This is a genomic window from Deinococcus actinosclerus, assembly GCF_001507665.1.
Taxonomy (GTDB): Bacteria; Deinococcota; Deinococci; order Deinococcales; family Deinococcaceae; genus Deinococcus; species Deinococcus actinosclerus.
Window position 1 is genome coordinate 1,499,055 of record NZ_CP013910.1, and the last position, 222,174, is coordinate 1,721,228.

221 protein-coding genes, 2 tRNA genes and 13 pseudogenes (2 of these 236 running past the window's edge) are annotated in these 222,174 nt (G+C 71.2%); 125 read left to right on the plus strand and 111 right to left on the minus strand.

The genetic code is table 11. The features are described 5' to 3' along the window. From AUC44_RS07290 to AUC44_RS07315, 6 genes are all read right to left on the minus strand, one after another. Positions 1-360, minus strand: partial view of an ABC transporter substrate-binding protein gene (locus tag AUC44_RS07290; RefSeq protein ID WP_062158044.1) — the beginning only. Its footprint begins 393 nt before the window's first position; the window shows 360 of its 753 coding nt (coding positions 1-360); its start codon is at positions 358-360; the stop codon falls past the left edge of the window. A gap of 185 nt (positions 361-545) precedes the next feature. After that, a complete protein-coding gene (locus tag AUC44_RS07295; RefSeq protein WP_062158045.1) occupies positions 546-1,718 on the minus strand; it encodes an ABC transporter ATP-binding protein in 1,173 nt (390 codons plus the stop codon). A 252-nt stretch (positions 1,719-1,970) separates the two neighbouring features. Beyond that, positions 1,971-3,047, minus strand: coding sequence for a PilT/PilU family type 4a pilus ATPase (locus AUC44_RS07300; RefSeq protein ID WP_062158046.1), 1,077 nt, complete (start codon positions 3,045-3,047; stop codon positions 1,971-1,973). Continuing rightward, positions 3,044-3,823 carry a pantoate--beta-alanine ligase gene (panC, locus tag AUC44_RS07305; RefSeq protein WP_417926370.1) on the minus strand — a complete coding sequence of 260 codons (780 nt, stop codon included), beginning with the start codon at positions 3,821-3,823 and terminating at the stop codon, positions 3,044-3,046. The genes AUC44_RS07300 and panC overlap by 4 nt, the downstream gene beginning before the upstream one ends. A gap of 86 nt (positions 3,824-3,909) precedes the next feature. Beyond that, positions 3,910-4,275, minus strand: a complete 366-nt coding sequence (locus AUC44_RS07310) for a phage holin family protein (RefSeq protein WP_062158047.1) — start codon at positions 4,273-4,275, stop codon at positions 3,910-3,912. Between the two features lie 142 nt (positions 4,276-4,417). Continuing rightward, positions 4,418-4,807 carry an Hsp20/alpha crystallin family protein gene (locus tag AUC44_RS07315; RefSeq protein WP_062158048.1) on the minus strand — a complete coding sequence of 130 codons (390 nt, stop codon included), beginning with the start codon at positions 4,805-4,807 and terminating at the stop codon, positions 4,418-4,420. Between the two features lie 84 nt (positions 4,808-4,891). Between AUC44_RS07315 and miaA the strand changes: the two genes are divergently transcribed. The 5 genes from miaA (at position 4,892) to wecB (ending at position 11,521) form a co-directional block, all read left to right on the plus strand. Next, on the plus strand, positions 4,892-5,803 hold the full coding sequence (miaA, locus tag AUC44_RS07320; RefSeq protein ID WP_231724563.1) for a tRNA (adenosine(37)-N6)-dimethylallyltransferase MiaA: 912 nt from the start codon (positions 4,892-4,894) through the stop codon (positions 5,801-5,803). A gap of 185 nt (positions 5,804-5,988) precedes the next feature. Continuing rightward, complete coding sequence (gene glgC, locus AUC44_RS07325; RefSeq protein WP_062158050.1) at positions 5,989-7,230, plus strand: glucose-1-phosphate adenylyltransferase; 1,242 nt, start codon at positions 5,989-5,991, stop codon at positions 7,228-7,230. Positions 7,231-7,411: 181 nt separating this feature from the next. Continuing rightward, on the plus strand, positions 7,412-9,151 hold the full coding sequence (locus tag AUC44_RS07330; RefSeq protein ID WP_157445217.1) for a WD40 repeat domain-containing protein: 1,740 nt from the start codon (positions 7,412-7,414) through the stop codon (positions 9,149-9,151). A 97-nt stretch (positions 9,152-9,248) separates the two neighbouring features. After that, the gene (locus tag AUC44_RS07335) at positions 9,249-10,394 is read left to right on the plus strand and encodes an MraY family glycosyltransferase (RefSeq protein WP_062158052.1); all 1,146 of its coding nucleotides are present in this window, start codon (positions 9,249-9,251) and stop codon (positions 10,392-10,394) included. Then, positions 10,391-11,521: a non-hydrolyzing UDP-N-acetylglucosamine 2-epimerase gene (gene wecB, locus AUC44_RS07340; RefSeq protein WP_062158053.1), complete on the plus strand. Its 1,131-nt coding sequence runs from the start codon at positions 10,391-10,393 to the stop codon at positions 11,519-11,521. Before AUC44_RS07335 ends, wecB begins: the two co-directional genes overlap by 4 nt. 147 nt (positions 11,522-11,668) lie before the next feature. Here wecB and AUC44_RS07345 read toward each other — a convergent pair whose 3' ends face one another. Continuing rightward, positions 11,669-12,685: a peptidylprolyl isomerase gene (locus tag AUC44_RS07345; protein WP_062158054.1), complete on the minus strand. Its 1,017-nt coding sequence runs from the start codon at positions 12,683-12,685 to the stop codon at positions 11,669-11,671. A gap of 78 nt (positions 12,686-12,763) precedes the next feature. On the opposite strand from AUC44_RS07345, the gene AUC44_RS07350 reads away from it, so the two are divergent. Then, a complete protein-coding gene (locus tag AUC44_RS07350) occupies positions 12,764-13,828 on the plus strand; it encodes a lipid II:glycine glycyltransferase FemX (RefSeq protein WP_062158055.1) in 1,065 nt (354 codons plus the stop codon). 42 nt (positions 13,829-13,870) lie between these two features. Here the strand turns inward: AUC44_RS07350 and AUC44_RS07355 are convergent, their stop codons facing one another. The 5 genes and pseudogenes from AUC44_RS07355 to AUC44_RS07375 all read right to left on the minus strand — a co-directional run bounded on the left by AUC44_RS07355 (position 13,871) and on the right by AUC44_RS07375 (position 17,071). Next, positions 13,871-14,470, minus strand: coding sequence for a hypothetical protein (locus AUC44_RS07355; RefSeq protein WP_062158056.1), 600 nt, complete (start codon positions 14,468-14,470; stop codon positions 13,871-13,873). 1 nt (position 14,471) lies between these two features. Beyond that, positions 14,472-15,038, minus strand: a complete 567-nt coding sequence (locus tag AUC44_RS07360; RefSeq protein ID WP_062158057.1) for a GNAT family N-acetyltransferase — start codon at positions 15,036-15,038, stop codon at positions 14,472-14,474. A 46-nt stretch (positions 15,039-15,084) separates the two neighbouring features. Then, positions 15,085-15,468, minus strand: coding sequence for a diacylglycerol kinase (locus AUC44_RS07365; protein ID WP_062158058.1), 384 nt, complete (start codon positions 15,466-15,468; stop codon positions 15,085-15,087). 9 nt (positions 15,469-15,477) lie between these two features. Then, positions 15,478-15,945 (minus strand): rRNA maturation RNase YbeY, encoded by a 468-nt coding sequence (gene ybeY, locus AUC44_RS07370; protein WP_062158059.1) that lies wholly within the window; start codon positions 15,943-15,945, stop codon positions 15,478-15,480. Between the two features lie 86 nt (positions 15,946-16,031). Beyond that, positions 16,032-17,071 (minus strand): annotated as a pseudogene (locus AUC44_RS07375) (PhoH family protein). A 324-nt stretch (positions 17,072-17,395) separates the two neighbouring features. Here AUC44_RS07375 and aroE point away from each other — a divergent pair. The 4 genes from aroE to AUC44_RS07395 are packed head-to-tail and all read left to right on the plus strand — an operon-like array spanning position 17,396 to position 23,220. Then, positions 17,396-18,175, plus strand: a complete 780-nt coding sequence (gene aroE, locus AUC44_RS07380) for a shikimate dehydrogenase (protein ID WP_062159736.1) — start codon at positions 17,396-17,398, stop codon at positions 18,173-18,175. Further along, positions 18,172-21,486: a CHASE domain-containing protein gene (locus tag AUC44_RS07385; RefSeq protein WP_335338698.1), complete on the plus strand. Its 3,315-nt coding sequence runs from the start codon at positions 18,172-18,174 to the stop codon at positions 21,484-21,486. The genes aroE and AUC44_RS07385 overlap by 4 nt, the downstream gene beginning before the upstream one ends. Then, positions 21,483-22,817 (plus strand): sensor histidine kinase, encoded by a 1,335-nt coding sequence (locus AUC44_RS07390; RefSeq protein ID WP_082688980.1) that lies wholly within the window; start codon positions 21,483-21,485, stop codon positions 22,815-22,817. Before AUC44_RS07385 ends, AUC44_RS07390 begins: the two co-directional genes overlap by 4 nt. A 4-nt stretch (positions 22,818-22,821) precedes the next feature. Continuing rightward, a complete protein-coding gene (locus AUC44_RS07395; RefSeq protein WP_062158060.1) occupies positions 22,822-23,220 on the plus strand; it encodes an OsmC family protein in 399 nt (132 codons plus the stop codon). Positions 23,221-23,282: 62 nt separating this feature from the next. Here AUC44_RS07395 and AUC44_RS07400 read toward each other — a convergent pair whose 3' ends face one another. Both AUC44_RS07400 and AUC44_RS07405 read right to left on the minus strand, forming a co-directional pair. Next, positions 23,283-24,581 carry an aminotransferase family protein gene (locus tag AUC44_RS07400; protein WP_062158061.1) on the minus strand — a complete coding sequence of 433 codons (1,299 nt, stop codon included), beginning with the start codon at positions 24,579-24,581 and terminating at the stop codon, positions 23,283-23,285. Positions 24,582-24,616: 35 nt separating this feature from the next. Next, entirely contained in the window at positions 24,617-25,117 is a 501-nt protein-coding gene (locus AUC44_RS07405) for a DinB family protein (protein WP_062158062.1), read from the minus strand. 43 nt (positions 25,118-25,160) lie between these two features. Between AUC44_RS07405 and AUC44_RS07410 the strand changes: the two genes are divergently transcribed. Next, the gene (locus AUC44_RS07410; RefSeq protein ID WP_062158063.1) at positions 25,161-25,508 is read left to right on the plus strand and encodes a DUF4180 domain-containing protein; all 348 of its coding nucleotides are present in this window, start codon (positions 25,161-25,163) and stop codon (positions 25,506-25,508) included. A gap of 157 nt (positions 25,509-25,665) precedes the next feature. Here AUC44_RS07410 and AUC44_RS07415 read toward each other — a convergent pair whose 3' ends face one another. The 5 genes from AUC44_RS07415 to AUC44_RS07435 all read right to left on the minus strand — a co-directional run bounded on the left by AUC44_RS07415 (position 25,666) and on the right by AUC44_RS07435 (position 31,145). Next, positions 25,666-27,243 carry an L-glutamate gamma-semialdehyde dehydrogenase gene (locus tag AUC44_RS07415; RefSeq protein ID WP_062158064.1) on the minus strand — a complete coding sequence of 526 codons (1,578 nt, stop codon included), beginning with the start codon at positions 27,241-27,243 and terminating at the stop codon, positions 25,666-25,668. Between the two features lie 255 nt (positions 27,244-27,498). Further along, on the minus strand, positions 27,499-28,455 hold the full coding sequence (locus AUC44_RS07420; protein WP_082688981.1) for an ROK family protein: 957 nt from the start codon (positions 28,453-28,455) through the stop codon (positions 27,499-27,501). A 43-nt stretch (positions 28,456-28,498) separates the two neighbouring features. After that, positions 28,499-29,572 carry a M48 family metallopeptidase gene (locus tag AUC44_RS07425; RefSeq protein ID WP_062158065.1) on the minus strand — a complete coding sequence of 358 codons (1,074 nt, stop codon included), beginning with the start codon at positions 29,570-29,572 and terminating at the stop codon, positions 28,499-28,501. Then, the gene (locus AUC44_RS07430) at positions 29,572-30,750 is read right to left on the minus strand and encodes a YjgN family protein (RefSeq protein ID WP_062158066.1); all 1,179 of its coding nucleotides are present in this window, start codon (positions 30,748-30,750) and stop codon (positions 29,572-29,574) included. The genes AUC44_RS07425 and AUC44_RS07430 overlap by 1 nt, the downstream gene beginning before the upstream one ends. Before the next feature lie 143 nt (positions 30,751-30,893). Beyond that, positions 30,894-31,145 (minus strand): cold-shock protein, encoded by a 252-nt coding sequence (locus AUC44_RS07435; RefSeq protein WP_062158067.1) that lies wholly within the window; start codon positions 31,143-31,145, stop codon positions 30,894-30,896. A 283-nt stretch (positions 31,146-31,428) separates the two neighbouring features. On the opposite strand from AUC44_RS07435, the gene AUC44_RS07440 reads away from it, so the two are divergent. Further along, complete coding sequence (locus tag AUC44_RS07440; RefSeq protein WP_062158068.1) at positions 31,429-31,977, plus strand: gamma carbonic anhydrase family protein; 549 nt, start codon at positions 31,429-31,431, stop codon at positions 31,975-31,977. Between the two features lie 37 nt (positions 31,978-32,014). Beyond that, entirely contained in the window at positions 32,015-32,857 is an 843-nt protein-coding gene (locus AUC44_RS07445) for a hypothetical protein (protein ID WP_082688982.1), read from the plus strand. A 75-nt stretch (positions 32,858-32,932) separates the two neighbouring features. Here AUC44_RS07445 and AUC44_RS07450 read toward each other — a convergent pair whose 3' ends face one another. From AUC44_RS07450 to AUC44_RS07480, 7 genes are all read right to left on the minus strand, one after another. Then, a complete protein-coding gene (locus AUC44_RS07450; RefSeq protein WP_062158069.1) occupies positions 32,933-33,319 on the minus strand; it encodes an NADH-quinone oxidoreductase subunit 15 in 387 nt (128 codons plus the stop codon). Between the two features lie 196 nt (positions 33,320-33,515). Beyond that, complete coding sequence (locus AUC44_RS07455) at positions 33,516-35,339, minus strand: alpha-amylase family glycosyl hydrolase (RefSeq protein WP_062158070.1); 1,824 nt, start codon at positions 35,337-35,339, stop codon at positions 33,516-33,518. Positions 35,340-35,539: 200 nt separating this feature from the next. Further along, a complete protein-coding gene (gene bshA, locus AUC44_RS07460) occupies positions 35,540-36,658 on the minus strand; it encodes an N-acetyl-alpha-D-glucosaminyl L-malate synthase BshA (protein WP_231724576.1) in 1,119 nt (372 codons plus the stop codon). Positions 36,659-36,860: 202 nt separating this feature from the next. Next, the gene (locus AUC44_RS16160; RefSeq protein ID WP_082688983.1) at positions 36,861-38,114 is read right to left on the minus strand and encodes a DUF4388 domain-containing protein; all 1,254 of its coding nucleotides are present in this window, start codon (positions 38,112-38,114) and stop codon (positions 36,861-36,863) included. A gap of 316 nt (positions 38,115-38,430) precedes the next feature. Continuing rightward, the gene (locus AUC44_RS07470; RefSeq protein WP_062158072.1) at positions 38,431-38,925 is read right to left on the minus strand and encodes a hypothetical protein; all 495 of its coding nucleotides are present in this window, start codon (positions 38,923-38,925) and stop codon (positions 38,431-38,433) included. After that, positions 38,922-39,857, minus strand: a complete 936-nt coding sequence (locus AUC44_RS07475) for a prohibitin family protein (RefSeq protein ID WP_062158073.1) — start codon at positions 39,855-39,857, stop codon at positions 38,922-38,924. Before AUC44_RS07475 ends, AUC44_RS07470 begins: the two co-directional genes overlap by 4 nt. Positions 39,858-39,902: 45 nt before the next feature. Continuing rightward, entirely contained in the window at positions 39,903-40,286 is a 384-nt protein-coding gene (locus AUC44_RS07480; protein WP_062158074.1) for a YchJ family protein, read from the minus strand. A 64-nt stretch (positions 40,287-40,350) separates the two neighbouring features. On the opposite strand from AUC44_RS07480, the gene AUC44_RS07485 reads away from it, so the two are divergent. The 3 genes from AUC44_RS07485 to msrA all read left to right on the plus strand — a co-directional run bounded on the left by AUC44_RS07485 (position 40,351) and on the right by msrA (position 43,003). Then, a complete protein-coding gene (locus AUC44_RS07485; protein ID WP_062158075.1) occupies positions 40,351-41,166 on the plus strand; it encodes a TrmH family RNA methyltransferase in 816 nt (271 codons plus the stop codon). Then, positions 41,163-42,341: a hypothetical protein gene (locus AUC44_RS07490; RefSeq protein ID WP_062159741.1), complete on the plus strand. Its 1,179-nt coding sequence runs from the start codon at positions 41,163-41,165 to the stop codon at positions 42,339-42,341. Before AUC44_RS07485 ends, AUC44_RS07490 begins: the two co-directional genes overlap by 4 nt. A 110-nt stretch (positions 42,342-42,451) precedes the next feature. Then, positions 42,452-43,003 (plus strand): peptide-methionine (S)-S-oxide reductase MsrA, encoded by a 552-nt coding sequence (gene msrA, locus AUC44_RS07495; protein ID WP_062158076.1) that lies wholly within the window; start codon positions 42,452-42,454, stop codon positions 43,001-43,003. Between the two features lie 58 nt (positions 43,004-43,061). Here the strand turns inward: msrA and icd are convergent, their stop codons facing one another. Beyond that, entirely contained in the window at positions 43,062-44,318 is a 1,257-nt protein-coding gene (gene icd / locus AUC44_RS07500; protein WP_062158077.1) for an NADP-dependent isocitrate dehydrogenase, read from the minus strand. A 224-nt stretch (positions 44,319-44,542) separates the two neighbouring features. On the opposite strand from icd, the gene AUC44_RS07505 reads away from it, so the two are divergent. The 5 genes from AUC44_RS07505 (at position 44,543) to AUC44_RS07525 (ending at position 48,610) form a co-directional block, all read left to right on the plus strand. Then, positions 44,543-44,776 (plus strand): hypothetical protein, encoded by a 234-nt coding sequence (locus tag AUC44_RS07505; RefSeq protein ID WP_062158078.1) that lies wholly within the window; start codon positions 44,543-44,545, stop codon positions 44,774-44,776. A gap of 94 nt (positions 44,777-44,870) precedes the next feature. Further along, complete coding sequence (locus AUC44_RS07510; protein ID WP_046844781.1) at positions 44,871-45,812, plus strand: carbohydrate ABC transporter permease; 942 nt, start codon at positions 44,871-44,873, stop codon at positions 45,810-45,812. Next, positions 45,805-46,737: a carbohydrate ABC transporter permease gene (locus tag AUC44_RS07515; RefSeq protein ID WP_062158079.1), complete on the plus strand. Its 933-nt coding sequence runs from the start codon at positions 45,805-45,807 to the stop codon at positions 46,735-46,737. Before AUC44_RS07510 ends, AUC44_RS07515 begins: the two co-directional genes overlap by 8 nt. Continuing rightward, complete coding sequence (locus AUC44_RS07520; protein WP_062158080.1) at positions 46,737-47,240, plus strand: NUDIX domain-containing protein; 504 nt, start codon at positions 46,737-46,739, stop codon at positions 47,238-47,240. The genes AUC44_RS07515 and AUC44_RS07520 overlap by 1 nt, the downstream gene beginning before the upstream one ends. Next, a complete protein-coding gene (locus tag AUC44_RS07525; protein ID WP_062158081.1) occupies positions 47,237-48,610 on the plus strand; it encodes an FAD-dependent oxidoreductase in 1,374 nt (457 codons plus the stop codon). The genes AUC44_RS07520 and AUC44_RS07525 overlap by 4 nt, the downstream gene beginning before the upstream one ends. Here AUC44_RS07525 and AUC44_RS07530 read toward each other — a convergent pair. From AUC44_RS07530 to AUC44_RS07545, 4 genes are read right to left on the minus strand one after another with little or no spacing between them, the layout of a single operon-like run. Beyond that, positions 48,607-49,209, minus strand: coding sequence for a type 1 glutamine amidotransferase family protein (locus AUC44_RS07530; RefSeq protein ID WP_062158082.1), 603 nt, complete (start codon positions 49,207-49,209; stop codon positions 48,607-48,609). The two genes, AUC44_RS07525 and AUC44_RS07530, sit on opposite strands and share 4 nt — an antisense overlap. Then, positions 49,206-49,415, minus strand: coding sequence for a hypothetical protein (locus tag AUC44_RS07535; protein WP_229755668.1), 210 nt, complete (start codon positions 49,413-49,415; stop codon positions 49,206-49,208). The genes AUC44_RS07530 and AUC44_RS07535 overlap by 4 nt, the downstream gene beginning before the upstream one ends. Next, positions 49,405-49,806, minus strand: a complete 402-nt coding sequence (locus AUC44_RS07540; RefSeq protein ID WP_046844787.1) for a DUF3208 domain-containing protein — start codon at positions 49,804-49,806, stop codon at positions 49,405-49,407. The genes AUC44_RS07535 and AUC44_RS07540 overlap by 11 nt, the downstream gene beginning before the upstream one ends. Then, positions 49,781-52,609 (minus strand): hypothetical protein, encoded by a 2,829-nt coding sequence (locus AUC44_RS07545; protein WP_062158083.1) that lies wholly within the window; start codon positions 52,607-52,609, stop codon positions 49,781-49,783. The genes AUC44_RS07540 and AUC44_RS07545 overlap by 26 nt, the downstream gene beginning before the upstream one ends. 220 nt (positions 52,610-52,829) lie before the next feature. Between AUC44_RS07545 and AUC44_RS07550 the strand changes: the two genes are divergently transcribed. The 9 genes from AUC44_RS07550 (at position 52,830) to AUC44_RS07585 (ending at position 58,807) form a co-directional block, all read left to right on the plus strand. Then, positions 52,830-53,525 (plus strand): tetratricopeptide repeat protein, encoded by a 696-nt coding sequence (locus AUC44_RS07550; protein ID WP_062158084.1) that lies wholly within the window; start codon positions 52,830-52,832, stop codon positions 53,523-53,525. A 116-nt stretch (positions 53,526-53,641) separates the two neighbouring features. Next, positions 53,642-53,718, plus strand: a tRNA-Pro gene (locus AUC44_RS07555). Between the two features lie 65 nt (positions 53,719-53,783). After that, positions 53,784-54,488: a metallophosphoesterase gene (locus tag AUC44_RS07560; RefSeq protein ID WP_062158085.1), complete on the plus strand. Its 705-nt coding sequence runs from the start codon at positions 53,784-53,786 to the stop codon at positions 54,486-54,488. Positions 54,489-54,542: 54 nt separating this feature from the next. Next, on the plus strand, positions 54,543-55,658 hold the full coding sequence (locus AUC44_RS07565; RefSeq protein WP_062158086.1) for a low temperature requirement protein A: 1,116 nt from the start codon (positions 54,543-54,545) through the stop codon (positions 55,656-55,658). Between the two features lie 49 nt (positions 55,659-55,707). Further along, the gene (locus AUC44_RS07570) at positions 55,708-56,157 is read left to right on the plus strand and encodes a MerR family transcriptional regulator (RefSeq protein ID WP_082688984.1); all 450 of its coding nucleotides are present in this window, start codon (positions 55,708-55,710) and stop codon (positions 56,155-56,157) included. Between the two features lie 267 nt (positions 56,158-56,424). Then, the gene (locus AUC44_RS16470; RefSeq protein WP_157445225.1) at positions 56,425-56,571 is read left to right on the plus strand and encodes a hypothetical protein; all 147 of its coding nucleotides are present in this window, start codon (positions 56,425-56,427) and stop codon (positions 56,569-56,571) included. A gap of 61 nt (positions 56,572-56,632) precedes the next feature. Beyond that, complete coding sequence (locus AUC44_RS07575) at positions 56,633-57,634, plus strand: aldo/keto reductase (RefSeq protein WP_062158087.1); 1,002 nt, start codon at positions 56,633-56,635, stop codon at positions 57,632-57,634. A gap of 82 nt (positions 57,635-57,716) precedes the next feature. Beyond that, on the plus strand, positions 57,717-58,082 hold the full coding sequence (locus tag AUC44_RS07580; RefSeq protein WP_062158088.1) for a hypothetical protein: 366 nt from the start codon (positions 57,717-57,719) through the stop codon (positions 58,080-58,082). Further along, positions 58,082-58,807, plus strand: a complete 726-nt coding sequence (locus AUC44_RS07585) for a metallophosphoesterase family protein (RefSeq protein WP_062158089.1) — start codon at positions 58,082-58,084, stop codon at positions 58,805-58,807. The genes AUC44_RS07580 and AUC44_RS07585 overlap by 1 nt, the downstream gene beginning before the upstream one ends. Before the next feature lie 59 nt (positions 58,808-58,866). On the opposite strand, the gene AUC44_RS07590 is transcribed toward AUC44_RS07585, so the two are convergent. Both AUC44_RS07590 and AUC44_RS07595 read right to left on the minus strand, forming a co-directional pair. Further along, complete coding sequence (locus AUC44_RS07590; protein WP_062158090.1) at positions 58,867-60,678, minus strand: DEAD/DEAH box RNA helicase; 1,812 nt, start codon at positions 60,676-60,678, stop codon at positions 58,867-58,869. A gap of 214 nt (positions 60,679-60,892) precedes the next feature. Further along, complete coding sequence (locus AUC44_RS07595) at positions 60,893-61,867, minus strand: RluA family pseudouridine synthase (RefSeq protein WP_062158091.1); 975 nt, start codon at positions 61,865-61,867, stop codon at positions 60,893-60,895. 278 nt (positions 61,868-62,145) lie between these two features. On the opposite strand from AUC44_RS07595, the gene AUC44_RS07600 reads away from it, so the two are divergent. The 5 genes from AUC44_RS07600 to AUC44_RS07620 all read left to right on the plus strand — a co-directional run bounded on the left by AUC44_RS07600 (position 62,146) and on the right by AUC44_RS07620 (position 65,439). After that, a complete protein-coding gene (locus AUC44_RS07600) occupies positions 62,146-62,889 on the plus strand; it encodes a ferritin-like domain-containing protein (RefSeq protein WP_082688986.1) in 744 nt (247 codons plus the stop codon). Between the two features lie 19 nt (positions 62,890-62,908). Then, on the plus strand, positions 62,909-63,622 hold the full coding sequence (locus tag AUC44_RS07605; RefSeq protein WP_062158093.1) for a ferritin-like domain-containing protein: 714 nt from the start codon (positions 62,909-62,911) through the stop codon (positions 63,620-63,622). An 85-nt stretch (positions 63,623-63,707) separates the two neighbouring features. Next, complete coding sequence (gene tatA, locus AUC44_RS07610; RefSeq protein WP_062158094.1) at positions 63,708-64,028, plus strand: twin-arginine translocase TatA/TatE family subunit; 321 nt, start codon at positions 63,708-63,710, stop codon at positions 64,026-64,028. A gap of 129 nt (positions 64,029-64,157) precedes the next feature. Further along, complete coding sequence (locus tag AUC44_RS07615) at positions 64,158-64,694, plus strand: RNA polymerase sigma factor (RefSeq protein ID WP_062158095.1); 537 nt, start codon at positions 64,158-64,160, stop codon at positions 64,692-64,694. 55 nt (positions 64,695-64,749) lie between these two features. After that, positions 64,750-65,439, plus strand: a complete 690-nt coding sequence (locus AUC44_RS07620; protein ID WP_231724564.1) for an anti-sigma factor — start codon at positions 64,750-64,752, stop codon at positions 65,437-65,439. A gap of 61 nt (positions 65,440-65,500) precedes the next feature. Here the strand turns inward: AUC44_RS07620 and AUC44_RS07625 are convergent, their stop codons facing one another. The 3 genes from AUC44_RS07625 to AUC44_RS07635 all read right to left on the minus strand — a co-directional run bounded on the left by AUC44_RS07625 (position 65,501) and on the right by AUC44_RS07635 (position 69,081). Then, entirely contained in the window at positions 65,501-67,324 is a 1,824-nt protein-coding gene (locus AUC44_RS07625) for an ATP-binding protein (RefSeq protein ID WP_062158096.1), read from the minus strand. Continuing rightward, a complete protein-coding gene (locus tag AUC44_RS07630) occupies positions 67,321-68,361 on the minus strand; it encodes a DNA double-strand break repair nuclease NurA (protein ID WP_157445227.1) in 1,041 nt (346 codons plus the stop codon). Before AUC44_RS07630 ends, AUC44_RS07625 begins: the two co-directional genes overlap by 4 nt. Before the next feature lie 93 nt (positions 68,362-68,454). Then, a complete protein-coding gene (locus AUC44_RS07635; protein ID WP_062158098.1) occupies positions 68,455-69,081 on the minus strand; it encodes a Crp/Fnr family transcriptional regulator in 627 nt (208 codons plus the stop codon). 337 nt (positions 69,082-69,418) lie between these two features. On the opposite strand from AUC44_RS07635, the gene AUC44_RS07640 reads away from it, so the two are divergent. After that, the gene (locus AUC44_RS07640; RefSeq protein WP_062158099.1) at positions 69,419-70,345 is read left to right on the plus strand and encodes a histone deacetylase family protein; all 927 of its coding nucleotides are present in this window, start codon (positions 69,419-69,421) and stop codon (positions 70,343-70,345) included. A 75-nt stretch (positions 70,346-70,420) separates the two neighbouring features. After that, positions 70,421-71,647, plus strand: coding sequence for an MFS transporter (locus AUC44_RS07645; protein ID WP_062158100.1), 1,227 nt, complete (start codon positions 70,421-70,423; stop codon positions 71,645-71,647). Positions 71,648-71,702: 55 nt separating this feature from the next. Here AUC44_RS07645 and AUC44_RS07650 read toward each other — a convergent pair whose 3' ends face one another. Further along, positions 71,703-72,485 (minus strand): amino acid ABC transporter ATP-binding protein, encoded by a 783-nt coding sequence (locus AUC44_RS07650; RefSeq protein WP_062158101.1) that lies wholly within the window; start codon positions 72,483-72,485, stop codon positions 71,703-71,705. A 181-nt stretch (positions 72,486-72,666) separates the two neighbouring features. Between AUC44_RS07650 and AUC44_RS07655 the strand changes: the two genes are divergently transcribed. Together AUC44_RS07655 and AUC44_RS07660 are read left to right on the plus strand one after the other, a co-directional pair. Next, positions 72,667-73,635, plus strand: a complete 969-nt coding sequence (locus AUC44_RS07655) for a TAXI family TRAP transporter solute-binding subunit (protein WP_062158102.1) — start codon at positions 72,667-72,669, stop codon at positions 73,633-73,635. Positions 73,636-73,708: 73 nt separating this feature from the next. Next, positions 73,709-75,859 carry a TRAP transporter permease gene (locus AUC44_RS07660; RefSeq protein ID WP_082688987.1) on the plus strand — a complete coding sequence of 717 codons (2,151 nt, stop codon included), beginning with the start codon at positions 73,709-73,711 and terminating at the stop codon, positions 75,857-75,859. Between the two features lie 381 nt (positions 75,860-76,240). Here AUC44_RS07660 and AUC44_RS07665 read toward each other — a convergent pair whose 3' ends face one another. From AUC44_RS07665 to AUC44_RS07695, 8 genes are all read right to left on the minus strand, one after another. Continuing rightward, positions 76,241-76,537, minus strand: coding sequence for a hypothetical protein (locus tag AUC44_RS07665; RefSeq protein WP_062158103.1), 297 nt, complete (start codon positions 76,535-76,537; stop codon positions 76,241-76,243). Between the two features lie 489 nt (positions 76,538-77,026). Then, positions 77,027-77,404 carry a hypothetical protein gene (locus tag AUC44_RS07670; protein WP_062158104.1) on the minus strand — a complete coding sequence of 126 codons (378 nt, stop codon included), beginning with the start codon at positions 77,402-77,404 and terminating at the stop codon, positions 77,027-77,029. 618 nt (positions 77,405-78,022) lie between these two features. Next, positions 78,023-78,104 (minus strand) — tRNA-Leu (locus AUC44_RS07675). 40 nt (positions 78,105-78,144) lie between these two features. Then, complete coding sequence (gene purD, locus AUC44_RS07680; RefSeq protein WP_062158105.1) at positions 78,145-79,398, minus strand: phosphoribosylamine--glycine ligase; 1,254 nt, start codon at positions 79,396-79,398, stop codon at positions 78,145-78,147. Then, on the minus strand, positions 79,398-80,300 hold the full coding sequence (locus AUC44_RS07685; protein ID WP_062158106.1) for an MBL fold metallo-hydrolase: 903 nt from the start codon (positions 80,298-80,300) through the stop codon (positions 79,398-79,400). The genes purD and AUC44_RS07685 overlap by 1 nt, the downstream gene beginning before the upstream one ends. Next, the gene (locus AUC44_RS16805; RefSeq protein ID WP_189062450.1) at positions 80,297-80,470 is read right to left on the minus strand and encodes a hypothetical protein; all 174 of its coding nucleotides are present in this window, start codon (positions 80,468-80,470) and stop codon (positions 80,297-80,299) included. Before AUC44_RS16805 ends, AUC44_RS07685 begins: the two co-directional genes overlap by 4 nt. Positions 80,471-80,523: 53 nt before the next feature. Continuing rightward, positions 80,524-80,868, minus strand: a complete 345-nt coding sequence (locus AUC44_RS07690) for an RNHCP domain-containing protein (RefSeq protein ID WP_058976675.1) — start codon at positions 80,866-80,868, stop codon at positions 80,524-80,526. Further along, positions 80,865-81,299, minus strand: a complete 435-nt coding sequence (locus AUC44_RS07695; protein WP_062158107.1) for a hypothetical protein — start codon at positions 81,297-81,299, stop codon at positions 80,865-80,867. The genes AUC44_RS07690 and AUC44_RS07695 overlap by 4 nt, the downstream gene beginning before the upstream one ends. A 96-nt stretch (positions 81,300-81,395) precedes the next feature. Here AUC44_RS07695 and AUC44_RS07700 point away from each other — a divergent pair, with 96 nt between their 5' ends. Then, a complete protein-coding gene (locus tag AUC44_RS07700) occupies positions 81,396-82,061 on the plus strand; it encodes an MOSC domain-containing protein (protein ID WP_062158108.1) in 666 nt (221 codons plus the stop codon). A 69-nt stretch (positions 82,062-82,130) separates the two neighbouring features. On the opposite strand, the gene nadA is transcribed toward AUC44_RS07700, so the two are convergent. The 3 genes from nadA to nadB are packed head-to-tail and all read right to left on the minus strand — an operon-like array spanning position 82,131 to position 85,577. Beyond that, the gene (nadA, locus tag AUC44_RS07705) at positions 82,131-83,135 is read right to left on the minus strand and encodes a quinolinate synthase NadA (protein ID WP_062158109.1); all 1,005 of its coding nucleotides are present in this window, start codon (positions 83,133-83,135) and stop codon (positions 82,131-82,133) included. After that, entirely contained in the window at positions 83,132-83,995 is an 864-nt protein-coding gene (nadC, locus tag AUC44_RS07710) for a carboxylating nicotinate-nucleotide diphosphorylase (protein WP_062158110.1), read from the minus strand. Before nadC ends, nadA begins: the two co-directional genes overlap by 4 nt. A gap of 34 nt (positions 83,996-84,029) precedes the next feature. After that, a complete protein-coding gene (nadB, locus tag AUC44_RS07715; protein ID WP_231724578.1) occupies positions 84,030-85,577 on the minus strand; it encodes an L-aspartate oxidase in 1,548 nt (515 codons plus the stop codon). A gap of 84 nt (positions 85,578-85,661) precedes the next feature. On the opposite strand from nadB, the gene AUC44_RS17030 reads away from it, so the two are divergent. The 8 genes and pseudogenes from AUC44_RS17030 (at position 85,662) to lysX (ending at position 91,419) form a co-directional block, all read left to right on the plus strand. After that, on the plus strand, positions 85,662-86,123 hold the full coding sequence (locus tag AUC44_RS17030) for a hypothetical protein (RefSeq protein ID WP_231724565.1): 462 nt from the start codon (positions 85,662-85,664) through the stop codon (positions 86,121-86,123). A gap of 28 nt (positions 86,124-86,151) precedes the next feature. Next, positions 86,152-86,919 carry a class I SAM-dependent methyltransferase gene (locus AUC44_RS07725; RefSeq protein ID WP_062158112.1) on the plus strand — a complete coding sequence of 256 codons (768 nt, stop codon included), beginning with the start codon at positions 86,152-86,154 and terminating at the stop codon, positions 86,917-86,919. A gap of 344 nt (positions 86,920-87,263) precedes the next feature. Next, positions 87,264-87,818, plus strand: a complete 555-nt coding sequence (locus tag AUC44_RS07730; RefSeq protein WP_062158113.1) for a TetR/AcrR family transcriptional regulator — start codon at positions 87,264-87,266, stop codon at positions 87,816-87,818. Positions 87,819-88,023: 205 nt separating this feature from the next. After that, positions 88,024-89,286 (plus strand): annotated as a pseudogene (locus AUC44_RS16165) (homoaconitate hydratase family protein); the annotation flags it as partial. Between the two features lie 22 nt (positions 89,287-89,308). Further along, positions 89,309-89,803, plus strand: a complete 495-nt coding sequence (locus AUC44_RS07745; protein ID WP_062158116.1) for a LeuD/DmdB family oxidoreductase small subunit — start codon at positions 89,309-89,311, stop codon at positions 89,801-89,803. A 94-nt stretch (positions 89,804-89,897) separates the two neighbouring features. Further along, positions 89,898-90,233 (plus strand): hypothetical protein, encoded by a 336-nt coding sequence (locus AUC44_RS07750; RefSeq protein ID WP_062158117.1) that lies wholly within the window; start codon positions 89,898-89,900, stop codon positions 90,231-90,233. Positions 90,234-90,298: 65 nt separating this feature from the next. Next, the gene (gene lysW / locus AUC44_RS07755; protein WP_058976663.1) at positions 90,299-90,472 is read left to right on the plus strand and encodes a lysine biosynthesis protein LysW; all 174 of its coding nucleotides are present in this window, start codon (positions 90,299-90,301) and stop codon (positions 90,470-90,472) included. A gap of 83 nt (positions 90,473-90,555) precedes the next feature. Beyond that, positions 90,556-91,419, plus strand: coding sequence for a lysine biosynthesis protein LysX (gene lysX, locus AUC44_RS07760; protein WP_062158118.1), 864 nt, complete (start codon positions 90,556-90,558; stop codon positions 91,417-91,419). A 192-nt stretch (positions 91,420-91,611) separates the two neighbouring features. Here the strand turns inward: lysX and AUC44_RS07765 are convergent, their stop codons facing one another. Continuing rightward, the gene (locus AUC44_RS07765) at positions 91,612-92,238 is read right to left on the minus strand and encodes a CBS and ACT domain-containing protein (RefSeq protein WP_062158119.1); all 627 of its coding nucleotides are present in this window, start codon (positions 92,236-92,238) and stop codon (positions 91,612-91,614) included. 130 nt (positions 92,239-92,368) lie between these two features. On the opposite strand from AUC44_RS07765, the gene AUC44_RS07770 reads away from it, so the two are divergent. Both AUC44_RS07770 and AUC44_RS07775 read left to right on the plus strand, forming a co-directional pair. Continuing rightward, on the plus strand, positions 92,369-92,857 hold the full coding sequence (locus AUC44_RS07770) for an OmpH/Skp family outer membrane protein (RefSeq protein WP_062158120.1): 489 nt from the start codon (positions 92,369-92,371) through the stop codon (positions 92,855-92,857). 78 nt (positions 92,858-92,935) lie between these two features. Continuing rightward, a complete protein-coding gene (locus AUC44_RS07775; protein ID WP_062158121.1) occupies positions 92,936-93,403 on the plus strand; it encodes an OmpH family outer membrane protein in 468 nt (155 codons plus the stop codon). A 75-nt stretch (positions 93,404-93,478) separates the two neighbouring features. Here the strand turns inward: AUC44_RS07775 and AUC44_RS07780 are convergent, their stop codons facing one another. Beyond that, positions 93,479-93,970 (minus strand): pyridoxamine 5'-phosphate oxidase family protein, encoded by a 492-nt coding sequence (locus AUC44_RS07780; protein ID WP_062158122.1) that lies wholly within the window; start codon positions 93,968-93,970, stop codon positions 93,479-93,481. Between the two features lie 226 nt (positions 93,971-94,196). Next, positions 94,197-95,843: a chloride channel protein gene (locus AUC44_RS07785; RefSeq protein WP_062158123.1), complete on the minus strand. Its 1,647-nt coding sequence runs from the start codon at positions 95,841-95,843 to the stop codon at positions 94,197-94,199. A 186-nt stretch (positions 95,844-96,029) separates the two neighbouring features. Between AUC44_RS07785 and sodA the strand changes: the two genes are divergently transcribed. After that, complete coding sequence (gene sodA / locus AUC44_RS07790; RefSeq protein WP_062158124.1) at positions 96,030-96,653, plus strand: superoxide dismutase [Mn]; 624 nt, start codon at positions 96,030-96,032, stop codon at positions 96,651-96,653. Between the two features lie 54 nt (positions 96,654-96,707). On the opposite strand, the gene asnS is transcribed toward sodA, so the two are convergent. Continuing rightward, positions 96,708-98,051 carry an asparagine--tRNA ligase gene (gene asnS / locus AUC44_RS07795; protein ID WP_062158125.1) on the minus strand — a complete coding sequence of 448 codons (1,344 nt, stop codon included), beginning with the start codon at positions 98,049-98,051 and terminating at the stop codon, positions 96,708-96,710. A 75-nt stretch (positions 98,052-98,126) separates the two neighbouring features. Here asnS and AUC44_RS07800 point away from each other — a divergent pair, with 75 nt between their 5' ends. Next, positions 98,127-99,404 carry a hemolysin family protein gene (locus tag AUC44_RS07800; RefSeq protein ID WP_062158126.1) on the plus strand — a complete coding sequence of 426 codons (1,278 nt, stop codon included), beginning with the start codon at positions 98,127-98,129 and terminating at the stop codon, positions 99,402-99,404. 306 nt (positions 99,405-99,710) lie between these two features. On the opposite strand, the gene tpiA is transcribed toward AUC44_RS07800, so the two are convergent. From tpiA to AUC44_RS07825, 5 genes are all read right to left on the minus strand, one after another. Further along, positions 99,711-100,442 carry a triose-phosphate isomerase gene (gene tpiA, locus AUC44_RS07805; protein ID WP_062158127.1) on the minus strand — a complete coding sequence of 244 codons (732 nt, stop codon included), beginning with the start codon at positions 100,440-100,442 and terminating at the stop codon, positions 99,711-99,713. A gap of 1 nt (position 100,443) precedes the next feature. Continuing rightward, positions 100,444-101,475 carry a GNAT family N-acetyltransferase gene (locus AUC44_RS07810; RefSeq protein WP_062158128.1) on the minus strand — a complete coding sequence of 344 codons (1,032 nt, stop codon included), beginning with the start codon at positions 101,473-101,475 and terminating at the stop codon, positions 100,444-100,446. 82 nt (positions 101,476-101,557) lie between these two features. After that, entirely contained in the window at positions 101,558-102,730 is a 1,173-nt protein-coding gene (locus AUC44_RS07815; RefSeq protein WP_062158129.1) for a phosphoglycerate kinase, read from the minus strand. Between the two features lie 79 nt (positions 102,731-102,809). After that, the gene (gene gap, locus AUC44_RS07820) at positions 102,810-103,802 is read right to left on the minus strand and encodes a type I glyceraldehyde-3-phosphate dehydrogenase (protein ID WP_058976542.1); all 993 of its coding nucleotides are present in this window, start codon (positions 103,800-103,802) and stop codon (positions 102,810-102,812) included. A 181-nt stretch (positions 103,803-103,983) separates the two neighbouring features. After that, on the minus strand, positions 103,984-104,532 hold the full coding sequence (locus AUC44_RS07825; RefSeq protein ID WP_062158130.1) for a YceI family protein: 549 nt from the start codon (positions 104,530-104,532) through the stop codon (positions 103,984-103,986). 176 nt (positions 104,533-104,708) lie between these two features. Between AUC44_RS07825 and AUC44_RS07830 the strand changes: the two genes are divergently transcribed. Further along, positions 104,709-105,020 (plus strand): hypothetical protein, encoded by a 312-nt coding sequence (locus tag AUC44_RS07830; RefSeq protein ID WP_062158131.1) that lies wholly within the window; start codon positions 104,709-104,711, stop codon positions 105,018-105,020. A gap of 97 nt (positions 105,021-105,117) precedes the next feature. Beyond that, positions 105,118-106,524 (plus strand): aspartate kinase, encoded by a 1,407-nt coding sequence (locus AUC44_RS07835; RefSeq protein WP_062158132.1) that lies wholly within the window; start codon positions 105,118-105,120, stop codon positions 106,522-106,524. A 107-nt stretch (positions 106,525-106,631) separates the two neighbouring features. Here the strand turns inward: AUC44_RS07835 and AUC44_RS07840 are convergent, their stop codons facing one another. The 4 genes from AUC44_RS07840 to AUC44_RS07850 form a co-directional block, all read right to left on the minus strand. After that, on the minus strand, positions 106,632-107,327 hold the full coding sequence (locus AUC44_RS07840) for a phosphatase PAP2 family protein (RefSeq protein ID WP_062158133.1): 696 nt from the start codon (positions 107,325-107,327) through the stop codon (positions 106,632-106,634). Positions 107,328-107,518: 191 nt separating this feature from the next. Next, positions 107,519-107,695: a hypothetical protein gene (locus AUC44_RS16475; RefSeq protein WP_157445231.1), complete on the minus strand. Its 177-nt coding sequence runs from the start codon at positions 107,693-107,695 to the stop codon at positions 107,519-107,521. 53 nt (positions 107,696-107,748) lie between these two features. Continuing rightward, complete coding sequence (gene uvrC, locus AUC44_RS07845) at positions 107,749-109,599, minus strand: excinuclease ABC subunit UvrC (RefSeq protein WP_062158134.1); 1,851 nt, start codon at positions 109,597-109,599, stop codon at positions 107,749-107,751. Positions 109,600-109,786: 187 nt separating this feature from the next. Continuing rightward, positions 109,787-110,290, minus strand: coding sequence for a hypothetical protein (locus tag AUC44_RS07850; RefSeq protein ID WP_062158135.1), 504 nt, complete (start codon positions 110,288-110,290; stop codon positions 109,787-109,789). A 124-nt stretch (positions 110,291-110,414) separates the two neighbouring features. Here AUC44_RS07850 and AUC44_RS07855 point away from each other — a divergent pair, with 124 nt between their 5' ends. Both AUC44_RS07855 and AUC44_RS07860 read left to right on the plus strand, forming a co-directional pair. After that, positions 110,415-111,158, plus strand: coding sequence for an alpha/beta fold hydrolase (locus AUC44_RS07855; RefSeq protein ID WP_062158136.1), 744 nt, complete (start codon positions 110,415-110,417; stop codon positions 111,156-111,158). After that, entirely contained in the window at positions 111,155-111,901 is a 747-nt protein-coding gene (locus AUC44_RS07860; protein WP_062158137.1) for an alpha/beta fold hydrolase, read from the plus strand. Before AUC44_RS07855 ends, AUC44_RS07860 begins: the two co-directional genes overlap by 4 nt. Positions 111,902-112,049: 148 nt before the next feature. Here AUC44_RS07860 and aspS read toward each other — a convergent pair whose 3' ends face one another. From aspS to AUC44_RS07875, 3 genes are all read right to left on the minus strand, one after another. Beyond that, positions 112,050-113,786 (minus strand): aspartate--tRNA ligase, encoded by a 1,737-nt coding sequence (aspS, locus tag AUC44_RS07865; RefSeq protein ID WP_062158138.1) that lies wholly within the window; start codon positions 113,784-113,786, stop codon positions 112,050-112,052. Next, positions 113,783-115,078 carry a histidine--tRNA ligase gene (gene hisS, locus AUC44_RS07870; RefSeq protein ID WP_062158139.1) on the minus strand — a complete coding sequence of 432 codons (1,296 nt, stop codon included), beginning with the start codon at positions 115,076-115,078 and terminating at the stop codon, positions 113,783-113,785. The genes aspS and hisS overlap by 4 nt, the downstream gene beginning before the upstream one ends. A gap of 134 nt (positions 115,079-115,212) precedes the next feature. Then, a complete protein-coding gene (locus AUC44_RS07875) occupies positions 115,213-115,584 on the minus strand; it encodes an IPT/TIG domain-containing protein (RefSeq protein ID WP_062158140.1) in 372 nt (123 codons plus the stop codon). Between the two features lie 26 nt (positions 115,585-115,610). Here AUC44_RS07875 and AUC44_RS07880 point away from each other — a divergent pair, with 26 nt between their 5' ends. Then, positions 115,611-116,570: a diacylglycerol/lipid kinase family protein gene (locus tag AUC44_RS07880; protein WP_157445233.1), complete on the plus strand. Its 960-nt coding sequence runs from the start codon at positions 115,611-115,613 to the stop codon at positions 116,568-116,570. A 176-nt stretch (positions 116,571-116,746) separates the two neighbouring features. On the opposite strand, the gene AUC44_RS07885 is transcribed toward AUC44_RS07880, so the two are convergent. Both AUC44_RS07885 and lnt read right to left on the minus strand, forming a co-directional pair. Further along, entirely contained in the window at positions 116,747-117,712 is a 966-nt protein-coding gene (locus AUC44_RS07885; protein WP_062158142.1) for a tyrosine-type recombinase/integrase, read from the minus strand. A gap of 117 nt (positions 117,713-117,829) precedes the next feature. Beyond that, positions 117,830-119,311 (minus strand): apolipoprotein N-acyltransferase, encoded by a 1,482-nt coding sequence (gene lnt, locus AUC44_RS07890; protein ID WP_062158143.1) that lies wholly within the window; start codon positions 119,309-119,311, stop codon positions 117,830-117,832. A gap of 93 nt (positions 119,312-119,404) precedes the next feature. Between lnt and AUC44_RS07895 the strand changes: the two genes are divergently transcribed. Next, the gene (locus AUC44_RS07895; protein ID WP_062158144.1) at positions 119,405-120,109 is read left to right on the plus strand and encodes a metallophosphoesterase family protein; all 705 of its coding nucleotides are present in this window, start codon (positions 119,405-119,407) and stop codon (positions 120,107-120,109) included. 100 nt (positions 120,110-120,209) lie between these two features. Here the strand turns inward: AUC44_RS07895 and AUC44_RS07900 are convergent, their stop codons facing one another. Then, complete coding sequence (locus AUC44_RS07900) at positions 120,210-121,355, minus strand: alanine--glyoxylate aminotransferase family protein (RefSeq protein WP_062158145.1); 1,146 nt, start codon at positions 121,353-121,355, stop codon at positions 120,210-120,212. A gap of 206 nt (positions 121,356-121,561) precedes the next feature. Between AUC44_RS07900 and AUC44_RS07905 the strand changes: the two genes are divergently transcribed. Together AUC44_RS07905 and AUC44_RS07910 are read left to right on the plus strand one after the other, a co-directional pair. Next, positions 121,562-122,251, plus strand: a complete 690-nt coding sequence (locus AUC44_RS07905) for an HAD family hydrolase (RefSeq protein WP_062158146.1) — start codon at positions 121,562-121,564, stop codon at positions 122,249-122,251. Then, complete coding sequence (locus AUC44_RS07910; protein WP_062158147.1) at positions 122,245-123,228, plus strand: dipeptidase; 984 nt, start codon at positions 122,245-122,247, stop codon at positions 123,226-123,228. Before AUC44_RS07905 ends, AUC44_RS07910 begins: the two co-directional genes overlap by 7 nt. 67 nt (positions 123,229-123,295) lie before the next feature. Here AUC44_RS07910 and AUC44_RS07915 read toward each other — a convergent pair whose 3' ends face one another. Next, complete coding sequence (locus tag AUC44_RS07915; protein ID WP_062158148.1) at positions 123,296-124,492, minus strand: sugar ABC transporter substrate-binding protein; 1,197 nt, start codon at positions 124,490-124,492, stop codon at positions 123,296-123,298. Positions 124,493-124,715: 223 nt separating this feature from the next. Between AUC44_RS07915 and AUC44_RS07920 the strand changes: the two genes are divergently transcribed. Genes AUC44_RS07920 through AUC44_RS07930 form a run of 3 tightly spaced genes read left to right on the plus strand, consistent with a single transcriptional unit; the run spans position 124,716 to position 127,821 of the window. Next, entirely contained in the window at positions 124,716-125,582 is an 867-nt protein-coding gene (locus AUC44_RS07920) for a C40 family peptidase (protein WP_335338699.1), read from the plus strand. After that, on the plus strand, positions 125,579-126,619 hold the full coding sequence (locus AUC44_RS07925; protein WP_062159746.1) for a dipeptide epimerase: 1,041 nt from the start codon (positions 125,579-125,581) through the stop codon (positions 126,617-126,619). The genes AUC44_RS07920 and AUC44_RS07925 overlap by 4 nt, the downstream gene beginning before the upstream one ends. After that, positions 126,616-127,821: a Gfo/Idh/MocA family protein gene (locus AUC44_RS07930; protein ID WP_062158149.1), complete on the plus strand. Its 1,206-nt coding sequence runs from the start codon at positions 126,616-126,618 to the stop codon at positions 127,819-127,821. Before AUC44_RS07925 ends, AUC44_RS07930 begins: the two co-directional genes overlap by 4 nt. A 112-nt stretch (positions 127,822-127,933) precedes the next feature. Here AUC44_RS07930 and AUC44_RS07935 read toward each other — a convergent pair whose 3' ends face one another. The 6 genes from AUC44_RS07935 to sucC all read right to left on the minus strand — a co-directional run bounded on the left by AUC44_RS07935 (position 127,934) and on the right by sucC (position 132,775). Further along, positions 127,934-128,506 (minus strand): histidine phosphatase family protein, encoded by a 573-nt coding sequence (locus AUC44_RS07935; RefSeq protein WP_062158150.1) that lies wholly within the window; start codon positions 128,504-128,506, stop codon positions 127,934-127,936. A gap of 44 nt (positions 128,507-128,550) precedes the next feature. Continuing rightward, the gene (locus tag AUC44_RS07940; protein WP_062158151.1) at positions 128,551-129,417 is read right to left on the minus strand and encodes an SDR family oxidoreductase; all 867 of its coding nucleotides are present in this window, start codon (positions 129,415-129,417) and stop codon (positions 128,551-128,553) included. A 68-nt stretch (positions 129,418-129,485) separates the two neighbouring features. After that, complete coding sequence (locus AUC44_RS07945) at positions 129,486-129,899, minus strand: Rrf2 family transcriptional regulator (RefSeq protein ID WP_062158152.1); 414 nt, start codon at positions 129,897-129,899, stop codon at positions 129,486-129,488. Positions 129,900-129,982: 83 nt separating this feature from the next. Next, complete coding sequence (locus AUC44_RS07950; RefSeq protein WP_062158153.1) at positions 129,983-130,555, minus strand: hypothetical protein; 573 nt, start codon at positions 130,553-130,555, stop codon at positions 129,983-129,985. Positions 130,556-130,724: 169 nt separating this feature from the next. Beyond that, positions 130,725-131,630, minus strand: coding sequence for a succinate--CoA ligase subunit alpha (gene sucD / locus AUC44_RS07955; protein WP_062158154.1), 906 nt, complete (start codon positions 131,628-131,630; stop codon positions 130,725-130,727). Then, the gene (sucC, locus tag AUC44_RS07960; protein WP_062159747.1) at positions 131,630-132,775 is read right to left on the minus strand and encodes an ADP-forming succinate--CoA ligase subunit beta; all 1,146 of its coding nucleotides are present in this window, start codon (positions 132,773-132,775) and stop codon (positions 131,630-131,632) included. The genes sucD and sucC overlap by 1 nt, the downstream gene beginning before the upstream one ends. Positions 132,776-132,972: 197 nt before the next feature. Here sucC and AUC44_RS07965 point away from each other — a divergent pair, with 197 nt between their 5' ends. The 3 genes from AUC44_RS07965 to AUC44_RS07975 all read left to right on the plus strand — a co-directional run bounded on the left by AUC44_RS07965 (position 132,973) and on the right by AUC44_RS07975 (position 135,090). Beyond that, entirely contained in the window at positions 132,973-134,022 is a 1,050-nt protein-coding gene (locus AUC44_RS07965) for a M24 family metallopeptidase (protein ID WP_062158155.1), read from the plus strand. Continuing rightward, positions 134,019-134,534 (plus strand): septal ring lytic transglycosylase RlpA family protein, encoded by a 516-nt coding sequence (locus AUC44_RS07970; protein ID WP_062158156.1) that lies wholly within the window; start codon positions 134,019-134,021, stop codon positions 134,532-134,534. The genes AUC44_RS07965 and AUC44_RS07970 overlap by 4 nt, the downstream gene beginning before the upstream one ends. Positions 134,535-134,628: 94 nt before the next feature. Next, positions 134,629-135,090, plus strand: coding sequence for a type III secretion system chaperone family protein (locus tag AUC44_RS07975; protein WP_062158157.1), 462 nt, complete (start codon positions 134,629-134,631; stop codon positions 135,088-135,090). Positions 135,091-135,256: 166 nt separating this feature from the next. Here AUC44_RS07975 and pepF read toward each other — a convergent pair whose 3' ends face one another. Then, positions 135,257-137,068, minus strand: coding sequence for an oligoendopeptidase F (pepF, locus tag AUC44_RS07980; protein WP_062158158.1), 1,812 nt, complete (start codon positions 137,066-137,068; stop codon positions 135,257-135,259). Between the two features lie 65 nt (positions 137,069-137,133). Between pepF and AUC44_RS07985 the strand changes: the two genes are divergently transcribed. Then, on the plus strand, positions 137,134-138,366 hold the full coding sequence (locus tag AUC44_RS07985) for a sugar efflux transporter (protein ID WP_231724387.1): 1,233 nt from the start codon (positions 137,134-137,136) through the stop codon (positions 138,364-138,366). Between the two features lie 59 nt (positions 138,367-138,425). Here the strand turns inward: AUC44_RS07985 and trpA are convergent, their stop codons facing one another. The 6 genes from trpA to AUC44_RS08015 form a co-directional block, all read right to left on the minus strand. Continuing rightward, a complete protein-coding gene (gene trpA / locus AUC44_RS07990; protein ID WP_062158159.1) occupies positions 138,426-139,238 on the minus strand; it encodes a tryptophan synthase subunit alpha in 813 nt (270 codons plus the stop codon). Continuing rightward, complete coding sequence (trpB, locus tag AUC44_RS07995) at positions 139,235-140,503, minus strand: tryptophan synthase subunit beta (RefSeq protein ID WP_062158160.1); 1,269 nt, start codon at positions 140,501-140,503, stop codon at positions 139,235-139,237. Before trpB ends, trpA begins: the two co-directional genes overlap by 4 nt. A 71-nt stretch (positions 140,504-140,574) precedes the next feature. Continuing rightward, positions 140,575-141,411, minus strand: coding sequence for a tRNA glutamyl-Q(34) synthetase GluQRS (gene gluQRS / locus AUC44_RS08000; protein WP_062159749.1), 837 nt, complete (start codon positions 141,409-141,411; stop codon positions 140,575-140,577). A 44-nt stretch (positions 141,412-141,455) separates the two neighbouring features. Next, positions 141,456-141,962 (minus strand): hypothetical protein, encoded by a 507-nt coding sequence (locus AUC44_RS08005; protein WP_157445235.1) that lies wholly within the window; start codon positions 141,960-141,962, stop codon positions 141,456-141,458. Further along, positions 141,959-142,207, minus strand: a complete 249-nt coding sequence (locus AUC44_RS08010) for a hypothetical protein (RefSeq protein WP_231724388.1) — start codon at positions 142,205-142,207, stop codon at positions 141,959-141,961. The genes AUC44_RS08005 and AUC44_RS08010 overlap by 4 nt, the downstream gene beginning before the upstream one ends. Then, on the minus strand, positions 142,204-142,812 hold the full coding sequence (locus tag AUC44_RS08015) for a ParA family protein (RefSeq protein WP_062158162.1): 609 nt from the start codon (positions 142,810-142,812) through the stop codon (positions 142,204-142,206). Before AUC44_RS08015 ends, AUC44_RS08010 begins: the two co-directional genes overlap by 4 nt. 65 nt (positions 142,813-142,877) lie before the next feature. Between AUC44_RS08015 and AUC44_RS08020 the strand changes: the two genes are divergently transcribed. Beyond that, complete coding sequence (locus tag AUC44_RS08020) at positions 142,878-143,099, plus strand: hypothetical protein (RefSeq protein ID WP_062158163.1); 222 nt, start codon at positions 142,878-142,880, stop codon at positions 143,097-143,099. On the opposite strand, the gene AUC44_RS08025 is transcribed toward AUC44_RS08020, so the two are convergent. After that, on the minus strand, positions 143,054-143,275 hold the full coding sequence (locus tag AUC44_RS08025) for a hypothetical protein (RefSeq protein ID WP_062158164.1): 222 nt from the start codon (positions 143,273-143,275) through the stop codon (positions 143,054-143,056). The two genes, AUC44_RS08020 and AUC44_RS08025, sit on opposite strands and share 46 nt — an antisense overlap. Positions 143,276-143,364: 89 nt before the next feature. Here AUC44_RS08025 and AUC44_RS08030 point away from each other — a divergent pair, with 89 nt between their 5' ends. Continuing rightward, positions 143,365-144,183, plus strand: a complete 819-nt coding sequence (locus AUC44_RS08030) for a PIG-L deacetylase family protein (protein ID WP_062158165.1) — start codon at positions 143,365-143,367, stop codon at positions 144,181-144,183. A 134-nt stretch (positions 144,184-144,317) separates the two neighbouring features. On the opposite strand, the gene AUC44_RS08035 is transcribed toward AUC44_RS08030, so the two are convergent. Beyond that, positions 144,318-144,716, minus strand: coding sequence for a S1 RNA-binding domain-containing protein (locus AUC44_RS08035; protein WP_062158166.1), 399 nt, complete (start codon positions 144,714-144,716; stop codon positions 144,318-144,320). A 101-nt stretch (positions 144,717-144,817) separates the two neighbouring features. Here AUC44_RS08035 and AUC44_RS08040 point away from each other — a divergent pair, with 101 nt between their 5' ends. Continuing rightward, on the plus strand, positions 144,818-145,438 hold the full coding sequence (locus tag AUC44_RS08040; protein WP_062158167.1) for a septum site-determining protein MinC: 621 nt from the start codon (positions 144,818-144,820) through the stop codon (positions 145,436-145,438). A gap of 53 nt (positions 145,439-145,491) precedes the next feature. Here AUC44_RS08040 and AUC44_RS08045 read toward each other — a convergent pair whose 3' ends face one another. Continuing rightward, positions 145,492-146,904, minus strand: coding sequence for an amidase family protein (locus AUC44_RS08045; protein WP_082688989.1), 1,413 nt, complete (start codon positions 146,902-146,904; stop codon positions 145,492-145,494). A gap of 69 nt (positions 146,905-146,973) precedes the next feature. Between AUC44_RS08045 and AUC44_RS08050 the strand changes: the two genes are divergently transcribed. The 8 genes and pseudogenes from AUC44_RS08050 to AUC44_RS16170 all read left to right on the plus strand — a co-directional run. Continuing rightward, positions 146,974-147,843 (plus strand): prephenate dehydratase, encoded by an 870-nt coding sequence (locus tag AUC44_RS08050; protein ID WP_058976504.1) that lies wholly within the window; start codon positions 146,974-146,976, stop codon positions 147,841-147,843. A gap of 76 nt (positions 147,844-147,919) precedes the next feature. Further along, on the plus strand, positions 147,920-148,765 hold the full coding sequence (locus AUC44_RS08055; RefSeq protein WP_231724389.1) for an SDR family NAD(P)-dependent oxidoreductase: 846 nt from the start codon (positions 147,920-147,922) through the stop codon (positions 148,763-148,765). Next, on the plus strand, positions 148,762-149,214 hold the full coding sequence (locus AUC44_RS08060; RefSeq protein ID WP_157445237.1) for an AMP-binding protein: 453 nt from the start codon (positions 148,762-148,764) through the stop codon (positions 149,212-149,214). Before AUC44_RS08055 ends, AUC44_RS08060 begins: the two co-directional genes overlap by 4 nt. Continuing rightward, entirely contained in the window at positions 149,211-150,128 is a 918-nt protein-coding gene (locus AUC44_RS17235; protein ID WP_062158169.1) for a class I adenylate-forming enzyme family protein, read from the plus strand. Before AUC44_RS08060 ends, AUC44_RS17235 begins: the two co-directional genes overlap by 4 nt. A 105-nt stretch (positions 150,129-150,233) precedes the next feature. Beyond that, entirely contained in the window at positions 150,234-151,136 is a 903-nt protein-coding gene (locus tag AUC44_RS08070; RefSeq protein WP_062158170.1) for a PhzF family phenazine biosynthesis isomerase, read from the plus strand. Between the two features lie 54 nt (positions 151,137-151,190). Beyond that, positions 151,191-151,985, plus strand: a complete 795-nt coding sequence (locus tag AUC44_RS08075; protein WP_062158171.1) for a Cof-type HAD-IIB family hydrolase — start codon at positions 151,191-151,193, stop codon at positions 151,983-151,985. Positions 151,986-151,989: 4 nt separating this feature from the next. Further along, positions 151,990-152,469, plus strand: a complete 480-nt coding sequence (locus AUC44_RS08080) for a hypothetical protein (RefSeq protein ID WP_062158172.1) — start codon at positions 151,990-151,992, stop codon at positions 152,467-152,469. A 42-nt stretch (positions 152,470-152,511) separates the two neighbouring features. Beyond that, positions 152,512-152,769, plus strand: a pseudogene (locus AUC44_RS16170) (DUF1622 domain-containing protein); the annotation flags it as partial. 114 nt (positions 152,770-152,883) lie between these two features. Here the strand turns inward: AUC44_RS16170 and AUC44_RS08085 are convergent. Continuing rightward, on the minus strand, positions 152,884-153,633 hold the full coding sequence (locus AUC44_RS08085; protein ID WP_062158173.1) for a TSUP family transporter: 750 nt from the start codon (positions 153,631-153,633) through the stop codon (positions 152,884-152,886). A gap of 99 nt (positions 153,634-153,732) precedes the next feature. Between AUC44_RS08085 and AUC44_RS08090 the strand changes: the two genes are divergently transcribed. From AUC44_RS08090 to AUC44_RS08125, 9 genes are all read left to right on the plus strand, one after another. Beyond that, positions 153,733-154,839: a prephenate dehydrogenase gene (locus AUC44_RS08090; protein ID WP_062158174.1), complete on the plus strand. Its 1,107-nt coding sequence runs from the start codon at positions 153,733-153,735 to the stop codon at positions 154,837-154,839. A gap of 63 nt (positions 154,840-154,902) precedes the next feature. Next, the gene (locus AUC44_RS08095; protein WP_062158175.1) at positions 154,903-155,982 is read left to right on the plus strand and encodes an acyltransferase; all 1,080 of its coding nucleotides are present in this window, start codon (positions 154,903-154,905) and stop codon (positions 155,980-155,982) included. 74 nt (positions 155,983-156,056) lie between these two features. Beyond that, positions 156,057-156,875 carry an alpha/beta hydrolase family protein gene (locus tag AUC44_RS08100; protein ID WP_231724390.1) on the plus strand — a complete coding sequence of 273 codons (819 nt, stop codon included), beginning with the start codon at positions 156,057-156,059 and terminating at the stop codon, positions 156,873-156,875. 77 nt (positions 156,876-156,952) lie between these two features. After that, positions 156,953-157,333: a protein kinase family protein gene (locus AUC44_RS17290; protein WP_335338654.1), complete on the plus strand. Its 381-nt coding sequence runs from the start codon at positions 156,953-156,955 to the stop codon at positions 157,331-157,333. Between the two features lie 14 nt (positions 157,334-157,347). Continuing rightward, complete coding sequence (locus AUC44_RS17295) at positions 157,348-157,788, plus strand: protein kinase domain-containing protein (RefSeq protein ID WP_335338655.1); 441 nt, start codon at positions 157,348-157,350, stop codon at positions 157,786-157,788. Then, on the plus strand, positions 157,779-158,681 hold the full coding sequence (gene holA, locus AUC44_RS08110) for a DNA polymerase III subunit delta (protein WP_062158176.1): 903 nt from the start codon (positions 157,779-157,781) through the stop codon (positions 158,679-158,681). The genes AUC44_RS17295 and holA overlap by 10 nt, the downstream gene beginning before the upstream one ends. Before the next feature lie 26 nt (positions 158,682-158,707). Then, positions 158,708-160,102, plus strand: a complete 1,395-nt coding sequence (locus AUC44_RS08115) for a carboxylesterase/lipase family protein (protein WP_082688993.1) — start codon at positions 158,708-158,710, stop codon at positions 160,100-160,102. 362 nt (positions 160,103-160,464) lie between these two features. Then, positions 160,465-161,028, plus strand: a complete 564-nt coding sequence (locus AUC44_RS08120; RefSeq protein ID WP_062158178.1) for a hypothetical protein — start codon at positions 160,465-160,467, stop codon at positions 161,026-161,028. Then, a complete protein-coding gene (locus AUC44_RS08125; RefSeq protein ID WP_062158179.1) occupies positions 160,977-161,342 on the plus strand; it encodes a YkoP family protein in 366 nt (121 codons plus the stop codon). The genes AUC44_RS08120 and AUC44_RS08125 overlap by 52 nt, the downstream gene beginning before the upstream one ends. Before the next feature lie 5 nt (positions 161,343-161,347). Here the strand turns inward: AUC44_RS08125 and AUC44_RS08130 are convergent, their stop codons facing one another. The 3 genes and pseudogenes from AUC44_RS08130 to AUC44_RS08140 all read right to left on the minus strand — a co-directional run bounded on the left by AUC44_RS08130 (position 161,348) and on the right by AUC44_RS08140 (position 164,003). Continuing rightward, positions 161,348-162,376 (minus strand): potassium channel family protein, encoded by a 1,029-nt coding sequence (locus AUC44_RS08130; protein ID WP_157445239.1) that lies wholly within the window; start codon positions 162,374-162,376, stop codon positions 161,348-161,350. 161 nt (positions 162,377-162,537) lie between these two features. Continuing rightward, positions 162,538-163,682: pseudogene (locus AUC44_RS08135) on the minus strand (acyl-CoA dehydrogenase). A 75-nt stretch (positions 163,683-163,757) separates the two neighbouring features. Continuing rightward, positions 163,758-164,003, minus strand: a complete 246-nt coding sequence (locus tag AUC44_RS08140; RefSeq protein WP_062158181.1) for a hypothetical protein — start codon at positions 164,001-164,003, stop codon at positions 163,758-163,760. A gap of 96 nt (positions 164,004-164,099) precedes the next feature. On the opposite strand from AUC44_RS08140, the gene AUC44_RS08145 reads away from it, so the two are divergent. From AUC44_RS08145 to AUC44_RS08180, 8 genes and pseudogenes are all read left to right on the plus strand, one after another. Continuing rightward, entirely contained in the window at positions 164,100-164,396 is a 297-nt protein-coding gene (locus tag AUC44_RS08145) for a hypothetical protein (protein WP_062158182.1), read from the plus strand. An 82-nt stretch (positions 164,397-164,478) separates the two neighbouring features. Beyond that, the gene (gene mreB, locus AUC44_RS08150) at positions 164,479-165,519 is read left to right on the plus strand and encodes a rod shape-determining protein (protein ID WP_062158183.1); all 1,041 of its coding nucleotides are present in this window, start codon (positions 164,479-164,481) and stop codon (positions 165,517-165,519) included. A 114-nt stretch (positions 165,520-165,633) separates the two neighbouring features. After that, on the plus strand, positions 165,634-166,062 hold the full coding sequence (gene fabZ, locus AUC44_RS08155) for a 3-hydroxyacyl-ACP dehydratase FabZ (RefSeq protein ID WP_062158184.1): 429 nt from the start codon (positions 165,634-165,636) through the stop codon (positions 166,060-166,062). Between the two features lie 73 nt (positions 166,063-166,135). Next, positions 166,136-167,265: pseudogene (locus AUC44_RS08160) on the plus strand (LptF/LptG family permease). Continuing rightward, a pseudogene (locus AUC44_RS08165) lies at positions 167,262-168,382 on the plus strand (MGDG synthase family glycosyltransferase). Before AUC44_RS08160 ends, AUC44_RS08165 begins: the two co-directional pseudogenes overlap by 4 nt. Next, the gene (locus AUC44_RS08170) at positions 168,379-168,849 is read left to right on the plus strand and encodes a polysaccharide deacetylase family protein (RefSeq protein ID WP_062158185.1); all 471 of its coding nucleotides are present in this window, start codon (positions 168,379-168,381) and stop codon (positions 168,847-168,849) included. The pseudogene AUC44_RS08165 and the gene AUC44_RS08170 overlap by 4 nt, the downstream one beginning before the upstream one ends. Continuing rightward, complete coding sequence (locus AUC44_RS08175; RefSeq protein WP_062158186.1) at positions 168,822-169,118, plus strand: polysaccharide deacetylase family protein; 297 nt, start codon at positions 168,822-168,824, stop codon at positions 169,116-169,118. The genes AUC44_RS08170 and AUC44_RS08175 overlap by 28 nt, the downstream gene beginning before the upstream one ends. 130 nt (positions 169,119-169,248) lie before the next feature. Next, a pseudogene (locus AUC44_RS08180) lies at positions 169,249-169,988 on the plus strand (class I SAM-dependent methyltransferase). Between the two features lie 364 nt (positions 169,989-170,352). On the opposite strand, the pseudogene aceA reads toward AUC44_RS08180, so the two are convergent. From aceA to AUC44_RS08195, 3 genes and pseudogenes are all read right to left on the minus strand, one after another. Then, a pseudogene (aceA, locus tag AUC44_RS08185) lies at positions 170,353-171,668 on the minus strand (isocitrate lyase). Between the two features lie 255 nt (positions 171,669-171,923). Then, positions 171,924-172,535, minus strand: a complete 612-nt coding sequence (locus AUC44_RS08190) for an HAD family hydrolase (protein WP_062158187.1) — start codon at positions 172,533-172,535, stop codon at positions 171,924-171,926. Positions 172,536-172,609: 74 nt separating this feature from the next. Beyond that, entirely contained in the window at positions 172,610-173,284 is a 675-nt protein-coding gene (locus AUC44_RS08195) for a hypothetical protein (protein ID WP_231724580.1), read from the minus strand. 89 nt (positions 173,285-173,373) lie between these two features. On the opposite strand from AUC44_RS08195, the gene AUC44_RS08200 reads away from it, so the two are divergent. Then, positions 173,374-174,372 (plus strand): DHH family phosphoesterase, encoded by a 999-nt coding sequence (locus AUC44_RS08200; protein WP_062158189.1) that lies wholly within the window; start codon positions 173,374-173,376, stop codon positions 174,370-174,372. A 73-nt stretch (positions 174,373-174,445) separates the two neighbouring features. On the opposite strand, the gene AUC44_RS08205 is transcribed toward AUC44_RS08200, so the two are convergent. From AUC44_RS08205 to AUC44_RS08215, 3 genes and pseudogenes are all read right to left on the minus strand, one after another. After that, a complete protein-coding gene (locus AUC44_RS08205) occupies positions 174,446-175,627 on the minus strand; it encodes a serine hydrolase (protein WP_062158190.1) in 1,182 nt (393 codons plus the stop codon). Between the two features lies 1 nt (position 175,628). Further along, the gene (locus tag AUC44_RS08210) at positions 175,629-176,474 is read right to left on the minus strand and encodes a DegV family protein (RefSeq protein WP_062158191.1); all 846 of its coding nucleotides are present in this window, start codon (positions 176,472-176,474) and stop codon (positions 175,629-175,631) included. Between the two features lie 101 nt (positions 176,475-176,575). Beyond that, a pseudogene (locus tag AUC44_RS08215) lies at positions 176,576-179,808 on the minus strand (heterodisulfide reductase-related iron-sulfur binding cluster). Between the two features lie 194 nt (positions 179,809-180,002). On the opposite strand from AUC44_RS08215, the pseudogene AUC44_RS08220 reads away from it, so the two are divergent. The 5 genes and pseudogenes from AUC44_RS08220 (at position 180,003) to AUC44_RS08240 (ending at position 184,982) form a co-directional block, all read left to right on the plus strand. Next, a pseudogene (locus AUC44_RS08220) lies at positions 180,003-181,027 on the plus strand (AAA family ATPase). Positions 181,028-181,106: 79 nt separating this feature from the next. Further along, entirely contained in the window at positions 181,107-182,243 is a 1,137-nt protein-coding gene (locus AUC44_RS08225) for a vWA domain-containing protein (protein ID WP_062158192.1), read from the plus strand. Then, positions 182,240-183,058, plus strand: coding sequence for an NAD(+) diphosphatase (gene nudC / locus AUC44_RS08230; protein ID WP_082688995.1), 819 nt, complete (start codon positions 182,240-182,242; stop codon positions 183,056-183,058). Before AUC44_RS08225 ends, nudC begins: the two co-directional genes overlap by 4 nt. 53 nt (positions 183,059-183,111) lie before the next feature. Then, on the plus strand, positions 183,112-184,512 hold the full coding sequence (locus AUC44_RS08235) for a hypothetical protein (protein WP_062158193.1): 1,401 nt from the start codon (positions 183,112-183,114) through the stop codon (positions 184,510-184,512). Continuing rightward, the gene (locus AUC44_RS08240) at positions 184,509-184,982 is read left to right on the plus strand and encodes an NUDIX domain-containing protein (protein WP_062158194.1); all 474 of its coding nucleotides are present in this window, start codon (positions 184,509-184,511) and stop codon (positions 184,980-184,982) included. Before AUC44_RS08235 ends, AUC44_RS08240 begins: the two co-directional genes overlap by 4 nt. Before the next feature lie 49 nt (positions 184,983-185,031). Here AUC44_RS08240 and AUC44_RS08245 read toward each other — a convergent pair whose 3' ends face one another. Continuing rightward, positions 185,032-186,564, minus strand: coding sequence for a B12-binding domain-containing radical SAM protein (locus AUC44_RS08245; RefSeq protein WP_062158195.1), 1,533 nt, complete (start codon positions 186,562-186,564; stop codon positions 185,032-185,034). A gap of 212 nt (positions 186,565-186,776) precedes the next feature. Between AUC44_RS08245 and AUC44_RS08250 the strand changes: the two genes are divergently transcribed. The 6 genes from AUC44_RS08250 to AUC44_RS08275 all read left to right on the plus strand — a co-directional run bounded on the left by AUC44_RS08250 (position 186,777) and on the right by AUC44_RS08275 (position 192,065). After that, positions 186,777-187,016, plus strand: a complete 240-nt coding sequence (locus tag AUC44_RS08250) for a KH domain-containing protein (protein WP_058976649.1) — start codon at positions 186,777-186,779, stop codon at positions 187,014-187,016. After that, positions 187,013-187,576, plus strand: coding sequence for a ribosome maturation factor RimM (gene rimM, locus AUC44_RS08255; protein WP_417926345.1), 564 nt, complete (start codon positions 187,013-187,015; stop codon positions 187,574-187,576). The genes AUC44_RS08250 and rimM overlap by 4 nt, the downstream gene beginning before the upstream one ends. Next, positions 187,566-188,405, plus strand: coding sequence for a tRNA (guanosine(37)-N1)-methyltransferase TrmD (gene trmD, locus AUC44_RS08260; RefSeq protein WP_062159755.1), 840 nt, complete (start codon positions 187,566-187,568; stop codon positions 188,403-188,405). Before rimM ends, trmD begins: the two co-directional genes overlap by 11 nt. A 77-nt stretch (positions 188,406-188,482) precedes the next feature. After that, positions 188,483-189,097: an LON peptidase substrate-binding domain-containing protein gene (locus AUC44_RS08265; protein ID WP_062158197.1), complete on the plus strand. Its 615-nt coding sequence runs from the start codon at positions 188,483-188,485 to the stop codon at positions 189,095-189,097. A 126-nt stretch (positions 189,098-189,223) separates the two neighbouring features. Continuing rightward, positions 189,224-191,572 carry an ATP-dependent DNA helicase RecG gene (gene recG, locus AUC44_RS08270; protein WP_062158198.1) on the plus strand — a complete coding sequence of 783 codons (2,349 nt, stop codon included), beginning with the start codon at positions 189,224-189,226 and terminating at the stop codon, positions 191,570-191,572. 133 nt (positions 191,573-191,705) lie between these two features. Then, the gene (locus tag AUC44_RS08275) at positions 191,706-192,065 is read left to right on the plus strand and encodes a DUF705 domain-containing protein (protein WP_062159756.1); all 360 of its coding nucleotides are present in this window, start codon (positions 191,706-191,708) and stop codon (positions 192,063-192,065) included. Positions 192,066-192,242: 177 nt separating this feature from the next. Here AUC44_RS08275 and AUC44_RS08280 read toward each other — a convergent pair whose 3' ends face one another. Next, on the minus strand, positions 192,243-193,172 hold the full coding sequence (locus AUC44_RS08280) for a ferritin-like domain-containing protein (RefSeq protein ID WP_062158199.1): 930 nt from the start codon (positions 193,170-193,172) through the stop codon (positions 192,243-192,245). A 207-nt stretch (positions 193,173-193,379) separates the two neighbouring features. Here AUC44_RS08280 and AUC44_RS08285 point away from each other — a divergent pair, with 207 nt between their 5' ends. The 5 genes from AUC44_RS08285 (at position 193,380) to AUC44_RS08305 (ending at position 195,797) form a co-directional block, all read left to right on the plus strand. Continuing rightward, positions 193,380-193,718: a histidine triad nucleotide-binding protein gene (locus AUC44_RS08285; protein ID WP_062158200.1), complete on the plus strand. Its 339-nt coding sequence runs from the start codon at positions 193,380-193,382 to the stop codon at positions 193,716-193,718. Further along, complete coding sequence (locus tag AUC44_RS08290) at positions 193,718-194,395, plus strand: HAD family hydrolase (protein WP_062158201.1); 678 nt, start codon at positions 193,718-193,720, stop codon at positions 194,393-194,395. Before AUC44_RS08285 ends, AUC44_RS08290 begins: the two co-directional genes overlap by 1 nt. 69 nt (positions 194,396-194,464) lie before the next feature. Continuing rightward, positions 194,465-194,767: a PadR family transcriptional regulator gene (locus AUC44_RS08295; RefSeq protein ID WP_062158202.1), complete on the plus strand. Its 303-nt coding sequence runs from the start codon at positions 194,465-194,467 to the stop codon at positions 194,765-194,767. Next, positions 194,764-195,324 (plus strand): hypothetical protein, encoded by a 561-nt coding sequence (locus tag AUC44_RS08300; RefSeq protein WP_062158203.1) that lies wholly within the window; start codon positions 194,764-194,766, stop codon positions 195,322-195,324. The genes AUC44_RS08295 and AUC44_RS08300 overlap by 4 nt, the downstream gene beginning before the upstream one ends. 23 nt (positions 195,325-195,347) lie before the next feature. After that, the gene (locus AUC44_RS08305) at positions 195,348-195,797 is read left to right on the plus strand and encodes a hypothetical protein (protein WP_157445243.1); all 450 of its coding nucleotides are present in this window, start codon (positions 195,348-195,350) and stop codon (positions 195,795-195,797) included. Positions 195,798-195,854: 57 nt separating this feature from the next. Here AUC44_RS08305 and sdaAA read toward each other — a convergent pair whose 3' ends face one another. Next, positions 195,855-196,748, minus strand: a complete 894-nt coding sequence (gene sdaAA / locus AUC44_RS08310; protein ID WP_062159757.1) for an L-serine ammonia-lyase, iron-sulfur-dependent, subunit alpha — start codon at positions 196,746-196,748, stop codon at positions 195,855-195,857. Between the two features lie 147 nt (positions 196,749-196,895). Between sdaAA and AUC44_RS17150 the strand changes: the two genes are divergently transcribed. Together AUC44_RS17150 and AUC44_RS17355 are read left to right on the plus strand one after the other, a co-directional pair. Beyond that, the gene (locus tag AUC44_RS17150) at positions 196,896-197,246 is read left to right on the plus strand and encodes a histidine phosphatase family protein (RefSeq protein WP_062158205.1); all 351 of its coding nucleotides are present in this window, start codon (positions 196,896-196,898) and stop codon (positions 197,244-197,246) included. 70 nt (positions 197,247-197,316) lie between these two features. Then, positions 197,317-197,415 (plus strand): annotated as a pseudogene (locus AUC44_RS17355) (hypothetical protein); the annotation flags it as partial. Positions 197,416-197,599: 184 nt separating this feature from the next. Here AUC44_RS17355 and hutH read toward each other — a convergent pair. From hutH to hutU, 5 genes and pseudogenes are all read right to left on the minus strand, one after another. Beyond that, positions 197,600-199,102 carry a histidine ammonia-lyase gene (gene hutH, locus AUC44_RS08320; protein ID WP_062158206.1) on the minus strand — a complete coding sequence of 501 codons (1,503 nt, stop codon included), beginning with the start codon at positions 199,100-199,102 and terminating at the stop codon, positions 197,600-197,602. Positions 199,103-199,171: 69 nt separating this feature from the next. Further along, a pseudogene (gene hutI / locus AUC44_RS08325) lies at positions 199,172-200,370 on the minus strand (imidazolonepropionase). Further along, a complete protein-coding gene (locus tag AUC44_RS08330) occupies positions 200,367-201,296 on the minus strand; it encodes an arginase family protein (RefSeq protein ID WP_062158207.1) in 930 nt (309 codons plus the stop codon). The pseudogene hutI and the gene AUC44_RS08330 overlap by 4 nt, the downstream one beginning before the upstream one ends. Further along, complete coding sequence (locus AUC44_RS08335) at positions 201,293-201,889, minus strand: hypothetical protein (protein WP_062158208.1); 597 nt, start codon at positions 201,887-201,889, stop codon at positions 201,293-201,295. Before AUC44_RS08335 ends, AUC44_RS08330 begins: the two co-directional genes overlap by 4 nt. Positions 201,890-201,905: 16 nt before the next feature. Next, a complete protein-coding gene (hutU, locus tag AUC44_RS08340; RefSeq protein ID WP_062158209.1) occupies positions 201,906-203,594 on the minus strand; it encodes a urocanate hydratase in 1,689 nt (562 codons plus the stop codon). A gap of 214 nt (positions 203,595-203,808) precedes the next feature. On the opposite strand from hutU, the gene AUC44_RS08345 reads away from it, so the two are divergent. The 4 genes from AUC44_RS08345 to AUC44_RS08355 all read left to right on the plus strand — a co-directional run bounded on the left by AUC44_RS08345 (position 203,809) and on the right by AUC44_RS08355 (position 206,542). Further along, positions 203,809-204,441, plus strand: a complete 633-nt coding sequence (locus AUC44_RS08345; RefSeq protein ID WP_062158210.1) for a TetR/AcrR family transcriptional regulator — start codon at positions 203,809-203,811, stop codon at positions 204,439-204,441. Next, a complete protein-coding gene (locus AUC44_RS08350) occupies positions 204,438-205,571 on the plus strand; it encodes a glycosyltransferase (RefSeq protein ID WP_197408523.1) in 1,134 nt (377 codons plus the stop codon). The genes AUC44_RS08345 and AUC44_RS08350 overlap by 4 nt, the downstream gene beginning before the upstream one ends. Further along, positions 205,526-205,687, plus strand: a complete 162-nt coding sequence (locus AUC44_RS16810) for a hypothetical protein (RefSeq protein ID WP_197408524.1) — start codon at positions 205,526-205,528, stop codon at positions 205,685-205,687. Before AUC44_RS08350 ends, AUC44_RS16810 begins: the two co-directional genes overlap by 46 nt. 114 nt (positions 205,688-205,801) lie before the next feature. Then, positions 205,802-206,542: an IclR family transcriptional regulator gene (locus AUC44_RS08355; RefSeq protein ID WP_062158211.1), complete on the plus strand. Its 741-nt coding sequence runs from the start codon at positions 205,802-205,804 to the stop codon at positions 206,540-206,542. Here AUC44_RS08355 and AUC44_RS08360 read toward each other — a convergent pair. From AUC44_RS08360 to AUC44_RS17055, 4 genes and pseudogenes are all read right to left on the minus strand, one after another. Then, positions 206,511-208,949 (minus strand): EAL domain-containing protein, encoded by a 2,439-nt coding sequence (locus AUC44_RS08360; RefSeq protein ID WP_062158212.1) that lies wholly within the window; start codon positions 208,947-208,949, stop codon positions 206,511-206,513. The genes AUC44_RS08355 and AUC44_RS08360 overlap by 32 nt on opposite strands. A 120-nt stretch (positions 208,950-209,069) precedes the next feature. Continuing rightward, a complete protein-coding gene (sdaAB, locus tag AUC44_RS08365; RefSeq protein ID WP_062158213.1) occupies positions 209,070-209,735 on the minus strand; it encodes an L-serine ammonia-lyase, iron-sulfur-dependent subunit beta in 666 nt (221 codons plus the stop codon). 69 nt (positions 209,736-209,804) lie between these two features. Next, positions 209,805-210,977: a lycopene cyclase family protein gene (locus AUC44_RS08370; RefSeq protein ID WP_231724582.1), complete on the minus strand. Its 1,173-nt coding sequence runs from the start codon at positions 210,975-210,977 to the stop codon at positions 209,805-209,807. Next, positions 210,923-211,363: pseudogene (locus AUC44_RS17055) on the minus strand (lycopene cyclase family protein); the annotation flags it as partial. The pseudogene AUC44_RS17055 and the gene AUC44_RS08370, both read right to left, overlap by 55 nt. A 152-nt stretch (positions 211,364-211,515) precedes the next feature. Here AUC44_RS17055 and AUC44_RS08375 point away from each other — a divergent pair. From AUC44_RS08375 to AUC44_RS08385, 3 genes are read left to right on the plus strand one after another with little or no spacing between them, the layout of a single operon-like run. Further along, entirely contained in the window at positions 211,516-212,340 is an 825-nt protein-coding gene (locus AUC44_RS08375) for an alpha/beta hydrolase (protein ID WP_062158214.1), read from the plus strand. Between the two features lie 26 nt (positions 212,341-212,366). After that, positions 212,367-212,747 carry a hypothetical protein gene (locus AUC44_RS08380; RefSeq protein WP_062158215.1) on the plus strand — a complete coding sequence of 127 codons (381 nt, stop codon included), beginning with the start codon at positions 212,367-212,369 and terminating at the stop codon, positions 212,745-212,747. Then, on the plus strand, positions 212,744-213,142 hold the full coding sequence (locus AUC44_RS08385) for an inorganic pyrophosphatase (protein WP_062158216.1): 399 nt from the start codon (positions 212,744-212,746) through the stop codon (positions 213,140-213,142). The genes AUC44_RS08380 and AUC44_RS08385 overlap by 4 nt, the downstream gene beginning before the upstream one ends. 6 nt (positions 213,143-213,148) lie before the next feature. Here the strand turns inward: AUC44_RS08385 and AUC44_RS08390 are convergent, their stop codons facing one another. The 4 genes from AUC44_RS08390 to AUC44_RS08400 are packed head-to-tail and all read right to left on the minus strand — an operon-like array spanning position 213,149 to position 216,355. Then, positions 213,149-214,033: a lipase family protein gene (locus AUC44_RS08390; protein WP_062158217.1), complete on the minus strand. Its 885-nt coding sequence runs from the start codon at positions 214,031-214,033 to the stop codon at positions 213,149-213,151. A gap of 47 nt (positions 214,034-214,080) precedes the next feature. Next, positions 214,081-214,770: a response regulator gene (locus AUC44_RS08395; protein WP_062158218.1), complete on the minus strand. Its 690-nt coding sequence runs from the start codon at positions 214,768-214,770 to the stop codon at positions 214,081-214,083. Next, on the minus strand, positions 214,767-215,237 hold the full coding sequence (locus AUC44_RS17060) for a sensor histidine kinase (protein WP_231724393.1): 471 nt from the start codon (positions 215,235-215,237) through the stop codon (positions 214,767-214,769). Before AUC44_RS17060 ends, AUC44_RS08395 begins: the two co-directional genes overlap by 4 nt. 47 nt (positions 215,238-215,284) lie before the next feature. Beyond that, positions 215,285-216,355, minus strand: a complete 1,071-nt coding sequence (locus tag AUC44_RS08400) for a sensor histidine kinase (RefSeq protein WP_231724394.1) — start codon at positions 216,353-216,355, stop codon at positions 215,285-215,287. A 186-nt stretch (positions 216,356-216,541) separates the two neighbouring features. On the opposite strand from AUC44_RS08400, the gene AUC44_RS08405 reads away from it, so the two are divergent. From AUC44_RS08405 to AUC44_RS08415, 3 genes are all read left to right on the plus strand, one after another. Beyond that, entirely contained in the window at positions 216,542-217,492 is a 951-nt protein-coding gene (locus AUC44_RS08405; RefSeq protein WP_062158219.1) for a Bug family tripartite tricarboxylate transporter substrate binding protein, read from the plus strand. Between the two features lie 101 nt (positions 217,493-217,593). Next, a complete protein-coding gene (locus AUC44_RS08410) occupies positions 217,594-218,112 on the plus strand; it encodes a tripartite tricarboxylate transporter TctB family protein (protein WP_062158220.1) in 519 nt (172 codons plus the stop codon). Then, positions 218,112-219,611, plus strand: a complete 1,500-nt coding sequence (locus AUC44_RS08415) for a tripartite tricarboxylate transporter permease (protein WP_062158221.1) — start codon at positions 218,112-218,114, stop codon at positions 219,609-219,611. Before AUC44_RS08410 ends, AUC44_RS08415 begins: the two co-directional genes overlap by 1 nt. A 56-nt stretch (positions 219,612-219,667) precedes the next feature. Here the strand turns inward: AUC44_RS08415 and AUC44_RS16815 are convergent, their stop codons facing one another. Then, entirely contained in the window at positions 219,668-219,853 is a 186-nt protein-coding gene (locus AUC44_RS16815; RefSeq protein WP_062158222.1) for a hypothetical protein, read from the minus strand. Between the two features lie 72 nt (positions 219,854-219,925). Between AUC44_RS16815 and AUC44_RS08425 the strand changes: the two genes are divergently transcribed. Continuing rightward, positions 219,926-222,174, plus strand: partial view of an ATP-binding protein gene (locus AUC44_RS08425; protein WP_062158223.1) — the 5' portion only. The gene runs 472 nt beyond the window's last position; 2,249 of the gene's 2,721 nt are visible here — the first part of the coding sequence; the start codon lies at positions 219,926-219,928; the stop codon falls past the right edge of the window.

Sequence of the window (222,174 nt, forward strand, 5' to 3'; positions counted from 1 at the left end):
CGTGACGACCGCGCCGCCCGTGCAGTAGTGGGGATTCGTGAAGTCCACGGCCTTCAGGCGCTCGGGGGTGATCCCGTGACTGGCGATCACGAAGTCGTAGCGGTCCTGCCCCAGGCCGATGAGCAGGTTATCGAAGGGCTGCGTCACCCACTGCACCTTCAGGCCCAGCCCCTTGGCCAGGGCGTTGGCGAGGTCGACCTCGAAGCCGGTCAGTTCCTTGCCCTTCAGGAGGTTGAAGGGCGGGAAGGCGCCCTCGGTGGCGATCTTGATGGTGCCGGACTGTTTGATCTCCGCCCAAGTGCGGGCCTGAGCGGCAGTGAGCAGGGTCAGGGCAGCGAGGGTCAGCGCGACTTTTTTCATGTGGGCTCCTTGTACGGGTGGATCAACATCCGTGACGCATGGCACGACGCTGGGCTGGACGCTGCTCCTGGAACTGGTCCGGCAATTCTACCGCATGGCCCACGCCCCACATGAAGGCACGCTGAAGGGCCGCTCCTCCGGTCGGGAGGGGGGCGGCCCTGGCAGCGGCAGAGTTCAGGTCAGTGTCAGTAGGCGCTGACGGGCGCGGCGTACTCGTAGCCCAGGCCGGGGGTGTCGGCCTGACCGCGCGTGCCGGCGGGCGTGCCGCGGTCGATGGCGGCCTCGCTGCTGGGGTCGAAGGCGTGCAGGCGGGTCTGGTCGACGAGCAGTTCGATGCTGTCGCCGGGGAGGACGTTCGCCTGTCCCTCAACCTTCGCGGTGATGTTCTGCCCGGCCACGTCGATGATCAGGTCCGTCTGGGCGCCCAGCGGCTCCACCACGACCACCTGACCGCGCAGGACGTTCGAGCCGCGCGGGATGTCGGTCATGCCGACCATGCCCAGGTGCTCGGGGCGGATGCCCATCAGGACGTCCTTGCCCTCGTAGGCCTTCAGGCTCTGGCCGAGGCGGCCCATGGCGCCGACGCGGTTCTCGCCGATCACGAACTCGCCGTTCTGCACGCGGCCGGTCAGGAAGTTCATGCTGGGGCTGCCGATGAAGCCCGCCACGAACTTGTTCTGCGGGAAGTCGTACAGGTTCATGGGCGTGTCGACCTGCATGATCACGCCGTCGCGCATGACCACGATGCGGTTGCCGAGCGTCATGGCCTCCACCTGGTCGTGCGTCACGTACACGATCGTGGCACCCAGGCGGCGGTGCAGCTGGCTGATCTGCGAGCGCATCTCGACGCGCAGCTTGGCGTCCAGGTTCGAGAGCGGCTCGTCCATCAGGAACACCTTCGGCTCGCGCACGATCGCGCGGCCCATCGCCACGCGCTGACGCTGACCGCCCGAGAGTTCCTTGGGCTTGCGGCCCAGCAGGTGCTCGATCTGGAGGATCTTCGCGGCTTCACGCACGCGCTTGTCGATCTCTTCCTTGGGCGTCTTGCGGAGCTTCAGGCCGAAGGCCATGTTCTCGTACACGTTCATGTGCGGGTACAGCGCGTAGTTCTGGAAGACCATCGCGATGTCGCGGTCCTTGGGCGGCACGTCGTTCACGACGCGGTCGCCGATCTTCAGGATGCCGTCACTGATGTCCTCCAGGCCCGCGATCATGCGCAGGGTGGTGGACTTGCCGCAGCCGGACGGCCCGACGAACACCATGAACTCGCGGTCCTGGATGTGCAGGTTGAAGTCCTTGACCGCGTGGTGCTTCGTGCCGTAGCGCTTGTTGATGTGCTCCAGAATCACTTCTGCCATGACGTGCCTACCTTTTCGCCCCTGCTCTTACCCGCGAATGGGCCCCGCACCGGTGTGGTGGGAGCAGTTCGGGTAACCGGGGTACGTGAATGAGGTCCCGGGTGTCCGTTCAAGCCGCGCTGACAGGCGCAGCATACCACGCCCGGGTTCGCCGCCGACAGCCCGCCCAGACAACAAAAGGCCGCGGATGCGCCGCCCCGCTGGCCCCTCGGCCGAGGCGGGTCAGACTGGGCGGCGTCCGGCGGGGCGAGGTCAGAAGGTCACGCCGCTGCGGGTTACCATCAGTTTCAGTTCGTGCGGACTGGTCGCGGCGCTCAGGGCCTCGTCCATGGTGATCAGGGTGTTGCGGTACAGCTGCACCAGATGCTGATCAAAGGTGTGCATGCCGCGGATGTTGTCCTCGATCAGGGCGTCCTTGATCAGCGGCGTCTTGTTCTCGTCCTTGATGTACTCCTGGATCAGGGGCGTGTTCAACAGCACTTCCAGCCCCAGCACGCGGCCCAGCCCGTCGGCGCGGCGCAGCAGCCGCTGACTGACGATCCCCACCAGCGACTCGGCAAGTTGCAGGCGCACCTGCTCGCGCTCGAAGGGCGGGAAGAAGTCGATGATGCGGTTCACGCTGCGCACCGCGTCCTGCGTGTGCAGCGTGCTGAGCACCAGGTGACCGGTCTGCGCGGCGCTCAGGGCCGCCTCGACGGTCTCCTTGTCGCGCATCTCGCCGATCATGATCACGTCCGGGTCCTGACGCATGGCGAACTTCAGGGCGGTGCGGAAGTCCCGGGTGTCCGACCCGACCTCGCGCTGCACCACGATGCTCTTGCGGTTCTTGTGCAGGATCTCGATGGGATCCTCGATGGTGATGATGTTGTGCGCGTACGAGCGGTTGATGTGGTCCACCAGGCTGGAGAGCGTGGTGCTCTTGCCCGCCCCGGTCGGCCCGGTCACCAGGATCAGGCCGCGCGCATGCTCCGCCAGGCCGCGCATGACGTCCGCCGGGAGACCCAGGGCCTCGAAGCCCGGAATGGAGTCCGACACGATGCGCATGACCACGCCCACCGCGCCGCGCTGCCGGAAGACGTTGCAGCGGAACCGTCCCAGACCGGAGACGCTGTACGCGAGGTCCAGTTCGTTGCGGTAGGTGAAGTCGTCCCACTGGTCGGCGTTCATCAGGGACTGCGCCAGCAGCGCCGTGTCGGGTGGCATCAGCGGCTGCGTCCCGAACGGCACCAGCTGCCCGTCGATGCGGCCCATGGGCGGACTGCCCGCCTGGAGGTGCACGTCGCTCGCGCGGCGGCCCACCATCTCGCGCAGCAGTTCGTCGAGGGTCACGCGGCACCCGGGGCGAGCGGCATGTTGTCGATCAGGCGCACCCCGAACAGGCGGGCCGCCACCAAGACGCGGTTCATGGGGTCATTGTCCACGATTTCCCGCGCCTGCATATCCCCCCCGACGACCGTGAGGTACTCCAGGGTCAGCTCGTCTTCCCCGGCCAGCGCGGCGCGCCCGGCGGCCTCCAGTGCGGCCGCGGACCGCTCGCCCGCCGCGTACGCGGCCTGCACGGCCCGCAGCGCGCGCGACAGCACGGCCGCCCGCGCGGCCTGCTCGGCGCTCAGGTAGCTGTTGCGGCTGCTCAGGGCCAGCCCCGACGCGGCGCGCACCGTGGGCACCCCCCGGATCTCCACCCCGACGTTCAGGTCGCGCACCATGCGCCGGATCACGGCCAGCTGCTGCCAGTCCTTCTCACCGAACAGCGCCACGTCGGGCCGCACCAGATTGAGCAGCTTGAGCACGACCGTCGCCACGCCCGTGAAGTGCCCGGGGCGGGCCGCGCCGTCCAGACCGTCACTGACGCCGCTCACGGTCACGCTGGTGCTGTAGCCCTCGGGGTACATGGTGCTCACCTCCGGGTGGAACAGCACGTCCGCGCCGGCCTCGCCCGCCACGCCCAGGTCGCGCTCCAGATCGCGCGGGTAGCGGGCCAGATCCTCGTTCGGGCCGAACTGCATGGGGTTCACGAACACGCTGACCACCACCAGCCCGTCCGGCCCGGCCGCCGCGCGCGCCGCGCGGATCAGGCTGGCGTGCCCCTCGTGCAGGTAGCCCATGGTGGGCACGAACGCCACGCGCCGGCCTGCCACGCGCCGCCGCAGCTCGTCGGGGGTGGCGACCACCGGCGGCCGCACCGCCGCCGTCACTGGCGACGCTCCAGACCCAGCGCGCTGACCAGGGCGTCCAGCACCCAGGAGATCACGGCCAGCACCACCGCGCCGACGATCGCCGCGCCGAAACCGTTCACGTTCAGGGCGGTCGCGGCGGCCACCAGCCACAGCACCACGCCATTCACGACCAGCGTGAACAGGCCCAGCGTCAGGATGTTCACCGGCAGCGACAGCAGCAGCAGCACCGGCCGCACCAGCGCGTTCACGATCCCCATGACCAGCGCCGCGATCACCACGCTCAGCACGTCCGCGCCCGGCGCGAAACTCACGCCGCCGTACACGCGGGTCAGGAGGTACAGGGCCAGCGCACTGACCAGCAACCGAAGAACGAAACCCATACCCGCAGGATACGGGATGCCCCCCGGGACCGGTCCGCTGTGCCGGGGCAGGTAGAGGAGAGGTGAAGGTCGGGTCACGCCCGGCGGGCAGGGGTGCCCAGCGGGTGACCGGCCGGGGGCGGCGGGCCGGGTGACGCCCGGCTCAGTCCTCGCCGCGCACCGGCACGTTGATGGTGGGGTGGCGTTTCTCGAACTTCACGACGAGCACCCCGCCGCTGAGGGTCGCCTGCCCGGACTGCGCCATGACGGGCTCCGGGAAGGTGAAGGTCCGCCGGAACGTCCCGCTGGGCCGCTCGGTGTGCAGCAGCCGCGTCCCCTCCGGGCGCTGCCCGGCCACGGTCACCGTGTCGCCCTCCTCCAGCAGTTCCAGGCTGCCCGGCTGCACGCCGGGCACGTCCAGGTGCAGTTCCAGGTGGGTGTCGCCGTCGCACCAGTCGGCAGCGGGCGTCCAGGGCCCCACGCCCGCGAGGGACTCGACCTCCTCGCGCAGCGTCATGAGGTGTTGCAGTCGCGCCAGCACCGGCTCGTTCATGCGGCCCAGGCTAGCACCCGCCGGGCCGGGCACACTGTGCGCCCGCCAGCCCAGGACAGACCGGGCGCCGCTATGATCGGGCGCGTGCCGCACGAGTCCCGCCCCATCCCGATCCTGACCGCCCCGACCGCCGCCGGCAAGTCCGCGCTGGCCCTGGCCGCGGCGCGCGCCGCCGGGGCGGAGATCATCAGTGCGGACGCCTTCACGGTGTACCGGGGGCTGGACATCGGCACGGCCAAACCGGACGCGGCCGAGCGGACGCAGGTGCCGCACCACCTGATCGACGTGGCCGACGTGACCGAGCCCTTCGACGTGGCGCGCTTCGTGACCCTGGCCGAGGCCGCCATCCGGGACGTCCTGGCGCGCGGCCGGACCCCGCTGGTCGTGGGGGGCACCGGCTTCTACCTGCAGGGTCTGATGAGTGGCCTGCCGCAGACGCCGCCCAGCGACCCGCAGGTGCGCGCGCAGGTGGAGGCGGAGCTGGAGGCGCGCGGCCTGGAGGCCCTGCTGGCCGGGATCGCTGCGACCGATCCGGCCGAGGCGGCGCGCATGGAACGCAATCCCCGCCGCGTGGTGCGCGCCGTGGAGGTCTACCGCCGCACCGGCCGGTACCCGGGGGCGTTCGGCCGCAGCGAACCGGCCTTCACGTACGCGCCCATCGCGTTCACGCGCGCGCCGCAGGAGCTCGAGGCCCGCGTGCACGCCCGCACGCTGGAGATGTTCCGCCGGGGCTGGGCGCCGGAGGCCGCGTGGCTGGCCGACCGGCTCGACCCGGCGCTGGAACCGCGCCCCACCGCGTGGCAGACCCTGGGCTACCGCGAGGCGCTGGCGGTCGCGCGCGGCACCCTGGGCGTGCCGGAGGCCGCCGCGCAGATCACGCTCGCCACCCGGCAGTACGCCAAGCGGCAGCTCACCTTCATCCGCACCCAGCTGCGCGCCCCGCTGTTAAGCCCGCATGAAGCCGCGCGGCACCTGACCCGTCAGCTCGCCCGCTAGGGTGGGCGGCGTCTCTGACCGCTGACCCTGACGTGCCGCCCCGGCCGGCGCCCCGCGCGGCGGCCCGGCGAGGGCGCCCACTCGTTCAGGCTGAGGTGCACGCAGCCGCCCCGGGCCCGGGTATTGTGAGCGCACGCAGGACCCGTCAGCCCACGTCCACCGGCATCTACTGGGAGGGAACACACATGAAACCACGCGTTCTGGGAATGATCCTCGCGGGCGGACAGGGCAGTCGCCTGGCCCCGCTGACGCAGAAGCGCAGCAAGCCGGCCGTGCCGTTCGGCAGCAAGTACCGCATCATCGACTTCGCGATCAACAACTTCATCAACAGCGGTGTGTTCTCCATCTACGTGCTCACGCAGTACAAGGCGCAGAGCCTCACCGAGCACATCCAGCGCGGCTGGCGCTTCGGGACGTTCCTCAGCGACTACTTCATCACGCTGGTCCCCGCCCAGATGTACCGCATCGAGGAACTCGGGCCGGTGTGGTACCGCGGGACCGCCGACGCCGTGTACCAGAACATGCACCTCATCGACAACTACGAGGCCGACTACGTCGCCATCTTCAGCGGCGATCACATCTACAAGATGAACGTCGAGCACATGCTGCAAAAGCACATCGAAACCCGCGCGGACGTGACCATCGCCGCCTACCCGATGCCGCAGGCGCAGGCGCACCAGTTCGGCGTGATGCACGTCGATCACAACTGGCGCGTCACGGACTTCCTGGAAAAACCCAAGAACCCGCCCAGCATTCCGGGGCAGGAGGGTACCAGCCTGACGAGTATGGGCAACTACATCTTCTCGCGCCGCGCGCTGGAGGAACTGCTCGAGACGAACATGGGCGGCGGCGAGGCAGGCTTCGACTTCGGCGGTGACGTGATCCCCCGCGCCCTGAGCGACGGCTACAACGTCATGGCCTACGACTTCCACCACAACCCCATCCCCGGTCAGGCCGGTCCGAACACCTACTGGCGCGACGTGGGGACGCTGGACGCCTATTTCGAGGCGAACATGGACCTGGTCAGCGTGAACCCCGAGTTCGACATCTACAACCCGCAGTGGCCGCTGCGCACCAGCAGCGAGTTCTCCCCGCCCGCCAAGTTCGTCCACGAGAGCGACGGCCGCAAGGGGCAGGCTTTCAACTCGATCATGGCCGGCGGCACGATCATCAGCGGCGGCACCGTCCGCGACAGTGTCCTGGGGCGCAACGTGCGCACCCACTCGTATTCGCTGGTGGAAAGCTGCGTCCTGTTCGACGACGTGGAGGTCGGCCGACACGCCCACCTGCGCAACTGCATCGTGGACAAGAACGTGGTGATCCCGCCCGGCATGAAGATCGGCCTGAACGCGGAAGAGGACCGCGAACACGGGTTCAACGTCACCGACAGCGGCGTGGTCGTGGTGCCGAAGGGCTACACCTTCTGATCCCCTGAGGGACCGCACCCGGTGCGCGGCTGAAGGTGGGCCCGGCCGGAGAGCAGCTGGAAGGGCCCGCCTTTGTCGCTACCGGGGGCTGTCCAGCGCACGGCAAGGCCGCTGTCAGGTGGGTCACGCTACACTCCGCCGCGTGTCCCGCCTGTTCCGTATCACCTTGCCCCGTCTCACTTTGCTCCGTCCCGCACTGCGCCGTGCGGGCAGTCTGGGGGTCGCCCTGACGCTCGGCGCGGCGGGCGGCGTGACCCTGACGTTCCGCGAGAGCCCCAGCCTGCCCGGTCCGGGCGCGCTGCAGGCCGTCGCCTGGGACACGGCCGGGCGGCTGCACCTGTGTCTGGGCGCGCGCCTGCTCAGCGTGAACGCGGCCAGCCCCGTCCGCCCGAGCGGCGTGGCCCTGCCCGGGCCCTGCCAGGGCGTGACCGTCAGCGTGGACGCGCGGCAGGCCGCCGTGCTGGGTGACGGGCGGCTCGACCTGCTTGACCTGTCCACCCGCAGCGTCACGGGCACGCTGCCCATCCCGGGGCTCAGCGGCGCCGGCTTCACGGCAGACGGCACGCTGCTGATCGGCTCACCGGCGGGCCTGGAACGGATCACGCTGCCGGGCCTCACGCGCGCGGCGCTTGACCGGACGCCGGTCACCACCCTGGTCGTGGCCCCCGACGGAATGCGGGCAGTCGTGGGCCGCGGCGAGCGGACCCAGTTGATCGACGCCGGTACCCTGCGCGTCCTGAGCGGCAGCAGCTGCGACGCGGCGTGCCCGCCCGGCGCCGTGCACTTCAGTGCCGACGGGCGCAGCGCCACCGTCCAGACGGCCCAGGGCGTCACGGCGCTGCGAGACGGCTACCCCGCCACGACGGTGCTGCGCGCCGCCGACCCTGAACTGGCCGGGCCGACCAGCGCGCTGCCCCTGCGGGACAACACCGCGCTGATCCTGCGAGACGGCGAGACGCAGGTCCGCGACCTTCAGACCGGGCACCGTGAGACCCGCCGGGTGGTGCCGGGCCTGCGGGGCGCACCGGCAATCCTGACTGGTGCGGAGGACCTGCTGACCCTGACCGGGCTCAGCCTGAACCTCAGCCGCCCGGATCTGAGCGGCGCCCAGCCCCTCCTGACCCTGCCGGGGGTCGTCTCCGGCGGCGCCGTGGGGAGTGACGGAACGCTGCTGACCCTGACAGGCGGCGCCCTGCGCGGACCGGACGGCCGGGGGCTGGCCAGTGGCGTGCAGGAGGTGGCGGGCGCGGGACGCGCCGCCTTCACGCTGCGGGCGGGCGCCCTGGCCGAGGTGCAGGGCGCGGCCCTGCGGCCCCTGCCCGGGCAGCGCGCCGCTGACCACCTGAGCCTGAACCACTGGGGCAACCACGCCGCCACCTGGAACGGCCAGGGATTCAGTGTCACCGCGCAGAAGACCGGCCGGGTGATCGTCAGCGCGCCCGGCGCCTACGCGCGCGTGACCGTCTCGCCCGACGCCACCCGCGCCTACCTGTTCCCGGCCAGCGGCGACCCTCGCGTCATGCTGCTCGCCAGCCGCAAGACCTTCGCGCTGCCCGCGCAGCCGGGCGTGCTGTACCGGGACGTGCAGATCAGCGGTAAGGGCGTCTTCGCGTACCTGCGGGCCGACGGCCGGACGGATCTGTACCTGCCGGGCCAGCGGCAGCCGGTCGCCACCCTGGGGGGCGGCGCGCCCGCCCGGTTCAGTCCGGACAGCACGCTGCTGGCGCTGGGAACGTCCACGTCGGGCGGCTGGGTCGTGACCCTGCACGATCCCGCCAGTGGCCGGGAGCTGGCCCGCAGCGCCCCGCTGGACGGCCCCCCCGCCTTTCTCGCCTGGAGCGCCGACAGCCGCAGCCTGCATGTCGGCGCCGGGCCGCTGGACGGACTGGGCAGCGTCACGACCCTCACCGTGACGCCCTGACCGTCCGCCGGTGCCGGCCGGGCGCCGCACTGGATGAGACCGCCTTCAATCCACCTGAACCTTCCGGTCGTGGCAGCCGTTACACTTGGGGCCGTTTATGGAGTCGATCCGTTCAATTGCCGCCCAACTGGGCATCGCCGACCTGACCGGACGGGGCTTCCTCAGTGTCCTGATCACCTTCGTCAGCGCCGGGGTGTTCACCTGGTTCTTCATCCCGCGCCTGCGTGACTTCGCCATCCAGGTCGGCTGGGCCGACCAGCCCAACGAACGCCGCCTGAACAAGGAGCCCCTGCCCAACGCCGGGGGGCTCGCCATCTACGGCGGGTTCATCGTGAGCATCATCCTGGCGTGGGCGCTGCGGCCCATCGCGGTGGACATCGTGAACATCCAGGTGCTCGCGATCCTGCTGGGGGCGTCCATGCTGGTGCTGGTCGGGTTCATCGACGACCAGTACGGCCTCTCGCCCGTCACGCGCCTGCTCGTGCAGACGCTCGCGGCGGTGCTGCTGCTGGTCAACGACCTGCGGATCGACTTCAACGCCATTCCCTTCCTGCCGGTGCTGCCGGACGCCGTGAACCAGCCGCTGAGCAGCCTGGTCACGGTCCTGTGGGTGGTGGGCCTCACGAACGCCGTGAACCTCCTCGACGGCGTGGACGGCGTGGTGGGGGGCGTGGCCTTCGTGGCCAGCTTCGTGCTGCTCGCCACCGCCGCGCAGTTCCCGGACCGCGCCGCGGCCGTCGTGCTGCTGGCGGGGCTGTCCGGCGCGGCCCTGGGGTACCTGCGGCACAACTTCAATCCCAGCCGCATCATCATGGGGGACGCGGGCAGCACCCTCTTCGGCTACACCCTGGCCGCCGTGAGCCTGCTGGGCACCCTGAAGTTCAGTGCGGGCGCCAGCCTGATCGTGCCGCTGATCGTGCTGGCGCTGCCGCTGGTGGACACCACCCAGGTGGTCATCGGCCGGCTGGCGCGCGGCATCCGCAACCCGCTGCGCCACCCCGACAAGACCCACATCCACCACCGCGTGCTGGCCCGCACGAGCAGCGCCCGCCGCACCGCCGTGATCCTGTGGCTGATCGCGCTGGCCTGCGGCGCGGTCGGGATGAGCCTCCAGGGCCTGCGCGTGCAGGCGATCGCCGGTACCATCGCGGCCGCCATGCTCTGTCTGCTGTTCGTGGCGTACCGCCGCGTCCGCGCCCGCAACCTCGAACTCGCCCAGACCGGAGAGGGAGACGACGAATGAAGAAGATTGTTCTGGCCTTCGGGACGCGACCCGAGGCCACCAAGATGGCCCCCGTGTACCGCGCCGTGGAGGCCCAGAGCGGCCTGACGCCCCTGATCCTCTCGACCGGGCAGCAGCGGCAGATGCTCGACGGCGCGCTGGGTGTGTTCGGTCTGGTCCCCGACCGGGACCTGAACGTCATGACCGACCGGCAGACCCTCGCCGACCTGACCGCGCGGATCGTGCCGCAGGCCGGGCGCACCCTGCGCGAGATGGGCGCGGACATGGTCCTCGTCCATGGGGACACGAGTACGAGCTTCTGCGTGGCCCTGAGCGCCTTCTACGAGGGCATCCCGGTCGGACACGTCGAGGCGGGGCTGCGCAGCGGCAGCCTGCGTGAACCCTTCCCCGAGGAAGCCAACCGCCGCCTGACCGGGGTGCTGTCCACCCTGGACTTCGCGCCCACGGCCGGCAGCAAGGCCAACCTGCTGCGCGAGGGCAAGGCGGCCGAGGGCATCGTGGTGACCGGGCAGACCGCCGTGGACGCCGTGCGCGAGGTGGCCGGGCGCGTGCCCCTGCGCGCCGGGTGGCAGGCCCGCGTGGACGCCGGCCAGCCCCTCGTGACCGTCACCATGCACCGCCGCGAGAACCAGCCCGTGATGCGCGAGATGGCCCAGGCGCTCGCCCGCGTGGCGCAGGCCCACCCGGATCACCACTTCATCTACCCGGTGCACCTCTCGCCCGCCGTGCAGGAGGCGGTGCGTCCGGCCCTGGCGGGCGTGCCCAACTTCGAGCTGACCGATCCCCTCGACTACAGCGACATGGCGCCCCTGATGGCCGCCTCACGCCTGCTCGCGACCGACAGCGGCGGCCTGCAGGAGGAGGGCGCCGCGCTGGGCGTGCCGGTCGCGGTGCTGCGCAACGTCACCGAGCGGCCCGAGGGGGTCGAGGCCGGCGTCCTGCGCCTCGCCGGGAACGACCCGGCGCAGCTGGAAGCCATCCTGAACGCCCTGCTGGATCAGGAGGCGACCCTGGCGGCCATGCGCGCCGCCCGCAACCCCTACGGCGACGGTCAGGCCGCGCGGCGCATCGCGCAGGCCATCGCGTGGCACTTCGGGCTGGCGGATCGGCCGGCCGACTGGAGCTGACCGGGGCAGCAGCAGGAAAGAGCAGGGAGCAGGGAAAAGCAGGACGGACAGGGGAGCTCCTGTCCGTCCTGTCTTGGTTGAAGCTTGCTTCCCGGCCGTCCGGGAGCCGAGAGGGCCGTCATCTCCATCCCTCCCCCGGGTGCGGGCTTACTTGTCGGCGGGCGCGACCGTCACCTGGACCCGGTCGGGGAAGCTTTCGGTGCGCAGTTTGGCGATCTGCGCGTCGAGGTACTTCTGCGCCGCCTCGCTCGACAGTTTGGCGCGGATCAGCGGCGCGGCCTCCGTCAAGGGCATCAGGCCGGCCTCGGTGCGCTTGGTGACGAGCACGAGGTGCCAGCCGAACTGGGACTGCACGGTCTGCACCTTGTTCAGCGGGCCCTTGAAGCTGGCCGTGTCGAAGGACGCGACCATCTCGCCGGGGCCGAAGCAGCCCAGGTCGCCGCCCTGCGCGGCGCTGCCCGGATCCTGACTCCTGGCCTTGGCGAGCGCCGCGAAGTCCGCGCCGCCCTCGAGCTCCTTGGCGATGGCCTGCGCCTCGGCCTGGGTGGGCACCAGGATGTGCTTCACGCAGGCTTCCGGGTCGCGCTGGAACTCGGCCTTGTGCAGGTTGTAGAACCCGTTCACCAGCGCGTCCCCGAACGTGAAGCGGCCCTGCACCTTCTCCAGGTACGCGTTCACCACGGCGCGGCGTTCCAGTTCGGCGCGCAGGTCGTCGGCGCTGCCGTACCCGGTGGCCTTCAGGGCGTCCAGGAACTCGGCGTCGTCCTTGAAGTCCGCGCGGGCTTCCTGCATCTGGGTGTCGATCACCGCCGCGTCGGCGCTGCCGGACGCGCGGGCGAGCTGCTCCACGGCGCGGTCACGCACGTACTGCTTCAAGAAGTCCGCGCGGGCCTCGGCGAACTGGGTCAGGTAGCTATCCTCGAAGGGGATGCCCTGGGCGTTCAGCACGCGGGCCACGGCCAGGCGGAACGCCTGCTCGTAGGTGGCGAGGGTGTACGACTGCGCGCCCACGCGGGCCACGACGGCCGCCGGGTCCTGGGCGGGCGCGGCGGTCGTGGGGGCGGGGGCCGTGATGGCCGGGGCCGGCGTCGCCGGGGCGGTCGTGTCGGTCTGAGCCAGGGCAGCCCCGGACAGCAGCAGGGCAGTCAACAGGAATTGTTTCACCCCGCCACTCTAGCGTCCCCGCGCCGCTGCACCGTGACAGCGGCGTGAATGCGGCGCGTGACTGCTACAATCCCCCGCGTGCGCCTGAACCTCGTGGAAACCACCGACCCGCGCGTCTATGACGACGCCGTGCGGACCCTGCCCATCACCAGTGCCCTGCAGGGCTGGGGCTACGGCGAGGCCAGGCGGCAGCTCGGGCAGACCCCCGCCCGGTACCTGATCCAGCAGGGTGGCCGCACGGTCGGCGCCCTGCAACTGATCCGCAAGCGGCTCGTGCCGGGCTTCAGCACCCTGTACGCCCCGCGCGGCCCCGCGCTGGAGTCGCTGGACCTGCTGCCCGACGTCGCCGACGCGGTGAAGCGCATCGCGCGGCCCACCGACGCCCTGCTGAAGATCGAGCCGCCCGTGCCGTTCCTGGCGGCCGAGGGCGTCACGCTGCCCGAGGGCTACGGCCCGTTCCGCCGCGCCGACACCGAGCAGCCGGAGCACACCATCGTGGCCGACCTGACCCGCAGCGAGGACGAGCTCTTCGCGGACCTGCACTCCATGGCGCGGCGCAACGTCCGCACCGCGCAGAAGCTCGGCGTCGTGGCCGGGCGCGACGACGACTTCGACGCGTTCTGGGAGATCTTCACCGCCACGAACGAACGCGCCAAACTCGGGGCGTTCCCCCGCGCGTACTACGAGACCATGCTGCGTGAGGGCAACGCGCACGGCGGCGAGGCGTACATCGTCCTGTCGCGCTACCAGGGCCGCGCCCTGGCTGGGGGCTTCTTCCTGGCGATGGGCAAGGGGACCTACTACCTGTTCGGCGGCAGCGTCCGCGACGACCGCGTGAACGAGGACGGCAGCCCCCTGAAGGACGCCAAGGCCCCGGACGCCTTCTACTGGAACGCCATGCTCGACGCCAAGCAGCGCGGGTACGAGCTCTTCGACTTCTGGGGCATTCCGCGCGTGCTGGACGAGAGCAAGCACTCGTACGGCGTGTTCAAGATGAAGCTGAAGTTCAGCGAGCAGCGCGTCTGGTACCCCGCGTACGACCTGAACCTCAACCCCGCCGCGCCCGCCATCGTCAGGGCGCTGCGCTGGCGCAAGACGCAGAACAACCTCCGCAAACGCGGCAGCGCCGACGACGTGCTGTAGGCGGCGCTGCCGGCGGCCATGCGCGGGCGTGGTCCCCGGCGGTCAGTCCCAGTCCCACTCGCGCCAGTCGCTGGCCCTGGCCGCGCCCGGCCCGGCGGATGCCGCCGGCGCGTCCGGCGACGGGTACCAGGGATAGGCGACATGCAGGGCGCGGTCCAGCTGCGTGCGCAGCAGCCCGGCCAGTGTGGTCTCCTCCCTGGCCGTCAGCTTCGGGATCTCGCGGCGCAGGGCCTCCAGCCGGGCGTCCAGCGCCCCCTGGTACGGCTCGCGCGCCTTGCGCACCGAGCCCTTGCGCAGCGGCTCGGGGTGGATGACCGGCACGTACTCGGCCGCCGCGCGTTCCAGCAACTCCTGCCGCGCCAGGGCGCGCGACGCGCGGGTCTGCTCGGCGCGTTCCCGCGCGTCCGCCGCGCGCGCCTGCGCCGCCAGGAACGTGTCGTCCCGCTCGACCTCCAGCACGCGCGCCTCCTCGTACAGCTTCACCGGAGGCAGGCGGCGGCGGCCCATCCGCAGGCCGTTCGGGCGCGTCCGGTCGTGCTCGCCCAGGAAGCGGCGGATCAGCGCGGGCGTCCAGCCGCGCTCCTTGAGGTCCTGCGTCGCCAGGAACCCTGGCGGATTGACCGGTGTCTCGCCGCGCGCCACCTCAGCGCCGCCCGTCCAGGCCCGGCCACTCGCGCCGCAGCAGGTCCAGCCGCACCGCGTCGAAGCGCTCGCCGCGCACCACGCGCGCCTCGCGCACCCGCCCGGCCTCCCGGAAGCCCAGCCGCAGGGCCGCGCGGATCATGCGGTCGTTCCCGCCCCAGGTGCTGAAGGTCAGGACGTGCGCGTCGGTCTCGTCCAGCGTGGCCTGCACCCACAGCGCCAGCGCCCGCGACCCCAGGCCCCGACCCCAGTGCTCCGCCGAGTAGATCAGGATGCCCAGATCCCACCAGCCGCCCCCCACCGGGTCCTCCTCGGCGCGGTTCACCATGCCCACCACCACGCCGCCCACGTCGATCACCCGCTCGTTCGGGTTCGGCGGGCTGGACGCCAGCGCCTGCGCGTACCGCTGCAGGTTCGCGGTGGTGTCCCCAGGGGGCAGGTACGGGGCGTCCCAGGCGCGCCACGCGGCGTCCGGGTCGGTCAGCCAGCGGGTCAGCACCGGCACGTCACGCGGGCGGCGACCCCGCAGGCTCACGGCGGCAGGGGAGAGGTCGGCAGGGGAGGACACGCGCGCATGCTGCCACACCCACGCCCCCCGGACCGCGTGCGGGCCTTCAGCTGAGCTTCAGCGCCCGCAGCAGCGCGGGCAGCAGCGTGCCCGCCGCGACGAGCAGCGCGCCCGCCGACGCGATCAGCACGGCGGCGGCGGCGGCGTCCTTCGCCACCTTCGCCAGCGGGTGCCGCTCCGGGCTGACGAGATCCACGGTCGCCTCCAGCGCGGTGTTCACGAGTTCCAGGCTCAGCACCAGCGCGCAGGCCAGCGCCACGGGGGCGAGCGGGACGCGCAGGGCCAGCGCCGCCCCCAGCGCCAGGGCGGCGGCCCAGCACTCGATGCGGAAATTCGCCTGCGTGCGGTAGGCGTGCCGGACGCCCGCCCACGCGAACCCCGCCGAGCGCTGCCAGCGCCGCGCGTTCCAGGCCGAGCCGTCACTGCGCATGTCGGCGGCTCAGGCCCCGTCGGGCAGGGCCGCGCGGGCCGCGTCCCACGCGCCGTGGAAGACCGCCCACTCGGGGCCGGTCGCGCCCTCCTCGAAGCCCAGGCCCTCCGCGTGCGGATGGTCGTGCCCCACCAGATGCGTCAGGCCGTGGCTGGCCAGGAGCGCCACCTCGCGCGTCAGGCTGTGCCCGCGCGCCTCTGCCTGCCGCGCGGCGGTGTCCAGGCTGATCACGATGTCCCCCAGGTGAGGCGGGATGAACGGATCACCCGGCTCCCAGGTGGGGAAACTCAGCACGTCCGTCACGGCGTCCTCACCCCAGTGCTCGCGCTTCAGGGCGCGGATGGTGCGGTCCCCGACGAGCACGACCGTCACCTCGCGCTCCGGCACGCCGAAGTGCACCATCACCGCCTCCAGGCTCCCGCGCAGCGCGGGACGCAGACCGGCGGGGGGCGTCTTGCGGACAATCAGATCAATCACTCCGTAGAGGATAGAGGATGGCTGATGGCAGATGGAAAGGGCCCGGCAGCTGTGCGCGCCGGGCCTCCTCATCAACGATCGACTATTTACCTCTCGCTCTCCGCCGCGCCGTCCCCTTCGCCCTCGGGAATGCTGGCGAACTCGCCTCGGCGCGCGGCGCGCTTGTCCTGCTCGGCGTTCTCGGCTGTCTCGTACGCCTTGATGATGCGGCCCACCAGCGGGTGGCGGACCACGTCCGCGTCCGTGAACTCATGCCACGCGATGCCGTCGATGTTGCCCAGCACGCGCTTGGCGACTGCCAGGCCGCTCGTGACGTGGCGCGGCAGGTCGATCTGCGTCACGTCGCCGGTCACGACGACCTTGCTGGAAAAGCCCATGCGGGTCAGGAACATCTTCATCTGCTCGCCCGTGGTGTTCTGCGCCTCGTCCAGAATGATGAACGCGTCGTTCAGCGTGCGGCCGCGCATGAACGCCAGCGGGGCGATCTCGATCACGCCGCTCGTCAGGTACGACTCGAACTTCTCCTGGTCCAGCATGTCCTGCAGCGCGTCGTACAGCGGGCGCAGGTACGGGTCGATCTTGGCCTGCAGGTCGCCCGGCAGGAAGCCCAGGCGCTCCCCAGCCTCCACGGCCGGGCGGGTCAGGATGATGCGCTTGACCTTCTTGGCCTTCAGGGCCTGCACGGCCATGGCAACCGCCATGTACGTCTTGCCGGTGCCGGCCGGGCCGATCCCGAAGGTGATGTCGCTCTTGTCGATGCTGTCGAGGTACAGCTTCTGGCCGGGCGTCTTAGGTTTCAGGCCGCGCGGGAGGCTCAGGCCGGTCACCTGGGTCTCGGCCGCGAGGCTGCGGCCCTCGCCGCTCAGGCGCGCCGAGCGCAGCAGGCTGTCGGGGGTCAGTTCGCCGCCGCCCCGCACCACGTCCAGGGCGTCGCGCACCATGCGCTCGGCCGACGCGACCTGATCCTGGTCACCGGTGATCGTGATGGTCTCGCCGCGCGCCACCAGTTTCGCCTTGGTCAGTTCGCGCATGCGGCGCAGGTTCGCGTCTCCCGCCCGAGCAGCGCGTACGCCTCGCGCTGGTTTTCCAGGGTCACGGTCGCGCTGAACGCGCCGGGGGTAGGCAGGGTGCCGCTGTCCTGTTGAGGCTGTGTCAAATCAACTCCAGTGCGCGGGGCGCGGTCCTCGCCCGCACGGGTGGGGCGGAGGGAAGAGGGACGGAAGGGTCGTGCGGAAGGCCCGCAGTCTCGCGCACGGGCGCGGGGTCCGGGGTGCTCCCTGGCACATTGTGCGCCGCTGACGCGGGCAGCTGCATCCGCCATTTCCGCCAGTTCCTTCAGACTTGCCACCGCGCGCCCCCGTACACTGGGCGCGTGACCGTCCCGGATCGACTGAAGACCCCGCGCGCCTTCCTGTTCGCGGATCCAGCGGCGCACTCGCTCTCGCCGCGCATGCATGGCGCGGCCTTCGCGCACGCCGGGCTGCGCGGCACCTACGAGGCGCGGCGCGTGAGCGCCGCCGAACTGCCCGCCGCCGTCGCGGGCCTGCGCGCGCCGGACGTGCTGGGCGCGAACCTCAGCCTGCCGCACAAGGAAGCGGCGCTGCCGCTACTCGATGCGCTCAGTGACGCCGCGCGCGCCATCGGCGCGGTGAACACCGTCATCCACGAGGCCGGGCAGCTGCGCGGCGAGAACACCGACGCGCCCGGCCTGCTGGCGGCCCTGCGCGACGCTGGCCTCGCCGAGCTCTCGCCCGGCGCGCCGGTCGTGATCCTGGGCGCCGGGGGCGCGGCGCGCGCCGCCGCCTTCGTGGCGCTGCGCGACCTGCGCCGCCCGGCCTGGATCGTGAACCGCACCCTGGAGCGCGCGCAGGCCCTCGCGGACGAGTTCCGGGCGTTCGGGGAGGTGCGGGCGGCGTCCGCCGGGGCCACGCCCTGGGACGCCGCGCCGCTGGTCATCAACGCCAGCAGCGCCGGCCTGAACGACCCCGGGCAGACCCCGCTGGACGCCGCCCTGCTGGCCCGGCTGCCGGCGGGGGCGCTCGTGTACGACATGGTCTACAAGCCCGCCGAGACCCGCCTGATGCGCGAGGCGCGCGCCCTCGGCCTGAGCGCCGACAACGGCCTGGGCATGCTGGCCCATCAGGCGCGGCTGGCCTTCCGCGCCTGGACGGGCGCGGACGTGCCCGCCCACGTGTTCCTGGACGCCCTGCGGCCCCCGGAGCCCGCGTGACGGCGCTGCACCGGGCGCGCGGACGTCAGGTGCCCCTGCAGGTCATGCTGCTGGTGGTGATCCTGACCCTGCTCGTGGCGTTCGTGGTGCACGCGTTCGTGCAGGAGCAGCAGCGCAGCCGCTTCGAGCGGGAAGCCGACGCGTACACCCAGGCCCTGCGGGAGCGCGTCTCGGTGTACGAGCGCCTGCTGGAAGCCACCCGGTCGAGCTGGCTGACCCTGGGGCCCAGCAGCACCGAGCAGGACTTCGTGCGGTACGTCAATGGCCTGAACCTCGCCGACCGCTACCCCGGCGTGCAGGCGCTCGGCTACGCCGCCCGCATTCCCAGCGGCGCGTCGGCGGCGCTCCAGACCGAGCTGCGGCGCACGGTGGCGCCCGACGTCCAGATCCGCGCCAGCGGCCCGGTGCAGCCCGAGCGGGTCGTGATCTCGCGCGTGGCGCCCAGCACGCCCACCAACCTGGCGGTGCTGGGGTACGACATGAACAGCGAGCCGCTGCGCCGCGCGGCCTTCCAGGCGGCGGCCCGCAGCGGGCAGGCGCAGGTGACCGCGCCGCTGGGCCTCGCGCAGCGGGACGCGCAGGGCCGCGCCATACCGGGCTTCCTGATCGTCCTGCCGGTCACGGTCGCGGGGCGCAGCGGCATGCTGTACCTCGCGGTGCGCTCCGACGCCTTCCTGCAGGGACTGCTGCCCGCGCCGGGCACGCCGGGCACCGGCGCGCCGCTGCGGCCGGAGGTGCGGCTGGCCGGTCAGTCCCTCACGGCCGGGACGTCGGCGGGCACGCCGGTGTTCCGCACCCGCACCGACCTGAACCTGGCGGGGCAGTCCTGGACGCTGGAGTTCACGGCCGGCAGCGACTTCGGGCGCGACGAGGCGGCGCCGCTGCCGTACCTGATCGCCCTGCTGGGCCTGCTGATCGCCGGGTTCTCGTTCATGACCGTCAAGGCGCAGGTGGACGCCCGCAGCCGGGCCGAGCGGCTGAACGTCTCCCTGAATGGCGCCCGCGCGCTGCAGGAGGCGGCCCGCGCGGAATTCGAGGCGATCTTCCAGTCCATGCAGGACGCCGCCGTGTTCACCGACGCCGAGGGCCGCATCCGGCTGGTCAACCGGGCCCTGCGGGACTGGCTGGGCCGGGACGATCTGGAGGGCCGTCCGCTGGGCATCATTCACGCCGACCGGCGGCTCGACGGGCGCAGCCGCTTCGCGCCGCTGTCCACCAGCTACGTGCGCGCCGATGGCAGCGTCTTTTCCGGCGAGGCGCAGCGCAGCGAGGTGCTCTCCCCGGACGGCACGCCGCTGGGCCTGCTGGAAGTCGTGCGGGACATCCGCGAGCGGGTGGCGGCCGAGCAGGCCGTGCAGGCCGAGGAGCGGCGCTCGCGGGCCATCCTGGACGCCCTGCCGACCGTGGTGCAGCTCTCGGGCCGCAGCGGCCGCGTCCGTTACCGCAACCTCGCGCACCAGCAGCAGCTGGGCCGGGCGGATCTGGCCGAGCACCTGCGGCCCGAGGAGCGCGGCGCCTTCGCGCAGTGGCGCGAGCAGGTGGGCGCCAGCGGCCGCGACGCCAGCAGCGAGTGGCAGCTCACCACCGCGCGCGGCGAGCGCTGGTTTCAGGTGCGGGTCAATCCGGTGCGCGACCCCACCGATCCCGGTGAGCAGACGCTGAGCGGCTGGGTGACCACCGCCACGGACATCCACGACCGTCTGGTGGCCGAAAGGCGCGCCCAGCGCAACGAGGAACGCTACCGCGCCGTGCTGGAGGGCATGCCGCAGATCGTGTGGCTGACCGACCCGCGCGGCACGTTCGCGTACTTCAACCGCCGCTGGTCGGAATTCGTGGGCGAGGCGCGCGCCGCGCAGCCGCTGAGCAGCCTGATCCACCCGGAAGACCGCGCCGACTACCAGCGCGGCTGGCAGGCAGCCCTGAGTACCGGGCGGGCCTTCGAGGCCGAGCACCGCCTGCTGCGCGCCGACGGCCAGTACCGCGCCTTCGTGACCCGCGGCCTGCCGGTGCTCGACGGCGAGGGGCAGGTCATGGAATGGGTGGGGACGAGCACCGACGTGGACGATCAGGTGTACGCCGAGCAGACCGCCCGCCTGCTGGCCGACGTGACCGAGCAGCTGGCCGGACGCAGCGACGACCCCAGCCACCTGCGCCACGACCGCTACCGCGCCGCGCTGGCCCGCCTGGATACCCGCTTCGTGGACAGCGGCGCCCTGTGGACGGTCAGTCCGACGCAGCTGGTCGCGGTGTCCTCGCCCTCGGCCACGTGGCACGCCGCGGCCCTCCAGGTGGTGGCCGGACGCGCCATCGAGCAGGTCATGTCCAGTGAGGACCCGGTATTCATTGACGCCGATCCGGCGCTGCACCGGGTGCACGCGACCGGCGCGCTGTTCTACCCCCTGACGGGCCGGGACGGCGCGCTGATCGGCGTGCTGGGCCTGCTCTACCGTCAGGCCCTGACCGCCCGGGATCAGGACCTCGCGCAGGAACTCGCGGGGCGTTTCGCGTCCGCCCTAACGAACGACCGCCTGCAGGAGCGCGTGCTGGCCGCGCAGGCCGACCTGCAGCTCCTCAACCAGTCGCTGGAGGAGCGCGTGCAGCAGCGCACCCGGGAACTGGAGAGCGCCAACCGCGAACTGGAGGCCTTCAGTTACTCGGTCAGCCACGACCTGCGCACGCCGCTGCGGCACATCGTGGGCTTCGGCGAGCTGCTCGCCAAGGAGACCGGCGAGGGCCTGAGCCCCAAGGGCCAGCGCTACCTGACGGTCATCAAGGACTCGGCCAGCCGCATGAGCCAGCTCATCGACGATCTGCTGGCCTTCTCGCGCATGGGCCGCCAGGAGATGCGCCAGGTGCCGGTGGACCTGAGGCGCGTGATCGAGACGAGCTGGCACAGCCTGGAGCCTGACCGGGCCGGGCGGGTCATCCGCTTCACGCTGCCGGACAGGCTGCCCACCGTGCAGGGCGACGAGTCCCTGCTGACCCTGGTGTTCACCAACCTGCTCAGCAACGCCATCAAGTACTCGCGGGGCCGTGAGGAGGCGCAGGTGACGGTCAGCGCCGAGACCACTCAACATGAAGTGACGGTAAACGTCCGGGACAACGGCCTCGGTTTCGATCCCCGTTACGCGGATAAACTGTTCGGCGTGTTTCAACGACTGCACCGCGCCGACGAATTCGAAGGCATCGGCATCGGCCTGGCGAACGTCCGCCGGATCGTCACCCGCCACGGAGGCCGCGTGAGCGCCGAGGGACGCCCCGGCGAGGGCGCCACCTTCAGCGTCACCCTGCCCCTCCAGGGGCCCGCATGAGCGACGCCCTGCCCGTCAGCGGCGCGCCCCTGCGCGTCCTGCACCTCGAAGACAGCGAACTCGACCATGAACTCGTCACCATGCACGTGGAGGCCGAGCTGCCCTGGCCGGTCGAGTTCACGCGCGTCGAGGACGAACCGGCCTTCCTGAGCGCCCTGAGCAGCGTGCAGCCCCACCTGATCCTGAGCGACTTCGCGCTGCCCAGCTACGACGGCCTGAGCGCCTACCGCGCCGCGCACGTGCGGGTGCCCAGCGTGCCGTTCATCATCGTGACCGGCGCCATGGGCGAGGAGACGGCCGTGGACACCCTGCGCGAGGGCGTCACCGACTACATCCTCAAGCAGCGGCTCGAGCGGTTGCCGTCCAGCATCCGCCGCGCCATGAACGAGGTCGAGTCGCGCATCCAGCGTGAGCGGGCCGAGCGGGAGATCCGCGCCCTGAACGAACGCCTGCGCGCCCGACTGGACGAGGTCGAGCGGCTGCGTAACACCGCCGAACGCCAGAGCCAGCGCCTGGAAATCCAGGCCAAGCAGCTCGAGGAGGCCCTGAACCTCCAGAAGACCTTCCTGGCCGAGACCAGCCACGAACTGCGCACCCCCCTGACGGCCCTGCACGGCTACCTGCGCCGCGCCGAACGCGAGGCCGGCGGCAGCCAGACCCTCCAGGACGCGCAGCGCGTCGCGGAGAACATGACCCGCCTCGTGAACGACCTGCTGCAACTCTCGCGCGGGGAACTCGTGCAGAGCATCGAGATGCACTTCACGAACCTCGGGAACCTGCTGCGGCAGGTGGGCCGCGACTACGGCGTGCAGGCCCCGGACGGCAACTACGAGATCGTGGGCGACCCCGGGCGCCTCACCCAGGTGTTCGTGAACCTGGTGTCGAACGCGATCCGCGTGACCGGCAACGCCGGCCTGGTGCAGCTGGAGGTCGAGCCGCGTGCCGGCGAGATCGAGGTGCGGGTCGTGGATCACGGTCCCGGCGTGCCCGACGCCGTCAAACCCCGCATCTTCGACAAGTTCTACCGCGGCAAGGAGGCCGGGTCGGCCGGCCTGGGCCTGACCATCGCGCAGCAGGTCGTCACGGCGCACGGCGGCACCATCGACGTGATCGACACGCCGGGCGGCGGGGCCACCTTCCGGGTGCGCCTGCCCGAACTGGAGGACGACGAGCCCGAGGACGACCTGAGCAGCGACCTGACCCTCAGCGAGAGCGAACTGGACGCCCTGACCGAGACGTCGCTGCGCGAAGGCGAGCGTGAGGAGACAGGGGCGGACGGTACAGAGACCCGGACAGGGCCGAGCGGCGTGCGCCCGGACGCGCTAGCGTGAGGGCATGAAGAAGACCCTGAACGTCACCTGGCTCGGCGAGCAGCGTTACCTGGGCGTCAGCGAGAGCGGCCACCAGCTCCTGATCGACAACAGCCCCACCAAGATCGGCGTGTCCCCCATGGAGGCCCTGCTGGGCGCCCTGGCCACCTGCACCGCCTACGACGTGGTCGAGATCATGAAAAAACGCCGCACGCCCCTGGCGAGCTACCGCATTGAGGTCGAGGGCGAGCGCGCCGACACCGACCCCAAGCGCTACACGACCATCACCGTGCGCCACATCGCCAGTGGTGAGGGTGTCACCGAGGACGCGCTGAGCAAGGCGGCGCACCTCAGCCACGAGAAGTACTGCTCCGTGGCGGCCAGCCTGAACAGCGACATCAGCGTGGAAACCCGCGTCGAGTAAGCCGGGCCCGAACGAGGGGGCCGCACCGGACATGCCGGTGCGGCCCCCTCGTCCAGCTGGCGTCAGGCTGGAACGGTCATGGCCAGCAGCGCCCGGTCCAGACGTTCGAGCAGCAGGTTCACCTCGGCGGCCGTGATGCTCAGGGGCGGCCCCAGCAGCAGGTGATCGCCGCGCACGCCGTCCACCGCGCCGGAGCCCGGGTAGGTCAGCAGGCCCTCCTCGCGCGCGGCGGCAGCCACCCGTTCGGCCAGCCCGGGCCGTTCGGAGGCCTGCCCGGTCGCCGGATCGCCCAGCACCACGCCCAGCAGCAGCCCCTGCCCACGCACCGCCAGGACCTGCGGGTGCCGCGCCTTCAGGCCCTCCAGACCGGACAGGAGCTGCGCGCCGCGCTCGCGGGCCGCCTGCACCAGACCCTCCTGCTCGACGATGTCCAGGACGCTCAGCCCTGCCGCCACGCTGACCGGATGACCGGCGTACGTGAAGCCGTGCTTGAAGGCGCCGCTGCCACCCATGACCGTGTCGTAGATCGGCGGGCTGGCCATCAGGCCTGCCAGGGGCGCGTAGCCCGCCGCCAGCCCCTTGCCCAGCACCACGATGTCCGGCGTGACATCCCCGTCCAGGCGCACGGCCAGCGGCGCGCCGCAGCGGCCCATCCCGCTCATGACCTCGTCCGCGACGAACAGCACGCCGTACTCCCGGCAGATCGCCGCGATCCGCGCGTGGTACCCGGCGTTCGGGGCGAGCGCCGCGTCCGACGCGCCCACCACCGGCTCGCAGATGAACGCCGCGACGGACTCCGGCCCGGCGTCCTCCAGCACCGCGCGCAGCCGCTCGGCGTCCTCCTCGCCGCTCAGGGTCGGGTCGGGTTTCGGCATCTTCGGCCAGGCATCCTCGCGGATCAGGGGCGCGTACACCTCGCGCCGCGCGCCCATCCCCGACGCGGCCAGCGCGCCCAGCGACGCCCCGTGGTAACTGGGCACTCGCGTGATCACCTTGAAGCGCCCCGGCTCGCCCCGCTCGACGTGGTACTGGCGGGCCAGCTTGATCGCGCTCTCGTTCGCCTCGGAGCCCCCCGACACCGCCCAGAAGCGGAAGGCGGGCAGGCTCAGGAAGTCCGCGAGGCGCGACGCGTACGCCTCCAGCACGTCACTCGTGAGCTGCGAGCCGTGCACAAACGCCAGCCGCGACGCCTGCGCGGCCATCGCCTGCGCTACGGCCGCCCGCCCATGCCCGATGTTCGCCACGAGCGCCCCGGACGACCCGTCCAGGAACGACCGGCCGTCCTGCGTCTCGATGAACACGCCCCCGGCGCGCACGGCGACCGGGTACGACTTGCTGCTGCGGTAGAACACGTTCGACATAACTATCCTTTCCGGCCCGCGCGGGGGCCGGGTCTTCACCAGGTGTCGCCGCCGCCGGGAGGAGGCCACGCCCCCAGCGCCTGCCGCACCGTCACCACCTGCCCGAAGTGATGCGCGGTATGCAGCGCCATGTCCGCCAGCAGCTCCCCGATGGTCTCCTCGTGGTTCACGGGGTTGGACAGGTCCGGGCGGGCCGCGTGCGGGTCGATGCGGGCCAGCAGCTCGTAGAACTCGTTCTTCACGCGCGGCCAGTCGCTGGGCTGCACCTCGGGCCAGGTGTCCGCCGCGTGCTTCGGGTACGGCTGGGCCTGACCCATCTCGATGATGTCCAGCATCCAGCGGTTCCACCAGTTCACGTGCGCCACGAGTTCCGCGACGCTGTGCGGCAGCCCCGCCGGGCGCGCCGCGGCCTGCTCGTCGGTCAGGCCGCTGAGGGACGCCTCGACCCCCACGAACGCCTGCCCCCCCCGGAACAGTTTCGGCAGGAGCCGGGCGAACGCGAGCTGCGAGCGTTGATTGCGGGTGTCATCCGTCATGTGGCTAGTGTCCCAGATTGAGGCGAGAAACGAGAATGGGCGGATGGAACCCCAACAGTCCGACAAGGTCACGACCCTGTCCGACCTGGGCCTGCGCCTGCGCCGCGCGGCGGACATCCCGGCCCTGATTGGCGCGCTGTACGGTCAGCCGGGGCTGCTGCTGCGCGACACCGACCTGGGCCCCGACTTCCTGAACCTGCGTACGGGCCTGCTGGGTGAGCTGTTCCAGAAGTTCGTGAACTACCGCCTGCCCGTCGCGGTGGTCGTGCCCGACCCGGCCCGGTACGGCGAGCGCTTCGCGGAACTCGCCCGCGAGCACGCCCGCCATCCACTCATCCGCTTCGTGCCGGGCGAGGCGGCGGGGCGGGCGTGGCTGCGTGGGCAACCCTGACCACAGCCCGCGTACCCGGTCATCTGGATTCCGTCTGTTTCGTTGACAACCCGGCAGAGCACCGGGTTGCCCACTCCACGCCCGGAATCCTCTGGGCTCCCACTCGCGTCCGCTCGGATTGAACGGTTTTTGCCAGACCATTCAATCGGAGTGGGCATCAGTAGCGCTGCGCGATGGTCTTCGTCTGGAGGAACCAGAACAGGTAGTCCGGGCCGCCCACCTTGGCGTTCGTGCCGCTCATGCCGTAACCGCCGAAGGCGTGCGTGCCGCTCAGCGCGCCCGTGCACTTGCGGTTGATGTACAGGTTGCCGACGTGCATCTTTTTCCGGGCCTCGTCGATCTTGCGGGGGTCGCGGGAGTAGAACGCGGCGGTCAGGCCGTACTCGCTGTCGTTCGCCAGTTCGATGGCGTGCTGCCAGTCGCGTGCCTTCGTGAACGCCAGGACGGGGCCGAAGATCTCCTCCTGGAACAGGGCGTCGTCGGCGGGCACGTCCGCGAGGATGGTGGGGGCCACGTAGCCGCCCACGCGCTCGCCCACGTCGGGCGTCTCGCCGCCCAGCAGCAGGCGCACGCGGCCCTGCCCCTCCTGCACGTACGTCTGGATGCGCTCGGCGCTGCCCTGCGTGATCACCGGGCCGAGGTCGGCGTTCTCCTCGGGCAGGCCCACCTTCAGGCCGCGCGCCTTCTCGACCACCCGGACCAGCAGGTCGTCGTACACGCTCTCCTCGACGATCACGCGCGAGCAGGCGCTGCACTTCTGCCCGCTGTACCCGAACGCCGCCTGCACGATGCCGGTCGCGGCGGCCTCCAGGTCACCGTCGGCGCACACCACCGTCGGGTCCTTGCCGCCCATCTCGGCGATGACGCGCTTGAGCCACTTCTGGCCCGGCTGCACCCGCGCGGCCCGCTCGTAGATGCGGCAGCCGATCTCCTTGCTGCCCGTGAACGCGATCATCCGCACGCCGGGGTGATCGACCAGGGGATCGCCCAGCACGTCGTCCGTGCCGGTCAGGAACTGCACCGCGCCGCGCGGCAGCCCGGCCTCGAACAGCAGTTCGATCATCAGGTACGACGACAGTGGCGTCTCGGACGCGGGCTTCCACACGACGGTGTTCCCGGCGGCCAGCGCGCCCAGCGCCATGCCCAGTGGGATCGCGCTGGGGAAGTTCCAGGGGCTGATGCAGGCCACGACGCCCAGCGGCTCGTACACGGTCGTGACGTGCTCGTCCGGCATGGGGTACACGGGTTTGCCGCTCGCCCAGCGCAGGGCCTCGCGCGCGAAGACCTCGAAGTGATCCACGGACTCCGCGACCTCACCGTCGGCCTCGGCCCAGTTCTTGCCGTTCTCCAGGGTCATGACGGCGTTGAACTCCATGCGGCGCGCGCGCAGCAGCTCGGCGGCCCGCTTGAAGATCGTGGCGCGCTGGAACGGCTCGGTGAAGCGCCACTCCTCGAACGCGGCCTGCGCGGCCTGCACGGCCTCGTCCAGCTGCGCGGGGGTGGCCTTCTGGAAGGACCAGACGACCTCGCGCGTGTCGGCGGGGTTGCGGACGTCGAAGGTGCCCTCGCCCTGGACCTCCTGCCCGTTCACGATCAGGGGGAACGTCTGGCCGAGGTACCGCTCGCGGACCTGCGTGAACGCGGCGCGCTGCCGCGCGGCGACCTGCTCGTCCTTGAAGTTGAAGTACGGTTCATGCTCGAAGGGAAGGAACCCTTCCATCAGGGTGCTGCTCATACGGACCTCCTTGCGGTTGCCGCGAGGCTAACACACCCGCCCCGGGGCAGGGAAACACGCTGTCAGACGCTCAAAATGCCTGACCGGGAGGTTCGGCGCAGGTGGCGAAACGCGCCCCAGACCTGTCAATTGAAAGGTGGCCGTTTGGGGCTGCACGCGGGCGCGGCGGCGCTGCCGGCGTGCAGCCGCACTGGCGGGCGCCGCGAGGGTGGCCCCCGGGCTGGTCCGCCGACCGGCCGGTCCGGTCGCCCGGCCTCAGACCATGCCGGCTGCCGCGCGCTGGGCAGACCGCTGCGCCCACAGCGCCGCGCCGATCAGCCCGGCGTCCGCGCCCAGCGCCGCGTGCACCACCTCGGGCCGGTAGCGCTCCGGGAACGCCGCCAGCGCCTCCTGCACCCGCGACCGGTAGCCGGGGCGCAGGCCCACGCTGCCGCCCAGCGCCACGCGCGTCACGCCGAGCAGCGCGGCGATGTCCGCGATCTTCCACGCCAGTCCCGCCGCCGAGTGCCGGTACTCCGCGTCCGCCGCCGCGTCCCCGGCGTCGGCGGCGTCACACAGGGCGCGGGCGTCCGCGAAGCCCAGCGCTGCGGCGCGGGCGTTCAGGGCCGTGCCGCTCGACTCGAACTCCAGCGGCGCGAGCGCCCCGGCCGGGGTGGGCGCCCCCGCGTGCCACCGCGCCGGGACACTCACGAAGCCCAGCTCGGCGTCCAGGCCGTTGCCTGCCAGATGCAGCTGTCCGCCCAGCACCAGCCCCGCGCCCACGCCCGTGCTGACGGTCACGAACATGAACTCGGTGGTGCCCACGCCCGCCCCCGCCGCGAACTCGCCCCACGCGGCGGCCCGCGCGTCGTTCAGCGCGGCGCACGGCCGGCCCAGCCCCGCGCCCAGCCGCTCGGCCAGGGGAATGTCCACCCAGCCGGGAAAGGTATGGGCCGCAGTGGCCGTCACGCGGCCCCGCGCCACCGCGCCCGCGCAGGCCACCCCCACGGCCTCCGCCCGCGCGGCCAGGGGCCGGGCCAGCTCCAGCGCCGCCGCGATCACCGCCTCCGGCGTCGCCGGGCGGGGCGTGCGGGCCTCCACGCGCTCCAGCACCCGCCCGCCCTGCACGAGCGCGGCGCGCATGCTCGTCCCCCCGATATCCAGGGCCAGCACGGGAGCCAGGGCTGGCAGGGGAGAGGTGTCAGCGGGGCGGTCAGTCAGGGGGCCGGTCACGCGCGCATTCTGGCATCCCCGGCTCTCCGCATCTGCCGGCCGGCTAGCGCGCGTCCAGGGCCTTCAGTGCCGCCACCCGGTCGGCCGTGACCGGATGCGAGCGGAAGATGTCCAGCCACGTCGGCTCGCTGTCCCGCGCGTCCGGTCCGCGTGCGCCGGCCTCCAGCCGGGTCAGGATGTCCTGAAGGGGCTTCGTGGTGCCGTAGCGGCCCCGCATGAAGTCCGCCGAGACGCGGTCGGCCTCGGCCTCGGCCGCGCGCGAGTAGCCGCCGCGCAGGATCGCCGCCGGCACCGCCGCCGCGAAGGTACTCGCACTGACAAGGTCCCCGGTGAGCAGGGTCGTGACCAGCCCCAGCCCCAGCCCCTGGTACACCGTGGCCAGCCCGTGCCGCCGCGTGACGTGCCCGGTCTCGTGCGCCAGGACGCCCAGCAGCTCGCGGTCACTGCGGGCCAGGGCCACGAGCTGATCCGTCATGACGATCGTGCCGTTCGGCAGGGCGAAGGCGTTCGACCCCACGCCCGCCTCTCCGCCCGGTTTACCGTCACGCAGCAGCAGCCGGTACGGGTACCCGCCCCCCGCCCAGCCCTGCACCTGCCGGAATTCGCGTTGCAGCTGCGCCTGCCGCTCGCGGGGCAGTCCACTGGGCCCGATGAAATCCTGTTCTTCCAGAAAGCGCAGCGTCTGCGCGTCGAAAGACGCCAGCACGCCCCGGGGCGTGACGCGCGCCGCCTGCGTCGCCAGCGCCGGAATACCCCACACGGTGAAGCCCCCCAGCAGGGCGAACGCCAGCGCCACCGCCGCCAGCGCGCTTCCCCAGTGGGCTTCGAGCCACGCCACGCCCCGGAGCGCGCGGTTACGCCCGCTGGCCCGTTCCCAGGCGAGCAGCGGGGCGAAGTCGGTCGTCTCGAACCTCGCCCCGCCGGGCAGGTGGATCACCCGCCGCACCCCGGGCACCGGTGGGTCCACCCGCAGGGCCCCGGCCTGAATCGAGTGAGACTCGCCGTCCAGCGTGAGCCACGCCGGGTCGCCTAGCGTGAGCGTCGCGGCTCGGTCGCGGCTGCTGTGGCCGTCGAAGTACACGCCGCGCAGGGTGACGGCCGGCGGCGGCCGGGTCATCAGAAGCCCACCTGGATGTCGAGGAGTTCCGTGGCGGCCTCGCCCAGCGCCGTGCCGGGCCGCTGCGCCTGCCCCCGGAAGTGGTCGAGGTCGGTGATCGTGCGGACATGCACGCCGTCCAGGACGTAGCGCGTGCGGCGGATGGCGGCCCACGGGGTCGCCAGACCCAGCGTGACGACCTGCGCGAGGCTGTTCGTGACGCTCAGCCACACCAGCCCCCAGGGACTGAAGGTGGCGCCCGAGCGCACCACGCCGCCCAGCTCGGCGTTGTTCAGTACGTACTTCATGGTCGCGCCGCGCACGTACTGCCACGCCACCACGTACAGCAGCAGGAACGACACGTACGCCACTGCCGCGAAGATCGCCCAGGTCGTGCCCGACACCCGCTCCCACAGCTCGCCCGTCCCGGCGGTCAGTTCACCGCTCAGGGTCGACCACGCGGCGGCCACCACGCCGCCCAGCAGCAGCGCGACCACGCCCCCGACGAGACTGAGGCCCAGCGACGTCAGCCCGATCAGGTAGAACGGCGCGACATCCCCCCGGAAGTGCCCGCGCGCCTGCCCGTACCCCAGCCCCTTCACCTGATACTGCCGTTGCATGAACCACGCCCACGGCAGCGCGAAGATGCCCGCGACGCTGGCGGCGAGGTTCGCCGCGCCGTACGCCACGTACGACTCGCCCGCCGACCCGTGGAACGAGAAGTTCAGCCCCCGGTGAAAGGTGTTCGCGGCCTGGAAGCGCAGCGAGCGCCACACCAGCCACGGGTACAGGCCCACGTACGCCAGCAGCAGCGGCAGCCCCAGCCAGTACAGTTCCCGCTGCATGGCGAAGCTGTACAGCACGAACAGCGCGCCCACCAGCAGGTACCCACGCAGCAGCGCCGCCGGGTTGGCGCGGTACTCGAAGTTCTGCCCGTCCAGCCACGTATGCCCGTAGAAGTACTGCCGCGTCCGCACGCGCGCCCACGGCAGGTAGAGGCCCAGCGTCACGAGCGTCAGCGCGACGTTCACGATCCACAGCCGGAAGTACTCCCCCGCGCTGCCCGTGAACCGCAGGTCGTGCCGGACGACGTTCGGCCGGGCCGCGCCGTCCTCGGGCACCCGGGCGACGGGCGGTCCGGGCAGGAGTACCTCGTGACGGCCCAGCGGGCGCGGGTCTGGCAGCGGGAACTCACTCATGCCCCCATGGTATGGGGCGGGATGACCGGGCGGTGCCAGACCTGACCGCCCCGCCCCATGCACCCCGACCACGCTGCACGGCAGACCGGGTGAGCCCAGCGGCCCACCCGGTCTGCCGTGCAGCGCGGTCCTCGGAGCGGCCTCTACCAGCGGCTCGCGCTGCGGGCGGCGACGGGGGCCGGCGCGGCGTTGGTCACCGTGACGTTCTTGGCCTGCGGGCCCTTGCTGCCCTGGCCGGGCTCCACCTCGAACTCGACTTCATCACCCTCGTTCAGCTTGCGGAAGCCGCCGCTCTGAATGGCGCTGTAGTGCACGAACACGTCGGGGTTGCCCGGATGCTCGATGAAGCCGTATCCCTTTTCCACGTTGAACCACTTCACACGACCTTGAGCCATAACTCTCCTTGCATCTCAATTCGCGCGTCCAGCCGGGTCCGGCCCTCTAAGGCTGAACCCTTCATGGTGGCAGAACACGTTGAGACAGCTGGAGTATCGCACGGCCCCCGCCGCTCATGTGGCAACTATGAGCGGGCGGTCCTGGCCGCCGCCCACACCGCCCGGCGCGGCCCGCGCGCCCCGTGCTACCCTGGCGGCACTTCACCTGTTCACGGCGCCGCGCCGACCTCCAGCCCCTGCCGGCGGGGAAGCGGCGCCCGCCGTGACCGCCTCTGGAGGCCGCATGCCGCTCTACGCCCTGGACGGGCATCACCCCGACATTCACCCCACCGCCTTCATCGCCCCGAGCGCCGATCTGATCGGGCAGGTGCAGGTCGCCCAGAGCGCGAGCGTGTGGTTCGGTGCCGTGCTGCGCGGTGACCTGGAACCCATCACGGTCGGTCCCGGCTGCAACGTGCAGGACGGCGCCGTGCTGCACACCGACGCCGGCTGGCCCTGCGTGCTGGCGGATCACGTCACGGTCGGTCACCGCGCGGTCGTGCACGGCGCGACCTGCGGCCCCGGCAGTCTGGTCGGCATGGGCGCGATCATGCTCAGCGGCAGCAGTCTGGGCGCGGGAGCCATGCTGGGCGCCGGCGCCGTCCTGCCCGAAGGCGCCCATGTCCCGGACGGCATGCTGGCCGTCGGCGTGCCGGCCCGCGTGGTGCGCCCGGCGCCCAGCGGCGGCAACGCGCAGCGGTATGTCAGGAACGCCCAGCGGTTCCAGGCCGGGCTGCGTCACCTGCCCGAGGTGGACAGCGGCCCGGCAGCGACCGAAGAATGCGTGTCCTGACCACCCCGCGCTGTCCACTCTCTTCCCGGAGCGACGCATGACCGATTCCAGCGGCCCCCCCCACACCCCGGCAGTCCCACCCGCCCCCGTCACGCCCCCCGCGCCGGACCCGGCCGATCCGGTCACGGAACTGCGGCCCATGTTCCCGGAGGCCGCGCCCTTCCTGGCGCGCTTCCTGCCGGAATCGACCCCCAGTCACGCCGGGCTGACCCACCACTTCTGCGACCTGCACGCCTTCCTGAAGTACCTGCATGAGCAGGCGTGGTACGGCTACCTGCACGCCGCGTACGGGGAGCAGCAGGCCTTCGTGCTGCTCTACGAGGGGCGCGCCGTGACCGCCGCCGCCGCCAGCGCCACGGGCGAGCAGGCGCTGGGCGAACTGCTCAGCCTGTACGAGCAGGGCGCGCGACTGAGCGCCCACCCGCTGCCGGCGCAGCTGACCCACGTCCTGAGCGGGATCGGCTCACGCGCCTGGAAATTCAACCTGACCGAGGATTTCACCGGCCTGCACGCGCGGCCCGGCGGGGCGATCTTCTACGTGAAGGGAGAGATCACCGCGACCATACCCGCCACCCTTCCGTACGAGGGGGCCTTCCCGGCCCCGCTGCGCCCGCAGACGCTGATCCTGCCGCGCAGCCTGGCCGGCTGGGCGCATCACCACTATGCGCTGACCCTGCGCGGCAAGGACGCCCTGAACGCCATCACCGACATGCACCAGACGTTCCGCGCCAAGCACGGCCAGCCGGGCATCGCGTTCATGCGCGCCCTGGGCGAGGACATCTCCCCGGCCGAGTACGCTCTGCGCACCGACATCGCCCTGCACGACCTGGAAACCATGGTGCAGGACTTCCTGGCAGGCGGTCTGATCCGCGAGCACTGACCACTGACCTGCATTGGCGCGGGCCTCCCCTGGCTGATCTGGGGAAGCCCGCGCCGCGTATCACCGCGTTCAGGGTCAGGCGCTCTGGCGTACGCCCCGCACCGCGCCGTCCAGCAGCGCCGCCAGCCGCTCGCGCGTGAAGGGCCGCTTGCCCTCCAGCAGCGTGCGCTCCCCGGCGTGCAGGTGCCAGTGTTTGCTCCCGCCCATCAGGCGCAGCGACACGCCCTTCAGGTCCACGTGGCGGGGGCTGACGGCCGCCACCAGCAGCGGCTGGCCCTGGTCGCTCAGGCTGACGCTCATGACCGTGGTGGGCAGGTCGTAGGGGCGCTCCATGCGGTAGATGTAGTCCGGGAAGTCCGCGACCTTCTCGAAGCCCAGACCGCGGGCGCCCGCCTCGGCCTCCAGCCAGCCGAGCAACTCCACCCACTGCGCGTACAACGCCGAGTCGTGTGCATGTGACATGTGACACGAGCATACCCCACAGCGGCGCGGGGCGTGGAACCGGCCGTCCACGCCCCGCGCCGGAATCCGCGTCATCCGGATTCCGGCTGTTTCATTGACGACCCGGCATTTCACTGGGTTGCCCATTTCACGCCCACGCTGCGAGTCGTCCCTGCCCGGATCGAACGGCGCGCACACCAGTCAATCCGGGTCCGGATCAGTTCAGCAGCAGGATCCGGCCCCCCGAGGCGTCCAGCGTCACGTGCCCACCCTGGAACACCTCGCCGGTCACCGCGTCGCGCCACTCGCCGTCCGGCAGGGAGAGGGATACCTCGTGGCGTTCGGCGCGGCGGCTGGCGATCACGGCGGCCCGCTCGACCAGTCCGCCCTCCTGGGTGTACTCGCGCAGGAAGGCCACGGCGTCCTCCTCGGCGTGCACGAAGCGCAGCCCGCCGCGCTGCAGGGCGCGCGTGGCGCGGCGCACGCCGATCAGGGCCTTCATGCGCCCGCGCAGGTCCGTGTCCCACTGCGACTCGTCCCAGGGCATCGCCTCGCGGCACCAGGGCATCGCGCCGTCGCGGGACTGCGTCACGCCGACCTCGCTGCCGTAGTACGTGCAGGGCACCCCGGCGTAGCCCATCAGCAGGGTCACGCCCGCCAGGAACTGCGTGCGGTCGTTGCCGACGCGGTACAGCGCCCGGGCGATGTCGTGCGATTCGAGCACGTTGAACATGCTCAGCGCCACCTGCGGCGGCAGCGCGTGGTACGCGTCCCAGAGGATCTCCACGAGTTCCTCGCCGCTCAGGCGGCTGGGCTCGAACATCATGTTCGCGCGCGCCAGCCACTGCATGACGGGCAGGCCGAACCCGTGGTAGTTCATGCTGCCGTCCTCGCCCTGGCCGTCCAGGGCATGCTCCGGGTCGTAGAAGCGCTCGCCGAACACGTACGCGTCCCCGCGCTCCTCGCGCGCGGCGCGTTTCAGGGTGCGGTGCAGCGGGAGGTTGTCCTCGTCGGTGCCGCCCGTGCCGATCATGTGCGCCACGTCCAGCCGCCAGCCCGCCGCGCCCCGGCGCAGCCAGTGCCGCACGACGCTCTCCTCGCCGCTGAAGAATTCCTGCACGGCCGTCTCGTTGCGGTAGTCGATCTTCGGCAGGGTGGGCACGTCGAAGAACGCGTGGTAGGGCAGCTTGCCCGGCTCGTCCCGCCACGTGAACATCGCCCGCTCGGGAGACAGTTCGTCGTCCACGGCCGCGCGGAACAGCGCGTTCTCATTCCCGACGTGGTTGAACACGCCGTCCAGCACGATCCGGATGCCCGCCTCCCCGGCGCTGCGCGCCAGTTCCTCCCAGGCCTCGTCGCCGCCCAGGTGCGGGTCCACGTGCCGGTAGTCGGTGATGTCGTAGCGGTGGTTGCTGGGCGACACGAAGATCGGCGTGAGCCACAGCCCCGTGATGCCCAGGTCCTGCAGGTACGGCAGCGCCTGCGTGATGCCGTTCAGGTCGCCGCCGTAATGCCCGTGAATGTCGCCCCACGAGTCGATCGGGGTGTTCCACTCGACGTGCTCGACCACACGCTCGCCGTACACGTACTCGCCGGTCTGCACGTCGTTCGTGGGGTCCCCGTTGCGGAAGCGGTCCGGGAAGATCTGGTAGAACACACTCTCCCAGGCCCACTCGGGCGCCGTGTGCCCGGTCAGGTACGTGAACCACGAGCGGAAGCCCCGGCGGGTGCGGTGCAGACCCAGGCCGGTCAGGTTCAGGTGGTCGTTCAGGAAGTCCAGCTGCCAGGCGTAGCGCACGCGGCCCTCGTGGACGGGCAGGTCCGCCTCGAACCAGCGGCCCGGCTCGTCGCCGAGCGGCGCGATCTCGCGGGCAGGCACGGACTCGATCTCGCCGACCCGGACGAACTTCAGGCTCACGCCGGTCACGGGCAGCGTCGTGCGGACCCTCACCCGCACCGAGGCGCCCAGCGGCGCGCCCAGGCGCTCGGTGTACGCGGGGGTGTGGTCATGTTGGGTGGACAGCAGGGGAAAGATACTCATGGATGGGGCCTCCGGCGAGGATGAGACAGCAGGACAGGCGGGCACGACCTCTGCCCGCAGGATCTGCGGAGAGAGGTCGTGCCCGCGTGGGGGCAAGCGTTGCCTGTGAACTTTAGGCCACAGTCTGGGACAGACGCCCCGCCCCGGTCAAGTGGGCCTGGGCCGGGCCGCCCAGACAGGGCGCCTGCGGGACTGGCGGCTCAGCGCGCGCTCAGCGTGCGTTCGTACGCCGCGAGGTACTGCGGCACGATCACCGACGGGTGGAACGGCCCGGCCGCCGCCTGCCGCCCGGCCTGCCCCATGCTGAGGTACAGCTCGCGGTTGCGCAGCACCCGGAGCGCCCGGTCGGCCATGGTGTCCACGTCGCCCACGTCGGCCAGGAAGCCGGTCACGCCGTCCTGCACGACCTCCGGGATGCCCCCGGCGCGCGAGGCCACCACCGGCACCTCGCAGCTCATGGCCTCCAGCGCGGCCAGCCCGAAACTCTCCTGCTGACTGGGCAGCAGGAACAGGTCGCTGATGCCCAGCACCGTCTCCACGTCCGGGAACGAGCCCAGGAAGTGCGTGCGGCCGATCACGCCGAGCGACTGCGCCAGTTCCATCGCCTTGGCGCGCTCCGGGCCGTCCCCGATCATCAGCAGCCGCGCCGGGATCTCGGACGCCACGCGCGCGAAGACCTCCACCACGTCCGCGGCGCGCTTCACCGGGCGGAAGTTGCTGACGTGCACGAGCAGCGCCTCGTCCGGATGCGCGAAGCGGGCGCGCACCGCCGGATCGGTCACGCGCACGAAGCGGTCACTGTCCACGAAGTTGTGGATCACCTCGATCTCGCGCTCCACCCCGAACACCTCCAGCGTGTGCGCCGCGAGGTAATGCGACACCGCCGTCACGTGATCGCTGCGCTCGATGGCGTGCCGGGTCGTCGAGCGGAAGGCGGGTTCGAGGCCCACCAGCGTCACGTCGGTGCCGTGCAGGGTCGTGATCACCCGCGAGCGGCCCGTGATCGCCTTGGCGTGAATGGCGGCCGTGGCGTGCGGAATGGCGTAGTGGGCGTGCGAGAGTTCCACCCCGTACTCCTGGATCACCTCCGTCAGGGTGTTCGCCGCGGCCAGTTCCGGGTACGGCTGGTCGAACAGGGCGTACGCGTACCCGCCCACCTGATGAAAGTACGGCCCGCTCACGCAGCGCTGCCCGGTCAGGCGGAACGGCTGCGCCGCGCCCACGAAATGCACCTCGTGTCCGGCGCGGGCCACCTGCAACCCCAGTTCGGTGGCGACCACCCCCGAGCCGCCCGCACTGGCGTGACACAACACCGCCACCTTCACGGGCGACGTCCGGCGGATTCAGAGGCAGACACACAAGCTGACGAATTCATGAGTGCCAACTATACGGGCTGCCTGTCAGCCCGATGGTTGCCCGCCTCCCCATCGCGGTCCAGCCGTCCGTGCGCCCCGCAGCGCGGGCCCCGGCGCACACTGATCTGGTGTGGCGGGGCCCGCTGCTGAGGTGGCGAAGCCGGGATCAGACCGAGATCGTGCCCGCCAGACTCTTGAGCTTGAAGCGCGCCATCGCCAGGTTGGCGCGGTCCTTGGAGAGCACCAGGTACAGGAACATCGACAGCTGCGGCATCACGTAGATGATGTGGTACTGCGACTCCAGGGTGATCAGGATGTCCTCGATCTGCCCCTTGATCCCGAGGCTCTCCATGGTGCGCAGCTTGGCGCGCACGACCTCGGTGTTCCCGGCAGCCGCCAGTTCCAGGTTCATGCCGCCGCCGGCGGTGCCCAGCGCCATGCCGCTGCTGTAGTCCACCAGCGCGGCGGCCAGCGCGCCGTCGATCCCCATGGCCGAATCGAGAATGTCCTTGACGTTGCTCATAGTGGTGTCCTCCGGTGAGTGGGGGGTGGGTGATGGGCCGGCCGCACCCGGCGCGGGCGGGTCGGGCGAGGCCACATCGGCGCTGTGGGCGGCGTAGGGTTCGAGCCAGCGTTTGAAGAACATCGCGTCCTCCAGAAGTGGGGTGTCGGGGGCCGCAGCGGCCGGAGTTTCATCCAGGCGTTTCATCGCTTCCATGAGCAGGGTGGTCAGGGACGACCGGATCACGCGCCGCTGGTTGTGGTACGAGCGCTCCAGGCTCAGGCGCGGGTGCGGCAGGCCCAGCAGGATCAGCGCGCCCTCCTCGCCCGTGCGCCCCCCGGCGTGCTCGTAGGCGTCCACCACGTCGCCGCCGCGTAGGTGCAGTCGGCCCCAGTTGCCGGCGTCCTGCACCTTCACGGCCAGCGTGCGGCTCTCCCAGTGCAGGATCTGGAGCAGGTTGGGCAGGGTGACGCCCCGGATCGCCCCGAAGCTGAGCTGGGTGACCTCCTGCTCGATGCTGTCGTGCAGCGCCTTGAGGTTCGGGGCGGCGAGGGTCGTCATGACCCCGAAACGCTCGCCCAGGCTGGTCAGGTCCTGCCCCGCCTCGACGCTGAACGCCAGCAGGGCCGTCTGGGGCCAGTGGCGCTTGGCGTGCTCCACCAGGGCGTCGCAGGGCGTGCGGCCCGGCGCGATCTGCAACACGACCAGATCGGGCGCCGGGCCGCTCAGCCCGGTGGCCTCCTCCTGCGAGCGGACGTCGGTCACGGCGCAGCCGCGCAGGAAGGGGCTGCGCTCCTGAAGGTACTGCCCCAGCGGCGGCAGGGTGTCGGAGAGGAACAGCAGGCGGGGCGGGGCCGCCGGCGCTCTGGACACCTGTTCGCTGTCCGCGCCGATGAACTGCTGCAGTCGCTCCGCCATGCCTGACGCTAGCCTGCCGGCCCTGCCCGGGGGCTTACAGGCTGGGCCCCGCCCCGCTCCTTCACACTTCCGGGCGGCAGGAGAAAAAGTTCGCCTCAGCGGTCACTGGCGCTTGCATCCGGCCCGCGCCGGGCGTACGATCGACGAATCCAAGTCCCGCGCACAGAGGAGTGGAGGCTAGGTCTGTCGGGTGTTCCCCGGGCCGGTCGGCGCCGTCCTGTACGGGTCTCATGAGAGCACCTCGGGGCCCTGTCCGCCCCGGACGTCCGCCGAGGACCGGTCTTCATGTCGTTGCTCGGCGGGACCTGGGCGGCCCTCAGCGGTCCTTGACCCGCAGCTCCCCCCCGGCCGGAGGGCTGAAGCGCTCCCGCAGGAAGCGGCCCTGCGTGAGCAACCGGTCGGCGGCGGCGTGGTCGCGGCGCAGCACCTCGGTGACGCCACCCTCGATCAGGGTGAGCTGTTCGAGCAGCAGGGTCTCGGGCGGCTGCCCCTGCCGGTCCAGCTGCGCGCGGGCCGCCGGGGTCAGGTGCAGGTAGGCGCTGACCGTGTCGGGCAGGTACTGGTCGCGGGTCTGCTGGAGCAGGAAGGTGCTGCGGGCGTCCCCCGGCGGCTCCCGCAGGGCGTCGTGCAGGCTGCACAGCAGCGCCCAGGCGCGCGTCCGGGCCGGTTCGGGCAGGCGCAGCAGGTCGTCGGCCGTGGGCGCCGGCGCGGGCGCCGCCACAGCGGGTCCGGGCTCGGCCGGCGGCGGCGCCCGGCGGGTGGCGAGCACGATCAGGACGGCGGCCAGCGCCAGGATCAGCAGCGGCGTCATGGTCTGGTGGCCGCGGCGGGGGTCGCGCCGCGACCGGTGAGGGTCCCCACGTCCAGCAGGAAGTTGCCGCTGCTGGGCAGCATGACGGTCTGGATGCCGGGCGAGAGTTTCTCCGCGACGGTCAGCTGGATCAGCTGCGGGTTCTCGCGCAGGGCCCGGCCGCGCAGGGACAGCGCCTCGGCCTCGCCGCGCGCCCTGGCGATGGAGGCCTTCGCGGCGCCCTCGGCCTCCACGACCTGACGCTGCGCGGCGATGTTCGCCTGTTGCAGCTTGTTGCGTTCCACCGCCACCTGCTGCTCGGCCGTCTGCTTCTGCTCGATGGCCTTGGCGACGCTGTCCGGGATGCGCAGTTCACGCAGCAGCACGCTGTCCAGCGTGAGGTTGTTCTGCTCGAACACCTGCCGCAGGGCGTTCGTGATGCTCGCCTCGACCTGCTGACGCTGCGTGCTGATGATGTCGGCCGCGCTGAACTGCCCGATCGCGTCGCGGACCTTGCTGCGCACCTGCGGCCGGATCACGGTGCGGACGTAGTCGCGGCCCAGCTCCTTGTGCAGCTGCGCGGCCTTGGCGCGGTCCACGCGGAACTGTACGGTCACGTCCGCCGTGATCTCCAGGCCCTCCTTGCTGCGCGCGCGGATGGCGCCCTCGTCCCCGTCCTGGATGTTGTGCGCCAGCGTGACCTCCTGCAGCCGCGCGTCGTACAGCGTCACGTGATCCACGAACGGCACCAGGAAATGCACGCCCTCCTGGAGCGGCTGGCCCTTCACGCCGGTGAGGGCGCTGAAGGCCACGCCCACGTACCCGGCCGGCACCACCTTGACGCTCTGGGCGACCAGCACCCCCGCGATCAGCAGCCCCCCGAGGAGCAGCGCGGCGCGGCGGTTCGGGCGGACGGTCAGCTTCGGCGTGGCGCGGCTCTTCTGATCAGTCATGCCTCCGGTACGTCCCTGGCTCTCACGCCGTTCCCATGTGTCCGTTCACGCTTCGGGGGTCTCGCCGTCCACGTAGACCCAGCGGCCATCCAGCTGCGTGAAGCGGCTGCGTTCGCGCAGGGCGTAGCGCTCGCCGTCCGGCAGGCGCAGCTGCGCGGTGAAGGTCACCTCGTTTCCCTGCGCCCCGTGAATCCGCAGGCCCAGGTACCGGGTCCCGTCGCGCAGGTCCAGCGTGGCCGGGCGGGTGTCCGGGTGCCAGGTGCGCTGCACGTAGGCGCTGTCCCCCAGCGCGTAGGCCGCGTACCGCGAGCGCATCAGGGCCTCCGGGGTGGCGGCCGCCTGACCGGCGTGCAGCGGGCCGCAGCAGTGCCCGTAACTGCGCCCGGAACCGCAGGGACACGACTTGAACGGTGGGTACGCGAGGGGCATGCGCGCAGGCTAGAGCATTTGGGCGCAGGCCGTGACCGGGAGGGGACAGGCCATAATGACGGCAATGAGTGCCACCGAAGTCATCACCTCCCTGCAGAACGCGCATGTCAAGCGGCTCGTGCGCCTGCGGGGCCGCCGCGAACGTGAACAGGACGGCGTGATCCTGATCGAGGGCGCCCGCGAGATCGCCCGGGCCGTCGCCAGCGGTCTCACCCTGAGCGCCGTGTACAGCGCTCCCGACCTGCACAGCCCGGAAGGGGAGAGTCTGGCCCCCACGCTGCGCGCGCCCACGCACCTGCTGTCCCGCGCGGCCTTCGAGAAGGTCAGCGGCCGCGAGAACCCCGACGGCCTGCTGGCCCTGGCGCCCACGCCCGGCGTGATCCTGCCCGAACCCGGCGAGCAGGCGGTCACCGTGCTGCTGCACGGTCTGGAAAAGCCCGGCAACGTGGGCGCGATCCTGCGCAGCGCCGACGCCGCCGGGGCCGACAGCGTGATCGTCCTGGGGCGCGGCGCCGACCCCTACGGCCCGAACGTGATCCGGTCCTCGCAGGGCAGCGTGTTCACCCTGCCGGTCGCCGTGATGACCGAGGACGAGGCGCAGGCGTGGCTGCGCGAGCGGCAGTTCACCACCTTCGCCTGCACCCCGGACGCCGAGCGCGCCTACTGGGACGCGCCGCTGACCGGCCGCGTGGCGCTGCTGCTGGGCACCGAGCACGAGGGCCTGCCCGAACACTGGCGCCGCACCGACCATAGCGTCAGCATTCCCATGAGCGCCAGCCGGGGCGCGGACTCCCTGAACGTCGCCACGGCCGCCGCCCTGATGCTCTTCGAATGCGCCCGCCAGCGCCGCGCTGGGCGCAGCAGGGGGAGCGGGGCATGATCCAGCCCCCCAGTGACCCGTACCGCGACTGGCTGCGCGCCCGCCTGAGCGCCGAACTGGGCGTGAGCGAGGCCGAGCAGGTCATCCAGGGCGCCGTGCAGCGCCGAGGCTGGACGGCCATGCGGGCCCTGGGACCGCGCGACGTGGTGGCCGCCCTGCAGGACGTGTACTCGCGGATGCGTGACGAGTACGGCGACGCCCGCGCCGACCGCTGGCTGGAAGGCACCACCCTGGACCTGGCCCGCTTCGCGGAGACCGTCCCGGTCCCGGCGCAGCCCACCGAGGGCCCCATCGCGCCTGCCCCCGGCCCGGTACGCTGGGGCCGGCGCGCGCACGACCTGCCGCTGCTGCTGGCCCGCTCGCACGCCGAGATCGCTGGGCGCAGCCTCGCCGCGATCCGTGCCAACCCGGAGCTGCGCGCCCTGGAACGCGCCGCCGAGTGGGACGTGCAGGCCACCCAGGCCGAGGTGCGCCGCTGGGAGACCGAGGAGATGCTCAGCCGCCTGCGCGCCGATCACGCCCGCATCGAGGTGGCCGATCAGGTGGCGGCGGCCGCCGCGCAGGCCCAGCTGCTCGACCTGAATGTCCGCGAGCTGAGCGGCGCGCTGCGCAGCGGGCAGGCGGTCGGGCCGCGCCTGGCCCACACGCAGCTGATGGCCTCGCAGACCCGCGCCTTCCTGGACGCCTTCACGCCCCTGATCGACCTGGCCGACGCCGACACGCCGCTGACCATGCTGGATGTGGACCTCGCGAACGCGCGCTTCTCGCTGGGCGTGCCGCTGCATCCCAACGTGCTGCGCGCCCGGCAGGCGCTGAACTACGCGCAGTGGCACGCGGGAGAGACTGCCGAGACCTCGCCGGCCGTCGCGCAGGCCCGGCAGGCGCTGCGGCTGGCCGAGGAGGAGGCGCGCGGGCAGCTGGACACGACCCTGCAGGCCGCCCGGTCGCATCAGGCGGCGCTGCGCGACCTGAAGACCCAGGTGGAGACGCTGGAGCGCCGCGCGACGCAGCTGGCGCAGCTGGGCGGTGATCCCGTCAGCCTCGCGCGCGTGCGGCTGGAATGGCGGCAGGCCCGCACCGCCGCGCGCGTGCAGGCCCACCGCCTGGAAGAAGCCCTCAAGCTGCTCGACGCGCTCGTCAGCGAGGGCGATACCACCAGCGCCCCCGCGCCCTGACCCCCCCGGCGCGCGTGCGGGCGAATCCGTAACAGTTCGTAAAGTCCGGCGGCGGCGGAAGGTGCCCGCCCTTCCCGTCCTCCGGCCCCGAACGCGGAAGAATGCGCCCCATGACAAGTGCGACGACAGGCATGCAGCAGGCGATTCTGGCCGGAGGCTGCTTCTGGTGCACGGAGGCCGTCCTGAAGGACGTGCGCGGCGTGCAGAAGATCGAGAGCGGCTACATCGGCGGGCACACGCCCAACCCCGACTACCGCAGCGTGTGCAACGGCTCGACCGGGCACGCCGAGGCGGTGCGCGTCACCTTCGACCCGGCGCTGGTGTCCTACAAGGACCTGCTGGGGCTGTTCTTCGCCACGCACGATCCCACCAGCCTGAACCGCCAGGGCGCGGACGTGGGCACCCAGTACCGCAGCGCCGTGTTCCCCCTGACCCCCGAGCAGGAAGCGCAGACGCGTGAGGTGATCGCCGACCTGACCGCGCAGGACGTGTTCGGCAAGCCCATCGTGACGACCATCGAGCCCGCCGGCGAGTTCTTCTTGGCCGAGGACTACCACCAGAACTACTACGAGAACAACCCGCGCCAGCCGTACTGCATGGCCGTCATCGCGCCCAAGGTGTCGAAGATGCGCCAGTACTACAGCGACCGCCTGCGCGCGTAAGGCAGTACAGAAGGGCGGCGAGGGGACATGCCCTCGCCGCCTTCGTTCATCGGTCGGCTCAGGCCTTGCGGGCCTTCATGTTCTCGATGATTTTGTCCCCGAAGACGCTGGTCTTCACTTCGGTCGCGCCCTCCATGTTGCGGGCGAAGTCGTAGGTCACGACCTTCTGCTGGATGGTGTCGTCCAGACCCTTGAGGATCAGGTCGGCGGCCTCGGTCCAGCCCATGTAGCGCAGCATCATCTCGCCGCTGAGGATCACGGAGCTGGGGTTGATGACGTCCTTGCCGGCGTACTTGGGCGCGGTGCCGTGGGTCGCCTCGAAGATGGCGTGGCCGGTCACGTAGTTGATGTTCGCGCCGGGGGCGATGCCGATCCCGCCGACCTGCGCGGCCAGCGCGTCGCTGACGTAGTCGCCGTTCAGGTTCAGCGTGGCGATCACGTCGTAGTCGGTGGGGCGCAGCAGGATCTGCTGGAGGAAGTTGTCGGCGATGACGTCCTTGATGACGATGCCGTTCGGCAGCTGGCACCAGGGGCCGCCGTCGATCTCCACGGCGCCGAATTCACGCTTGGCGAGCTCGTAGCCCCAGTCGCGGAAGCCGCCTTCCGTGAACTTCATGATGTTGCCCTTGTGCACGAGGGCGACGCTCTTGCGGCCGTTGTCCACGGCGTACTGGATCGCGGCGCGCACGAGGCGCTCGGTGCCTTCCTTCGACACGGGCTTCACGCCGAAGGAGGAGCTGTCCGGGAAGCGGATCTTGTTCACGCCCATCTCGCCCACCAGGAACTCGCGGACCTTGTCGGCCTCGGGCGTGCCGGCCTTGTACTCGATCCCGGCGTAGATGTCCTCGGTGTTCTCGCGGAAGATCACCATGTCCACGTCCTGGGGACGCTTGACGGGGCTGGGCACGCCGTCGAAGTACTGCACGGGGCGCACGCAGGCGTACAGGTCGAGTTCCTGGCGCAGCGCCACGTTGATCGAGCGGATGCCGCCGCCGACCGGGGTGGTCAGCGGGCCCTTGATGCCGAACAGGTACTCGTTGAAGGCGTCCAGCGTGCCCTGCGGCAGCCACTCGCCCTCGCCGTAGACGTTCACGCTCTTCTCGCCGGCGTAGACTTCCATCCACTCGATCTTGCGCTCGCCGCCGTAGGCGATCTCGACCGCCGCGTCGAGCACGCGGACGCTGGCGCGCCAGATGTCGGGGCCGGTGCCGTCGCCTTCCACGAAGGGAATGACGGGGTGGTTCGGCACGTGCAGCTTGCCGTCTTTCATCGTGATCTTCTCGCCCTGCGCGGGCACCGTGATGTGCTTATCCATGACCCGGACACTGTACTCCAAGCGGCATGAACCGGAGTTGGTGTACCTGTTACCCCAAGGGTTTATACCCGGTTCACGCAGATCGGGACCCAGCCCCGCAAACCATGAAGATTCCTGAAGTCTGCGTGCAGTGACCCTCAAGCTCAACCTCACCCCGCACCCGGCCGGACGCGGCAAGCTGGGGGCACCCACACGGGAATCCACACCGCAGGAGGACTCAACCGATGAGTGATAAAAGCACCGCTGAAAACATGCTGGACGCCGCCAAGGCCAAAGTGAACGAAGGCGCCGACCGCCTGCGCGAGGCCGGGCACAACGTCGCCCACGCCGTGACCGGCGACGCCCACCACAAGGCGGAAGCCCTCGAGGACCGCGCCAAGGCCGAAGTGCACAACCGTGAAGCCAACGCCGAGTACACCGAAGGTAAACGCGAAGCCAAGGACGGCGACGGCCACTAAGGCCCCAGCCTCGACCTGCCCTGACCAGCCCCTCCTACGCGGAGAGGCTGGTTTTTTCACGCCTCGGCGCGCGGGGGCCGCTACACTGCGCCCCATGACCACAAAGGGGCGGCGCGTTTCTCGCCGCGAACAACACCGCATCGGCGGCACCGGCGCGTCTGTCACGGTGCGCAACACCCTGATCGCGTACGCGTTCATGCTGCCGTTCCTGATCCTGCTCGTCGTGTACCACACCTGGCCCGTGATCTTCGGGTCGTACCTGGCGTTCACGAAGTACAACATCATCAGCCCGCCGCAGTGGGTGGGGCTGGCGAATTTCCGCGAACTGTTCGCCGACGAGCAGTTCTGGTCGGGCCTGCGCAACAGCCTCAAGTACGTACTGGTCGTGCCGGTCATCCAGGTCATCTCGATCCTGGTGGCGCTGCTCGTGAACCGCCCGCTGCGCGGCATCGGCTTCTTCCGCACCGCGTACTACGTGCCGGTCGTGACGAGCTTCGCGGTGGTCGGCCTGATCTGGTCGTGGCTGTACAAGCAGGGCGGCGCCGTGAACAGCGTCCTGATGGGCCTGGGCCTGATGCGCGGCGACCACAGCCTGCTCGACAACCCCGCCACGGCGCTGTTCGCGGTGATGTTCGTGACCCTCTGGAAGGGCATCGGGTACTACATGGTGCTGTACCTCGCGGGCCTCCAGGGCATCAGCCGGGAACTGGAGGAAGCCGCCACCATCGACGGCGCCACCCGCTCGCAGGTGTTCTGGAACATCACCCTGCCGGGCCTGCGCCCCACCATCCTGGTGTGCAGCCTGCTGTCCACGATCAGCGCCATCAAGGTGTTCGAGGAACTGTACGTCATGACGCCCAACGGCTACCCGGCGGGCAGCACGTACTCCGCGCTGATGTACTCGTTCTCCAAGGCGTTCGGAGGGGATTTCAACTTCGGGCTGGCCGCCGCCGCCAGCATGGTCGTCGCGGTGGTCAGCATCCTGTTCGGCCTGATCAACTTCCGCCTGACCAAAGGAGGCCGCAGCGATGCCTGAGACCACCCTGCCCCAGACCGCCCTGGTCAGCGACCCGCACGCGCAGCTGGCCGCGCAGCTCAAAGCCCAGCGTCAGCGCCGCGAACGCCTGCGCAACGCCGCCGCGTACGCCGTGCTGATCCTCATCGCGCTGATCATGCTCTACCCGTTCTACTGGACGCTCGTGACGTCCCTGGAACCCACCGGGAACATCTACGAGGCGAAGATCCTCCCCACCGCCCTCAGCCTGCGCAACTATCTGGAGGTCTTCAGCGGCACCACCGTCCCCTTCTGGCGGCTGATCCTGAATTCCGTGATCATCTGCGTCCTGGGCGTGACCTTCACCACGACCCTCGCCACGCTCGCCGCGTACCCGCTGGCCCGCATGCGTTTCCCCGGCCGCGACCTGATCTTCTACTCCATCCTGATCCTGATGGTGCTGCCCAACGAGGCCGGGCTGATCGTCAACTACATCACCACCATCAAACTGGGCCTGCTGGCGCAGACCAGTCCGCTGGCGGACGCCGCGCGGCAGTACCTCGCGGTCGTGCTGCCCGGCGCGGCCAGTATCGTGGGCCTGTTCCTGCTGCGCCAGGCGTACCTGGGTATCCCGCAGGAACTCATCGAGGCGGCCCGCATCGACGGCGCGCGCGAACTCACCATCTGGCGCCGCATCATGCTGCCACTGGCGACCCCCACCATCGCCGCGTTCGCCATCCTGGAATTCGTGGCGTACTGGAACTCGTTCCTGTGGGCGCGCGTCATGCTGCCCGACAAGAACATGCTCCCGCTCTCGGCGGGCCTGCTGGAACTGTCCGGCACGTTCAGCACGAACTCCCGCGCCGTCATGGCGGGCGCCGTCATCACGATCATCCCCATCCTGATCGTGTTCCTGATGGGCCAGAAGTACTTCATGAAAGGCCTGGAAGGCGCGGTCAAGGGCTGATGTTCCGCCGGAAGAAGGACTTCTACGTGAACGCCCGCGCGGTCATCGAGCGCAGCGGCGAGCGCGGGCCCGAGGTGCTCCTGCAGGTGCGCGCCAAGCCCGGCGAGCCCCGCACGCTGGAACTCCCCGGCGGGCAGCTCGACCCCTTCGAGTCCATCCCGGCCGCCCTGCGCCGCGAGGTGCTGGAGGAGACCGGCCTGACTGTCACCGCCTTCCTGGATGACCCGCACGACACCACCTCCAGCGCGCCCGGCGGGGACGTGGAGTGCCTGACGCCCGCCTTCGTGTACCAGACGACGCGCGGCCCGGTGGACAGCGTGGGCTTTTTCTTCCGCGTGCGGGCCAGCGGCGAACCCCTGACCCGCGGTGACCATGCCGAGGCGCCCCGCTGGGTCCCGGTGCGCGACCTGCGCACCCAGGTGCAGACCCGCCCCGGGGACTTCAACTGGCTGACCCTCGCCGCGCTGCGCCACCTGGACGCACACGCCTGGGCGGACGCATGACCCTGACCTACCGCACGCTGGACCGCGAGTGGGACGTGATCGTCGCCGGGGGCGGCACCGCCGGGGCCATTGCAGGCATTGCCGCCGCCCGCAGCGGGGCGCGCACGCTGGTCGTCGAGGCGCAGGGCAGCCTGGGTGGCACCGGCACGAACGCCTGGGTCACGCCGCTGATGCGCAACGTCGCCGACGGGCAGAACCTCAACCGGGGCCTGACCGAGGAACTCAAGGCCCGCCTGCGGGCGCGCGGCGACGGCGCGACCGACCCGTCCGGGAACGACAACTGGTTCAACCCGGAGGGCCTGAAGTTCGTGCTGGACGACCTGCTGCGCGAGGCGGGGGCGGAGGTGCTGTTCCACACCCAGGTCGTGCAGCCCGTCATGGCCGGGTCGCGGATCGAGGCGCTGGTCGTGCATAACAAGGGCGGATTGCAGGCCCTGCGCGCCCGGACGTTCATCGACGCGACTGGCGACGCGGACGTGGCGGCAATGGCGGGCGTGCCCATGAGCGGCGGGGACGAGGACGGCGTGCATCAGGCCATGAGCCTGCGCTTCACGCTGGCCGGCGTGGACGTGACCCGCCTGCGTGCCTTCCTGACTGCCAGCGGCCAAGGGCAGGACCATCCGGACTTCCTGCACTTCTGGATGGTCTGGGGCCGCCGCAGCAGCCTCGAACCCCTCTTCCGGCAGGCGGTCGAGAGCGGCGTGCTGCTGGAACGCGACGGGGACTACTTCCAGGCGTTCAGCGTGCCAGGCCGCCCCGGTGAACTCAGCTTCAACTGCCCGCGCATCCGCGCCGACCTGCACGACGGCACCGACCCCTGGCAGCTCAGCGGGGCGCAGCTGGACGGCCGGCAGGCCATCACGCGCCTCACGGCGTTCTGCCGCGCGTTCCTGCCCGGCTGCGAGCACGCGTTCATCGGCGTGGTCGCCCCGATGATCGGCGTGCGCGAGACCCGGCGCATCCACGGGGAGTACACGCTGACCGTCACGGACATCCTCGACTGCGCCCGCTTCCCGGACGGCATCTGCCGCAATCATTACCCGGTGGACATCCACTCGGTCAGGGGGGGCGCGAAACTGCTGCACGAACGTGAGGGCGCCGCGCCGTACTTCGCGCCCGGCGCGTTCCACGACATCCCGCTGCGCGCCATCATCCCGCTGAACGTCACGAACCTGCTCGTGCCGGGCCGCGCCGCGAGCAGCACCTTCGAGGCGCAGTCCAGCATCCGCGTGCAGCAGAACTGCCACTCCATGGGCGAGGCCGCCGGGATCGCCGCCGCCTGGGCCGCGCGGGACCACGCCGGAGAAGTCCGCGCGGTCAGCCCGGACGACCTGCGCGCCGAACTGACCGCGCGCGGCGCCCTGGTCTAACCCAGCAGGAGAGAGCCGCCCAGCCGCTCCGCCGCGTCCCGGGCGGCCTGCTCTCCCCACAGGGCCGACGCGACGTGCAGCGTCGCGTGCAGCGCCGCGAAGCCCGCCGGGGCGGAACACAGCGCGCCGTCCGTGACGACCTCGCCGGGTCGCACGTCCGCCGGGGTGAAGCCCCACAGCGTGTCCGCCAGTTCGGCCGGGCCGCCCAGGACGCGCCCGTCCAGGGTGCCCGCCTCGCCCGGCAGGAGCAGTCCGCTGCCGCCGGTGCCGGTGGTCAGGGCCGCGTGCGCCCGCAGGAACCCCTGGAGCAGCGGATCACGCGCCGCCTTCGCCGCGCCCGGCCCGCCGGGAATCAAGAGGGCGGCGGGTTCCGGCAGCGCCGCGAACAGCACGTGCGGGGTGCTGACCAGCCCGCCCGCCGTGACGATACTGGCCCGTGAGCGGTTCACGGTCCGCACGCAGCCCTCACCGCCGCACAGGCGCAGCACCGACACCATCACGCCCAGTTCCAGTTCACTGACGCCCGCGTACACGGGAATCGCCACGACCGGCCCGGTGTACTCCTGCGGCGCGTCGGCGGGCGGCGTCTCGCCGGTCATTGCCCCAGGGGCCGCAGCGTATACGCGCGCCGCGCGGCGGGCGGGCCCACCTCGCCGCGTTCGAGCAGCTCGTGCGCGGCGTCCGCCGAGAGCCGCTCGACCCGCAGCAGGTACTGCAGCGCCGTCGCCTGACCATCGAAGCGCCGGGGGTGGGGGTCACCCTCGACCCGCAGGTCCAGCCAGGGCAGCCCCTGGTCAGAGATCACGCAGGTCCTCCCACAGCTGCCAGCCCACGCCGTCCGGGGTGCCCTCCAGCAGCGGCCCGAGCAGCCCGCTGGCCGCCTGGGCGTCCGCGTGCAGCGAGTCGTTGTCGGGGCGCGGCTCGTATACGCGCAGCACCGTGAACTGGTAGAACGCCTGCGACGCGGTCGGCTCGCCGTTCTCGAAGAACGCGAACGGCGGGTTCACGCTGTCCCACAGGACGTGCGCGCCCTCCTGCTCGCCGTGCTCGTCCGGCGCGGGCAGATCGAGTTCATGCGGCAGGAACGTCTCCAGGTCGATGTCGGCGTCCTGCGGGTGCCACACGTACCCCTGAAGGAGCCGCACGGCCGCGCGGCCACCGGGGGCGGGTTCACTGATGCTCACGCGCCACAGCATACCCGCCCGCCGCCCCCCGCGTGGACGCGGCGTCCCGCGCCAGCTCCCAGGCGGCCAGGGCGTCCGGCGCGCGCCAGTCCAGGAGTTCCGCCGGGACACCCCAGGCCCGCAGCGTGTCGCCCGGGTCCCCGCCTCTGGCTTCCAGCGCGCGGCCAGCCTCGCGCCACACGCCCGCGCGGAACGGTTCCAGCGCGGGGCTGTCCAGGGCGTCCCGCAGAGCCCGCAGTGCGTCCAGCGGCGCGGCGCCGGGATCCAGCAGTCCGGCGCGGGCCTCCAGCGCCAGCAGCTGCGCGTCCAGACCCGGATCGAGGGGCGGGCCGCCCGGCGCGGGGCGGCGCAGCAGGGCGTGCGCGCGGTTCACGCTGCCCAGCGCGGCGTCCGGCCGTCCGGCCCGCAGTTGCGCGTCGGCCAGCATCGCGCGCGCCTGCACCTCCTCGTACGGGTGCGAGGCCAGTGTCAGCGCCTCCTGGATGAGCGCCGTGGCCTGACCGGCGTCGGGGGTGGCCAGTGCGAGGCTCAGGAGCATGTCGAAGCGCAGGGTCACCTCCCGGTCGGCCGGCCCGCCCGTCCGTTCCAGCAGCGCGCCCAGCAGCATCCGGGCCCGGTGCAGGTCGGCGTTGTCGGCCGCCGCGCCACCGAGCGGCGGCAGGTACGGCACGCCCAGTCCCCGCGTGAGGTACGTCAGGGCCGCGCGGTAGCGGGTGCGCCGCTCGCGGTACCCGACCTCGGCCGGGCGGGCCTCGCTGCGCGACAGCAGCGTCAGTGCCTGCGCCGCCTGCCGCTGCGCGTCTTCCACCTGCCCCAGCGCCAGCAGCAGCGGCACTCCCTCCGAGAGCAGGCGCGCGCGGGGCACGCCGTCCACGTGGCGCCGCTCGTCCGGCGGGACCAGCGCCAGCGCGCCGCGCAGCCGCTCCAGACCCTCGGCCGGGCGGCCCAGGCGGCGCAGCGCCGTGCCCGCGCGCGCCAGCACCCGCGCCCGCTCCTCGCGCGACCCGCCCGCGTCCGTCAGGCGCGCCCCCGCGTCCAGCAGCGCTCCCAGCGCCGCGTGCGGCTGCCCCAGGCGCAGCAGCAGGTCACCCTCCTGATACCGCGCCCGCGCCGACAGCAGCGGACTGGCCGCAGGCACGCCCCGCAGGGCCTCCAGCGCCTCGGGCCAGCGCCCGGCATCCTTGGCGATCAGGCCCCGCCACAGCAGCGCGCGCGGCCCACCCCGCGCCAGCCGCGGGTCCTGCGCCGCGCGGGTCGCGCCCCCCAGGTCCCCCTGCCAGCGGGCCAGCGCCGCCTGCACGAGCAGCGCGTCCACCTCGGCGGCCGCCGCCCAGGGGTCGCGGGCGTCCATGCCGGTCACGTCCGGGTGTTGCAATTGCGAGCGGGCCGCGTCCATCCGCCCGGCCTCCAGGCTGCTCTCGGCGAGTTTCACGCGCGCCCAGCCGCGCACCGCGTCACTGCCGGATTCCAGCAGGGTGAACAGCGCGTCGCGCGCGCGCGGGTCGTTGTACTCCCCACGCCCCGCGTGATGCATGACGATCGCGCGCGCCAGCGTCTCGCGCGCCTCGCCCGTCGCGGCGCGCAGACGCGGCCACAGCGCCGGAAGGTGCCGCGCGTCGTCCGGCCGCTGCGTCACCTGCGCCGCCAGCGCCGCCCAGTCGCCCAGCGCCGCCAGCGCGCCCAGCCGGTACGGCCCGAACCCCTGCCCGGCGTCGAGCGCCGCGACCGCCCGCAGCGCCGCGAGCCGGTCGGGGGCGGGGACGACCGGCCAGGCCCGCTCCAGCGCCGGGGTGGCCCGCCAGCCGCCCGCACCGCCCAGCAGCAGCGCCCGAGCGTGCGGCGGCACGCCCAGCGGCGAGCCGCCCAGCAGCGCGGCCAGCAGCGCCTCGGGCCAGTCTCGCCCGGCCGGGTGCGCGGCGTGCAGCGCGCCGGTCAGCGTGACCAGCCGCCGCGACTCCGGGTCGTCCAGCAGCTCGGCGGGCGCGGCGCCGCCCTCGCCCGCCACGTTCGCCAGGAGGGTCAGGCGGTCGAGGTGCCGGCCCGTTTCACGCACCAGCCGGTCGGCCTCGGCGCGGGTGATGCCCAGCCGGGTCATCAGGAACGCGCGCGCCTCGGTGGGCGTGGGGGGACGCAGCTCGATGACTTCCACGTCCGTCCCGCCGGGCGCGTCGCCCTCGACGGCCAGCAGCACCGCCACCCCGGCCGGCGCGCGGCGCAGCAGCGCCTCCAGCGCCCAGCCGGCCGGGGTGGTGCCCTCGCCGCCCGGCAGGCGCGGCGCGCAGCCCAGCGGGCGCAGGTCTGTAGAGACCCGCAGCAGCAGCGCCCCACTGGCCGGCAGGACCGCGCGCGCCGCGTCCAGCTGCGCCTGCGCCTGCGCCGCGAAGGACGACCCCACCGGACCTGCCGGGGCGGCCAGTCCGTCTCCGGTCCCGCCCAGGCGCAGCGTCACCACCGGCACGCCCTGCGCCGCCAGCGCCGCCGCCACCCGTGAGAGCAGCACCGTCTTCCCGGCGCCGGGTGGGCCGCTCACGATCAGGCGCGGCGCGCGGCCTGCGCGGACGCCCGCCGTGAACTGCCGGAACGCCCGTTTCTTGCTGCGGCCCAGCAGTTCCAGATCGTCCGGCGCCGGGGCCGCGCCCACCGGCCCGTCCGGCAGGGGCGCGCCCAGCTCGCGCGCCAGCTCCTCCAGCACTGCGCGCAGCTCGGCCTTGTCGCGCGCGGTACCCACGTCGCGGTACACGATGTTGCGCACGCTGCTGGGATTCGCGCCGCGCTCGCGCATGCGGGCCTCCAGCCAGCGCAGGCTGCCGGGCACGACACCCCCCCGCCGGGGGGCACCCGGCCACGCAGGTCGTTCAGGGTCGCTTTCCAGTCCACGGTCACGCTGAGCGTAGCACCCCCGCCGCCCGCACTGGACCGGGTGCAGAACAACCCGCGCGCACCGTACCTGACGCCTCCGTCAGCTTCATGGCGGTCCGCGCGTGTATAGTCGGACCCAGCACCCAACCCAACTGTCCCCACCGGAGGAACCCCACATGCGTAAGATCGCCCTGACCCTGTCCCTTGCCCTGATCACCACCGCGTCCGCCCAGTCCCTGCAGAGCGCCCAGGCCCTCTACGACCAGGGCAAATGGCAAGACGCCGCCGCCGCCGCCGCCGAACTGAACACCAGCGACGGTCTCGCCCTGGCCGCCGAGGCCACCACCGCCGGCGCTGGACTGGTCGCCGACGGACAGAAGAAGGCGCTGTTCGAGAAGGCCCAGGCGTACGCCAAGCAGGCCATCGCCAAGGACAGGAACAACGCCGACGCGTACTTCGAACTCGCCCGCGCGCAGGGCCGCCTCGCGCAGTTCAGCGGCATCCTCCAGAGCCTCGGGCTGGCCGGCGAGATGAAGAAGAACCTCGACATGGCCGTCAAGCTCGACCCCAAGATGGCCGGCGCGTACGTGGCGCTGGGCCTGTGGAACGCCAACCTCGTCTCCAAGGGCTTCATCGCCACCCGCGCGACCGGCGCGGACAAGGGCCAGATCATCCCCAACTTCGAGAAGGCCATCGCACTGGAACCCACCACCGCCGTGCACCGCATCGAGTACGCCAACGCCCTGATCCTCCAGGGCCGCAAGGCCGAGGCCGCCGCGCAGCTTGAAAAGGCCATCAGCTTCAATGCCACGACCTTCTGGGAAAAGCGTGACGAGGAGACCGCCAAGGCGACCCTCGCGAAACTGAAGTAAATCCGCGTGGCGCGCCGCTCCAGGCTCCGGCCCGGGCGGCGCGCCTCGCTTGACACCCCGGGGGGTGCCGCGTAGACTTCTCCCTGCCCAGCCTACCGGCGGGTGATGGTCGGGTTCGGGGCGTAGCGCAGCCTGGTAGCGCACGTCGTTCGGGACGACGGGGTCGGAGGTTCGAATCCTCTCGCCCCGACCATCAAGGAAGCCCTCCCCGCCGGGAGGGCTTTTTTCACGCCGCCCACCCACCCCGGAGACTGCCCCATGCGCGTGTACGCGATAGCCGACCTGCACCTCGCCTTCTGCACCCCGAAACCCATGACGGTGTTCGGGCCGCAGTGGGCCGGTCATCCGCAGGCGATCTTCGACGAGTGGCGCACCACTGTGCAGGACGGGGATCTGGTGCTGCTGCCCGGTGACCTGTCCTGGGCGATGCGGCTGCCCGAGGCGATGCAGGACCTCGCGCCGGTCGCCGCGTTGCCCGGCACGAAGGTGCTGCTGCGCGGCAACCACGACTACTGGTGGCCGACCGCCTCGAAACTCCGCGCGGCCCTCCCGGAGGGCATGCTGGCGGTCGTGAACGACGCCGTGCGCGTGGGGAACGTCGTCGTGTGCGGCTCACGCGGCTGGATCACGCCCGGCTTCGAGGCCCTCGGTGCGGACGACCAGCGCCTGCTGGACCGCGAGGCCGAGCGTCTCAGCCTGAGCGTGCAGGCCGCCCGCACCCTCCGGCAACCCGGCGACCACCTGATCCTGATGCTGCACTACCCCCCGGCCACCCCGCCGTACCCGGCCAACCCGATCACCCGCGTGATCGACGACGCCCGGCCCGACCTGATCGTGTACGGGCACCTGCACGGCGTCGCGCCCGAACGCGCCATGCGGCACGTGAACGGCGTCCCAGCGCATCTGGTCGCGGCGGACGGCCTGAAATTCCGGCCCCGGCTGCTGCTCGACACCCACGCCTGATCCTGCCCACCCGGCGGCGGTTCCCTCCCGGCCCTGGCCGGTGCAAGATGAGCCATGACGTCCACCGCGCAGTCCTCAGCTGTCGTCGAGCGGGCCAGCACGCTGGAACTGTTCCTGGATCTGGTGTTCGTGTTCACCGTCACGCAGTTCACGCGGGTAATCGTCGCCGCGCACGCACCGGCGGACTACCTGAAGGCGGCGCTGGTGTTCATGACCCTGTGGTGGATCTACAGCGGGTACGTGTGGCTGACGAGCAACGTCGGCACCGACGGCACCCGCCACCGCCTGCTGATGTTCACGGGCATGGCCGGGTTCCTGCTGATGGCGCTGGCCATCCCGGACGTGTTCGGCGCGAGCGGACTGGTGTACGGGGCGGGGCTGCTGCTCGTGACGCTGGTGCACGCCGGACTGTTCCGGTCCGCGACGACCGGCAGCGCCCAGGCGATCCTGGGGATCGCGCCGTTCAACGTGGCCGCCGCGCTGCTGGTGCTCGTCGCGGGCCTGGTGCCCGAACCGTGGGACTGGCCGCTGTGGATCGCGGCGGTGCTCACGGTGATGGGCAGTTCCCTGCGCCGCGAGCGGGGCTTTACCCTCAGTCCGGCGCATTTCGTCGAGCGGCACGGTCTGGTCGTGATCGTGGCGCTAGGCGAGAGCGTGGTCTCCATCGGGATCGGCGCGCGGGAACGGGCGCTGGACTGGACGGTCCTGATCCCTGCCGTGCTGGGGCTGGCGCTGGCCGCCGCGCTGTGGTGGACGTACTTCGATCAGGACGACGCGCGCGCCGAACACGCCATGCAGGCGATGCCCGACCGGACGCGGGCCCGGGCGGCGCTGCTGGCCTTCGGGTACGGGCATTTCCTGATGCTCTCGGGCATCATCGTGCTGTCGGCGGGCATCAAGGGGGTGGTGGCGCACCCGCTGGGGCACGCACCCGCGCACGACCCGTGGCATCTGGGACTGGGCCTGAGCGTGTACCTGCTGGGCGACAGCCTGTACCGCCGCCTGCTGGGCCTGGGGGCGCTGCGGCCCCGGCTGGTCACGGCCGGACTGGTGGCCCTGACCGTTCCCCTGGGGCAGCACCTGGGCGGCCTGTGGCAGCTCGCGGCCTGCGTGGTGGTAATGACCGGACTGCTGGTGCTGGAACGCCGGAGCTTCACGCGCCCTTCATGACGTGAGGCCCGCTTGACTTCGCGCGCACTCGAAGGCGTACGGTGCGGTCATGTCCGCCCCAGCTCCACTCAGCATCCAGGAGGCCGCCGCGCGGCTGGGCGTCAGCCCGCACACCCTGCGCTACTACGACCGCGAGGGCCTGCTGGACGTTCCGCGCGCCTCGGGGGGCGAGCGCCGCTACAGCGAACGCGAACTGACCCTGCTGCGCTTCCTGCTGCACCTGCGCGGCACCGGCATGGGCATGGCGGGCCTGCGCGCCTACATGGCCCTGGTGCGCGAGGGCGAGCACACCGCCCCTGAACGCCGCGCGCTGCTTGTCAGGCACGAACAGGAGGTCGAGGCCCGACTGCTCGACCTTCAGGCGGACCTCAGCGCCATCCGCGCCAAGATCGCCCGCTACGACGCGCACCTGGGCTGCGACGGCGCGCCCGCACGACCCGTGCTGGACGGCCCCGTCCTGGCCGCGCAGCGGGCCGCCCCGCCGGAGGTCAACGCTTGAGCAGCCCTGTCCCTTCGCCTCCGACCGGCGCTGCACCGTCCAGTCCGCTGCGCCTCACGGTGGGCCGCTGGCTGGGGAGCTACCCCAGCATCACCGCGCTGCTGCTCCTCCTGGGCCCCTACCTGCTGGGTCACTCCCCCACGCCGCTCGTGGCCCTGCTGCTGACCGCCCTGCTCGTCCCCATAACGCACTACGTCGTGTTCCCGCTCGTCGAGCGGCTGACCGGCGGCTGGGTGCGCTTCCCGGCGCGGCGCGGCGCACCACCGCGTGGCCCTGCCCGTCTGGGCCGTCACCTATCCCCTGATCGCCGCCGTGCCGCCGGTGGTGCTGCCCGTCCTGGCCGGGCGCGCCCCCATCCCCCTGATCACGCTGGCCGTCACGCTCACCGCCGTGCCGCCGTCCAGTCCCTCGTGATCCTGCCCCGCCTGATACCGCGCGCCCGCCCCTGGCTTCCCGGCGCGCAGAGGAGCCCCGCATGACCCCCACCACCCCACTCCCCACCCGCCACCTGCGCGACCTGACCGTCTCGGCCCTGGGCCTGGGCTGCATGGGCATGAGCGCCTTCTACGGCCCCACCGACCGCGCGCAGAACCTGGGCACCCTGGACCGCGCCCTGGAGCTGGGCGTCACCTTCTACGACACCGCCGACATGTACGGCCCGCACACCAACGAGGAACTCCTCGGCGACTGGCTCCAGGACAAACGCGACCGGGTGGTGCTCGCCACGAAGTTCGGCATTCAGATTGCCCCGGACGCGCCCGGCGGGCGGCGCATCAACGGGCGGCCCGGGTACGTCCGGCAGGCCATCGAGGGGAGCCTCAGGCGCCTGCGCACCGATCACGTCGACCTGTACTACCTGCACCGCGTGGACCCGGAGACGCCCATCGAGGACACCGTCGGTGCGATGGGCCAGCTCGTGCAGGAGGGACTGGTGCGGGCCATCGGCCTGAGCGAGGTCAGCGCGGACACCCTGCGCCGCGCGAACGCCGTACACCCCATCACCGCCGTGCAGAGCGAATACTCCCTGTGGACCCGCGACCCCGAACAGGGCGTCCTGGCCGCCTGCCGCGAACTGGGTGTGGGCTTCGTACCGTACAGCCCCCTGGGCCGCGGTTTCCTGACCGGCGAGATCAGGAGCCCGGACGACCTGGCCGACGACGACTTCCGCAAGCACAACCCCCGCTTCCAGGGCGAGAACTTCCAGCAGAACCTCGACCTCGTGCGCGAGGTGCAGGCCATGGCCGCGCAGAAGGGCTGCACGCCGTCGCAGCTGGCCCTCGCGTGGGTCCTCGCGCAGGGGGACGATCTGGTGCCGATCCCCGGCACGCGGCGCGTGAAGTACCTGGAGGACAACCTCGGCGCGCTGGACGTGCAGCTCACCCCGGATGATCTGGCCCGCATCGACGCGGCGTTCCCGCCCGGCGCGGCGCAGGGCACCCGCTACCCCGAGGCGACCATGAACAGCGTGAACCGCTGAGCCACCCCGGGGTGGGGGAACGTGGAGGGGGCATGAAGCGCCCCGCCGCGTTCCCCCGCCCCGCTCGTGGCAGCATGGGCGGGTGAATGCCCCCATCCTCCGCACGGCCCTGATCACCGGCGTGGTGATCGCTGCCGTGAACATCCTGTTCGCCGCGCTCGACTACGGCCTGGACACCCTGCCGCCCTGGTTCTACCTCGCGCAGCTGCTGCTGCTGCCCGCCATGCTGCTCCCCATCCGGTACTTCCCGCAGGCGGCGGTCACGCGGGAGTTCCTGCCGCGCGCCGCGCTGTACGCGATGGGCTGGGCGGTGCCGTACGCGATCTACAAGTTCGCGCACGACGCCCTGAGCCCCGCGTTTCAGCCGGCCGGGTCGCTCGTGTCGTACCTGATCACGGTGGCCGTGTTCTCGCTGCTGTTCGCCGCGATCCGCAAGCCCACCCGCTGATGCGCCTCGCGGTGCTGGGCGACGTGCACGGCAACGCCTTCGCGCTGCGCGCCGTGCTGAAGGACATCGGCGCGGCAAGCCCCGATCAGGTGCTGAACCTGGGGGACACCGTGTGGGGCTGCGCCGACCCCGCCAGCGCCTGGGCGCTGCAACAGGAGTTCGCGCCCCCCAGCGTGCGCGGCAACACCGACGAACGCGTCGCGGGCCTGCGCGACGGCAAGGAGACCATGCGCGCCTGGGTGCGCGCCCAGCTGCCCGAAGACGTCCCCGCCACCCTGGCCGCCCTGCCCATCCACCTCGACACGGCCGGCGGCGAGGTCCGCGTCGCGCACGGCAGCCCCCGCAGTCCCTGGGAGGACCTGATGCTCACCGGGACCCCGGATGGGCACACCCGTCCCGCCCGTTTCCGGGAACTGCGCGAGCGGCTCGGCGGCTTCCGCTTCGACACGGGCGGCCGCGTGTGCGTCGTCGGGCACACCCACCGCGAGATGCTGACCGTCGTGGACGGCCTGACCGTGGTGAACGCCGGACCGGTCTCCCGGCAGAAGGACGGGCTGCCGCTGGCCCGCTGGGTGCAGCTCACCCGCCGCGCCGGGCACTGGACCGCCGAGTTCCGCCGCGTGCCCTACGACACGCAGGCGGCTGCCGCGTGGGCCCGCGCGCACGGCCCGGCCGGGGCAGGCGACCACGAGGCTCACTGGCTGACTGCTGGACGCGAACCCTGACCTCGACCCACAAGAGAAGCGCCTCCCAGGAACGGGAGGCGCTTCCTATTCAGTGAGGCTCAGCGGCCGGCGGGGACGAATTCGCGGTCGGCGAAGTCCTCGCGGCGCGGGGCGCGGTCGTCACGGTCACGGCTCCAGCGGCCCTGGCCCTGTCCGCCACGGTTGCCACCCTGGTACCCGCCGCGGTCGCCGCCGCCCTGGCCCTGGTACCCGCCGCCACGGTTGCCGTAGCCGCCGCCGCCGTTGCCGCGGCCACGGTAGCCGCTCTCGTCACGGTAGCCGCGGCCACCCTGGTAGCCGCCCTGGTCGCGGCGCTCGCGGGTGGGCTGCTCGAACAGTTCGGGCAGTTCCTGCGCGATCTCGACCTGCACCTCGCCTTCCAGCGGGCTGGCGGCCATCAGCTTCTCGACGAACTCGCTGGGCACGTCGGCCACGGCGCCGCCGCGCCACTGGCGCACCTTGCCGAGGCGGCGGGTGTCCAGGTCGCCGTTGCGGGCCAGGACGGCCACGGCGCGCGCCACGCTCATGCGCTCGGCGTGCAGGATGATGGTGGTCAGGCCTTCCTCGCCGCTCAGGAGGCTGGCGGCCTTCACGGGCTCGGTCACGCCGCTGATCTTCGCCAGGGCGCGGCTCAGGGCCTCCAGGCCCAGCTCGCTGAAGAGGCGCTCGGCTTCCGCCTGGAAGTTCGCTGCGGCGCTCTCGTCCACCTTGCGGACCATGTCGGCGCTGGCGCGGGCGCTGGCCTGCGCGACTTCCTTGGGCGTGGGCAGGGGACGCTCGATGAAGCGCACGCCGGTGATGCGTTCCAGGCCCGCCACCTCGCGGCCTTCACGGTCGCCGTACATGATGATCGCGGTGCCGGTGCGGCCCGCGCGGCCCGTGCGGCCGGAGCGGTGCACGTAGCTCTCGGGGTCCTGGGGCAGGTGGTACTGCACGACCAGGTCGACCTCGGGGATGTCCAGGCCGCGCGCGGCCACGTCGGTGGCGACCAGCACGCCGGCCCGGCCGCTGCGGAACGCACCCAGGGCGCGTTCACGCTGGCTCTGCGCCAGGTCGCCGTGCAGCGCCTCGCTCTCGATGCCGCGGTGGATCAGTTCGTTCGCCAGTTCGTCCGCTTCACGCTTGGTGCGGGTGAAGACGATGGCCTTTTCCGGGTTGTACACGGTGAGCAGGTCGGCCAGCACGCGGGTGCGGGTGCGGCCCACCTTGACCTTCAGGTGCTCGACGGTCTGCGCGGCCTGGCTCTTGCCCTCGCCGACCATGTCCACGATGACGGGGTCGTTCAGGTACTTGCGGGACAGGCGGTTGATGTCGTTCGTCAGCGTGGCGCTGAACAGCAGCGTCTGACGGGTCTCGGGGGTGCTCTTGAGGATGGTCTCGATGGCGTCGGCGAAGCCCACGCTGAGCATCTCGTCGGCCTCGTCCAGCACCGCGAATTCCACGGCGCTCAGGTCGAGGTTGCCGCGCTCGAGGTGGTCGATCAGGCGGCCGGGGGTGCCGACCACGACGTCCACGCCGCGGCGCAGGGCGTTCTCCTGCGGGCCGTAGCTGGCGCCGCCGTACACCGTGACGGTGGTCAGGTGGGCGCCGCTCTTGCTGAACTCGTCCGCGACCTGCTTGGCGAGTTCGCGGGTGGGGGCCACGACGATGGCGCGGGGCAGGCGGGCGCGCTCGCGGCTGGTTTCCAGCTTGCTCAGGATCGGCAGCGCGAAGGCCAGGGTCTTGCCGGTGCCCGTGCGGGCGCGGCCGATCATGTCCTTCCCGGCCAGGGTGAGGGGCAGGCTCTCGGCCTGGATGGGGCTAGCTTCCGTGATACCGCGCTCGGCGAGACGCGCCGCGAGTTCGGGCGCAATCAGTTGATCAAAGTTCATTTGTAGTCCTTTCGGGAAAGCACAGCCCCAGTGACCAGCAAACGCCCTTTGAAACGGCATCCAGCATGTCCTGAAAGTGGGGGCACCTTCCAGCCGCACGGGAACCTCCCGTCGCGGCGCACGAATTGAAATGGTACCGGATCTCTGGACTGAATGCAAGTGACGCCTGCGGTGCGCGGGCGTGATCGTCCTGTGAGGCGCAGGCCCCGGGGTGTCAGGGGGCCTGTTCCAGCCCGGCGGGCAGGACGCCGCCCAGCGCGACCCACGCCTGGAGGATGTCGTCCGGGATGGGCGCGTGCAGGTGCAGCGCCTCGCCCGTCACCGGATGCGGGATGGTCAGGAACTGTGCGTGCAGCGCCTGCCGGGCGATCAGGTCCGAGGGGCGGCCGTATGCGGTGTCCCCCAGGATCGGGCTGCCCAGATGTGCCAGATGCACGCGCAGCTGGTGCGTGCGGCCCGTGCGCGGCTGCGCCCGCACCAGGGTCAGGATGCGGCCGTGCCCGTCCGGACGGGTATCCAGCGGCGTGAACAGCGTCTGCGCCTCGCGCGGCTGGGCGCCGCCCACCGTCATGCGCTGGCGCTGCACCGGGTGCCGCCCGATGGGGACGTCCACGTTCACCGGGGCCTGCGCGGCCCACGCGCCCGCCGCAATGGCCAGATACGCCTTGCGCGTCTCGCGGTCCTTGAACGCCGCCGCCAGCCGCGCGTGGGCCGCGACCGTCTTGGCCACGACGATCACGCCGCTGGTGTCCTTGTCCAGCCGGTGCACGATGCCGGGCCGGTACCCGTCCGGGCCGTCGAAGCCGGACTGCTCGGGCAGTGTCATGCGGCCCAGCAGGGCGTTCACGAGCGTGCCCGTCGTGACGCCCGGCGCGGGGTGCGTGACCATCCCGGCGGGTTTGTTCACGGCGATCAGGTGCTCGTCCTCGAAGATCACGTCCAGAGGCACCTGCTCGGGCGCCACCGTCGCGTCGGCGGGCGGCGGCACCTGCACGGTCAGGACCTCCCCGCCGCGCAGTTTCAGGCTGGCCTTGCCGGCCACCACGCCGCCCACCTGCACGTGCCCCGCCTCGATCCAGGCCGACACCTGCGAGCGGCTGGCGCCACTCAGCGCCGACACGACCGCGTCGAGGCGTCCGGGCGTGGCAGTCAGGGTCAGGAGGGCAGGGGAGGGCGCGGCGTCGTTCACGCGCCCGAGTGTAGACCACCGTCGGCAGCAGCCGTCCAGCCGGGAACGCCAGCAGGGCGTGCGCTGGAGGACACCTCTTCCGGCGCGGTGTTTCCGGCACAGTGTCGCCTGCCAGGGCAGGGACAGGAGGATGGCGGTTTCCCCGCGCGCATTCACCGGACCTTCACGCTTGCGCGGCGCGTCATCCGATTGCGCCTCCCCCGCATATGGCTGGCTGAGCGAAGGAAACATCGAGCGCCACCCGCGTGCCTGAGCGCGCCGCTCAAGGGAGACACCACATGCCAGAGGACACCCGACCCGCCACGACCGCCTCCCCCTCGCCCCTCGCCTCGCGCCGGCAGTTCATGGGCTACGCCGCCCTGTTCGGCGGAGGCCTGGCGCTCGTCTCCTGCGCCCCGGCCATGGGCATGACGCCCAGCCAGAAGCAGGACATCGAGATCCTGAACTACGCGCTGACCCTGGAATACCTGGAAGCCGAGTTCTACGCCGCCTTCGACACGGGCGCGTACGCCGCGAACCTGAAGAACGCGCGCGCCAAGGAATACGCCAAGGAACTTGCCGCCCACGAGCAGGCCCACGTGGACGCCCTGAAGGCCACCATCCAGAAGCTGGGCGGTACCCCCGCGACCAAGCCCACCTTCGACTTCAGCCCCCTGATCGGCGGGCGCACCGTCGACGACGCGCTGTTCCTGGCGCTGGCCGCCACCCTCGAACCCATCGGCGTGCGCGCCTACCTGGGGCAGGTGGCCCGCCTGAGCAACCCGGAACTCGTGGCCGCCGCCGCCGCCATCCACGCCGTCGAGGCGAACCACGTCTCCGGCGTGCAGGAGCTGCGCGTGGGCCTGGGCCTGAACTCGGCGCCCACCCGCCAGACCGACATCGCCCCGCAGAGCGCCGCCAAGCCCACCAGCACCAGCGCCGCCGACTTCGACGCGAACTACTCGCCCACCCCCACCGCCCTGTGGCAGCCCCTCACCATGACCCAGGTACTGGCCATCGTGAGCCCGGTCATCAAGCGCTAAGGCCCAAGGAGACACTGACATGAGCAACCGCCGTTCCTTCCTGAAGTTCGCTGGTGCCGGTGCCGGGGCCCTGACCCTGGGCGCCCTCGACCTGTCCGCGCTGGCCGCCACCAGCCCCTCCACCAAGAGTGTCCAGCAGGACATCGCCATCCTGAACTACGCGTTGACCCTGGAATACTTGGAAGCCGAGTTCTACGCCGCGTTCGACAACGGCGCCCTGGCCGGCAAGCTCAGCAATGGCCGCGCCAAGGAGTACGCCAAGGAACTCGCGGCGCACGAGAAGGCGCACGTGGACGCCCTGTTCGCCACCATCCAGAAGCTCGGCGGCACGCCGGTCACCAAGCCCACCTTCGACTTCAGCCCCCTGATCGGCGACGGCAGCGGCCTGAACGACCAGAAGTTCCTGGCGCTGGCCGCCACCCTCGAACCCGTGGGCGTGCGCGCCTACCTGGGGCAGGCCGACCGCGTGCAGAACGGCGAGGTCCTGACCGCCGCCGCCAGCATCCTGGCCGTGGAAGCCAACCACGCCAGCGGCATCCAGGAACTGCGCACCCAGCTGGGCTTCAACACCAAGCCCACCCGCCAGACCGCCATCGCCCCGCAGAGCGACGCCAGCCCCACCAGCACCAGCGTCGCGGACTTCGACGGTGACTTCAGCCCCACGCCCACCGCGTTCTGGAAGCCGCTCAGCATGGAAGAGGTCCTGCTGATCGTCAAACCCCTCATCAAGTAATCCCCTGCCACGACCGGGGGACGGGGCCGCAGGCGTTATGCGCTGCGGGCCACGTCCCCCAAGTGCTGCCCCAAGGAGACCTGCCATGCCCAACATCGGTCCCGCTGAACTGCTCGTTGTCCTCCTCGTCGCCCTGGTCGTCTTCGGCCCCCGCAAACTGCCGGAACTGGGCAAGAGCCTCGGCAACGGCCTGCGTGAATTCCGCAGGAGCACCCAGGGCCTGCGCGACGAGCTGAACGTCACCGCTCCCTCCCAGCCCGCCGCCATGACCCCCGCCGCTGTCGCCGCGCCGGCCGTGACCGCCCAGGCGATGGCCGCCCAGCCGATAGCCGCTCAGCCGGCTCCCGTGCAGGCCGCCGCTGTCCAGCCGGCCCCCGCCCAGGACGTCGCCGCGCCCCGCTCGTAAGGGGGGCCGCGCGTGAGACTGACCCGAAGCACACCCGCTGGTGAGCGTCCCACGCGTGGATTTCATGAACGTCGGCTCAGGACGCCCCGGCACCGCGCCCCCGCGCCCCTGTTACGCTGGACGCGACCTATGACCTCTCCCTTGCACCCCGACCTGCCGGACGAAGCGCTGATCCGCGCCATGGCCGACGGCACCGAGGACGCGCTGCGTGAACTGCACCGCCGCTACGCCCGGCTGCTGTACAGCCTCGGCCACCGCATGCTCCGCCAGGCCGACGACGTGGAAAGCTGCGTGCAGGACGCCTTCATGAACGCCTGGCGTCACGCCGGCCGCTTCGACCCTGCGCGGGCCAGCGCCAAGACCTGGCTGGTCAGCATCGCCCACCACCGCTTCCTGCAGGAACTGCGCGACCGCCCCGACACCCCGCTGGAAATCGAGGAGTGGGACGCGCCGACCGCCGCCCCGGACGTGGACTCGCAGGTCATGGCGCAGGGCGCCGTGCAGGCGCTGGACGAGACACACCGGCAGCTCGTGGAACTCGCCTACTACCGCGGGTACTCGCACAGTGAACTGGCGATCCTGACCGGCCTCCCCGTGGGTACGGTAAAATCCCGCCTGCGCGCCGCCATCGACCGCATGCGCACCCACCTGGGCCTCCAGCCATGACCGCCCTCCCCCCGCACCCTCTCGCCGCGCGTGCCACACGCCAGGCAGGTGAACCGTGATCAGCAGAGAAGACATCCTGGCGCTCGCCCTGGGGCAACTGGCCCCCGACGACGAGCAACGCGTGCGGGCCGCCATCGAGGCCGATCCCGCCCTGGCCCGCGAATACCACGCGGATCTGGAACTGCTGCACGGTCTGCCCGACAGCCTGCCCGAGGCCGAGGTGCCGGCCGGGGCCGAGGCGCGCCTGATCGAGCGTCTCCGGCGGGAAGAAGCGGCCGTGACCAGCGCGCCCGCCAACATTCCACTCCACCCGCCCGCGACCGTCCCTTCGGCCCGCCCAGCTCGGCCCATGAACTGGCGCCTGATGCTCCTGGCGGTCGTGGCGGCCGTGACCCTGGGGGTGATCTTTCTGCGCCCGCCCGCGACACAGGACCTGCTCAGCGAGTACCAGACGGCGCCGGGCGCACAGTCGCAGCCCCTGACTGCGGGCGGGCAGGCCATCGGCGAACTGATTCGCCTGCCGGACGGCCGCGCGTACCTGCACCTGAATGCGCTGGCGCCCCAGGACCGCGTGTATCAGCTGTGGCGCATCGAGGACGGGAAACCCGTCAGCGCGGGCCTGTTCGACGGTCAGGGTGTCGTGCTCCCCAGGGTGCAGGCCGGGCAGACCGTGGCGGTCAGCGTGGAGCCCGCCGGTGGCAGCGAGCAGCCCACCACCACGCCGATCCTGATTCAGCAGCTGTAACGGCCACCGGAAGGGAGGGGGACCGGCGCCCGTGTGCCCGGTCCCCCTCCCTTCCGGTCCCTCAGCGCAGCCAGTCGTCGCCGACGTCCTCGACCTTCTTCCCGCGCAGGTCGTCCACCTCGTCCTTGCGGGTCGCCCACGCGGGGAACGGGTAGTTCACGAGGACGGGGTTCGGTACGTCCGGCTGGCTGACGAGCATGGTGCCCGGCTGGAGGATGCCCGCGCGCGCGCGGAAACTCTGCGGCAGGAAGCGGTACTCGGGTCGCTCGGCCTCCGCGAGGTCCAGTCGGCCTACCACGCGGATCGCGGCGTTCGACACGATGCGCCGCTCGACCTCGCTGGCAGTCTGCTGCGCGCCGATCAGAATGATCCCCAGCGAGCGGCCGCGTTCGGCGATGTCCAGTAGCACGTCCTTGATCGGGCTGTCGCCGTCGCGCGGCGCGTACTTGTTCAGCTCGTCGAGCACCACGAACACCGTGTCCTGCCGCCCCACGCGCTCCTTGTGCTCGAACAGGTCGCGCAGCAGAACGCCCACCACGAACATCTGCGCGGTGGCGGACAGCGTGTGGATGTCCACCACGGTCGTCTGCACCCCGGGCTTCAGCGGATCGGGGCGGTACTGCGCGGCCTGCGCGGCGCTCAGGTCCCCGCGCACCAGCGGCGTGAGGTGCTTCTGCACGCCCCTGAGCCGCCGGATGAACGCCTGCAGGGTAGCGGGGGACTGCTTGCCCACCCACTTGCGGTCGCCCTCGCCGTCGTTCGCGTCGAGGAGCTTGTACTCCAGGTACGCGACCAGCTGCGGGAAGGTGCTGATCCGCACCCCGCCCAGTTCGTCGAAGCGGATGTCCTCGTCGATCAGTGCCTCGGCGTCGTCCGGCTGCCAGTCCTCGACCGTCAGGTACGGCGTGTCGGCCCCCTGCGCGAGGCGGTACAGGCGGTCCTCGATGCTGCCGATCACGAAGCCCAGGTTCACGCTGGCGTCCCGGTCCACGAACACGTAGGGCAGCATGCGGCGCAGGCAGAACTCCCGCAGCGAGTACAGGAACGGCGTCACACCACTGGCGCGCTGCTCGACGTGCGGCACGATCGCGCCCGCCGTGCTGCCGGGCCGGGGCGGCGCGAGGAACTGCACGTCCCGGAAGGCTTCCGCCGGAAGATTCATCAGGTCGTAGCGGGTGCGCGGCAGGCCCTTCTGCGCCTGCGCGTCCGCCTCGCGCGCGCCCACATCCTTGTTCGCCTGATCGAGAAAGAGGAGGTCCTCGCCCTTCACGTTGAAGATCAGCGCCCGCCCTGCCGATGCGGACGCGCCCATCACGCCGCTGCGGAAGATCGAGTGCAGCAGGAACAGCGCGTAACTGGTCTTCGTCGCCACGCCCGAGATCCCGCTGATGTTGATGTGCCCGCCGTTCTCGCCGTTCACGAAGCGGTAGTTCAGCGGCAGCACCTGTCCGTCGGCCAGCAGCCCGCCCGGGAAGGCCCGGTCGCCCATCTTGTCCGCGCTGAGCGCCATGCGCAGGTCCGCGTCCCGCGCGTGGCGGACCACGTCCCCCGGCTGCGGCGGAATGAAATTCTCCGGGTGGACCCGCGTGACGAGCACCCGCGCCGCGTAACTGATACTCGCGGGCAGCAGGCCCGCCGCGACGTCCTGCACGTCGCTGTCGAAGGTCACGCCCTCGTGCCGGGTCCGGACGTGATCCACGATCCCGTAGAAGCGCACCTCCGCCCCGTCCGGCTTGCGGGTGCCCACGACCACCAGATCGTCGAGCTGGATGCTCGCGCCGGGCTGCACCGCGAACCAGAAACTCACCGGGGTCACGTCCTGCGTGCCCAGCACCATGCCCACCACCGCGCCCGTTGCGGCTGACTGCCCTTGCACGCCCGTCATGCGACCGCCTCTCGCCCGAACGTCGCCGCGATGTGCGCCCGGATGCGCCGCGTGACCAGATCCGCGCTGCCCATCGAGCGGTTCATTGCCTGTTCCAGTGCCGCGGTCGGGATCAGGTTCTGCGGCGCACGCGGGTCCTTGTGCGCCCGGCTGCCCAGGCGCGTCAGCAGCGTGCCCGACAGGTTCGCCACCTGACGCACGATGGGCGGCAGGAAGTCCGTGTCGTCGGGTGCGAACATCTCCAGGCGCATCACGCCGCTCATGGGGTGTTGGTAGAAAGCCGCCTCGCACAGCCGCACGTACCAGATCAGGCGCGTGAACTGCCCGCCCTCGTAGGTCATGCGCAGCACCGGGGTGCGCTCGCCGGGTTTCAACTCGCTCAGCAGGCCGGCGCGGTCGGCCGGCAGGTACATGGTCTCCATTGTCTTCACGCAGCCCACCACCGCGCCCTGCAGGTTCTGGCCGCGCAGGGTGCCGTCCTGGATCGTCAGGGCGGTCAGCCACTCGCGGTCGTCGGTCTCGTCCACCGGCACGCGCGACGCCAGGGAGTGCGACAGGAGCTGCTCGGCCCCCAGCATGTGCTGCTGCAGGGTGTTCAGGGCCGCCAGCGGATCGTGGCCCTGCATGGGCGCTGGGGCGTACTCCAGCTGCCCGGTGTGGGGATTGCGGGGCGTGAGCTGGGCAGGCTCGACCAGCAGGTTCGGCGCGTGCGCGAGCAGACGCTGGGCCTTCACGGCGAGCAGTTCCGCCTGCCGCGTGCCGTGTGGGCACAGGTCGACGGCGCCCACCACGTACGCACCGAAGCCGCCCAGGCCGCTCTGGCCCTGGGGGTCCTCGATGAAGATGCGGGATTCCATGCGGCGTTTGCCGTCCACGACGAACACCTGCTTCAGCCGTTCCGGGATGGGCCGGGCGGGCAGGGCGGCCCAGCGGGGGGTTTCCACGTCGTCGAGGGTGCCGTCGAAGGCTTTGAGGGTGAGCTGTCCCCCCTGGAGATCCACGGGCCAGGGGTCAAGGCGGATACGCATGCGGGCCATTCTACGTGCCGGACAGAAAAAGTGTGCGGTGACGTGCGCCACGCACGAAAACGCCGCCCCCGTGAAGGGACGGCGCGCAGGGCACGGGTGAGCTCAGCCGTGGTAGCCGCTGAGCAGGCGCAGGCCCGCCTCGTCGGTCAGGGTCAGGCAGCGGTAGGCGGGGTTCAGCAGGCCGTCGTCGCGCATCTCGCCGATCAGCTTGCTGACGCTCTCGCGGGTGGCGCCGGTGCCCTCGGCGATCAGTTCGTGGGTGGCGCGCACGAAACGGGTGCCGTCGGGGTGCTGGCCGCCCAGACTGCTGTCGGCGAGGTTCAGCAGGTAGCGCGCGATGCGTTCACGCAGGTCGCCGTCCTGGATGTGCACGCCGTCGGTCATCATGCGCTGCAGCTGGTGGCTGAGGCTGCGGGTCAGGTCCCACAGTTCGCCCTGCGAGAGGTGCTGCGGGTGGATGGGGGTCAGGACGGCGTCGGTCAGGGCGACCACCTGGTGGCCGCGTGCCGTGCCGTGCAGGCATTCCTCGCCGAAGATGTCGCCGGGGCGGATGTGGCGCACGGTCAGGTTGCGGCCCTGCGGGGTGAGGCGCACGGCGCGCATCAGGCCGCTTTCCAGGCGGTAGAGGCTGGGGGCGGCGTCCCCGGCGTAGTAGAGGGTCTGGCCGCGGCGGACGGTGCGGTTGGGATCGGTGTAGGTGGGGGCAGTCGTGGGGGAGATGTAGGTCATGGCCGGTACTCCTGGGGGTGCTTCATCCGCCCGCGTCGTGAGGCTCCGTGGGGGTGGGAGGGCGTGCGTGGGGGGCCGCCTGTCCTTCGATTGATCAGGAGTGTACAAACCTTGTACAAGGCTGAATTGTTGTGGGAACACAAAGTGAACACTCCGCCAAATGCCCCCCCGTCAGGTGTGGCGATTCTCACCCGGCCGACCACCGGGCGCAGGGTCAGCGCGACCCCCTCACAGCACCGTGAGGCCCGGCCCTGTGCTGTCCGGCAGCTGGGGCCCGCCGCGCCATTCGTGCCCCTTCACGCTCACGTGACCGGCCGGACGCGGCAGACTGCCGGGCGTGACTCCTCCCGACCGCCCCGGGCCCGACCAGACTGGTCCCTACCGCGCCTGGACACCCGCCGCCTACACCTTCCCCCTGCCGGACGGACACCGCTTCCCGGCGTACAAGTACGCGGGCGTCCGCGACCGCCTGAGCGGGCGGCTGCCCGTGCTGGACACCCCGAACCTGAGCTGGGCGGACGCCGCGCGCGCCCACGATCCGCTGTGGCTGCGGCGCTGGCGCAGAGGCGAGATCGACCGGCACGAGGAACGCGCCTTCGGCCTGCCCTGGAGTGCCGAGGTGGTGGAACGCGCCCGCCGCGCCGCCGGGGGCTCCCTGGCCGCCCTGCACGACGCGCTGGCGGTCGGGTGGGGCATCAACCTGGCGGGCGGCACGCACCACGCCTTCCATGACCGCGCCGAGGGCTTCTGCCTCGTGAACGACGCCGCGATCCTGACCCGCGTGGCCCTCGATGACGGACTGGCGCGGCGCGTGGCGATCCTCGACCTGGATGTGCACCAGGGCAACGGCACCGCCGCGCTGCTGGAACACGAGGCGCGGGCGTTTACCCTCAGCATCCACGGCGAGCGGAACTACCCCTTTCGCAAGGAACGCAGCAGTCTGGACCTGGGGCTGGGGGACGGCGTGACCGACCAGGAGTACCTGCAGGTGCTGCGCGGGCAGGCGATCCCGGCGCTGGACGCCTTCCGGCCCGACGTGCTGCTGTACCTCGCGGGTGTGGACGTCCTGGCCGGGGACCGCTTCGGGCGCTTCGCCCTCACGCTGGACGGCGTGCGCGAACGCAACCGCGCCGTGCTGACCTGGGCGCGCGGCGCGGGCATTCCGGTCGTCACGATGATGGCCGGCGGGTACAACCGCGACCACGCCCTGACCGTCGAGGCGCACGCCAGCGTGGTGCTTGACGGCCTGGACGTGCTGCCCTGAGCGTCCGGTCCTGACCGGCGCGCGCCGTCCGGGCTGACCGATCAACTGAATCGGTTCAGGCGGATAATGCGCCGCATGACGACCCGCGCGCCGTGGAACCGCAACGAACGCCTGGGCATCCTCAACGGCTGGGCGGTGTTCCTGGGCGACGGCTTCATGAGCGTCGCCGTCGTCCTGACCGGCTTCGCCGCCCGTCTCGGCGCGCCCAACTGGGTCATCGGCCTGCTCCCGGCCATCGCGGGCGGCGGGTGGATGCTGCCGCAGCTTCTCGTCGCCGCGCGCGTCCGGCCGCTGACCCACAAACTCCCGGTGTACCGCTCGGCCGCCATGGTGCGCACCGCCACGTACATCTTCATGGTGCTGGCCGCCGCGCTGCTCGCCGACCGGCCCGCGCTGTGCCTCACGCTGTTCATCGTCGCCATGAGCCTGAACGCCCTGGCCTCCGGCGTCAGCGGCCTCCCGTTCCTGGAGGTCGTCAGCAAGACGGTGCCCAGTGAACGGCGCGCGCGCTTCTTCGGCACCCGCAACCTGTACGGCGGCCTGCTCGCCTTCGGGGCGGGCCTGCTCGTGCGGGCCATCCTGGGCAGCGAGCTGGCCTTCCCGCTGAACTACGCCCTGATCCTCGCGCTGGGCACCGTCGCGTTCACGTTCGGGTACTGGGTGTTCGGTCTCGTGCAGGAACCCGCCGACACGCCCCTGGACCGGCAGGGCACCCGCGCCGAATTCCGCGCGATTCCCGAGACGCTGCGCGACCCGCACTTCCGCGCCTTTCTGACCGTGCGGCTGCTGCTGGCGGCCGCCAGCATGAGTGACCCGTTCCTGGCCGTGTACGCCCTGCGCGAACTGCACTACCCGGCCGCCACGCTGGGCACCTTCGTGATGGCCCTGACCGGCGCCGCTCCCCTCAGTAACATCGTCTGGCAGCGCGTGGCCGAGCGCAAGGGCTCGCGGCGCATCATCCGCTACGCCAGCGTCTTCTACGGCCTCGCGCCCCTGTGGGCCCTGACGGTCGGGCTGCTGCACCTGCCCAGCTGGACCTACCTCCTCGCGTTCATCCTGACGAGCACCGCCGCGCAGGGCTTCAACCTGGGCCACACCAACCACCTGCTGAACATCGCGCCCGAACACGCCCGCAGCCGCTACATCGGCACGCTGAACACCCTGGTCGGCGCGGCCCTGTTCACCCCGGTCCTCGGCGGCCTGCTTGCCGATCAGGCCGGGTACGGCCCGGTGTTCGTCCTCAGCGGCGTGCTGTGCGCCGCCGCGTGGGTGTGGTGCGGGAAACTCCGCCGCGACGCCTGAACAGAAGGAGGGGGCCCGCCAGCGTCCGCCGGGGGCACCCTCCGCGTCCTGCCGCTCAGTGGTCCAGGATCTTGCTGAGGAACGCCCTGGCGCGCTCGTGCTGCGGGTTCTGGTAGAAGGCTTCCGGGGTGGTGTCCTCGACGATGTTGCCCTGATCGAAGAACAGGATGCGGTCGGCCACCTCGCGCGCGAAGCCCATCTCGTGCGTGACGACCAGCATGGTCATGCCGGTGCGCGCCAGTTCCTTCATGACGTCCAGCACCTCCTTGATCATCTCGGGGTCCAGGGCGCTGGTGGGTTCGTCGAACAGCATGACCTTGGGTTCCATCGCCAGGGCGCGCGCGATCGCCACGCGCTGCTGCTGCCCGCCCGAGAGCTGCGCCGGGTACTTGTGCGCCTGCTCCTCGATGCCCACGCGGCGCAGCAACTCCAGGCCGCGCTTCTCGGCGTCGGCCTTGCTGGCCCTGCGCACGCGGGTGGGCGCCAGCGTGATGTTCTCCAGCACGGTCAGGTGCGGGAAGAGGTTGAAGGACTGGAACACCATGCCGACCTCACGGCGGATGGCGTCCAGGTTGCCCTTGCCGTCCAGCGGGATGCCGTCCACCGTGATCTGGCCCCCGTCGTGCGGGTCCAGGGCGTTGATGGTGCGGATGAAGGTGCTCTTGCCGCTGCCCGACGGGCCGATCACGACCACGACCTCGCCCGGCTGGACGCGCAGGTTCACGCCGCGCAGCGCGTGGAAGCTGCCGAAATGCTTGTGCACGTCACGCACGTCGATGATCGGGGGGGCGTCCCGGCGGATCTGGCTGCCCGTGGCGGTGGGGGAGGACTGCGTCATGTCCTGTATGGTAGCGCCGCCCGCGATGACCGTACCGTTCCTCCTCCGCAAGCCTCAGGCGCATGCTGGACACGTGCCCATACTTGGCAAACGGACGTAAACCCCCCTGTGGTACCATCCGCCTACTCTGCACAATCCGGGCTGATCCTTCTCATCTGCCCGTCGCCACTCAGGAGGAATCATGAAGAAGTCCACGACACAACTCGGTGCCCTGTTCGTCCTCGGCACCGCCGCCATCGCCCTCGCGCAGGGCACCACGTTCCTCACCATCGGCTCGGGCAGCACCACCGGCGTGTACTTCCCCGTCGCGACCGGCATGGCCAAGATGGTCAACGACGCCGGAGCCGGCGTGCGCGCCAACGCCCGCTCGACCGGTGGCAGCGTCTTCAACGTGAACGCCATCGCCACCGGCGAGCTCGACGCGGCCGTCGCGCAGAACGACGTCGTGTACTACGCCTACAAGGGCACCGGCCTCCAGGCCTTCCAGGGCAAGGCGAACAGCAAGCTGCGCACCATGGCCGTCCTGTACCCCGAGGTCCTGCACGTCGTGGCCCGCAAGGACAGCGGCATCCGCTCCATCGCCGACCTGAAAGGTAAGCGCGTCGTGATCGGCGACCTGGGCTCCGGGACCGAACTGACCGCCAAGCAGGTGCTCGAATCCTACGGCCTGGGCTTCGACGACCTCGGGCAGGCGCTGCGCGTGTCGCCCGCGCAGGGCATCACCCTGATGCAGGACAAGCGCGCCGACGCGCTGTTCTACACCGTGGGCGTGGGCGCCAGCGCCATCAGCCAGATCGCGCAGACCGTGGACGTCACCATGGTGCCCGTGAGCGGCAACCAGGCCAGCAGCCTGATCAAGAAGTACCCCTTCTACGTCCGCTACAACATCCCCGCCAAGAGCTACAAGGGCGTGGGCGCCACCGTGCCCAGCGTCGCCGTGCAGGCCACCCTGGTCACCAGTACCGCCGTCAGCGAGGAGGCCGTGTACAAGGCCATGAAGGCCATCTTCGACGACGAGGCCGCGCTGAAGGCCATCCACCCCAGCCTCGCCACGAACTTCAGCTACGCCAAGGCCGTCAAGGGCATCCCCGCGCCGCTGCACGCCGGGGCCGTCAAGTTCTTCAAGGAAAAAGGCCTGAGCGTCAAGTAACGGCCCGCACCTGGGGGCCAGCCCGAAACGGTTCGCGGCTGGCCCCCAACCCCATTCACCCCATGAGGAACCCATGAGCGACCCCACCCGCCCCATCAGCAGTGACCCCACCCTCACCCCACCCGGCCAGGAGATGACCGACGGCGAACGCCGCGCCCTGGAGATGGTCGAGGCCGCCGAGACCGGCGGACGCAAACTCATCGGCTGGCAGCGCAGCCTCGTGACGCTGGTCGCCGCCGCGTGGTGCCTGTACCAGATGTACGCCGCGCAGGTCGGCAACATCGACACCCTCACCCTGCGCGCCACCCACCTGGGCTTCGCGTTCTTCCTCGCGTACCTCGTGTTCCCCCACCGCAAGACGCCGGGACAGCCGCAGACCCGGGTGCCCTGGTACGACTGGATTCTGGGCATCGGCGCGACCGGCACCGCCGCGTACCTGATCGCGCAGTACCCGCACATCGCCAACGAGCAGGGCGGCCTGCTGACGAACACCGACGTCTGGGTCGGCAGCGGCATGATCATCCTGCTGCTGCTCGCCGCGTGGCGCACCATCGGCATCGCCATGCCCATCGTCGCGGGCGTGTTCATGCTGTACGCCCTGACCGGCCCCAAGGGCCTGATCCGCGGGGACCTGGGCCCGCAGCTTCAACTGCACGCCGGGCAGACCTGGCCGCAGGTCGTGGGTCAGCTGTTCGCGAACACCGAAGGCATCTTCGGCACCGCCATCGGCGTCTCGGCGCAGATCGTGTTCCTGTTCGTGCTGTTCGGCGCGATCTTCGACAAGCTCGGCGCGGGCGAATGGTTCATGCGCGTCGCGCAGGGCCTGCTGGGGGGCTTCCGCGGGGGCGCCGCCAAGGCCAGCATCCTGTCCAGCGCGCTGAACGGCGTGATCTCCGGTTCTGCGGTCAGCAACGTCGTGACCGGCGGGAACATCACCATCGGCACCATGATCCGCACCGGGTACAGCCGCGAGAAGGCCGGGGCGATCGAGGTCGCCAGCTCCAGCAACGGCCAGCTCATGCCGCCCGTCATGGGCGCCGCCGCGTTCATCATGGCGCAGAACCTCAATATCGAGTACCGCAGCCTGATCCTCGCGGCGGCCATTCCCGCCTTCCTGTGCTACGGGGCGCTGCTCGTCGTGTCGCACATCGAGGCGCTGAAACTCGGCCTGCACGGCCTGCCGAAAAGTGAACTGCCCCGCGTGCGGCAGACCCTCCTCGCCGGCTGGTACTACCTGATCCCGCTGGGCTACCTGATCGGCACCCTGACCATCAACCCCGACGCCACCCCCGAACGCGTCGCGCTGAACACGATCTTCCTGATGCTCGGCATGATGTTCATCCAGGAAGCCGTCCTCGCCCAGCGTGACGGGCGCGGCGTGGGCCGGGGCCTTCTCGACGGGGGCCGCAAGATCATTGAAGCCTTCGAGGGTGGCGCGCGGTCCATGATCGGCATCGCCATCGCCACGGCCGCCGCCGGCATCATCGTCGGGATCGTGACCATCACCGGCCTGGGCTTCGGCCTCGCGGACATCGTGCAGCTCGCCAGCGACGGCATCAGGAACCTCATGGCCTTCGCCGGGCCGCAGGTGGCCACCTTCGCGTCCATCGTGGTCGTGCTTCTCATGGCTCAGCTCATCGCGCTGATCCTCGGCATGGGCCTGCCCACCACCGCGAACTACATCCTGATGAGCGCCCTGATCGTCCCCATCATCGCCAAGATCGCCGGCCTGGACGCCAGCAACCCCGCCCAGATGCTCCCGGTGCACATGTTCGTCTTCTACTTCGGCATCATGGCCGACAGCACCCCACCCGTCGCGCTCGCCGCGTTCGCTGCCGCCGCCATCAGCGGGGGCAACCCCGTCGCGACCGGCGTGCAGGCCTTCCAGTACGAACTGCGCACCGCGCTGCTGGCGTACATGATGTTCTTCAACCCGCAGCTGCTGCTCATCGCGAACGGCCGGCTGGGCGGCGTGACCTGGGTCGAGGCGATCCCCATGATCCTCTTCGCGTTCATCGGGCTCGTCGCGTTCAGCGCCGCCACGCTGCGCTTCCTGCACCGCCGCACCAACCCCGTGCAGGCGCTGCTGCTGCTCATTGCCGCGCTGATCCTGATCATCCCCACGAACATCCTGTGGAACCTCTCTGCCCTCGCCCTGATCGCCGCCGTGTACTTCTGGCAGAAGGCCGGGAGCCGCGCCGACCCCCCCGCCGCGCTGGCCTGAAGCCGTGACCGGCAAGACCCCCGTTCCAAGCGGGGGTCTTGCCGTTGAGGCCGGCGTCACGCCGTGATCGGTTGATCAGGGGTCTGGTCGGCCCGCCGCCCTCTCATCGCTTCCTTGGAGATGGGTTTAACAACGCCCCACATTGCCAAAACGCGTACAAAGCCGGGAGGTGTCAGCGTCGACACTGCCTGCGTTGCACCTGCTCCAATGACGTTCGGTGCGGTTGAACCCCGAATCTCTGGCGGACCGTGCAACCTAATCCTCCACTTCACACCCCCGTCGGTTTCGGGGGTGTTTTCAGGTGACCGGCCCGCGCTGTCGGGGCACCGGGACGCGGAGTGAACAATGGAGAGCCCGGTGGGCAACTTCAGGTGCGGGGCGTCAGGTGGACCGGGTAATGGGCGCGCCAGCCCCTTGCCGTCCGAGCGGGGCCATGACCGAGCCGGCGTCATGGCGGTGCCGGTAGGCGGAGTTCAGGCCAATCCACGCCGTGTGGAAGAGGGCCGCTGCGGCGCCGATCAGCAGGTCGGCCGACAGGTGGCCGTGCACGACGAGGAGCACCACCGTCGTGAAGAGCAGCGTGAGGACGGGGTGCCACCAGCGTTTCCGCAGGCTGACGCCCATGCAGCGCAGGCCGTGAAGGGTCAGGCCCAGATCGAAGAGGACGGAACGGATCATAAAGATCGACCTCGGTGGTTCATGCCAATTTTGTATCAAGTCCAGCTTGCAACAACTATCTCCCCCCAGCGGCTGGGGTCATGGGGAGTTGCGCGCTGCGCCGACACGCAGGTGGCTGGCGGCATCGGGCAAGGGGGGCTCAGAAGGTCAGGTCGCCAGCTGCTCGCCAGCCTGCGGGTGAAAGCGAGGGTCCGGTCAGCCTACATCGCCGGAGACCTGTTACCCGACGAAGCTGGCCGACCTGCCGAGAATCTGCCGCGACCCGTCAGCTGGAGCGGGAGGACACGCTGCCCACGGCCTCCATGGAGGCACCGGCCTCGGTGGGAGAGACCGCAGCTGGCAAGCCAGATGCCCTGCTGGCCCAGTCGAGCTTCAGGAGGCCGGCCGGTGACGGGCCACTCGAGTGGGTGCTGGCCTCATCACGTCCCGACCTCAATCACGACGCCGTAGACCGAGATGTTGACGCCCAGGCAGCGTGGAGCGCTACTGCTAGCGGTACAACCCCACGACCACATACCGTTCAGCCACGACCGCAGGCTCCAGATTGATCGGTGAGACGTAGTACCACACGTCATCAAGTTCCACGCCCAGCGTCCTCTGGTTCCGGCTGGCCGCCTCCATCACCCCGACCAGCCAGTCCACATCCACCGCAATCAACGCCTGGATCGTCCACTCCTCACCGCGCTCACCCGTGGCCAGTTCAAAGTCCCGCTCCGTCAGAGACGCGAAATCGAACGCCACCCATCTGTCCTCAGGGGACAACAACGCCGTTCGCCCATTGAACGAGCGCACGACGTAGCAGGGCACCTCGATGACACCCGCGCGGGGCACCGTCGAACTGGACAGGGGATACAGGACGGGAGTCATGCCTCCGAGGGTATCCCGCCCGCGAGCCGGGGGGAGCAACCGTGAACCAACGCTCACCCCCCGTGAGGCCGTGGAACAGCCCGGATCAGCCTCCAGCCGGACACGCCACTCGCTGGAGATCGACCAACTCTGTCCTGAATGGGCCACCCATGAACGCTCTCCTGAGGCGGCCAGCCGCCGATGCCTCCCGAATCCAGCCATAGGCACCTCGATTCATTCGCACCCGACTGGGCAGGGGGCGCCCTGTTCACTGCCTGTTCCCACGAGAGGCCCGCCCGTCAGGCCGTCCCTGATCCGCTGAGAACACCAGAGCAGGCCGCGAGCGCCGCAGTGACCTTCACCCGCATAGCTCCGCCCTGAACGGCCCCGGTCAGGTGAGTGAGCACAGGAGACCTGTGAGGGAACTCGATGCCAGCAGCGCAGATCGCTCCGTGCTTCATCCTCTGCCACGAGCCAGTGGGAGCGTGAGTGAAAGTGACGCCGGGCGAGACGTGGCCCGGCCCTTTCCCCATACTCAGACCTTCAGCACACCCCAGGTGCTGTGCAGGTTGCTGGAGCAGCCTGGAGCACGCCAGCCAGGGCACAAGAAAAGCCCGTCCAGGACGGGCTTCATCTTCGTGGTGCCGGTGAGGGGACTCGAACCCCTACGGTTTCCCGCTCGATTTTGAGTCGAGTGCGTCTACCATTCCGCCACACCGGCGTGGGTGCGTGGGGAATGGTAGCGTCTGCGCGCGGACTGGTCAAACGGGGGTGGGGTCGGGGGCTGCGCCGATGCGGGCGCCGATGTCGCGCCGCAGCTGCGCGCCGGGGAAGTCCACGCGGTCCGCGAGGGTGTACGCGCGGCCCAGCGCGCCGTTCAGGGTGTCCGCGACGGCCGTGACGGCCAGCACACGGCCCCCGCTGCTGACCAGCCCGGCGGCGCTGTCCGTGGTGCCCGCGTGGTAGATGATCTCGTCGTGCCCGGGGTCGGGGAGGGTCAGGGGAATGCCCTTCTGGGGGTCGCCGGGGTAGCCGGGCGCGGCGAGGATGATGGTGGCGCTGGCGGCGTCGCGGAAGCGCACGTCCTCCGGTCGGAGCTGCCCGCGTGCGGCGTCCAGGGCGTGCCGCGCGAGGTCGCTGTCCAGCAGGGGCAGGACGGCTTCCGCCTCGGGGTCGCCGAAGCGGGCGTTGAACTCCACGACCTTCGGACCCTGCGGCGTGAGCATCAGCCCGGCGTACAGCACGCCCCGGAACGGGTGCCCGTCGGCGCGCATGCCCGCCAGGGTGGGTTCAATGATGTCGCGCCGCACAACTTCCAGCGCCTCGGCGCTGATGGGGAAGGGGCAGATGACGCCCATCCCGCCGGTCATGGGGCCGGTGTCGCCCGCATGGATGGTCTTGTGATCCTGGCTGGGGGGCGTCAGGGCATAGGCGGCGCCGTCGGTGAGGGCGAGCACAGTGACCTCCTGCCCGGTCATGAAGTCCTCGATGACCGCCTGCGCGCCCGGCTGCGTGAAAATGTCCCGCAGCGCCGCGTGCGCCTCCTCGGCAGTGTGGGCGATGGTGACGCCCTTCCCGGCCTTCAGGCCCGCGTCCTTCACCACGATGGGCGGCGTGAGGGCTGCCACGTGCGCCCCGGCCGCGCCCAGGTCGCTGAAGGTGTGGTGCGCGGCGGTCGGGATGCCGTGGCGGTGCATGAACGCCTTGCTCCAGGCCTTGTCGCCCTCCAGGCGGCTCGCGGCGCGCGACGGGCCGAACGCCGGGATGCCCAGCGCCTCGCACTCGTCCACGACGCCCGCCGCGAGGTACGCCTCGGGGCCCACGATCACCACGTCGGCCGCCTCGGCGCGGGCCAGCTGCGCGAGGCTCGCGGCGTCCTGCGCGCTGCCGATCACGTGGGCCATCTCCGCGATCCCGGGGTTGCCGGGCGTGCACAGCACCTCGTGTCCCGCGCGGACGCAGGCGTGCACGATCGCGTGCTCGCGTCCGCCGCCGCCGATCACCAGGACGCGCATCAGCGCTGCCCCCGCGCGGCCTGCCGCTGCCAGTAGCGCAGCAGCCCCTGCACGCTCATCCACGGCGGGCAGGCGAAATCGTAACGGGCGGGCAGGGTCGGGTCTTCCAGGGACAGGTCGTGCATAAGCTCCTCGGTGAAGGCGGTCGTGATGGCCTGCGGGTCCAGTCCGGCACTCAGGCCCGCGCGGACGCGCTCGGCGTCGGCAGTCATGGTGGCGCGCAGCCCGGCCCAGTGGGCGGGCGTGTTCGGGTACGCCCCGAAATGCGCGAGGTGCAGCGTCCGGGCGTCCAGCGTCTCCAGCACGGAGAGACTGTCGCGCCACGCCTCCAGATTGATGTCCGGCGGCGGTGTGGGCGCGCGGGGTGTCTGGGCAACGTCCAGCCGGAGGCCCCCCACGTCCCCGAGGAACAGGTCGTCCCCGGCGTGGTACGACACGTGGTGCACGGCGTGCCCCGGCGTGTAGTGCACCTGCACGGGCACGCGTCCCAGTGTCAGCGTCTCGCCGCCGCTCAGGACGGTCAGGCGCGCAGGCTCGATGGGCTGCATGGTGCCCCACAGGGTGTCCATGTGCTCGCCGTAGATCTGCGTGGCGCTGGCCAGCAGCCGCTCCGGGCGCGACAGGTGCGCCGCGCCGCGCTCGTGCACGTACGCGCGGGCCTGCGGCACCCGCCCCAGCACCGTGCCCGCCGCGCCCGCGTGATCGAAGTGAATGTGTGTCAGCAGCACGTGCCGCACGTCCGCCAGCGCCGCGCCCAGCCCGGCCAGTCCGGCCTCCAGCGCACCCAGGGTGCTGCCTGGCCCGGTATCCACCACCGCCAGTCCGTCCCCGGTGTCGAACACGCTGGACGCGATCACGCCCCCCACCCCCTGGAAGTTCAGGTCGAGCGTGTGGACGTTCATGCCTTCCCGGTCAGGCGCGCGCCCAGCAGCAGCAGCGCCGCCGCGTACTGTACGTACGCGATCATGCGGATGACCCCCACGTTGGCCGCTGCGCGCAGCGGGCCGAAGGTCATCGCCAGGATCAGGGTCGCGCTGAGGAGGATGAAGCCGAACACAAGCCAGAGTGCCATGACGCGCAGGATACCCCGCCCCCCTGCCAGCGCCGCCGCGCCGCCCTGCCCGATCAGTCGCGCCGGCGGCTGCTGATCGCGATCAGCGCGTCCCAGCTGTCCGGCTGCCCCGGGTCGTCCAGCGCGGCGCGGTTGCGGCCCGTGAATCCGCATTTGCGGCAGCGGTGCACGATCACCCAGCCCTTCTTCCCGCTCTGGTCCACGTCCACGGGTTCCATGACGCCGTGGCAGTCGCAGGCGCGGTCGCCGGGCATGACGTCCACGTGCAGGCTGTGCAGGCACGCCGGGCAGTGGTTGCGCACCGACCCGTTCTGGAGGGGGTGCACCTCGGACCCGCAGTTCGCGCAGGTGAACGAGTTGTTCGTGCCCTGCACCGTGAAGCGCCGCTCGCCGCTCACGCCCGCCGCCCGGACCGCTGCGCCCAGCGGGAATCGAGGAACGCGCGGATGCTAGGTGTGCCCACCAGCGCGGTGCACAGCAGCAGGTAGCCGACGCCCGCCAGACTGACGATCCAGCCGCGCCAGGACGCGCTGCCCGCCAGCATGCCCACGATGAACACCAGGAAGCCCGCCAGCATCCCGAAACTCAGGGTCAGGCGCCACGCCCACACGCTGCCACGCCACACCATGCTCAGCAGGAACGCCGTGCCCGCCGCGTAGATCAGTTCCCGCAGAATGCCCTCGGTCTGACCCTGGAGCAGGCCGGCCAGGAACGGCAGGACGGTCAGGCCGAACAGGGACACCAGCACGGCCAGGGTCGGGACTCGCCCCGCCTCGGCCAGGGCGGGATCGAAGGGGGACGCGGGGGGCGGAGCACTCACGCCCCGCATTCCATCACACGCCCGCGTTCCTGACGAGGACAGCGGTCACCACGCCCTACGCTCCTGTCGGCCACACCCCGCGCCCGGCACGCTACGCTGGCGGGCATGACCCCCACCCTCAAGCTGGACGCCGTGTGCGTCGGGCAGCCGACCGCCCTGCGCGTCGGGAAACGCGACGACATCAGCGGGATCGACAAGCACCCGGTGCCGGGCCGCGTGACCGTCGGCCCGGCACGGCTGGACGGCGACCACATCGACAACAGGAAGCACCACGGCGGCCCGGATCAGGCGGCGTACCTGTATACCGCGCCCGACTACGACCACTGGACCCAGGCCCTGGGCGAGCCGCTGCGGCCCGGCACGCTGGGCGAGAACCTCGTCCTGAGCGGACTGGAGTCCGCGCAGCTGCGGGTGGGGGACCGCCTGACCGTGCACGCCCCCGACGGTGACGTGGTGTTCGAGGTCACCGCGCCCCGCATTCCCTGCGCGACCCTCGCGGCCCACATGGGGGACGGCACCTTCGCCAAGCAGTTCGCGCAGGCCCGCCGGCCCGGCGCGTACCTGCGCGTCCTCCAGCCCGGCACGGTGGGCGCGGGCGACCCGGTGACCTTCACGCCCGCCGGGGACGGCGCCCCGACCATCGGCGAACTGTTCGACCTGTGGTTCGGCGCCAAGCCGGGCGCCGCCACGCTCGAAGGGTACCTGCGCTGGCCGCTGGCCGCCCGACTGCGCAAGCACGTGCAGGAACATCTGGACGACGCGCGGGGCTGACCGAAGCAGAGGGGGCGCGGATGTTCGATCAGTCCGCGCCCCTCTGCGCTGGTGTTCACTGCCCTGGCGTTACCCGATAGCGAGCATGCGCTCGATGGGTTTCAGGGCCAGCGCGCGGATGTCCGCCGGGACGGTCACGCGGGGTTCCAGGTTCGCAAGTGCGTCGCGGATGTTTTCCAGGGTGATCATCTTCATGTACTCGCAGCAGGCGGTGCGGCTGACAGGAATGAAGGTCTTGTCGGGCACGTCGTGTTCCAGGCGGGTCACCATGCCGGTCTCGGTGACGACGATGAATGCCTGCGCGGGGCTGGCCTTGGCGCGGTGGATCATGCCCTCGGTGGAGTACAGCTGCAACTCGGGAATGGCGCCCAGGATCCTGCTGGAGCAGCCGCACTCGGGGTGGATGAGGAGTTCCGCGTCCGGGTACGCCGCCTGCTGGCCCTGCACGTCCTCGGGGCGGATCGCCTCGTGCACGTGGCACGCGCCGTCCCAGACGTCCATGGCGCGGCCCGTCTCGCGGATCACGTGCGCGGCCAGGAAGCGGTCCGGGGCGAACAGGACGGGCACGCCTTCAGGGAGGCTCTGGACGACCTGCACGGCGTTGCCGCTGGTGACGCAGTAGTCGCTCTCGGCCTTCACGTCGGCGGTGGTGTTCACGTACGTGACGACCAGCCCGCCGGGGTTCTGCGCCTTCCAGTCGCGGATGCCCTGCGCGGTCACGGTGTCCGCCAGCGAGCATCCGGCGCGCAGGTCGGGCAGCAGCACGGTCTTTTCCGGGTTGAGGATCGCGGCGGTTTCCGCCATGAAGTGCACCCCCGCGAACACGATCACGTCCGCGTCGGTCTTCGCCGCCTGCCGGGAGAGGCCCAGCGAGTCCCCCACGAAGTCGGCGATCTGTTGCACCTCGGGCCGCTGGTAATTGTGCGCGATGATCACCGCGTTGCGTTCCTTGCGCAGCCGCTCGATGTCCGCGCGGAGCTGCGCCTCGTCGGGCAGGACCTCCAGTTGCAGCAGGTCGCGGTGCGGGGTCTGGGGGCGGGGCACGACGGGATTCACGGCGTCAGAGTTGGTCATTTGGGGTCCTCGGGCAGGGCAATCTCGGGGAGGGGAATGAAGTTCAGGCTGATGTCCAGCGCGGGCGCGGAGTGGGTCAGGCCCCCGGCGCTCACGTAGTCCACGCCGCTGGCCGCGACGGCGGGCAGGCGCGCGGGCGTCATGTTGCCGCTGGCCTCCAGCGTGACGTGCGGCGCGAGCCGGTCCCGCACCGCGACTGCCTGAGCGAGCAGGTCGTCACTCATGTTGTCCAGCAGCACGCGGTCCGCCCCGGCGCGCAGGGCTTCCTCCAGCCCGGCGAGGTCCGGCACCTCGCACTCGACTTTCAGGAGGTACGCGGCGTCCCGCGCGCGGCGGATCGCCTCGGTGATACTCCCGGCGGCGGCGACGTGGTTGTCCTTGATCAGGATGCCGTCGTCCAGGCCCGCGCGGTGGTTGAACCCGCCGCCGTGCCGCACCGCCTGTTTTTCCAGTTCGCGCCACAGCGGCGTGGTCTTGCGGGTGTCGAGCAGGCGCGTGCGCGACTTGCCCAGGGCGTCCACGTGACGGCGCGTCTGGGTCGCCACGCCCGACAGGCGCTGCATGAGGTTCAGTGCCAGCCGCTCCCCGGTCAGGAGGCTGCGGGCCGCGCCCTGCACCGTCCCGATCGGGCCACGCCCGCGCGCCTCGCCGTCGCGGGCGGTCCAAGTGACGGTCACGGCCGGATCCACCAGCGCGAACACGCGCGTGGCGACCGTCAGGCCGCTGAGCACCCCGGCTTCTTTGAGCAGGAACTCGGCGCGGGCCTGCTGCGCGGCGGGAATGGTGGCGAGGGTCGTGGCGTCGCCCCGGCCGATGTCCTCGGCCAGCGCGGCGCGCAGGCGCTCATCCAGACTCAGCATGGACTGACCCCCACGGGGGGTGTTGTGCGGGAATTCACGCGGAAGACCCTAGCACAGCGGCGCGCGCCTCGGGCACGCCGACCGGCACGCGGGCCACCCCATCCCCCAGCGCCCGCGACTGCACCGAGTGCGCGGCCGACGCCGCCTCACGCGGGAAGTCGGTGCGGTGATGCCCGCCGCGCGACTCCTCGCGGGCCAGGGCCGCGCGCAGCAGTCGCTCCCCGATCAGGGCGAGGTGCCCCGCCTCCAGACTCTCGCGGGACCCGGCGGTCACGGTCGGCCAGTACCAGCCGTCCAGCGCCGCGCGCAGGCCCGCCGCGTCCCGGCGCAGGCCCGCCGCGCCCGCCACCACCGAGCGCAGAGTGGGCAGGCAGGCCGGGTCCACCAGCGGCGCGGGCAGACCCTCCGAGCGGGCGGGCATGGCCTTCAGCGCCGCCAGGGCCGCGCGGGCCGCCCGCGCGCCGAACACCAGCCCCTCCGAGAGACTGTTGCTCGCCAGCCGGTTCGCGCCGTGCAGGCCACTGGACGCCACCTCGCCCGCTGCGTACAGGCCCGGCACGGTCGAGCGGCCCTGCACGTCCGTCTGCACGCCGCCCATCGTGTAGTGCACGGCGGGCTGCACCGGGATGAGGTCCGCGCCCAAGTCCAGGCCCAGCGGGGCCAGGGACGCCGTCACCGTCGGGAAGCGCGAGCGCACGAACGCCGCGCCCAGGTGCCGCAGGTCCAGATCCACGCGGCCCGTCGCGGTGATCTCGGCGGCGATCGCGCGGGCCACCACGTCCCGCGGCGCGAGTTCCAGCGCCGGGTCGTAGCGCGCCATGAAGCGCTCGCCACGCGCGTTCAGCAGGCGGCCCCCCTCGCCGCGTGCGGCCTCGGTGACGAGATGCGCCGCGCCACTGCGGACCACGGCGGTCGGGTGGAACTGCACGAACTCCAGGTCCCGCAGCGCCGCGCCCGCCTGCCACGCCAGCCCCAGCCCGTCCCCGGTGCCCTCGGGCGGCGCGGTCGTCACCGGGTACAGCCGCCCGAAGCCCCCGGTGGCGAGTAGTACCGCCCCCGCCCGCACCCGTACCGGGCCGTCCGGCGTGAGCAGGTCTGCGCCCACCACCGCGCCGCCCGACACGCGCAGGTTGCGCACGAAGGCGTGCTCCAGCACCCGCAGCGCCGGACTGCGGCCCGCCTGGAGCGCCTCGGCGAGCGCCACGCTGATCGCGTGCCCCGTCGCGTCCCCCTGATGCCGGATGCGCGCCCGGCTGTGCCCGCCCTCCAGTGTGGCGTGCGGACTGAACGTCACGCCCAGGTCCCGCAGGGTCTCCACGTGCGAGCGGGCGTCGCGCACGAACGCCTGCACCGCCTCCGGCTCGCACAGGCCCCGCCCGGCCTTGACGGTGTCCTGTGCGTGCGCGTCCTCGTCCCCCTCCGCCAGGGGCGCGGCGATGCCGCCCTGCGCCCAGCGGGTCGAACCGCCCACCAGCGGCGTCTTGCAGGCCAGCAGGACGTCCGCCCCGTAACTGCGCGCCGTGAGGGTCGCGTACGCCCCGGCCACCCCGCCGCCCACCACGAGCAGCTCCGTTTCCAGCATCTTCACGCCGCCCAGGGTACGCCAGCCCCGCCCGGTCCGTTCGCCGCGTCCATCCGCACGCGCCCCTTGCTACACTGCGCCCTGATGACGCGTCTCCTGCTGGCCCTGGCGGGCGTGGTGCTGCTGGCCGTGACGGCCCTGGCCGCCGTGTGGCTGCTCGGGCAGCTCCTGACCGGCCTGGGCCTGTTCATCGTGGGCGCCGCCGGGGTGCTGGGCCGCCTGCTGTGGTTCCTGCTGATCACCGGTGTCCTGGCGGGCGTGGTGTACTTCGTCGCGAGTGCGTGGCGGCCCAGCGTGCGCGCCCCGGTCCGGCCGTTCAGGGCCCAGCCGGAGGCCAGGCGCCCGGCCTCCGGCAGCCCGAAGCGGGGCCGCGCCGGGCAACCGGTCGCCCCCGCACCCGTCTCCCCGACGCCAGCCGGCCCGGGGTCAGTCAGTGCCGCGCCCACGCCCCCGACACCCGCTGAAACGACCCCGGCCGAAGCCGCCCCGACCGGAGCAGTCGAGAGCGGACCGGCCACGAGCGGGCCGGTCAGGTCCGGCGGCTGAACTGCTGTCCGGCCCGTATCCTGCGGGCATGACCCTCCCGCCGACCGATCATCCCGCGCGCTTCCTGGGCCGCGCCGACGCGTACGCGGCCGCCCGGCCCGGTTACCCCGCTGCCCTGGGCGCGTGGCTGGAGGAGACTGGGCTGCTGTCGGCAGGTGTGGCGGACATCGGCGCGGGCACCGGGCGGTTCACGGCGCTGCTGCTGGCGGGCGGGGCGCGCGTGGCGGCGGTGGAACCCAACCCGGAGATGCGCGCGCACCTCGAAGCCAGCCTGGACGGCGCCGTGCGTGCGGGGCAGCTGAGTGTCCACGCGGGCACCTCCGAGGCCACCGGACTACCGGGTGGCAGCGCCGGGCTGATCACGGCGGCGCAGGCGGCGCACTGGTTCGACCCGGCCCGCACCGTGCCGGAGTTCCGGCGGGTGCTGCGGCCCGGTGGGCTCGTGCTCCTCGTCTGGAACGACTGGAGGGCTGCGGAGACGCCCTTCAGCCGCGCGTACGGCGAGGTGGTGCGCGCCCACACGGGGGACGACCCGCTGCGCGTCCGCGTGCTTGAGGACGAACTGCCCCAGCATCTCCCCGGCGGGTTCGAGCGGCACATCTTCACGCACGACCACCCCCTGACCCGCGAGGGCCTGCGCGCACTGGCGACCAGCGTCAGCTACCTGCCGAACCAGGGCGACCCGGCCTACCCGGCGATAGCCCGCGCGCTGGACGCCGCCTTCGCTGCCCACGAGAGGGATGGGCAGGTGGCGCTCGCGTACCAGACGCAGGCGTTCCTGGGTCGTCTCGACTGAGCGGTCCCGCAGCGCGCCAGGGGCCGCTGCTCGGTGGGCGTGACCGGGGGGAGGCGGCCTGTCCCCCCGTGTGGACGGGCCGGGTTGACCCCCGCCGACAGGTTCAGCGGACACACAGCGCCCAGTGTCCAGAAATGAGCACTATATGAGTCGGCGGCTCCGTTCATCTCGGAGGCGATGGTCAATGAGCGGACCCTGCCGTTGTGGCTTCCGCCCCACAATGGGGGTAATTTGCGCTGAAATGGCCGAAAATTTCACATAAATGGACACTGTCAAAGGTGTTGTCCAGTCGGCGGGCGGTTCAGTCAGGACATGGAGATGAAGAAAAATTAAAATCTGTGTTCATGGTGTCCAGAAACCGCAGCGTCCGGCGAACCAAAGCGGCGCTCCAGTCTGCACTGGTCGACCTGCTGCTTGAACACAGGAACCTGCAGGCCGTGACGGTACAGGCCATCTGTGACCGGGCCAGTATCAGCCGCTCCACTTTCTACCTGCACTTCGAGAACAAGGAAGAGGTTCTCAGCACGTACCTCATTCAGATGATCGGTCGCGTCCACGACGCGCTGCGCGCCTGGGCCGGCCCGGACGACTCCCGCTGGACCGTCTACTTCGCCCATATCGCCCACATCGCCCCGATCCTCAGTTCACTCAGTGACCGCAGCGGCTCCCACGCCATCCTGTCCCGGTATGAGCGTCAGTTCGCGGTGATCATGCAGGATCTCCTCATGCCGGGCCGCGTGACCCCGCTGGAACCGGCCGTGTCCTACCAGGCGCATTACTTCAGCGGCGGGCTGCTGTCCCTGACGTGGTGGTGGGTCGAGCAGGACCACTGCGTCACTCCCGCGCAGGAGATGTCGCGCCGCTACCACGCGTTGTGTAGCGGGCAGCTCTGCCCCTGAAGGTCTGCCCTTGAAGGGGCGCTACCGGATGCCTGGAGTCAGCTGCAGCCCAGCCCCACAGCCTCCTGACCCGAGGCCGGCTGAAGCTGGCCTGAGGCCTGAGCTGGTCTGGCCGCAGCCCCCTGGCTTGCCGATTGAATAGTTTTTCCGGGAAAATCCAGTCAATCTCACGCCGCCCCGCCGGGAATGCGGCATCATGGGGCGCATGACGAACCCCACCCCCCGCCCGCAGACCATGGCGGAAAAGATCCTCTCCCGGCGCGGCACGCAGGTCGTGTACGCCGGTGACCTCGCGGTCGTCGAGGTCGATCAGGTCATGGTCGTGGACTCCATCGCCCAGAGCTTCATCCAGCGCATGCAGCAGGACCTGAACGCCGTCCCCAGGTACCCCGAGCGGGTCAGCATCGTCATCGACCACGTCGCCCCGGCCAGCACCGTCAGCGTCGCGCAGGCGCAGAAGGAGGCGCGCGAGTACGCCGCGCAGACCGGCGTGCGCCTCTTCGACGTGGGCCGCGGCATCTGCCACCAGGTCCTGATGGAAGAAGGGCTGGCCCGCCCCGGCTGGATCGTGCTGGGCAGCGACAGCCACTCCACCACCTACGGCGCGGTCGCCGCGTTCGGCAGCGGCATGGGCGCCACCGACATCGCCCTGGCCGCCGCGAGCGGCAAGACCTGGCTGAAGGTCCCCGAGAGCGTGAAAGTCACCTTCACGGGCGACCTGCGATCCGGCGTGACCGCCAAGGACGTCGCGCTGGAGATGATCCGCCGCCTCGGCGCGGACGGCGCCACGTACCAGAGCATCGAGATGCACGCCGGGGACCGCTTCACGCGCGGCGAGCGCATGACCCTGGCGAACCTCTGCGTGGAGGCCGGTGCCAAGGCCGGACTGGTCGTCCCCGGCGGCGAGATCCTCACCGCGTACGGCTACGACATCCCCGAGTGGGTCTACCCTGACGAGGGCGCCACGTACGTGCAGAGCATCGAGATCGACCTCGCGGCCCTGAACCCCCGCATGAGCGCCCCCAGTGAGGTGGACAACGTGTTCGACGTGGCCCAGCTGCGCGAGGAACTGCGCGATCAGCACGTGGATCAGGTGTTCATCGGCACCTGCACGAACGGCCGCATCGAGGACCTGCACGCCGCCGCCAACGTCCTGCGCGGGCGGCGCGTCGCGCCCGGCACCCGCCTGCTGGTCATCCCGGCGAGCAGTCAGGTCATGGAGGACGCCATGGCCGACGGCACCCTGCTGACCCTGCAACGCGCCGGCGCCGTGCTGGGTACACCGGGCTGCGGGCCGTGCATGGGCCGCCACCAGGGCGTCCTGGCGCCCGGCGAGGTCTGTGTCAGCACGAGTAACCGCAACTTCATCGGGCGGATGGGCGACAAGGACGCCCGCATCTACCTCGCGTCGCCCGCCGTGGCCGCCGCGACCGCCGTCATGGGCCGCGTCGCGCTGCCCGAGGACGTCCTGGCTCAGGGGAGGTGGCCTGATGGCCCGCATCTGGAAATTTGGCGACAGCGTGAACACGGACGACATCCTGCCGGGCAAGTTCGCGCCGTTCATGGCGGGCGAGGACGTGTTCCAGACGTTCGCGTTCCATTACATCCGCCCGGAGTTCGCAGCCGGGGTGCGGCCCGGCGACGTGCTGATCGGCGGGCGCAACTGGGGCCTGGGCAGCAGCCGCGAGTACGCCCCGCAGGCGCTGAAGAAGTTGCAGGTGGGCGGGATCGTCGCGCCCAGCTTCGCGCGCATCCACTACCGCAACCTGCTGAACCTGGGCATCCCGGCGTTCGAGTACGACCTGACCGGGCTGCTGGAGGACGGGGACGAGGTGGCCCTGGACGTGCCGACGGGCGTCCTGACGTACGCGGGCGGGACGGTGCGGCTGCCGCCGCCGCCGGAATTCCTGCGTGAGGCCCTGGCCGAGGGGAGCATCCTGGCGTTCTTCAAGAAGCACGGGCGCTTCCCGGGCGAGGAGGCGTAAGGGGCGCGCGCGACTGGAGAGCGGGCTCTGAGGGGGTGGCGCGGTGGGGGAGGGGTGTCCCCGGCGCCGCCCCCTCACGCCCTAGACTGGGGGCATGGCGACCCTGATGATCGAATGTCCCGTGTGTGCGGAAGTGCTGGAGCTGACCGAGGAGGACCGCGCGGACCTGCCGGTCGGTGAGGTCATCGTCTGCGATTCCTGCCATTCGGAGATGGAGGTGACCCGCAACGACGGTGGTGAGGACTTCGAGCTGGAGCTGCTGGGAGCGATGACGACCTGCCCGAACTGTGACGAGGAGTTCGAGGTGACGCCCGAGCTGCTCCAGGCGGCCCCGATGACGCGCGCACAGGACGGCGTGGAGGTGGCGCTGATGACCTGCCCGCACTGCCGCGCGAAGTTCGAGCTGGAACTGGCCGACGAGCCCGTCTGAGTCCCCTAGACAATATCAAACGAAAAGCCTGAAATCATTTAGCCTATCAAACGCAAGGAGTGATTATGGCTACCGTTCAATTTGAAAATCCCGATACCGGCGCGACCATCGAACTGACCAACCCCGAGCTGGGCGAACTCGTCATCGACGACGAGACCGGCGTGGAATACGAGGTCGTCTCCATCGACCCCCCCCGCCTCGAGGCCGCCCCGCAGGAAGCGGAGGACTGGGGCGAGTAAAGCGGACCCAGCGGGCGGTCAGGCCCAGGCACCCCAGTGCCGCGACGCCTGACCGCCCGCCCGCTTTCCCCCAGGAGCCCAGCATGGCCGACCTCGCCGTCCTGTACGACCGCATCCGCCCCGACGAGAAGATGCTCTTCGAGGCCCTCGACGCCCTCGGCGTTCCCTACGACAAGGTCTACACCCCGCAGCTGAAGGTCACCTTCGACGAGCACGGCCGCGCCGGCGTGCCCTGGAAGGTCGCCATCGAACGCTGCGTCAGCCAGAGCCGCGGCCACGGCGTGACCCGCGCGCTGGAGGGCTTCGGGGTGAAGGTCATCAACCCCGCGCACGTCATCGAACTGTGCGGCGACAAACTCGCCACGAACGCCGCCCTGCACGCCCACGGCCTGCCCACCCCCCGCACCGGCGTGGCCTTCGACGGCGACACGGCCCTGCACCTCATCGAGGAGATGGGCTACCCGGTCGTCCTGAAACCCACCGTGGGGTCCTGGGGCCGCATGGTCAGCCGCCTGAACGACCGCGCCGCCGCCGAGGCCGTCATCGAGCACAAGGAAGTCCTGGGCGGCCCGCAGCACGGGATCTTCTACGTGCAGGAACTCATCAACAAGCCCGGGCGCGACATCCGCGCGTTCGTGGTCGGCGGAACGTGCATCGGCGCGATCTACCGGACCAGCGAACACTGGATCACGAACACCGCGCGCGGCGCGAAGGCCAGCAACTGCCCGGTCACGCCCGAGATCGCCGACCTCGCCGGGAAGGCTGCCGCGGCCGTGCAGGGGCAGATCGTCGCCATCGACCTCGTGGAGGACCCCGGCGCGCAGAACGAGTGGGGTGGCCTGAAGATCATCGAGATCAACCACACCATGGAGTTCAAGAACTCGGTCGCTACGACCGGCGTGAACATCCCGCGCCGGATGGGCGAGTACGCGATCAGCCTGCTGTAAGACGTCCTCCGGTTGAAAGATGTGCAAAAACTTTCAACTTGAGCGGATGCGAGTGGGAGCAAAGCGGGTTCCGGGCGTGAAGTTGGCAGATCGGTGGTGTTCCGATCTGGCAACGAAACAGACGGAACCCGCACAGCGGATCAACAGGGGAGGCCCGGTGCGCCACACACCGGGCCTCCCTCTGTCCTGGGTTCAGTCGACCACGTCGATGCCCGCCGCGCGCACGCGGTCGCGCACGTCGCGCACGCCCTCGCCACTGACGCGCATCACGAAGCGGCGGCGGCCGTTCTCCCCGCCGAAGGTCGCGACACTGATGATGTTGCTCGGCAGGATCGCGTGCGTGGCCTTTTCCAGGCTGCCCGGCACGTCCGGCATGTCCAGGGTCAGGCGGTGTCCGCCCTCGCGCATGCCGAGGATGCCCGTGAACGCCCGCAGGATGTCCATGGTCGTGATGATCCCGCTGAGCTGCCCCGCGTCGTTCAGCACCGGCAGGCCGCCCACGTGATGCTCCTGCATGCGCAGCGCGGCGTCTTCCATGTACTCGCCCTCGGCGGCGGTGATGACCGGTCGGGCCATCATCTCGTCCACGGTCAGCTTGCTGAGCAGGTAGTTCAGTTCCCACACGCTGAGGGTCGTGGCCTTGCTGGGCATGGCGTCCTTGAGGTCCTTGCGGGTCGTGATGCCCACCAGCCGCCCGTGCCCGTCGAGCACCGGCAGGCGGCGGAAACCGCCCTCCTTGAGGATCTTCAGGGCGTCCATCACGGGCGTGTCGGGGGTGACGGTCACCGGGTTCCGGGTCATCCAGTCGCGAACGAGCATGTGCGCAGTGTACCCATCCGCAGGCCCCCGCAGTGGCCTGCGGAGCTCGGATCTCTGGATGGCAGCTCCATGTGAGGCGAGTCAGGTCACCTTCATTCGGCTCAGAAACGCGCGTGCTACGTTGCGCAGCATGAAGATCAGCGCCAAACTCGTGGCCCCCGTGGCCCTCGCCGCCGCCTTCGGCCTCGGGATGGTCAGCCCGCACGCGCAGACCACCCCCCAGAAGGTCGCGTTCGTGGACGTCACCAAACTCCTGGCCGCGCACCCCAACGACAAGAGCATCAAGGACATCCAGGCCAAGGCCGACACCGAACTGGGCGCCCTGGACAAGCAGATCAAGGCCATCGACGCCAAGGGCGCCAGCGCCACCGCCGCCGAGAAGCAGACCCGCGACACGCTGGTCAAGACCATCCAGGCCAAAGCCGCCGAGTACGACAAGCAGATCGATCCCAAGGTGACCGAGATCGAGCAGGCCGTCGACAAGGCCGTGAGCGCCGTGGCCAAGAGCAACGGCTACAGCATCGTCATGGACAAGACCGTCGCGGCCAAGAGTGGCCTCGTGATCTACGCGGACGACAGCACCGACCTGACCAGCGCCGTCGTCAAGAACATCAAGTAATCCCTCTCTGCGCGCTGGCTGTTCTCCTGTCACCCGGGCAGGACAGTCAGCGCCTTCACGTCTGTATGGAGGTGCCCCATGAACCGATTCCTGACGCTCCTGCCCCTGGCCCTGCTCGCCACCGTGCCCCACGCCCAGCAGAGCAAGAACCGCGTCGGTCTGGTCAACGTCCAGAGCGTGATCAAGTCGATGAGCGGCAGCAAGACCTACCTCGACCTCAACGCCAAGTCCAGCAGCGATCTCAAGGCCCGTCAGGCTGCCCTCCAGACGCTCGCCACCAAGGCCGCCAGGGGCAGCGCCGCCGACAAGGCCGCCCTGACCAAGGCGCAGCAGGACTACGCCAAAGCCCGTGACAGCTACGTCAAGCAGATCGAGGCGGCCTTCAAGCCCCTCGCCACCAAGCTGAACACAGCCGTGGCCAAGGTCGCCAAGACCAACGGCTACAGCATCGTGATGGACGCCAGCGTGGCGGCCCAGACCAGCCTCATCGTCCACGCCAACCCGGGCGTGGATCTGACCCAGGCGGTCATCAAGGAAGTCAAGTAGGCCCGCTGCGACAGACGCAAGCAGGGGAGGGCGTGCCACTGATGGGCACGCCCTCCCTCCTGTTGACTGCCGGCCTCAGAGCTTGATGGTCTCGTTCTCACCCTGGTGCGGCTGCTCGCCCTTGATCAGCCCCTTGGCGAGGCTGATCAGGCTGCGCACCTTCCCGTCGCTCTCCCAGTACTCGGCGCCGTTCGCGGCGATATGGATGAGCTGAATGTTCGGATCTTCCTTGCCCTGGGGGAAGTACGCCTTGTAGAAGTCACTCCAGAGCTCGTCCAGCTTGGCGCGGTCCTCCACGAGCTGGGCGGTGCCGTTCACGCTGACGTACACGCCCTTGTCGGGGTGGGAGTAGCTGACGTTCACCTGGGGGTGCAGGCGCATGGCGGCCACCTGCGCCGTGTCCTTCCCGCCGATGAACCAGATGTCGCCGTCGAACTCGACATCCTGGGTGGTCATGGGGTGGCCGTGCAGGTGCCCTTTCTCGGTCTGGACGGTCAGCATGGCGAACTTCACGCCGTTGATCAGGGACGCGATCTTCTTGACGCTGTCGGTGCTCGTCTGGGTCATGCGCGGAGCCTCGCACGGCCTTTCCGGGCAGAATGCAGCCACTCGCACCGTATGAACGGCGTGTCAACCCGACGTAAACCCGGCCTCACCGCCACATGAGTGGGTCCGCCCGGGCGCCCGGAGCAGGCCTGACTGACCGCGAAATGCCTGGGCCCCAACGAGTAAGGCGACCCTCCGTGTGGAGGGTCGCCGGTGAGTCGGGAGAGCCTGCGGGGTCGGTCAGGGGTCAGGCGCCTGGCAGGCGCAGCACGCCCTCCAGGGCGGTATAGGCGTCCGGGCGGGCCAGGAACACCAGTTCGTCGGTCTCGGTCAGGCGCAGTTCCGGGCGTGGCAGGCGCACCGAGCCGTCCCGCACGACCCCCACCACCTCCACACCGGGCGGCAGCGTCACCACGCCCAGCCGGGCGCCCCGCCAGCTGGCCGGGACCACGCGGCGGTACAGTTCCCGGTCACTGGAAGGAGGCGGCAGCTGATCCGCGCCCTGCGGAACGGCCGGGACGTCCAGATCGTAGGGCACGGCGGGCAGCTCGGGCTGGCGGCGCGGAATGTACCGCACGGTGTCGGGCAGCCAGGCGGGCGTCCCCGCATGCACCCCACTTTCCCGGCGGGCATGAACCTGACTGTCGATCAGCCCCCGCGCGCCACTCAGCAGATGCGCGAGCCCACTGGCCGCCAGGGTGACCGGCATGAGGGCCTCGCCACCCCAGGTGACCGTCAGGAGGGTCGCGGCGAGCGGCACGTTCAGGGTGACGGTCAGGAACGCGGCGGCGCCCACCATGGCCGCCACGGCCGGATCGACGCCCAGCAGGTTGGCCAGCCCGACGCCCAGCAGACCACCCACCCCCACGGACGGCAGGACCCCACCGCCGAGCGCGACGTGCAGGCCCAGCGCGAGAAGCACCCAGCGCCACGCGGCCTGCCCGGCCCCCTCGGCGCCCACGAATCCACCGGCGCCCAGCTGCAGCCAGCCCAGCCCGTCGCCCAGTACGGCCGGGCTGAGATTCAGGGCCGCCACGGCGGTCAGCAGGCCCACTGCGGCCGCGAACGCCGGGCGGCGCCAGCCGCGCAGGGTGCCGGAAGGCAGTGCCGCGCAGCTCAGGAGGGCCAGCCAGCCCAGCAGCGTCGCCCCCAGGGCCACCAGCAGGAAGGCCGGGAGCTGACCGGCCGCCGGGACCTGCACGTCCGGAAAGGTGAGCAGCGGCGTGAACCCGAAGGCCAGGCCGTACACGGCGGTCCCGGCGACCGCCGCGAGCAGGCAGGGCATGACGACCTCGAACTCGAACTCGAAGCGGCGGTAGAGCACCTCGGCGATCAGCACGGCCGCCGCGAGCGGCGCGTGCAGCACGGTTCCCAGGCCCGCCGCGGCGCCCGCCAGCGTCAGCGTGCGCACCTCCACCGCGTCCAGGCGGGTCACGCGCTGCATGAGGCGCGCGCCCAGCATGCCGGTCATGGTGAACGGCGCGTCCCGGCCGACCAGCAGCCCCGAGGCCTGCCCGATCAGGGTGGCGGCCAGCGTCCGCAGCTGCGCGGGCAGCCCCGGCCACTGGCCGCGCTGGTGGTAGCCCCGGACAAGCTGCGTGAGCGGATCGCCGGCGCCGGCCGGAATCAGCGCGGCGTAGGCGGCCGCCGCGACCGGCAGCGCCAGCAGGCCCCAGTGCGCGAAGCTGCCGAAGGCCATCATCAGGCCGCCTTCCCCGGAGGTGCCGGGCGGGGCGTAATCGGTCAGCCGCACGGCCAGCCCGATCAGCACGTCGAGGGCGAGACGCAGCACGATGCACAGGCCACCCACCAGCGCGCCGAGCAGCACGCTGAGCACCACCAGTCGTCCGGTTTCCAGTCGGTGCAGTACGGCGCGGGGCAACGGGGAACGCATCGCCGCCCATGCTAGACCATTTCATGCGGTGCGCGGCGGCGCGCGCCAGCCGTGAACATGAACGGCGCTTAAAGTCGCGGCGGGCCTTCACAAACTGCGCGTGGCGCGTAAGATACGTGCCGGTACTCCGGAGACGGGGCGCGGCGCGGCGCCGCGAGACCCGCCCGGCCTGAAAGGAGCTTCACCATGGCCTACGAACTGCCCACGCTGCCCTACGCCTACGACGCCCTCGAACCCCACATCGACGCGCGCACCATGGAGATCCACCACACCAAGCACCACCAGACCTACGTGGACAACGCGAACAAGGCGCTCGAAGGCACCGAGTTTGCTGGCATGCCGGTCGAGGACCTGATCCAGAAACTCGATCAGGTGCCCGCCGACAAGAAGAACGCGCTGCGCAACAATGCCGGCGGCCACGCCAACCACAGCCTGTTCTGGCAGGTCATGGGGCCCCAGGGCAGCGGCCAGCCCAGCGGCGAACTGGCCGACGCGATCAGCGCGGCCTTCGGGTCCTTCGAGGCGTTCAAGGAGAAGTTCGAGGACGCCGCCAAGACCCGCTTCGGCAGCGGCTGGGCGTGGCTGGTCGTGAAGGACGGTCAGCTGGCCGTCGTGAGCACCGCCAACCAGGACAACCCCCTGATGGGCGAGGGCGTGGCCGGCGTCAGCGGTACCCCGATCCTGGGCGTGGACGTGTGGGAGCACGCCTACTACCTGAACTACCAGAACAAGCGCCCCGACTACCTCAAGGCGTTCTGGAACGTCGTGAACTGGGACGAGGTCGCGCGCCGCTACGCCGCCGCGAAGTAACCTCAGGTCAGGAAAACGCGCCCCGTTCACAGGGGCGCGTTTCTCCTTGGTCGTTCAGGGACGCATGCGTGTCAGCATGCGCGGGAAGGGAATCGCCTCGCGGATGTGGTCGATCCCGGTGATCCAGGCGATCACGCGCTCCAGGCCCATCCCGAAGCCCGCGTGTGGCATGCTGCCCGTCTTGCGCAGGTCCAGGTACCACTCGAAGGCCTCCAGCGGCAGGCCCTCATGCTCGATGCGGGACCTGAGCAACTCGTAGTCGTGGATGCGTTCGCTGCCGCCGATGATCTCGCCGTAGCCCTCGGGCGCGATCATGTCGTCGCACAGCGCCACGCGGGGGTCCTGCGGGTCGGGCTGCATGTAGAACGCCTTGATGGCCGCCGGGTACCGCTCGATGATCACGGGGCGGTCGAAGTGGTGGCCCAGGATCGTCTCGTGCGGTGCGCCCAGGTCGTCGCCCCACTCGACGGGCTGCACGTCCTCCTGCACGTTGGCGGGCAGGTCGCGGTCCTCGATGTGCTGGCGGATGATGTCCAGCGCGGCGGTGTACGTCACGCGCGGGTAGTTCCCTTCCGCGGCGCCCGCCAGTTTGCTCTGGTCGCGCCCGAGGATCTTCAGTTCCTCTTGGCATTCGTCCAGCACGCGGCGCACCAGGAAGCTCACGAAGCGCTCCTGCAGGGCCATGTTCTCCGTATGGTTGCTGGGGACGACCTCGGGTTCGATCATCCAGAATTCCAGCAGGTGCCGGCGGGTCTTGCTCTTCTCGGCGCGGAAGGTCGGGCCGAAGGTGTACACCTTGCCGAACGCGAACGCGCCCGCCTCGGCGTGCAGCTGCCCCGTCTGGGACAGGTACGCCTTGTCCTCGCCGAACAGGTCGATCTCGAACAGTTCGGTGGTGCCCTCGGCGGCGTTCGGAGTGAAGAACGGCGCGTCGAAGCGGATGAATCCCTCGCCGTGGAAGAAGTCCACCACGGCGCGCTGCACGCTGTCGCGCACGCGCATGATCGCCCAGGGGCGGCGGTGGCGCAGCCACACGTGGCGGTGGTCCATCAGGAACTCGATGCCGTGCTCCTTGGGCGTGATGGGGTACTCGCCGTGGTTCTCGCTGATCACGGTCAGGTCCCGCAGGCTGAGTTCCACGCCGCCCGGGGCGCGCTCGTCGGCGCGGACCTCACCGGTCACGGTGACGGCCTGCTCCTGCGTGAGGCGCTTGGCCTGCTTGAACACCTCCTCGGGCACGTCGGTCTTGAAGACGGTGGCCTGCACGAAGCCGCTGCCGTCACGGAGTTTCAGGAACTGGATCTTGCCCTTGCCGCTCTTGTCCTGCAGCCAGGCGTGAACGGTGACGGTCTGCCCCACGTGCTGCGCGAGGTCGTGGATACTGGAATGAACGCTCATCGCGGCTCAGTATAGGCAGCGCGCGCCCCGGACGCCCGGGACGGACGCGGCGCGGCCACCCCGTACACTGGCCGGGTGGGTCAACCGCTTCTGGAATTCGGCATCCTTGTGGTACTGCTGATCATCAACGGCTTCTTCTCCGGCTCCGAGCTGGGGGTGGTGTCGGCCCGCCGCTCCCGGCTGCAGGCGCAGGCGAACGCCGGGCACCGGGGCGCGCGCCGCGCAGTGGAACTCGCCGAGAACCCCGGCGCGTTCCTGGCGACCGTGCAGATCGGTATCACTCTGATCGGGACCGTCAGCGCCGTGTTCGCCGGGGGGAGCCTCACGCGGTACCTGGAGGCGGCCCTGACGCCCGCGCTGGGCGACCTGGCCCCCAGCGCCGCGTCGGTCGGCGTGGTGCTGCTGGTCACGTTCCTGTCGCTGGTGCTGGGTGAACTGGCCCCGAAGAACATCGCGCTACGCAACCCGGAAGCGCTCGCCATGCGGGTGGCGCCCTTCTTCGCGGGGCTGGCGCGCGTCGCTGGGCCCGTCGTGTGGCTGCTGGAAGTCACCACGCGCGGGCTGCTGCGCCTGCTGGGCATGCGCGGCGAGACGCAGGAACAGATCACCGAGGAGGACGTCAAGGCGCTGGTCATGCAGGCCTCGGAGAGCGGCAGCCTGGAAGCGGGCGAGCGGGAACGCATCGATCACGTGCTGCGCTTCAACGACCGCCGCGCCCGCGATCTCATGACGCCCCGCGCGGACGCCGTGACGCTGCGCGCCGACCTGCCCCTGCCGGACCTGATCGCGTGCGTCCTGGCGAATCCCCACGACCGCTACCCCGTCACGGACGAGACCGGCGACGTGACCGGACAGGTGGCCGTAGCGGACCTGCTGCGCGCCGTGACCGAGGGGAGCAGCATCCTCGACCACGTGCAGAGCGTCGTGTTCGTCCCGGAAACCGCCTGGGCCGAGGACGTCCTGACCCGCCTGGCGGGCGAGGCCGGGCAGCGACTGGCGATCGTCGTGGACGAGTACGGCGTGTTCACGGGCCTGCTGACCACCACCGACCTCCTGACCGAACTGGCCGGCGTGAACACCCCGGACGACGAGGGCCTGCTGGTCATGCGCGACGACGGCAGTTTCCTGGTGGACGGCGGCATGCCCATGCACGACCTGCGGGACCACCTGCCGCTGCCCGCGCTGCCGCGCGAGGAGTTCAGCACGCTCGCCGGGTACGTGCTGGAGGTCCTGGGCGAGTTCCCTGCCGTGGGGGCCCGCGCCCGCCACGACGGCTGGGAACTGGAAGTGCTGGACCTCGACGGGCCGCGCATCGACCGGGTCCTGATCACGCCGCCGGGGCAGAGGGTATAGAGGGGTGTGGTGTGGGCGTCTGCCGGGTTGTGCCTGTGCAGGGCGTCACACCATGCCGACGTACGGTGAGTGCGTCAGGCCTGCGCAACGTGACGCGAGGAGTCGACCCCGGCCGCTGCGCTTTCTGAACTCTGCTGAAAGCCGCGTCAGGTTGGGACTGGAGCAGAGGGAGATCCTCGCTCCACAGACGAAAAAGGAAATTGACGACATAGAGAGAACAAAAAATTCACGGGCTAGTTAAATCGTGAAAGTATTCACTTATTGCTGTGATGAGGTGGCCCACCATCAGGGCAGGCCAGTCGAGTGTTACTTCAGCGCGTCGTTCATGCCCAGCACGTCCGCGACCTTCAGGCTCGCACCGCCCACCAGGGCGCCGTTCACGTTCGGCTTCGCGCAGATGCTGGCGATGTTGTCCGGCTTCACACTGCCGCCGTACAGCACGCGGATGCCCGCCGCCGCGTCGCCGTACCGTTCCTGCAGCGCCCTACGGATCGCTGCCGCGAGTTCCTCGGCGTCGTCGGCAGTGGCGGTCTTGCCCGTGCCGATCGCCCAGACCGGCTCATACGCCACGACCACGTCGGTCCCCACGCCCTCCAGGCTGCCCGCCAGCTGCGCCAGCGTGAACGGCACGTGCTCGCCGGCCTCGCGCACATCGAGCTTCTCGCCGACGCACACGATGGGGATCAGGCCGTTCGCCTGCGCCTGACGCGCCTTGGCGGCCACGACCGCGTCCGTCTCGCCGTGGTAGTCGCGGCGCTCGCTGTGGCCCACGACGGCGTACGTCGCGCCGACGTCCTTGAGCATCGCGGCGCTGATCTCACCGGTATACGCGCCGGACTCGTGCGCGGACACGTCCTGCCCACCGAAGCCCACGCCGGTGGGGAGGTTCGCGGCCAGCGCGCTCAGGGTGATCGCGGGGGCCATGACGGCCAGTTCCGCCTGCCCGGCCTCGAGTTTCTCGCCGAGTTCCTGCGCCCAGGCGCGGGCCTCGGTGGGGGTCTTGTTCATCTTCCAGTTCAGTGCCAGCAGGTTCTTCATGTCAGTTCCTTTCGAGACCGGACAGCACGTCCGCCACGGCGCCCTGCCACACGGTGGACGCCATGAACGGGCGGAAGCCCAGGTCGGTGTTGATCTTCAGCATGGGGCCGTTGCTGTCGGCGTTCTGCGTGCGGATCTCGGTCGCCTGCGGGTTCAGCCGCACGACCTCGCGCACGCTCGCCGCCTTCAGCCAGCGGCCCAGCTGGTGCCCCCGGTGCGCCGGAAGCACGCCGGTGTTCCCCTGGCTGACGATGCCCGGCTGCGCGGGCCGCCACGACACGTCGGTGAGGCCCGCCAGCGTCCCGTCTGGGGCACGCACCACTGCCACGACCGCCGTGCGCCCCCCGGCGCGGGCCAGGGTCTCCATGGAGCGCACCTCCTCCGGGGTGGTGCGGTGGTCCTCTAGGTCCAGATCGTCCCGCGGCGCGCTGTTCATGACGTTCAGCAGCTCCGCGTACGCTTCGAGGTCCGCGTCCGGCACGCCGTCCGTCCAGACCTCCAGCGTGTACCCGTCGTCCGGGCGGGTCGTCCAGGCGGCCAGCAGGCCGTCCGGGATGTCCGAGAGCAGCAGGCGGTTGACGTGGTTGCTCAGGCCCGGCTGGAACCCGGCGCAGCGCGCGAACGCCTCACCGGCGGGTACACGGTCATTCGTCTGCGTGATCAGCAGCGTCCGCCCGCGTTCCCGCATGGCCCGCGCCGCGTGGCCCAGCAGCGTCCGGCCCAGCCCACGCCTCCGCGCGGCAGGGGAGACCATGAGTTCCAGCTCGGCCAGATGCTGGTTGTCCCCGACCGTCAGCAGCTGCGTGCGGGCGTGCGCCACGATCACGCCACCCTCCTCGACCGTCCAGAAATCCAGTTCCAGGACGGGGGGCAGGTGCTGCATCTGCCCCCACACATTCGCCGGATCCGTGGGCGGGTCGTGTGGATGGGACTCGGCCCGCAGGCGGTTCAGGTGGGCCACGAGCGCCCGCGCGAACTCCTCGCTCAGGGCAGTGTGATCGCGGTGCTGGACGGCGACGGAAGTTGTGGTCATGGTGCCTCCCAGCATGTCACGGGCGGGTGCGGCGGCGCGGCGCAGGTGAGCGGGGAGGCGCGGCGGCCTCCCCGGTGCGGGGTTATTTCATCGCCTCGACGCCGGGCAGCGCCTTGCCTTCCAGGAGTTCCAGGCTGGCGCCGCCGCCGGTGCTGATGTGGTCGATCTGGTCGGCCTTCCCACTCTTGTTGATTGCGCTGACGGAATCCCCGCCGCCCACGACGGTGTACGCCTGGTTCTTCAGGCTGCCCACGGCCGCCGCGACGGCGTTCGTGCCGCCCGCGAACTTCTCGAACTCGAACACGCCCAGCGGACCGTTCCAGAACACGGTCTTCGCGCCTTTCAGGGCCTCGCTGTACAGCCTGACCGTCTCGGGGCCCGCGTCGAGGCCCTGCCAGCCGTCGGGGATGGCGTTGCTGGCGACCACCTGGGTGTTCGCATCGGCGCTGAAGGCGTCCGCGGCGATCACATCGACGGGCAGCATGATCTTGTCACCGTACTCGCGCAGCAGGCGCGCGGCGAGGTCGAGCTGATCGTCTTCGTGGATGCTCTCGCCGATCTTGCCGCCCTGCGACTTGATGAACGTGTACGCCATGCCGCCGCCGATCAGCAGTCGGTCCACGCGCGGGAGCAGGTTCTCGATGACCTTGATCTTGTCGCTGACCTTCGCGCCGCCGATGATCACCACGTACGGCCGCTCGGCGCCGTCGAGCAGCTTGCCCAGCGCGTCCACCTCGGTCTGGAGGAGCGTCCCGGCCGCGTGGGGCAGCTGCGCCGCCACGCCGCTCACGCTGCTGTGCGCGCGGTGGGCGCTGCCGAAGGCGTCCAGAACGAACGCGTCGCCCAGGCGGGCCAGCCTGCCGTTCAGGCCCTCTTCGTTCTTCTCCTCACCGGCGCTGAAGCGCACGTTCTCCAGCAGCGCCACCGCGCCCTCGGGCAGCGCCTTTACGGCGGCCAGGGTCTCGTCGCTGTCGGCGGTCCCGGCGATGAACGTCACGGGGCGGCCCAGCACCTTCTCCAGCACGGGCGCCACCGGCTTCAGGGAGTACTTCTCCTCGGGGCCGTTCTTCGGGCGGCCGAAGTGGCTCATCAGGATCACGTTGCGCGCGCCCGCGTCCAGCAGGGCGCTGATGGTGGGGAGGCTGGCGGTGACGCGCGTGTCGTCCTGCACCACGCCATCCTTGACGGGAACGTTGTAATCCACGCGCACCAGCACGCGCTTACCCTGCACATCCAGCTGACTGAGGTTCTGCATGTCGTCTCTCCGGGGAAAAAGGTGATGGTTGATAGAGGATGGACGGGCCACCTCTCTATCAACCATCAGGGGATGGCGGTCAGCCTTTCTGCTGAACCAGCTGCACGAGGTCGGCGATGCGGTTGCTGTAGCCCCACTCGTTGTCGTACCAGCTGAAGAACTTCACGAGGCTGCCCATCGCCATGGTCAGGCCGCCGTCGATGATGGCGCTGTGGGGGTCGCCCACGATGTCGCTGAGCACGATGGGGTCTTCGGTGTAGGCGATGATGCCCTTGTGGCTGCCCTCGGCGGCCTTGCGGAATACGTCGTTGACTTCCTGGGCGGTCACGTCACGCTTGAGGATCACGACGACGTCGCTGATGCTGCCCGTGGGGGTGGGCACGCGCAGGCTGGTGCCGTCGAACTTGCCCTTCAGCGCGGGGTACACCTGCGACACGGCCTTGGCGGCGCCGGTGCTGGTGGGGATGATGTTCACGGCGGCGGCGCGGGCGCGCCGGAGGTCGCTGTGCGGCAGGTCCAGCACGCGCTGGTCGTTCGTGTAGGAGTGCACGGTGGTCATGATGGCCTTCTCGATGCCGAAGGCTTCATCGATGAGCTTCATGGGCGCGCCGAGGCTGTTGGTGGTGCAGCTGGCGTTGCTGATGATGTTGTGCTGCGCGGGGTCGTAGTCCTGCTCGTTGACGCCCAGCACGACGCTGATGTCCTCGCCCTTGGCGGGCGCGGTGATGATGACCTTCTTGGCGCCGCCCTGGATGTGCTTGCCCGCGCCGTCACGGCTGGTGAAGATACCGGTGGATTCGATGACGATGTCCACGCCCATCTCGCCCCACTTGATGTTGGCGGGGTCGCGTTCGGCCAGCGCGTGGATCTTCTTGCCGTTCACGGTTAGGGAGGTGTCGTCGTACTCGACGGTGCCGTCGAACTTGCCGGCGGTGCTGTCGTACTTCAGGAGGGTGGCGAGCGTCTTGTTGTCGGTCAGGTCGTTGATGGCGACCACTTCAACGCCGCGAGCTTCCAGAACACGGAACACCAGACGGCCGATGCGGCCGAAGCCGTTAATCCCTACTTTCATGCTGTGCCTCCAGTCGTGAGGGCCGCCCCCTGTGCTGGGGCGGATGACCTCGCATGTCGCAGTGTAACGCGGGTCTCCGGATCGGCGGTTCGTGTCACCTGTACACCAAAGCATTCGTGAACCGAGTCCAAAAAAAAGGGGGCGGCCACAGCCACCCCATCCTCACGGCATTCCCAGGGCCTTACCCGGCGTTCAGCACGAACGCCACGTCCACCGTCACCGAATCGCTACTGCCCGGGTAACGCACGTCGAAATCGAAGGGATTGAACTTGAACTGAGTACTCACGTTCACCTTCCCCCCCTGCAACGTCGCCTTGACCGGCACGCTGACGCTCTTCGACGTGCCCTTCACGGTCAGGGTACCGGACGCCGTGGTGGACAGCGTCTGGCCCTCGACGAGTTTCCCGCCGGTCAGTTTCTCCAGTTTGAAGGTCGCGTTCGGGAACTTCGCGGTGTTCAGCGCCTCCGCGCCCTTGGCGTGCGTGTCCCGCAGACCGATCCCGGTCTTCAGGTTCACGACCGGGACCGTCACGCTGCCGGTCGTCGCCGCGAGATTCGCCGGATCGAGCTCCACGCTGGCGGTCACGCCCGCGATGCTGCCCCGCACCGGAATGAAGCGCACCGTGTGCGTGAAGCTGGCGGTGCCGTCCGCCGCGCGGTAGGAGGCCGCCGGCGCAGGCCCCCCCAGGGTCGAGGTGACGGCAGCCGCCCAGATCAGTGCCCGTTGCATGCCCTGATGGTGCGGCACGCAGGTGAATACTTGGTGAAACGATCAATTTTCCGCCCCGGTCTCCCGGCCGCCGCGCGCCTTTATGCGCGGGCGCGCAAGGGTTCTGTCACCCCCGGCTCCCTACGCTGCGCTCAGATCCGCTGCGTTCCTCACGCCGCACCCCGGAGGTTCCACCCATGCGCTGCACCCTCACCCTGCTCGCCGTCCTGACCGCCACGCACGCCAGCGCCGCCCAGACCACCGTCCACCTCCAGCTGGGCGTCACCGCCGTCTGTGAGCTGCGCAGCGTCACCCCCACCACCGTGGCGCTGCGCTGCACCCGGGACTACCAGCCCGGCGACCTGCGCAGCCTGCCGGAACTGGCCGGTCAGCTGCCCGCCGGGACGTGGTGGCTGGCGAGCAGCGCGGACGCCCCCGACGGCGGCACCCTGAACATCTACGCCCTGCAACCCGGCAGCGAGGCGGGCGGCCAGATCGACTACTACTGAGCCGAGTCCGGCACGTCCCCCCGGCCCCCCAGCCGGCAGCCCACGCTGCTCAGACGGCCCGCCTCCGGCCGGACCCCCACGCGTCATACTGCACGCCATGAGTTACGACCTTCTCGTCATGAAGTTCGGCGGCACCAACATGCAGGATTCGCGCGCCATCCGCCACAGCGCCTCCCTGGCCGCCCGCTCCATCCGCGCCGGGGTGAAGGTCGTCGTGGTCGTCTCGGCCATGGCGGGCGTCACGAACCAGCTGCTGAAACTCGCCGACGCCGCGCAGTCCGGCGACATCGCCGCCGCGAACGACGAGATCGCGCTGATGCGCACCCGGCACTTCACGGCCGCGCAGGAACTCGGCGCGGCTCCCGACAGCGGCACCGTGCGCGAGATCCGCGAGATGCACGAGACGCTGCGCCAGGCGGTGTACGGCGTGTACCTCCTGCGCGAACTGACTCCCCGCAGCCGCGACCTGATCGTCGCGTTCGGCGAGCGCCTCTCCGCACCCCTGATGAGCCTCGCGCTGGAGCAGGACGGCCTGCGCGCCCACCACCTCTCCGGCGGCGAGGCCGGCATCCTCACCGACAGTCACTTCGGGAACGCCAAGCCCATGCCGAACACCTACGAGCGGGTCAGGGACCGCCTGAGCGGCCTGCTGTCCGCCGGGGTCACGCCGGTCGTGGCGGGCTTCATGGGCGAAACCGAGAAGGGTGCCATCACCACCCTGGGGCGCGGCGGCACCGACTTCAGCGCCACCATCGTCGGCAAGGCGCTCGGCGCCGACGAGGTGTGGGCCTGGAAGGACGTGGACGGCGTCATGAGCGCCGACCCGAGGGTCGTGAAGGACGCGCGCAACATCGAGGTGCTCTCCTACGGCGAGGTGATGGAACTCGCGTACTTCGGCGCGAAGGTGCTGCACCCGCTGGCGGTCACACCCCTTCAGGAGAGCGGCATCCCCCTGCGCGTCAAGAGCGCCGCCGACCCGGACTTCCCGGGCACGCTGGTGCAGGCGCAGGCGCGTGACGAGGCCGGGCATCCGGTCAAGGCCGTCACCGCGATCCGCAACGTCAGCATCATCAACGTGAGCGGTGCGGGCGTGCTGGGCATTCCCGAGGTGATCGCCAGCGTGTTCGACGCGATCGCCCGCGAGAACGTCACGCTGCTGATGGTGTCGCAGTCGTCGAGCATGAGCAACGTGTCACTGGCCGTGCAGACCGTGGACGCCGAGCGCACCCTGGCCGCCCTGCGCGCCGGGGTCAGCCTGGAACTGAAGGTCGAGGAGCAGCCCGGCGTGGCGGTGCTCGCCATCGTGGGCAGCGGCATGCGCGGGCAGCGGGGCGTGTCCGCGCGGATGTTCACGGCGCTGGCCGAGCAGGACGTGAACGTGCTGATGATCTCGCAGGGCAGCAGCGAACTGAACGTGTCCGTCGCCGTGGAGGCCGACCACGTGGACGCCGCCACCCTCTCGGTGCACCGCGCCTTCGATCTGGGCGCGACCGCCACCGCCTGATCCACACAGGCTCACGACACTGTGCGGGGCACCGAGGATCTTCCCGGCGCCCCGCACACCTGGTGACGGGAAGGCGGCGTGCGGTGCAGGCGCGCTCCTCGCGCGGCCTAGCGGGTATCGCTCTCCCCGGCCGGACTCCGGCGCAGGTGCGGCCAGCGGCGCGCCATCAGGATGTACAGCCCCGCCACCCAGGTCACGCTGGCCGTGAAGCCTGCCAGCACGTCGGACGGGTAGTGCACGCCCAGGTAGTTGCGGCTGATGCCGATAGCCAGCGCCCACAGCACCCCGAACACCGCCACCGGCCACCCGGCCCGGGACCGCCAGAACACCAGGGTCAGCGCGAACCCGAACGCGGCGTTCGCCATGGCGTGCCCGCTGGGAAAACTGAATCCCGGCTCGGTCAGGACGGCCATCAGTTCGTCCGGGCGGGGCCGCTGGAACACCACCTTCGCCACGACGTTGAGCAGCGTGGCCCCGGCCACCCCCGTCACCAGGAACCAGCCGTGCGCCCGGCCGTTCGACTGGCCCAGCAGCCACGCGATCGCCAGCACCACGAAGGGCAGGATCGTCACGCCGCCCAGCAAGGCCAGCAGTTCCGCGAAGCGCGTCAATTCCGGGGTGCGGCGCTGCGCGTACCAGTTCAGCACCGCCTGATCCCACGCGAAGCCGCCCTCTCGGAACACCTCGTGGGTCAGGTGCGTGAACAGCACGAAGGGCGCCATGACGCCCAGCAGCAGCAGCAGCAGGGAACGCCAGTGCGTCCGGACGAACGGCAGGAATTCACGCCGGGAACGGGGAAACATCCTGTCATTACAGCCCGCCGCCCGGCCTGACCGCACGGGGGGCCGCTTACGCCTTGCTTAACGCTTCTGCGCCCTTTGGCGTAGCCCGCCCTGCGCCACCCGGTGCATGTGCGCGACCCCCTGTGCGGCGCACCATGTGAGGCAGAAGGAACGCGCCCAGCACGGGCTGCCAGTGGGGCGGCGGCGCGACCTCAGGAGCAGAGATGCAGCACGACCTCAACCAGCTTCACGCGCAGGATCTCCTGCAGGAAGCCCAGCACGCCCGCCTCGTCCGGCAGGCCCAGGCCGCCCAGCGGCAGCCCCGCAGGCCCGGCGCCCTGCGCGCCCTCCTGCACCGCCTGCGGCTCGCGTGATCCGCCGCCCGACACCCAGAGCGCCGCTCCCTTCCCCGTGAAGAGGAGCGGCGCTCTTGTTCAGGTGCTCAGGCGATGGGGGCCGCGCGCGCCTCGCGTTCGGTCAGGAAGGTCTTGACGCTCTGGGCGGCGCGCATGGTCATGCCGGGCACCGCCGCGATCTGCTCGACCGGGGCGCTCGCCAGATCCTCCAGGCTCGTGAAGTGCTCCAGCAGCGCGTCGCGCCGCTTCTGCCCGATGCCCGGCAGATCGTCGAACACGCTGCGCAGCATGGATTCCCCGCGCAGCTTGCGGTGGTACGTCACGGCGTAGTTGTGCACCTCGTCGCGCACGCCGATCAGCATCCGCAGCGCCGGGTGGGTGTGCGGCAGCAGCAGTTCACGGTCCACGCCGACCTCCGTGCCGGTCTCCAGCCACCACTGCGCGCCGTACCGCCCGGGGAGGATCAGGCGTTCCTCCCGCTTGGCGAGGCCCACGACCGGGATGTGCACGTTCGCCTCCTTCAGGGCGTCCAGCGCGGCGTTCACCTGCCCGCGCCCCCCGTCGATCAGCAGCAGGTCCGGGAGGGGCAGCTTGTCGCTGAGGCTGCCCGTGAAGCGCCGCGTGATCGTCTGCCGCATGCTCGTGTAGTCGTCCGGGTGATCCAGGCCGCGCACCTTGAAGCGCCGGTGCTCCCCGCGCCGTGAGCGGCCCCCCTCGAACACCACCATGCCGGACACGATGTTCGTGCCGAAGAGGTTGCTGTTGTCATAGCCCTCGATCCGCCAGGGTCGGTCCGGGAGGGCCAGCACCTCGCGCAGCGCGTCCAGGCCCGGGTGGTCGCCCCGGCGTTCCAGCAGCGCCATCTCGGAATCCAGGCCGTTCTGCGCGTTGCGCTGCGCCATGTCGATCAGATCGACCTTGTCGCCGCGTTTGGGGGTGCGCATCTCGACCTTGCGCCCGGCCTTCTCCGACAGGAAGTCACTCCAGGTGGGGGCGTCCTCGAAGTCGGCGGGCAGCAGGATCAGCGGCGGGACGTGGGTCGCCTGCGTGTAGTAGTCCTGCACGAACGCCTCGACGATCTCGCCCAGCGGGGCGTCCTCCGTGCCGGTCAGGAACCGCTTGTCGCGTCCCACGACGCGCCCGCCGCGCATGCGGAACAGCTGCACCATCGCGTATTCCCCGGCCTGCGCGGCGCCCAGGAAGTCCAGGTCGGTCTCCTCGCTGACGAAGGCGTGCTGCTCGGTCCCGAACAGTTTCTCGACGGCCTGCACGCGGTCGCGCACTCGGGCGGCCTGCTCGAAATCCTGTCCCTTCGCGGCAACCTTCATGTCCTCGCGCAGCCGGGCGATGACCGGTGCGGCGCGGCCCTCCAGCAGACTGGTCACGTCCTCCACAACCCGCGCGTACTCGTCGGGATCGGCGCGGTCCACGCAGGGGCCCAGGCAGCGGCCCATGTGGAAGTTCAGGCAGGGGCGCGGCTTGTGCTGCATGGGCAGCCCACTGTTCTTCCGCAGCGGGAACATCGTGTCGATCAGGTTCTTCACGCGTCGCACCGCCGACGAGTCCGGGTACGGCCCGTAGTAGCGCCCGCCGTCCTTGAGCACACGCCGCGTGACGACCAGCATGGGGAAGGCCTCGTTCGTCAGTTTCAGGAACGGGTAGTGCTTGTCGTCCTTCAGCGTGACGTTGTAGTGGGGCCGGTGCTGCTTGATGAGATTCGCTTCGAGCACCAGCGCCTCGACCTCGTTGCGGGCGGTGATGAACTCCAGCGTGTCGGCCAGCGCGGTGAACTTCCCGCTCTTGCCGCCCGCCTTGAAGTGCTGGTTGACGCGCGAACGGAGGTTGTTGGCCTTGCCGATGTAGATGGGTGTCCCGCCCTTGCGGAAGATGTACACGCCGGGCGTGGTGGGCAGCACGGGCAGGTCGTCGGGATGCACGCCACGCAGCATAGTGGAGCGGCAGAACGGTTTCCGTGACGGTGGGTGCGAAGCATAAATCTGATCAGAGAGAACAGATGATTCACGAGTTAGCAGTATCGTGAAAATATTCACTAACAGATGGGTATTCTGGACAAATGGTGGATTGACATGCCGGACAGGAACAGAAGCCAGAAGCCTTTCAGCCTCACCACGTCCAGAACTCAACCGGCACCTCCGCCAGGAGCTGATTCCCGGTGAAGGCCACAGCACTCAGCCACGATTCGTCGCTGAACCTCGTACGATCAGGAAATTTCAGCACGGCCCGGTCGTGACCGGGTGGCAGATGCCCGACCGGAAGCGTCCCACTGTACCGGGTCGCACCATGAGCGGCAACGTGCTGGTTCCCGGTTCCTTCATAGCAGCCGTATTCCCTGGGAATGTCTGGCATCTCTCTCTGGTTACGGAGGCGCGTGAACCGGGCAGTTCGGTTGCCGAACGCGCAGCCGTCCACGCCGACCAGTGCACTGCGGTCCCCTGGAGTGGTGATGAGGACGGTGACGTCGGCGTGAAGACCGAGCACGAGCCTGGGAGTGCTGACCTCCACGCAGACCCGGTCACAGACGCGACTCCGTGTGGGAACGAGGAGGGCCACTGCGGCGGCCAGGGCAACAGTCACGCCGACTAGGAGAGGAAGCGTCAGCCGTCTCATGGGGACATCGTATGCGGCACGACTCTCGACATGCCCGGCTCCTCGCAGGCCCGGCACCGTCGGTCGGCCTTCCATAAGGTTCCTGACAGGTTGGGGGTGCCGCTGAGCGTCTATCCTGCGTGGCGTGTCCACCGAGTCCTTCACGCATGACGGCGCGCACCTGGGCGTGCGGCGCACCGGGACGGGGCCGCCGGTCGTACTCGTCCATGGCCTGAGCGGCTCGACCCGCTGGTGGCGGTTCAACGTGCCCGCGCTGAAGCAGGCGCACGCGGTGTACAGCCTGGACCTCAGCGGGTACGGCCGTTCCTGGGGGCGGCCCTCGCGCAGCGTGCGGGACGCGGCCGACCTGATCTGCGCGTGGCTGGACGCGCAGGACCTGCGCGACGTGACACTGGTCGGGCACTCCATGGGCGGGCAGATCAGTCTGCATGTCGCGGCGCAGCGGCCCGACCGGGTGCGGAACCTCGTGCTCGTGTGTGCCAGCGGCCTGCTGCGGGCGAACGCCGCGCGGACGGCGCTGCACCTGCCGCGCGCCGCGTGGATGGGCGAGCGCCGCTTCATCGGCCGGATCGTGTTCGACGGGCTGCGGGCCGGACCGCTGAACCTGTGGCGCAATGCCACGGACCTCCTGCGCGACAGCGTGCAGGACGTCCTGCCGTTCGTGTACGCCCGGACGCTGATCATCTGGGGTGAGCGCGACATCCTGGTGCCGCTCGCGCTGGGGCAGCTGCTGCACGAGGCGCTGCCCGGGTCCCGCTTCGAGGTGATTCCCCGCGCCGGGCACGTGGCGATGGTGGACCGCCCGGCCGTCTTCAACGCGCTCCTGCTGGACTTCCTGAACGGGGGAGAGGACGGACCCTCCTCTTGAGCGGACAGCCGACGTACCTGACGGTGAATGGTCTGCGCACCCACGCCTGGAAGCGGGGTCGGGGTGCGCCGCTCGTGATCGTGCCGGGTCTGGGCTGCGCCTCGTGGATGTACGCGCGGCTCGCGCGTGAACTGGCGCGCGAACGCACGGTCTTCGTGTACGACCCCCCGGGGCACGGCGACAGCCAGGGCCGCCCGGATTTTCCGGTGTGCATCAAGCACCTGACCGATCACCTGGCCGCGTGGCTGCGTGCCGCCGGTCTGGAAGGCACGCCGGTGTTCGGGCACTCGCTGGGCGGCGAGGTGATGTTCGACCTCGCGGCGCGCTACCCCGACTGCGCGCCGGCCCTGATCGCGTGCGCGCCGACCGGCATTCCCGAGAACCCCAGCGTGCGGCTTCAACTCGCGCGGCTGCTGCGGGATCTGCCGCGCGAGCGGCTGGGGCTGCTGTGGCCCGGTCTGCGGGCCTACGCCCGCTGTGGGGGGCGGCGCATGCTCCTGCTGGCCCGCGACCAGGAGGCCCATATGACCGGTCCCCTGCTGCCGCGCGTGCGGGTGCCCACCCTGCTCATCGACGGTCAGAGTGATCCGGTTATCCAGACGTGGACGGTCGAGCGGATCTGTGCGGACATCCCGGAGGCCGTGGCGCGGCAGATTCCCGGTGCGCCGCACGGCCTGACGGACACGCATCCGCGCGCGGTGGCGCAACTGACGCTGGAGTTTCTGAGACGCGTCGGTCACTGATCTGGAGGGTGGCACATAACCAGCTTTGAAGAGGGCTGGCTTGATCGCCCCTCTGGCAAAGAGAACTCAAATTTCACGATCCAGATTAATCGTGAATACTTTCACTAGGAATGATCTGAAGAAGGGGAGGTCACCCTCCCCAGCCAGTTCAGTCTGCTGAAACGGCCACGCTCAGCCCCACGTCGGCCAGCTGCCCGGGCTCGACGGGGGAGGGCGCCAGCGCCATCAGGTCCACGCCGCGGTTGTTCTTCGGGAAGGCGATGACCTCGCGGATGCTGCTCGCGCCGCTCATGACCATGATCAGGCGGTCGAAACCCCAGGCGATGCCGCCGTGGGGGGGCGTGCCGTACTCGAGGGCGTCCATGAAGAACCCGAACTTGTCGCGGGCCTGTTCGGCGCTGAAGCCGATGGCCTGGAACATCTTGGCCTGCACGGCGGGGTCGTGGATGCGGATGCTGCCGCCGCCGACCTCAAAGCCGTTCAGGACGAGGTCGTACGCCTGCGCGCGGATTTCGCCCTGGCGGTCTGTGCCGAAGAGGTCCAGGTCGTCGGGGTGGGGGGCGGTGAAGGGGTGGTGCATGTACGTCCAGGTGCCGCTCTCGTCGTCGAATTCCAGCTGGGGGAACTCGGTGACCCAGGAGACATGGAACTGCGGGCCAGTGGCGGCGAGGTCGAACAGGTCCCGCAGGGCGAGGCGGACCGCGCCCAGCGCGCCGACGGCTTTCTTCCACTCACCCGCGGTGAACAGGAGGGTGCCGCCCTGCGCGACGCCGGTGCGGGCGATCAGTTCGGCGGCCTGCGCGGTGACGAACTTGCTGATCCCGCCGGTGAAGCCGTCGCCGTCACGTTTGAGCCACGCGAGGCCGCCCGCGCCGTTCTGCTTGGCGATCCGTTCGAGTTCGTCGATCTGCTTGCGGGTCAGTTCGGGCGCCGCGATCACCTTGACGGCCTGCGCAGCGGCGAAGGCCTTGAACTCGCCGCCCTGGAACAGGTCGGTGACGTCCGTGAACTTCAGGTCGAAGCGCAGGTCGGGCTTGTCGGACCCGTAGAGGTTCATGGCGTCCATGTACGCCATGCGCGGGAAGGGAAGGGGCAGTTCGACGCCCATCGTCTCGCGGAACACGTGGGCCATCAGGCCCTCCTGGGTGCTCAGCACGTCGTCGAGCTCCACGAAGCTCATCTCCATGTCGAGCTGCGTGAAGTCCGGCTGGCGGTCGGCGCGCAGGTCCTCGTCGCGGAAGCAGCGGGCCAGCTGGTAGTAGCGGTCGTACCCGGCGATCATCAGCATCTGCTTGAACAGCTGCGGGCTCTGCGGCAGCGCGTAGAACTCACCGGGGTTCTGGCGGCTGGGCACCAGGAAGTCACGGGCGCCCTCGGGCGTGGATTTCGTGAGCATGGGCGTCTCGACCTGCACGAAGCCCTCGCGGTCGAGGTACTCGGTGACGGCGGCGACGGCCTTGCTGCGCAGGACGAGGTTGCGTTGCATCTCCGGGCGGCGCAGGTCGAGGTACCGGAACTTCAGGCGGATGTCCTCGGCGACGCTGTCGCCCTTCTCCAGTTCGAAAGGCGTGGTCTTCGCAGTGTTCAGCACCTTCACGCGCGTGGCGATCACCTCGAAGTCCGCGAGGCCCCCCTTACGCTGGCTTTCGGGGCGGGCCTGGTAGGTGCCCTCGATTTCTGCGACGTACTCGGCGCGCAGGCGGTCCGCGTCCGCGAACGCGGCGGAGTCCGGTTCGACCTGCACCTGCACCAGACCGCTGCGGTCCCGCAGTTCCAGGAAGATCAGGCCGCCCAGGTCGCGGCGGCGGTTCACCCAGCCCTGTAAGGTGATGGTCTGCCCGGCGTGCGCGGGCGTGAGGTGGCCGATCATGGCGGTGCGTTTCATGCGTGCTCCTGAAGGAAGGTGGCGAGGTCGGCGGCGGCGAGGCTGCGCTGCTCACCGGTCCTGATGTTCTTGAGGCTGAGGGTGCCCTGCGTGACCTCGTCGGTCCCGAGGAGGGCCACCCAGTGCGCGCCGCGCCGCTCGGCGTCGCGGAAGGCGGCGGCGGGTTTCATCGCGCGGTACGCGAACTCCGCGCGGGCGTGCGCGCGGGCGCTCATGGCGGTGCGCGCGGCGTGCGGGACGTTCACCTCGTCCAGCGCGGCGACGTACAGCAGCGGGCCGGCGATCTCCGGGAGGGCCATGCCTTCGGCTTTCAGCGCCAGCAGGAGCCGCTCCACGCCGAACGCCCAGCCGATGCCGGGAATGGTCTCCTTGCTGCCGAGTTCCTGCGCCAGCCCGTCGTAGCGGCCCCCGCCGCCCAGCGCGGACTTCGCGCCGACGCCCTCGTGGTGCAGTTCCCAGGCGGTGCGGCGGTAGTAGTCCAGGCCCCGCACGATGCTGGGGTCGATGTCGAACTCCACGCCCCACTCGGTCAGGTAGCCCTGCACGGCGCGGAAGTGCGCGCCCGCCTCCTCGCCCAAGAAATCCAGCATGGGTTTGACGCCCAGCTCCGCGAGCAGCTCCTGATCCGAGGCGCTCTTGCTGTCCAGGATGCGCATGGGGTTGCGGGTCAGGCGGTCCTTCGAGTCGTCCGACAGGCGCTCCAGCTGCGGCGTGAACAGCTCGCGCAGGTACGTGTTGTAGCGCTCGCGGTCCTCCGGGTCGCCGATGCTGCCCAGCTTCACGCGCACGCCCGTGAGTCCCAGTTCGCGGACCACGCCCACCATCAGCGCGATGGCCTCGGCGTCCACCAGCGCCTCCGTGCTGCCCAGCACCTCGTAATCCACCTGATGGAATTGTCGCAGGCGACCCGCTTGGACGTTCTCTGCGCGGAACATTGGACCATGCGTCCATAGCTTCAATGGGGAGGGAAGTTGCTTCAACCCATTAAAAAGATAGGCGCGAACGATAGCGGCAGTCCCCTCAGGGCGGAGGATATAACCCCCATGATCGCCGAAGTAGGAAACCGTGAACATCTCTTTGCGGACAATATCGGTGCTACCGCCTACTCCCCGCTTCACGATGTCAGCCTCTTCAAATATCGGAGTATCAATGCGCTGCGCGCCTGCACGTTCAAGAACGCGCCGTGCGACCTCTACCAACCAACCGTGCGCCTGCGCCGAAACGTCGAGCGTGAGCTTAGGGCTCTGTGGGGGCAACAGATCTTTCGTGCCCTTAGGGGGTTTGATCACCATAACCCGAGCAGCATAGCGCCTGCACGGCAAAACCCCCCTGTGCCGGACAACTGGCACGCCCCGCCCTGGCCCCAGAACAGGGGAGAGGGCGGCCCCCGGACTCCCGGACGCCGCCCCCCTCCTTCACGCTCTGGTTACTGCTTGACGCTGAACGGCAACCCCGTGGAGCGCATCGCGCCGACCTCCACGAACAGCCAGCTTCCGCCCACCGGCGCGTCACTGGGCACGGTCAGCACGATCTGGCTGTCCGTCCACGACTGCACCGCCGCGGCCGGGAACACGTAGCCTCCCTCGCCCTGCTCGTTGGCGCCCAGGCGCACCTTGCCGGTGCTGGGCCCACCCAGGTACCGGCCCTGAATCGTCAGGGTGCCGCCGCGCGCGGCGCCCTCGGACGCCTTGATCAGCACCGGCGTGACCGTCACCATCCGGGACGCGCCCTGCTGGGCAGGCGCGCACGCCACCAGCCCCCCAGCCATCAATAAAGAAGCAACAAAGAAACGCAGCATGTCCTTTCCTCCGTGCAGGCAGTCTAATGCATGTGATGACAGGCGCAGCCCCCACCCCCTCTGGCACCCTGAACGGCACCCGCATTCTCGTGGTCTTCAACCCTAAAAGCGGGAGCGGTGACAGCCAGCTGCCCCAGTTCATGCAGATGCTCCGCGAGGACGGCGCAGAGGTCGTTGAGCGTGAACTTCAGAAGGACACGCCCATGGCCGACTACGTGCAGGACGTCGAACAGTTCACGTACCTCGTCGGTGCGGGCGGGGACGGCACGGTCAGCAGCCTCGCGTACGCCGCGCGGTACAAGAATGTCCCCATGCTGGCCTTCCCGGCCGGGACCGCCAACTTGATCGCGCAGAACCTCGACCTGCCGCAGGACGCGCCCGCCCTGGCCGAGATCGTGCGTGGCGGCCACAGCCTGCGCGTGGACATGGGCGAGATCGAGGTCAAGGGCGAGAAGAGCGGCTTCTGCATGCTCGCCGGCGCGGGTGCGGACGCCAGCATGATCCGCGACAGCGAGGAACTCAAGGAACGCTTCGGGGCCATGGCGTACGTCATGAGCGCCATGAAGCAGCTCAACCCCAAGAAGACGACCTTCCACCTCAAGATCGACGGGCAGCTCCGCGAGTTCGAGGGTATCGGCGTGATGATCGCGAACTTCGGCATGGCGAACTACCGCCTGCCCATCACCAGCGACATCAGCCCCAGTGACGGCCGCTTCACGGTCATCCTGATGAAGGCCGGGAACATCATGCGCCTCCTGCCGAACCTGATCGACTCGGTGCGCGCGAAGCTGAATCTAGGCGACCCCATGTTCAGCGGGAACCTGGAGACCATCGAGGCCCGCACCGTCGAGGTGGACGCCGACGATCCTTTCCCCCTGCAGTACGACGGTGAGCTGCACGTGGAAACCACGCCCTTCCAGGCGAGCATCCTCCCCGGCGCGATCCGCTTCCTGACGGCCGCCAAACGCGACGATCTCGAAACCTGAACCGACCGACTGTGAACTGACCGCCGGGGCGACTGCCCCGGCGGTCAGTTCACAGTCGGTCCCACAGGCTCGTCCAGCACACCTGAGAAACGGCGAGCTCACAGGAGGCCCAGGAAGGCCCCGGCAACGTCGGCCGAGGGGTAAAGGACGGGGCTGCGCGGGCCAGGAAAGGCGCCTCAGCGGAAGGCCTCGACCGCGTCCGCCAGATCATCCTCCGGCAACTCCACGTACCGCCGGGTCGTGTCCACCTGCTCGTGCCCCAGGAAACCCGCCACCCGCGTGAAATCCTTGACCGTCGCGTACAGCTGCGTCCCCGCGTACTTGCGTCCGGCATGAAAGCCCCGGAACTCGTGCGCGCGCCCGCACGCCAGCGCCACGCGCTGCAGCCGCTCATACGCCGTGGAGTAGGCCCGCCAGGGCAGCACGAACCCCTGCGGGGCCGCCGCCTCCGCCCTCAGGGTCTCCAGCGCCTCACGCAGGCGGGCGCTGAGCGGCACGAACCGCGCCTTGTCGCCCTTGCCGTGCGCGACGAGCAGCCGCCGCGCCGGCAGGTTCACGTGCGCCCACTCGACCGCCAGCGCCTCCGCGATCCGCAGCCCCGCGTGCGTGAGCAGCAGCAGCAGCGCCGCCTCGCGGGGGTCGGCCACCTCCAGCATCGCCTGCACGAACTCCGCCCGGTACGGCGGGTTCTTCACCACGCCCTTCGTGCGGTCCTTCGGGCGTTTCACGTCCGCGAACGGGTCGGCGTCCGTCGCCCCGGCCCAGCGCAGCGCCCGGTACAGCGCGCCCGCCGCCGCCACCCGCGCCTGCACGGTCGCGGGCTTCAGGCCCGAGGCGCTTAGCGCGGCCACGTACAGGCCGGGTTCACGCCGGCCCGGGTGCAGCAGATTCCAGGCGTTCGAGGTCGCGTGGTCGAGCAGGACCTCCACGCCCTTGCGGTAGGCGCGCAGCGTGTGCGGACTGAGCCTCACGCCCGCACTGGTGTCGCTGCTGAGGTAGGCCAGCGTGAGGGCCCAGAGATCCTCGCCCGACTTGTCGCGGGCGGCCGTGATGGCCCGGACGCGCAGCGCCTCGTCGGTCAGTCCGGCGAGGGCGCGGGCCTGGGCGAGGCGGTCACCGAGGTAGGGCGTGATCTGCGACATGTATGACGATGATAACATGCCTTATCAACGGAGCACATGCGGAGGCTCAGGCGAACACCCTGGGCAGCGGCTCCAGCCGGCAGCGGTGCCGCTGCCCACCACGGCCGCACCCGCATTTCAGAACATGCGCTCCCGGCGCGTGACACCGAACCCGATCATGCCCAGCGCCAGCAGCAGCGCCGGCCAGTCACCCACCCGGACGTACAGCGTGGTGCCACCCAACAGCCGGGGGCGGACATCCAGCGTCCGGAGCTGATCCCCGCTCTGGACAAGCTGGACTGGACGCCCCAGGTCGTCCACGGCGCCCGCCACGCCGTTGTTCACGCTGCGGACCAGCCAGCGCCGCGTCTCGATGGCCCGCACGCGGCCCATGTTGAAGTGCTGCTGGACGCCCCAGCCCTTGTACCAGCCGTCGTTGCTGGGGTTCACGAGAAGTTGCGCGCCCTGCGCGGCCAGCGCCCGCGCCACCCGGGGAAACACACTGTCGTAGCAGATGTACGCCCCGTACAGGACACCGTTCAGGGCGAGGGGTGTGGGATTCGCGTTCGGTCGGAAGTCGGGAATGGCGAAGCCGAGGGGCGTGAGAATCGCGCGGTAGACGGGACCGAGAATGGTCTGGAACGGGAATTCCTCACCGAAGGGCACGAGTTTGGTCTTGTCGCTGCGGCTGGTGACGCGACCGGTGGCGTCGAGTGTGATGGCCGCGTTGTACTCGCGCGGCTCGGCCAGAGGATCCGCTGGATTCGTGCCGAAGTCGACGCCGCCCGCGCCGCTGATGCCGGGGCCGGGGAAGTCCGGGCGCGTGTCGGGCGCCCCGGGATAGGTGAGCGCTGTTTCACTCCACACGACCACGCTGCCTGGAGGGCGGTTCAGGCTCGCGGCGCGGGTCTGCTCAAACTGCGTTTCGGTGGACAGTTCGCCAGTGGCGCGTCTGAAGACGTCGAAGGTGACGCGCATGACGCGCATGGGGTGGTCGGGGCCGCTGCCGGGCGTGCGGGTCATCCCGTACCCGAGCGCGGCGGCCCAGGTGAGTGCGGCGAGCAGCGCGGGCGCCCAGGGGCGTCTCCCCTGTTCCTGCGCGCCCACCCAGGCGTGGGAGAGGCTGGCGGCGGTGAAGGTCACGAGGACGCTCCCCAGCAGGACGCCGCCTAGGTCCGCGATCTGGATGGCGGGGGTGGGCAGCAGCGTGTAGCCCAGGGTGGGCCAGGGAAACGCGAGGGGCCCGAGGAAGCGCAGCCATTCGAGGATGATCCACGCGCCGGCCAGCGTCCAGATCCGCCCCGTGCGGGTGCGGGCGACGCGGGCAGCCAGGAACGCGGTGACGGCGAGAAAGGCGCCTTCGAGCGCGAACAGCACGAGGACGAGGGGCGCGGCGCCGAGGAGCTGCTGGAGGAACGCGCCCAGCCACCACAGGTGCAGCCCGAAGTACCCGAAGCCCACCCAGAAGCCCCGGCCGGCGGCCTGACGGGGGGTCGGGGCGGACGCGATGAAGGGCAGGATCAGGGCGAGGGGCACGAAGGTGGCGGCGCTCCAGGGCAGTGGGAGGCCGCAGGCGGCAAGCAGCAGCCCGAGCAGGAGGCCAGTGGCGGGGGTGGGCATCGCCTTGCCACTATAGGCAGTTCGGGTGCTGGAGGGGGTGTGGGGTGGGGTGAGCGGGTCACGCCGCCTGTTTTGCTCTAGGATGAAGGGACCTTGAGACTGGCGTTTATCAGTGACATTCACGGGAACATTCACGCGTTGACAGCGGTGAAGCGGTTCCTGTCAGAGCACATCGTGAATCAGGTGATCGTGGTGGGTGACCTGGTGGGGTACGGCGCGAGCCCGGGCCCGGTGATCGACTTCGTGAAGCGCGAGGGCTGGACGGTGGGACTGGGGTCCAGCGACATGCGCGTGGCGATGGACATGGGTGACCGCGCCGACCGCAAGGGCGTGGCGGATCAGGTGCTCACCTGGACGAAGAAGATGCTCACGCCGGAGCAGGTGGATTTCCTGCGGCGCCTGCCGCCGGGCGGGCGGATCATGACGCCGGTGGGGCGCGTGCGGTACTTCCACGGCAGTCCGCACGACCCGGAGCAGCGGCTGGACCTGATGGCGCCCGAGCGGGAACTGGAGGCGCTGGCGGACTCGCTGGGGTCGCGGGTGATCGTCGTAGGGGGCACGCACGTGCCGTTTATGCGCGTGGTCGGTGAGACGACGTTCGTGGATCCGGGCAGCGTGGGGCTGACCCTGAATCACGAGCCGGGGGCGGACGTGGTGATCGTGGACTGCGTGGGCCGCAAGCCGAAGGTGTCGCTGCACAAGGTGACGTACGATTTCGCGTCGAGCGCGTTCGACATCATGGCCTGGAATCTGCCGCCGGTGATCGCGGACGTGATCCGCACGGGCCGCATGGGCTGACCGGTCGGGCGTCGGGGAGAGGGCCACCCAGGTACGCTGGGTGGCCCTCTCCTCTGTGTCTGTGTCTCTCCTCTGTGTGGACCCGCTCGTGTGGGCCAGCTCAGGCCGGCACAGGGTCCAGGGCCGTCAGGAAACGGTCCGCGAGGCCGCGCTCGCCCAGCAGCTCCTCCAGGGCACGCATGAGGGTCAGATAGGGGGCGGGGCGCGCGGTTTCGCCCATCAGGCCCAGGCGCCAGATCTGGCCTGCGGTGGCGCCCAGCCCGCCGGTGACACTGATGTGCCGCGCGCGGAGGGCCTTACGCACGCCGGCGTCGTCGAGTCCGTCCGGCAGGCGCAGGGCGAGGACGGTGGGCAGGCGGTCTTCGGGGCGGCGCACGTAGGGGGTGAAGCCCAGCGGCGCCAGGGCAGCCTGGATGGCCGCGCCGACCTGCTGCACGCGCCGCTGCCGCTGCTCCAGGCCTTCGTCTAGTGCGGCGCGCAGCGCGGCGTGCAGCGCGTAATGCAGGTTGACCGGGACGGTGTGGTGGTAGGAGTGATCCTGCCAGTAGTCGCGCAGGCCCTGGAAGTCGCAGTACCACAGGGGCGTGGGGGTGCGCCGGGCCTGGAAGCGCGCGAAGGCGCGGTCACTGATGGCGACGGGCGCCAGGCCGGGGGGGGCGCTGAGGCATTTCTGCGCGCCGGTGTAGGCGTAGTCCACGCCCCACTGCGCCATGTGGAAGGGTTCCATCCCGGCGGTCGTGACAGCGTCGACGGTCAGCAGCGCGCCGCTCTGCTGGACGAGCCGGGCGATCTCGGGGACGGGGTTCAGGACGCCGGTGCTCGTCTCGCCGTGCACGACCGCGACCATCTGGACGCCGTCGAGGCGCGCGGCGACCTCGTCCGGGTTGATCGCCTCGCCCAGCGGCGCGGTCACGAGGCGGACGCGGGCGCCGTAGCGGGCGGCCATCTCGGCCATGCGGTGCCCGAAGGATCCGTTGGCGCACACGAGCACCTCGTCGCCGGGTTCCACGAGGTTGGCGAACCCGGCTTCCATGCCCAGGCTGCCGGTGCCTGCGAGGAGCGCGGTGAAGGTGCTGTCCGTGGCGCCGTACATGGCGCGCAGATCGGCCTGGATCTCGCTGTTGAGGGCAAACACCTCGGGGTCCATGTGTCCGAGCATCGGCCGCGTGAGGGCCTGCATGGCCCGGGGGTGGATCGGTGTGGGGCCGGGGGTCAGCAGGATGTGCTCGGGGGTCGCGTCCAGCATGAGCGTCAGCCTAGCGGAAATCGGAGACTATGGCAATATCGTTGCGGCAAAGCGGGAATGATCCTGTTTAGATTGCATTTCATTGCTCAAAATTCTGATCCCACGGGTCTATATTGCGCCATGAGGTCCGCATGTGGATATGGCCCGGCGCCCGCACGCCCACTTTCCACAATCGGAGTTCGCCGCCGGGTCGTAGAGTGTCCGGCATGCCCAGCCACCCTCCCCTGCGCGCCGTGCTGTTTGACCGTGACGACACCATCGCCTTCACCGACCCCGGGGTGTACCGCGAGGCCGCCCTGTGGGGCCACGCGACCTTCGGCCTGGACGCCCGCACCTTCGGGGCGGCGCTGCGCGACCAGTGGAACCGGCGCGCGCTGGACTGGTGGGATCTGCGCACCCAGGCGCAGGAGGACGCCTTCTGGCAGGCGTACGGCCAGGAACTCGCGGGCATCCTCGGCCTGACGGACGAGCAGACCGCGCAGCTCATGGCGCGCTGGCCGTACGAGGCGTACATGAAACCCGTAACGAACGCCCGCCACGTGCTCGAGACCCTGCGCGCCCGCGGCCTGAAGGTGGGCGTCCTGAGCAACACCCTGCCCAGCATCGACCGGACGCTGCGCGCCGTGGGCCTGGACGACCTCGTGGACGTCGCGGTCGCGACCTGCGTGGTGGGCGTGCACAAGCCCGACGCCGGCGCCTACCTGCACGCGGCGCAGGCGCTGGAGGTGGAACCTGCCGAGGTGCTGTTCGTGGACGACAAGCCCGAGAACGTCCAGGCGGCCCGCGACCTGGGCATGCACGGCCTACTGATCGACCTGCGGGGCGAGCGGCCCGACGCCATCCACGACCTCGCGCGGGTGCTGGACGTGGTGAGCGAACTGGAGGTCGCGTGCTGATCGACGGGCACCTCGACCTGGCCTTCAACGCGCTGAACGGCCGCGACCTCACGCTCGGGCTGGAGGCGCTGCGCGCCGCGGACCCCGTGCCGGACGAGACGGCCACGGTGTCGCTGCCGGAATTGCGTGGGGCCGGCGTGCGGGTGTGTTTCGGAACGCTGTTCGCCCTGCCGCACGGCGCAGGCAGTCCGGGCGGCTACGGCGACCATGCGGGCGCGCGCGCGCAGGCCCTGGCGCAGCTCGACACGTACCTCCGCTGGCAGGACGCCGGGCAGATCCGCCTGCTCACCTCCCGCGAGGCCGTCACCGAGCACCTGAGCGGCCAGGACACCCGGCTGGGCGTGGCGCTGCTCATGGAGGGCGCCGATCCCATCCGCGACGCGGACGACCTGCCCTTCTGGGTCGAGCGGGGCGTGCGCGTGATCGGGCCCGCCTGGGGCCGCACCCGTTTCGCGGGCGGGACCGACGCGCCCGGGCCGCTGACCCCGCAGGGACGGGACCTCGTGCAGGCCATGCGCGATCTGGGCGTCACGCTCGACGCCTCCCACCTGGACGACGCCTCGTTCTGGGAGGCACTGGAGTTCGGGCCGCAGGTGATCGCCACTCACGCCAACAGCCGCAGCCTCGTGCCCGGCAACCGGCACCTGACCGACGACATGGCCCGCGCGGTGGCGCAGGCGGGCGGGATGATCGGACTGGTGTTCCTCAACCGCTTCATCCGCCCTCTGCCGGAAGGGAGCGAGGCTGCGGTGCCGCTGACCGAGCTGGCCGACCACGCCCGGCACTACGCGGCGCTGGTGGGCTGGGAGCACGTCGCGCTGGGCACGGACCTCGATGGCGGCTTCGGCGCCGAGAAGGCCCCGGCGGGCGTGGACCGCTACGCCGACGTGCCCGCCTTCCTGCAGCAGGTGCCCGCAGAGGCGCGGGAGGGTGTGGCGTGGGGCAACTGGGCGCGCTGGCTCACGCACCGGCTGTGACCGGGCGCCGCATCGGGCAGGGGGCGCCGGACACTGACTGCCCCGGCGCCCCCTCCCTGATGCGGATTTACTTGATGGTCTTCTGCATGGTCTTCACGGCCGTGTTCAGCAGGCCCGCGTAGTTCTGGTCGGGTTTCTGCACGCTGGTGTCCACGGCGCTGCTCCAGGGACCCCACACCTGCCCCATCTCGGGGATGTTGGGCATGGGCGTGCCGGTGCTGATCACGCGGCCGAAGCCCGCCACGATGGGGTTGCTCGACAGGCGCACGCGCACGCCCAGGTTCACGGGAATGCGTCCGCCCGCCTGGTTGAACGACAGCTGCGCGACGCTGGTGACCAGGCCCTCGGCGAACGCGGCGGCGGCGGGTTTCTGGGTGCCGTAGGCGTTCAGGACGACGCCCTGCACCCCCACGAAGGGGCTCCACTTGCCGGTCGCGCCGGGGGGCGTGGGGAACGCGGCGATGCCGTAGTTGATGCCGGCCTTCTTGATGTCCCCCATGTCCCAGGGGCCGGTGACGATCATGGCGGCCTTGCCGCTCAGGAAGGCGGCTTTCACCTTGTCGCCGGTCATGCCGGCGGGCACGAGCCGGTCCTTGAAGCGCAGGTCGTTCATCAGGGCCAGGGCCTTGCTGGCCCCGCTGTTGTTCAGGCCGATGTCGTGGATGTCCAGCGTGCCGCTGGCGTCCCCGAAGACGTACGAGCCGTAGGCGCTGAAGAAGCCGTAGTTCATGTAGGCGTTGCTCAGGTCGGTCAGGAAGCCGTAGCGGCCGGCGCTGGCGTTGGTGTTCTTCTTCGCTGCTTTCAGGAAGTCCGTCCAGGTGATGGGGGCGGCGGGCACCAGTTTCTTGTTGTAGACCAGGGCGACACTCTCGGCGAACATGGGCAGGCCGTAGAGTTTGCCGCCGACGGTCAGGGCGCGCACGGTGGTCTGGTCGACCTCGCCGCGCCGGGTGCGGGTGACGTAGGCGTCCATGGGCTCGATGACCCCGGCCTTGGCGAGCTGGCCGATGCGGTCCTGCGGGAGGGTCACGATCACGTCCGGGCCCGCGCTCTGCTTGGCGGTCTTGAGGAACTGGTCGACGATCTTGTCCAGCGGGACGTTCACGAGCTTGACGGTGTTGCCGCTGATCCGGGTGTAGATCTTGACCTGGGTGTTGAGCCAGGCGACCTCGGCCGCGTCGTTGAAGTGGGTCCAGACGGTCAGGGTGGCGGCCTGGGCGCTGCCAGCCAGCGCAAGGGCCAGAAGGGTAAGGCTTCGTTTCATGTGGTCTCCATGGGCGGCACGGTTGCGCCCGGAGCGACCCGCACCGACCTGGAAACGGTTCCAAAATTGGTGAGGAGCCGCCTTGTTCAGAAAGGTGGAACTGGCCCGCATTATTCCGCCGCCCACGCCGCCGCAGTCGTGAAAAAAACCGCACCACACGCCCCCCGGCGGATGGAACCACCTGTACCCCCACCGGGGGAACACCTGGCGTAGGCTAGGGCCCGTGACCCTACCTGATCCCCGCACCCACGCGCGCGACCCACAGATGAAGATCGCCGAGGACGCCCTGCGTGACCACCTCTCGGTCCCCGGCTGGCGCTTCGTGGCCCCCACCCCCGCCCACGCCGGCCCCGCCCGCCTGAGCCTGCGCGCCCGCCCCGAGCCGGACGCCCCCCAGGTGACCGAGGCCCTGCCCGGCGAGCCCCTGGAGCTGCTGTGGGAGAACGCCGACGGCTGGGCCCACGTCCGCACAGCCGGGGACCGCTACCTCGGCTGGGCCCGCGCGGACGGGGTGCAGGCGCGCCCCTGGCAGCCGGACCTGACCGTCACCGCCCGCCGCGCCCACGCGTACGCCGGGCCGAAGATCAGCCAGCCCATCCGCGCCGAACTCGCCCACGGCGCGCGGCTGGCCCGGGGAGCGGGCGAGGTCGTCACCGAGCATCACCGCCGCTGGGTCCCCGTCATGCTGCCCGGCGGGCAGGACGCCTGGGTGCAGGAGGTGACCCTCGCGCCGCTGGACACCGACCTCCTGACGTTCGCCCTGGGGTTCCTCGACACCCCCTACGTCTGGGGTGGGCGCAGCGCCTGGGGGCTGGACTGCTCCGGATTGACCCAGCTCGTGTACGGCGCGTTCGGGCGTGACCTCCCGCGCGACGCCGATCAGCAGCAGGCGTTCCTGACACCGGTGAACGAGGCGCAGCCCGGCGACCTCGCCTTCTTCCCCGGTCACGTGGGCCTGATGCTTGGCGGGCGGCGCCTGCTGCACGCGAACGCCACGCACATGCGCGTCACGGTCGAGACACTCGGCGAGGGCGAGTACGGCGCGCGCCTCCAGGCAGAACTGAGCGGCTTCGGGCGGTGGACGCAGTGACCGCCCTCTCCCCCACGGTCACCTGGGAGACGCTGGACCTGCACACCGCGCAACCCTTCGGCATTGCCCGCTGGACGCACAGCGTCTACCCCCGCACCATCGTCACCCTGACCCATGAGGGCCACACTGGGCGGGGTGAGGCCGCCCCGAACGCCTTCTACGGCGAGACGCGCGGCACCGTCGAGGCCGTCCTGCCCCTCCTGGCCGAGGCGGTGGAGGACCCCTGGGACTGGGATGGGCTGCACGCCCGCCTCTCGGCCCGCATGCCGTACGACCATCCCAGCGTGAAGTGCGCCCTGGAGATGGCGGCCGTCGAGTGGTGCGCCGCGCGCGCCGGGGTGCCCGTGTGGCAGCTGCTCGGCCTGAGCCCCGCGCCGCTCCCCGAGAGCAGCTACACCGTCAGCATCGCCGACCTGGACGATATGCGCCGGCAGGCCCGCGACGCCGCCGCCCGCGGGCACGGCGTCCTGAAGGTCAAGCTGGGCACCGACCGCGACGAGGCGATCATCGCCGCGCTGCGCGAGGAAGCCCCGCACGTCCGGCTGCGCGTGGACGCCAACGCCGCCTGGACCCGCACCCAGGCCCGCCGGATGCTCGGCGTGCTGGAGGCCGCCGGGGTGGAGTTCGTCGAGCAGCCCCTCGCCGCCGGGGACCTGGAAGGGCACGGCGCGCTGCGCGCCGTGGCCGGGGTGCCCATCGTCGCGGACGAGAGCCTGCACCACGTCTCGGACGTGCTGGCGCTGGCACGCGCGTTCGATGGCGTCAACCTCAAGCTCGCCAAGCTGGGCGGGCCCCTCCAGGCGCTGCGGGCCCTGCGCCTGGCGCGCGCGCACGGGATGTCCGTCATGATGGGCTGCATGATCGAGAGCAGCCTCGGTATCGCCGCCGCCGCGCACCTCGCGGGTGCGTGCGACTGGGCCGATCTGGACGGCGCCCTGCTCCTCGCGGACGACCCGTTCAGCGGTCTGGACTGGACGGCCGGGCACCTCGCGCGCCCCACGGGCACCGGCTGGGGCGTGGAGCGGCGCGCGCCATGACCATCCGCGTGGCGATCGTCGGCGCCGGCAACCGCGGCGGGGACGTCTACGCGCGCCTGCTCGCCCGGCACGGCGCCGCAGTCACGCACGTCGTGGACGCCCGCCCCGCCCGGCTGAGCGAGGTCGCCACGCGGCACGCCATTCCCCCAGAACGGCAGTTCAGCGACCCGGACGCCTTCTTCGGGCTGGGCCGCGTCGCCGACGCGGTCGTGATCGCCACCCCGGACGATCAGCACGTCCGGCCCTGCCTCCAGGCCCTCGCCCTGGACTACGACGTGCTGCTGGAAAAACCCATCTGCCTCACCGAGGCCGAACTCGATCTCCTTCAGGAAGCCGAGGCGGCCAGCACCGGGCGGGTCACGGTCTGCCACGTCCTGCGCGCCGCGCCCTTCTTCCGCGAGGTGCGGCGCGTGCTGGACAGCGGCGCGCTAGGTACCCTAATCGGCATCCAGCACGCCGAGAACGTCGCCCACTGGCACTACGCGCACTCCTACGTGCGCGGCAACTGGCGCGCGGCCCCACCCGCCGCGCCGTTCCTGCTCGCCAAGAGCTGCCACGACCTCGACCTGCTGCGCGCGTTCGCCGGCAGCTCCCCAGAACGGGTCAGCAGCGAGGGCGGCCTGCACCACTTCCGCCCCGAGCACGCCCCGCCCGGCGCGAGCACCCGCTGCGTCACCTGCCCCGTCCGGGACTGCCCGTCCGACGCGCGGCGCATCTACCTCACCCGCGACCCGCAGGTGTGGCCGGTCACGGTACTCACCGCCGGGGGCATCAGCCTGAGCGACGCGCTGGAACACGGCCCGTACGGCGAGTGCGTGTACCTCGGACAAAACAATGTCGTGGACCATCAGGCCGTCACCGTCCGGTTCCGCAGCGGCCTCACCGCGCAGCTCACCGTCAGCGCGTTCACGCACAACAACACCCGCACCCTGAAACTCCTCGGCACGCACGGCGAACTGCGCGGCCACATGGACCGCCACGAACTCGAACTCCACGACTTCCGCACGGGCGACAGCCACCGCTGGACGGTGGATGCGACAGGTACCCACGGCGGCGGGGACGACGGCCTCGTCCAGGCCTGGCTCGCCAGTCTGCGCGGCGAGACGCCCCCGCCCACTTCCCTCTCCGAGTCCCTGGACTCACACCGGATGGCCTTCGCGGCGGAACGGGCACGTTTGCGCGGCACGGTGGAGTTCCTGTGAATGGCCTGGAGAGATAAAAACACGGCTACCTTAAGCAATAAAACCACTAGTGAAACTATTCACGATTAATCTTATTCGTGAAAAACTTGTTTCTATTTCCACTAAGAAGCCGTCACAGCAGATGCCATGACTGCTCGTTCCTCTCCAGCACGACCCATTCCGTGTTCTTCAGCATGAAGTCCCCACCCTGCCACACCTCGCGGGCATCCAGGCTCAGCAGCTCTGCCAGGGCGATGCGGATGATCCCACCGTGTGAGACCAGCGCCGCGTCCTCATCGGGCAGGCCGTTCACGTCCGCCGCAAAACGCGCGGCGATCTCCCGGAAGGTCTCACCGCCCCGGAACCCCAGCTCGCCGCCACCCAGTTCCAGACGGTCCGGGTGTTGCCGCAGCGCTGAATACGGTTCACCGGCCCACTCACCACAGTCCACCTCATGAATACCCGGAAGGACCGTGACCGGCACACCCAGCCGCTCCGCCAGGGGCCGCGCCGTCTGCTGCGCGCGGCGGTACCGGCTGGCGTACACCGCCCGCGGGCGCGGCTCTCCCCCGCCCACCTGGTCAGCCATGGCCCGCGCCTGTGCGTGACCGGTATCGGTGATCTCGTCGTTCGCGCTGCTCGCGCCGCGCAGGATGCCTGCCTGATTGCCCTTCGTCTCGCCGTGCCGGATGATCCAGAGTCGCATGCGCCCAACTGTAGCGGGCGCACGCGACTGCGGACTGCAGGGGATCAGGCGGTCAGGGCGTCCCGCACGGCCTGCGCGACCGGCGTGGTGGGGCGGCCGATCAGGCGACTCAGGTCGCGGCTCTCGCTGGCAAGTTCGGCGCGCGTGATGCCGGTGTCGCTGTCAGCCAGGACGTGCGCGAAGCCCTCGGGCACGCCGAATCCGGCGAGGGTCCGGGCGTATTCCTCGGCACTCAGGTCGTGGTACGCGACGGGCTGGCCGCTCTGGCGGGCCACCTCGGCGGCGAGGTCGGCCAGGGTGACGGCCTCGTCCCCGGCGAGTTCGTAGGTCTGGCCCGCGTGCCCGTCGCTGCTCAGGACGGCGGCGGCGGCTTCCGCGTAGTCCTGGCGGGGTGCGGGGTTCAGCGCGTGGCTCCCGGCGGCCCCCAGGATCGCGCCACTGCCCACGGCGCCCTTGAGGTCGTAGTTCTCGGTGTACCAGCCGTTGCGCAGCAGCGTGAAGGGCACCCCGGACTCGCGCAGGATGGCCTCGGTGGCCTGATGGTCGCCCGCGAGGATCATGGCGCTGCGGTCGGCGTTCAGGAGGCTGGTGTACGCGATCAGGTCCACCCCGGCGTCGCGGGCGGCCTCGATGACGTTGCGGTGCTGGCCCACGCGGTCGTCGAAGTCGTTGCTGGAGACGAGCAGCAGGCGGTTCACACCGTTCAGGGCGGCGCTGAGGGTGTCGGGCTGCCTGTAGTCGGCCCGGCGCACCTGGATGCCCTGCGCGGCGAGGTCGGCGGCCTTGGCGGGGTCGCGGACGAGGGCGATGAGGTTCCCGGCGGGCACACCCCGCTTGAGGAGGGCCTGGAGGGTGAGGTGGCCGAGGTGGCCGGTGGCTCCGGTGACGGCGATGATGGGTGTGGGGGTCATGGTGGGCTCCTGTGGGGTGAGAGGCGAGAACTCGTAAGGGTTTTACTTACATGTTGGACAGAGGAACGTCAGCCCGCGCGGGCGGCCAGGTCCCCCAGCACGTCCGCGAGGGTTGTGCGGGCCAGTTCGGCTTCCATCGCGGCCTGCGCGCACCCGAAGCGGGCCTCCAGGGTGGCCTGGATGTTCGCGCCGACCGGGCAGGCCGGGTGCGGATGCTCGTGCAGGCGAAACACGCTGGCCTCGCCGTTCACGGCGCGGTACACGTCCAGCAGGGTGATGTCGCGCGGGTCGCGGGTCAGGCGCGCGCCGCTGACACCCTGCTGGGTGGTCAGCAGGTCCGCGCGGCGCAGCAGGCCCGTCACGGTCCGGATCACGACCGGATTGGTCCCGACGCTGGCGGCGATATCGGCCGAACTGGCGTGCTCGGGGAACTGGCTGATGATGCTGAGCACATGCACCGCCACGGCATACTGACTGTTCACGCATTCACCTCCACCAACATGTCATCAATTTACTTACAGGTGGCACAGAAGTCAAGGGCGGAGTCTCCCCCGCCCCCTGGACGTCAGCGGCCCAGGCGGACCGTGACCACCGTGGTGTCCGTGAAAGGCTGCACGTTCACCGCGCGGCCCACGTCCACCAGGAAAGCGTTCCAGCCGCGCTTCAGGCCCGCCTCAAAACCTTTACTGGCGGTCACGTTCACGTCGGTGTTCACCCAGACCACGAACAGGTTCGCGCCGCGCACGTCGGCCATAGCCTCACGCAGCGTCTCGTTCTCGTCCCGGCGGCCATTGTTGTTCTGGTCGCGGTACGTGAAGAGTTTCAGTTCCGCCACCTGCGCCGGGCCGCTCACCTGCACGGGGTCGATCACGCCGGGCCAGTTCACGTTCTGCGGCGTCAGCGTGACCTGCGCCCGCGCGGTCGGGGCGGTCACGGGGAGTTCCAGGCTGAACTGGCCCTTCTCGACCGGCACGCTGCTGACCTCCTGCACCACCTGTCCGAAGGGCGTCACGACCACACCGGCCACGCGCAGGTCGGGTGGCAGATTCCCCCCGGCGACCGAGCCGCGCACCGTCAGGGCGTCAGCGGCACCGGCGGCCAGCAGAACAAGGGAAGTGGCGAGTGTGAAGGTCTTCATACACCCAGTCTACGCGCGTGGCTGACGCCCATGTGACCGCAGGTGACGATCAACATTCACCCGGGTCTCATGCCACACCCAGAGGAGCTGAAGGCAGTCGGGCAACTGAACAGGCCAATGAACAGGAGGGCTGCCCACGCGGGCAGCCCTCCCGGGACAGCAGGGGCGCTTACTTGTTCAGCGCCTGCTTCACGAGGTCGATGATCTCGGGCATGGTATCGGCCACGGGCACGTTCGCCGCCTTGAAGGCCGCGAGCTTGCTCTCGGGGGTACCGACGTCCCCCATGATGATCGCGCCGGCGTGACCCATGCGCTTGCCCTTGGGCGCCGAGCGGCCGCTGATAAAGGCCACGACGGGCTTCTTCATGTTCTGCGCGATGTACTCGGCGGCGGCTTCCTCGTCGGCGCCACCGATCTCGCCGATCACGACGACCGCGTCGGTGTCGGGGTCGGCCTCGAACAGGGGCAGCACGTCCGCGAAGGTCGTGCCGATCACGGGGTCACCGCCGATGCCGACGGTGGTGCTCGTGCCCATGCCCGCGTCGTTCAGCAGCTTGGCGGCCTCGTAGGTGAGGGTGCCGGAGCGGCTGATCAGGCCGATGCGGCCGGGGTTGGCGTAGATCTTGTTCGGCATGATGCCGACCTTGGCTTCCCCGTTCGTGACCAGACCGGGGCAGTTGCCGCCGATCAGGCGGATGCCCTCGCCACCCTGGGCGCGGCTCTGCGCGTCCAGGGTCTTGACTTCCTGCACGGCACGCATCATGTCCACGGTGGGCACACCCTCGGTGATCAGGACGATCAGGGGCATGCCGGCGTGCGCGGCTTCCAGCACGGCGTCCGCGGCGCCCGCGGGGGGCACGAAGATGATGCTGACGTTCGCACCGGTCGCGGCCTTGGCTTCCGCGACACTGTTGAACACGGGCCAGCCTTCGAAGTCGGTACCGCCCTTGCCGGGGGTGACGCCCGCGACGACCTGCGTACCGAAGTCCTTCATGGCGCGGCTGTGGCTCGCGCCTTCACGGCCGGTCATGCCCTGCACGATGACCTTGCTGTCCTTGTTGACGAGGATACCCATTACTTGTTCGCCTCCTTGGCGGCCTCGTCGGCAGCCTCAAACATGGTGGGGTACATCTGGATCAGTGGGCTGTTCACGTCCGCCAGGAGGGCCTTGGCCTCGTCCTCGGCGGTGCCGGCGATGCGCATGCGCACGGGCTTGGTGAGGATGCCCTCGTTCAGCGCCTGGATGACGCCCTTGGCGACCTCGTCGGCGCGGGTGATGCCACCGAAGATGTTGATGAAGATCGCCTTGACGTCACTGTCCTTGCTGACGAGCTTCACGGCGTTGTACACGACCTCGGCCTTGGCGCCGCCGCCGATGTCGAGGAAGTTCGCGGGCTTGGCGCCGGCGCGGTTCACGACGTCGAGGCTGGTCATCACGATGCCCGCGCCGTTGCCCAGCACGCCCACGTTGCCGTCGAGCTTCACGTACGCGAAGCCGTACTTGCTGGCCTCGATCTCGAGGGGGTGCTCGGCTTCCAGTTCGCGCCAGTCGGCCAGGTCCTTGTGGCGGTACATGGCGTTGTCGTCGATCTCGAACTTGGTATCCAGCGCCAGCGGGGTGCCGCTCTCATCCACGAACAGGGGGTTGATCTCGACGAGCACGGCGTCACGCTTCAGCGCGGCCTCGCTCATCTTGACCATCATGTCCGCGATCTTGTTCAGGTTGCCCTTGAAGCCGGCCTTGATGGCCACTTCGCGCGCCTCGTAGGGGCGCAGGCCCGTGACGGGGTCCACGCGGTGCTTGATGATCTTCTCGGGGGTGGCGGCGGCCACTTCCTCGATCTCCATGCCGCCCTCGGCGCTGGCCATCAGGGTGTAGCTCTGCACGTTGCGGTCGACGATCATGCCGACGTAGTACTCGGTCCCGGCGTCGATGTCCACGGCCTTGGTGACCAGGACCTTGTTCACGGTGAGGCCCTTGATGTCCATGCCCAGGATCTTCTCGCCGTTCTCGAAGGCCTTGTCCTCGGTGGGGCTGAACTTCACGCCGCCTGCCTTGCCGCGCCCGCCGACGTGCACCTGCGCCTTCACGACGACCGGCTGGCCGTACTCGCGGGCGATCTGACGCACCTCGTCGGGGGTGCGGGCAACTTTGCCGTCCTGAACGTTCACGCCGAACTGGCGCAGAATTTCCTTACCCTGGTATTCGTGAAGTTTCACGACTGTTCCCTCCTTGGGGTGAGTGACCGGCATTGGCCGCTTTCATTTGTCCCGATCAACGAGTATAAGCGCACTTTTGAAAAACCCCGCGCGGCTGTCTCCGGTGGGGGAACAGGCCCGGTCCAACCGTGACCGGGCGCGCGTCCACAGCCGCTCAGTCAGGACCGGGCGGCGGGCGCCGTGTTACTTTGCCTGTCATGACTCAACTTCAGGAGTTGCGCCGCGCGCTGAGCCGCGCGGGACTGGACGCCGCGTGGATCAGCGATCCCGCCAACGTCCGCGCCGTGAGCGGGTTCAGCAGCGGCAAGGACGGCAAGGTGCTCGTCACGCAGGGCGCCGCCACGCTGTACACCGACGCGCGCTACACGGTGCAGGCCGCCGAGGAGTCCCCGCTCGACACGTTCATCGCGCGGCCCCCCGCCACGCTGGAGCACGCCGCGCCGGGTCTGACGGGGCTGCGGGTGGGCTTCGAGGCCGATCACCTGACGGTCGCCGCACTCGAAGACCTGCGCGAGCACTGGCCGCAGGCGACGCTGGTGGCGGTGCAGGGACTAGTGCAGAGCCTGCGGGCGGTGAAGACCGGCGCGGAGGTGCAGGCCATCCGTGACGCCCAGGCGCTGGCCGATCAGGTGTTCGCGGAGGTGCGGCCCCTGATCGTGGCGGGCGCGCGCGAGCTGGACATCGCCAGCGAGATCGAGCTGCGGCTGCGCCGCGCGGGCGCGCAGAGTGCCTTCGACCTGATCGTCGCCAGCGGCCCGCGCGGGGCGATGCCGCACGGCACGGCCAGTGACCGCGTCATTCAGGACGGCGACCTCGTGACGGTGGACATGGGCGCGCAGCTGCGCGGGTACAACAGCGACATGACCCGCACGGTCGCGGTGGGCACGCCCGGCGCCGAGATGGCCCGCGTGTACCGCGCCGTGCTGGAAGCCGAGGAGGCCGCCGTGCGCGCCGTGAAGCCCGGCGTGCGCACCGCCGATCTGGACCGGCTGGCGCGCGACATCCTGACCGGGCACGGCCTGGGCGAGGCGTTCGCGCACTCGCTGGGGCACGGCGTGGGCCTGGAGGTGCACGAGGCGCCCAGCCTGCGCGGCACGAGTGACGACGTGCTGCAGCCCGGCATGGTCATCACCATCGAGCCCGGCGCGTACCTGCCCGGCGTGGGCGGCGTGCGCATCGAGGATCTGGTGCTCGTGACGGACAGCGGCTACGAGGTGCTCAGCCAGTCGCCGAAGGAGCGGCTGTGAGGCTGCGCGCCGCGCTGCTGGCGGCGCTGCTGCTGGGCGCGGCGCAGGCCGGCACGTACCGCGTCAGGGCCGGGGATACCCTCTGGGAGATCGCGCGGACCCACGGCGTCAGCGTGGGCGCCCTGCTGCAACTGAACGGGCGCCGCGACCAGACGATCCGCGTGGGCGAGGTCCTTCAGGTGCCGACCCCGGGCGGCGCGACCATCCGCGCGGCGTCCCTGGCGCCGGCCGCCGCCCCGCAGGTCTTCCAGCAGGGGCAGGCGGTGTACTACGGCGGGCGGAACCATCCGCAGACGAGCATGACGGCCGCGCACCTGAGCCTGCCGTTCGGGACGTGGGTGCGGGTCACGCATGTCCGCACGGGCCGCAGCGTGGACGTGGTGATCAACGACCGCGGGCCGTTCGGCGCGCAGGCCCGCGTCATCGACCTGTCCACCGAGGCGGCGCGGGCCCTGGGGATCATCTCCGAGGGGATCGCGCCGGTCACGCTGAGTGTCCTGAGCCGCCCCTGAAGCCCGCAGAGGCGGGCGGGCGGTGTAGAATCGTTCGGGTTTCAACCACACACGACAAGTTGATGTGCTTCACCCACCGAGGAGGATGGTTTCAATGACGATGGAAACGGCACTGCTGACCCTGGACACCCTGGCCAAGTACCTGAAGGAAAAGGAAGTCCAGCTGGATATGGAAGAGAACAACGGCCAGCGCTTCATCCGCATGGGCTGGCGTTTCGAGATGGGCGACGCGGCCGTGCTGGTCAGCGTGAACGACGGCCCGAACAACACCAGCCGCCTGGAGATCACCTGCGTGACCCAGAAGCAGTACGGTGACCGCCGCGACGAGGTCGTGAACATGCTCAACGACCGCAACCGCGAGCGTGCCTTCGCCCGCAGCATCGACGCCGACGGCAACGTGTGGCTGGAGTACGTGGGCTTCTACCCCACCCTGGCCGAGATGCCCCAGGAGACCTTCGACACGCTGTTCGGCGGCGTGCTGATGCACTTCCAGGACGACTACGCCTCGCTCGAGGGCTTCGTGCCCCAGATGCAGGTCCAGCAGCCCCAGGCGTAAGCCCCCGGGTCTGAGGAGCGGGCGGGACAGGATCCCGCCTCGCTCCACCACTATTAAGTGAATAGTTTCACGATTTTGCTTACACGTGAAATCTTTGCCCTCTTGCAGATAGTCATGATGGAGGGGACCGGACGAAGGCGGCCCCGGTCCCCCTCCGTCCCCGATGTCAACGGCGCGCGGCCAGCAGTTCCTCCAGGCGGGCCACGTAGCCTTCCAGGGTCCGGAAGGTCGCCTCGACCGGCGCGGGGCTCAGCATGTCCACGCCCGCCTCGCGCAGCGCGTCGATGGGGTCGAGACTCCCGCCCGAGCGCAGGAAGCGCAGGTAGGACTCGCGCGCAGCCTCCGGGTCGGCGCTGAACTGCTCGAGGATCTGGTGCGCGGCGCTGATCCCGGTCGAGTACTGGTACGCGTAGAAGTTCGCGTACAGGTGCGTGCTGAACTGCGCCCACAGGATGCCGCTGCGCTCGCGGTCCATCGTCACGCCGTCCCCGTAGCCCTCCGCGAGCAGGTCGGCGGTCAGGGCGATCAGGTCCGGGGCGCTGAGGGTCCCCCCCGCCTCGATCCGGCGGTAGGCCTCCAGCTCGAAGGCCGCCAGGGTCGGCATGATGAAGAAGTACCGGTGGAAGTTCGACAGCGCCTCCTCGATGATCTGCACCTCGAACTCGGTGTCCCCGGCGGCGCGGGCCTGCGCCAGGAGGTGCTGGCGGACCATCGCCTGGTTGAAGTTGCTGGCGACCTCGGCGTGGAAGAGGGTGTAACGGGGCACGCCGTACCCGTGTTCGCGCTGCGAGAGCAGGGAGTGCATGGAGTGCCCGATCTCGTGCGCCAGGGTGGAGTACGAGTTCATGGTGCCGTTCCAGGTCATGAAGATGTACGGCTTCACGCGGCCGCCGCCGTTGCTGTACGCGCCCTGGCGTTTGCCGTCGTTCTCGGCGTAGTCCACCCACCGTTCGGTGGTCAGGCCGGGCACCATGTCGCGCACGTAGTCGGCGCCCAGGGGGGCCATGCCCTCCGCGAGCCACTGCACCGCCTGCTCGTAGGACACGGCGCGGGGAGGGACCAGCGCGGCCTTCACGTCGTACTCGCGCAGTTCGGGCAGGCCCAGCCACTCGCGGCGCACGCGCCAGTAGCGGTGCCAGACCGGCGTGTTCGCGCGGTACGTGTCGAGCAGGGTGGTCACGACGGCGGTGGGGATGTTGTCCGGGGACAGGGAGGCGCTGATGGTGTCGGGGTAATTTCGGGCGCGGGCCAGGAACACGTTCTGGCGGACGTTCGTGGCGTACATCGCCGCCTGCGAGTGCCGCGCGGCGAGGTGCGCGTCCGCGTAGCCCTCCCAGGCCTCACGGCGCACCTCGCGGTCCGGGTGGGCGGTCAGGCGGTCCACGTTGCCCTGCATGACGGTCTCGCCGCCCGCCGTGCCGAAGCGCAGGTCCATGTTCGCCAGCGCGGGGTGAATGCCGCGCTCGGAGGCGAAGGGCGCCTGCACCGCACCGAGGAGTGCCTCGACCTCGGCGCTGCGGACGTGGGGCTTGCCGCGCAGGATGCGTTCCAGGCGCACGCGGTGCTCGGCGAAATCGGGCGTGTCCAGCCAGCCGCGCACCAGAGCGTCGTCCAGCGCGAGCAGTTCCGGGCGGAAGAACGCAGTGGTGCTGCCGAACTGGGCGCCCAGGGTGGAGGCGCGGTCGCGGCGGGCGGCGGCCACGGCGTCGCGGCCGTCCACGCTGGCGGTCATGCCGGCGTAGGACATGAAGCGGCCCAGGCGCAGTTCGAGATCGTTCGCGGCGCGCAGGTACCCCAGCAGGCCCCCGGGCGTGCCGAGCTGTCCCGCGTGGGCAGACAGCGACCCGAGGTCGCGGGCCAGGGCGTCCCCCTCGGCCGACCAGGCGTCGGGCGTGTCGTAGAGGGCCTCGATGTCCCAGGTCTGGTCACGCGGCACGTCGCTGCGGGGCGGCAGCGCCTTGATCGTTTCAGTTGGCATGCCGGAGGCTAACACTCTGCGCGCGGACGCGGGTTTACAGTGACCCCCATGTTTGGACGGACCCTGTGACCACCACCACCACCGCGCAGGGCAGCGGCCTGGGCGCCATGCTGCGCCTCCCGTACGCCCTGCCACTGGCCCTGAGCTGCTTTTCACTGGGCTTCGGCCTGTCGCTGGCCGTGCCGTACATGGCGCTGTACGCCGTGAAGAAGGCCGGCATGAGCCCGCTGCAACTGGGGATCTTCCTGACCGTGAACGCCATCAGCGCCGTCGCGGTCGCCACGCTGCTGGCCCGCTGGTCCGACCGGCTGCCCAACCGCAAACCCATCGTGCTGGCCACCATGGCCGCCGGCACCGCCGCGTACGCCCTGATCGGCGTCACGCCGCACTTCGCGGGCCTGCTCGTGATCGGCGCGGCCCTGCTGTCCCTGGGCGCCGCCGCGTTCCCGCAGATGTTCTCCTTCGCGCGGGCCAGCCTGCAGGACGTGCCGGGCGATCTGGCCGACCGCGCCATGACCCTGCTGCGCGCCGTGTTCAGCCTGTCGTGGGTGGTCGGCCCGGGCCTGGGCGCCGTGATCCTGGGCGCCGGGAACTACACGGCGGTGTTCCTCAGCGCCGGGGCGTGCTTCGCGCTCGCGGCCCTGCCGCTGCTGCGCGTGCCGGGGCGCCGCCCGCAGCCCACGCCGGGCATCACGCCGGACCTGCCCGACACGCCCCGCCCCGCCGCGCGCCGGGCCATCGCGCTGGGCGCCCTGGCGTTCGTGCTGTACGGCATGAGCATGCAGATGGGCATGGCGATGTTCCCGCTGTTCATCACCGAGACGCTGCGCGGCACGAGCGGCGAGGTCGGCTTCCTGGTGGGCCTGTGCGCCCTGCTGGAAATCCCGGTGATGATCGCGCTGGTCACGTGGCGGCGCCTGCCGGGCGTACCCACCCTGGTCGCGGCGGGCATGGCGCTGTTCGTGGCGCACTTCGCGCTGGTGTACCTCGCGGACAGCATGCCGCTGCTGATCGCCGCGCAGGTCATCCGCGCGGTCGTGCTGGCGATCCTGGCGGGGCTGGGCATGACGTACTTCCAAACGCTGATGCCCGGGCGCTTCAGCGCCGCCACCACGATGTTCGCGAACACCGGCAGCATCGGGGGGATGCTCAGCGGGATCACCTCGGGCGCCGTCGCGCAGACGCTCGGGTACCGCAGCGTGTTCCTGGTGTGCGCCGCGCTGACCCTGCTGGGCTTCCTGGTGATGACCTGGACGCACCGCCGCCGCCCCGCCCAGGAGCCTGCGCAGCACCTGTGAACGCAAGCGGCAGGCGGCCCTCCCCACTCACCGGGGAGGGCCGCCTGCCGCTTGAAGATTCAGTTCTGCGTGCAGCCCTCGCGGATGCTCGCGGCGAGCGCGCCGACGTCCTGCCCGGCCTTCACGGCGTTGATGAACGCACTGCCCACCACGACGCCGTCGGCGACCTGCGCGACCTGCGCGGCGGTCTCGGCGTCCTTCACGCCGAAGCCCACGGCGACGGGCACGCGGGCGTACTGGCGGGCCAGGGCCAGCATGGCGGGCACCTCGTTCAGGGCGCTGCCCTCGCGGGTGCCGGTCACGCCGGTCACACTGACAGCGTACAGGAAGCCGGTGCAGGCCTCCGCGACGAGTTTCACGCGCGCCGGTGTGCTGGTGGGCGCGATCAGGAACGTGACGGCCATGCCGTGCTCGGCGGCCAGATCCGCGATCTCCAGGTCCTGGTCAGGCGGCAGGTCCGGAAGGATCAGGCCGTCCACCCCGGCCTCCTGCGCCAGCCGCATGAATTCACGCGGGCCGACGGCGTAGATGGGGTTCACGTACGTCATGATCACGATGGGCGTGTCGTGCCGCGAGCGGAGTTCCCTGACCAGCGCGAGGGTGTGGCGGGTGCTCGTGCCGCCCGCGAGGGCCTGCTCGCTGGCGCGCTGGATGGTGGGCCCGTCGCCCAGCGGGTCGCTGTAGGGAATGCCGACCTCGAGGATGTCCGCCTGCCCGAGCAGGGCGTCCGCGACGGCGGGGAACGCCTGCGCGGTAGGGTAACCGGCGGTCATGAACGGGATGAACGCAGCGCGGCCCTCCTGCTTGGCGCGGGCGAAGGCGGCGTGCAGTCGGGCGGCGCCCGGGGTGGTGGGGGTCAGGGTGGCGGTCATGCGTGCACCTCCGGGGTGCGGGGCGCGGGCGCGGCGTCCTGCTCGCGGCCCAGGTCGAGGAGGCGCATCACCTCGGCCACGTCCTTGTCGCCGCGGCCGGAGAGGTTCACGACGACCGTCTGGTCGGGGCGCATGGTGCGGGCGAGGTTCACGGCGGCGTGGATGGCGTGCGCGGTCTCCAGCGCGGGGATGATGCCCTCCAGGCGGGTCAGGAGTTGCAGGGCGTCGAGCGCCTGCGCGTCGGTGACGGGCACGTACTGCGCCACGCCGGTCTCCGAGTACAGGCAGTGCTCGGGGCCGATGCCGGGGTAGTCGAGGCCCGCGCTGATGGAGTGCGGGGGGACGATCTGGCCCTCGTCGTCGTTCAGGAGGTACATCATCGCGCCGTGCAGCACGCCGACGCGGCCCCCGGCGACGCTCGCGGCGTGCTTGCCGGACTCGACGCCCTCACCGGCGGCCTCGGTGCCGATCAAGAGGGGCCGCTCGTGTTCGGGCAGGTACGCGAAGGGCGCGAAGATGCCGATGGCGTTGCTGCCGCCGCCCACGCACGCGACGATGGCGTCGGGCACCGCGCGGCCCTCGAGCGCCTGGTGCTGCACCTTGACCTCCTCGCCGATGATGGACTGGAAGTCGCGGACCATCGCGGGGTACGGGTGCGGCCCGACGACGCTGCCGAGGATGTAGAAGGTGTCGCGGACGTTCGTGACCCAGTCGCGGATGGCCTCGTTCGTGGCGTCCTTGAGGGTGCTCGTGCCGGACGTCACCTCGCGGACCTCGGCGCCCAGGAGTTTCATGCGGAACACGTTCAGCGCCTGACGGCGGATGTCCTCGGCGCCCATGTACACGATGCACTCGAGGCCCAGCAGGGCGGCGGCGGTGGCGCTGGCCACGCCGTGCTGCCCGGCGCCGGTCTCGGCGATGACGCGCTGCTTGCCCATGCGCTTGGCGAGCAGCGCCTGCGCGAGGCAGTTGTTGATCTTGTGCGCGCCGGTGTAGTTCTGGTCCTCGCGCTTGAGGTAGATCTTCGCGCCGCCGGCGTGCTCGGTGAGGCGCTGGGCGAGGTACAGCCCGCTGGGGCGACCCACGAAGTCCTTCAGGAGACGGTCCAGTTCGTTCAGGAAGGCGGGGTCGTTCCGGGCCTCGGTGTAGGCGGCCTGGAGTTCGTCCAGGGCGGGGATGAGCGTTTCAGGCACGTACCGTCCGCCGAAGCGGCCGAAGCGGCCCCGTTCGTCCGGCTGGGGGTAGGTGGGGAGTTGGAGGGACATGCTGACAGGGTAGGACTGCCGTGTCGAACGGGCGTTAGGCAAACTTAGACAAGTCATCTAAGTTTGTGGGGTCAGGCACCAAGTGCCGCCCGCCCGATCTCAGTCCGCCACAGGGGCAGGAGGTCGGCCGCGCTCACCTCGTCCGGCACCGACCAGCCCAGGCTGCGGGCCAGTTCCGACAGCACCCGGCCCGGCCCGTCCCCGACCTCACGCAGCGCCTGCACGGGCGGGGCGCCGCCACGTTTCGCCAGCCGCTCCCCCCGGAAATCCAGCATCAGCGGCACGTGCCAGTAGCGGGGCGTGGGCAGCCCCAGCGCCCGCTGAAGCGCCACCTGCCGGGGCGTGGCGGTCCAGAGGTCCTCACCACGCAGCACGTCCGTCACGCCCGACGCCGCGTCGTCCACCACCACCGCGAGGTGATACGCGAACACCCCGTCGTTGCGCCGCAGCACCACGTCCCCCACCTCGGCCGGGAGGTGCTGGCAGAGTGTCTCGCCGCGCCACCCGTCCCGGGCGCACACCACCTCGTCGGGCACGCGCCAGCGCAGCGCCGCCGGACGCTCCGGGTGCAGACTCCCGGCCCGGCAGGTGCCGGGATAGACCGGCTCCGCGCCATGCGGGGCGCCCGCGCTGTCCTGAATGGCCGCCTGCACCTCCCTGCGGGTACAGGTGCAGGGGTAGGTATCCAGGCGCGCGGCGGCCGCGCGGTACAGGTCCAGCCGCTGCGACTGGATGACCTCCTCGTCCCAGTCGAGGCCCAGCCACTCCAGGTCGGCGCGGGTCACGTCGTACGCCCAGGCGCGCACCCGCCCGGTGTCCAGATCCTCGAAGCGCAGCAGGTGCCGCCCCCCCTGCGCGCGGGAGTGCAGCCACGCCAGCAGCGCCGTGCGGGCATTGCCCAGGTGCATCGCCCCGGTGGGACTGGGCGCGAAGCGGCCCACCACGCCCGCCGTCACTCCTTCTCCTTCAGGTCGTCCCACAGGGCCACGAACACGCCCACGACCACCGCGCCCAGCGCCAGCGCGTGCAGGACACGGCCCAGGCCCGGCGCCCACCCCAGCGCGTTCCAGATGGTGAAGAGCTGCCACCAGTCGTGCGTGTCCGGGTCACCCGTGATCAGCGGCAGATTCCGCAGCGGCGCGTCCGCGACGTACGCCGACACCCCCGCCAGCGAATGCGCCAGCCACAGCGTCACCAGTCCCGCCGCGAAGCGCTCGCCGCGCGCCAGGAACACCCCGATGCACGCGGCGGGCACGAGCAGCTGGAACAGGCTCCCGCCGAGCAGCATCACGACCTCCCCCGCCCACATGAGCAGCACGTGCCCGGCCTCGTGGAAGATCAGGTTCACGTTCCCCAGGAAGCCCGGCTCGCCAGGGCGCACCACGCCCGGCAGCGTCACCCACAGGCTCAGCAGCAGCCCCAGCACGCGCGGCCACCACGTCGGCAGGGTGAGCGTCAAGGGCGCTGCCGCTCCCGCAGCCACGCCAGCAGCAGGTCCTCGACCAGCTCACTGACGCTCTCGCCGCCGTCCGCGCGGACCTGCCGCCACACGGCCCGCACGGTCTCCTTGCGCAGGTACACCGCCTCCAGCCGCTCCGTGCCGCCCACGCGGGACTCGTCCGGGGCGGGAGCACTCTTGCGCGCCCCACCCTTCTTCCCACCCTTGCCGTTCTTCCCCAGGTAATCGAAGCGGCCCACGGTCACCACAACTCGCGCGACAGGGTCTCGATGTCCGCCCAGGCGGCCAGGGCGCGCGGGTCGCGCACGTCCCGCGCCAGGACGCCCAGCTCCGCCGCGCGCTGGTAGGCGAGGTACGACCGCACCAGCGTGTTGCACACCGTCACGCCCCCCTCACGCAGGTCCTCACGCAGCACCTCGGCGGCGTGCCCGACCGGAGGCACCCGCGTCAGGATCACGCGCGACTGCCGCGCCGCACCCTCCTCCGTCAGGAAGTCCAGCAGTTCGCGCGTGGCGTCCACCTCCAGCGGGCTCACGCCGCTGGGCACCAGGATCAGGTCGGCCCGCTCGGCCAGCTGGCGCAGGTCCTTGCGGCGCGGACGGCCCTCGGTATCGATCAGCACGAGGTCGAAGGCCGCGAGTTTCTTCGGTTTCACGTCCTCCGCCGCGACGACCGGGAAGGGCAGCGCCCCGGCCCGGCCCGCCCAGCGGAGGCTGCTGCCCACCCGGCCGTCCTCGTCCACCAGCAGGACATTCTGGCCCTGCGCGTGCGCCGCGCCCGCCAGATGCACAGCCAGGGTGCTCTTGCCCACGCCGCCCTTCTCCGAAGTGATCGCCGCCACGCGTGCCATATGCCCGGAAGCGTAGCAGACGCGGCGGCGGCCCCGCGTCAGGCCGCCCCGTACCATGGGGGCCGATGATCACGCCCGAGCAGACTCAGGAACTCCACGCCAGCGAGATGTACTGGACGGCGCGCGCCATGCAGGAGCAGGGCAGCCGCTTCTACCGCGCGCTGGGCGACGCGCTGCACGCCGCCGACGCCGCCAACCGCCGCCTGATCCTGGACACCTGGCCGGACGCCTGCTGGGACTTCTACCGGCGTGGCCTGCGCCTGCGGGCCGCCGAGGGCGAGGGCTGACCCAGCAGCGCCAGCGTGATCTCGCGCAGCGCCGTGACGAGCAGCGACCACAGCGAGGCCGGGCGCACCCGGGCCAGTCGCTCCCGGCGGCGCGCCACCCGCTCCTGCGCCGCCGGTTCCGCGCCGGGGAGGGGCTGGCCGATCAACAGATGCAGGGCCGCGCGCCAGAAGGTCATCTACCCAGTACGCGTCCCGGATGGCAGAGGTTGCCGCTTCGCGACGGCCGCCACGGTGCGCGGGCGCGCGGGGCGTAGAGTGGGCCACCATGAGCACCCCGACCCTCCTGGCCGTCTTTGCCCACCCCGACGATGAAGCCTTCAGCGTGGGCGGCACCCTCACCCACTACGCGCGCCGGGGCGTGCGCGTCGTGCTGGCCTGCGCCACGCGCGGCGAGGCCGGGAAGATCACGGTGCCCGGCATGACCGTGGACGACCTGGGCGCGCAGCGTGAGCAGGAACTCCGCGCTGCGTGCGAGGCGCTGGAGATCGGCCCCCCCGTGTTCCTGGACTACCACGACTCCGGCCGCTACGAACGCACCCGCCACGACGACCCGAAGGCCCTGATGAACGTCAACCCGCTGGACGTGGAGGTGAAACTGCGCGCGCTGATCGAGGACGTGCAGCCGCAGGTGATCGTCACCTTCGACCCGCACGGCGGGTACGGGCACGTCGATCACCTCCAGATGCACCGCGCGACCGTCGCGGCGTTCTTCAGCACCGGTCACCTGCCGTACGGCGGGCCGCAGCGGCTGTACTACACCGCGCTGACCACCGAGGCCGCGCAGGGACTGGCCCGCATGGGGCAGGACCTCGATCCGCTCGTGTACGGCGTGGCGGCGAACACGCTGGCCGTGCAGCTGGACGTCAGCGCGTACGCCGCGAACAAGAAGGCGGCCCTGATGGCGCACGGCACGCAGACCGGCGAGCAGAGCCTCCTGGGCCGCATGACGCCCGAAGAGCGCGACGCGATGGAACGCCGCATGCTGGGCACCGAGGGCTTCAGCATCGGCGGCACCCGCACCGCCCTGACGAACTACCCGCTGGGCGGCCTGTTCGACGGGCTGGGCTTCGACGGGCTGAACTGAGACGCGATTTGCCCTGAACCAACAGCGCCTCCCGGTCTGGTAAGGCAGGCCGGGAGCTTTCTCTGCACCCCGGCTGTGGGCAGCAGAAAGGCACCCGGACTTGGAATCCGGGTGCCGTCTGGTCTGGGTGCAGGTCAGCGCTTGCGCTTGCCGCCGGCGGGCTTTTTCGCCGCGCCGCCGCCGCCCCCACCACCGTGGGTGCGTTCCTTGGCGTCGCGCATGAACGAGCGGAGTTTTGCCTCGAACTGCGGGCTCTGACGGCCGATCGCGCGGGGGCGGGGCACTTCCTCGGGTTCCTCGAGGAGCTCCTTGATGGAGAGGTCGAGGCGACCGCGTTCGTCCCGGCCCAGAACCTTCACTTCCACGTTCTCGCCCTCGCGGACGTGGTCATGAATGTTCCGCACGAAGGAGTGCGCGATCTGCGAGATGTGCACGAGGCCCGTCTCGCCGTTCTCGAACTGGATGAACGCGCCAAAGTCGGTCACGCGCGTCACGCGGCCCTCCACGACCGCGCCGGAATCAAGCTGCACCAAAGGAAGTCTCCTTGCAAAGCATGAGTCGCATCTTACACCATCCCCGCCCCGGGTGGGCGACACCTGGGTGCGTCCATGAGTGTCACGCTAGAGTGCAGCTCATGAAGTTGCGCGGCACCCTGGGCGGCCTGAACCTCCTGATCGAACCCGGCGATACCGGCAGCAGCGTGCAGGACGCCCTGAGTGTCCGCACGGAGCTGCTGGCGAGCGCCGTGACCCTCGAGTTGCAGGGCGACGCCGACCCCGAGGCGGTCGAGGCGGCCCTGCACGCCATCCGCGCCGCGGGGGGCACGCCGGGGCGCGTGCGGGCGCCGCGCGTGAGCGTCCCCACGCCCGCCCCCGCGGACAGCGCGCCGCGCCCGGCGCCGCTGCCCGCCCGTACGGAGATCCTCACGCACACGCTGCGCGCCGGGTACCACCGGGAGTTCCCGGGCAGCGTGATCGTGCTGGGTGACGTGAACCCCGGCGCGGAGATCCTGGCGGGCGGGGACGTGATCGTGGTGGGCGCGCTGCGCGGCGTGGCGCACGCAGGCCTGGGCGGGCACGCGGACGCGATCGTGTGGGCGAGGCCCATCGCCAGCACGCAGATCCGCATCGGGGACGCCGTGGCGCGCGCGCCCGAGGGCAGCAGCCTGAGCAACATGCGCCACCGTGAGGACCAGCCGCTGGCGGAGATCGCGCGGCTGCAGGACGGCGTGATTCACATCGACGTGCAGAAGTAACGGCAGCAGGGAGGGGCGGCCAGATTGACCCTGGCCGCCCCTCCCCAACTCGCTTACAGCTCCGGGAAGCGCACGCCGCCCAGCAGGCGGTTCAGTTCGGCGGCCAGGGACAGCAGGCGGCCCTCGCTCCCGGCGGGCGCGACGAGCAGCGCGCCGTTCGGGGTAGCCGCGCCGGCGGGCGTGACGGGCAGGGCGAGGCTGGGGTACCCGGCCTTCGCAGCCAGTCCGTAACCGTGGATGCCGGGGAAGATGATCAGGTCGAGCCCCTGCGCGAACAGCGGGTCGAAGCCGCGCGTGCGGGTCAGGCGCAGGTCGCGCTCGCGGGCCTGGAGGTAGGCGGGTTCGGTCGCGTCGCCGCGGGTGCCCTGCGAGGCGTGCAGCAGGGTCTGCCCGTAGCGCAGCAGGCGTTCCGGGTCGGCGTCGTTCGCGTCGATGACCGCCTGGAGGCTGCGCGGGCCGGTCGTGACCGTGCGCAGGTAGGCGTTCAGGTCACCCTTGAATTCGTGCTCCAGCACCTCGAGGCTCCAGCCGTGGGCGTTCAGGTCGGCGCGGCTGGGGAAGGCGACGTCGTGCAGGGTCGCGCCCGCGTCGAGCAGCGTGGCCGTCAGGTGGTCGAGGGCGGCGGCCTCGTCGGGCGTGACGCCGTTCTCGTCGCGGATGACGCCCAGGTGCGCGCCGCGCAGCACGTCGGGCAGCACGGTCAGGTCGGGCACCGGGAGGCGGCGGGTGGCCTCGTCCTGGTCGTCGGGCCCGGCGATGACGGCCAGGATCATCGCGGCGTCGCGGACGCTGCGGGTGATGGGCCCGGCGGTGTCCTGGCTGTGGCTGATGGGCACGATGCCGGTGCGGGGCACGAGGCCCAGGGTGGGTTTCACGCCGATCACGCCGTTCTGGTGCGCGGGGCTGACGATGCTGCCGCTGGTTTCCGTGCCGATCGCGGCGGCGCACAGGCGCGCGGCGACCGCCGCGCCGCTGCCGCTGCTGCTGCCGCCGGTGTCCAGGCCGTCCCCCCAGGGGTTCACGGTCTGCCCGCCCGCACTGGAGTACCCGTTCGGCATGGCGAGCGTCATGAAGTTCGCCCACTCGGTCATGTTCGCCTTACCCAGGATCACGGCCCCGGCGTTGCGCAGCCGGGTCACCAGGGGCGCGTCGGTCTCCGGGACGTGCCCGGCGAGCAGGGCGCTCCCGGCGGTGGTGGGCAGGCCCGCGACGTCGATGTTGTCCTTGATGAGCATGGGCACGCCGTGCAGCGGGCCGCGCCGGTCGGCGCTGACGGCGTCCAGGCGGTCCGCGTCGGCCTGCGCGGCCGGGTTCACGGTGATCACGGCGTGCAGGCGATCGTTCAGGGCCTGGAGGCGGCCCAGGTACGTGCGGGTCACCTCGCTGCACGTCAGGTCGCCCCGGCGGGTGGCGGCGGCCAGGGCGGCGGCGTCCAGGTCAAGGATCGGGTCAGGTTGCAGGGTCACGCCCTCCACTGTACGCACGTCTAAGTCCGGCGGCCGTGGGCTGGGACGCGGTACGGTAGCGTTCAGGGCATGAGTGACCCAGCCCCCGCGACCGCTGCCGTGCCCGTTCTCACCGCCGGGGTGGTGGCGTTTCAGGGGAATCCCGGTTCGTACGGGGAGATCGCCGCGCTGAACGCCGTGGCTGGCATGGCCGAGACGCGCGGGTACCCGACCTTCCACGAGGTCGCCCGCGCCGTCGAGACCGGCGAGGCCGAGTACGGCGTGCTGCCGGTCGAGAACAGCCTGATGGGCGCGATCCACCAGAGCATCGACCTCCTGAGCGAGACGGACCTGCACGTGGTCGGCGAGGTCGTCGTGCGGGTGTCGCACTGCCTGATGGCGCTGCCCGGCGTGGAAATCGGCGACATCCGCCGGGTCGCCAGCCAGCAGCCCGCGCTGGACCAGTGCACGGACCTGATCCGCCAGCACGGCTGGCAGCCGGTCGCCGCGCACGACACGGCGGGCAGCGCGAAGAACCTCGCGCAGAGCGGTGAGCGCGACCTCGCTGCGATCGCCAGCGAACGCGCCGCGCAGCTGTACGGGCTGAACATCCTCCAGCGGAACATCGAGGACGAACCGTTCAACTACACGCGCTTCATGATCCTGGCCCGGCACGAACCCGCCCCGTCGGACGCGCCGCACAAGACCAGCCTCGTGTTCGCCGTGCGGCACACCCCGGGGTTCCTCGTCGAGACGCTGAACGAACTGCGCGGCCTGAACCTCTCGCGCATCGAGAGCCGCCCTCGCCGCGACCGCGCCTGGAGTTACCTGATGTACGTGGACATCGAGGGCGACGCGCGCGACCCGAAGGTCGCCCAGGCGCTCGCCGGGGTGCTGCGCAAGGCCAGCTACGCGAAGATCATCGGCTCGTACCCGAGTGCCCAGGGCACCGTGAACTGACCGCAGGGACCGGTTAACCTGACCGGCCCGGTCACTTTGCGCGCCACGTCGGGGCGGCGTGTGGGACGATGCGCCCGTGCGCCGCGCCCTGCTGTCCCCGCCTGCCTGCCGTGACCTGCGTGCCCTGAGGGCGGCGGTGGCGGGGCGGGCGGTGCTGGTCACGGGCGCGTCGTCCGGGGTGGGCGCGGCGACGGCGCTGCGGCTGGGCGAGGCGGGGGCGACGGTGCTGCTGCTGGCGCGGCGTGAGGAGCGGCTGCGCGAGGTGGCAGCGCGGATCGGGGCGGCGGGGGGCCGGGCGGTGATGATCCCGGCGGACCTGAGCGACCCGGCGTCGGTGGACGCGGCGGCCCGCGAGGTGCTGAAGGCGGCGCCGGTCCTGGCGGGCGTGGTGAGCAACGCGGGGCGGTCGGTGCGGCGGCGGGCGCTGGACGGCGCGCCGAGGGCAGACCTGGAGCGGCTGCTGGCGGTGAACGCGACGGGTCCGGCGCGGCTGCTGCTGGCACTGCGCCCGGCGCTGGGCCAGTCAGTGGGAGCAGACAGCGTGGTGGTGAACGTGTCGAGCGTGTCCGCGCGGCACGTGGGTGCGCCGCGCTGGGGGGCGTACCAGGGCAGCAAGGCGGCGTTCGACCTGTGGATGCAGGCGGCAGTGGCCGAGTGGCCGGGGGTACGGGGCGCGTCGGTGTACCTGCCGCTGGTGCGCACGCCGATGATCGCCCCGACCCGCGCGTACCGGTTCCTGCCCGCGCTGAGTGCGGCCGAGGCCGCCGAGGCGGTCACGCTGCCGTTCGTGCGGCGGGTGGTGCGGGTCGCGCCGTGGTGGCTGCCGGGCGTAGAGGTCGCGGGCATCGTGTGTCCGGGCCTCCTGGCGCGGGGACTGGCGTGGGCCGAGCGGGTCGAGGCCCGCCTGGAGCGGCGAGCATGAACTGGGCCTGGGAGGCGGTACGGGCGACCGGCGCGCTGGGTGACCGGCCCGGGCGCGCCATCCTGTCACTCGTGCGTTGCCTGGGGCGCGAGGGGCCGACCCTGGCGGGCGTGGTGGCGTGGCAGGCGCGGCGGGGCCCGGAGCGGCTGGCGCTGACGGACGGGGTGGAGCGCCTGACCTACGACGAGTTACAGGCGCGGGTGCAGGAACAGGTGCAGGCGTGGCAGGGCACGCACCCGCCGGGCACCCTGGTGGGGCTGGAGGGTGGAGACGGGCAGGTGGCGTTCGTGGTGGCTCTCCTGGCCGGACTGCGGCTGGGCTGGCGGGTCGTGCCGCTCGCGCCGGGCCCGGGGGAATGGGGCTGGCGTCTCCCCCACCACCCTCTTCCCCACCGGTGGCCGGTCGGGGAGGCTGGGTGCCGCCGCGTGCGGGACGCCCGGTCCTCATGACGTCAGGCAGTTCCGGGGCGCCCCGGCTGGTCCGCCCGGCCGTGCGGCCCGGGGCGGCGCTGCGGGTCGTGGGAGCGCTGCTGGACGCGCTGAAGCCACACCGGGACGCGGCGGTCGTGCTGCCCCTGCCGCTGTGGCACGGGCATGGACTGGCGACCCTGGCCCTGGCGCTGGGGGTGGGGGCGCCGCTGCACCTGCGGGCCGGGGCGTCACCGGAAGCGATCTGGGCCACGCTGGAGGCCGTGGGGGCGGAGGTGCTGGCAGTCGTCCCCACGGTCCTGCACCGACTGCTGGCCGCGCCGGGGAACGCGCCCCGGCTGCGGGTGGTGCTGAGCGGGTCCGCGCTGCTGTCGCCGGAGCTGGCGGCCGCGACCCACGCGCGGCTGGGGGACGTGCTGTTCGATGCGTTCGGCAGCACGGAACTGGGCGTGCTGACCCTGGCGACCCCGGCGGACCTGCGCGACGCGCCGGGGTCGGTGGGTCGGCCCCTGCCCGGCGTGTCCGTGCGGATCGCGCCCGACGGGCGGGTCCTGGCGCGGGGGCTGCTGCGCCGGGGCTGGTACCCGACCGGTGACCTGGGCGTGCTGGACGCCTCGGGGCGATTGACGCTGCGGGGGCGCGCGGACGACCTGATGGTGATCGGCGGGGAGAACGTGTGGCCCGTTCAGCTGGAAGCGGCGCTGGTGGCCGTGCCGGGGATCATCGCGTGCGCGGTCCTGCCGGTGCCGTGCGCCGAGTACGGGCAGCGGCCGGTGGCGTTCGTGGAGGGTGACGTGGACGAGGCGGCGCTGCACGCCTTCGCTCAGTCGCGGTGGCCGCGCCGCCTGAGACCCGTGCGGTGGGTGCTGGGTCCGCTGCCGAGAACGCCGCTGGGCAAGGTGGCGCGCGGCGATCTCCGTTCTGGCCTCGGCTGATCCATCTACAAATGGCTATCTACAGTAAGTGAATAGTTTCACGATTAATCCAGCGCGTGAAATGTTTGTCCCTTCATTTCATCTCCTGTGCGGTAAAATGCCGAAATGATCGCCTACAGCGAGGTCAGTGCCTTCACCGAGACGCCCGGGCACGGCAACCGGGCGGGCGTGGTGCTGGACGCCGCGCACCTCTCCCGGCAGGACATGCAGGCGCTCGCCGAGCTGCTGGGCGCCCCCGAGACCGTGTTCATCACCCGCCGCGAGGGCACCATCGCGCGCGTCCGGTACTTCACGCCCACCCAGGAGGTGGACTTCTGCGGGCACGCCACCATCGCCCTGGGATTCACGCTGGCGCAGGCCGGGCAGTGGCCCGACGGGCAGGACCTCCACCTCGACACGCTGGTGGGCCGCGTGCCGCTGCGCCTGCACAGCGAGGCCGGCGTGCCGCGCCGCGTGTGGATGCGGCAGCCCTCCCCCGCCTACCGCGCCGTGCCCGCCCCGCTGCGCGCCGATCTGGCCGAGGCGCTGGGCATCGACCACCGCATGATCCACCGCGGCCTGCCGCTGGCCGCTGCCAGTACGGGCCTCTGGAGCGTGTTCGTGCCGCTGCTGGACGCCGTGATCCTGGACGGACTGGAACCGGACCTGACGCGCGTCCACGCGCTGAGCGACGCGCTGGGCGTGGGCAGCATCTACGCGTACGCGCCGATGGGCGTAAACCGCTTCGCCGCGCGGGACTTCGCGCCCGCCTTGGGCATCCCCGAGGACCCCGTGACCGGCAGCGCGGGAGGCGCGCTGATGGCGCTGCTGGCCAGTCAGGGCCGCCTGCCGGTGCGGGGTGAACGCGCCTGCGGCCTCGTGTACCAGGGGCACGCGCTGGGCACACCGGGCGAGGTCGAGGTCGAACTGGAGCTCGACGGGCAGCGCGTCACGAAGGTGCATGTGGGCGGCTGCGCCACCGTGGAACGCGAGGGCGTCTGGTCGCCCCCCACGCCCGCCACCCGCTGAAGGAAACCTGCACGACCCGGCACCCCCCTGACAGGCGGGGTCTATCATTCCCGGATGCTTGGACTGATCTGTGTGGATGTGGACGGCACCCTGGTGGGCACCGGGAACCTCGTGCGGGACGACGTGTGGGCCGCGCTGGCCGACGCCCGCGCGCGCGGCGTGCGGATCGCGCTGTGCAGCGGCCGCCCCGCCATCGGCAACGCCCGCGCGTACGCCGAGCGGCTCGACCCGGACGGCTGGCACGTCTTCCAGAACGGCGCGAGCATCGTGAACGTGGGCAGCGGCGCCAGCCTGTCCGAAGCCATTCCCGAGGATGGATTAAAGCTGCTGATCGACCGCGCCGCGCAGACGGACCGGCTGCTGGAGGTCTACACCGACCTGGAGTTCGCCATCACGAAACCCGGTGACCTCGCCGAGCGGCACGCGGCGCTGCTGGGCGTCCCGTACGAGGCCCGCACGCCCGGCAGCCTGGACGGCACGGTCGTCCGCGCGCAGTGGGTCGTGCCCCGCGCCGAGGAAGGCGCGGTCGTCGCCGAACCGCACCCCGGCATGGACCTGCACCCGGCGGGCAGCCCGGTCATGCCGGACGCGATGTTCATCAGCGTCACGCGCGCCGGGATCAGCAAGGGCGCGGCGGTGCAGCGCGTCGCGGCGCAGTACGGCCTGAGCATGGACCGCGTGATGATGGTCGGGGACGGCGAGAACGACGTGACCGCCCTGCGCGTCGTCGGCCACCCGGTCGCCATGGGGAACGCCGACGCACCGGCCGTTGCCGCCAGCCGTTACCGCGTCGCGCACGTGGACGAGGGCGGCCTGCGGGAAGCGGTCGAACTGGCCCTGACCCTCTGACCGCATGACCTTCGACACGCTGGACCTGCGCTGGGAATCTTGGGACGGCGAGGAGGACACGGTGCTGATCCTCGTGAACGGCACGCCCCTGGTGGAACTCGTGCGCCCCTGGGAAGACGTGGCCGCGCAGGCGACCGGGGAGCGGTCCCTGGCGGGCAGTTACGCCGGACTGCCCGCCGGATTCGCAGCGGAGATTCAGACGGCGTGGCTGGGTGGGTCCGGCGAACGGGTCACCCTGCTGGGCTGCGAGTGCGGCGAGCCCGGGTGCTGGCCGCTGCTGGCCCGCATCGAGATGGATGGGCAGGCGGTCCGCTGGCTCGACTTCCAGCAGCCCTACCGGGCGCAGAAGGAGACCGACCCGCTAAACCCGAATCGCCCACCGACGCCATTCTGGTCGTATGAGGGATTCGGGCCGTTCGTGTTCGAGCGGGCGGCGTACACGCGGGCAGTGCGGTCGCTGACACGGGCCTCCACCGATTCTTGATCTCCCCCGCCGGGCCCGCGCCGGGCGTGGCAGGCTGGGGGCATGCTGGAGCTGGTGAAGGGCTGGACGGAGATCGTGGCGACCGGGGTGGAGGTCGCGGCGGCCCTGATCATCGCGCTGGCGGCGCTGCTGGCACTGATCCGGGCGCTGGTGGCGTTCGTGCGGCCCTCGGCGCAACCGGACGCGCAGAAGGAGTCGCTGCGGCTGGAACTGGGCCGCTGGCTGGCGGTGGCGCTGGAGTTCACGCTCGCGGCGGACATCCTGCGCACGGCGATCGCGCCGTCGTGGGACGATATCGGGAAGCTGGCGGCCATCGCGGCGCTGCGGACGCTGCTGAACTTCTTCCTGCAGCGCGAGATCGACGGGCACCGCGCGCGGGGGCCGAGGCGGAGGCGGCCTCGCGGGATGGGGCGGTCAGCCCAGGAACAGCCGGGCGCTGACGAGCAGGACGATCAGGCCGTACATCCATTTCACGAAGGCGCTGCCGCGCAGCATCGCCATGCGCGCGCCCAGCGTGGCGCCCAGGGCGTTGGCCACGCCCATCGGCAGGCCGATCCACCAGACCATCTGCCCGCCGATCAGGAAGAACGTGAACGCGCCGAGGTTCGTGGCGAAGTTCAGGGTGCGGGCGTTCCCGCTGGCGCGCACGAGGTTGAAGCCCGCCAGGGCGAAGAGGAACATGGCGAACGTGCCGGTGCCGGGGCCCAGGAAGCCGTCGTACACGCCGATGATGAAGGTGCCGGGCAGGGTGAGGGCCAGGGTGCGGGCGGTGAGGCCGGGGTAGCGGTCCTCCAGCCCGAAGGATTTGTTGGCCAGGACGAGCGCGCCGACGCCCAGGATAACCACGCCGACCAGCGTTCGGAACGCGTCGGGGTTCACGAAGTGCACGAGGTACGCGCCGGTGGCGCTGCCCAGCAGGGCCAGGGGAATCAGGCGCACGACGAGCGCGCGGTCCACGTGCCCTTTGCGCCAGTACTGCACGGTGGCGCTGCCAGACCCGAAGATCGCCAGGAGTTTGTTCGTGGCGACGACCTGCGCGGGGCTCAGGCCCATGAAGAACAGGGTCGGGAGGGTGATGGTGCCGCCGCCCCCGGCGACCGCATCGATGAAGCCCGCGAGGAAGGCGAGGGGCAGGCCGTACAGCAGGACTTCGGGACCGGGCACCGGCACAGCGTAGCGAACGCGCCTGTGGTCGCGTCCCCGTGCGGGGGACGTTAAGCAGGGTGCTCGGGGTGCGGGGAGGGGCGTGCTAGCCTCCGCGTCATGAGTGCCGCTTCACCGTCCGCCCCTGGCCCGCTGTTCGAGACCGCCGTGGTGGCGGGCGTGGGGCTGATCGGCGGGAGTGTCGCGCTGGGGCTGCGGCAGCGGCTGCTGGCGCGGCGCGTGATCGGCCTGGACGCCAGCCCCGAGGTGCTGCGCGAGGCCGAGGCGCTGGGCGTCGTGGACGAAGTGCGCGCCGCGCCCGGCGAGTGGCTGCGCGGCGCGGATCTGGTGGTGCTGGCCGCGCCGATGCGGGCGCTGGCGCCGCTGGCGCGCGAGCTGGCGCCGTTCCTGAACCCGGCGGCGCTGGTGACGGACGTGGGCAGCGTGAAGGGCGGCATCGCCGCCGAGATGGAGCGGCTGGGCGTGCGGCACTTCGTGGCGGGGCACCCCATGGCGGGCAGTGAGCGGGGCGGCGTGACGCACGCGCGCGCGGCGCTGCTGGAGAACGCCGTGTGGGTCCTGACGCCCACCGACCACACGCCGCTGACGGCCCTGAGTAGGGCCCGGACGCTGGTCGAGGAACTGGGGGCCGCGCCGGTCGTGATGCCGCCGGACGCGCACGACGCGCTGGTCGCCACGATCAGTCACCTCCCGTACCTCGCGAGTCTGGCCCTGACGCACATGGTCGCGCGGGACGAGCGGCTGAGCCTGCTCGCGGCGGGCGGCTTCCGGGACCTGACGCGCGTGGCGAGCGGCGACCCGCGCATGAGCCGCGACATGGTCGTGGAGAACAAGGGTGCACTGCGCGAGGCCCTGACCCGCTTCCGGCGGCAGCTGGAACGCCTGGAAGCCGATCTGGACGAACCCGAGGAGCTGCTGAACGCCGCGCGCGAGGGCAAGCGGACGCGCGACAGCCTGCCGATCGTGCGGCGCAGCCTGCTGCCGCAGCGGCACGATCTGGTCGTGGCGGTGCCTGACAGGCCGAACCAGATCGGGGCCGTGACGCAGGCGCTGGGCGCGGCGGGCGTGAACATCAAGGACATCGAGGTGCTGGCGATCCGCGAGGACGGCGGCGCGATCCGCCTGGGCCTGGAAACCCCGGAGGACGTGGCGAGTGCGGCGGCGATCCTGCAGGCGGCGGGGTTCGAGGTGCGCGGACGCGGCTGACCGGTCCTGCGGCTGGTGGGCGTTCACGCAGTCTTGATGGGCGCGGGGTAGGGTGAGGGGATTGTGACGGACGCTGACCCTGCTTCACCCGCCCCGCCGAGCGGCAACCTGACGGCCATCGACATGTTCCGGGGCCTGACGATCATCGAGGTCGTCGCGCACCACTCGACCGGCGTGATGCTGCGCTACCTCGACCCGGCCTCGACGGCTCACCTGTACACCCTGATCCTGAACCGCACGCTGCACTTCGCGGTGCCGGCGTTCGTGTTCCTGTCGGCGGTGGTGCTCACCCGCAGCCTGCTCAAACGCTTCAAGCCCCGCAAGTACTTCTGGCGGCGGCTGACGCGCGGCGGCTGGCCGTACCTGCTCTGGAGCGCGCTGTACGCCCTGTGGTACGTGTGGACCGACCAGCGCCTCCCCGAGACCCTGACCGACCCGCAGCGGTGGCGCGACTGGCTGCTGTACGGCAAGGCCAGTTATCACCTGTACTTCCTGCTCGTGGCGCTGGAGGTGTACGTGGTGCTGCCGCTCATGCTGCCGCTGGCGCGGCGGAAACCCAGCATCACGGCGGCGCTGATCTTCGGGGCGGCGTTGCAGCTGGGCCTGTACCTGCTGAACCGCGAGGTGCTGCGCCTGCCGTTCCCGGCGAGCACGGTGCTGTGGTACATGCTGCCCATCACGCTGGGCGTGGCGGTCGGCGCGCGCCTGGACGAGTTCCCGGCGTGGTGGCGGCGCAGGCGCTGGGTGCTGCTGCCCGTCCTGACGCTGGCGTTCAGCCTGTACCTGCCCGAGGCGCTGGCGTACGCGCGCGGCGAGCGGGTCACGCCGGTCGTGTACTCGGGCCTGTCGTGGGTCTACACCAGCCTGACCGCGCTGGCGCTGCTGGGGCTGGCGTTCCGGGTGCAGCGCAGCGCGTCCACCGTGCGCCTGACCGTGGCGCTGCTGGGCACCGTGAGCCTGCAGGTGTACCTGATCCACCCGGCGCTGCTGCAGGCGCTGGAACGCTGGGACGCGCCGCAGGGCGCGCCGTGGCAGGTGGCGCTGACCATGCTGGGGTACTTCCTGCTGGCGCTGGGCATCCCGGCGCTGCTGGGCCGGGCGCTGCTGAACACCCGCCTGAGCACGTGGCTGTTCGGCCGGTGAGGGCGCTCTCAGCCGCGCGGCGGCCCGGGACGCTACAGTGCCGCGCTGTGAGGCATGTTCGGGCGGCGGCAGTGGTGGCAGGGTTGATCTGGTCGGGGGCGCAGGCGATGGTGAGCGGCCCGCAGGTGGCCGGGCAGCCGGGGCAGCCCCTGCACCACGCGGCCGTGCCGGCGGGCGTGTGGGTGCCGGTGGGCAGCGGCGAGGCCCTCTCGCTGCTGCGCGTGCCCCGCTCGTGCGCGCAGGCGTGCGGGCTGGTGGTCGTGTCGCATCCGCGCGGGCAGTCGGCAGCGCACCTGCGCGACAGCGCGAGCGTCTCGGTGCTCACGTCCGCGCTGATTCACGCGGGCTTCGCGGTGCTGCTCTCCGGGGACGGCGGCCCGACGAGCTGGGGCAGCCCGGCGGGGCTGGCGGCGCTGGGGCAGGTGCACGCGCAGGCCACCGACCTGTTCCCGTGGTCGGGACGCACGTACGCGCTGGGCCTGAGCATGGGCGGCCTGATGGCGCTGCGCTCGGCGCTGCCCGGCGCGCCGTACCCGGTCGAGGGAGTGGCCCTGATCGACGGGTGGGTGGACCTGCGCGTCGCGTGGGGGTCGGCCCTGTCCCGCCGCGAGGAGATCGGGGCGGCGTACGGGCTGCCCGACCCCCCGGAGGACCTGAACCCGGCGTGGCTGGCCCGGACGTGGGGGCCGCGGCCGCTGCTGGTGTTCGGCAGTCCGGACGACCGCACCGTGCCGTTCGGGCGCAACGGCGAGGCGCTGTGGGCGGAAGCCGGCGAGCCGGACCTGGGCGGGCTGGTGCGCCTGAGTGGCGGGCACCTGGGCGGCAACCGCTTCACGCCGGACGTGGCGCGCCAGATCGCGGCCTTCTACCGCGTGCTGGAGCGCCGCCGATGAGGCGGGGCCGGACGCCGCGTGCTGGAGTGTTCGCCGCCCGCCATTTGGCGGGGCAGGATGTGAAAGACTTTACGCCAGTGAATGACGTGTCGGCTGCCCTGACTCCCGCGGCATTGACCGACCGCTCGGTCCTCAGCGAGCGGTCGGGCGTGCGCTGTGAGTCGGCCTGCTGGGCGGGCCGCCCGGTATTCCTCAAGACGCTGGTCTTCGATGACCCGGACACGCGCGCCCGCTTCGAGCACGAGGGCAGCGTGGCGCGCAGCGTGCGCCACCCGCTGATCGTGTCCCCGGTCGCGCAGTCGCGCGACACGCTGGTCTTTCCGCTGGTGGACGGCGTGACGCTGCGTGACCGGCTCGACCAGGGCCCCCTGGCGCCAGACGAGGCGACGCTCGTCGCGGGCGGCGTGCTGGCGGCCGTGGCGGCCCTGCACGCGGGGGGGTCACGCACCACGACCTGAAGCCCGAGAACGTGATGCTCGACGGGGGGCGCGCGGCCTTCGACGCGGTGCGGGTGATCGACTTCGGCATGAGCCACTCGGTGCATCTGCCGCTGGACATCCACAGCGGCACGCGCATGGGCACGCCGCACTTCATGGCCCCCGAGCAGTTCCTGGGCGTGCGGGGCGACCCGCGCAGCGACCTGTACTCGGTCGGGGTGCTGCTGTTCGACTGTCTGGCGGGCGGCCCGCCCTTCGAGGACGCCTTCGGCTGGCTGGCGGGCCTGAACGAGTGCCGCGCGGCGCTGCCCGGCCCGGAAGCGCTGCACGGTCTGCTGGGGCAGTGCCTCAGCCGGGAGCGCGAGCGGCGCCCGGCCTCTGCCCCGGCGCTGTACGCGGAACTGAGCGGCGCGCGGGAGGCGCTGGGCCTGAGTCCGCTGCCCGAGCTGTCGGCCTGGACGGGCGAATGCCCCTGATCGCGTTCACCGGCAACCGGTTCCTGGCCGACGAGACCCTGCGGGACACGCTGCGGGCCCGGGGCCTGGACGCCCGGGCGCTGCCGCGCGTGGCGGGCGAGGACGTCACGGCGGACGCCCTGGGCCCGCATCTCAGCCCCGGCCTGTTCGGGGACGGCGGCGTGATCGTGGACCTAGAGGGCGTGAAACCCGACAAGGCCCTGCTGGAGCTGCTGGCCGGGGCGGCCGTGACGGTCGCGGTGCTCGACGAGTCGCCGCCCACCACGCGGCTGAAGGTCTACGAGGGCCGGGGCGAGGTTGTGCCCTCGCCCGCACCGGCCAAGACCGGGGACGTGGCGGGGTGGGTGACGGGACGGGCGAAGAAGGCGAAGCTGGCCCTGGACCGGGACGCCAGTCTGTACCTCGCGGAGGTCTTCGGCGCGGATCTGGCGGGCATCGCCGGGGAGCTGAACAAGCTGGCGCTGCTTGACGGCCCGTTCACGCGCGAGAGCGTGCGGCGCGTGGTGGGCCGCGAACCGCCGGGGGACAGTTTCGCGATGCTGGGCGCGGCCACCACCGGCCGCCCGGGCGAGGCGGTCACGCAGCTGCGGCGCCTGCTGGCGAGCGGCGAGGACCCCTTCAAGCTGATGGGCGCGGTCGTGTGGCAGTACTCGCTGGTGGCGCGCTGCGTGGCCCTCCAGCAGGAGGGCGGGCGGATCACCGAGCAGGTCGCGGCGCAGCGGCTGGGCGTCAAGCCGTACCCGGCCAAGAAGGCGCTGGAGGTGGCCCGCCGCCTGAACGAGGCGAAGATCCGCACCCACCTGGGCCGCATCCTGGACGCGGATCTGGCCATGAAACGCGGTCTGGACGCCAGCGTGGCGCTGGAGCGCCTGATCGTGCAGCTCAGTGTGTAGGGCCAGCGCAGTGTGTAGGGCAGAGAATGGCTAGGCCGCTGCTGCGTGAGACCGAGTCGGGGCGCGTGCAGGGCCGCGCGCTGCTCGTCCGGGACGAGGTGGCGCTGGCGTGGCTGGGCGTGCCGTACGCCGCGCCGGCGGCGGGCGCGGGCCGCTTCGCGCCGCCGCAGCCGCATCCGGGCTGGGCCGGCGTGCGGGACGCCACACGACCCGCGCCGGACGTGCTGCAACCGCTGGACCCGTCGGTGACGCTGCGGCCCTCCGCCGAGGGGAGTCTGGTCGTCAACATCTGGGCGCCGGCTGCGCCCGGCCCGCATCCGGTGCTGGTGTGGTTCCACGGGGGCGCGTTCCGCGCCGGCAGCGGCCGGCTGTACGACGGGCGCGAGTACGCTGCGCGCCGGGGCGTGGTGGTCGTGACCGTGAACTCGCGGCTGGGGCCGCTGGGCTACGCGGATTTCGCCGGGCTGTTCGGGGATGAGCGCTTCGCGGTGAACGCCGGGTATCTCGATCAGCGCGCGGCCCTGGGCTGGGTGGCGCGCAACGTCGCGGCGTTCGGCGGCGATCCGGCGCGCGTGACCGTTGCCGGGGAGTCGGCGGGCGCCGTGAGCGTGAACCTGCTGCTGCGTGACCCCGCCGCGCGGGGCCTGTTCGCCGGGGCAGCCGCGCAGAGCGGCGGCGTCAATCAGATGTCCGAGCGGGACAACAGTGTGGAACTCGCGGCGGCCTACGCCCGGGCGCTGGGCGTCACGGCCGCCACCCGCGACCGCCTGTGGACGCTGCCCGCGTCGGCGTTCGTGCGCAGCCTGCACCGGCTCGAACAGGTGCGGTCGCGGCGGCTGAACTCCCGGCCCACCCTGGACGGCGCGGTGCTGCCCGGCAGCGTCGCCGAGCTGCTGGCCCGCCCGGCTGCGCCCGTGCCGCTGCTGGCAGGTGCGAACCGCGACGAGTACGCCCTGTTCGTGAAACTGCCCGACCGGGTGTTTCCCCGCACCGACCGGGCGCTGCTGGCGCGGGTCCTGACCGCCTCCGCAGGGCCGGAGCGGGCCGCAGCGGTGCTGGCCGCCTACCCGGACGACCCGGACGGGCTGGTGGCGCTGGGCACGGATCTGTTCTTCCACGCGGCGAACGACGCGCTGCTGCGCGCCCACCCGGCTCCAGCGTTCCGCTACCGCTTCGACTGGGGCACGCGCTTTTTCGACCTGGGCGCCGCGCACGGCCTGGAACTGCTGTTCCTGTGGCCGTCCCCGATGGGCCTGTCGTCGGGCGTGCTCCGGGGCGGGAACGGGGCAGCCCGCGCCCAGCTGGCAGACGCCATGCAGGCCAGCTGGGCGCGCTTCATCCACTGCGGCCACCCCGGGCGGACTGGGCCCCGTGGACGCCGGACCGGCCGCAGGTCACGCGGCTCGACCTGGACGGCCTGACCGTCACGGACGCCGGCGAGCGGGACCGCCTGACGCGCTGGCAGGGCCTGCTGCCCCTGATGCCCTAGGCGGGGGCCGGGCGGGTAGAGTGGCCGGGTGAAACGCCGGTTCCTCGCCCTGCCCACCCTGGTCCTCCTCGCCGCGTGGGGCTGGCGCTGGTCGGGGCTGGGGTCGCTGCGCCGCGCCCGGTCCGCGCAGGCCGGCCTGGGGCTGATCTTCGAGGGCGGCCCGCATCCGCAGGTGACCCCCGCGCTGCTCGCGGCCCTGGCCGGGGCGGACGTGCAGGCCACCTTCGCGCTCGACGCCCCAGGCGTGACCCGGCACCCCACGCTGACCCGTGAGATCCAGAGCCGGGGCACGACGTGGCCGCGCGCGCGCCCGCCAGTCCGTGGCCGTGGGCAGTGTCGCGGGGTGGGCGGCAGGCCGCCGCCGCCCTCCGCACGCTCCTGGGGCGGGAACCGGTGGGTATCAGTGTGGGTGGATCGCCGGCCCTGCCCGGCTGGCTGGGCGCGTTCCGGGCGGGCGGGCCGGTCGTGGCCGGCCAGGGCGGCCTCTCGGCGACCGGCGCACTGACCGGCGTGCGGCCGGGGGCGCTCCTCCACCTGAGCGGCACGGATCCGCAGCTGGCGGACCGGCTGCCCGGACTGCTCGCGGACCTGCGGGCGCGCGAGTTCGAGGTGCGGCCCCTGCGCGGGTTGCGGGGCCTGCGGCCCGAACGCCCCCGTGACCTCCCCGCCACGGCGCTGCAGGAGGTGGACGTCTGGTACGACCGGCTGGGCCGGATCCGCCGGGTCGGGAACCGGGCCAGCAGTCTCTTCCGGGCCGGGGCGGCGCCCTACCCGCTGGCCGACCTGCCGCTGCGTGAGGGGGCGCCGTGCACCGGGGAGAGCGGCTGGTCGAGTTCCACCTCGACAGCGCCCGCCTGACCGAACTGGCCGAGCGGCCGGTGGCGGGGCGGCGGATCGTGACGGCCTCGGTGCGGGATCTGGCGCGGGCGCTGCGGGACGACCCCGCCCTGAACACCTTCCCGGCCGTGTTCAGCATCAGCATCTTCTCGGACGTGCTGGGCCTGTACGGCTTCACGGTGGTGGAGCTGCCGCCCGCGCACCGCCGCCGCCTGACGTGGTGGTCCCGGGTGATCCGCCGCGCGTACGGCGTGTCCGATCCGAGCAAGCAGCACGTGCCGAAACTGGCGGTCATGTCGCGGGCGGCCTTCGTGGCCCGGCACGCCCGCGACTGAGCCGGTCAGCTGTCCGCCGCGTCCGCGCCCTGGTGAGCGGCGACCTGATCCCAGCGCCACTCGCCGGTCAGGGCCATGGCGTGCAGGCGGGAGCGCAGGGCGGCGTGGGTGTGCAGGAACTCGCGGAAATCCTCGTCGGGGCTCAGGGCCAGCCCCGCCTCGCGCAGGGGGATCAAGTCGGGCGGTGGGGGCACGGCCGCGTCGCGCAGGGCCGGGTGGCGGGCCTGGGTGCGCTCGAAGGTGCGGCTCAGGCTGTCCACGCTGGCCAGGGCCCGGCGCAGGCCCGGGGGATTCTGCCCCGGCAGGGCGCCCTGGATGATCAGCAGCGCCTCGCCCAGCGCGGGGAGGTGCAGGTCCAGGGCGTCCTGCCGGTCGTGGTCGTGAAAGCGGTGCAGGTACGGGGAGTTCAGGTGCGTGGCGTCCAGCCGGTTCAGGAGGGGTTGCAGGTCGGCGGTGAGGCTGCGCAGCCCGTGGTCGTGATCGTGCACCGCGTTCACGATCAGCGCCTGCGCGCCGGGGCCCGCGCGGTGCAGCAGCAGGGCCAGTTCACGCCGCTCGCCGCGCGCCTGCGCGACCGGCACCACGAAGGTGATCGCGAAGGTCAGCAGGAAAAAGCCGTTGATGGCGGCCACGTCGGTCATCACCCGCCAGAACGGCTCCGGGGCGACGATCTCCCCCAGCCCCAGGGTGCTCAGGGTGTACCCCACAAAATAGAAACTCGCGACGAACGTGGCGGGCTGTCCGCTCTCCGCGCCGACCAGCGCGCCGGGCTGCGACCAGAAGATCAGCGTCCACCCCAGCCAGGTCAGCAGCGTCCACGCGGTCAGGGTGCCGGTGATCAGCAGGGGGGCCGCCCAGGAGAGCAGGGCGCGCCGGCCGGTCAGGTGCGCGGCGGCGCGCAGGGCGCTGTACAGCGGGCGGTGAATGCGGTGGCTGAGCCGGCCCTCGCCCGTCTGGATACAGGTGACGATCAGGTCGAGCAGCGCGGCCACGACCATCAGCGCGCCGGGGAGCCACAGCAGCGACCTCAACATGCGCGGCATTCTCGCGCGCCGCCGCGACCCCGGTGATGGCGGGCAGGTAAAGACCTCTCCACGTTGCGCGGCGGGCCCAGTGACCGCGGGTCCAGTGCCCGTCGTGGTCCAGGACAGGCGGCGCCGGTCACCACGCCCCGGCGCTCCTCCCGCCCGGAGGTTCAGGTCAGTTCGTTGAAGACCGCGCGGCTGATCACGAGCTGCTGGATCTCGCTGGTGCCCTCGTAGATCTCGGTGACCTTCGCGTCGCGGTACAGGCGCTCGACGGGGTACTCGCGGCTGTAGCCGTTTCCGCCGAAGATCTGGATGGCGTCGCGGGTCACGTCCACGGCGGCCTCGCTGGCGAGCAGCTTGGCGATGCTGGCCTCCTTGCCGTAGGGGCGGCCCTGGTCCTTGAGCCACGCGGCTTTCAGCGCGACCAGCCGGGCACTCTCGATGCGGGCGGCCATGCGCGCGATCTTGAAGGACACGCCCTCGAACTCGCGCAGGGGCTTGCCGAACTGCTCGCGCTCGGCGGCGTAACGGGCAGCGTGCTCCATGGCGGCGCGCGCGATCCCGAGGGCCTGCATGGCGATCCCGATGCGGCCCGCGTCGAGGCTGGCGAGCGCGATGATCAGGCCCTGCCCCTCCTCGCCGACCATGTTCGCGTGCGGCACGCGCACGCCGTCGAAGGTGACGGTGGTGGTGTGGCTGGCGTGCAGACCGAGTTTCTCCTCGGGCCTGCCGAAGCTCAGGCCCGGCGCGCCGTTCTCGACGATGAAGCAGGACACGCCGCGCGCGCCCAGCGGGCCCGTGCGGGCCATGACGAGGTACGTGTCGGCCTGTCCGCCGCTGGTGATCCAGGCCTTCGTGCCGTTCAGGACCCAGTCGTCCCCGTCGCGGGTGGCCTGGAGGCGCAGGCTGGCGGCGTCGCTGCCCGCGCCGCTCTCAGTCAGGCAGAACGCGCCGATGTGGCGGCCCTCCGCGAGGGGCCGCAGGTAGCGGTCGCGCTGCGCGTCGGTGCCGTAGCGCAGGATCATCTGCTCGGGCAGGCCGTTCTGCACGCTGACGATCACGGCGACGCTCGCGTCGGCCGCGGCGACTTCTTCGAGGCACAGCGCGTAGGTCACGGAGTCCAGGCCCGCGCCGCCCCACGCCTCGGGGACGGTGGCGCCCATCAGGCCCAGCTCGGCCAGACCGCGCAGCTGTTCGCGGGGTAGTCGCCGCTGCGGTCGAACTGGGCGGCCAGCGGCGCGATCTCGGCGCGGACGTAGTCGCGGACGTGCTCGACGATGAGGCGCTGGTCGCTGCTCAGCGCGAAGGACATGCCGGGGTCGGCTTCGGTGACGGTCATGCCCCCAGGCTACCAAACGCCCGTTAGGCAGCGTCCAGGCCGGTCAGCTCAGGCCAGCGCGGCGGCCAGGGCCTCCTCGATGCCGCGCCCGCGCCAGCCGGTCTCGACAGTCGCGGCCTCGCCGCCGGGCCAGCGCAGGTGCGCGCCGATCACCGCGCCGCCCGCAATCGCCAGCGCCGCGCCGCTCAGGACGTCCAGCGGCGCGTCCGGGCACAGGCGCGCGGCCGCCGTCCTCAGGGTGGGGGCCAGGGGCAGCGGGGGGCGGGTCACGCGAACACGGGCGGGCAGACTCACGCCGCGCAGTGTAGAGCAGAGCAGGCGGGCGCGGCGACCGGAGACGGTGTGAAGTTCCTCACCGCAGCGGCGCGGGACGCACTTACAATTCAGCGGATGTCCGTGCCGTCTGCTCCTCCGGTTGCCCGCGCGCCCTCCTGGCCGCGGGTCCTGCTGCTGCTGCTGTGCGCCCTGCTGCTGCTGGCGACCGCCGCCCTGGCGCTGCTCTCGCTGGGCCTGTTCTCCTCCCTCGCCTCGAACGGGCCGCTGTGGCTGCGTTCACTGGGCGTGGTGGCCGCCACGCTCACCACCTCGGCCGGACTGGGGGGCCTCAGCGGGATCGCGCAGGCGTTCACGCTGATGCTGCTCACGAGCCTCGTGGCGGCCCTGGCCGCCTTCGTCAAACCGCGCTGAGCGACGCCTAAATCATGAGCATTTTTTTACGTGCTCCTCATGCTGCGTGCTACGATTGGGGAGTTTTGTACCGGAGGCGAGTGTGAGGCTGTCAGAAGACATCGGAATTGACCTTGGAACGGCGACGTTCCTGATTTACAGCAAGAGCCGCGGCCTGGTGCTGCAGGAACCCAGCGTGATCGCCATGGCCCGCGACAGCAAACAGGTCAAGGCGGTGGGTGAGGAAGCGTACCGCATGATCGGCCGCACGCCGGGCGGGATCGTCGCCGTGCGCCCCATCAAGGACGGCGTCATTGCCGACGAGGGCCTCACCGAGAAGATGATCAGCATGTTCCTGCAGAAGGTGCAGGGCGGCGCCGGACGCCTGTTCGGCTTCAAGCCGCAGCTGATGGTCGGCGTGCCCAGCAACGTCAGCGACGTGGAAAAACGCGCCGTGCTGCGCGCCGCGATCCACAGCAACGCCCGCCGCGCCTTCCTGATCGAGGAGCCGCTGGCGGCCGCCATCGGCGCGGGCCTCAAGATCGCCGAACCGGTGGGCAGCATGGTCGTGGATATCGGCGGGGGCAGCACGGACGTCGCCGTGATCTCGCTGGGCGGGATCGTGGTCAGCGAGTCGCTGCGGATCGCCGGGAACGAGTTCGACGAGAGCATCATCCGCTACGTGCGCCGCAAGCACAACGTGCTGATCGGGGAGCGCACCGCCGAGGAGATCAAGGTCAAGGTCGGCGCGGCCATGCTGCTCGACGACGCCGAGAACCTCACCGCCGAGGTGCGCGGCCGCGACCTCGTGAACGGCCTGCCCAAGACCATCAGCCTGGACTCCACGGACGTGGTCGAGGCGCTCTCGGAGCCCGTCACGAAGATCGTCGAGGGCGTCAAGCGCGTCCTGGAGATCACCCCGCCGGAACTGGTCAGCGACATCATCGACCGCGGCATCGTGATGACCGGCGGCGGCTCGCTGCTGCGCAACTTCGACGAACTGCTGCGTCAGACGACCGGCATTCCCGTCGCCGTGGCCGAGAACGCCGTGGAAGCGGTAGCGGTCGGCACCGGCATGGCGCTGGAAATGATTCCCGTGCTGGGCGACTCGCTGGTCAGCAGCGACAACTACCTGCGTCACTGACCACGTCCGGGCCAGCCCGGCCCCCGGTTGACGATGGGAGGCGGCCCGCAGGTGCCCCTCCCATTCGCCTGTCTCCCCCATCCCCAGACTCCCCTGCCCCGGAGGTTGCCCCGCATGGATCCGATCCTGATTCAAGACGTCCTCAAGACCCTGCCCCACCGCTTCCCCTTCGTGATGGTCGACCGCGTGCTGTCCATTCAGGACGGCGAGGTGCACGCGCTGAAGAACGTGACCGTGAACGAACCGTTCTTCCCCGGGCACTTCCCGCAGGAACCCGTGATGCCCGGCGTGCTGATCGTCGAGGCGCTGGCGCAGGCCAGCATGTTCTGCCTGCACGGTCAGCTGGATCCCGGCACGATCGGGTACCTCGCGGGTGTGGACGGCGCGCGCTTCAAGCGCAAGGTCATCCCCGGCGATCAGCTGCACCTGCACGCGAAGCTGGAGTTCCTGCGCCGCGGGCTGGGTAAGACCACCTGCCGCGCGCTGGTGGACGGTGAGGTGGCGGCGGAGGCCACCATCCTGTTCGCGGTTGCCAAAGGGTGAATGAAGACGTGAATCGGCCCGCGCGGGACGCCGCAGCGGGTACGCTGGCGCGGATGCCTGCCCCGGAGTGCCATTGAGTCGCCTGACCCGCTACGTGACGCTGGAGCTGCTGCCGCCGCTGCTGGCGGGCACGCTGCTGTTCACGGCCATCCTCAGCTTCGGGTACTTCTTCATCTCCAGCCAGTGGCTCCAGGGCGTGCCCGTGGCGCTGGTCGGGCAGTGGATCGCCTATCAGGTGCCGGACACCCTCGTGAAGGTGCTGCCCATGGCGGTCGTGCTGATGACCGTGGTGGCGTTCGGCCGCATGAGCACCGAGCGGGAACTCGTGGCGGTGCAGTCCGGCGGGATCAGCCTGGGCCGCGTCGCCCGCCCGGCGGGTGTGGTGGCGCTGCTCGTCACGGCGCTCTCGGTGTGGCTGAGCCTGTGGGTCGCCCCGAGGTTGAACGTCGAGACGCGCGGCCTGTACTGGGACGTGCTGACCGGCGCGGGCCTGTCGCAGCTGAGCGGGAAGACCGTGGATCTCGGGGACGGCCTGACCCTGTTCATGCGCGGCTACGACCCGGCCACACGGGAGATGCAGGGCGTGCGTCTGGAACGCTGGGAGTCCGGCAACGCCCGGCTGGGCACACTGACCTTCGCGGACCGCGCCACCTTCGAGCACCGCGTGCTGACCCTGCGGGACTACCGGGTGTTCCGCGCGGACTTCGGCGCGGCCGCCCGCCTGCCCGGCGCCGCGCAGAACCCGCTGACGCTGCCGGGCGCGGTCGCGCAGACTTTCCCCGCCATCCGCTCCGGGGCCTCGCTGCGGGTGGACACCGGCCTGAGCCGCCAGGAGACCCTGGCGAAATACGCCGACGCGGTGGGCGCCGACGCCCAGGGCTGGCCGGAACTCGTCACGGCGCTCACGACGCCGGGCGTGAAGGCCGCCGAGCGGGACGCGGCGCGCGTCACCCTGAACCGCAAGCTGGCGCTGCCCTTCGCGAATCTGGTGCTGGCCCTGGCGGCCCTGCCGTTCGCGCTGCGCTACGGGCGGACGCTGGGCGTGGCGCTGGGGCTGGCGCTGCTGCTGGCCGTCGCGTACTACCTGCTGTTCTTCCTGGGTCTGACCCTGGCCCCGCTGCTGCCCGGCCTGCCGGAGGCGGGGTGTGGCTGGCGAACGTGGTGTTCGCGGCGCTGGGCCTGACCCTGCTGAGGCGCGCGTGACCGGGCCGCAGCTGCCGCTCCGCGCCCTGATCGTGTCCGCGTCGTTCGGCAGCGGGCACCATCAGGCGAACGGCGCGCTGGACGCCGCGCTGCGCGACCTGGGCGTGCCCCTGGAGGCGCGGCACGCCGACCTGCTGAAGTACATGAGTACCCCTGAGCGCGTGATCACGGCGGGCACGTACGACCTGTGGCTGCGGCACATGCCCGGCGTGTACCGCGCCTTCTACCACCTGACGGACACCGACCGCGCGCCCACCGCGCAGGCCTTCGGGTGGCTGGGCTACCCCGCCATGCGCCGCGACGTGCTGGAGGTCCGCCCCGAGGTGGTCGTGAGTTCCTACCCCACCCCGGTCGCGCTGGCGCACAACGTCCGCCGCCGCACCGGCACCGATTTCCTGAACGGACTGGTCATCACCGACTACCGCGTGCACCAGCACTGGGCGCGCGCCGAGGCCGACCTGCTGATGGTCCCGAACGAGGAGGCCCGCGAGCAGCTCGCCCGCTGGCGCATCCCCGACGACCGGGTGGAGGTCACGGGCATCCCCATCGCGCGGGTGTACCGCGACCTGATCGGCGCCGACCGCGCCGCGCTGCGCGCCAGGCACGGCCTGGACCCGGACCTGCCCCTGATCCTGATGTCCGGCGGCGGGACCGGCAGTTACCGCGCGCTGCCGCAGGTGCTGCGCGAACTGGGCAACCTGGGCCGGCGCGTGCAGGTGCTCGTCCTGGCGGGCGCGGACGGGCACGGCGTGGCCCGGGTGGGGGCGCGACCCTGCACCGCCTGGGGTTCACCACGAACTTCCCGGAACTGCTCGCCGCGTCGGACCTCGTGGTGGGCAAGGCGGGCGGCCTGACCGTCGCGGAGGCCACCACGCTGGGCGTGCCCCTCGTCGTGCACGCCCCGATTCCCGGGCAGGAGGAATTCAACACCGACTACCTGGAACGCCACGGCGCAGCCCTGTGGGCGCGGTCCCTGGCCGACGTGCGCCCGGCGGTGCTGCGCGCCCTGGACGCCGACGAACGCGGCCGGATGTCCTGCGCCGCCCGGGCCGTCAGCCGCCCGGACGCCGCCGAGCAGGTCGCGCGGGTCCTGCTGCGGCGGCTGGGCCGGCTGTGACCGGACCCTGGCGCTGGGCAGCCGGACTGGCGGCGGGCGCGGCCCTGTACATCGGCCTGCCGTACCTGCTCGTGCAGCGCGGCGGACTGGGTGTCATCACGCGGGGTGACCCGGCGCGGCAGCAGGTCGCCCTGACCTTCGACGACGGGCCCGACCCGCGCAGCACCCCGCTCGTGCTGGACACGCTGCGCGCGGCGGGCGTCCAGGCCACCTTCTTCATCCTGCCCGCGCTGGCACGGCAGCACCCGGACCTGCTGCGCCGCCTGCTCACCGAGGGCCACGAGGTCCTCCCGCACGCGCACCGGCACCGGCACGCCTGGACCCTGCTGCCCTGGGTCGCCTTCCGTGATCCGGGACAGGCCACGCGTGAGGTGGAGGAGCTGACCGGCACGCGCCCCGCCTCCAGCGGCCCCCGCACGGCGCCTACAGCCTCACCACGGTGCTGGGCCAGCGCGCCGCCGGAGTGACGGGTGTCCACTGGACGGTCGAGGCGCGCGACTGGGCCGCTGACGCCACCCCAGGCACCGTGCGGGCTGAGGTGGCGCGGCAGGTCCGGCCGGGCGGCATTATCGTGCTGCACGACGCCGGACCCGGCTCCCGCACCACCCCGGCGGCGCTGCCCGGCATCCTGACCGACCTGCGGGCGCGCGGCCTGACGGTCGTCCCGCTGCGCGACCTGCGCGGCGCGCGGCCCGGCACGCTGCGGGACATGTGGCACACCCTCCGGGGCAGCTGACAAGGGTACTGGCGGTTTCGTCCACAGCCCGGCAGGGCACCGGGTGGCCCACTCCACGCCCGGAGGCTCCTTCGCTCCTCCTCTGCGGGGCAGCCCCGCGAGTCCGTCTGAATCCCGTACCCTGGGGCGCGTGAACTACGACGAGTTTGCCGACCTGTACGACCACCAGTACGACGTGTACCGCGACGACCTGCACCACTACGCCCGCGTGGGCGAACAGGCGCGCGGGCCCGTACTGGAGATCGGCTCCGGCACCGGCCGCGTCACCACGTTCCTCGCGCGGCGCGGCGTGGACATCACCGGTCTGGAACCCAGCGCGCGCATGATCGAACGCGCCCAGGAACGCGCCCAGCGCGACGGCCTGACCGTGAAGTACGTGCAGGGCGACGCCCGCACCTTCACGCTCGACGAGCGCTTCGACACGGTCATCGCGCCGTTCAACGCCCTGATGCACCTCTACACCCCCAACGAGCAGCTCCAGGCGGTGCAGAACATCCACGCGCACCTGCAACCGGGCGGGCACTTCACCTTCGACCTGTTCGTTCCCCGCTTCGGCAAACCCCACACCCTGCGGCACGAGGGCGAGACCTTCCACGCGCCCGACGGCAGCCGCACCGACGTCTTCCTTGTGCAGCGGCATGACAAGCCCCGCCAGCACATCACCACCGAGTACCACGTGGACACCACCGCGCCCGACGGCACCCTGAAACGCCGCCACTACACCCTCACCCAGCGGTACTACACCCGCTACGAGGTCGAGTGGCTGCTGCGCTTCGCGGGCTTCGAGAGCCCCGCGTGACCGGCTCGTTCCAGGGCGGCCCGCTCGACGCGCACAGCGAGGTCATGGTCTTCAGCACCCGCGCCGTGTAATCCAGGATGAAAGTGATTCCTCGTCATTCAGGGTCGCCCGTTGGTCCCCTCACCCTTCCGTCGCTTCGCTCCTCCCTCCCTCTCCCTCAGGGGGAGAGGGGACAACGGAACGAGATCACGTTTCAAGTAAGTCAGTTTAATCCCGTGTGACCGGTGGGTGAACGCCGACCGGGAGAACCCTGTCTGGGCTCTCCCGGTGTCGGCGGTCATGGCACAGTCCCTCTGCGGGACTGAAGTGGAGGGTCAATCTGGATTCATCCGATTCCCGACCGTCCGGGAGAGCGCCGGACGCTCGTCCATCTCCTGAAGTCCGGCTGTTGTTGCTCCCTCCAGTCGGGTTCGTCTGCGACTCACCGCAAGGGGGTCAATCGTGCGCGGCGGCGAGTTCCTTGTGGCTGTGGCCGAACTGCTCGGCTTCGGTGCTGCCGGCCAGGGCGGTGGTGCTGCTCTGCCCGCCCCCGGCGGCCTGGGCGACGAGATCGAAGTAGCCGGTGCCGACTTCGCGCTGGTGCTTGACGGCGGTGAAGCCGCGGTCCTGGGCGGCGAATTCGCGTTCCTGGAGTTCCACGAAGGCGCTCATCTGGTTGCGGGCGTAGCCGTAGGCGAGGTCGAACATGCTCATGTTCAGGCTGTGGAACCCGGCCAGGGTGATGAACTGGAACTTGTAGCCCATCTTGCCCAGTTCGACCTGGAACTTGGCGATGGTCTCGTCGTCGAGGTTCTTCTTCCAGTTGAAGCTGGGGGAGCAGTTGTACGCCAGGAGCTTGCCGGGGAACTGCGCGTGGACGGCCTGGGCGAAGCGGCGGGCGTCCTCCAGGTTGGGCACGGAGGTCTCGCACCAGATGACGTCGGCGTAGGGGGCGTAGGCCAGGGCGCGGCTGATGGCCTGCTCGATGCCGGGCCTGACGTAGTAGAAGCCTTCGGGGTGCGTTCGCCGGTGCAGAAGGGCTTGTCGTTGTCGTCGATGTCGCTCGTCAGGAGGTTCGCGGCGTCGGCGTCGGTGCGGGCGATCAGGACGGTGGGGACGCCGCTGACGTCGGCGGCGAGGCGCGCGGCGTTCAGGGTGCGGATGAACTGACTGGTGGGGACGAGCACCTTGCCGCCCAGGTGTCCGCATTTCTTCTCGCTGGCGAGCTGGTCCTCGAAGTGCACCCCGGCGGCGCCCGCCTCGATCATGGCCTTCATGAGTTCGAAGGCGTTCAGGGGACCGCCGAAGCCGGCTTCCGCGTCGGCGACGATGGGCACGAAGTAGTCGATGTCGCCTCGGCCCTCGCTGGTCTGGATCTGATCGGCACGGCGCAGGGTATTGTTGATGCGCTTGACGACGTCGGGCACGCTGGAGGCGGGGTAGAGGCTCTGGTCGGGGTACATCTGCCCGGCGTTGTTGGCGTCCCCGGCGACCTGCCAGCCGCTCAGGTAGATGGCCTTCAGGCCAGCCTTGACCTGCTGCATGGCCTGGTTGCCGGTTAGGGCGCCCAGGGCGTTCACGAAGGGCAGTTCCTTCATCTGGCGCCACAGTTTCTGCGCGCCGTGCTTGGCGAGGGTGTGCTCGATGGGGAGGCTGCCGCGCAGCTTGACGACCTCGTCGGCGCTGTAGTTGCGGCGGATGCCCTGCCAGCGTTCCTCGGTCTGCCAGGTCTTTTCGAGGATCTCGGCGGGCGTGCGGGGGTTGGTGGTCATGGTGGGGCCTCCGTGGGGTGTGAGGGGCGATCCGCCGCGCCCGGTCTGAGCGTGGAAGGTCTGGGGATTCGGTGGGATGTGCCCGGTGTGGGCGGTGCCTTGCGGTGAGGGCATTGTGCCGGGCCGCCCGCCACGAAAGTACTGGTGTACCCATGACAGGTGGAAGTACACCACCAGTTCAGGTACACCGCCCGGTTCCTGCCACGAGACAAGAGGCGCCCGGCCTGCACCGGACGCCCCCTCAGGTCAGGCTGCTCAGCCGTTCAGCCACTCGGCCAGCGTCGCCTCGAACGCCGCGTGGTGGTCGTGGTGGTACAGGATGCCGTGGAAGCCGGCGTCGTTCGCCGCGTCGATGTTCTCCTGCACGTCGTCCACGAACGCCACCTGCGCCGCCGGGACGCCCATGGCGGCCTCCAGCGCCGCGAACGACTCCGGGGACGGCTTCTTGTGCCCCAGTTCGTTGCTGAACACCGGCTGGTGGAACCGCGCGAACCGCGGGTCGCGGCGCAGGTGGTCGCTCACGACCGGGTAGTTGTTGCTCAGCAGGCCCACCCGCACCCCGGCGGGCAGCGCGGCCAGCGTGGCGTACATGGGCGCGTTGTCGTGAATGCTGCCCAGGTACAGCGGCTCGAAATCGGTGTACGGCATGGGAATCCCCGCCTCCTCCTGCAGGACCGTCCAGAACTGCGGGAGGGTCCAGGCCCCCACCTCCAGCTGGCGGACGTGCCGGAAGTAGGAGTCCCGCACGCGTTCCACCGGGACGCCGCTGCGGTCCGCCACGTTCTGGGTGCTGCGGCCATCGAAGGTTCCCACCGTGAACACGCCGCCCCAGTCGAAGGCCACGTGCCGTTTCTGCTCGCTCGTCATCCGCCCGATCATGCCGCAGGGTCGCGGGGACTGCGGCGCCATTGTGCAGACCGGGGCCGGGGGGCCGGGCGGGGTTACTCGGGCAGCAGCAGCCCCCGGCGGTCCCACGCGGCCACGTTCAGGGCGTGCATGGCCTGCCAGGGCCGCGTCCAGTCGGCGTCCGCCTGCAGCTTCTGCCCCCGCCCGTGCCGCAGGACGTGCGCGCGGTGCGCGGCCAGCAGGTCCGGCACCGGGCAGTCCGGGTGCAGGTGCATGTCGATCTCCTCGCTCAGGGCGGGTGCGTAGGGCTGGCGGGCGCTGCTGGTCAGCACGCACGCGAACCCGCTAGCGCGGTCACGCAGCCACGTGAGCACCTGCACGAACGGCCAGCCGGTGTCGGCCGTTTCCGGCGTCTCGCTCCAGCGCAGTCCGGCGGTGCTGTCGGGCTCCAGCCGGTAGGCGCGCAGGTGGCGCACCTCGGAGACGCCGGGCAGGTAGTAGGTGCCCAGCGGCGCGGCGCCCGCCGCGAGCAGGTCGGCGTGCAGAGACGTGATGGCGCGCGACTGCTCCGGCGTGGCGCCCCAGGCCCGGTCCTCCAGCGGCTGCGGCGCGAGCGTCTCGGACACGAGCGGGCCCGGCAGGGCGCGGCGGTCGAGGCGGGCCAGACTCAGCTCCGGCAGCAGGCTGACGGCGCGCTCGGGGCCGACCAGCCGCTGAAGCTCGTCATCCGTGAGTGCAGCCAGGTTGAGGCGACGGGACACGCCCCCCATCATAACGTGCCCGACTTACATTTTCAGCACACGCGGCGCGTGTGACGCCGCCGGGAAAGGCCACCGGATCAGCCCCTATAGTGCAGAGCATGACCGATGCGTCCTCTCAGACCAACGACCTCCAGGCGGTCGCCCAGGCCCTCCTGACCCACACCGGCCCCATCGTGGTGCTGTCCCACGAGAACCCGGACGGCGACGCGCTGGGCAGCGTCCTGGGGCTCACCCGGGCGCTGCGGCAGCTGGGCCGCGAGGTGATCGCCCCGGTGCACGTCCCGCGCTTCCTGGCCTTCGTGCCCCGGCCCGGCGAGCTGAGCGACCGCCTGAGCAGCTGGCCCGAGGGGGCCATGGCCGCCGTGCTGGACGTGGACAACAACGACCACGTGCGGGTGGCGGGCGCCGACCTGAGCACCTTCCGGGGGCCAGTCGTGAACGTGGATCACCACGGCACGAACGCCCGGCGCGCCGACGCCCTGGCCGTGGACCCGGGCCAGCCGGCCGCCGCCGTGATGGTGGCCGAGCTGATCGACCTGCTGGGCGCCCGCTGGACCGAGGAGATCGCCACGCCGCTGATGCTGGGCCTGATCACCGACACCGGTTCGTTCCGGTTCGATTCGGTCACCCCGCAGGCGTTCCGCGCCGCCGCGCGGCTGCGCGAGGCCGGCGCGCGCCTGGGCTGGATCAGCGATCAGCTCGGCCAGAATCCGGTGACGTACTACACGCTGCTGCGCGAGGTGCTGGGCACGCTGGAATTCCTGCACGGGGGCCGCGTGGTGCTCGCCCGCGTGGACGAGGCGATGCTGGCGCGCGCCGGGGCCGCCTGGGAGGACGTGGAGAACTACGTGGGCATGCTGCGCAACGCCGAGGGCTCGCAGCTGGCCGTGATGGTCAAGGACTTCGGCGACCGGGTGAAGCTCTCACTGCGGTCCCGCGCCGGCCTGAGCGCCCAGAACATCGCCGTGGCCCTGGGCGGCGGCGGCCACGTCCCGGCCGCCGGGGCCAGCCTGAACCAGCCCTGGCCGGAGGTGGCCGCGCAGCTGGACGCCGCAATCACGGCGGAACTCGCGCGGGTCGACGCCCTGGGCGCGTAGGCCGGGTGGGCGAAACAGCCCTGAGGGCCAGGCGTGTCTCCCTCAGGGCGGCGCGCTGGCGTCCCCCCGGCCGTCAGCGCGCCGGGGCACCCAGCGCCGTCGTCCGGGCGGGCGCGTCCAGCACGACCTTCAACGCCGCGTTGATCCACGCGAACGCGCGGCGGGTGTTCGGCATGGTGTAGCTCTGATCCGCGCCGCGCTGCATGAACACGTATACCAGGTGGCGGCCGTCCGTGGTCTCCACGTACCCGCTGTAGGTCAGCAGCTGCCAGCCGTTCCCGCCCTTGGCGCCCACGTAGCGCACGCGGCCCTGGTGGGTGATCGTCAGCGCGGACTTCCCGAAGCCGGTGGCCATGACCTCCCGCTGCCAGCGGCGCGACGCCTCGGACAGGTCGGGCCGCAGGAATTCCTGCGCGACGAGCGTCCCGAACTCGTACGGCGTGCTCAGGTTGTACACCTGCGCGTCCAGCGCGTCGTCCCGGCGGTGGTCGAAATAGTCGTTCAGCTTCCGCTGCACGTAGTCCGCCCGGTATTTCTGCGCGTCCCGGTCGATCAGCGCCGCGATCCGGCGCTGCTCCTCGCCGCGCGCGCCGGTCCAGCGGCCACTGCCGTTGAAGGTGGCCGACAGGCCCGACTGCGCGACCCACCACGCCTTGGTGGGCAGGATCAGGCGGGTGCGGCACAGTCCGAGGCGGTCCGCCACGTCCTGCACGGCCCCCAGGCCGGCGCGGCGGTGCAGGATGTCGGTGGCGGTGTTGTCGCTGTTGTGGATCATGCGCTCGCTCAGGGCCCGCACGTCCGACCCGTCGAAGGGGTAGCTGCCCAGCGACTGGTTCTGCCGGGTCACGGTGAACCGCTCGCCGGGCTGCATGCGCCCGGCATCCACCTCGCGCAGCAGCGCCCACAGCACCGCCTGCTTGTACGTGCTCGCCAGCGGAAACACGCTGTCCGGGTTGGTCGCCACGGCCCGCACCGGGCGCAGCGTCACCGGATCGATCTCCGCCACCCACAGGCCCAGCTGCCCGCTCAGGTGATGGGGCGGGGGTGGGGCCTTGGGCACGACCGGCGCAGGCAGCAGGCAGCCCCGGTCATCACGCAACGCATCGGGCGCGGGCTGCGCCGGGCCCGGGAGCGCCTGGCCGGGCGCCGCCTGGCGTTGCAGCGTCACGTGTCCCTCGCGCTGCGGGGCGGGCTGGGCGCAGCCCAGCAGCAGAGCGGGCAGCCACCACGTAGCCCGGAGGGGAAAGCGCCTCACGTCAGACCGTGACGGGCTCCAGGGTCACGCCCACCGTGCCGGGCCCCGCGTGGGTCGCCACGACCGCGCCGATCTGGTGGTCTCCCATGTCCTCGAAGTTCAGGCCTGCCAGTCCGGCGCGGACCTCCTGAACGTACTCCTCGCCGCCCGGGGTGCACATGACCGCCACGCGGGCACTGCCGTGCTGCGCCACGTACTTGCGGACGTGCTCCACGATGTCGGCCATGGCCTTCTTGTGGCCGCGCACGCGCCCGCCGGACTCCACGCGCCCGTCCTTGACGATCAGGATCGGTTTGATGTTCAGCAGGCTGCCCAGCAGCGCCTGCGCGCCCCCGATGCGCCCGTTGATGCGCAGGAAGTCCAGGGTGTCCACCGTGAAGCGGATGTCGGCCTTCGCCCCGGCCGCCTCAAGCTGCCGCACGATCTCGTTCATGCTCAGGCCCTGGTGCGCCAGTTCCGCGGCACGCAGCACGCGCAGACCCAGGCCCATGCTCACCGAGCGGCTGTCCACGACCGTGACCTTCCCACCGAATTCCTGCGCGGCCAGCCGCGCGCTGCCCACCGTGCCGGACATCTGCCCGCTGATGTGGATGCTCAGCACCTCGTCCGCCGATTGCAGGGCCTGGGTGTACGCCGCGGCGAACTCGGCCGGGCTGGGCTGCGAGGTGCTGGGGGTCTTCTTCCCGGCCTTCAGGCCCGCGAAGATGTCCTGCGGGGTGATCTCCAGGCCGTCCTTGTGCATCTTCCCGTCGAACAGCACGTACAGCGGCACGCGGGTCACGCCGATCTGCGCGAGCAGTTCCGGCGTCAGGTCACTCGTGGAATCCGTGACGATGGCAATGGTCATTGGCTGATACTAGCGTGACATCGCCTACGGTGCCGGTCGGGTCAGGCCGCCCACAACGAACAAACCGCCCCACTTCAGCGGGGCGGTCCGTGCCGTCGGGTCTATTCGGGCTTCTTCCTCGGCTGCCATTTCTTGCGGCCCCCGGCGCCGGGTTCGCTGGTCGCCTGCTGCCCTTCCTCCAGCAGGTTCTCGCCGACCTGTTCCAGCTGCACGTGCTCCGTGATGGGCGCGGCGACCGGCCCCGGGAGAGCAGCGACCTGCGGTTCGGGTGCAGGGGCCGGCACAGGCGCGGCCTTCGGCGCCCACTTCTTCCGCTCGCCGGTCGGGGCGGGCGCGGCAGGCGCAGGCGCTTCAGGCGTCACGGCCGGCGCGGCCTGCGGGGCGGCCTGAGGTGCAGGCGCGGCGTCAGGCTCCGTCGCGGGCGCGGCGCTGACCGGTTGTCCCTTCGGCGCCCACTTCTTCCGTTCACCTGCGGCGGGCGCGGCTACGGGCACAGCGGGCTCGGCACTGGATTCGGCGCTGGAGGCCACCTCGGTGGGAGCCACGGACGCAGAAGGCTCGGGGGCGGCCGGGGCAGGCGTCGCTTCCGCTTTCGCCTTCGGTGCCCAGGCCTTACGGGCGGGGGCGTCCGTGCCGGGTGCCGCAGGGGCCGGGGTCGCGGCCGTGACGCCCGGCTGGGCGGCGGGGGTGTGAGCAACAGGGGCGGGGTTCACGTCGTCCACCTTCGCCTTCGGTGCCCAGGCCTTGCGGGCCGGAGCGTCGGCCACCGGGGTGGCGGGCGCCGCCGTCGCAGCCGCCGGGGCGGGCGTGACCGGCGCGGGAGTTACGTCGCCGGCCACGTCGTCGCCGCCCTTGGGTTTCCAGCTCTTGCGGGCCGGAGCGTCGGGCGTGGCAGCAGCCGGGGCAGGTGCGGGTGCGGCGGGAGCCACGTCGTCCGCACCGGCCGCCCTGGGTTTCCAGCTCTTGCGGGCGCCCGCCTCGGGGTGCGCGGCCTGCGCTTCGGGCCGGGTGCCCTGCGTGGCGTCGGGGCTGCCGGGCTGCGCGTTGATGACGGCGGCGCTCGTCTCGCCCACTACAGCGGTGGGGGCACCGGCGCCGGGGCGCTCGCCCGTGCGGTCCATGGGCGTCTGCGCATTGGGGGCGCTGACGACCTCGGGCTGCTCCAGCGGGGTGGCGCCTTCCACGGGGCCGGTGGGGGCGGCCTGCTGCCAGGTGCCGTCGGCGCGCTGCACGCTCTCGAGCATGAGTTCCGCGACGTCCTTGACGATGATGTCGTCGCGTTTCTGCTTCTCGGGCGTGGAGTTCATCATCGCCTTGCAGAAGGGGCAGCCCACCGCGACGACCTTGCCGGTCTGCTCGAATTCGTCGCTGGCGGCCTTGGCGCTGTCCAGGCGGGCCTGGAGTTCACGGAAGCGGTTGTCGCTGACTCGCTCCGAGCCCTCTTCCTCCTCCTTCCAGAACTGCGCGCCGCCCGCGCCGCAGCAGAAGGAGTTCTCGCGGCTGCGTTCCAGGTCCAGCACCTCGCCCGCCATCTTCGTGATGAGGCTGCGGGGGGCGTCGTACACGCCGTTATGCCGGCCCAGGTAGCAGGGGTCGTGGTACGTGACGTTCTCCGCGAGCCGTTCCATGGGGAGCTTCCCAGCGGCCACGAGGGTTTCGAGGTACTCGGTGTGGTGGATGGTGCGGTAGTCGCCGCCGAGCTGCTTGTACTCGTGCCCGATGGCGTTCATACAGTGCGGGCAGGTCGCCACGATCAGTTTCGGCGCGACGGTGTTCAGGGTCTCAACGTTCTCGGCGGCGAGCTGCTGGTACAGGAACTCGTTCCCGGCGCGGCGGGCGCTGTCGCCGGTGCAGGCTTCCTTCTTGCCCAGCACGGCGTAGTTCACGCCGGCCTTGTCGAGCAGCTGCACGAACGAGCGGGCGACCTTCTGCGCGCCCGGGTCGTAGCTGGCGGCGCAGCCCACCCAGTAGATGACGTCCGGGGTGGGGTTCTCGTCGATGGTGGGGACTTTCAGGCCCTCGGCCCACTCCATGCGCTTGTCGCGGCTGATGCCCCAGGGGTTGCTGGCGCGTTCCATGCCGCGGAAGGCGGTCTGGAGCTGCGGGGGGAACTCACCGGCGACCATGACCTGATGGCGGCGGATGTCGATGATGTCGAGCATCTGCTCGTCCTGCACGGGGCAGACCTGCATGCAGGCGCCGCAGGTGGTGCAGGCCCAGACGCTTTCCTCGTTGATGGCGAATTCCAGCAGGGGGTGCGCCGTGCTCGCGCCGCTCTCGAAGGGGGCGGGTTTCAGGGTGAAGGGGCTGGGGTGCGACCCGATCACGTTCAGTTCCATGCGCTTGTTGATCTCCAGCGCGGCGGGGCTCAGGGCCTTGCCGGTGGCGTTGGCCGGGCAGACGTCCTGGCAGCGGTTGCACTGGATGCAGGAGTACGCGTCGAGCAGGCGCGGCCATTCCAGGTCCTCGAGTTTCTCGACGCCCAGCTTGGGCTCCTCGGCCTCCATGGCCTCTTCCAGACCCTTCATGGGGGGCAGGACGCCGCTGCCGACCGGGCGTTTCAGCGCGTAGTTCAGCGGGGCCATGAAGATATGGATGTGCTTCGTGAACGGGAAGTACGCCAGGAACGCCAGGACGCTGCCGAGCGCACCCCAGTACCCGAAGACGCGCCAGCCCTCGACGGCCTGCTCGCTGGCCCCGCTGAAGAGCAGGCGGCCCAGGGCGCTGCTGAACGGCTGGAAGCTGTCGTAGCTGCCGAGGACGCGGGCTTCCTCGACCATCTTGGCGGCGTTGCCGAGCACGCGGCTGCCCACGTGGAAGGTGATGAACGACGAGACGATCAGGCTGTCACGCAGGATGTAGTTCGCCTTGAGCAGCGGGTGCAGCAGCGTCTTGTCGGTGAAGCGGAAGTCGCGCCGGCTGGGCAGGAACAGGCGGCGGATCACGAGGCTGATGACGCCCACGAGCACGAGCAGGCTGAGCAGGTCGGCCAGGAAGTTGTACCCGGCGAGCAGCGGGCTGTCCTTGGAGTAGATGTGGAACGGCAAGTAGCCTTCCAGGCCGTCCACGACGTTGACCAGCAGGTAGTACACGAAGCCGTAGAAGATGAACGAGTGCAGCACGCTGATGGTGGTGCGGCGGCGGAAGGTGCGCTCCTGGGTGAGGCTGACCCGGATGGCGTACAGCACGCGCTGGACGGGGTTCCCGGTGCGGTCCTCGCTGGCGGGGCGCCGCGCGCGACGCGGCGGTAGAGGCGGTAGAAGCCCCACGCGCCGAGGCCACCGGCCAGGAGGGCGAAGAGGAAGAACAGCAGTTTGTGAATCAGGGGCAGCAAGGGGGCAACTCCTTCAGGCGGATGGGGTCTGGGGCGGGCCGGGAGACCGCAGCGAAAAATTGTACTGGGTCAAAGTATAGGCGATGGCCGGCTCGGAGCGGAACGCCCTCACCATACCCCCACCCCACCCGCAGCGGGCCCGACTGGCCGCGCACTCACCGTGCCGGGCGGCCCCGGTGAGGTAGCCTCAGCGCGTGAGCCTGACTGCTGCCGAACTTCAGACGTACCTGCACGCCCTCGTCCGCGGGGACCTGAAACTCGCCACGATGATCTGGGGCCCGCCCGGCGTGGGCAAGAGCAGCGTCGTGGCGCAGGTCGCCGCCGCGCACGGCCTGGACTTCGTGGACGTGCGCCTCTCCCAGCTGGCCCCCACCGACCTGCGCGGCCTGCCGGTTCCCGAGAGCGACGGGCAGGGGGGGGCGTGAGCCGCTGGTACCCCCCGGAATTCCTGCCGCGTGACGGGCGCGGCATCCTGTTCCTGGACGAGGTGAACATGGCCCCACCCACCATGCAGGGCATGGCGCAGCAGCTCATCCTGGACCGCCGGGTGGGCAGCTACGAACTCCCGGACGGCTGGTTCGTGTGGGCCGCCGGGAACCGCAAGGAGGACCGCGCCAGCGTGTTCGACATGCCCGCCCCCCTCGCCAACCGCTTCCTGCACCTGACGGTCCGCCCGGACTTCGACTCCTGGCGCGCGTACGCCCTGGGCCGGAGCCTCCATGAGCACGTCATCGCGTTCCTGACGTTCCGCCCGGAACTCCTGCACCGCCTCGACCCGCAGCAACCCGCGTGGCCCAGCCCCCGCGCCTGGGAGATGGCGTCGCGCCTGCACCGCGCCGGACTGGACGCCACGCCCGCCATCGGCGAGGCCGCCGGGGCTGAATTCAGCGCGTTCGTGCGCCTGTACGAGCAGCTGCCCGACCTAGGCATCGTGCTCGAAGGCCGGGGCGCGGGCCTGCGCCTGCCGGACGAACCCAGCGTCCGCTACGCCGCCGTCGTGGGCCTCGCCGCGCGCGCGGGCACCGCCGACGAGGCGTACCACGCCTTCACGTGGCTCGCCGACAGCGCCGGACCCGAATGGCTCCAGCTGTACGTCGCCACCCTCGTCAGCAAATTCCAGGCCATCGGGCAGCTCGCGGACCTCGCCGAACTCGTGGGCCGGGACGAACGCCTCGCGACGCTCGTGCAGACCACGCTGAGCCTCACGGAAAGCGCGTGAGGAGTGAGCAGAAGGCAAATGGCAGCTGGCGGATAGCACCTTTGGCCATCTGCCATCAGCCATCGGCGGTGGTCACGCCATGACCCCAGTTCCCGTCACTCCCGAATTCCAGCGCCTGATCTCCGGCTCCCGGTTGCGCCTGCGGGGGCGGTCGGCGTTCTTCGCGACGCTGCTGCTGCACGCGGAGTTCGTGCCGTCCCGGGAGGTCGCGGCGGCAGGCACGGACGGCGAGCGGGTGTACGTGAACCCGGAAGTCGCCGCGACCCTGGCGCCGGACGTGCTGGACGGGCTGCTGCTGCACGAGGTGCTCCATGCGGCGCTGTCGCACGTGGAGCGGCGCGGCCCGCGTGAGAAGAAACGCTGGAACAAGGCCGCCGACCTGATCGTGAACGGCATGGTGTCGGCGGCGGGGCTGCCCACGCCGCCGCAGTCGCGGCGGGACGAGCACCTGGAACGTCTGAGTGTCGAGGAGGTGTACACGTCCATCGAGGCGGAAGCCCAGGGCGACGGTGAGGACGAGGGGGACGACCTGCTCGACGGGCCGCCCAGCGACGCGCCGCCGCGCGGGCAGAAGCCGGGGCAGGCCGGGCAGACGCAGCGGCAGTGGCAGCAGGCGCTGGCGCAGGCGCGCAGCGTGGAGGCCATGAGCGGCAAGGGCGACGACCCGCTGGGCGAGCACCGCGAGTTGCAGCGGCTCGCCCCGGCGCGACTGGACTGGCGGGCGCACCTGTGGCGCTTCCTGGCGCGCACCCCGGTGGATTTCGGGGGCTTCGACCGGCGGTTCGTGGGGCGCGGCCTGTACCTGGAGGCGCTGGACGACGAGTCCCTGACCGCGCTGATCGCGGTGGACACGTCCGGCAGCGTGGACGACGACGCCGTGCGGGCGCTGGTGGGCGAGGTGCAGGGCGTGCTGGGCGCGTACCCGCACGTCCGCGCGACCCTCTACTACGCCGATACGGAAGCGTACGGCCCGCACGACCTGACACCCGGCGGCGAGATTCCCCCACCGCAGGGGGGCGGCGGCACCGACTTCCGCCCCATCTTCCAGCTGCTGGACGAGCATGAACCGGACGTCCTGATCTACCTGACCGACGGGTACGGCGACTTTCCCGACGCCGCGCCGCGCCTGCCCACCCTGTGGGTCGTGCCGCCCGGCGGCCTGGAGGACGAGGGCTTCCCCTTCGGTGAGGTCCTGCGCCTGGAGGAACACACATGAAGGCGACCAGTCGCCCGGACGGCTTCGAGGTCGCCCTAACTCTGGCCCCGGAGGCGGGGTCGGTATGGTTCGTGTTCGATGGGCCGAAACTGGTGCTGCGCGCGGACGGCACCCTGCCGACCGGGGAGGCCCCGCTGCCCGCGGTGGACGTGACGCCGCTGGGCACCCTGGACGGCACGTCGTATCTGGCGGCGGGCCTGGACGGCGACCTGCCCGGCGGCTTCCAGTCGGTGCCGGTCCGGTCCGGCTTCGGCCGCCTGCCCGATCACCACATGGGGCTGGCCGGGTACGCCGCGCAGGTCATCGAGTTCGCGCGCACGCACCGCTACTGTGGCCGCTGCGCTGCGCCCCTGAGCGACGCCACGCATGAACGCTCGCGCCGCTGCCCGAACTGCGGCCTGACGGTGTACCCGCGCGTGGCCCCCGTCGCGATGGTGCTCATCCGGCGCGGGCAGGGCCGGGACACCGAACTGCTGCTGGCCCGCAGCCCGCACTTCCCACCCGGCATGTACTCCGCGCTGGCGGGCTTCGTGGAACCCTCCGAGACCCTGGAGGCCGCGGCCCGGCGCGAGGTGCAGGAGGAGGTGGGCGTGGAGGTCCGTGACCTGCGGTACCAGTTCAGTCAGCCGTGGCCGTTCCCGCACTCGCTGATGCTGGGCTTCACCGCCGAGTACGCGGGCGGCGACATCACCCCGCAGCCCGGCGAGATCGACGACGCCCGCTGGTTCCCCGTCACCGACCTCCCCACACTGCCCGCCGCGTTCAGCATCGCGCGGGCGCTGATCGACGGGGCGGTGGCCGAGGCCCTGAAGTAGCAACCCGCCGCCCCCACCCCCCTGCCCCCCTCGCCCGTGCCATCATCGCTGCGATGACTGGTGAGCTTGACCCGCGGACGCTGACGATCTTGGGTGTGGAGGGGGCGCTGGAGGCGGCGGGTGCGCCGCGCGCGACGGCGGATACGCTCTCGGGCCTGTCGGCGCATCCCGACGCGCGGGTGCGGGCGCGGGTGGCGCGGCACCCGAACACGCCCGTGGAGGTGCTGGGGTCCCTGGCGGCGGCGTACCCGGCGGACGTGCTCGCAAACCCGGGGTTGCCGCTGATGCGGCTGGCGCGCCCGAACCTGCTGGGGGTATTTCCGGCGGACGGGGTGATCGCGCTGCTGAACGCGCCGGGCGTGCCGGGGTGGGTGGTGGACTCGGCGCTGCGGCACGAGGATTACGCGGTGCGCACGGCGCTGGCGGGCCGGGCGGACCTGAGTGCCGAGCGGGTGGCGGCGCTGGCGCAGGACGCCGGGTGGCAGATCCGCGAGGCGGTCGCGCGCCGGGACGCGCTGCCCGAGGGGCTGGTGCGGCAGCTGGCGGCGGATGACGATTACGACGTGCGCAAGGCGGTGGCGTCCCGCCCCGACCTGCCGGGCGACGTGCTGCGCGTGCTCGTCGGGGACGCGCACGGCATGGTGCGCGCCGGGGTGGCGCGGCGGCTGGACCTGCCGCTGGACTGCATGATCCAGCTCGCGGCGGACGGCGACCCGGACGTGCTGGCGACCCTGGCGCGCCGGGTGGATCTGCCCCGGTCGGTGCGGGAGTGGCTGGCGACGAACGACCAGCCGCTGGTGCGCGCAGCGGCGCTCCAGGCGTGGACGGTCCCGGCGGAGTGGCTGGCCCGCGCCGAGGTGGATGCTGACCCGGACGTGCGCGCCGCGCTGGCCCGCCGCCCGGACGCCCCGGCGGAGGTGCTGACGCGGCTGGCGGGCGACGAGTCCGAGACGGTGCGCCGCGCCGTGCTGGAGCGCAGTGACCTGCCGGAGGGCGCGGTCCTGGCGCTGGCCCGCGCACCTGAGGCGGACATCCGCCTGCACGTGGCGAGCGCGGAAGGGATTCCCGCGTCGGTGCTGGACGCCCTGCTGAGCGACCCGGATGCGAGTGTGCGGACGGTGCTGGCGGTGCGCCCGGACCTGGGCGAGGCGCAGCTGGAGGTGCTGGCGGGCGACCCGAACCCGGAGGTGCGCCGCGCGGTGGCCTACGCGACCGCCACCCCGGGCGGGACGCTGGCGGGGCTGGCCCGCGACCCGAATGCCGGGGTGCGCCGCGCGGCGGCCCTGCACCCGAACCTCAACCCCGAGGACCTGGGGGTCCTGGCCGGGGACACGGACGAGGGGGTGCGGCTGGCCGTCGCCGGACGCGCCGACCTCTCCCCCACCGTGCGGGACGCGCTGCGGGCCGATCCGGAGGTCAGCGTGCGTGAGGAGGCCGCGCGGGCCGGCGCGTGACCGACATCCGCCTGCCGCTGGGGAACGTGAAGTTCAGTGTGCGGGCCGTGATCCTCTGCACGCGCGGGGACACGCTCCTGACGAACTGCGGGCCCGGCGAGCACGGCAGCGGCTTTCACTTCCTGCCGGGCGGCGCGGTCAGGGCGGACGAGGATGCCGCGCAGGCCGCCGCGCGCGAATGGCACGAGGAGACCGGCCTGACCGCAGGCGAGCTGCGGCTGGTCGGGGTCGTCGAGAGCTTCTTCGGCCCGCCGGGTCGGCGCGAGCACGAGATCGGCTTCTACTACCACCTGCCCGCCCCACCCGACCTGCCGGACGGGACGTTCACCGTGCACGACAACCCGGACGTGCAGTGTCAGTGGGTGCCCTTCGACCGGATCGAGGCGACCCCGGTGTACCCGCTGGTCGTCCGGGACCTGCTGCGCGTCCCGCCGGGCGAGGTGCGGCATATTCTGAACCGGGAAGCGTAGAACAAGCCCCCTCCAGCAGATGTGGAGGGGGCTTCTCGTGAGGTTCGGGTCAGATGGCGAGGCCCTGGGCGTGGGCGCTGACGTCCTTGCTCTCGTACTGGCCGGGCGGCAGGCCGATGCTGGGCGTGTTCGCCTCGAACTCGTCGCTCCAGCCGACTTCCTCCAGGGCTTTCTTCCACGCGCCGATGCTCTCGTTCCGGTAGATCTGGTAGGCGGCCATGCCGACCTCGGGGCCGCCGCGCGCGATGACCGATTCCACCCAGGCCCACTTGGCGGACACGTTGCGGAGTTCGGCGGTGGTGCGCAGTTCCTTCTGGATGCGTTTCATGCGCTTCTCGATGGTCTGCACGCCCGCGAAGGGGTCCGCGAAGTGCGGCGTGTGGCGTTTGGGCACGAACGGGCTGATGCCCAGCGCGATGCGGTTGATCTTCGCGAGGTCCTTGGTGAACTCGATCAGTTCGGTGATGTCGTCGTCGTTCTCGGGGCCGAGGCCGATCATCATGTACACCTTGACGCCCTTGAAGCCCAGGTCGCGGCTGATGTGCGCGGTCTTGGTGAGGTCCTCGGTGGTGATGCCCTTCTTCAGCCAGCGGCGCAGGCGTTCGCTGGGCGCGTCGCTCGCGACGGTGAAGGTGCGCAGGCCGCCGGCCTTGAGGATCTCGGCCAGTTCGGCGTCCACGGTGTCGGCGCGGATGGAGCTGACGCCCAGCTTGATGCCGCGGTCGGTCAGGGTGCGGCCCACGTACTTGGTGTGCGGGAAGTCGCTGAGGGCCGCGCCGACCAGGCCGACCTTCTCCACCCAGTCGGGGATGGTGTCGAGCAGTTCCTGCGCCTGGTTGTTGCGGTTCGGGCCGTACATGGTGCGGGCGAGGCAGAAGGTGCAGGGGCGGGGGCAGCCGCGCTGGGCTTCCACGAGGAACATGTTGCTCAGTTCGCTGTGCGGCGTGACGATCTGGCTGTACGCGGGGAGCAGTTCCTTGGGCGCGGTGGCCCACTTGGGTTCATGGGCGTGCCGGGCGGGCAGGAAGATGCCGGGCATCCCGTCGATCAGGTCGTAGAAGTCCTCGCGGCTCGTCGCTTCACGCAGCGCCTCGCTGATGACGGGCACGATCTGCTCGCCGTCGCCGATCACGATGATGTCCGCGAAGGGCGTCAGTGGGTAGGGGTTACTGCTCGTGAACGGCCCGCCGATCATGACCAGCGCGTCGCGGTCGTCCCGTTCCTCGCGCAGGGGGCGCAGGCCCGCCACGTCCAGCGTGCGGATGATGTTCGTCAGGTCCAGCTCGAACGAGACACTCAGGGCGAACAGTTCGCAGTCCCCGGCGTCCCGCCCGGTCTCCACGGTGGGCAGGGCCTGACCGGTGCGTTCGAAGGCGTCCACGTCGTCGGGCAGGAAGGCGCGTTCGCAGGCGACGCCTTCTTCCTGGTTGAACATGCGGTAGATGACCTGGTAGCCCAGCGAGGCCATGCCCACCGAGTAGCGGTTCGGGAAGGCCAGGGTCACGCGGACGGGGGCCTGCTTGTAGATCGTGCCGGTCTCGTCGTCCAGCAGGGGTTTGATGGTCGTGCGCCAGTAGCTCAAGGGTCCTCCGGGGGCGCGCGGCTGGAGGGGGGTGTCCCTCCGGGCTCCTCACCGGGTCCGCCCTGGGGCGGCGCGCGTCACAATCGGCGATTCTAGCGGACGCGGGGAGGCGCAAGTGGGGGGCGCGTCACGTGCCGCTGCGGACTGGGGCCCACGGTGGGGGCATCAGAGGCGCCCGGTGCGTGCGGGGTGCATGGCGTAGAATGCCGCGCATGAAGAGTGATCCTGTGGATCTGACCCTGTTCCTGGCGCAGAGCGTGGTGGACCAGCCGTCGCTGGTGCGCGTCTCGAAGCGCGGCCCGACCGTGATGGTCCGCGTCGGCCCCGGCGAGGAGGGCCGCCTGATCGGCCGTCAGGGCCGCGTGATCCAGGCGATCCGCACGCTCGTGCGCGCCGCCTCCGACCCGCGCGAACGACTGAACGTCGACCTGGACGCGCCCAGAAAAGCGTGACTGGCGGGGTGACGGGCGGGCAGGACCGGACGCGGCTCGGGTACTTCCTCGGGCCGCATGGCGTGAAGGGCGGCGTGAAGGTGTACGTGCTGGGCGACCAGGAGCAGTTCCGCGCGCTGAAACGGGTGTTCGTGGAGGGGCGCGGCTGGCTGCGCGTGGCGCGGCTGGAGATGCTCGCGCCGGGCGTGGCGCTGCATCTGGCGGGCGTCACGTCGCGCGAGGCGGCCGAGGAACTGCGCGGCCTGAACGTGTTCGCGGCGGACGACGAGCTGCCCGAGCCCGAGGAGGGCGTGTACTACTACCACGAGTTGCGCGGACTGACGCTGCACGGCGCCGCCGGCGAGGTGCTGGGCGAGGTCGTGGACGTGGAGGACGGCGGGCATCAGGACCTGCTGGTCGTGCGGCACGAGGGCGGCGAGTCGTTCGTGCCCCTTCAGGCGCCGTACGTGCTCGTGAACCTGAACGACCGCAGGCGCCCGGCGTCGCTGGCGCTCTCAGCGGACGCTCCGGCGGGGCTGCTGGAGGCGGATGCCCCTGAGGTCGGCGGCGATGACGCCTGAGCCCACCCCGGACGGCCCGCTGACCTTCTCGTTCCTGACGCTGTTTCCCGAGTTGCTGGCGCCCTTCGCGTCCGAGGCGATCCTCGGGAAGGCGCGCGAACGGGGGCTGGTGGACGTGAATCTCGTGAACATGCGGGACTTCTCGCAGAACAAACACCTGAAGGTGGACGACACGCCCTACGGGGGCGGGGCGGGCATGGTGATCCGCGTGGACGTCGCCGAACGGGCACTCGCCAGCCTGCCGCCCGCCGACGAGGTGATCCTGTTCAGTCCGGCCGGGCAGCCGCTGACGCAGGCGGTCGCGGAGGAACTGGCCGCGAAGTCGCACCTCGCATTCCTGTGCGGCCGCTACGAGGGCTTCGACGCCCGCGTGGAGGGGCTGGTCACGCGCGAGCTGAGCATCGGGGACTTCGTGATGATGGGCGGCGAGGCGGCCGCCGCGTGCGTGCTGGAGGCCGTGGCCCGGTTGCGGCCCGGCGTGCTGGGCGACGCGGACTCGCACCGGGCGGACTCGTTCAGTTCAGGCCTGCTGGATTACCCCGAGTACACGCGGCCCCTGGCGTGGCAGGCGCAGGAGGTGCCGGAGGTGCTGCGCGGCGGGAACCACGCGGCCATCGCGGCGTGGCGGCGCGAGCAGGCCCTGAAGCGCACGCTGGCGCGCCGTCCGGATCTGCTGGCCTCGGCCCCGCTCACCCCACAGGACAGCGCCACGCTGCTGGCCCTGGGCGCCACCCCGGACGACCTGAGGGCCTGGGGCGCGCCCCCTCCGCCACCCCCGAAAAAGGTGAAACGGCGCAGGAAGCCGGACGACACGCCCTCCGGAACGTGAGAGTCCAGTCAAGACTCCTTTTCTTCTGTGGGATGCACTCAAGTTGCGGGGGGCAGAACGCGCCAGCATAGCAGCCTATGCGCGTTCCGCTGTTTCCCCTGCCGAATCTGGTGCTCTTCCCGGGCGTGGTCCTGCCACTCTACGTGTTCGAGCCCCGGTACCGCACGCTGCTGGCCGACGTGCAGGCCAGCGGGGAGCCGTTCGGGATCGTGCGCATCCTCCAGACGTCCAAGGAGTCCGACCTGCCGTTCCAGGACCGGGTCTCGCGCGTGGGCACGCTGGCGCACCTGCGGCACGCCGACCCCCACGAGGACGGCACGAGCACGATCATCATCGCGGGCGGCGAGCGGTTCCAGGTGCAGGCGTTCCACACGGACCACCCATACCTGAGTGCCGACGTGGCCCTGTGGCCGCTGGCCGCCGAGGCGGAGCTGAACCCGCTGGAGGCCGAGCAGGCGGCGCAGGCCACCGCCCGTGAACTGCTGTCCGCCCTGCTGCGCCTGAACCCGGAGAACACCGACGCCCTGCGCGCCGCCGCTCCGGACGATCCCCTCCTGATCGCCAGTTTCGCCGCGAGCGTCCTGCCCCTGAGCGGCGAGGCCCGCGAGGACGCCCTGCGCGCCCGGACGCTGCTCGACCGGCTCGGTCACCTGCTGGCACAGGTCCCGACGACCGCGAAGACGCTGAACTGACGGGCAGGGGTCGAGGGTCTAAACGTCTAAGGGGAATAGTCTCAGACGCTTGGACCCTCGACTCTCTGACCCACCAACATTCTGCCCCACACAGAATCCGCCCCACTCTGATAGGCTGTCTGTCCGATGGCGACGGTGGCGGAATTACAGGAGAAACTGCGGCGGCCGCTGGCGGCAGAACTGGCGTCCGGCTGCCAGAACCGCGTGGTGGCGGGCGGCGTGGAGAAACTGCTGGCCTCGCCACTGGGGAACCCCTTCCCGAAGGTGCGCGAGGCGCTGGCCGGGTACGCGGCCCTGGACGCGGCCGGGCGCGAGGTGGCCCTGCGCGCCGCCCTGGACCTCCTCACCGGCACGCCCGCGAAGGGAACGGCCCCGAAAGCGGCCCCGGTCGCCCGGCGCGCCGCCGTCCCCACCGCCGCGCCCGGTGAGCGCCTGCCGCCGGACGCGCCGGTCGAGCGGCTCGACAGTGGCCCCGGCGGCGCGCGCAAGCTGCACACGCTGGGCCTGCACCTGCTGCGCGACGTGCTGCACGCCTACCCCCACAGGCACGAGGACCGCCGCGCCCTGCCGGACCTGTCCGAGGTCGAGGACGGCCAGAAGGTCACGGTGGAGGGCCGCGTGGTCGCCAAGTCCCGCCGCAGCCCCAAGCCCGGCATGCAGATCCTGGACGTGACGCTGGAGACGCCGTCCGGTGGGCGCGTGAAGGCCACGTGGTTCAACCAGCCGTGGGTGGAAAAGCAGCTACGTGAGGGCGCCCGGCTGGTCCTGACGGGCCGCGTGAAGCGCTTCGGGCGCAGCGTGCAGCTGGGCGTGGAGCACCTAGAGACGGTGGACGGCGCGCAGGACAGCCTCAGCACCGGGCGGATCGTGGGCGTGTACGACGCGAAGGACGGCATCTCGCAGGAGTTCCTGCGCCGCGCCGCGTTCCGCACCCTCCAGGCCGTGCCGCTCGACGATTACCTGCCCGCACACTGGCGGCGGCAGTACGGCGTGACCGACCTGGGCGACGCCCTGTGGGGCATCCACTTCCCGGCGGACGAGGCGCACCTGAGCCGCGCGAACCACCGCCTGCGCTTCGACGAGTACCTGTTCCTGGAACTGCGCATGCTCCTCCAGGGTGAGGACGCCGTGCTGCAGGGCAAACGCTTCAACGCGAAGGGGGACGACATCCACACCTTCGAGGGCGCGCTGCCGTTCCGCTTCACGAACGCGCAGCGGCGCGTGCTGCTGGAGATCACGGACGACATGCGCAGCGACCGCCAGATGGCCCGCCTCGTGCAGGGGGACGTGGGGAGCGGCAAGACCGCCGTGGCCGCCTGCGCCCTGTACCTCGCCGTGCGCGACGGTTACCAGGGCGCGCTGATGGCCCCCACCGAGATCCTCGCGCGGCAGCACTACGCGAACCTCGTCGGCTACCTCGGGCAACTCGACATCCGCGTGGGCCTCCTCATCGGCGCGATGACGCCCAAAGCGAAACTGGAGATGCAGACCCGCATCGCGGAAGGAGACGTGGACGTCGTCGTGGGCACCCAGGCCCTCATCCAGGAGAACGTCCGCTTCGACAACCTCGGGCTGGCCGTCGTGGACGAAGAGCACCGTTTCGGCGTGCAGCAGCGCCGCAAGCTCCTCGCGGGCCGCCCCGACGTACTCGTCATGAGCGCCACACCCATCCCCCGCTCGCTGGCGCTCACCGCGTACGGCGACCTGGAACTCAGCGTCATCGACGAACTGCCGCCGGGCCGCACGCCCATCGAGACCAAACTGATTCAGGACACCGCCCGGCAGCAGGCGTACGGGTTCGTCATGCGCCAGATCCGCGAGGGGCGGCAGGCCTTCGTCGTCACCGCCCTGATCGAGGAGAACGAGAACCTCGAACTGCTCGCCGCCACGCAACTCGCCGACGACCTGGGGACCATCCTCCCCGAGGCGCGCATCGACCTGCTGCACGGCAAGATGAGCGCCGCCGAGAAGGACTTTGTCATGGACCGCTTCCGCGCGCACGACTTCGACATTCTCGTGTCCACCACCGTCATCGAGGTCGGCGTGGACGTCCCCAACGCCACCGTCATGGTCATCGAGAACGCCGAACGCTTCGGCCTCGCCCAGCTGCACCAGCTGCGCGGCCGCGTCGGCCGGGGCAGCGCCCAGAGCTACTGCGTCCTGATCGCCGGGGAACACAGCAAGAAAACCCGCCAGCGCCTCAAGATCATCGAAGGCAGCACCGACGGGTTCGTGATCGCCGAGGCCGACCTGAAACTCCGCGGCCCCGGCGAGATCCGCGGCACCCGCCAGAGCGGCATCCCGGACCTGCGCCTCGCGGACCTCGCCAACGACACGCAGATCATCGAACAGGCCCGCGAACTCGCCAAGCACATCCTCGCGCACGACCCGAAACTGGAACACCCGCGCCTCCAGTACCTGCGCAGCGAACTCCAGAACCGCAGCCAGAGCGTCGCCTACAGAGAAGTGATCTGATGTGGATTCCGATTGAATGGTTTGCAAAAACCGTTCAATCCGAGCGGATGCGAGAAGGAACAGAGCGGGTTCCGGACGTGAAGCTGGCGACCCGGTGCCGTTCCGGGTCGCCAACGAAACAGACGGAATCCGTATGATGGCCCCGCCACCGCTTGTGGTGTACGTGGATGTGGACGAGACGCTGGTGCGGAACGTGGGGCGGTCGCGGGTGCCGATCCCGGGGGCGATCGCGCACGTGCGGGAGCTGGCGGCGCAGGGCGCAGAGTTGTACTGCTGGAGTTCTGGCGGGGCCAAGTACGCGCGGGACAGTGCGCTTGAGGTGGGCCTGGAGGGCGTGTTCACGGCGTTCCTGCCCAAACCGCAGGTCCTGCTGGACGACCAGCGGGTCGAGTCGTGGTGGCGGCTGATGCAGGTGCATCCGCTGTCCTGCCCGGGCGAGTCGGTAGCGTCCTACCGGGAGGCGCTGGACAGCACCCGCCGGTCAGAGCGCTGAGGCCCTGACCGGCGGGTGGGAACGGTTCTGTTGAACCGGTGTTCTCCGGATTCCGTCCGTTTCGTGGGCCGATCGGTGACCTTCCGATCGGCCCACTCCTCTTCCGGAACCCTGGCGTCTCCTTCTCGCTCTGCTCGGGTTGAACGGTTCGTGTAAACCGTCCAACCGGAGTCCGGCTTATTTGATGTTGCCGTTCAGGCCGTTGGGGTAGAAGCCGCCCTTCTTCGCGCCGGGGGCGAGGTAGACGATGTTCAGCACTTCGCGGGTGCTGCGGGGGAACGCGACGCCGTTCGCGTCGGCCGGGGCGATGACGGCGCGGCCGGCGTTGTCGGTGAGGCCCTGATCCTTCATGCCGCCGACCTTGCCGCGCAGGTTGCTGATGGCCTGCACGACCTGCCCGACGTACAGGCCAGCGGCGGCGGTGACCTGACGCTGCTGGAAGAGCATGCTGCGGATGGCGCCGCCGTGGTACGCCTCAACGGCGAGGATGCCGGCGGCGGCCTGGAGGTACGCGGGGTTGGTGATCAGGGTCGCGGCGCCGTTGTAGGCGGTGACGCCCACGTCCTCGAAGATGAACGCGCCGTGCAGGAAGAACAGGTCGTTGGCGAAGGGGTTGAAGCCGTCGATCTTCCCGCCGCTCGCGGCCTGTCCGGCGGCGCGGAAGGCGCCGTTCAGGTCGATGACGGGGCGGGGCGCGGCGGCCTTGCCGAGTGCGCCGTGCAGGAACTTGACGTGCGCGAGTTCGTCCTCGGCGATGTCGCGGGCGAGGGCCTGGACGTTGCCGTCCTTGAACTGCATGCCGCGGTCCTGGTCGAGGCTGGCGGGCAGGATGATGTCGGCGCCGCCGCCGATCTTGCGCAGTTCGTTCACGCGGCCCACGGCGGCGAGGTAGAAGGCCGCTTCGAGATACTCGAGGTTCAGGGCGAAGTTCAGGACGTCGCCGTCGATGTTCTTGGCGGGGGCGGCGCTGGCGGTGCTGCCCGCGGTGAGGCCCATGGCGGCGGCGCCCAGGCCGAGCTTGCCGAGGAAGCCCATGGCGGCGCGGCGGTTCATGGCGGACTCGTTGGTGGCGTCGGTGATGTTCTGCTGTTCGGTGTCGTGGCTCATGCCAGTGCTCCTGGGTGTGGTCGCCCCTGGACGCCGCCTGTCGGGGGGTCCGGTGTGGGGGTGGGGAGGTTGGAGGGGTGAGCCCTCGCCGGGTGGCGGGGGTCGTGCTTGACATCCAGCCATATGCAGGGGCGCGGGCGGTTGGATCACGACCGGGCTGAACGTGAACGTCACATGAAGGCGAGTGGGGTGGGTAGAGTGGGCGGCATGAGTGACCAGCCCACCCTGTTCGAGCGGATCATCGCGCGGGAGATTCCCAGTGACATCGTGTTCGAGGACGAAAACTACATCGCGATCCGGGATATCGCACCGAAGGCTCCCGTTCACCTCCTGGTGATTCCCAAGCGGATGACGCCCCGCGTGGACGCCATCACGGACGCCGCCGAGATGGGCGAGCTGTGGCTGACAGCCGTGAAGGTGGCGCGGCAGCACGCCGAGGATTACCGGCTGGTCGTGAACTGCGGGACCGGGGGCGGCCAGGTCATCTTCCACACGCACATTCACGTCCTGGCGGGCTGGGAGCACGGCCCGGACAGCGACACCTGATGCTGTTCGACGCGGTGCTGTTCGATCTGGACGGCGTGCTGGTGGACAGCGAGCACCTGGCGGAGGGCGTGTGGGTGCGGACGCTGGCCGAGCACGGCCTGCCCATTCAAGCGAACGAGTTCTCGCATCTGGCGGTCGGGCAGACCTTCCCGAACGTGCTGCTGCGCCTTCAGGAGTTGCACGGCTGGACGGCCACGGACGCGTTCCTGCCGGTGCTGGAGGAGCGGTTCAATCAGGCGTTCCATGAGCTCCCGGCCATCGAGGGCGCGCGGGAGACGCTGCTGGCCCTGCGCGCGGCGGGCATTCCGTTCGCGGTGGCGAGCAACAGTGAACGGGGTCGCCTCCACCTGAAGCTGCGTTCGGCCGGACTGGCACAGCTGGTCGGGGAGCACGCCTACGACCCGTCGTGGGTGGGCGGGCGGGGCAAGCCGCACCCCGAGCTGTACGTGTTCGCGGCGGCGCAGCTGGGCGTGGACGTCACGCGCTGCGCGGTCGTCGAGGATTCCGTGCCGGGCGGCACGGCCGGGGTGCGCGCCGGGGCGACGCTGCTGGCGCTGCTGGCCGCCGGGCACATCCACCCGGACAGTGCCGCGCAGATGCAGGCCATCGGGGCCACGCAGGTGCTGCGCTCGCACCGGGAGTTGCAGGAGGCGCTGGGCCTGACGGGCAGCGGCTGACAGGCGGGCGAGGCTCCGAGCACCTCGCCTTCGCTTGACTTCAAACTCTACATATGTTGTTAATGAGTCATGCCACGCTCCCCCAACTCCAGCCCGCACACGAAAGCCGTCCTGCACGCCCTCCAGCGCACCTACCCCGCCCACACCTACGGCTACGACCTGTCCAAGAGCACCGGTCTGAAAAGCGGGACCCTCTACCCCATCCTCCAGCGCCTGCACGAACAGGGCCACCTCGACGCCCAGTGGGAACAGTCCCCCCACCCCGGCAAACCCCCCCGCCATATCTACCGCCTGACCCAGAGCGGCCTCCAGCTGGCCCGTGACCGCCACGACCCCAGCCCCACCACCCGCACCAGAGGAGCCCTGACATGACCCACGACGACTGGCAGACCGGCATGCAGAACGAAGCAGACAGCGTTCAGGACACGGATTGGAGCCGCGACACCCACCAGAGTCTGCGCCACCGGCAGTTGGCCCACACCGCCCTGACCACACTGCTCGCCGCCACGGGCACCGTGACCGCCACCGCCGCCCTGACCCTGACCACCCAGTGGGGCGTCCTGACCCGCGAGGCCGCTCGCAACGGCGTGGACAGCTTGACCTTCCTGAAATGGAACCTCCTGGGTAACCCCCAGCCCATCACGACCATCACCAGCAGCCAGGATCCACAACTGCCTATCGTCGGATTGATCCTGACCGTCTTCATGCTCGCCGCCGTTGCCACCCGCCTGCGCGTCCCCCACTGGATTACGCTGCTGTGCGCCGCGCTGGGCACCATCACCATCTCCAGCCTCGGCAACCTGATCCTCAGTGACTTCGCCGGGTTCCCCACCTACCCCCTGAGCGTCGCACTGGGTGTCGCCGCCCTCGGCATCGTCCTCGGTCTCCCCTTCCGCCACCAGCAGCAACAACCCCGGAGCCTCGCGTGACCCCCGACGAGTGGATAACTGGCATGCAGAACGAAGCCTCCAGCGTGAACGACAGGGAATGGGCGATGGAAACGACACAGGCGGCGCGACGGTTCGGGTGGCGCGGTGCAGGTGAAGCGGCGGCGGTGTTCGCTGCTCTGGGCGTGGGCATGGTGCTGCTCGGGCAGTTCCTCTGGAGGTACGACGCGCCGGATGCCCTGTGGGTGGGCGTGATGCTCCTGACGGGCGTAGCCGGGTCACTGCTGGGTGCCCGGCTCGTGGCGGCGCTGGAGGCCGGGGCGGGCGCGCTGGCGTTCCTGCCGGGCGCGTGGCTGGGCGTGTTGGGGTTGCAGGCGCTGCTGGGAGACGCGGCTCCATTCACGCCAATCGTCGGCGTGGCAGATGCAGATGGAGCGGTGCTGGCCGTGATCGCGGCGTGCGCGGCCGGAACGACCCAGCGAGTCATCACGCGACGGGCGCTCCTGACAGCCTGATGTGAGCAGCGGAGCGGACCGCCCCCATGTGCGCTGGGGTCGGTCCGCTCTGTCCGTTTACGCCAGGGGCAGTTCGATCATGCCGCCCGGCCCCTCGCCGTCCTTGCGGCCTTCCATGCGGGCGGTGACAGCCAGTCCGGTAGGCGTCTGGGCGAGACCCCCGTCGGCGGTTTCGCGCAGCGCGGCGGGCATCATGCGGCCCACGCTGGCCATCGCGCCCAGGACCTCGTCGGGCGGGATGAAGGATTCCAGTTGCGCCAGGGCAAGCTGGGCGGCGCTGACGGCATGCACGGCGTAGAAGGCGTTGCGGCTCACGCAGGGGACCTCCACGTACCCGCCGACCGGGTCGCACACGAGGCCGATGGTGTTCATGAGGGCCATGCTGGCGGCGTGCACGGCGGCGCGGGGGGTGCCGCCCATCAGTTCCACGATGGCGGCGGCGGCCATGGCCGCGCTGGAGCCGATCTCGGCCTGACAGCCGCCCGCCGCGCCGCTGATGAACATGCGCTTGCTGATGGCCTTGCCGATCCCGGCGGCGAGGATCATGGGGCTGACCAGCCGCTCGTCGGGAATACCGAGGTGGTCGGCCACGCCGATCAGCGCGCCGGGAATGGTGCCCGCGCTGCCGGCGGTGGGCGCGGCGACGATGCGGCCCATGCGGGCGTTCTCCTCGTTCACGGCCATCGCGTACGCCTGCACGCGCCGCAGCAGGGGCGCGCCCAGCACGTCCGGGGCGTCCCAGAGGCCCTTGGCGTTCCAGCCGACCATCCCCGTGATGCTCCTGGCGTCGCTGCTCAGGCCACGCTCGATGCTGGCGCGCATCTCGCGGATGCGGCGCAGCATCTCGGCGCGGATGTCGTCGGGGTGCAGGCCGGTCTCGGCGCAGTCCTGCGCGAGGATCCAGTCGGAGGCGGGATGGGGGGCGTTCAGGATGTCGTCGAGGGTGGTCATGGCGTCCTTGAGGCGTGCGCGGCGCACGGAGGGTGAAAGGGTGAGGCGGCAGGGGAAAAGTGGCTCCCATCGTACGCCCCGGCCTGTCTAGCCGAATCAGCGCGCGGTGAGGCCGTCCGGAGCGCACGGACGCAGTACGGTGCATCCGTGAAGCTCCTGCTGATCCGGCACGCGCAGTCCGAGAACAACGTGATCGAGGACCGACCCGACCACGCGCAGGCGCGGCAGCCCGACCCGCCCCTGACCGCGCGCGGGCACGCCAGCGCCCGGCAGTTCGCGCAGGACGCCGAACTGAACGGCGTGACGCACCTGTACACCAGCCTGATGCTCCGCGCCGTGCAGACCGCCGCGCCCATCGCTGCCCGCCTGACCCTCCCCGCACACGGCATCGAACGGGCCTACGAGTACGGCGGCCTGACGATCGGTCCCGCCGGAGGCTTCACGCCCGTCACGGGCAGCGACCACGCTGGCCTCCGCGCGCACTGCCCGCGCACCTGACCGGTCAGCCCTGGGACGGTGGGGCGGAAGCCTGGGAGGACCCCCTTTCCACGCCCGCGCCACACAGGTCCTGACCGACCTCCGCGCCCGGCACCCCGAACAGGACAGGGTCACGCTGGTCACGCACCACGACTTCGCCGGAGCCCTCATCCGCGCTGTACGCGGCTGGCCCGCCACCGACATGCCGCCGACCTTCCATCTCGCGCACCTCGGCACCGCGCTCCTCGACCTGCCCGCAGACGGCGGCGTGGGCGGACTGGTATGGCTGAACCGGTAAGGGACCCCTCACCCCCGGTTCCGCTCCCCAGGGGAGAGGGAGGGAGTCGCGAAGCGACGGAAGGGTGAGGGGTTGTCTACGCCTCCCGCGCCACGCGCAGCAGTTCGCCGCTGCGCACCATCTCCACGATCTTCAGGAGGTCGGGGCGGTAGTAGCGGTCGCGGGTCATGTTGGGGATGTGCGCGCGGATGTGTTCCCAGGCGGCCTGTGCGCCGCGTCCGGCGTGGAGTTTCTGGAAGTCGAGGGCCTGCGCGGCGCACAGCAGTTCGATCCCGATGACGTTCTGCACGTTCTCCAGGATGGCGCGCAGCTGCCGGGCGCCGTGGGCGCCCATGCTGACGTGGTCTTCCTGGTTGGCGCTGGTGGGAATGGTGTCCACGCTGGCGGGGTGGGCGAGGACCTTGTTCTCGCTGACGAGGGCGGCGGCGGTGTACTGCGCGATCATGAACCCGCTGTTCAGACCGCCCTGCGGCGTCAGGAAGCCCGGCAGTCCCGACAGCGAGGGGTTCAGGAGCTGCTCGCAGCGGCGCTCCGCGATGCTGCCGAGTTCCGCCACGGCGACCTTCAGCGCGTCGATGGTCACGGCGAGCGGCTGCCCGTGGAAGTTCCCGCCGCTGACCACGTCCCCGGTGTCGGGGAAGATCAGGGGATTGTCGGTCACGGACGCGAACTCCACGGCCAGCACCCGCTCGGCGTGCGCGAGGGCGTCCAGGCTCGCGCCGTGCACCTGCGGCGCGGCGCGCAGCGAGTAGGCGTCCTGCACCTTCCCGTCCCCGACCAGATGCGACGGCGCGATCTGCGAGTCGCGCAGGAAGGTGCGCAGTTCCTCAGCCACCGCGACCGCGCCGGGGTGGGGGCGCAGGCCCACCACGTCCGGCTGGAAGGGCCGGTGAGAGCCGTACATCGCCTCGACCGTCATGGCCGCCGCGAGGTTCGCCGTGCCCAGCAGGGTGCGCGCGTCCGCGACCGCCAGCGCCAGCAGGCTGCCCATGAGCTGCGTGCCGTTGATGAGCGCCAGTCCCTCCTTCGCCTGCAACGTCAGCGGGCTCAGGCCCAGCTCGGCCAGGACGTCCGCGCCCGGCCGCACCTCACCCCGGTACTCAATCTCGCCGTGGCCGATCAGGGCCAGCGCCAGGTGCGCCAGCGGCGCCAGATCCCCCGACGCGCCCACGCTGCCCTGTGCCGGAATGACCGGGTGAGCCCGGGCGTTCAGCAGCGAGAGCAGCAGTTCCACCACCTCGGGCCGCACCCCGGAGTGCCCCAGCGCCAGGGACTGTGCGCGCAGCAGCAGCATGCCGCGCACCACCTCGCCCGGCAGGGCCTCGCCCACCCCGATCGCGTGCGACAGGATCAGGTTCAGCTGCAACTCCTCCAGCCCCTCGCGCGGCACCTGCACCGACGCGAACTTCCCGAAGCCCGTGTTCACGCCGTACACCGCCGCCTGACCGTCCACGATCCGCTCGATCACCGCCCGCGCCCGCAGGATGCGCCCACGCGCGGGCTCGGCCAGCTGGACGGACTCGCCGCCACGCACGACGGACAGGAACTGCGGCAGGGTCAGGTGTTGATCGAGAATCACGGGTGGCTCCTTCAGAGACTTGAGAGGTGAATGGAGGATGGTCGAGCGAACCGGCGCGGCGCCCGGCGTTCAGAGGGCCCGGCCCGCGACGTACACGCTGCGCACCGGACTGGCGCCCAGCGTGTAGGGCAGGTCCCGCCAGTCTGCGCCGCGCAGCGTGAGGAAGTCCGCGCGCTGGCCCGGGGCGAGCGCCCCACGGTCAGCCAGCCCGAGGGCGGCGGCGGCGTTCACGGTGCAGGCGGTCAGCGCCTCGGCGGGCGTCAGGCGGCACAGGCGCACGGCGAAGGCCAGGGCCAGCTGCGTGCTGAACACCGGGGATGAACCGGGATTCAGGTCGGTGCCCACTGCGACCGCCGCGCCCGCGTCGATCAGCGCGCGGCCCGGCGCGGCCGGCAGGCCCAGGTGCAGGGTCACGCCGGGGAGGATGGTCGCCACGGTGTCCGACGCGGCCAGCGCGGCGATCTGCGCGGGGCCGCTGGCTTCCAGGTGATCCACGCTGAGCGCGCCGAGTTCGCACGCCAGTTCCGTCCCGCCGATGGCGTGGAACTGGTCGGCGTGCAGCTTGGCCTGGAGGCCGTGGTCCTGCGCGGCCCGCAGGATGACGCGGGTCTCCTCCACCGTGAACGCCTCGCGTTCGGTGAAGACGTCCACGGCGGCCGCCAGCCCCTCGCGCGCCACGGCGGGAATGAGGTCATGGCAGACGGCCCGCACGTACTCGGCGCGGCCCCCGGTGGGGGCACGTGAATCAGCAGGGTCGGCACGAGCTGGAATTCGGCCTGGAGGGCGCGGACGGCGCGCAGCATGCGGATCTCGGCATCGAAGTCCATGCCGTACCCGCTCTTCACCTCGGCGGTGGCCGCGCCGGACGCGCGCAGGGCCGCCAGCCGGGGCCGGGCGAGCGTCACGAGTTCCTCGACGCTGGCGGCCGCGGTGGCGCGCATGGAACTGCGGATGCCGCCGCCGCGCGCGAGAATGTCCTCGTACGGCACGCCGGAGATGCGCGCCTCGAAGTCCGCGAGCCGGTCCCCGGCCCACACGGCGTGCGTGTGCGGATCGATCAGGCCGGGCACGACGGCCACGCCGCCCAGATCCTGCGCCGTCTCCGCATCCGGGGCCTCGGCGCGGGGGCCGACCCAGCGGATCACGCCGTCCGCGACCAGGAGGGCCGCGTCCGGAACGACCCTCACGTCGTTCATCGCCTCGCCGCGCTGCGCCCCCGGGGCGGGCGTGACGAGCTGGCTGATGTTCGTGAACAGAGTGTGGGTCATCGTGTCCACCCCGGCTGCGCGGCACCGAATTCGTCCACAGCGCACAGCGTCTCCATGATCAACCGAGCGGTCAGGAGTTCGCTGCGGCCGGTGGGGTCGAGGTTCGGGGCGAGCTCCACGACGTCCAGTCCGACGATGGTGTTGAGCCGCGCGGTTTCCGCCAGGATGCTCACGCCCTGCGCGTAGGTCAGGCCGTCCGGTTCGGGGCTGCTCGTGCCGGGGATCACGCTGGGATCGAAGCCGTCCACGTCCACACTGAGGTACACGTTCTTCCCGCGCGGCAGGCGGGCCAGCACGCCCAGCAGGTCGCCCGTCACGTCCGTCATGGGGATCAGCGTGTGCCCGCGCGCGCGGGCCGCCGCGACCGCGTCCGGATCGAAACGCAGCCCGCGCAGGCCAATCGTCGTGATGTGCACGAGGTTCTCCATCTCCTCGCACGCGCGGCGAAACGGGCTGCTGTTGCTGAAGCGGGTGTCGTTGCGGGTGTCCGTGAAATCCAGGTGCGCGTCCAGCTGCACCACGTGCAGGTCGGGCACGCCCGCGAAGGCCCGCAGGATCGGATACGTCACGCTGTGATCACCACCCAGGAACACGGGCAGACTGCACCGGTCCCGCACGAGTTCCGCCGCCGCGCTGATCCGCTGCCGCGCCAGTTCCGGTTCCAGGCTGGGCAGCACCACGTCCCCGGCGTCCGCGAAGGTCACGCCCGCCAGCCTCGTCACGCCGTCCAGCCCCGTGAAGGGCGGCACGCTCCGCAGGCTCGCCTCCCGCAGCGCACGCGGCGCGAAGCGGGCGCCGGGGCGGAAACCCAGCGCAATATCGAAGGGAATACCCAGCGCCGCCACGTCCGCCGTCCAGTCCCCCTCGGGCTGAACCATCGGCGCGCGGGCGAAGGTCGGAATCCCGCCGTAAGGAAGATGGGTCATGGTTGAGCCTCACAGGTCGCGTTGCCGTCAGTGTCTTTGTCTGAGACCTGTCCCAGCGAAGGAATGGCAAGGTGAATTTCGGCGGTGCGGCTGACTTGACCAGTCGTAGGGCTGTACCAGTCCACGTTCAGGCACAGGGTCTTTCCCGCCACGCCGCTGGCCCGGATATCAGGGAAGCTGACCTGCCGGACGTCACCGTTCAGATTCCAGAGTCGAACGGTGTTGGCACCCATACCGATCAGATAGCGGCCATCTTGCGTCCACTGAATGTCCAGCACGGTGTCGTTCTTGAGGCGGTCAATGCGGCCGTCCGGGCTCACAAGAAAGACGTTGGCATCCCAGTATTTACTCATCGCGCCCGAGTAGAGGACGGCGGTGAACTGCCCGGAGCGGTTCTTCACGACTTTCTGCACGCTCCACCGCCACGTGAAATCGGGATCGGGCTGTATCGGTACCTGCGGCCCTCTGACCACGACCACCGTGCCAGCCGGTGTCTTCACCGTGACGGCCAGTTGCGGATCGTACCCGAGTGGTTGCTGGGCCTGCGCCTGTCCGAGCAGGAATCCGAGGGCCAGCAGGCTGATTCTGGTCATGCGGCCATTGTTCACGTCAGCGGTGGTCTTCGATGCCGAGGCTGGGGAGGTCGAGGCCGCGTTCGCGGGCGACGGTCAGGGCGTGGTCGTAGCCGGCGTCGGCGTGGCGGATGACGCCCATGCCGGGGTCGTTGGTCAGGGCACGGGACAGTTTCTGCGCGGCTTCGGGGGTACCGTCGGCGACGATCACGAGGCCGCTGTGCTGGCTGAAGCCCAGGCCGACGCCGCCGCCGTGGTGGAAGCTCATCCAGCTGGCGCCCGACGCGATGCCGACGCCGAAGTTCAGCAGGGGCCAGTCGGAAACGGCGTCGCTGCCGTCGAGCATGGCTTCCGTTTCACGGTAGGGACTGGCGACCGATCCGGCGTCGAGGTGGTCGCGGCCGATGACGATGGGGGCTTTCAGGCGGCCGTCGGCGACCATCTCGTTGAAGAGTGTCGCGGCCTGGTCGCGTTCCCGGTAGCCCAGCCAGCAGATGCGGGCGGGGAGGCCCTGGAAGGCGATCTGGTCGGCGGCGTACGTGAGCCAGGATTGCAGGCGTTCGTCGTGCGGGAAGAGGTCGAGGAGTGCGCGGTCGGTGGCGCGGATGTCCTCGGGGTCGCCGCTGAGCGCCACCCAGCGGAAGGGGCCACGCCCCTCGCAGAAGGAGTCGCGGATGAAGGCGGGCACGAAGCCCGGGTAGTCGAAGGCGTTCTCCACGCCCGCCTCGAAGGCGCGGTGGCGGAGGTTGTTGCCGTAGTCGAAGGCGACCGCGCCGCAGTGCTGGAGCTCGAGGATGGCGCGGACGTGCGCGGCCATGGCAGCGTAGGCCCGGGTCTTGTACTCGGCGGGGTGGTCGGCGCGCAGGACGTTCATGTCCTCGTCGGGGCGGTGGACCGGCAGGTAGCCCCACATCGGGTCGTGCGCGCTGGTCTGGTCGGTGATGAGGTCGGGGGTCCAGTTCATCGCGACAAGCTGCGGGACGAGTTCGGCGGCGTTGCCCTGCACGCCGATGGAGCGGGCCACGCCCTCGGCGCGGTACTTCTCGGCGCGGTCGATGGCGTCCTGGAGGGTGTCGGCGACCTCGTCGAGGTACCGGGTGCGCAGGCGGAAGTCGATGCGGCTGGGATCGATCTCGATGGTGATGCTGACCCCTCCGGCCAGTTTGCAGGCAAGCGGCTGCGCGCCGCCCATGCCGCCCAGGCCGGCCGTGACGGTGATGGTGCCCTTGAGGCTGCCGCCGAAGTGTTTGCGGGCGGCGCCGGCGAAGGTCTCGTAGGTGCCCTGGAGGATGCCCTGCGTGCCGATGTAGATCCAGCTGCCGGCGGTCATCTGGCCGTACATCATCAGGCCGGCCTGATCGAGCTTGTCGAAGGTGTCCCAGTTCGCCCAGTGCGGCACGAGGTTGCTGTTGGCGAGCAGGACGCGCGGGGCCCAGTCGTGCGTGCGCAGGACCGCGACGGGTTTGCCGGACTGGATGAGCAGGGTTTCGTCGTTCTCCAGGCGGTCGAGCGTCTCCACGATCCTGTGGAAGGCTTCCCAGTTGCGCGCCGCCTTGCCGCGCCCGCCGTACACGACCAGCTGCTCGGGGTGTTCGGCCACCTCGGGGTCGAGGTTGTTCATGAGCATGCGCTTGGCGGCTTCTTGCACCCAGCCCTTGGCGGTCTTGACGGGGCCGCGCGGGGCGCGGATGACGGGGGCCGGTTCGGCGGGGGCAGGCTGGGTCATGGGGGGTCCTCCGGGGGGAATGGGGGCTGGAGAGGTGGGTATCGGCAGCGGTCCGCTTCGGTTCGCCGCGCCGGTCGCGGCTCGGGGGTCGCTGCTGACTGCGTGGACGTCATCTTCCGCCCGGGCCGGACGCGTCACCAGTCAGTTTTCCGGCACAGCCGGAAACAGCTGCTGTCCCCTTGCGCGCCGACCCACCACCCATCATGATGAATGAGTGAGCACTCACTCGGAAGATCAGATCAAGGCGAAACGCACCTCGCCCCGCCCGGCGGACGACCCGCAGCGCCGCGCCGCCATCCTCCAGGCCGCGCAGGTGCGGTTCGCGCAGGACGGCTTCCACCGCACGACCATGCGCGCCGTGGCGCGGCAGGCGGGGCTGGCCGAGGGCACCCTCTACCACCACTTCCGCGGCAAGGACGACCTGCTGCTGGGCCTGTTCAGCGCCCTGGGGGAACAGGCCCAGGCGTCCATGGACCCGGCGGCGCTGGCCACCATGAACCTGCGGGCCTTCCTGCACGCGTTCCTGGCCGCGCCGCTGACCGCGCTGGCCCAGGACGACGCCGCCCTCTTCCGCGTGATCATCTCCGAGGCGCTGATCCGCCGGGAACTGGGGCAGGCCTTCGCGGCCGGTCTCGTGCAGACCGCCGGGCTGGGCGCGCAGGCCCTGGCCGCCCGACCCGAGCTGCGCGGCGTGGACACGGCCGAACTGATCCGGCTGGGCATGGCGCTGGTGCTGGGCTTCACGCTGGACGGCGCGCTGAATCACGCCGGGCCGCCCGACGCGCAGGCCACGGCGTCGCGCATCACGGACGCGCTGCTCGCCTGGGTGGCCGGGGGCCGGGCGTGAACGTCACGATCATCGCGCTGGGCACGCGCGGCGACGTGCAGCCGTACGTGGCGCTGGGCGCGGGCCTGCGCCGGGCCGGACACGCGGTGCGCCTCGCCTCGCACGGCACCTTCCGCGACCTCGTGCAGGGGGCGGGCCTGGACTTCGCCCCGATGCGCGGCAACGTGCAGGAGGTCGTGCACAGCCCCGAGATGCGCGCCGCGCTGGCGGGCGGCAACATGCTGGAGATCAACCGGGTGTCGGCGCGGGCCACGCAGTCGGCGGCGCTGCACTGGGCGGAAGACGGCCTGACGGCGGCGCGGGACGCGGAGCTGATGCTGGCAGGCATCGGCGGCATGAACGTCGCGCAGTCGCTCTCGGAGAAGCTGCGCGTGCCGCTGCTCGAGGCGCACGTGGTGCCCTTCCACCCCACGCGGGCCTTTCCCGGCCCGATCTTCCCGCCGGGCGTGGCGCGGCTGGGCGGCTGGGCCAACCGGCTCTCGCACGTGCTGACCCGGCAGGTGATGTGGCAGATGTTCCGCGCCGCCGACACGCGCGCGCGGCGCGAGGTGCTGGACCTGCCCCCAGCGCCAGTGCTCGGCCCGCGCCCGCTGCGGCCGCTGCCCACCCTGCACGGCATCAGCCCGTCCGTGCTGCCCCGCCCGGCTGACTGGGACGCGGCGCAGCACCTGACCGGATACTGGTTCCTGCCGCAGGAGGACTGGACGCCCCCGCCCGCGCTGGAGGCGTTCCTGCGCGCCGGGCCCCGGCCCGTCTCCATCGGGTTCGGGAGCATGACCACGCCCGATCCGCAGGCCACCACCCGCGCGGTGCTGGAGGCGCTGGAGCGCAGCGGGCAGCGGGCGGTGCTGCTCAGCGGCTGGGGCGGCCTGAGCGCGCAGGACGTGCCGGACACGGTGTTCGTGACCGACAGCGCACCGCACACCTGGCTGTTTCCGCGCGTGGCGGCCGCCGTTCACCACGGCGGGGCGGGCACCACGGCGGCGGGACTGGCGGCCGGCGTGCCGAACGTCATCGCGCCGTTCTTCGGGATCAGCCGTTCTGGGGTGAGCGGGTGCGGCAGTTGGGTGTGGGGCCCGCGCCGGTGCCGCGCCGCGCGCTGGGCGCGGGCACGCTGGCCGCCGCGCTGACTCGGGCGGTCACGGACGCGGCCATGCAGGAGCGGGCGGCGACGCTGGGCGAGCGCATCCGGGCGGAGGACGGGGTGGCGCGCGCCGCAGAGGTGGTGTCGGGGCTGTCCCTCTAGCCTGAACGCCGTGCGCGCGGTGAGGCGAGACGGCGCTGGCCCCGTGCCTCCGCGGTTGCCGCCCGGTCTCCCCCGCTGTTTCCGGTCCAGCCGGCATCGTGGCAGACTGCGCGCATGCCCTCTCCCTCCCTGCTGTCCGGCGCGGTGGACGTGCTCACCGCCTTCGACGCGGATCACACCGAGTGGCGCCTCTCAGAATTGTCACGGCATCTGGGTGTCCCCACGAGCACCCTGCACGAACAGCTGCTGGCGCTGTGCGAGACGGGCCTGCTCCTGCGCGCCGGGCGGGGCCGCTACCGGCTGGGCTGGCGGCTGCTGAAGCTCTCGAGCGCGCTGTACGGCAGCCTGCCGTGGTACGCCCCGGCGCACGCGGCGATGGAGCGGGCGGCGCGGGCCGGGCACTGCCTGGCCTTCCTGAGCGTACTGGACGCTTCGTCGGGGCGGGTGCTGTGCATCGCGCGCAGCGTGCAGGGCCGCGACGGGCCGCCCGTGGCCGGGGAACTCGATTTCAAGCTCCCGGCCCACGCCTCGGCCAGCGGGAAGCTGCTGCTGGCACTGGCCGGACGGCCCCTGCCCCCCGGCGGACCCGCCTTCACCCCGCACACCCTGACGGACGCCGCCGCGTGGGAAGCCGAGGCGGCGCGCATCCGGGCGCAGGACGCGGCGGTCACCCGCGACGAGTGGGCCAGCGGCACCTCCGGACTGGCCGCGCCGGTGCGGGACGCGACCGGGACGGTGCTGGCGGCGCTGGGCCTGAGCGTACCCACCCCCCGCCTGCGCGGCGAGACGCTGCTGCGCGCCCTGCGGGACGAGGCGGACGCGGTCAGCTGGGCGCTGGGCTGGCGCCCAGGATGAGGGCGGCCGGGATCAGCGCGGCGGCCTCCTCGGGCGGCAGGGGCCGCGCCAGCAGGAACCCCTGCGCGTGATCGCAGCCCAGGTCGCGCAGCAGGTCGTGCTGGCAGGCGTCCTTGATCCCCTCGACGGTCACGGTCATGTCCAGCGTCTGCGCCAGCTGGATCATCGCGCTCAGCAGCGCCGCCACGCGCGGCTGCCGCTCGGTGTTCAGGTGCCGGGTGAACGACCGGTCGACCTTCAGCTCGTCGAAAGGCAGGCTCTCGAGCATGCTCAGGCTGCTGTACCCGGTGCCGAAGTCGTCCATGGCGATCTGCACGCCCAGCGCCTTGAGCCGACCGATATGCTGCCGGGCGCGTTCCAGGTCGCGCGTCACAAGGCTCTCGGTGATTTCCAGGATCAGGTGCCGGGCGGGCAGGCCACTGTCCGCCAGCGCCGCGCGGACGATCTCCACGAAGTGGGGCAGGTCGAACTGGAGGGCCGAGACGTTCACCGACACGCAGAGGTTCCGCTCGGCGCAGCGCCACTCGGCCGCCTGCCGGCACGCCTCGCGCAGCACCCACTCCCCGATCGGCAGGATCAGCCGGGTCTCCTCGGCCAGCGGAATGAAGGTGGCCGGCGGGATGAGCCCGCGCGTGGGGTGCTGCCAGCGCAGCAGCGCCTCGAACCCCACCAGCTGCGAGGTGCGCAGCGCGTAGCGGCCCTGGTAGTGCAGGCGCAGCTCGTGGCCGCTCAGGGCAGTCCCCAGATCGCGTTCCAGCTGCTGACGCTCGCTGGGCTCACCCATGGCCGCGTCGAAATGCAGCACTTGGTTGCCGCCACTGCGCTTGACGCGGTACATGGCCATGTCGGCGTGCTGCTGCAGCGCCTCGGCGTCCAGCCCGTCGTCGGGCGCCACGGCACACCCGATGGACGCCGTGACCGTGACCGGATGGCCGTCCAGGTCGAAGGGGTCGCTCAGGGCGTCGGCGAGTTTCTGCGCGACCAGCGTGGCGTCGCCGCGCGCACTGACCCGGCGCAGCAGCACCGTGAACTCGTCGCCCCCTACCCGCCCGACCAGATCGCTGCCGCGCACGACGCTCTGGAGGCGGCACGCCACCTGTTGCAGCAGCGTGTCCCCGGCCAGGTGGCCGAGGGTATCGTTGACGTCCTTGAAGCGGTCGAGGTCGAGGAAGATCAGCGCGGCGTGTTCGTGCCCCGGCAGTTCCCGCAGGGTCTCGGCGGTGACCTGCTGGAAGTGCGCGCGGTTGGACACGCCGGTCAGCTGGTCGTGGGTGGCGCGGCGCAGGAGGTCGTGCTGCGCTTCCCGCAGCCGGCGGTTGGCCTGCGCGAGCTCCACGTTCCGCAGCCGCTCGATCTCGGTGTCGCGGTTCAGGAGCTCCATGCGGATCTCGGCGGTCAGCAGCTGTGAACGGGCGTCCACCTCGTGCTCGTGCACGGCGCGTTCCAGGGCGTGATGCGCCCGGGCGCACGCCAGCGCCTCCCTGAAGTGCCCGGCGCGCTCGTGCAGCTGCGCCAGTCCCTCCAGGGCCAGCATCTCGACCGGCCGGCTGCCCAGCGCGCGGCTGAGGTCCAGACTCTCGCGCAGCAGCGGCTCGGCTGCCCCCAGGTCGTCCAGTGCGAGGAGCGCGCGGGCGGCGGCGCTGGCCAGGCGGCTGACGCCCTCGTCGTCCTGCCGCTGACGGGCCGCCCGCAGTTCAGCCAGGGCTACGGTCAGGGCCGAGTCGGCCTGGCCCTGACGCAGCCGGGCCCGGCTGACGCACTCCTGCACGGTGCCGGTCCAGCGGGGCGGACCGACCTCCCGGATCAGCGGCAGGTGCTTGCAGGCGAGGTCCAGCACGGCCTGCGGGTCCTCCTGACGGTCCGCGATCAGGATCCGGTGGGTGATCAGCGAGGCCAGCATGATCGGGTCACGCAGCACCTGCGTGAGCTGCTGCGCGCAGGCGTGGAAGGTCTGCGCCTGCGTCAGCTGGCCGGTCGTGGTGTACAGCGCGGAGAGGTTGTTCAGGGCCCGGAAGGAGCCCACGTCGTCCCCGGCGCTCTGGGTAAGTTTCAGGCTGTCCAGGAACGCCTGGAGCGCCCGGTCGTACTCGGCGACGCGGTCGTGGTACAGCCCCAGGCCGTTCAGGCAGCGCGCCGTGAGGGGATGGTCACGCAGGGCGCGCGCGAGGTCCAGGGCGAGGTCCAGCTCGCGTTTCACCTCGGGCAGCTGGCCGGTGTACAGGGCGCAGCCGCCCAGCAGCAGATGCGCGGTCGCCTGCGCCCGCAGGTCACGGCCGTCCTGGGCGCGGGTCAGCAGTGCCCGGAGCTGGGCGCGCGTCACTTCCAGGGTGTTGTACATGCCCGCTTCCAGCGCCTGCAACTCGCGTTCCAGGGCACTTGGACTGAATTCCACGTCCGGTTGCGTCAAGGGGAACCTCCTGCCGTCTGTACCGTAGGGCCGCTCACCCCACAGATTCATCACACCCGGGCGTCCTTCAGGCGCACCTGTCGAGACCGGGGGTCAGGAGGACCGGAGGGGCCGGTCCGCTCAGCCGTCCATGAGTTTGGGCAGCATCCGCAGCCAGTTCACGTCCGCCCAGCGGGCCAGGAACGCCTGCGCCTCGGGGCTCAGGGGCTGGTCGAGTTCCACGGCCAGCAGCGCCTGCCCCCCGCGCGCCACGCGCGTACAGGTGAGCGTGGCGATGTTCACGCCGTCCGCCGCGATGGTCGTGGCGATGCGGGCGATCATGCCCACCGCGTCGGTGTAGCGCAGGATCAGCGTGGGGCTCGCGCCGCTGAAGTTCACGCCCAGGCCCTGCACGTGCGTGACGAGGATCACGCCGCCGCCCGTGCTGCTCCCCTGCACCGTGACCCGGTGGGTGTCGCCGCTCACCTCGATCAGGGCGGTATTCGGGTGCACGTCGCCCAGGTCCGAATCGTGGAACTCGAAGGTCAGGCCCTGCGCCTGCGCCTCCTCAAAGGCAGTGGGCAGGCGCTGGTCGTCGGGCCGCATGCCGAGCAGGCCCGCGATCAGCGCGAGGTGCGTGCCGTGTCCGCGCCCGGTCTTGGCGAACGAGGCGTGCAGGCCGATGCGGGCGGCGCGGGGCGGCTCGCCCAGCAGGTGATGCGCGACCAGCCCCAGACGGCAGGCCCCGGCGGTGTGGCTGCTGCTGGGGCCGATCATGACGGGCCCGATCATGTCGAGGAGGGACATGCGGCGAGTATAGGGCGGTGCCCGGGGAGCGGCCCATACCTGACCGCCCCTTCAGCCCATGACCTGAACTCAGTCCTGCCCGGTCAGCGGGCGGAGGTTCTCGCGCAGTTCCTCCACGCGTTCGCCCAGGTCGGCGTCCGGGTCTAGGCCGTTCGCGTCGGCGTTGCCGGTGGCGCCCTGCATGCCGCTCTCGATCGTCTCGGTCTGGTTCAGATCCTCGCGGTTCAGGACGGCGTTCTCAGTCTGCTCGCTGCTGGCGGTCTGCTCGGTGCGGGTGTCGTCGCTCATGCCCACAGCCTGCCGCGCCGGGCGTGGGCCCGGATGGGCGGAGGCTGTAGGGGCGTTCATGGCCGCGCGCAGCGCGCGGCCGCTCACGCCGGGCGTGGCGAGGGCCGCGCGGGCCAGCGGCACCCGGGTGCGCCCCGGCAGCGCCGCGAACAGGCGCAGCATCGTGCGGGCCAGTGCGCCGGGCGGCGTATCCGGGTCGAGGAAGGAGTGCCACGCGGCGGGCGGCAGCGCGAAGAACGCCCGGAAGAACGGCGCGAGCTGACCCGGGGGCAGGTTCAGCAGGGCCTGCACGCCCAGCAGGTGCACCTCGCGCGCGGCGCGGCTCTCGGGGGGCCACAGGGCCGCCCACGCCGCCGCGTGCGGGTCACGCCCGGCGCGCAGGGCACCCGCCGCCGCCTGGGCCACCCACGGCGCGGCGCGCAGGGCCCCCGCCACCTGAAACCCGCTGATGGGGTGCACCATGCCGCCAGCGGCCCCGAAGGCCAGCGGGCCGGGCGGCTCCGGGACGGCGGCGTTCATGGGGAACGCCACCCATTCCTCGTGCAGGATCTCGCCGGGCGGGGTGTCCTGCGCGCGCAGGCGCTCGTGCAGCCGCGCGCGCAGCGCCGCGCGGGTGGGCGCGGGGCGGGCGATCAGGCTGGTCTCCTCCACGAAGTAGGTGTCGCCGCCCAGGTGCATGGCGTACAGGAAGGTGGGGGTCTCGCCCGGGCCGTGCGGGGCGCGGTAGTCCATCCAGACCATCGCGCCCGGCGCGCTGGGGGGCCGCTCGAACCGGGCGGTGAGGCCGTACGCGGTCTGCAGGGCCGCGCCGCCCGGGTGCCGGGGCGGCGCAGGCTGCCCGCGTGCCCGGCGGCGTCCACCACGAAGCGGGCGGTCAGGGCGTGCCCCTCGCGGGTGTGCACCGTCCAGTGGGGGCCGTCCGGCGCAGCGTGCGTGACCGTGCCGAGCGTCCAGTCGGCCCCAGCCCTGTCCGGGCCGGCGGCGCGGTCCACTAGCGCGTGCAGGAAGCGGGTGTTGTCGAGCAGCGCGTAGGGCCGCAGCAGCGGCGTGGGCTGCGGGCCGGTGTACACCCGCACGTCCGTCCACACGTGCGCGGCGCAGGCCTGCGCCCAGCCGGGCAGATCGTCCAGCCACGCGCCGTACGTGGCGGGGAACGCCTGCGGCGCGTGCGGCGCCACGATCCGGACGCTCAGGTGCCGGGCGCGCAGCTCGGCGGCCAGGGCCAGCGCGGCGGGCCCGGCGCCGACGATCAGGGCGTCGGTATGCGCGGGCTCGGTGGGGGCGGGCATGCGCGCAGGGTAGCGTGCGCGTGCGGGCGGGGAGTGTAGCCGCGCGTCCATGAACGGCAGTTCAAGTCTGGACTGTGGCGCTCCGCGCTACCCACCCGGGCGCCGGGACTCTAGGGTGGGGGCATGACCCGAACCTCTGCCGCCCCGTCCCGCCGTTCCCGTGTGCCGCGCGCCGCGCTGCTGGGGCCGGCGCCCTGCTGCTCATGACGGCGCTGGCCGCCTGCTCGCGCGACGGCGCGCAGGGCACCCTGAACCGCGTGGTCTCCACTGCCGGCCTGAACGTGACGAGCAACGTCCGCTACGGCCCGGACGCCCGCAACGTGATGGACGTGTACGCCCCGCAGGACGCCCGCAGCGCTCCGGTGGTGCTGTTCATCCACGGCGGCTCCTGGGAGAACGGCGATAAGGACGGTCACAAGTTCGTCGGGGAGTCCCTGGCGCGCGCCGGGTACGTCACGGCGGTCATGAGCTACCGCCTCGCCCCGGCCAACCGGTATCCCTCGTACGTGCAGGACGCCGCGCAGGCGCTGAAGGTCCTGCGCGAGAAGGTGGGCGCGCTGGGCGGCAACCCGCAGAACGTGTTCGTGATGGGCCACTCGGCGGGGGGCTTCAACGCCGTGGAGGTCGTGGACAACGCCCGCTGGCTCGCGGAGGCGGACGTGCCGGTCAGCGCGATCCGCGGCGTGATCGGCGTGGCCGGGCCGTACTCGTATGACTTCCGGCAGTTCTCCAGCGCGAAGGCCTTCCCGGTGGGCGCCACCCCGGACGAGGTCATGCCTGACCGCCACGTGCGGGCGGACGCGCCGCCCCACCTGCTGCTCGTCGCCGAGAACGACGACACGGTCTACCCGCAGAACGCCCTGAACATGGAAGCGGCCCTCAAGCGCGCGGGCGTGCCGGTCACGCGCACGGTGCTGCCGAAACTGAACCACATCACGATCATCGCGGCGATGGCGCGCCCCCTGACGTTCCTGGGCGGCACCCGGCAGGCCGTCATCGACTTCATTGAGGCGCACCGGCTGCCCTGACGTCACACTCAGCGCGGGCAGGTAGCATGGACGGCGTGAGGCGTTCCCTGCTCCTGCTCGCGCTGCTGTGCCCGGCCCTGGGCAGCTGCCGCTACAACTTCGTGCCGCTGATTCCCGGTCAGATCGAACCGGAACTTCCGGCGCGCGTGACCGGCGCGGCCCTGACCCGCGACGGCGAGCGGCTGGTGCTGCGCGCCCAGGTGGACGGCCCGATCACGCCGGGGTTCCTGAGCGTGGCGTGGTTCAACGGCACGCAGGCCATCGGCACGGACAGCGTGTACCTCGACGCCGCGCAGCGCGCCGCGACCTTCGAACTGCGCGCCCCGGACAAGGGGGCCTACCGGGCGGTGCTGTCGTTCGGCGGCGCGGTGCTGCGGCAGGTGGAACTGTACGAGGTCAAACCGTGAGGGCGTGGCGCGGCGTCGTGGAGTGGACGGCGGGGCAGCGCGAGCGCTTCGTGTGGCGCGGCGGCCGCCTGGAGCCGCTGCGGATCGAGGCCCGGCCCGCGCCGGTGAACTACGGCTGCCTGCCGGGCACCCTGAACCCGGCCGACGACGCCGAGGTGGACGCCGTGTGGCTGGGCGAGCCGCTGGCGGTCGGCACGGAGCGCGAGGCGGTCCCGGCGGCCCTGCTGCACCTGCACGACGGGGATCACAAGGTGATCTTCAGCATGGGCCCAGTGCAGGGCGCGGCCCTCCAGGGGCTGCTGGCGTGGTTCCCGCCGGAGCGTGGGGCGACCGTGCAGGACGCCCACGCCGCGCAGGCGTGGCTGGAGTCGCTGACCGTCGTCCACTCCGGGTAGGTCCGGTCACCGGGACCCGGCGCCATCCGGCGTGCGGGCGTCCTGTGAGGCCCACGCCCGCGTGAGGTCGCGCAGCTGCCCGGCCACCCAGGTCAGGGCGTCGCTGCCCGGGTACGTGATCGCGCTGTGGTCCTCCCGGGCGGAGATGAAGCGGGTCAGGCCACGCGCGCTGCCGTCAAGGCGGACGTTGCCTTCCACCTCGAACAGGTAGTTCACGGCGTAGCCGTTCTGCGCGCCGCGTTTCGGGAAGCGCTTGCTCTGCACCTCGATGCCGCGCGCGACGTTGGGCCACACGACGTCCTTGCTGTTCACGCGGCGGCCCGCGACGGGCATGGGGTCGCAGGCGCTCAGGGGCGAGAACGGCTCGGCCGAGTGGATGAGCGGGCCGAAATCGGACTTCCAGCCCAGGCAGATGCCGTCCAGGTCGATCTGCGCCGCGAAAGGCACCTCGGGGCGGTCGCGGGTCAGCTGGTGCAGCCACGCCACGCCCTGCGAGTGTCCCAGCAGCACCAGCCTCGGCGCGGCAGCGCCGGGCCACGCGGCGCGCAGGGCGTCCAGATCGGCCAGCAGGGCCGGGTAGCCGCGCTGCTCGGTGCCGGTGCGGGTGGACACGAAACTCGCCAGTGGACTGCTGGCGTAGTTGGCGGCCTGCACGGTCAGCCCCGCCGCCACAAATTCCCGGGCGACGCGGTCCACAGTGCCGCGGGACCCCAGGTACGCCCAGTTGTCGCGCGGCGCGGCGCACGGCACGCCGCAGCGGCCCGAGACGCTGAGGATCACCACGTCCGGCGCGGGCGCACTCAGGTTCAGGGCCGGGGTGGCCGTGGGATTCACGCTCAGTGTGGGGGCGCAGGCGGTGAGCAGCAGGGCGGACAGGAGCGCGGCACGCATCGGACGTCCAGTGTATGCGCCGCGCCGCCCGGCGCCGGCGCCACCCTTCACGGGCCGTCCGTGGCCCGGGCGCGGTAGAGCTTCACTGGCCGCCCGGCGTTCCCGTACTGGTGCTCCAGCGTGGCCTGCTCGCTGCGCACGAGGTGTTCGAGGTAGCGCCACGCGGTCACGCGGCTGAGACCCACCTGCTCGCCGATCTCCTCGGCGGTCACGGCGTGCTGCGCGGCGCCCAGGGCCAGCACGACGCGTTCCAGGGTGTTCGGGTCGATGCCGCGCGGCAGGGCGCTCGGTTGCGCCGCGCCGTGCCCGAGCAGGCGGTCGAGCCGCCCCTGGTCCAGGCGGGCCGCGCCGGGCCCCGGCAGGCGGCGGGTGCGGTGCCGGGCGAGCAGCTCCTGAAGCCGCGCGCCGGTAAACGGTTTGATCAGGTAGTCGAACGCGCCGTGTGCGAGGGCCAGCCGGACACTGGCCTCGTCGTCAGCGGCGGTGATCAGGGCCACGTCGGTGGTCAGGCCGTGCGCGCGCCAGTGCCGCAGCAGGCCCAGGCCGCTGCCGTCGGGCAAGTGCACGTCCAAGAGGATCAGATCGGGTTTCAGCGCCTGGGCCAGCGCGTCGCCCTGGGCGCAGGTGGCGGCGCTGCCGACGACGTGCACGTCGGGGTCGCGTTCGAGCAGGTCGCGGTTGACGCGGGCGACGCGCAGGTCGTCCTCGACGAGCAGCACGCGGATTCGGGCAGTCATGCGGTCACCTCGGCCGGTTCGGGGGGGCGGTGCGGGAGGGGCTGCGGGAGGCTCAGCTGGAAGACGGTCAGCGGGCCGCGCCGGGTGTGGCGCAGGCTGCCGCCCAGGCCCTGCACGCGCGAGTAGACGCCGTGCAGGCCGTAGCCGCGGCCCTCGCCCTTGCTGCTCGCCCCCCGGTTGAAGAGGGTGTCGTGCAGGGCTGATGGCACGCCGGGACCGCTGTCCTCCACCTCGACCTGCATGCCGTCCGGGTCCTCGCCCAGCGTGACGGTCACCAGCCCCGGCTGCCCGGCGAGCGCCTCGAAGGCGTTCTCCGTGAGGTTCCCCACGGCGCTGACCAGGGTGTCGGCGTGGCGTTCCCAGTGGGGGCCCAGGTGGCTGCCCTCGGTGATCTGGAAGTCGATGCCGAGTTCCTGCGCCCGCTCGCGCTTGCCGACGAGCAGCGCCACCAGCCGGGGCACCTGCACGTCGCGCAGCAGCTGGCGGAACTGCGCGTCGGCGTGGATCTCGGCGTTCAGGACGCGCAGGGCCTCCTCCCCCGCCCGAGCTGCAGCAGACCGGACAGGACGTGCAGGCGGTTCTGGTACTCGTGCGTCTGGGCGCGTAGGACGTCCACGAAGCCCCGCGCGTGCGTGAGTTCCTCGGCCAGGGCCAGGGCCTCGGCGCGGTCACGGAAACCCGCCACGAAGCCGCCGCCCTCCAGGGGTTCGAGGTTCACGAGGACCGGTTCGCCCCGCAGGGCCAGTTCCAGGTTCTGGGTGCGCGCCGCCCCACCGGCGGTCAGGAGGGCCAGTTCCGGCCAGAGGGTCGCCAGGGGCGCCGGGGCGCTCTGGCCGCCCAGCAGGGTCACGGCGCGGTCGCTACTGAGCGTCACGAGGCCGCCGGCGTCCACGGCCAGGACGCCCTCGCGCAGCGCGGCCAGCACCGCGCGCTGCTGGCGGGCCAGCGCGGCGATCTGCTCGGGTTCCAGGTTCAGGATCTCGGCCCGCAGGCGACGCGCGGCCCACACCGCGCCCACCGTGCCCAGGCCCAGCGCGAGCACGAACCACGGCAGCAGACTGATCAGCGCGCTGCCCACGAGGTGCCACACCTGCGGCATGAGGTACCCGGTACTGACCACGCCCACCACGCGGCTGCCGGGCACGCCGCCCGCCCAGACCGGCACCTTGCCGCGCACGCTCAGGCCCAGGCTGCCGCGCGCGACCGACACGACCTCCTGCCCGGCGAGCGGCTGGGCGTTGTCGCCGCCCTCCATGGGTTTGCCCAGCCGCTCCGGCACCGGGTGCGCCAGCCGGATGCCGCGCGCGTTGCCGACCACGATGAAATCCGCGTCCGCCTCCTCGCGCAGCACGTTCACCTGGGCGTTCAGCGCGGGGTTCTGCGTGCCACGCTCGGTGCCCTGCACGACCACGGGCAGCTTCGCCACGATGCGGCTGGCGGTCAGGGCGCGCTCGCCCAGTCGCTCGCGGGCCTCGCCGTACAGCTGCGCGGTCTGCACGACCACGAGCAGGGCGGTCATGCCGCACAGCACGAACAGGTGCAGGCGCACCAGTCGGCCCTGGAGGTTGGGGCGGCGTCGGGTCATGGGTGTTCGCCCCCAATTGTAGGAGCCGCCCACCCCCGCACCCAGGGGTTGCGTGCATTGCGTTCACGGCCGTGCATTGCGTACATGGATTGCGCGCCCAGCACGCAAAAAAACTCTTGTGACGTGCGGCGGAGCGGCGTAGGGTACGGGTGACACCACAACCCACCCCCTCACCGGAGGAATCCCATGAAGAAGACTGCCATCCTGGCCGCGTCCGCCCTGCTGACGCTCGCCGCGCCCGCCACCGCCCAGAACCTCAGCAACCTGCGCATCATGGCCCCCGCCAGCCCCGGCGGCGGCTGGGACCAGACCAGCCGCACCATCCAGACCGTGCTCCAGAACCAGGGCATCGCCAAGCCCGTGCAGGTGTTCAACGTGCCCGGCGCGGGCGGCACCATCGGCCTGGCGCAGCTGTACAACAGCAAGGGCGACAGCAACCTGCTGATGACCATGGGCCTCGTGATGGTCGGCGCGATCCAGACGAACTCCTCCAAGGTGGACCTCAGCCGCGTCACGCCGATCGCCCGCCTGACCGGCGAGTACGAGGTCATCGTGGTGCCCACCAGCAGCCCCTACAAGACCCTGGGTGACCTCGCGGCCGCCTGGAAGGCCAACCCCAGCCTGCCCTTCGCGGGCGGCAGCGCCGGCGGCACCGACCACATGCTCGTCGGCCTGTTCGCCAAGGCGGCGGGCGTGGACCCCCGCAAGATGAACTACGTGCCCTTCAGCGGCGGCGGCGAGACCCTCGCGGCGGTGCTGGGCAACCAGGTGACGGCCGCCGTGGCCGGGTACGGCGAGTTCGAGGCGCAGATCAAGGCCGGCAAACTCCGCGCCCTGGGCATCAGCGCCCCCAAGGCCCAGCCGGGCATTCCGGTCGCCACCATGAAGTCCCAGGGCTTCAACGTGGATCTGGCGAACTGGCGCGGCATCGTGGCCCCCCCCGGCCTGAGCAGCAGCGAGAAGGGCGCGCTGGTGGCCGCCATGGACAAGCTGCACGCCAGCAAGGAATGGAAGGACACCATCAAGACCCGCAACTGGACGGACCTGTACATGAGCGGCAGCAAGTTCGACGTGTTCCTGAAGCTGGAAGCGACCCGCACCCGCGAGATCCTCAAGGATATCGGGCTCGTCAAGTAAAGCCTGCGGCTGGTCGTGCCGGGCGGTGGCGAGTTTCCTTCGCGCCGCCCGGCCCCACGTCGAGTCTCCCCCGTCCTTCCCTGCCCTGCGAGGTTCCGTGCATGTCTGATCCCGTCTCCACTCCCATTCCCGCCGCGCGCCGCGGCCTGAGCGTGCCCGACCTGCTGGTCGCGCTGGGTGTCCTGATCGTCGGGGCCCTGCTCCTGATCGGCACGCTGAAGATTCCCTTCGGCATCAACGCGTACGTCGGCCCGCGCGTGTTTCCCATGATCGTGTCGGTCGGCACGCTGGCGCTGGGCGCGCTGCTGCTCGCCGCGACGCTGCGCGGCTACCGCGCCGAACCCGCCGCCGAGGAGGACAGCGACCCGGACGCCCAGCCGGATCTGCGCCAGCCCGGGATCATCCTGGGCGGCTTCCTGCTGGGCGCGCTAATCCTCACGCCGCTGGGCTTCGTGGTGGGCACAGCCGTCATGTACTTCAGCGTGGGCTTCGCGTTCGGTGAGCGCCGCGTGCCCCTGCTGGCGGGCGTCGCCCTGATCGTCGCGCTCGTCACGTACGTGGCGTTCACGCGCGGTCTGGGCCTGAGCCTCCCGGCGGGCATCCTGAAAGGGGTGCTGTGATGGACGCCATTCAGTCCCTGTTCGCGGGCTTCGAAACCGCCCTGACCCCCCTGAACCTGCTGTGGGCCCTGGTGGGTGTGACGCTGGGCACCCTGGTCGGCGTGCTGCCCGGCATCGGCCCGGCCCTGACCGTGGCGCTGCTGCTGCCGGTCACGGCGAAACTCCCGCCCGTGAGTGCGTTCATCATGTTCGCCGGGATCTACTACGGCGGGATGTTCGGCGGCAGCACCACCAGCATCCTGCTGAACACCCCGGGCGAGTCGAGCAGCATCATCACCGCCCTGGAAGGCAACAAGATGGCCCGCCGGGGCCGCGCGGCCGCCGCCCTGGCGACCGCCGCGATCGGATCGTTCGTGGCGGGCACCATCGGCACGGCACTGTTAACCATAGCCGCGCCAGCTATTGCGGACGTAGCAGTCAAAATTCCTGCCAGCGCCACCTTCTCCATCACTGTTCTCGCCTTCGTGCTGATCAGTGCGACATTCGGCTCGTCACCACTGAGAGGCCTAATCAGTCTCTTCATTGGTCTGGCATTTGCCCTCATCGGCATCGACAGTCAGAGTGGTCAGGCCCGCTTCACGCTGGGATTCCCTGAGCTGTTGGACGGGATTGATTTCATTGTTCTGGTGATCGGCCTGTTTGCGGTGGGCGAGACCCTCTATGTGGCAAGCCGTCTGCGGAAAGACAAAGCCAGCGTGATCAAACTGGCCGGAAACGCCAACATGAACCGCGAGGACTGGCGGCGCTCGTGGAAACCATGGCTGCGCGGCACGGCGCTGGGCTTCCCGTTCGGCGCGATCCCGGCGGGCGGCGCGGAGATCCCCACCTTCCTGTCCTACACACTCGAGAAGAAACTCAGCAAGCACCCCGAGGAGTTCGGCAAGGGCGCCATCGAGGGCGTGGCCGGACCGGAAGCGGCGAACAACGCGTCCGCGGCGGGCGTGCTCGTGCCGCTGCTGACCCTGGGCCTGCCCACCAGCGCCACTGCCGCGATCCTGCTCGGCGCGTTCCAGCAGTACGGCATTCAGCCAGGGCCACTGCTCTTCGCCACGAATGGGGATCTGGTATGGGGTCTGATCGCCAGTCTGTTTATTGGCAACGTCATGCTGCTCGTGCTCAATCTGCCCTTAGCGCCTGTCTGGGCGAAGCTGCTGCTCGTGCCGCGCCCATTCCTGTACGCCGGGATTCTGGTGTTCAGCACGGTAGGGGTGTACTCACTGAACAACAGCGTGTTTGACCTGGTGCTGCTGGCCATCGTCGGGGTGATCGGGTTCCTGATGCGGCGGTTTGACTTCCCTATCACGCCAGCGATCATCGGGGCGATTCTGGGACCAGTCGCCGAGAAGCAGTTCAGAACTGCCGTGCAAAACAGCCAAGGGGATTTCGCCGTATTCTTCCAACAGCCCCTCTCGGCGTTCATCCTGCTGATCGTGCTGGCGGCGCTGGTGGTGCCGCAAGTCCTCAAGTACCGCGCGGCGCGGCAGGGTGCGACCGGCTGAGCGCACCGAACACCAGAGGAGGTCGGGCCATGACGCGCCCGGCCTCTTTCTTTTGCTCAGCGCACGCCGCCCTCCAGCAGCAGCCAGAGGTGCCGCAGCAATTCATCCACGTCGTGGAAGGTGCGGGTGTCCTGCGGGCGGCCCTGGGGTTCCAGGTGGATGGTCGGGCGGGCAGCCGGAGTAGCGGGGGCAGGCTGCTCGATGCGGACGATGTAAGCGGTGGGGGGCTGTGGGGGGGGCACGGGGTCTCCTTGCGGGGCAGTCTGGCGTGGGGGGTGTTGCGCGGGCGTTGCGCGCGTACACTGGGGGTACTCATGAACACCGGGTCAGTGCTGATCCTGCGGACGCTGGGCGTGCCCCGCGTGACCGGTCCGGCCGGGCTGCTGGACGTGACGGGCAAGAGTCTGGCGCTCCTCATGTTCCTGGCGCTGGAGGGCGAGACGCCGCGCGAGGTGCTCGCCGACCTGCTGTGGTCGGATCAGGGGGGCGACGCGGCGCGCCGGAACCTGCGGGTGCAGCTGCATCGCCTCCGGGGCTCGGGTCTGGCGGAGTGGCTGGAGGTGACGCCGGGGGCGGCGGCGCTGCGCGGCGAGGTTCAGGTGGATCTGCTCGCGCTGCGCGCGGCCCTGGCGGCGGGGGACGCGCCGGGCGCGGCGGCGCGGGTGGGGGGGCGGTTCCTGGATCACCTGAGCGTGCCGGGCGCGGCGGAGTTCGGGGCGTGGCAGGAGCGGGTGGCGGGGCAGGCGCTGGACGAGCAGCTGCGGGCGCTGGACGCGCTGGCGGCGCACGAGGCGGCGCGGGGGGCGTGGCCGGGCGTGCTGGCGGCGCACGCGCGGGCGCTGGGTCTGGAGCCGCTGCGCGAGCGGAGCGTGCGGGCGCAGATGGAGACGCTGGCGGCGCTGGGGCAGCGGGAGGAGGCGCTGGACGTCTACCGGGCGCTGTGCCGCCGCCTGCGCGAGGAGCTGGGCGCGCAGGCCCAGCCGCTGCCCGCCACGCGCCTGCTCGCCCAGGACATAGCCCAGGCGCCGGCACCATCCGGGGGCGCGGCGCCGGCGGGACCGCTGGTGGGCCGCTCGGCGGAGGTCGCGGCGCTGCGCGCGGCGCGGACGATCCTGGTGCTGGGCGAGGCGGGCATCGGGAAGTCGCGGCTGCTGCGCGGCGCGGCGGGGGACGCGCTGGTGCTGCGCGGCGCGCCGGAACTCACGCCGCTGCCGTTCGGGGCGCTGCTGGACGCCCTGCGGGCGCAGCCGTCGCTGGCGTGGTGCCCGGAGCCGCTGCGCCCGGCGCTCGTGGCGACGCTGGGGGCGCCGGGCGGGGCGGGCCTGCCGGACCGGGGGGCGACGCTGGACGTGCTGGCCCAGGCGCTGCTGGCCCTGGCGGGGGGCCGCCCCGTGATCGCCGAGGACCTGCACTGGCTGGACGCCGGGTCGCTGGAGGCGGCGTTCCTGGCGCTGCACCGGGGCGCGCGGCACCTGTGGCTCTCGGCCCGCCCGGAGGACCTGGCGGGCCGGGCGGACGTGCTGGAGGTGCTGGCGCGGGTGAATCCGCCGCATCTGACCCTCCCGGAACTGCCGCTGGAGGGGGTGGTGGAGCTGATCACGCGGCTGGCGGGCCGCGAGGCGCCGCTGTTCAGCGCGCGGCTGTTCGAGGCGACGGCCGGGCACCCACTGTTCCTGATGGAGACCCTGCGCGACCTGCGCGAGCGCGGCGTGCTCTCCGAGCGGGGGGGCCGGTGGCACACGCCGTTCGATGCGTTCACGGTGGATTACGCCGAGGTGCCGGTGCCGCCGTCGGTGACGCAGGCGATCCGGGGCCGCGTGGAGCGGCTGGGCCGCGTGACGCGGCAGCTCCTCCAGGCGGGGGCGCTGTGGGGCGAGGCGTTCCCGCCCGCGCTGGTGGCGGGGTGCGTGGGCGTGCCGGTCGGGGATGCGCTGGACGAGTTGGAGAGGGCGCAGGAGGCGCGGCTGGTCACCCCGGACGGGGCAGGGTTCCGCTTCGGGCATGACCTGCACCGCCGGGCGCTGCTGGACGGCCTGAGCGGCGCGCGCCGGGCGCACCTGCACGCGGGACTGGCGGCGCTGGCCCCGGCCGGGACCCCGGCGGGGACGGTCGCGCGGCACTTCGAGCTGGGTGGGGAGCCGAATCGGGCGTGGCCGCTGTGGGTGCAGGCGGCGCGGGAGGCCGAGGGCCTGTTCGCGCACGCGGACGCCTTCGCGCTGTACGGGCGGGCGCTGGCGTGCGGCGCGCCGCCGCGCGAGGCGTTCGCGGTGCGGGTGGCCCGCAGTGAACTGTGCCGTCACCTGGACGACGAACCGGGCCGCGAGGCGGAACTGGCCGCGCTGGCGCAGCTCGCGGCCGGGCTGGACGACGCGGGGTGCTGGGCGGACCTCGCCGCGCGCCGCGCGAAGTGGCACACGGAACGGGACGAGTACGCCCTGGCGGTCGCGGAGGTGCGGGCGGCCCTGGCGGGTTTCGGTGGGGCGCTGGATGGGAACACCCGCTCGGCGCTGCTGCTGGAGGGCGGCGCGGCCCTGGCCTGCCTGGAGGACTGGCCCGCGTCGGC

Bases quoted from the DNA above. Each gene is read 5' to 3' on its own strand.
- AUC44_RS08040 (WP_062158167.1), top strand. From the start codon at position 144,818: ATGAAGTTGCGCGGCACCCTGGGCGGCCTGAACCTCCTGATCGAACCC.
- AUC44_RS07575 (WP_062158087.1), top strand. From the start codon at position 56,633: ATGACCCCCACCACCCCACTCCCCACCCGCCACCTGCGCGACCTGACC.
- AUC44_RS07775 (WP_062158121.1), top strand. From the start codon at position 92,936: ATGAACCGATTCCTGACGCTCCTGCCCCTGGCCCTGCTCGCCACCGTG.
- pepF (WP_062158158.1), bottom strand. From the start codon at position 137,068: ATGCCAACTGAAACGATCAAGGCGCTGCCGCCCCGCAGCGACGTGCCG.
- aroE (WP_062159736.1), top strand. From the start codon at position 17,396: ATGCATGGCGCGGCCTTCGCGCACGCCGGGCTGCGCGGCACCTACGAG.
- AUC44_RS07525 (WP_062158081.1), top strand. From the start codon at position 47,237: ATGACCCTGACCTACCGCACGCTGGACCGCGAGTGGGACGTGATCGTC.
- AUC44_RS07400 (WP_062158061.1), bottom strand. From the start codon at position 24,581: ATGTCGAACGTGTTCTACCGCAGCAGCAAGTCGTACCCGGTCGCCGTG.
- AUC44_RS08070 (WP_062158170.1), top strand. From the start codon at position 150,234: ATGATCGCCTACAGCGAGGTCAGTGCCTTCACCGAGACGCCCGGGCAC.
- trmD (WP_062159755.1), top strand. From the start codon at position 187,566: ATGACGCCTGAGCCCACCCCGGACGGCCCGCTGACCTTCTCGTTCCTG.
- nadC (WP_062158110.1), bottom strand. From the start codon at position 83,995: ATGCTGAGTCTGGATGAGCGCCTGCGCGCCGCGCTGGCCGAGGACATC.
- AUC44_RS07685 (WP_062158106.1), bottom strand. From the start codon at position 80,300: ATGAACGTCCACACGCTCGACCTGAACTTCCAGGGGGTGGGGGGCGTG.
- AUC44_RS07440 (WP_062158068.1), top strand. From the start codon at position 31,429: ATGCCGCTCTACGCCCTGGACGGGCATCACCCCGACATTCACCCCACC.
- AUC44_RS07570 (WP_082688984.1), top strand. From the start codon at position 55,708: ATGTCCGCCCCAGCTCCACTCAGCATCCAGGAGGCCGCCGCGCGGCTG.
- AUC44_RS07315 (WP_062158048.1), bottom strand. From the start codon at position 4,807: ATGAACGAGCCGGTGCTGGCGCGACTGCAACACCTCATGACGCTGCGC.
- AUC44_RS07485 (WP_062158075.1), top strand. From the start codon at position 40,351: ATGAGTGCCACCGAAGTCATCACCTCCCTGCAGAACGCGCATGTCAAG.
- AUC44_RS07585 (WP_062158089.1), top strand. From the start codon at position 58,082: ATGCGCCTCGCGGTGCTGGGCGACGTGCACGGCAACGCCTTCGCGCTG.
- AUC44_RS07445 (WP_082688982.1), top strand. From the start codon at position 32,015: ATGACCGATTCCAGCGGCCCCCCCCACACCCCGGCAGTCCCACCCGCC.
- AUC44_RS08275 (WP_062159756.1), top strand. From the start codon at position 191,706: ATGATGGCCCCGCCACCGCTTGTGGTGTACGTGGATGTGGACGAGACG.
- AUC44_RS07520 (WP_062158080.1), top strand. From the start codon at position 46,737: ATGTTCCGCCGGAAGAAGGACTTCTACGTGAACGCCCGCGCGGTCATC.
- AUC44_RS07935 (WP_062158150.1), bottom strand. From the start codon at position 128,506: ATGCGACTCTGGATCATCCGGCACGGCGAGACGAAGGGCAATCAGGCA.
- AUC44_RS08210 (WP_062158191.1), bottom strand. From the start codon at position 176,474: ATGACCATTGCCATCGTCACGGATTCCACGAGTGACCTGACGCCGGAA.
- AUC44_RS07940 (WP_062158151.1), bottom strand. From the start codon at position 129,417: ATGACCCCCACACCCATCATCGCCGTCACCGGAGCCACCGGCCACCTC.
- AUC44_RS07875 (WP_062158140.1), bottom strand. From the start codon at position 115,584: ATGCTGCGTTTCTTTGTTGCTTCTTTATTGATGGCTGGGGGGCTGGTG.
- AUC44_RS07410 (WP_062158063.1), top strand. From the start codon at position 25,161: ATGGAACCCCAACAGTCCGACAAGGTCACGACCCTGTCCGACCTGGGC.
- AUC44_RS08375 (WP_062158214.1), top strand. From the start codon at position 211,516: ATGACGGCGCTGGCCGCCTGCTCGCGCGACGGCGCGCAGGGCACCCTG.
- AUC44_RS07550 (WP_062158084.1), top strand. From the start codon at position 52,830: ATGCGTAAGATCGCCCTGACCCTGTCCCTTGCCCTGATCACCACCGCG.
- AUC44_RS07975 (WP_062158157.1), top strand. From the start codon at position 134,629: ATGACGATGGAAACGGCACTGCTGACCCTGGACACCCTGGCCAAGTAC.
- AUC44_RS07455 (WP_062158070.1), bottom strand. From the start codon at position 35,339: ATGAGTATCTTTCCCCTGCTGTCCACCCAACATGACCACACCCCCGCG.
- AUC44_RS08020 (WP_062158163.1), top strand. From the start codon at position 142,878: ATGATCACGCCCGAGCAGACTCAGGAACTCCACGCCAGCGAGATGTAC.
- AUC44_RS08060 (WP_157445237.1), top strand. From the start codon at position 148,762: ATGAACTGGGCCTGGGAGGCGGTACGGGCGACCGGCGCGCTGGGTGAC.
- AUC44_RS07730 (WP_062158113.1), top strand. From the start codon at position 87,264: ATGGTGTCCAGAAACCGCAGCGTCCGGCGAACCAAAGCGGCGCTCCAG.
- tatA (WP_062158094.1), top strand. From the start codon at position 63,708: ATGCCCAACATCGGTCCCGCTGAACTGCTCGTTGTCCTCCTCGTCGCC.
- AUC44_RS07390 (WP_082688980.1), top strand. From the start codon at position 21,483: ATGAGCGACGCCCTGCCCGTCAGCGGCGCGCCCCTGCGCGTCCTGCAC.
- AUC44_RS07825 (WP_062158130.1), bottom strand. From the start codon at position 104,532: ATGCAACGGGCACTGATCTGGGCGGCTGCCGTCACCTCGACCCTGGGG.
- wecB (WP_062158053.1), top strand. From the start codon at position 10,391: ATGAAGAAGATTGTTCTGGCCTTCGGGACGCGACCCGAGGCCACCAAG.
- AUC44_RS07505 (WP_062158078.1), top strand. From the start codon at position 44,543: ATGAGTGATAAAAGCACCGCTGAAAACATGCTGGACGCCGCCAAGGCC.
- icd (WP_062158077.1), bottom strand. From the start codon at position 44,318: ATGGATAAGCACATCACGGTGCCCGCGCAGGGCGAGAAGATCACGATG.
- nadA (WP_062158109.1), bottom strand. From the start codon at position 83,135: ATGACCAACTCTGACGCCGTGAATCCCGTCGTGCCCCGCCCCCAGACC.
- AUC44_RS07490 (WP_062159741.1), top strand. From the start codon at position 41,163: ATGATCCAGCCCCCCAGTGACCCGTACCGCGACTGGCTGCGCGCCCGC.
- AUC44_RS07600 (WP_082688986.1), top strand. From the start codon at position 62,146: ATGCCAGAGGACACCCGACCCGCCACGACCGCCTCCCCCTCGCCCCTC.
- hutU (WP_062158209.1), bottom strand. From the start codon at position 203,594: ATGACCCAGCCTGCCCCCGCCGAACCGGCCCCCGTCATCCGCGCCCCG.
- sodA (WP_062158124.1), top strand. From the start codon at position 96,030: ATGGCCTACGAACTGCCCACGCTGCCCTACGCCTACGACGCCCTCGAA.
- AUC44_RS07475 (WP_062158073.1), bottom strand. From the start codon at position 39,857: ATGACTGATCAGAAGAGCCGCGCCACGCCGAAGCTGACCGTCCGCCCG.
- AUC44_RS17030 (WP_231724565.1), top strand. From the start codon at position 85,662: ATGACGCGTCTCCTGCTGGCCCTGGCGGGCGTGGTGCTGCTGGCCGTG.
- AUC44_RS07645 (WP_062158100.1), top strand. From the start codon at position 70,421: ATGACGACCCGCGCGCCGTGGAACCGCAACGAACGCCTGGGCATCCTC.
- AUC44_RS08075 (WP_062158171.1), top strand. From the start codon at position 151,191: ATGCTTGGACTGATCTGTGTGGATGTGGACGGCACCCTGGTGGGCACC.
- AUC44_RS07425 (WP_062158065.1), bottom strand. From the start codon at position 29,572: ATGACCCGGCCGCCGCCGGCCGTCACCCTGCGCGGCGTGTACTTCGAC.
- AUC44_RS07470 (WP_062158072.1), bottom strand. From the start codon at position 38,925: ATGACGCCGCTGCTGATCCTGGCGCTGGCCGCCGTCCTGATCGTGCTC.
- AUC44_RS08295 (WP_062158202.1), top strand. From the start codon at position 194,465: ATGCCACGCTCCCCCAACTCCAGCCCGCACACGAAAGCCGTCCTGCAC.
- AUC44_RS07930 (WP_062158149.1), top strand. From the start codon at position 126,616: ATGACCATCCGCGTGGCGATCGTCGGCGCCGGCAACCGCGGCGGGGAC.
- AUC44_RS16805 (WP_189062450.1), bottom strand. From the start codon at position 80,470: ATGGCACTCTGGCTTGTGTTCGGCTTCATCCTCCTCAGCGCGACCCTG.
- AUC44_RS07395 (WP_062158060.1), top strand. From the start codon at position 22,822: ATGAAGAAGACCCTGAACGTCACCTGGCTCGGCGAGCAGCGTTACCTG.
- AUC44_RS07785 (WP_062158123.1), bottom strand. From the start codon at position 95,843: ATGCGTTCCCCGTTGCCCCGCGCCGTACTGCACCGACTGGAAACCGGA.
- msrA (WP_062158076.1), top strand. From the start codon at position 42,452: ATGACAAGTGCGACGACAGGCATGCAGCAGGCGATTCTGGCCGGAGGC.
- AUC44_RS08355 (WP_062158211.1), top strand. From the start codon at position 205,802: ATGCCCTCTCCCTCCCTGCTGTCCGGCGCGGTGGACGTGCTCACCGCC.
- AUC44_RS08115 (WP_082688993.1), top strand. From the start codon at position 158,708: ATGGCTAGGCCGCTGCTGCGTGAGACCGAGTCGGGGCGCGTGCAGGGC.
- AUC44_RS08305 (WP_157445243.1), top strand. From the start codon at position 195,348: ATGCAGAACGAAGCCTCCAGCGTGAACGACAGGGAATGGGCGATGGAA.
- AUC44_RS07770 (WP_062158120.1), top strand. From the start codon at position 92,369: ATGAAGATCAGCGCCAAACTCGTGGCCCCCGTGGCCCTCGCCGCCGCC.
- AUC44_RS07515 (WP_062158079.1), top strand. From the start codon at position 45,805: ATGCCTGAGACCACCCTGCCCCAGACCGCCCTGGTCAGCGACCCGCAC.
- AUC44_RS07750 (WP_062158117.1), top strand. From the start codon at position 89,898: ATGGCGACCCTGATGATCGAATGTCCCGTGTGTGCGGAAGTGCTGGAG.
- AUC44_RS07590 (WP_062158090.1), bottom strand. From the start codon at position 60,678: ATGAACTTTGATCAACTGATTGCGCCCGAACTCGCGGCGCGTCTCGCC.
- AUC44_RS08280 (WP_062158199.1), bottom strand. From the start codon at position 193,172: ATGAGCCACGACACCGAACAGCAGAACATCACCGACGCCACCAACGAG.
- AUC44_RS07670 (WP_062158104.1), bottom strand. From the start codon at position 77,404: ATGACTCCCGTCCTGTATCCCCTGTCCAGTTCGACGGTGCCCCGCGCG.
- recG (WP_062158198.1), top strand. From the start codon at position 189,224: ATGGCGACGGTGGCGGAATTACAGGAGAAACTGCGGCGGCCGCTGGCG.
- AUC44_RS08030 (WP_062158165.1), top strand. From the start codon at position 143,365: ATGAGCACCCCGACCCTCCTGGCCGTCTTTGCCCACCCCGACGATGAA.
- AUC44_RS08130 (WP_157445239.1), bottom strand. From the start codon at position 162,376: ATGTTGAGGTCGCTGCTGTGGCTCCCCGGCGCGCTGATGGTCGTGGCC.
- AUC44_RS08330 (WP_062158207.1), bottom strand. From the start codon at position 201,296: ATGACCCATCTTCCTTACGGCGGGATTCCGACCTTCGCCCGCGCGCCG.
- lysX (WP_062158118.1), top strand. From the start codon at position 90,556: ATGGCCGACCTCGCCGTCCTGTACGACCGCATCCGCCCCGACGAGAAG.
- AUC44_RS07695 (WP_062158107.1), bottom strand. From the start codon at position 81,299: ATGCGGGGCGTGAGTGCTCCGCCCCCCGCGTCCCCCTTCGATCCCGCC.
- lysW (WP_058976663.1), top strand. From the start codon at position 90,299: ATGGCTACCGTTCAATTTGAAAATCCCGATACCGGCGCGACCATCGAA.
- AUC44_RS07835 (WP_062158132.1), top strand. From the start codon at position 105,118: ATGAGTTACGACCTTCTCGTCATGAAGTTCGGCGGCACCAACATGCAG.
- AUC44_RS07830 (WP_062158131.1), top strand. From the start codon at position 104,709: ATGCGCTGCACCCTCACCCTGCTCGCCGTCCTGACCGCCACGCACGCC.
- AUC44_RS08145 (WP_062158182.1), top strand. From the start codon at position 164,100: ATGTCCGTGCCGTCTGCTCCTCCGGTTGCCCGCGCGCCCTCCTGGCCG.
- trpA (WP_062158159.1), bottom strand. From the start codon at position 139,238: ATGACCGCCACCCTGACCCCCACCACCCCGGGCGCCGCCCGACTGCAC.
- AUC44_RS07765 (WP_062158119.1), bottom strand. From the start codon at position 92,238: ATGCTCGTTCGCGACTGGATGACCCGGAACCCGGTGACCGTCACCCCC.
- purD (WP_062158105.1), bottom strand. From the start codon at position 79,398: ATGCGCGTCCTGGTGATCGGCGGCGGCGGACGCGAGCACGCGATCGTG.
- AUC44_RS07310 (WP_062158047.1), bottom strand. From the start codon at position 4,275: ATGGGTTTCGTTCTTCGGTTGCTGGTCAGTGCGCTGGCCCTGTACCTC.
- AUC44_RS08410 (WP_062158220.1), top strand. From the start codon at position 217,594: ATGTCTGATCCCGTCTCCACTCCCATTCCCGCCGCGCGCCGCGGCCTG.
- holA (WP_062158176.1), top strand. From the start codon at position 157,779: ATGCCCCTGATCGCGTTCACCGGCAACCGGTTCCTGGCCGACGAGACC.
- AUC44_RS07900 (WP_062158145.1), bottom strand. From the start codon at position 121,355: ATGCTGGACGCGACCCCCGAGCACATCCTGCTGACCCCCGGCCCCACA.
- gluQRS (WP_062159749.1), bottom strand. From the start codon at position 141,411: ATGCACCTGGGCAATGCCCGCACGGCGCTGCTGGCGTGGCTGCACTCC.
- AUC44_RS08235 (WP_062158193.1), top strand. From the start codon at position 183,112: ATGACTGGTGAGCTTGACCCGCGGACGCTGACGATCTTGGGTGTGGAG.
- AUC44_RS07530 (WP_062158082.1), bottom strand. From the start codon at position 49,209: ATGACCGGCGAGACGCCGCCCGCCGACGCGCCGCAGGAGTACACCGGG.
- AUC44_RS08285 (WP_062158200.1), top strand. From the start codon at position 193,380: ATGAGTGACCAGCCCACCCTGTTCGAGCGGATCATCGCGCGGGAGATT.
- AUC44_RS07605 (WP_062158093.1), top strand. From the start codon at position 62,909: ATGAGCAACCGCCGTTCCTTCCTGAAGTTCGCTGGTGCCGGTGCCGGG.
- AUC44_RS07810 (WP_062158128.1), bottom strand. From the start codon at position 101,475: ATGACCACAACTTCCGTCGCCGTCCAGCACCGCGATCACACTGCCCTG.
- AUC44_RS07880 (WP_157445233.1), top strand. From the start codon at position 115,611: ATGCATGTGATGACAGGCGCAGCCCCCACCCCCTCTGGCACCCTGAAC.
- AUC44_RS08080 (WP_062158172.1), top strand. From the start codon at position 151,990: ATGACCTTCGACACGCTGGACCTGCGCTGGGAATCTTGGGACGGCGAG.
- AUC44_RS07965 (WP_062158155.1), top strand. From the start codon at position 132,973: ATGACTCAACTTCAGGAGTTGCGCCGCGCGCTGAGCCGCGCGGGACTG.
- asnS (WP_062158125.1), bottom strand. From the start codon at position 98,051: ATGAGCGTTCATTCCAGTATCCACGACCTCGCGCAGCACGTGGGGCAG.
- AUC44_RS07950 (WP_062158153.1), bottom strand. From the start codon at position 130,555: ATGAAGACCTTCACACTCGCCACTTCCCTTGTTCTGCTGGCCGCCGGT.
- AUC44_RS07615 (WP_062158095.1), top strand. From the start codon at position 64,158: ATGACCTCTCCCTTGCACCCCGACCTGCCGGACGAAGCGCTGATCCGC.
- fabZ (WP_062158184.1), top strand. From the start codon at position 165,634: ATGGATCCGATCCTGATTCAAGACGTCCTCAAGACCCTGCCCCACCGC.
- AUC44_RS07450 (WP_062158069.1), bottom strand. From the start codon at position 33,319: ATGTCACATGCACACGACTCGGCGTTGTACGCGCAGTGGGTGGAGTTG.
- AUC44_RS07725 (WP_062158112.1), top strand. From the start codon at position 86,152: ATGACCCTCCCGCCGACCGATCATCCCGCGCGCTTCCTGGGCCGCGCC.
- AUC44_RS08390 (WP_062158217.1), bottom strand. From the start codon at position 214,033: ATGCGTGCCGCGCTCCTGTCCGCCCTGCTGCTCACCGCCTGCGCCCCC.
- AUC44_RS08195 (WP_231724580.1), bottom strand. From the start codon at position 173,284: ATGGGGGGCGTGTCCCGTCGCCTCAACCTGGCTGCACTCACGGATGAC.
- AUC44_RS08415 (WP_062158221.1), top strand. From the start codon at position 218,112: ATGGACGCCATTCAGTCCCTGTTCGCGGGCTTCGAAACCGCCCTGACC.
- AUC44_RS08265 (WP_062158197.1), top strand. From the start codon at position 188,483: ATGCGCGTTCCGCTGTTTCCCCTGCCGAATCTGGTGCTCTTCCCGGGC.
- AUC44_RS07405 (WP_062158062.1), bottom strand. From the start codon at position 25,117: ATGACGGATGACACCCGCAATCAACGCTCGCAGCTCGCGTTCGCCCGG.
- AUC44_RS07700 (WP_062158108.1), top strand. From the start codon at position 81,396: ATGACCCCCACCCTCAAGCTGGACGCCGTGTGCGTCGGGCAGCCGACC.
- panC (WP_417926370.1), bottom strand. From the start codon at position 3,823: ATGGGCTACCTGCACGAGGGGCACGCCAGCCTGATCCGCGCGGCGCGC.
- AUC44_RS08225 (WP_062158192.1), top strand. From the start codon at position 181,107: ATGACCCCAGTTCCCGTCACTCCCGAATTCCAGCGCCTGATCTCCGGC.
- AUC44_RS07565 (WP_062158086.1), top strand. From the start codon at position 54,543: ATGACGTCCACCGCGCAGTCCTCAGCTGTCGTCGAGCGGGCCAGCACG.
- AUC44_RS08190 (WP_062158187.1), bottom strand. From the start codon at position 172,535: ATGACGAGCGAGCAGAAACGGCACGTGGCCTTCGACTGGGGCGGCGTG.
- tpiA (WP_062158127.1), bottom strand. From the start codon at position 100,442: ATGAAGAACCTGCTGGCACTGAACTGGAAGATGAACAAGACCCCCACC.
- glgC (WP_062158050.1), top strand. From the start codon at position 5,989: ATGAAACCACGCGTTCTGGGAATGATCCTCGCGGGCGGACAGGGCAGT.
- AUC44_RS07745 (WP_062158116.1), top strand. From the start codon at position 89,309: ATGGCCCGCATCTGGAAATTTGGCGACAGCGTGAACACGGACGACATC.
- gap (WP_058976542.1), bottom strand. From the start codon at position 103,802: ATGAAAGTAGGGATTAACGGCTTCGGCCGCATCGGCCGTCTGGTGTTC.
- AUC44_RS08200 (WP_062158189.1), top strand. From the start codon at position 173,374: ATGACCGATGCGTCCTCTCAGACCAACGACCTCCAGGCGGTCGCCCAG.
- AUC44_RS07335 (WP_062158052.1), top strand. From the start codon at position 9,249: ATGGAGTCGATCCGTTCAATTGCCGCCCAACTGGGCATCGCCGACCTG.
- aspS (WP_062158138.1), bottom strand. From the start codon at position 113,786: ATGAAACGCACCGCCATGATCGGCCACCTCACGCCCGCGCACGCCGGG.
- nadB (WP_231724578.1), bottom strand. From the start codon at position 85,577: ATGCTGGAAACGGAGCTGCTCGTGGTGGGCGGCGGGGTGGCCGGGGCG.
- AUC44_RS07885 (WP_062158142.1), bottom strand. From the start codon at position 117,712: ATGTCGCAGATCACGCCCTACCTCGGTGACCGCCTCGCCCAGGCCCGC.
- AUC44_RS07660 (WP_082688987.1), top strand. From the start codon at position 73,709: ATGAGCGACCCCACCCGCCCCATCAGCAGTGACCCCACCCTCACCCCA.
- AUC44_RS07630 (WP_157445227.1), bottom strand. From the start codon at position 68,361: ATGGCCCGCATGCGTATCCGCCTTGACCCCTGGCCCGTGGATCTCCAG.
- AUC44_RS08395 (WP_062158218.1), bottom strand. From the start codon at position 214,770: ATGACTGCCCGAATCCGCGTGCTGCTCGTCGAGGACGACCTGCGCGTC.
- AUC44_RS08050 (WP_058976504.1), top strand. From the start codon at position 146,974: ATGAGTGACCCAGCCCCCGCGACCGCTGCCGTGCCCGTTCTCACCGCC.
- sucD (WP_062158154.1), bottom strand. From the start codon at position 131,630: ATGGGTATCCTCGTCAACAAGGACAGCAAGGTCATCGTGCAGGGCATG.
- AUC44_RS07665 (WP_062158103.1), bottom strand. From the start codon at position 76,537: ATGATCCGTTCCGTCCTCTTCGATCTGGGCCTGACCCTTCACGGCCTG.
- AUC44_RS08025 (WP_062158164.1), bottom strand. From the start codon at position 143,275: ATGACCTTCTGGCGCGCGGCCCTGCATCTGTTGATCGGCCAGCCCCTC.
- AUC44_RS07635 (WP_062158098.1), bottom strand. From the start codon at position 69,081: ATGACCTACATCTCCCCCACGACTGCCCCCACCTACACCGATCCCAAC.
- sdaAB (WP_062158213.1), bottom strand. From the start codon at position 209,735: ATGTCCCTCCTCGACATGATCGGGCCCGTCATGATCGGCCCCAGCAGC.
- AUC44_RS17235 (WP_062158169.1), top strand. From the start codon at position 149,211: ATGACGTCAGGCAGTTCCGGGGCGCCCCGGCTGGTCCGCCCGGCCGTG.
- AUC44_RS08335 (WP_062158208.1), bottom strand. From the start codon at position 201,889: ATGACCAGAATCAGCCTGCTGGCCCTCGGATTCCTGCTCGGACAGGCG.
- AUC44_RS07365 (WP_062158058.1), bottom strand. From the start codon at position 15,468: ATGCGCAGTGACGGCTCGGCCTGGAACGCGCGGCGCTGGCAGCGCTCG.
- sdaAA (WP_062159757.1), bottom strand. From the start codon at position 196,748: ATGACCACCCTCGACGACATCCTGAACGCCCCCCATCCCGCCTCCGAC.
- hisS (WP_062158139.1), bottom strand. From the start codon at position 115,078: ATGGTGATCAAACCCCCTAAGGGCACGAAAGATCTGTTGCCCCCACAG.
- AUC44_RS07840 (WP_062158133.1), bottom strand. From the start codon at position 107,327: ATGTTTCCCCGTTCCCGGCGTGAATTCCTGCCGTTCGTCCGGACGCAC.
- AUC44_RS07510 (WP_046844781.1), top strand. From the start codon at position 44,871: ATGACCACAAAGGGGCGGCGCGTTTCTCGCCGCGAACAACACCGCATC.
- AUC44_RS08250 (WP_058976649.1), top strand. From the start codon at position 186,777: ATGAAGAGTGATCCTGTGGATCTGACCCTGTTCCTGGCGCAGAGCGTG.
- AUC44_RS07540 (WP_046844787.1), bottom strand. From the start codon at position 49,806: ATGCTGTGGCGCGTGAGCATCAGTGAACCCGCCCCCGGTGGCCGCGCG.
- AUC44_RS07780 (WP_062158122.1), bottom strand. From the start codon at position 93,970: ATGACCCAGACGAGCACCGACAGCGTCAAGAAGATCGCGTCCCTGATC.
- AUC44_RS07415 (WP_062158064.1), bottom strand. From the start codon at position 27,243: ATGAGCAGCACCCTGATGGAAGGGTTCCTTCCCTTCGAGCATGAACCG.
- AUC44_RS07850 (WP_062158135.1), bottom strand. From the start codon at position 110,290: ATGAGACGGCTGACGCTTCCTCTCCTAGTCGGCGTGACTGTTGCCCTG.
- AUC44_RS07435 (WP_062158067.1), bottom strand. From the start codon at position 31,145: ATGGCTCAAGGTCGTGTGAAGTGGTTCAACGTGGAAAAGGGATACGGC.
- AUC44_RS17295 (WP_335338655.1), top strand. From the start codon at position 157,348: ATGCTCGACGGGGGGCGCGCGGCCTTCGACGCGGTGCGGGTGATCGAC.
- AUC44_RS08090 (WP_062158174.1), top strand. From the start codon at position 153,733: ATGAGTGCCGCTTCACCGTCCGCCCCTGGCCCGCTGTTCGAGACCGCC.
- AUC44_RS16160 (WP_082688983.1), bottom strand. From the start codon at position 38,114: ATGGCGGAGCGACTGCAGCAGTTCATCGGCGCGGACAGCGAACAGGTG.
- AUC44_RS08300 (WP_062158203.1), top strand. From the start codon at position 194,764: ATGACCCACGACGACTGGCAGACCGGCATGCAGAACGAAGCAGACAGC.
- AUC44_RS08015 (WP_062158162.1), bottom strand. From the start codon at position 142,812: ATGGCACGCGTGGCGGCGATCACTTCGGAGAAGGGCGGCGTGGGCAAG.
- AUC44_RS07815 (WP_062158129.1), bottom strand. From the start codon at position 102,730: ATGCAGAACCTCAGTCAGCTGGATGTGCAGGGTAAGCGCGTGCTGGTG.
- AUC44_RS08290 (WP_062158201.1), top strand. From the start codon at position 193,718: ATGCTGTTCGACGCGGTGCTGTTCGATCTGGACGGCGTGCTGGTGGAC.
- AUC44_RS08400 (WP_231724394.1), bottom strand. From the start codon at position 216,355: ATGACCCGACGCCGCCCCAACCTCCAGGGCCGACTGGTGCGCCTGCAC.
- AUC44_RS07915 (WP_062158148.1), bottom strand. From the start codon at position 124,492: ATGAAACGAAGCCTTACCCTTCTGGCCCTTGCGCTGGCTGGCAGCGCC.
- AUC44_RS07655 (WP_062158102.1), top strand. From the start codon at position 72,667: ATGAAGAAGTCCACGACACAACTCGGTGCCCTGTTCGTCCTCGGCACC.
- AUC44_RS07625 (WP_062158096.1), bottom strand. From the start codon at position 67,324: ATGACGGGCGTGCAAGGGCAGTCAGCCGCAACGGGCGCGGTGGTGGGC.
- AUC44_RS07560 (WP_062158085.1), top strand. From the start codon at position 53,784: ATGCGCGTGTACGCGATAGCCGACCTGCACCTCGCCTTCTGCACCCCG.
- AUC44_RS07430 (WP_062158066.1), bottom strand. From the start codon at position 30,750: ATGAGTGAGTTCCCGCTGCCAGACCCGCGCCCGCTGGGCCGTCACGAG.
- AUC44_RS07905 (WP_062158146.1), top strand. From the start codon at position 121,562: ATGCCCAGCCACCCTCCCCTGCGCGCCGTGCTGTTTGACCGTGACGAC.
- AUC44_RS08380 (WP_062158215.1), top strand. From the start codon at position 212,367: ATGGACGGCGTGAGGCGTTCCCTGCTCCTGCTCGCGCTGCTGTGCCCG.
- AUC44_RS07295 (WP_062158045.1), bottom strand. From the start codon at position 1,718: ATGGCAGAAGTGATTCTGGAGCACATCAACAAGCGCTACGGCACGAAG.
- AUC44_RS08405 (WP_062158219.1), top strand. From the start codon at position 216,542: ATGAAGAAGACTGCCATCCTGGCCGCGTCCGCCCTGCTGACGCTCGCC.
- lnt (WP_062158143.1), bottom strand. From the start codon at position 119,311: ATGCCCACCCCCGCCACTGGCCTCCTGCTCGGGCTGCTGCTTGCCGCC.
- trpB (WP_062158160.1), bottom strand. From the start codon at position 140,503: ATGTCCCTCCAACTCCCCACCTACCCCCAGCCGGACGAACGGGGCCGC.
- AUC44_RS07650 (WP_062158101.1), bottom strand. From the start codon at position 72,485: ATGACGCAGTCCTCCCCCACCGCCACGGGCAGCCAGATCCGCCGGGAC.
- nudC (WP_082688995.1), top strand. From the start codon at position 182,240: ATGAAGGCGACCAGTCGCCCGGACGGCTTCGAGGTCGCCCTAACTCTG.
- AUC44_RS07480 (WP_062158074.1), bottom strand. From the start codon at position 40,286: ATGCCCCTCGCGTACCCACCGTTCAAGTCGTGTCCCTGCGGTTCCGGG.